This is a genomic window from Delftia sp. Lp-1, from assembly GCF_020523835.1.
Lineage (GTDB): Bacteria > Pseudomonadota > Gammaproteobacteria > Burkholderiales > Burkholderiaceae_C > Comamonas > Comamonas acidovorans.
Genome location: NZ_JAJALJ010000001.1, coordinates 114,521 through 339,428, shown reverse-complemented (window position 1 = coordinate 339,428; position 224,908 = coordinate 114,521). Strand labels below are relative to the sequence as shown.

The 224,908-nt window shown below is 69.3% G+C and carries 203 protein-coding genes and 1 riboswitch (2 of these 204 cut by a window edge); of the genes, 104 read left to right on the top strand and 99 right to left on the bottom strand.

Going from position 1 to position 224,908, the window contains the following annotated elements; translation table 11 throughout:
- Positions 1–1,278, bottom strand: partial view of a cyanophycin metabolism-associated ABC transporter gene (locus tag LGR64_RS01450; protein WP_034397096.1) — the 5' portion only. Its footprint begins 1,017 nt before the window's first position; only the first 1,278 of its 2,295 coding nucleotides appear in the window; the start codon lies at positions 1,276–1,278; its stop codon lies off the left edge, out of view.
- 218 nt (positions 1,279–1,496) lie between these two features.
- Between LGR64_RS01450 and LGR64_RS01445 the strand changes: the two genes are divergently transcribed.
- The 3 genes from LGR64_RS01445 (at position 1,497) to LGR64_RS01435 (ending at position 6,813) form a co-directional block, all read left to right on the top strand.
- On the top strand, positions 1,497–3,689 hold the full coding sequence (locus LGR64_RS01445) for a cyanophycin synthetase (RefSeq protein ID WP_034398984.1): 2,193 nt from the start codon (positions 1,497–1,499) through the stop codon (positions 3,687–3,689).
- Between the two features lie 66 nt (positions 3,690–3,755).
- A complete protein-coding gene (gene cphA / locus LGR64_RS01440) occupies positions 3,756–6,329 on the top strand; it encodes a cyanophycin synthetase (RefSeq protein ID WP_230354903.1) in 2,574 nt (857 codons plus the stop codon).
- 1 nt (position 6,330) lies between these two features.
- Positions 6,331–6,813, top strand: coding sequence for a CreA family protein (locus tag LGR64_RS01435; protein WP_013800639.1), 483 nt, complete (start codon positions 6,331–6,333; stop codon positions 6,811–6,813).
- A gap of 6 nt (positions 6,814–6,819) precedes the next feature.
- On the opposite strand, the gene LGR64_RS01430 is transcribed toward LGR64_RS01435, so the two are convergent.
- Positions 6,820–7,725, bottom strand: a complete 906-nt coding sequence (locus LGR64_RS01430) for a LysR family transcriptional regulator (protein WP_141835422.1) — start codon at positions 7,723–7,725, stop codon at positions 6,820–6,822.
- Positions 7,726–7,857: 132 nt separating this feature from the next.
- Here LGR64_RS01430 and LGR64_RS01425 point away from each other — a divergent pair, with 132 nt between their 5' ends.
- The 4 genes from LGR64_RS01425 (at position 7,858) to LGR64_RS01410 (ending at position 12,158) form a co-directional block, all read left to right on the top strand.
- The gene (locus tag LGR64_RS01425; RefSeq protein ID WP_141835427.1) at positions 7,858–8,943 is read left to right on the top strand and encodes a YeiH family protein; all 1,086 of its coding nucleotides are present in this window, start codon (positions 7,858–7,860) and stop codon (positions 8,941–8,943) included.
- A 156-nt stretch (positions 8,944–9,099) separates the two neighbouring features.
- On the top strand, positions 9,100–9,561 hold the full coding sequence (locus LGR64_RS01420) for a MarR family winged helix-turn-helix transcriptional regulator (protein WP_012207511.1): 462 nt from the start codon (positions 9,100–9,102) through the stop codon (positions 9,559–9,561).
- A complete protein-coding gene (locus LGR64_RS01415) occupies positions 9,558–11,543 on the top strand; it encodes an FUSC family protein (protein WP_141835431.1) in 1,986 nt (661 codons plus the stop codon). Before LGR64_RS01420 ends, LGR64_RS01415 begins: the two co-directional genes overlap by 4 nt.
- A gap of 81 nt (positions 11,544–11,624) precedes the next feature.
- Positions 11,625–12,158 (top strand): GNAT family N-acetyltransferase, encoded by a 534-nt coding sequence (locus LGR64_RS01410; RefSeq protein ID WP_034397101.1) that lies wholly within the window; start codon positions 11,625–11,627, stop codon positions 12,156–12,158.
- A 57-nt stretch (positions 12,159–12,215) separates the two neighbouring features.
- Here LGR64_RS01410 and LGR64_RS01405 read toward each other — a convergent pair whose 3' ends face one another.
- Positions 12,216–13,658 carry an NAD-dependent succinate-semialdehyde dehydrogenase gene (locus LGR64_RS01405; RefSeq protein ID WP_012207514.1) on the bottom strand — a complete coding sequence of 481 codons (1,443 nt, stop codon included), beginning with the start codon at positions 13,656–13,658 and terminating at the stop codon, positions 12,216–12,218.
- A gap of 203 nt (positions 13,659–13,861) precedes the next feature.
- Between LGR64_RS01405 and LGR64_RS01400 the strand changes: the two genes are divergently transcribed.
- On the top strand, positions 13,862–15,772 hold the full coding sequence (locus LGR64_RS01400; RefSeq protein ID WP_141835434.1) for a trypsin-like peptidase domain-containing protein: 1,911 nt from the start codon (positions 13,862–13,864) through the stop codon (positions 15,770–15,772).
- Between the two features lie 92 nt (positions 15,773–15,864).
- Here the strand turns inward: LGR64_RS01400 and LGR64_RS01395 are convergent, their stop codons facing one another.
- Genes LGR64_RS01395 through LGR64_RS01385 form a run of 3 tightly spaced genes read right to left on the bottom strand, consistent with a single transcriptional unit; the run spans position 15,865 to position 21,330 of the window.
- On the bottom strand, positions 15,865–18,717 hold the full coding sequence (locus tag LGR64_RS01395) for an Hsp70 family protein (protein ID WP_185751012.1): 2,853 nt from the start codon (positions 18,715–18,717) through the stop codon (positions 15,865–15,867).
- Between the two features lie 58 nt (positions 18,718–18,775).
- On the bottom strand, positions 18,776–20,644 hold the full coding sequence (locus tag LGR64_RS01390; protein WP_141835439.1) for an Hsp70 family protein: 1,869 nt from the start codon (positions 20,642–20,644) through the stop codon (positions 18,776–18,778).
- 2 nt (positions 20,645–20,646) lie between these two features.
- A complete protein-coding gene (locus LGR64_RS01385; RefSeq protein ID WP_043823813.1) occupies positions 20,647–21,330 on the bottom strand; it encodes a DUF2760 domain-containing protein in 684 nt (227 codons plus the stop codon).
- Between the two features lie 196 nt (positions 21,331–21,526).
- Between LGR64_RS01385 and LGR64_RS01380 the strand changes: the two genes are divergently transcribed.
- The 3 genes from LGR64_RS01380 to LGR64_RS01370 all read left to right on the top strand — a co-directional run bounded on the left by LGR64_RS01380 (position 21,527) and on the right by LGR64_RS01370 (position 23,512).
- Positions 21,527–21,676 (top strand): hypothetical protein, encoded by a 150-nt coding sequence (locus LGR64_RS01380; RefSeq protein WP_013800628.1) that lies wholly within the window; start codon positions 21,527–21,529, stop codon positions 21,674–21,676.
- Positions 21,677–21,831: 155 nt separating this feature from the next.
- Positions 21,832–22,707 carry a hypothetical protein gene (locus LGR64_RS01375; protein WP_013800627.1) on the top strand — a complete coding sequence of 292 codons (876 nt, stop codon included), beginning with the start codon at positions 21,832–21,834 and terminating at the stop codon, positions 22,705–22,707.
- 100 nt (positions 22,708–22,807) lie between these two features.
- The gene (locus tag LGR64_RS01370) at positions 22,808–23,512 is read left to right on the top strand and encodes a riboflavin synthase (protein WP_012207520.1); all 705 of its coding nucleotides are present in this window, start codon (positions 22,808–22,810) and stop codon (positions 23,510–23,512) included.
- A 13-nt stretch (positions 23,513–23,525) separates the two neighbouring features.
- On the opposite strand, the gene LGR64_RS01365 is transcribed toward LGR64_RS01370, so the two are convergent.
- Positions 23,526–26,045, bottom strand: coding sequence for a heavy metal translocating P-type ATPase (locus LGR64_RS01365; protein ID WP_141835445.1), 2,520 nt, complete (start codon positions 26,043–26,045; stop codon positions 23,526–23,528).
- 148 nt (positions 26,046–26,193) lie between these two features.
- Here LGR64_RS01365 and LGR64_RS01360 point away from each other — a divergent pair, with 148 nt between their 5' ends.
- Positions 26,194–28,107: a bifunctional metallophosphatase/5'-nucleotidase gene (locus LGR64_RS01360; RefSeq protein ID WP_141835448.1), complete on the top strand. Its 1,914-nt coding sequence runs from the start codon at positions 26,194–26,196 to the stop codon at positions 28,105–28,107.
- A gap of 775 nt (positions 28,108–28,882) precedes the next feature.
- Here the strand turns inward: LGR64_RS01360 and LGR64_RS01355 are convergent.
- Genes LGR64_RS01355 through LGR64_RS01330 form a run of 6 tightly spaced genes read right to left on the bottom strand, consistent with a single transcriptional unit; the run spans position 28,883 to position 35,447 of the window.
- Entirely contained in the window at positions 28,883–30,610 is a 1,728-nt protein-coding gene (locus LGR64_RS01355; protein ID WP_141835451.1) for an acetyl/propionyl/methylcrotonyl-CoA carboxylase subunit alpha, read from the bottom strand.
- 49 nt (positions 30,611–30,659) lie between these two features.
- Complete coding sequence (locus LGR64_RS01350; RefSeq protein ID WP_141835454.1) at positions 30,660–32,255, bottom strand: urea amidolyase family protein; 1,596 nt, start codon at positions 32,253–32,255, stop codon at positions 30,660–30,662.
- A gap of 9 nt (positions 32,256–32,264) precedes the next feature.
- Positions 32,265–33,023 carry a LamB/YcsF family protein gene (locus tag LGR64_RS01345; RefSeq protein ID WP_034397115.1) on the bottom strand — a complete coding sequence of 253 codons (759 nt, stop codon included), beginning with the start codon at positions 33,021–33,023 and terminating at the stop codon, positions 32,265–32,267.
- Positions 33,024–33,057: 34 nt separating this feature from the next.
- Positions 33,058–33,726: a pyroglutamyl-peptidase I gene (pcp, locus tag LGR64_RS01340; RefSeq protein WP_034397116.1), complete on the bottom strand. Its 669-nt coding sequence runs from the start codon at positions 33,724–33,726 to the stop codon at positions 33,058–33,060.
- 16 nt (positions 33,727–33,742) lie between these two features.
- A complete protein-coding gene (locus LGR64_RS01335) occupies positions 33,743–34,696 on the bottom strand; it encodes a DUF979 domain-containing protein (protein WP_096914045.1) in 954 nt (317 codons plus the stop codon).
- A 1-nt stretch (position 34,697) separates the two neighbouring features.
- Entirely contained in the window at positions 34,698–35,447 is a 750-nt protein-coding gene (locus LGR64_RS01330) for a DUF969 domain-containing protein (RefSeq protein WP_016448769.1), read from the bottom strand.
- A 403-nt stretch (positions 35,448–35,850) separates the two neighbouring features.
- Here LGR64_RS01330 and LGR64_RS01325 point away from each other — a divergent pair, with 403 nt between their 5' ends.
- The 4 genes from LGR64_RS01325 to LGR64_RS01310 all read left to right on the top strand — a co-directional run bounded on the left by LGR64_RS01325 (position 35,851) and on the right by LGR64_RS01310 (position 39,939).
- Complete coding sequence (locus LGR64_RS01325; RefSeq protein WP_230354902.1) at positions 35,851–37,017, top strand: ABC transporter substrate-binding protein; 1,167 nt, start codon at positions 35,851–35,853, stop codon at positions 37,015–37,017.
- A gap of 82 nt (positions 37,018–37,099) precedes the next feature.
- Positions 37,100–38,137: a tripartite tricarboxylate transporter substrate binding protein gene (locus tag LGR64_RS01320; RefSeq protein ID WP_230354901.1), complete on the top strand. Its 1,038-nt coding sequence runs from the start codon at positions 37,100–37,102 to the stop codon at positions 38,135–38,137.
- Positions 38,138–39,193, top strand: coding sequence for a threonine aldolase family protein (locus tag LGR64_RS01315; protein WP_230354900.1), 1,056 nt, complete (start codon positions 38,138–38,140; stop codon positions 39,191–39,193). It abuts the gene before it with no gap.
- A gap of 71 nt (positions 39,194–39,264) precedes the next feature.
- Positions 39,265–39,939, top strand: coding sequence for a GntR family transcriptional regulator (locus LGR64_RS01310; protein ID WP_012207532.1), 675 nt, complete (start codon positions 39,265–39,267; stop codon positions 39,937–39,939).
- 192 nt (positions 39,940–40,131) lie between these two features.
- Here the strand turns inward: LGR64_RS01310 and LGR64_RS01305 are convergent, their stop codons facing one another.
- The 3 genes from LGR64_RS01305 to LGR64_RS01295 form a co-directional block, all read right to left on the bottom strand.
- Positions 40,132–40,596: a DoxX family protein gene (locus LGR64_RS01305; protein ID WP_230354899.1), complete on the bottom strand. Its 465-nt coding sequence runs from the start codon at positions 40,594–40,596 to the stop codon at positions 40,132–40,134.
- Positions 40,583–40,942, bottom strand: a complete 360-nt coding sequence (locus LGR64_RS01300) for a DUF4148 domain-containing protein (RefSeq protein WP_012207534.1) — start codon at positions 40,940–40,942, stop codon at positions 40,583–40,585. Before LGR64_RS01300 ends, LGR64_RS01305 begins: the two co-directional genes overlap by 14 nt.
- A gap of 150 nt (positions 40,943–41,092) precedes the next feature.
- The gene (locus LGR64_RS01295) at positions 41,093–42,754 is read right to left on the bottom strand and encodes an adenylate/guanylate cyclase domain-containing protein (protein ID WP_230354898.1); all 1,662 of its coding nucleotides are present in this window, start codon (positions 42,752–42,754) and stop codon (positions 41,093–41,095) included.
- 126 nt (positions 42,755–42,880) lie between these two features.
- On the opposite strand from LGR64_RS01295, the gene LGR64_RS01290 reads away from it, so the two are divergent.
- Positions 42,881–43,588, top strand: coding sequence for a Crp/Fnr family transcriptional regulator (locus tag LGR64_RS01290; RefSeq protein WP_013800613.1), 708 nt, complete (start codon positions 42,881–42,883; stop codon positions 43,586–43,588).
- Here the strand turns inward: LGR64_RS01290 and LGR64_RS01285 are convergent.
- From LGR64_RS01285 to LGR64_RS01275, 3 genes are all read right to left on the bottom strand, one after another.
- A complete protein-coding gene (locus LGR64_RS01285; protein WP_230354897.1) occupies positions 43,585–45,210 on the bottom strand; it encodes an ABC-F family ATP-binding cassette domain-containing protein in 1,626 nt (541 codons plus the stop codon). The genes LGR64_RS01290 and LGR64_RS01285 overlap by 4 nt on opposite strands.
- 149 nt (positions 45,211–45,359) lie before the next feature.
- Positions 45,360–45,566 (bottom strand): hypothetical protein, encoded by a 207-nt coding sequence (locus LGR64_RS01280; RefSeq protein WP_230354896.1) that lies wholly within the window; start codon positions 45,564–45,566, stop codon positions 45,360–45,362.
- Positions 45,567–45,569: 3 nt separating this feature from the next.
- Entirely contained in the window at positions 45,570–48,710 is a 3,141-nt protein-coding gene (locus LGR64_RS01275) for an efflux RND transporter permease subunit (protein ID WP_230354895.1), read from the bottom strand.
- Positions 48,711–49,094: 384 nt separating this feature from the next.
- On the opposite strand from LGR64_RS01275, the gene LGR64_RS01270 reads away from it, so the two are divergent.
- Together LGR64_RS01270 and LGR64_RS01265 are read left to right on the top strand one after the other, a co-directional pair.
- Positions 49,095–49,829, top strand: a complete 735-nt coding sequence (locus LGR64_RS01270) for a response regulator (protein WP_016448779.1) — start codon at positions 49,095–49,097, stop codon at positions 49,827–49,829.
- A 34-nt stretch (positions 49,830–49,863) separates the two neighbouring features.
- Positions 49,864–50,937 carry an ATP-binding protein gene (locus LGR64_RS01265; RefSeq protein WP_013800609.1) on the top strand — a complete coding sequence of 358 codons (1,074 nt, stop codon included), beginning with the start codon at positions 49,864–49,866 and terminating at the stop codon, positions 50,935–50,937.
- A gap of 18 nt (positions 50,938–50,955) precedes the next feature.
- On the opposite strand, the gene LGR64_RS01260 is transcribed toward LGR64_RS01265, so the two are convergent.
- From LGR64_RS01260 to LGR64_RS01210, 11 genes are all read right to left on the bottom strand, one after another.
- Positions 50,956–51,417 (bottom strand): vWA domain-containing protein, encoded by a 462-nt coding sequence (locus LGR64_RS01260; protein WP_230354894.1) that lies wholly within the window; start codon positions 51,415–51,417, stop codon positions 50,956–50,958.
- Between the two features lie 209 nt (positions 51,418–51,626).
- Positions 51,627–52,820, bottom strand: coding sequence for an ATP-binding protein (locus LGR64_RS01255; protein WP_230354893.1), 1,194 nt, complete (start codon positions 52,818–52,820; stop codon positions 51,627–51,629).
- Positions 52,817–56,647, bottom strand: a complete 3,831-nt coding sequence (gene cobN / locus LGR64_RS01250; RefSeq protein WP_230354892.1) for a cobaltochelatase subunit CobN — start codon at positions 56,645–56,647, stop codon at positions 52,817–52,819. Before cobN ends, LGR64_RS01255 begins: the two co-directional genes overlap by 4 nt.
- A 29-nt stretch (positions 56,648–56,676) precedes the next feature.
- Positions 56,677–57,726 (bottom strand): cobalamin biosynthesis protein CobW, encoded by a 1,050-nt coding sequence (cobW, locus tag LGR64_RS01245; protein WP_230354891.1) that lies wholly within the window; start codon positions 57,724–57,726, stop codon positions 56,677–56,679.
- Positions 57,727–57,753: 27 nt separating this feature from the next.
- Entirely contained in the window at positions 57,754–58,776 is a 1,023-nt protein-coding gene (locus LGR64_RS01240; protein ID WP_198821140.1) for an LLM class flavin-dependent oxidoreductase, read from the bottom strand.
- Between the two features lie 4 nt (positions 58,777–58,780).
- Entirely contained in the window at positions 58,781–59,545 is a 765-nt protein-coding gene (locus LGR64_RS01235) for an ABC transporter ATP-binding protein (RefSeq protein ID WP_230354890.1), read from the bottom strand.
- On the bottom strand, positions 59,542–60,564 hold the full coding sequence (locus LGR64_RS01230) for a FecCD family ABC transporter permease (RefSeq protein ID WP_012207547.1): 1,023 nt from the start codon (positions 60,562–60,564) through the stop codon (positions 59,542–59,544). Before LGR64_RS01230 ends, LGR64_RS01235 begins: the two co-directional genes overlap by 4 nt.
- Positions 60,561–61,502, bottom strand: coding sequence for an ABC transporter substrate-binding protein (locus LGR64_RS01225; RefSeq protein ID WP_230354889.1), 942 nt, complete (start codon positions 61,500–61,502; stop codon positions 60,561–60,563). Before LGR64_RS01225 ends, LGR64_RS01230 begins: the two co-directional genes overlap by 4 nt.
- 10 nt (positions 61,503–61,512) lie before the next feature.
- The gene (locus tag LGR64_RS01220; protein ID WP_230354888.1) at positions 61,513–63,753 is read right to left on the bottom strand and encodes a TonB-dependent receptor; all 2,241 of its coding nucleotides are present in this window, start codon (positions 63,751–63,753) and stop codon (positions 61,513–61,515) included.
- Positions 63,754–63,881: 128 nt separating this feature from the next.
- A riboswitch (cobalamin riboswitch) is annotated at positions 63,882–64,162 on the bottom strand.
- A 38-nt stretch (positions 64,163–64,200) separates the two neighbouring features.
- Positions 64,201–65,082 carry a CHAD domain-containing protein gene (locus tag LGR64_RS01215; RefSeq protein WP_230354887.1) on the bottom strand — a complete coding sequence of 294 codons (882 nt, stop codon included), beginning with the start codon at positions 65,080–65,082 and terminating at the stop codon, positions 64,201–64,203.
- A 57-nt stretch (positions 65,083–65,139) separates the two neighbouring features.
- Positions 65,140–65,631, bottom strand: coding sequence for a YbaK/prolyl-tRNA synthetase associated domain-containing protein (locus LGR64_RS01210; RefSeq protein ID WP_230354886.1), 492 nt, complete (start codon positions 65,629–65,631; stop codon positions 65,140–65,142).
- A gap of 66 nt (positions 65,632–65,697) precedes the next feature.
- Here LGR64_RS01210 and LGR64_RS01205 point away from each other — a divergent pair, with 66 nt between their 5' ends.
- Together LGR64_RS01205 and LGR64_RS01200 are read left to right on the top strand one after the other, a co-directional pair.
- Positions 65,698–66,339 (top strand): helix-turn-helix transcriptional regulator, encoded by a 642-nt coding sequence (locus tag LGR64_RS01205; RefSeq protein WP_013800599.1) that lies wholly within the window; start codon positions 65,698–65,700, stop codon positions 66,337–66,339.
- A 44-nt stretch (positions 66,340–66,383) separates the two neighbouring features.
- A complete protein-coding gene (locus tag LGR64_RS01200; RefSeq protein WP_230354885.1) occupies positions 66,384–67,346 on the top strand; it encodes a threo-3-hydroxy-L-aspartate ammonia-lyase in 963 nt (320 codons plus the stop codon).
- Between the two features lie 37 nt (positions 67,347–67,383).
- On the opposite strand, the gene LGR64_RS01195 is transcribed toward LGR64_RS01200, so the two are convergent.
- Complete coding sequence (locus tag LGR64_RS01195; protein WP_012207554.1) at positions 67,384–68,118, bottom strand: NUDIX hydrolase; 735 nt, start codon at positions 68,116–68,118, stop codon at positions 67,384–67,386.
- A gap of 87 nt (positions 68,119–68,205) precedes the next feature.
- On the opposite strand from LGR64_RS01195, the gene LGR64_RS01190 reads away from it, so the two are divergent.
- The 6 genes from LGR64_RS01190 (at position 68,206) to LGR64_RS01165 (ending at position 73,869) form a co-directional block, all read left to right on the top strand.
- Positions 68,206–69,279, top strand: coding sequence for an SPFH domain-containing protein (locus tag LGR64_RS01190; RefSeq protein WP_034397141.1), 1,074 nt, complete (start codon positions 68,206–68,208; stop codon positions 69,277–69,279).
- Complete coding sequence (locus tag LGR64_RS01185; protein WP_230354884.1) at positions 69,266–70,198, top strand: sugar kinase; 933 nt, start codon at positions 69,266–69,268, stop codon at positions 70,196–70,198. The genes LGR64_RS01190 and LGR64_RS01185 overlap by 14 nt, the downstream gene beginning before the upstream one ends.
- 17 nt (positions 70,199–70,215) lie before the next feature.
- On the top strand, positions 70,216–70,899 hold the full coding sequence (locus tag LGR64_RS01180; protein WP_230354883.1) for a DUF4291 domain-containing protein: 684 nt from the start codon (positions 70,216–70,218) through the stop codon (positions 70,897–70,899).
- The gene (locus LGR64_RS01175; protein WP_230354882.1) at positions 70,896–71,477 is read left to right on the top strand and encodes an NADAR family protein; all 582 of its coding nucleotides are present in this window, start codon (positions 70,896–70,898) and stop codon (positions 71,475–71,477) included. Before LGR64_RS01180 ends, LGR64_RS01175 begins: the two co-directional genes overlap by 4 nt.
- Positions 71,474–72,442, top strand: a complete 969-nt coding sequence (locus LGR64_RS01170) for an ADP-ribosylglycohydrolase family protein (RefSeq protein ID WP_230354881.1) — start codon at positions 71,474–71,476, stop codon at positions 72,440–72,442. The genes LGR64_RS01175 and LGR64_RS01170 overlap by 4 nt, the downstream gene beginning before the upstream one ends.
- A 236-nt stretch (positions 72,443–72,678) precedes the next feature.
- On the top strand, positions 72,679–73,869 hold the full coding sequence (locus tag LGR64_RS01165) for a fimbrial protein (protein ID WP_328511956.1): 1,191 nt from the start codon (positions 72,679–72,681) through the stop codon (positions 73,867–73,869).
- Between the two features lie 15 nt (positions 73,870–73,884).
- Here LGR64_RS01165 and LGR64_RS01160 read toward each other — a convergent pair whose 3' ends face one another.
- Complete coding sequence (locus LGR64_RS01160) at positions 73,885–74,298, bottom strand: lysozyme inhibitor LprI family protein (protein WP_230354880.1); 414 nt, start codon at positions 74,296–74,298, stop codon at positions 73,885–73,887.
- A gap of 224 nt (positions 74,299–74,522) precedes the next feature.
- Here LGR64_RS01160 and LGR64_RS01155 point away from each other — a divergent pair, with 224 nt between their 5' ends.
- From LGR64_RS01155 to LGR64_RS01105, 11 genes are all read left to right on the top strand, one after another.
- A complete protein-coding gene (locus tag LGR64_RS01155) occupies positions 74,523–75,383 on the top strand; it encodes a transporter substrate-binding domain-containing protein (RefSeq protein ID WP_230354879.1) in 861 nt (286 codons plus the stop codon).
- A 102-nt stretch (positions 75,384–75,485) separates the two neighbouring features.
- Positions 75,486–76,400, top strand: a complete 915-nt coding sequence (locus tag LGR64_RS01150; protein ID WP_230354878.1) for a transporter substrate-binding domain-containing protein — start codon at positions 75,486–75,488, stop codon at positions 76,398–76,400.
- Positions 76,397–77,215 (top strand): transporter substrate-binding domain-containing protein, encoded by an 819-nt coding sequence (locus LGR64_RS01145; protein WP_230354877.1) that lies wholly within the window; start codon positions 76,397–76,399, stop codon positions 77,213–77,215. The genes LGR64_RS01150 and LGR64_RS01145 overlap by 4 nt, the downstream gene beginning before the upstream one ends.
- Positions 77,212–78,747: an FAD-binding oxidoreductase gene (locus LGR64_RS01140; protein WP_230354876.1), complete on the top strand. Its 1,536-nt coding sequence runs from the start codon at positions 77,212–77,214 to the stop codon at positions 78,745–78,747. The genes LGR64_RS01145 and LGR64_RS01140 overlap by 4 nt, the downstream gene beginning before the upstream one ends.
- Positions 78,744–80,015 (top strand): aminotransferase class I/II-fold pyridoxal phosphate-dependent enzyme, encoded by a 1,272-nt coding sequence (locus LGR64_RS01135; RefSeq protein WP_230354875.1) that lies wholly within the window; start codon positions 78,744–78,746, stop codon positions 80,013–80,015. The genes LGR64_RS01140 and LGR64_RS01135 overlap by 4 nt, the downstream gene beginning before the upstream one ends.
- On the top strand, positions 80,012–80,761 hold the full coding sequence (locus tag LGR64_RS01130; protein WP_230354874.1) for an amino acid ABC transporter permease: 750 nt from the start codon (positions 80,012–80,014) through the stop codon (positions 80,759–80,761). Before LGR64_RS01135 ends, LGR64_RS01130 begins: the two co-directional genes overlap by 4 nt.
- The gene (locus tag LGR64_RS01125) at positions 80,751–81,572 is read left to right on the top strand and encodes an amino acid ABC transporter permease (RefSeq protein ID WP_034397156.1); all 822 of its coding nucleotides are present in this window, start codon (positions 80,751–80,753) and stop codon (positions 81,570–81,572) included. Before LGR64_RS01130 ends, LGR64_RS01125 begins: the two co-directional genes overlap by 11 nt.
- The gene (locus LGR64_RS01120; protein ID WP_043823875.1) at positions 81,559–82,437 is read left to right on the top strand and encodes an amino acid ABC transporter ATP-binding protein; all 879 of its coding nucleotides are present in this window, start codon (positions 81,559–81,561) and stop codon (positions 82,435–82,437) included. The genes LGR64_RS01125 and LGR64_RS01120 overlap by 14 nt, the downstream gene beginning before the upstream one ends.
- A 26-nt stretch (positions 82,438–82,463) precedes the next feature.
- A complete protein-coding gene (locus tag LGR64_RS01115) occupies positions 82,464–83,135 on the top strand; it encodes a cysteine dioxygenase family protein (protein ID WP_230354873.1) in 672 nt (223 codons plus the stop codon).
- The gene (metC, locus tag LGR64_RS01110; RefSeq protein WP_230354872.1) at positions 83,132–84,355 is read left to right on the top strand and encodes a cystathionine beta-lyase; all 1,224 of its coding nucleotides are present in this window, start codon (positions 83,132–83,134) and stop codon (positions 84,353–84,355) included. The genes LGR64_RS01115 and metC overlap by 4 nt, the downstream gene beginning before the upstream one ends.
- A 558-nt stretch (positions 84,356–84,913) precedes the next feature.
- Entirely contained in the window at positions 84,914–85,183 is a 270-nt protein-coding gene (locus LGR64_RS01105; RefSeq protein ID WP_063328408.1) for a hypothetical protein, read from the top strand.
- A gap of 398 nt (positions 85,184–85,581) precedes the next feature.
- On the opposite strand, the gene LGR64_RS01100 is transcribed toward LGR64_RS01105, so the two are convergent.
- Complete coding sequence (locus tag LGR64_RS01100) at positions 85,582–87,795, bottom strand: rhodanese-like domain-containing protein (RefSeq protein ID WP_230354871.1); 2,214 nt, start codon at positions 87,793–87,795, stop codon at positions 85,582–85,584.
- Between the two features lie 234 nt (positions 87,796–88,029).
- On the opposite strand from LGR64_RS01100, the gene LGR64_RS01095 reads away from it, so the two are divergent.
- On the top strand, positions 88,030–89,019 hold the full coding sequence (locus LGR64_RS01095; protein ID WP_013800577.1) for a tripartite tricarboxylate transporter substrate binding protein: 990 nt from the start codon (positions 88,030–88,032) through the stop codon (positions 89,017–89,019).
- 15 nt (positions 89,020–89,034) lie between these two features.
- Here the strand turns inward: LGR64_RS01095 and LGR64_RS01090 are convergent, their stop codons facing one another.
- Together LGR64_RS01090 and LGR64_RS01085 are read right to left on the bottom strand one after the other, a co-directional pair.
- Positions 89,035–89,451 (bottom strand): tautomerase family protein, encoded by a 417-nt coding sequence (locus tag LGR64_RS01090; protein WP_013800576.1) that lies wholly within the window; start codon positions 89,449–89,451, stop codon positions 89,035–89,037.
- A gap of 71 nt (positions 89,452–89,522) precedes the next feature.
- Positions 89,523–90,329 (bottom strand): SDR family NAD(P)-dependent oxidoreductase, encoded by an 807-nt coding sequence (locus tag LGR64_RS01085; RefSeq protein WP_230354870.1) that lies wholly within the window; start codon positions 90,327–90,329, stop codon positions 89,523–89,525.
- A 160-nt stretch (positions 90,330–90,489) separates the two neighbouring features.
- On the opposite strand from LGR64_RS01085, the gene LGR64_RS01080 reads away from it, so the two are divergent.
- From LGR64_RS01080 to LGR64_RS01065, 4 genes are all read left to right on the top strand, one after another.
- A complete protein-coding gene (locus LGR64_RS01080; protein WP_043824381.1) occupies positions 90,490–91,017 on the top strand; it encodes a winged helix-turn-helix transcriptional regulator in 528 nt (175 codons plus the stop codon).
- Between the two features lie 8 nt (positions 91,018–91,025).
- The gene (locus tag LGR64_RS01075; RefSeq protein ID WP_230354869.1) at positions 91,026–91,829 is read left to right on the top strand and encodes a helix-turn-helix domain-containing protein; all 804 of its coding nucleotides are present in this window, start codon (positions 91,026–91,028) and stop codon (positions 91,827–91,829) included.
- 103 nt (positions 91,830–91,932) lie between these two features.
- A complete protein-coding gene (locus LGR64_RS01070; RefSeq protein ID WP_230354868.1) occupies positions 91,933–92,553 on the top strand; it encodes a GlxA family transcriptional regulator in 621 nt (206 codons plus the stop codon).
- A 13-nt stretch (positions 92,554–92,566) separates the two neighbouring features.
- Positions 92,567–93,526, top strand: a complete 960-nt coding sequence (locus LGR64_RS01065; protein ID WP_230354867.1) for a DMT family transporter — start codon at positions 92,567–92,569, stop codon at positions 93,524–93,526.
- A gap of 41 nt (positions 93,527–93,567) precedes the next feature.
- On the opposite strand, the gene LGR64_RS01060 is transcribed toward LGR64_RS01065, so the two are convergent.
- Entirely contained in the window at positions 93,568–94,131 is a 564-nt protein-coding gene (locus LGR64_RS01060; protein ID WP_013800571.1) for a fasciclin domain-containing protein, read from the bottom strand.
- A 312-nt stretch (positions 94,132–94,443) separates the two neighbouring features.
- On the opposite strand from LGR64_RS01060, the gene LGR64_RS01055 reads away from it, so the two are divergent.
- From LGR64_RS01055 to LGR64_RS01015, 9 genes are all read left to right on the top strand, one after another.
- The gene (locus LGR64_RS01055) at positions 94,444–95,415 is read left to right on the top strand and encodes a ferritin-like domain-containing protein (RefSeq protein WP_034397170.1); all 972 of its coding nucleotides are present in this window, start codon (positions 94,444–94,446) and stop codon (positions 95,413–95,415) included.
- A 91-nt stretch (positions 95,416–95,506) separates the two neighbouring features.
- Positions 95,507–95,737, top strand: a complete 231-nt coding sequence (locus LGR64_RS01050) for a hypothetical protein (protein ID WP_230354866.1) — start codon at positions 95,507–95,509, stop codon at positions 95,735–95,737.
- Between the two features lie 45 nt (positions 95,738–95,782).
- A complete protein-coding gene (locus LGR64_RS01045) occupies positions 95,783–97,153 on the top strand; it encodes an Nramp family divalent metal transporter (protein ID WP_230354865.1) in 1,371 nt (456 codons plus the stop codon).
- A 149-nt stretch (positions 97,154–97,302) separates the two neighbouring features.
- Positions 97,303–97,782, top strand: coding sequence for a rhodanese-like domain-containing protein (locus LGR64_RS01040; RefSeq protein ID WP_230354864.1), 480 nt, complete (start codon positions 97,303–97,305; stop codon positions 97,780–97,782).
- Between the two features lie 12 nt (positions 97,783–97,794).
- Positions 97,795–98,709, top strand: coding sequence for a serine O-acetyltransferase EpsC (gene epsC, locus LGR64_RS01035; RefSeq protein ID WP_013800567.1), 915 nt, complete (start codon positions 97,795–97,797; stop codon positions 98,707–98,709).
- A complete protein-coding gene (locus LGR64_RS01030) occupies positions 98,706–98,978 on the top strand; it encodes a helix-turn-helix domain-containing protein (RefSeq protein WP_012207587.1) in 273 nt (90 codons plus the stop codon). The genes epsC and LGR64_RS01030 overlap by 4 nt, the downstream gene beginning before the upstream one ends.
- Positions 98,979–99,060: 82 nt before the next feature.
- On the top strand, positions 99,061–99,993 hold the full coding sequence (locus tag LGR64_RS01025) for a family 2A encapsulin nanocompartment shell protein (RefSeq protein WP_013800566.1): 933 nt from the start codon (positions 99,061–99,063) through the stop codon (positions 99,991–99,993).
- A gap of 12 nt (positions 99,994–100,005) precedes the next feature.
- Entirely contained in the window at positions 100,006–101,895 is a 1,890-nt protein-coding gene (locus tag LGR64_RS01020; protein ID WP_230354863.1) for a family 2A encapsulin nanocompartment cargo protein cysteine desulfurase, read from the top strand.
- Positions 101,896–102,181: 286 nt separating this feature from the next.
- Complete coding sequence (locus LGR64_RS01015; RefSeq protein ID WP_230354862.1) at positions 102,182–103,186, top strand: fimbrial protein; 1,005 nt, start codon at positions 102,182–102,184, stop codon at positions 103,184–103,186.
- Between the two features lie 90 nt (positions 103,187–103,276).
- Here the strand turns inward: LGR64_RS01015 and LGR64_RS01010 are convergent, their stop codons facing one another.
- The 5 genes from LGR64_RS01010 to LGR64_RS00990 all read right to left on the bottom strand — a co-directional run bounded on the left by LGR64_RS01010 (position 103,277) and on the right by LGR64_RS00990 (position 108,369).
- On the bottom strand, positions 103,277–104,233 hold the full coding sequence (locus tag LGR64_RS01010) for a Bug family tripartite tricarboxylate transporter substrate binding protein (RefSeq protein ID WP_141835561.1): 957 nt from the start codon (positions 104,231–104,233) through the stop codon (positions 103,277–103,279).
- 44 nt (positions 104,234–104,277) lie between these two features.
- On the bottom strand, positions 104,278–105,273 hold the full coding sequence (locus LGR64_RS01005) for a tripartite tricarboxylate transporter substrate binding protein (protein ID WP_192368323.1): 996 nt from the start codon (positions 105,271–105,273) through the stop codon (positions 104,278–104,280).
- A 66-nt stretch (positions 105,274–105,339) separates the two neighbouring features.
- Positions 105,340–106,404, bottom strand: a complete 1,065-nt coding sequence (locus tag LGR64_RS01000; protein ID WP_230354861.1) for a hydroxyacid dehydrogenase — start codon at positions 106,402–106,404, stop codon at positions 105,340–105,342.
- Positions 106,404–107,081, bottom strand: a complete 678-nt coding sequence (locus LGR64_RS00995; protein WP_230354860.1) for an RraA family protein — start codon at positions 107,079–107,081, stop codon at positions 106,404–106,406. Before LGR64_RS00995 ends, LGR64_RS01000 begins: the two co-directional genes overlap by 1 nt.
- A gap of 52 nt (positions 107,082–107,133) precedes the next feature.
- Positions 107,134–108,369, bottom strand: coding sequence for an alpha-hydroxy acid oxidase (locus tag LGR64_RS00990; protein ID WP_230354859.1), 1,236 nt, complete (start codon positions 108,367–108,369; stop codon positions 107,134–107,136).
- 83 nt (positions 108,370–108,452) lie between these two features.
- Here LGR64_RS00990 and LGR64_RS00985 point away from each other — a divergent pair, with 83 nt between their 5' ends.
- The 7 genes from LGR64_RS00985 to LGR64_RS00955 all read left to right on the top strand — a co-directional run bounded on the left by LGR64_RS00985 (position 108,453) and on the right by LGR64_RS00955 (position 116,716).
- Complete coding sequence (locus LGR64_RS00985; RefSeq protein ID WP_013800558.1) at positions 108,453–109,373, top strand: LysR family transcriptional regulator; 921 nt, start codon at positions 108,453–108,455, stop codon at positions 109,371–109,373.
- Between the two features lie 291 nt (positions 109,374–109,664).
- Complete coding sequence (locus LGR64_RS00980) at positions 109,665–110,507, top strand: GNAT family N-acetyltransferase (RefSeq protein ID WP_096914088.1); 843 nt, start codon at positions 109,665–109,667, stop codon at positions 110,505–110,507.
- Positions 110,504–111,025: a phage tail protein gene (locus LGR64_RS00975; RefSeq protein WP_096914089.1), complete on the top strand. Its 522-nt coding sequence runs from the start codon at positions 110,504–110,506 to the stop codon at positions 111,023–111,025. Before LGR64_RS00980 ends, LGR64_RS00975 begins: the two co-directional genes overlap by 4 nt.
- 18 nt (positions 111,026–111,043) lie before the next feature.
- A complete protein-coding gene (locus LGR64_RS00970; RefSeq protein WP_096914090.1) occupies positions 111,044–111,544 on the top strand; it encodes a phage tail protein in 501 nt (166 codons plus the stop codon).
- Between the two features lie 27 nt (positions 111,545–111,571).
- Positions 111,572–112,114, top strand: a complete 543-nt coding sequence (locus LGR64_RS00965) for a phage tail protein (RefSeq protein WP_096914091.1) — start codon at positions 111,572–111,574, stop codon at positions 112,112–112,114.
- A gap of 29 nt (positions 112,115–112,143) precedes the next feature.
- Positions 112,144–116,409 carry an IPTL-CTERM sorting domain-containing protein gene (locus LGR64_RS00960; RefSeq protein ID WP_230354858.1) on the top strand — a complete coding sequence of 1,422 codons (4,266 nt, stop codon included), beginning with the start codon at positions 112,144–112,146 and terminating at the stop codon, positions 116,407–116,409.
- A gap of 97 nt (positions 116,410–116,506) precedes the next feature.
- Positions 116,507–116,716: an oxidoreductase-like domain-containing protein gene (locus tag LGR64_RS00955; protein WP_013800552.1), complete on the top strand. Its 210-nt coding sequence runs from the start codon at positions 116,507–116,509 to the stop codon at positions 116,714–116,716.
- A gap of 23 nt (positions 116,717–116,739) precedes the next feature.
- On the opposite strand, the gene LGR64_RS00950 is transcribed toward LGR64_RS00955, so the two are convergent.
- The 4 genes from LGR64_RS00950 to LGR64_RS00935 form a co-directional block, all read right to left on the bottom strand.
- Complete coding sequence (locus tag LGR64_RS00950) at positions 116,740–117,210, bottom strand: RidA family protein (protein WP_230354857.1); 471 nt, start codon at positions 117,208–117,210, stop codon at positions 116,740–116,742.
- 335 nt (positions 117,211–117,545) lie between these two features.
- Complete coding sequence (locus tag LGR64_RS00945; RefSeq protein WP_016452672.1) at positions 117,546–118,361, bottom strand: ABC transporter permease; 816 nt, start codon at positions 118,359–118,361, stop codon at positions 117,546–117,548.
- A 5-nt stretch (positions 118,362–118,366) separates the two neighbouring features.
- On the bottom strand, positions 118,367–119,218 hold the full coding sequence (locus LGR64_RS00940; protein ID WP_230354856.1) for an ABC transporter permease: 852 nt from the start codon (positions 119,216–119,218) through the stop codon (positions 118,367–118,369).
- A gap of 5 nt (positions 119,219–119,223) precedes the next feature.
- The gene (locus tag LGR64_RS00935) at positions 119,224–120,084 is read right to left on the bottom strand and encodes an ABC transporter ATP-binding protein (protein ID WP_230354855.1); all 861 of its coding nucleotides are present in this window, start codon (positions 120,082–120,084) and stop codon (positions 119,224–119,226) included.
- A gap of 142 nt (positions 120,085–120,226) precedes the next feature.
- On the opposite strand from LGR64_RS00935, the gene LGR64_RS00930 reads away from it, so the two are divergent.
- A complete protein-coding gene (locus tag LGR64_RS00930) occupies positions 120,227–122,011 on the top strand; it encodes a monovalent cation:proton antiporter-2 (CPA2) family protein (RefSeq protein WP_088165570.1) in 1,785 nt (594 codons plus the stop codon).
- Between the two features lie 33 nt (positions 122,012–122,044).
- Here LGR64_RS00930 and LGR64_RS00925 read toward each other — a convergent pair whose 3' ends face one another.
- From LGR64_RS00925 to LGR64_RS00905, 5 genes are all read right to left on the bottom strand, one after another.
- Entirely contained in the window at positions 122,045–122,434 is a 390-nt protein-coding gene (locus LGR64_RS00925) for a VOC family protein (protein WP_012207608.1), read from the bottom strand.
- 71 nt (positions 122,435–122,505) lie between these two features.
- Complete coding sequence (locus LGR64_RS00920) at positions 122,506–122,859, bottom strand: energy transducer TonB (protein ID WP_012207609.1); 354 nt, start codon at positions 122,857–122,859, stop codon at positions 122,506–122,508.
- Positions 122,860–122,938: 79 nt separating this feature from the next.
- Complete coding sequence (locus tag LGR64_RS00915; RefSeq protein ID WP_230354854.1) at positions 122,939–125,302, bottom strand: helicase C-terminal domain-containing protein; 2,364 nt, start codon at positions 125,300–125,302, stop codon at positions 122,939–122,941.
- Complete coding sequence (locus LGR64_RS00910) at positions 125,299–126,975, bottom strand: VRR-NUC domain-containing protein (RefSeq protein WP_230354853.1); 1,677 nt, start codon at positions 126,973–126,975, stop codon at positions 125,299–125,301. Before LGR64_RS00910 ends, LGR64_RS00915 begins: the two co-directional genes overlap by 4 nt.
- 109 nt (positions 126,976–127,084) lie before the next feature.
- On the bottom strand, positions 127,085–127,897 hold the full coding sequence (locus tag LGR64_RS00905) for an SDR family NAD(P)-dependent oxidoreductase (RefSeq protein WP_230354852.1): 813 nt from the start codon (positions 127,895–127,897) through the stop codon (positions 127,085–127,087).
- Between the two features lie 150 nt (positions 127,898–128,047).
- Between LGR64_RS00905 and LGR64_RS00900 the strand changes: the two genes are divergently transcribed.
- A complete protein-coding gene (locus tag LGR64_RS00900; protein WP_016448366.1) occupies positions 128,048–128,251 on the top strand; it encodes a type II toxin-antitoxin system VapB family antitoxin in 204 nt (67 codons plus the stop codon).
- Positions 128,248–128,628 carry a type II toxin-antitoxin system VapC family toxin gene (locus LGR64_RS00895; RefSeq protein WP_230354851.1) on the top strand — a complete coding sequence of 127 codons (381 nt, stop codon included), beginning with the start codon at positions 128,248–128,250 and terminating at the stop codon, positions 128,626–128,628. The genes LGR64_RS00900 and LGR64_RS00895 overlap by 4 nt, the downstream gene beginning before the upstream one ends.
- 77 nt (positions 128,629–128,705) lie before the next feature.
- Here the strand turns inward: LGR64_RS00895 and LGR64_RS00890 are convergent, their stop codons facing one another.
- Entirely contained in the window at positions 128,706–129,458 is a 753-nt protein-coding gene (locus tag LGR64_RS00890; RefSeq protein WP_230354850.1) for a helix-turn-helix transcriptional regulator, read from the bottom strand.
- A gap of 229 nt (positions 129,459–129,687) precedes the next feature.
- Here LGR64_RS00890 and LGR64_RS00885 point away from each other — a divergent pair, with 229 nt between their 5' ends.
- Complete coding sequence (locus tag LGR64_RS00885; RefSeq protein ID WP_230354849.1) at positions 129,688–131,268, top strand: Ig-like domain repeat protein; 1,581 nt, start codon at positions 129,688–129,690, stop codon at positions 131,266–131,268.
- A 34-nt stretch (positions 131,269–131,302) separates the two neighbouring features.
- On the opposite strand, the gene LGR64_RS00880 is transcribed toward LGR64_RS00885, so the two are convergent.
- The 7 genes from LGR64_RS00880 to LGR64_RS00850 all read right to left on the bottom strand — a co-directional run bounded on the left by LGR64_RS00880 (position 131,303) and on the right by LGR64_RS00850 (position 137,867).
- Positions 131,303–132,061 carry an ABC transporter permease gene (locus tag LGR64_RS00880; protein WP_016448370.1) on the bottom strand — a complete coding sequence of 253 codons (759 nt, stop codon included), beginning with the start codon at positions 132,059–132,061 and terminating at the stop codon, positions 131,303–131,305.
- Positions 132,058–133,299 (bottom strand): ABC transporter substrate-binding protein, encoded by a 1,242-nt coding sequence (locus tag LGR64_RS00875; RefSeq protein ID WP_047219193.1) that lies wholly within the window; start codon positions 133,297–133,299, stop codon positions 132,058–132,060. Before LGR64_RS00875 ends, LGR64_RS00880 begins: the two co-directional genes overlap by 4 nt.
- A 93-nt stretch (positions 133,300–133,392) precedes the next feature.
- The gene (locus LGR64_RS00870; RefSeq protein WP_043821690.1) at positions 133,393–134,208 is read right to left on the bottom strand and encodes an ABC transporter ATP-binding protein; all 816 of its coding nucleotides are present in this window, start codon (positions 134,206–134,208) and stop codon (positions 133,393–133,395) included.
- A complete protein-coding gene (locus tag LGR64_RS00865) occupies positions 134,205–135,293 on the bottom strand; it encodes an acyl-CoA dehydrogenase family protein (protein WP_230354848.1) in 1,089 nt (362 codons plus the stop codon). Before LGR64_RS00865 ends, LGR64_RS00870 begins: the two co-directional genes overlap by 4 nt.
- On the bottom strand, positions 135,283–135,867 hold the full coding sequence (locus tag LGR64_RS00860; RefSeq protein ID WP_230354847.1) for a carboxymuconolactone decarboxylase family protein: 585 nt from the start codon (positions 135,865–135,867) through the stop codon (positions 135,283–135,285). Before LGR64_RS00860 ends, LGR64_RS00865 begins: the two co-directional genes overlap by 11 nt.
- A 130-nt stretch (positions 135,868–135,997) precedes the next feature.
- On the bottom strand, positions 135,998–136,939 hold the full coding sequence (locus tag LGR64_RS00855; RefSeq protein ID WP_088165579.1) for an AraC family transcriptional regulator: 942 nt from the start codon (positions 136,937–136,939) through the stop codon (positions 135,998–136,000).
- Between the two features lie 154 nt (positions 136,940–137,093).
- A complete protein-coding gene (locus LGR64_RS00850) occupies positions 137,094–137,867 on the bottom strand; it encodes an AraC family transcriptional regulator (protein ID WP_230354846.1) in 774 nt (257 codons plus the stop codon).
- Between the two features lie 171 nt (positions 137,868–138,038).
- On the opposite strand from LGR64_RS00850, the gene LGR64_RS00845 reads away from it, so the two are divergent.
- Complete coding sequence (locus LGR64_RS00845) at positions 138,039–139,307, top strand: MFS transporter (protein ID WP_088165581.1); 1,269 nt, start codon at positions 138,039–138,041, stop codon at positions 139,305–139,307.
- Between the two features lie 9 nt (positions 139,308–139,316).
- Here LGR64_RS00845 and LGR64_RS00840 read toward each other — a convergent pair whose 3' ends face one another.
- Positions 139,317–140,348, bottom strand: coding sequence for a Bug family tripartite tricarboxylate transporter substrate binding protein (locus LGR64_RS00840; RefSeq protein WP_141835630.1), 1,032 nt, complete (start codon positions 140,346–140,348; stop codon positions 139,317–139,319).
- A gap of 193 nt (positions 140,349–140,541) precedes the next feature.
- On the opposite strand from LGR64_RS00840, the gene LGR64_RS00835 reads away from it, so the two are divergent.
- The gene (locus LGR64_RS00835) at positions 140,542–142,314 is read left to right on the top strand and encodes an IlvD/Edd family dehydratase (protein ID WP_230354845.1); all 1,773 of its coding nucleotides are present in this window, start codon (positions 140,542–140,544) and stop codon (positions 142,312–142,314) included.
- Between the two features lie 90 nt (positions 142,315–142,404).
- On the top strand, positions 142,405–143,097 hold the full coding sequence (locus tag LGR64_RS00830; protein WP_096914109.1) for a GntR family transcriptional regulator: 693 nt from the start codon (positions 142,405–142,407) through the stop codon (positions 143,095–143,097).
- 30 nt (positions 143,098–143,127) lie between these two features.
- On the opposite strand, the gene LGR64_RS00825 is transcribed toward LGR64_RS00830, so the two are convergent.
- From LGR64_RS00825 to LGR64_RS00815, 3 genes are all read right to left on the bottom strand, one after another.
- Positions 143,128–143,445: a type II toxin-antitoxin system RelE/ParE family toxin gene (locus LGR64_RS00825; protein ID WP_034363320.1), complete on the bottom strand. Its 318-nt coding sequence runs from the start codon at positions 143,443–143,445 to the stop codon at positions 143,128–143,130.
- A complete protein-coding gene (locus LGR64_RS00820; protein WP_012207631.1) occupies positions 143,442–143,711 on the bottom strand; it encodes a ribbon-helix-helix domain-containing protein in 270 nt (89 codons plus the stop codon). Before LGR64_RS00820 ends, LGR64_RS00825 begins: the two co-directional genes overlap by 4 nt.
- 89 nt (positions 143,712–143,800) lie before the next feature.
- Positions 143,801–144,631: an AraC family transcriptional regulator gene (locus LGR64_RS00815; RefSeq protein WP_230354844.1), complete on the bottom strand. Its 831-nt coding sequence runs from the start codon at positions 144,629–144,631 to the stop codon at positions 143,801–143,803.
- 70 nt (positions 144,632–144,701) lie between these two features.
- On the opposite strand from LGR64_RS00815, the gene LGR64_RS00810 reads away from it, so the two are divergent.
- Both LGR64_RS00810 and LGR64_RS00805 read left to right on the top strand, forming a co-directional pair.
- On the top strand, positions 144,702–145,364 hold the full coding sequence (locus LGR64_RS00810; protein ID WP_230354843.1) for an MSMEG_1061 family FMN-dependent PPOX-type flavoprotein: 663 nt from the start codon (positions 144,702–144,704) through the stop codon (positions 145,362–145,364).
- Positions 145,365–145,392: 28 nt separating this feature from the next.
- Entirely contained in the window at positions 145,393–145,797 is a 405-nt protein-coding gene (locus LGR64_RS00805; protein ID WP_230354842.1) for a hypothetical protein, read from the top strand.
- Positions 145,798–145,854: 57 nt separating this feature from the next.
- Here the strand turns inward: LGR64_RS00805 and LGR64_RS00800 are convergent, their stop codons facing one another.
- On the bottom strand, positions 145,855–146,208 hold the full coding sequence (locus tag LGR64_RS00800) for a hypothetical protein (protein ID WP_230354841.1): 354 nt from the start codon (positions 146,206–146,208) through the stop codon (positions 145,855–145,857).
- A gap of 421 nt (positions 146,209–146,629) precedes the next feature.
- On the opposite strand from LGR64_RS00800, the gene LGR64_RS00795 reads away from it, so the two are divergent.
- Positions 146,630–148,870 (top strand): TonB-dependent receptor, encoded by a 2,241-nt coding sequence (locus LGR64_RS00795; protein ID WP_230354840.1) that lies wholly within the window; start codon positions 146,630–146,632, stop codon positions 148,868–148,870.
- Positions 148,871–149,046: 176 nt separating this feature from the next.
- Here LGR64_RS00795 and LGR64_RS00790 read toward each other — a convergent pair whose 3' ends face one another.
- From LGR64_RS00790 to cbiE, 7 genes are all read right to left on the bottom strand, one after another.
- A complete protein-coding gene (locus tag LGR64_RS00790; protein WP_012207634.1) occupies positions 149,047–149,559 on the bottom strand; it encodes an MgtC/SapB family protein in 513 nt (170 codons plus the stop codon).
- 115 nt (positions 149,560–149,674) lie between these two features.
- Positions 149,675–151,144 (bottom strand): chloride channel protein, encoded by a 1,470-nt coding sequence (locus tag LGR64_RS00785; protein WP_141835650.1) that lies wholly within the window; start codon positions 151,142–151,144, stop codon positions 149,675–149,677.
- Positions 151,145–151,423: 279 nt separating this feature from the next.
- A complete protein-coding gene (locus LGR64_RS00780) occupies positions 151,424–151,753 on the bottom strand; it encodes a DHCW motif cupin fold protein (protein ID WP_013800515.1) in 330 nt (109 codons plus the stop codon).
- Between the two features lie 63 nt (positions 151,754–151,816).
- Positions 151,817–152,614, bottom strand: a complete 798-nt coding sequence (cobF, locus tag LGR64_RS00775; protein ID WP_141835653.1) for a precorrin-6A synthase (deacetylating) — start codon at positions 152,612–152,614, stop codon at positions 151,817–151,819.
- Positions 152,611–153,489 carry a precorrin-4 C(11)-methyltransferase gene (cobM, locus tag LGR64_RS00770; RefSeq protein ID WP_141835656.1) on the bottom strand — a complete coding sequence of 293 codons (879 nt, stop codon included), beginning with the start codon at positions 153,487–153,489 and terminating at the stop codon, positions 152,611–152,613. The genes cobF and cobM overlap by 4 nt, the downstream gene beginning before the upstream one ends.
- Positions 153,486–153,983: a cobalamin biosynthesis protein gene (locus LGR64_RS00765; RefSeq protein ID WP_141835659.1), complete on the bottom strand. Its 498-nt coding sequence runs from the start codon at positions 153,981–153,983 to the stop codon at positions 153,486–153,488. Before LGR64_RS00765 ends, cobM begins: the two co-directional genes overlap by 4 nt.
- A complete protein-coding gene (cbiE, locus tag LGR64_RS00760) occupies positions 153,980–155,182 on the bottom strand; it encodes a precorrin-6y C5,15-methyltransferase (decarboxylating) subunit CbiE (protein WP_230354839.1) in 1,203 nt (400 codons plus the stop codon). Before cbiE ends, LGR64_RS00765 begins: the two co-directional genes overlap by 4 nt.
- Between cbiE and LGR64_RS00755 the strand changes: the two genes are divergently transcribed.
- Complete coding sequence (locus LGR64_RS00755; RefSeq protein ID WP_230354838.1) at positions 155,181–155,975, top strand: cobalt-precorrin-6A reductase; 795 nt, start codon at positions 155,181–155,183, stop codon at positions 155,973–155,975. The genes cbiE and LGR64_RS00755 overlap by 2 nt on opposite strands.
- Here LGR64_RS00755 and cobJ read toward each other — a convergent pair.
- The 4 genes from cobJ to cobG are packed head-to-tail and all read right to left on the bottom strand — an operon-like array spanning position 155,909 to position 159,375.
- On the bottom strand, positions 155,909–156,742 hold the full coding sequence (cobJ, locus tag LGR64_RS00750) for a precorrin-3B C(17)-methyltransferase (protein ID WP_230354837.1): 834 nt from the start codon (positions 156,740–156,742) through the stop codon (positions 155,909–155,911). The two genes, LGR64_RS00755 and cobJ, sit on opposite strands and share 67 nt — an antisense overlap.
- Positions 156,736–157,506, bottom strand: coding sequence for a precorrin-2 C(20)-methyltransferase (cobI, locus tag LGR64_RS00745; RefSeq protein WP_013800508.1), 771 nt, complete (start codon positions 157,504–157,506; stop codon positions 156,736–156,738). The genes cobJ and cobI overlap by 7 nt, the downstream gene beginning before the upstream one ends.
- Entirely contained in the window at positions 157,496–158,125 is a 630-nt protein-coding gene (locus LGR64_RS00740; RefSeq protein WP_034397236.1) for a precorrin-8X methylmutase, read from the bottom strand. Before LGR64_RS00740 ends, cobI begins: the two co-directional genes overlap by 11 nt.
- Positions 158,125–159,375: a precorrin-3B synthase gene (gene cobG / locus LGR64_RS00735; protein ID WP_230354836.1), complete on the bottom strand. Its 1,251-nt coding sequence runs from the start codon at positions 159,373–159,375 to the stop codon at positions 158,125–158,127. The genes LGR64_RS00740 and cobG overlap by 1 nt, the downstream gene beginning before the upstream one ends.
- Before the next feature lie 246 nt (positions 159,376–159,621).
- Between cobG and LGR64_RS00730 the strand changes: the two genes are divergently transcribed.
- Entirely contained in the window at positions 159,622–161,403 is a 1,782-nt protein-coding gene (locus LGR64_RS00730; protein ID WP_230354835.1) for a methyl-accepting chemotaxis protein, read from the top strand.
- Positions 161,404–161,462: 59 nt separating this feature from the next.
- Complete coding sequence (locus tag LGR64_RS00725) at positions 161,463–162,611, top strand: FecR family protein (RefSeq protein ID WP_141835674.1); 1,149 nt, start codon at positions 161,463–161,465, stop codon at positions 162,609–162,611.
- Between the two features lie 53 nt (positions 162,612–162,664).
- On the opposite strand, the gene LGR64_RS00720 is transcribed toward LGR64_RS00725, so the two are convergent.
- Positions 162,665–163,375 carry a LexA family protein gene (locus tag LGR64_RS00720; RefSeq protein WP_141835677.1) on the bottom strand — a complete coding sequence of 237 codons (711 nt, stop codon included), beginning with the start codon at positions 163,373–163,375 and terminating at the stop codon, positions 162,665–162,667.
- 70 nt (positions 163,376–163,445) lie between these two features.
- On the opposite strand from LGR64_RS00720, the gene LGR64_RS00715 reads away from it, so the two are divergent.
- The 3 genes from LGR64_RS00715 (at position 163,446) to LGR64_RS00705 (ending at position 165,641) form a co-directional block, all read left to right on the top strand.
- Positions 163,446–164,150 carry a hypothetical protein gene (locus LGR64_RS00715; RefSeq protein WP_230354834.1) on the top strand — a complete coding sequence of 235 codons (705 nt, stop codon included), beginning with the start codon at positions 163,446–163,448 and terminating at the stop codon, positions 164,148–164,150.
- A 164-nt stretch (positions 164,151–164,314) separates the two neighbouring features.
- Positions 164,315–164,905: a thiol:disulfide interchange protein DsbG gene (gene dsbG, locus LGR64_RS00710; protein ID WP_328511955.1), complete on the top strand. Its 591-nt coding sequence runs from the start codon at positions 164,315–164,317 to the stop codon at positions 164,903–164,905.
- Between the two features lie 58 nt (positions 164,906–164,963).
- Entirely contained in the window at positions 164,964–165,641 is a 678-nt protein-coding gene (locus LGR64_RS00705) for a glutathione S-transferase family protein (protein ID WP_230354833.1), read from the top strand.
- A gap of 24 nt (positions 165,642–165,665) precedes the next feature.
- Here LGR64_RS00705 and LGR64_RS00700 read toward each other — a convergent pair whose 3' ends face one another.
- The 3 genes from LGR64_RS00700 to LGR64_RS00690 are packed head-to-tail and all read right to left on the bottom strand — an operon-like array spanning position 165,666 to position 171,567.
- Positions 165,666–167,150, bottom strand: coding sequence for an efflux transporter outer membrane subunit (locus LGR64_RS00700; RefSeq protein ID WP_230354832.1), 1,485 nt, complete (start codon positions 167,148–167,150; stop codon positions 165,666–165,668).
- 5 nt (positions 167,151–167,155) lie between these two features.
- Complete coding sequence (locus LGR64_RS00695; RefSeq protein WP_230354831.1) at positions 167,156–170,311, bottom strand: multidrug efflux RND transporter permease subunit; 3,156 nt, start codon at positions 170,309–170,311, stop codon at positions 167,156–167,158.
- Between the two features lie 26 nt (positions 170,312–170,337).
- Entirely contained in the window at positions 170,338–171,567 is a 1,230-nt protein-coding gene (locus tag LGR64_RS00690; protein WP_047327959.1) for an efflux RND transporter periplasmic adaptor subunit, read from the bottom strand.
- A 136-nt stretch (positions 171,568–171,703) separates the two neighbouring features.
- Here LGR64_RS00690 and LGR64_RS00685 point away from each other — a divergent pair, with 136 nt between their 5' ends.
- Together LGR64_RS00685 and LGR64_RS00680 are read left to right on the top strand one after the other, a co-directional pair.
- Positions 171,704–172,270 (top strand): TetR/AcrR family transcriptional regulator, encoded by a 567-nt coding sequence (locus LGR64_RS00685; protein WP_013800498.1) that lies wholly within the window; start codon positions 171,704–171,706, stop codon positions 172,268–172,270.
- Positions 172,271–172,414: 144 nt separating this feature from the next.
- Positions 172,415–173,329 (top strand): LysR family transcriptional regulator, encoded by a 915-nt coding sequence (locus LGR64_RS00680; protein ID WP_141835693.1) that lies wholly within the window; start codon positions 172,415–172,417, stop codon positions 173,327–173,329.
- On the opposite strand, the gene acnD is transcribed toward LGR64_RS00680, so the two are convergent.
- Genes acnD through LGR64_RS00665 form a run of 3 tightly spaced genes read right to left on the bottom strand, consistent with a single transcriptional unit; the run spans position 173,317 to position 177,569 of the window.
- Positions 173,317–175,944, bottom strand: coding sequence for a Fe/S-dependent 2-methylisocitrate dehydratase AcnD (acnD, locus tag LGR64_RS00675; RefSeq protein WP_141835696.1), 2,628 nt, complete (start codon positions 175,942–175,944; stop codon positions 173,317–173,319). The genes LGR64_RS00680 and acnD overlap by 13 nt on opposite strands.
- 60 nt (positions 175,945–176,004) lie before the next feature.
- Positions 176,005–177,174, bottom strand: coding sequence for a bifunctional 2-methylcitrate synthase/citrate synthase (prpC, locus tag LGR64_RS00670; protein ID WP_230354830.1), 1,170 nt, complete (start codon positions 177,172–177,174; stop codon positions 176,005–176,007).
- Entirely contained in the window at positions 177,171–177,569 is a 399-nt protein-coding gene (locus LGR64_RS00665) for an acyl-CoA thioesterase (RefSeq protein ID WP_043821632.1), read from the bottom strand. The genes prpC and LGR64_RS00665 overlap by 4 nt, the downstream gene beginning before the upstream one ends.
- A gap of 117 nt (positions 177,570–177,686) precedes the next feature.
- On the opposite strand from LGR64_RS00665, the gene LGR64_RS00660 reads away from it, so the two are divergent.
- On the top strand, positions 177,687–179,099 hold the full coding sequence (locus LGR64_RS00660; RefSeq protein WP_230354829.1) for a short-chain fatty acyl-CoA regulator family protein: 1,413 nt from the start codon (positions 177,687–177,689) through the stop codon (positions 179,097–179,099).
- Between the two features lie 36 nt (positions 179,100–179,135).
- Here LGR64_RS00660 and LGR64_RS00655 read toward each other — a convergent pair whose 3' ends face one another.
- Positions 179,136–180,101, bottom strand: coding sequence for a ferritin-like domain-containing protein (locus LGR64_RS00655; protein ID WP_230354828.1), 966 nt, complete (start codon positions 180,099–180,101; stop codon positions 179,136–179,138).
- 332 nt (positions 180,102–180,433) lie between these two features.
- Here LGR64_RS00655 and LGR64_RS00650 point away from each other — a divergent pair, with 332 nt between their 5' ends.
- On the top strand, positions 180,434–180,784 hold the full coding sequence (locus LGR64_RS00650) for a serine/threonine protein kinase (protein ID WP_230354827.1): 351 nt from the start codon (positions 180,434–180,436) through the stop codon (positions 180,782–180,784).
- Between the two features lie 63 nt (positions 180,785–180,847).
- On the opposite strand, the gene LGR64_RS00645 is transcribed toward LGR64_RS00650, so the two are convergent.
- Positions 180,848–181,054: a hypothetical protein gene (locus LGR64_RS00645; RefSeq protein WP_013800491.1), complete on the bottom strand. Its 207-nt coding sequence runs from the start codon at positions 181,052–181,054 to the stop codon at positions 180,848–180,850.
- Between the two features lie 271 nt (positions 181,055–181,325).
- On the opposite strand from LGR64_RS00645, the gene LGR64_RS00640 reads away from it, so the two are divergent.
- From LGR64_RS00640 to LGR64_RS00600, 9 genes are all read left to right on the top strand, one after another.
- A complete protein-coding gene (locus LGR64_RS00640) occupies positions 181,326–181,649 on the top strand; it encodes a hypothetical protein (protein WP_013800490.1) in 324 nt (107 codons plus the stop codon).
- Positions 181,650–181,850 (top strand): low affinity iron permease family protein, encoded by a 201-nt coding sequence (locus tag LGR64_RS00635; RefSeq protein ID WP_230354826.1) that lies wholly within the window; start codon positions 181,650–181,652, stop codon positions 181,848–181,850. It begins immediately after the preceding gene.
- 53 nt (positions 181,851–181,903) lie between these two features.
- The gene (locus LGR64_RS00630) at positions 181,904–182,137 is read left to right on the top strand and encodes a hypothetical protein (protein WP_013800488.1); all 234 of its coding nucleotides are present in this window, start codon (positions 181,904–181,906) and stop codon (positions 182,135–182,137) included.
- 115 nt (positions 182,138–182,252) lie between these two features.
- The gene (otsB, locus tag LGR64_RS00625) at positions 182,253–183,008 is read left to right on the top strand and encodes a trehalose-phosphatase (protein ID WP_230354825.1); all 756 of its coding nucleotides are present in this window, start codon (positions 182,253–182,255) and stop codon (positions 183,006–183,008) included.
- On the top strand, positions 183,005–184,528 hold the full coding sequence (locus LGR64_RS00620; protein WP_230354824.1) for an alpha,alpha-trehalose-phosphate synthase (UDP-forming): 1,524 nt from the start codon (positions 183,005–183,007) through the stop codon (positions 184,526–184,528). The genes otsB and LGR64_RS00620 overlap by 4 nt, the downstream gene beginning before the upstream one ends.
- A gap of 112 nt (positions 184,529–184,640) precedes the next feature.
- A complete protein-coding gene (locus tag LGR64_RS00615; RefSeq protein WP_230354823.1) occupies positions 184,641–185,732 on the top strand; it encodes an acyl-CoA dehydrogenase family protein in 1,092 nt (363 codons plus the stop codon).
- The gene (locus LGR64_RS00610) at positions 185,720–186,478 is read left to right on the top strand and encodes a PIG-L deacetylase family protein (protein WP_230354822.1); all 759 of its coding nucleotides are present in this window, start codon (positions 185,720–185,722) and stop codon (positions 186,476–186,478) included. Before LGR64_RS00615 ends, LGR64_RS00610 begins: the two co-directional genes overlap by 13 nt.
- Entirely contained in the window at positions 186,475–187,092 is a 618-nt protein-coding gene (locus LGR64_RS00605) for a class I SAM-dependent methyltransferase (RefSeq protein WP_230354821.1), read from the top strand. The genes LGR64_RS00610 and LGR64_RS00605 overlap by 4 nt, the downstream gene beginning before the upstream one ends.
- A complete protein-coding gene (locus LGR64_RS00600) occupies positions 187,089–187,850 on the top strand; it encodes a glycosyltransferase (RefSeq protein WP_230354820.1) in 762 nt (253 codons plus the stop codon). The genes LGR64_RS00605 and LGR64_RS00600 overlap by 4 nt, the downstream gene beginning before the upstream one ends.
- Here LGR64_RS00600 and LGR64_RS00595 read toward each other — a convergent pair.
- The 3 genes from LGR64_RS00595 to LGR64_RS00585 all read right to left on the bottom strand — a co-directional run bounded on the left by LGR64_RS00595 (position 187,820) and on the right by LGR64_RS00585 (position 189,746).
- Complete coding sequence (locus LGR64_RS00595) at positions 187,820–188,380, bottom strand: DinB family protein (RefSeq protein ID WP_230354819.1); 561 nt, start codon at positions 188,378–188,380, stop codon at positions 187,820–187,822. The genes LGR64_RS00600 and LGR64_RS00595 overlap by 31 nt on opposite strands.
- Positions 188,381–188,402: 22 nt before the next feature.
- The gene (locus LGR64_RS00590) at positions 188,403–189,278 is read right to left on the bottom strand and encodes a PhzF family phenazine biosynthesis protein (RefSeq protein ID WP_230354818.1); all 876 of its coding nucleotides are present in this window, start codon (positions 189,276–189,278) and stop codon (positions 188,403–188,405) included.
- Positions 189,279–189,341: 63 nt separating this feature from the next.
- On the bottom strand, positions 189,342–189,746 hold the full coding sequence (locus tag LGR64_RS00585) for a VOC family protein (RefSeq protein WP_012207674.1): 405 nt from the start codon (positions 189,744–189,746) through the stop codon (positions 189,342–189,344).
- Positions 189,747–189,815: 69 nt separating this feature from the next.
- On the opposite strand from LGR64_RS00585, the gene LGR64_RS00580 reads away from it, so the two are divergent.
- A complete protein-coding gene (locus tag LGR64_RS00580; RefSeq protein ID WP_230354817.1) occupies positions 189,816–191,183 on the top strand; it encodes an aminotransferase-like domain-containing protein in 1,368 nt (455 codons plus the stop codon).
- Here the strand turns inward: LGR64_RS00580 and LGR64_RS00575 are convergent.
- The 8 genes from LGR64_RS00575 to LGR64_RS00540 are packed head-to-tail and all read right to left on the bottom strand — an operon-like array spanning position 191,167 to position 198,288.
- Positions 191,167–191,607 (bottom strand): nuclear transport factor 2 family protein, encoded by a 441-nt coding sequence (locus tag LGR64_RS00575; protein WP_230354816.1) that lies wholly within the window; start codon positions 191,605–191,607, stop codon positions 191,167–191,169. The genes LGR64_RS00580 and LGR64_RS00575 overlap by 17 nt on opposite strands.
- Positions 191,608–191,612: 5 nt before the next feature.
- Entirely contained in the window at positions 191,613–192,404 is a 792-nt protein-coding gene (locus LGR64_RS00570; RefSeq protein WP_096916793.1) for an SDR family NAD(P)-dependent oxidoreductase, read from the bottom strand.
- A 5-nt stretch (positions 192,405–192,409) separates the two neighbouring features.
- Positions 192,410–192,970: a DUF3833 domain-containing protein gene (locus tag LGR64_RS00565; protein ID WP_230354815.1), complete on the bottom strand. Its 561-nt coding sequence runs from the start codon at positions 192,968–192,970 to the stop codon at positions 192,410–192,412.
- A complete protein-coding gene (locus LGR64_RS00560; RefSeq protein ID WP_230354814.1) occupies positions 192,967–194,304 on the bottom strand; it encodes an MFS transporter in 1,338 nt (445 codons plus the stop codon). Before LGR64_RS00560 ends, LGR64_RS00565 begins: the two co-directional genes overlap by 4 nt.
- Positions 194,305–194,322: 18 nt before the next feature.
- A complete protein-coding gene (locus LGR64_RS00555) occupies positions 194,323–194,931 on the bottom strand; it encodes a hypothetical protein (protein WP_141835729.1) in 609 nt (202 codons plus the stop codon).
- Positions 194,928–196,196 (bottom strand): SAM-dependent methyltransferase, encoded by a 1,269-nt coding sequence (locus LGR64_RS00550; RefSeq protein ID WP_230354813.1) that lies wholly within the window; start codon positions 196,194–196,196, stop codon positions 194,928–194,930. The genes LGR64_RS00555 and LGR64_RS00550 overlap by 4 nt, the downstream gene beginning before the upstream one ends.
- Entirely contained in the window at positions 196,193–196,945 is a 753-nt protein-coding gene (locus LGR64_RS00545; RefSeq protein ID WP_013800469.1) for a DUF1365 domain-containing protein, read from the bottom strand. The genes LGR64_RS00550 and LGR64_RS00545 overlap by 4 nt, the downstream gene beginning before the upstream one ends.
- Entirely contained in the window at positions 196,942–198,288 is a 1,347-nt protein-coding gene (locus LGR64_RS00540; protein WP_230354812.1) for an NAD(P)/FAD-dependent oxidoreductase, read from the bottom strand. Before LGR64_RS00540 ends, LGR64_RS00545 begins: the two co-directional genes overlap by 4 nt.
- A 140-nt stretch (positions 198,289–198,428) precedes the next feature.
- On the opposite strand from LGR64_RS00540, the gene LGR64_RS00535 reads away from it, so the two are divergent.
- From LGR64_RS00535 to LGR64_RS00495, 9 genes are all read left to right on the top strand, one after another.
- Positions 198,429–199,067 (top strand): TetR/AcrR family transcriptional regulator, encoded by a 639-nt coding sequence (locus LGR64_RS00535; RefSeq protein ID WP_034397292.1) that lies wholly within the window; start codon positions 198,429–198,431, stop codon positions 199,065–199,067.
- Between the two features lie 221 nt (positions 199,068–199,288).
- On the top strand, positions 199,289–200,350 hold the full coding sequence (locus LGR64_RS00530) for a helix-turn-helix domain-containing protein (RefSeq protein ID WP_230354811.1): 1,062 nt from the start codon (positions 199,289–199,291) through the stop codon (positions 200,348–200,350).
- A 314-nt stretch (positions 200,351–200,664) separates the two neighbouring features.
- Positions 200,665–201,144: a sigma-70 family RNA polymerase sigma factor gene (locus LGR64_RS00525; RefSeq protein WP_051941123.1), complete on the top strand. Its 480-nt coding sequence runs from the start codon at positions 200,665–200,667 to the stop codon at positions 201,142–201,144.
- A gap of 2 nt (positions 201,145–201,146) precedes the next feature.
- Positions 201,147–202,100: a FecR domain-containing protein gene (locus tag LGR64_RS00520; protein ID WP_230354810.1), complete on the top strand. Its 954-nt coding sequence runs from the start codon at positions 201,147–201,149 to the stop codon at positions 202,098–202,100.
- 97 nt (positions 202,101–202,197) lie between these two features.
- On the top strand, positions 202,198–204,735 hold the full coding sequence (locus LGR64_RS00515) for a TonB-dependent siderophore receptor (protein WP_230354809.1): 2,538 nt from the start codon (positions 202,198–202,200) through the stop codon (positions 204,733–204,735).
- A gap of 137 nt (positions 204,736–204,872) precedes the next feature.
- Positions 204,873–205,388, top strand: a complete 516-nt coding sequence (locus tag LGR64_RS00510; RefSeq protein WP_063328504.1) for a sigma-70 family RNA polymerase sigma factor — start codon at positions 204,873–204,875, stop codon at positions 205,386–205,388.
- The gene (locus LGR64_RS00505) at positions 205,385–206,446 is read left to right on the top strand and encodes a FecR domain-containing protein (protein ID WP_230354808.1); all 1,062 of its coding nucleotides are present in this window, start codon (positions 205,385–205,387) and stop codon (positions 206,444–206,446) included. Before LGR64_RS00510 ends, LGR64_RS00505 begins: the two co-directional genes overlap by 4 nt.
- 210 nt (positions 206,447–206,656) lie before the next feature.
- A complete protein-coding gene (locus LGR64_RS00500; protein ID WP_230354807.1) occupies positions 206,657–209,080 on the top strand; it encodes a TonB-dependent siderophore receptor in 2,424 nt (807 codons plus the stop codon).
- Between the two features lie 172 nt (positions 209,081–209,252).
- Positions 209,253–211,370: a TonB-dependent siderophore receptor gene (locus LGR64_RS00495; RefSeq protein ID WP_230354806.1), complete on the top strand. Its 2,118-nt coding sequence runs from the start codon at positions 209,253–209,255 to the stop codon at positions 211,368–211,370.
- Between the two features lie 90 nt (positions 211,371–211,460).
- Here the strand turns inward: LGR64_RS00495 and LGR64_RS00490 are convergent, their stop codons facing one another.
- Positions 211,461–212,507 (bottom strand): hypothetical protein, encoded by a 1,047-nt coding sequence (locus LGR64_RS00490; protein ID WP_230354805.1) that lies wholly within the window; start codon positions 212,505–212,507, stop codon positions 211,461–211,463.
- Positions 212,508–212,768: 261 nt separating this feature from the next.
- On the opposite strand from LGR64_RS00490, the gene LGR64_RS00485 reads away from it, so the two are divergent.
- Entirely contained in the window at positions 212,769–213,173 is a 405-nt protein-coding gene (locus tag LGR64_RS00485; protein ID WP_162269883.1) for a hypothetical protein, read from the top strand.
- 95 nt (positions 213,174–213,268) lie between these two features.
- Here the strand turns inward: LGR64_RS00485 and glmS are convergent, their stop codons facing one another.
- Complete coding sequence (glmS, locus tag LGR64_RS00480; RefSeq protein WP_230354804.1) at positions 213,269–215,188, bottom strand: glutamine--fructose-6-phosphate transaminase (isomerizing); 1,920 nt, start codon at positions 215,186–215,188, stop codon at positions 213,269–213,271.
- Positions 215,189–215,325: 137 nt separating this feature from the next.
- On the opposite strand from glmS, the gene LGR64_RS00475 reads away from it, so the two are divergent.
- Both LGR64_RS00475 and LGR64_RS00470 read left to right on the top strand, forming a co-directional pair.
- Entirely contained in the window at positions 215,326–215,841 is a 516-nt protein-coding gene (locus LGR64_RS00475; protein ID WP_230354803.1) for an Lrp/AsnC family transcriptional regulator, read from the top strand.
- 217 nt (positions 215,842–216,058) lie between these two features.
- Positions 216,059–217,219 carry a sensor domain-containing diguanylate cyclase gene (locus LGR64_RS00470; protein WP_096914160.1) on the top strand — a complete coding sequence of 387 codons (1,161 nt, stop codon included), beginning with the start codon at positions 216,059–216,061 and terminating at the stop codon, positions 217,217–217,219.
- Positions 217,220–217,244: 25 nt separating this feature from the next.
- Here the strand turns inward: LGR64_RS00470 and LGR64_RS00465 are convergent, their stop codons facing one another.
- A complete protein-coding gene (locus LGR64_RS00465) occupies positions 217,245–218,105 on the bottom strand; it encodes a sensor histidine kinase (RefSeq protein WP_012207699.1) in 861 nt (286 codons plus the stop codon).
- A 94-nt stretch (positions 218,106–218,199) separates the two neighbouring features.
- Positions 218,200–219,630, bottom strand: coding sequence for a bifunctional UDP-N-acetylglucosamine diphosphorylase/glucosamine-1-phosphate N-acetyltransferase GlmU (gene glmU, locus LGR64_RS00460; protein ID WP_013800456.1), 1,431 nt, complete (start codon positions 219,628–219,630; stop codon positions 218,200–218,202).
- 104 nt (positions 219,631–219,734) lie between these two features.
- On the opposite strand from glmU, the gene LGR64_RS00455 reads away from it, so the two are divergent.
- Positions 219,735–220,709, top strand: coding sequence for a LysR substrate-binding domain-containing protein (locus LGR64_RS00455; protein ID WP_012207701.1), 975 nt, complete (start codon positions 219,735–219,737; stop codon positions 220,707–220,709).
- Between the two features lie 153 nt (positions 220,710–220,862).
- Here the strand turns inward: LGR64_RS00455 and tyrS are convergent, their stop codons facing one another.
- Entirely contained in the window at positions 220,863–222,095 is a 1,233-nt protein-coding gene (gene tyrS / locus LGR64_RS00450; RefSeq protein WP_012207702.1) for a tyrosine--tRNA ligase, read from the bottom strand.
- 167 nt (positions 222,096–222,262) lie between these two features.
- Here tyrS and LGR64_RS00445 point away from each other — a divergent pair, with 167 nt between their 5' ends.
- Both LGR64_RS00445 and LGR64_RS00440 read left to right on the top strand, forming a co-directional pair.
- A complete protein-coding gene (locus LGR64_RS00445; RefSeq protein ID WP_012207703.1) occupies positions 222,263–223,657 on the top strand; it encodes a peptidoglycan DD-metalloendopeptidase family protein in 1,395 nt (464 codons plus the stop codon).
- A gap of 105 nt (positions 223,658–223,762) precedes the next feature.
- On the top strand, positions 223,763–224,908 hold the 5' portion of the coding sequence (locus LGR64_RS00440) for an anhydro-N-acetylmuramic acid kinase (RefSeq protein ID WP_141835754.1). It continues 3 nt past the right edge of the window; only the first 1,146 of its 1,149 coding nucleotides appear in the window; it begins with the start codon at positions 223,763–223,765; its stop codon lies off the right edge, out of view.

Sequence of the window (224,908 nt, the reverse complement as noted above, 5' to 3'; positions counted from 1 at the left end):
GCCGATCTCGGTCAGCAGCGTCACCGTGGGCGTGAACAGCGACCAGGTCTTGTTGACCTTGTCATTGGCCTGCAGGTTGACCAGGTTGGCCTGGGCGAAGCGGTCGGCCTCGCGCTTTTCCTGGGCGAAGGCCTTGACCACGCGGATGCCGGGGATGGTGTCGGCCAGCACATTGGTCACTTCGGACCAGACGCGGTCGATCTTCTCGAAGCCCGTGCGCAGGCGGTCGCGCACCAGATGAATCATCCAGGCGATGAAGGGCAACGGCACCAGGGTGACCAGGGCCAGCCACGGATTGATGGAGAACAGGATGACCGAGGTCATCACGATCATCAGCACGTCGGTGGCGAAATCCAGCGCATTCAAGGATAGAAACAAATTGATGCGATCTGTTTCCGCCCCGATGCGCGCCATCAGGTCGCCCGTGCGCTTGCTGCCGTAGTAGTCCAGCGACAGCGTCAACAGGTGGTTGTAGGTGGTGGTGCGCAGATCCGACCCTATCCGCTCGGACACCTTGGCCAGCACGAAGGTGCGCGCCCAGCCCAGGCCCCAGGCCACCAGCGCCGCCGCCAGCAGGCCGCTCAGGTAGAAGACCACGAGGCTGCTGTCGATCTGCTGCCCGTTCTGGAACGGGATCAGGATCTTGTCCACGATGGGAATCGTCAGGTAGGGCGCCACCAGGGTGGCGCCCGTGGAGGCCAGCGTCAGCAAAAAGCCCAGCAGCAGCTGGTGCCGGTAGGGATGGGCAAAGCGCCACAGGCGCAGCAGCACCCAGGTGGAGGTCTGCGGGCCCTGCTGGCGCGCGCAGGCCGGGCATTCGTCGGCCTCGGGCGGCAGCTCGGCCTGGCAGGCCGGGCAGCGGGGCACGTCGTCCTCGGGCTCGGCAAAGTCCTCGCCGCGTGCCAGGCGCTCGCGCTCATGGTCGAACTGCTGCAGCAGGCGCAGCACGGCCGCCTGGTGGCGCAGCGTGAAGCGCCACAGCGCCAGCCGCGCAGCAGGGCCATGCAGTTCGAGGTTGCCCACGCCGCCGTGGTCCAGCGTGCGCAGATTCTGATCAATGGATAGTGCCCACTCACTCCACTGCTGATCTGCAGGATCACAGGCGAGGAGCCGCTGGTTGGTCAGCACAACCCAGCCTTCGCCGAAGCGCATATCGAGGGTCAGGTCAACCGGGACGAGGGCCAGCACGTTTTCATTGGAAGCGAGCTTGGCTCGCAGCCCAGCCCCGCGGGGGCTGGCAAGGAAGGCCGAAACGTCCACAGAATGGTGTTCTTGCATGTTGAGTTGTTTTTCCCGCCCCTGGCGGCTCCTGGTGTCATGCGGGCAACCGCAGCTCCCCGGTGGATATCCCGCGCTTTGCACGGCATACCCTGCTCAACGCGCCAACCCTGGTTTAGGCTGACAGCACTGCGCATGGGCTTTCTGAGCGCACAATCCTCTCCCATTCTCCGGCGATCCGCACCCGGGTCGTCGCTCACGCTTACCCGTTGATCGACATGGCGAAATTCAAAGACATCCAACTCTTGCGCACCACCTACCTGCGTGGACCCAGCGTCTGGACCTACCGTCCCGTGCTGGAGGTCTGGCTGGATCTTGGTGAGCTGGAGGACTATCCCTCGAACAAGCTTGCCGGTTTCAACGAGCGCCTGACGGCCTGGCTGCCCGACCTGATCGAGCACCACTGCGGCGTGGGCGAGCGCGGCGGCTTCATCCAGCGCCTGGAAGGCGGCACCTGGTGCGGCCATGTGCTGGAGCACATCATCATCGAGCTGCTGAACCTGGCGGGCATGCCGGCCGAGTTCGGCCAGACGCGCGAGATTTCCCAGCGCGGCATCTACCGCATGGTCTTCCGCTGCCCCGAGGAAACCGTGGCGCGCACGGCCCTGGCCTACGGCCACCGGCTGATCATGGCCGCCATCAACGACGAGCCCTTCGACCTGAAGGCCGCCGTCAAGGCCATCAAGACCGAGATCAACGACCGCTACCTGGGCCCGAGCACGGGCTGCATCGTCGATGCTGCAGGCGAGCGCCGCATTCCCCACATCCGCCTCAATGACGGCAACCTCGTGCAGCTCGGTTATGGCGCCGCGCAGCGCCGCATCTGGACCGCCGAAAGCGACCAGACCAGCGCCATCGCCGAGGGCATTGCCCAGGACAAGGACTTCACCAAGCGCCTGCTGGCCGCCTGCGGCGTGCCCGTGCCCGAAGGCCAGATCGTCCACAGCCCCGAGGAAGCCTGGGAAGTGGCGCAGGACATCGGCTTTCCCGTCACCGTCAAGCCTTCGGACGGCAACCACGCGCGCGGCGTGACGCTGGACCTGCGCGACGAGGCCGACATCAAGACCGCCTTTGCGCTGGCCCAGCCCGAAGGCTCCGACGTGATCGTCGAGCGCTTCATCGACGGCACCGAGCACCGCATCCTGGTCGTGGGCGGCAAGGTCGTGGCGGCCTGCCGTGGCGAGACCGTGAGCGTGGCCGGCAACGGCAAGTCCACGCTGCGCGAACTGGTCGCCGTGGTCAACCAGGACCCGCGCCGCGGCCCCGAGCAGGAATACCCGCTGGACTGGATCAACCTCGAAGCCCCGGCCGTGAAGCTGGAGCTCAAGCGCCAGGACGTCACGCCCGACAGCGTTCCCGCCCAGGGCACCAGCGTGCTGCTGCAGCGCAACGGCAACATGGCCATCGACTGCACGGATGAAGTCCACCCCGAAGTGGCCTACATGGCCACGCTGGCCGCCAAGATCGTGGGCCTGGACATCGCGGGCATGGACATGATCCTGCAGGACGTCTCGCGCCCCATGAAGGAGCAGGGCGGCGCCATCCTCGAAGTCAACGCCGGCCCCGGCCTGCTGATGCACCTGAAGCCCACCAGCGGCGCGCCGCGCCCCGTGGGCATGGCCATCGCCGACCACCTGTTCCCGCGCACCGAAGAGGGCACGGGCGCAGGCCGCATCCCCCTGGTGGGCATTGCCGGCACGCGCAACAACGGTTTCACGGCCCGCCTGGTGGGCTGGCTGCTGCAGCTGTCGGGCAAGCTCACGGGCGTGGCCAGCAGCGAGGGCATGTTCCTGTCCAACCGCCAGACCCAGAAGACCAACACCGCCAACTGGGCCGGTGCCCACCGCCTGCTGACCAACCGCCTGGCCCAGGCCGCCGTCATCCAGACCACGGCCCGCTCCATTCTGGAGGAAGGCCTGGCCTACGACCGCTGCCTGGTCGGCGTGGTCACCGACATGGACGGCTTCGAGCAGTTGCCCGACCATGACGTGCACGAGCAGTCGCAGATGACGCGCGTGATGCGCACCCAGATCGACGTGGTGCTGGACGAAGGCGCGGGCGTCCTCAATGCCGACATCGAACAGGTGGCCGACCTGGCCCGCCTGTGCGACGGCGAAGTGCTGTTCTATTCGATGCAGGCAGACAGCCCCGTGGTCGCGGCCCACCGTTCCGAGAGCGAAGGCCGTGCCGTCTTCGTGCGCGGCAACCAGGTGATCCTGGCCACGGGCGCCGCCGAGCGCATGCTGGGCACGCTGGACGCACTGAGCCTGCCCGGCGGCCTGCGCCCGGACACGCCGGCCCTGCTGGCCGCCATTGCCGCCGCGTGGTCCATGGACATTGCCCCCGACCTCATCGTCGCCGGCATCAAGACCTTCGACTACACGCCGGCCGCCGCAGCCACCGCCGCCTGAGCCCGACCACACGATGACATGCAGGCAGGCCCGGCGACGCGGGCCTGCCCTCCGAAAGAAGACACTATGCAGATCACCCGCATCCGAGCCCTGCGCGGCCCCAATCTCTGGACCCGCAGCACCGCCATCGAAGCCATCGTGCAATGCGAGCCCGGCGAGTGCGACTATTCGGCCCTGCCCGGCTTCGAGGACCGGCTGCGCGCGCGCTTTCCCAAGATCGGCACGCTGCAGCCGCACGGCGCCGACCAGCGCCTGTCGCTGGCCCAGGTGCTGGAAGTCGCGGCCCTGTCGCTGCAGGCCCAGGCTGGCTGCCCGGTGACCTTCAGCCGCACGCATGAAACCGTGGAAACCGGCACCTACCAGGTGGTGGTGGAGTACACCGAAGAGGCCGTTGGCCGCCTGGCCATGGAACAGGCCGGCGAGCTGCTGCAGTCGGCCCTGGCCGACACGCCCTTCGACGCCGACAAGGTGGTGGCCCAGCTGCGCGAACTCGACGAGGACGAGCGCATCGGTCCCTCCACCGGCTCCATCGTCGATGCGGCCGTGGCGCGTGGCATTCCCATCCGCCGCCTGACCTCGGGCTCGCTGGTACAGCTGGGCTGGGGCTCCAAGGCGCGCCGCATCCAGGCCGCCGAGCTGGACCAGACCAGCGCCGTGGCCGAGTCCATCGCCCAGGACAAGGACCTGACCAAGCGCCTGCTGCACGCCGCCGGCGTGCCCGTGCCGCTGGGCCGCCCCGTCAAGGACGTGGAAGAAGCCTGGCTCGTGGCCCAGGAAGTGGGCCTGCCCGTGGTGGTCAAGCCCCAGGACGGCAACCAGGGCAAGGGCGTGGTGGTCAACATCACCACGCACGAGCAGCTCAAGGCCGCCTTTGCCACCGCCTCGGAATTCGGCGACGACATCATGGTCGAGCGCTTCCTGCCCGGCCATGACTTCCGCCTGCTGGTGGTCGGCGGCCAGTTGGTGGCCGCTGCGCGCCGCGAGCCGCCCCAGGTGCTGGGCGACGGCCAGCACACCATCCGCGAGCTGGTGGACATCGTCAACCAGGACCCGCGCCGCGGCTCGGGCCACGGCACGGCGCTGACCAAGATCCGTCTGGACGACATCGCCATCGCGCGCATTGCCACCGAAGGGCTCACGCCCGAATCCGTGCCGGCCCAGGGCCAGCGCGTGGTGCTGCGCAACAACGCCAACCTGTCCACCGGCGGCAGCGCCACCGATGTGACGGACGACGTGCACCCCGACATCGCCGCGCGCGCCGTGGAGGCCGCCCAGACCATCGGCCTGCACATCTGCGGCGTGGACGTGGTCTGCGAGACCATGCTGCGCCCGCTGGAAGAGCAAAACGGCGGCATCGTCGAAGTCAACGCCGCACCGGGCCTGCGCATGCACCTGGCGCCGTCCTTCGGCAAGCCCCGCAACGTGGGCGTGCCCATGGTCGATGAGCTGTTCGCGCCGGGCCAGGACGGCCGCATCCCGCTGGTGGCCGTCACCGGCACCAATGGCAAGACCACGACCACGCGCCTGATCGCCCACCTGTTCACCTCGCATGGCTGGCGCACGGCCATGACGAACACGGACGGCGTCTACGTCAACGGCCGCCAGATCGACAGCGGCGACTGCTCGGGCCCGCGCAGCGCGCGCAACGCCCTGGCCCACCCCGAGACCGATGCGGCCGTGCTCGAATGCGCACGCGGCGGCATCCTGCGCGAAGGACTGGGCTTCGACCGCTGCCAGGTGGCCGTGGTCACCAACGTGGGCGCGGGCGACCACCTGGGCCTGAACTACATCACCACGGTGGAAGACGTGGCCGTGCTCAAGCGCGTCATCGTGCAGAACGTGGCCACCGACGGCTATGCCGTGCTCAACGCGGCCGATCCTCTGGTCGCCGCCATGGCCTCCACCTCGCCGGGCAAGGTCATCTATTTCGCGGCCGACCGCCACCACCCCGTGATGGCCACGCACCGTGCCCAGGGCAACCGCGTGGTCTACGTGGACGGCGACAGCATCGTCGCGGCCGAGAGCTCGTGGCGCGAGACCATCGCGCTGCGCGAGATCCCCATCACGCGCAACGGCACCATCAGCTTCCAGGTGGAGAACGTCATGGCCGCCATCGCCGCCGCCTGGGGCGTGGGCATGCCCTGGCAGACCATCCGCCGCGGCCTGGCCGGCTTCGTCAACGACAGCGACAACGCGCCGGGCCGCTTCAACGTCATGGACTACCGTGGCGCCACGCTGATCGCCGACTACGGCCACAACCCCGACGCCATTCGCGCCCTGGTCCAGGCCGTGGACGCCATGCCGGCCCAGCGCCGCAGCGTGGTCATCAGCGGCGCGGGCGACCGCCGCGACCAGGACATCACCGAGCAGACCCAGATCCTGGGCAAGGCCTTCGACGACGTCATCCTCTACCAGGATGCCTGCCAGCGCGGCCGCGCCGACGGTGAAGTCCTGGCCCTGCTGCAGCAAGGCCTGCAAGGCGCACCGCGCACCGACTACGTGACCCAGATCCAGGGTGAGTTCAACGCCATCGATCACGCGCTGGCGCGGCTGACGCCCGGCGACCTGTGCCTGGTGCTGGTGGACCAGGTCGAGGAAGCCCTCGAACACCTGCGCCGCCATGTGGCGGGCGAGGCCTGACATGAACGGCCGGGCCTTGCTCACGGCCGCTCTGGCCACGCTGCTGCTGGGCGCCTGCGGTGCGCGCGCCGAGCAGGTCGGCGCGGTGGACACGGTGTTCAAGTTCATAGGCCCGGACCACAAGATCGTGGTCGATGCCTATGACGATCCCAAGGTGGCGGGCGTGACCTGCTATGTCTCACGCGCCAAGACCGGCGGCATCAAGGGCGGCCTGGGCCTGGCCGAGGACCGCGCCGAAGCCTCGATCAGCTGCGTGCAGACCGGACCCATCCAGATCCCTGCGCCGCTCAAGCAGCAGGACGAGGTGTTCACCGAACGCATCTCGCTGCTGTTCAAGCGCCTGCGCGTGGTGCGCATGGTCGATGCGCAGCGCAACACCCTGGTCTACATGACCTACTCGGACCGCGTGATCGAAGGCTCTCCGCAAAACAGCGTCACCGCCGTGCCCGTGCCGCGCAGCACGCCGATTCCGCTGGGCAAATAACCCGCCTCAGTCCTGGGCGTGTTGGCGGCAGGCCTGCACAAAGGCCGCCAGCGCCGGCGAGCGGCGCTTGCCCGCCCGCTGCACCAGCGAGAAATCCCGCCACATGCGCGGCAGCGTGGTCGGCAGCACGGCCAGCTCTCCCGAGGCGACCAGGGCCTGCACCAGCACGCGCGACAGGCAGCTGACGCCCAGGCCCTGGGCCACGCAGCGCGCAATCGCCTCCGAACTGCCCAGCGTGGCTGCAGCCGGCAACTGGTGCAGATGCGGCAGCAAGGCATGCTCCACCATCTCGCGCGTGCCCGAGCCCGGCTCGCGCAGCAGCCAGCGCGCACCGCGCAAGGCGGCCACGCCCAGCGGGCGCTGGCCTGCGGCCTGCACCAGCGGGTCCTGTGCTGCAGCCACGATGACGAGTTCGTCGCGCATCCAGGACTCGACCTCCAGCCCGGGCCAGTGGCTGGTGCCCTCGATCAGGCCCAGGTCCACGTCCAGCGATTCCACGGCCTGGCCCACCTCGCGCGTGTTGGCGATCTGCAGGTCCACGCTCAGGTGCGGATGGCTGCGCGCCAGGTGCGCGAGCACGGCCGGCAGCGCATAGGTGCCTATGGTGGTGCTGGCTGCCACGCGCAGACGCACGGGCAGGCTGGCGGCCCGCACCGAAAACGCCTGCTCTATGCCCCTGGCCTGCTCCAGCAGCGCCAGTGCCTCGGGCAGCAGGGCGCGGCCCGCGTCGTTGAGCGCCAGCCTCCGGCCCACGCGCTCGAACAGCTGGGCGCCCATGGCCTGCTCCAGCTGCTGCAGCGCGGCGCTGGTGGCCGACTGCGACAGGGCCACGGCGTCGGCCGCGGCCACGGTGGAGCCCGCCTGGGCGACGGCGCAGAAGATTTCAAGTTGGCGCAGGGTGAGGTGCAGCATGGCGTGCAGTCTGGACGAGGCATCAACCTGTTTCTCCGGTTGATGCTACAAAAACTATTCGTTATACGAATATAGCCAAGAAATCTAAAGTGCCTCCCATGCACCGCGCTCCTGACGCGGCGCGCAGGCACCATGAACACCACATCCCTCCCACGCCCCTCCCATCCGTCCGGCTGGCTGCGCCAGTTGACCGAGCTTGCGCCCGGCCTGCTGCTGGCCGGCGCTATTGCCGCAGCCGCCACCTGGGGCGCACGCCAGCCCCTGCTGGCCGGCTCGGGCCTGAGTGCACTGACGCTGGCCATCTGCATCGGCCTGGTCATCGGCAACACCGTCTATCCGCGCCTGGCGCCCAGCTGCCATGCCGGCGTGGGCCTGGCCAAGCAGCGCCTGCTGCGCGCGGGCATCGTGCTCTACGGCCTGCGACTGACCTTCCAGGACATAGGCCATGTGGGCATGGCCGGCGTGGTGGTCGATGCCCTGGTGCTGGGCAGCACCTTCCTGCTGGCGCAATGGCTGGGCCGCCGCGTCTTCGGGCTGGATGCGCGCACCACGGTGCTGATCGGCGCGGGCAGCTCCATCTGCGGCGCCGCTGCCGTGCTGGCCACCGAACCCGTGATCAAGGGCCGCGCCGAAGACGTGGCCGTGGCCGTGGCCACCGTGGTGGTCTTCGGCACCGTGGGCACCTTCCTCTACCCCGCGCTGTTCCACTGGAACGCTTCCCACGGCTGGCTGGACATGTCGCCCGCGCAGTACGGCCTGTACGTGGGCTCCACCGTGCACGAGGTGGCCCAGGTCGTGGCCGCCGGCGAAGCCATTGCCCCCGAAGCTGCGGACGTGGCCGTGATCTCCAAGATGGTGCGCGTGATGATGCTGGCCCCCTTCCTGCTGCTGCTGTCCATGGCCGTGGCACGCGGCAACCGCAGCAGCCAGGTGAGCGACGGCCAGCCGCGCCGCATCACCATTCCCTGGTTCGCGCTGGGCTTCGTCGCCATTGCCGGCGTGAACTCCCTGGGCGTGCTGCCTGCCGCCGTGGTGCAGGTGGGCGTGCAGCTGGACAACGCGCTGCTGGCCGTGGCCATGGCGGCCCTGGGCCTGACCACCCATGTCCGTGCCGTGCGTGCCGCAGGCACGAAGCCTCTGCTGCTGGCCGCCTTGCTGTTCGCATGGCTGCTGGTGGCGGGCCTGCTCTTCAACCGCTGGGTGCCCGGCCTGCTCTGAAGCTGTCCGCATCCATCGACCGGCCCTGCAAAGCATCGTCTTGTAGGGCCTTTTTCATGGACTGCCCGCCCCCAAAACAAGGGAATACCCTTAAATCAAATGCAGACACAATTAATTTGCAATGCAAATTAATTGCATTGCAAAGATAATCGAGGCATGTCCTTTGCCTCTGCCCCTCCCCGCGCCCGTCTCGGCTTTCTCATGGTCACCCTGGTACGCCAGTGGCGCCGCCAGGTCGAGGAGCAACTGCTGGCCGACGGTCTGACCGATGCCACCTGGGCGCCGCTGATCCACCTGCGCGCCTGGGGCGACGGCGTCACGCAAAAGGAACTGGCCGAGCGCGTGGGACTGGACGGCTCCAGCCTGGTGCGCCTGCTCGACATTCTGGAAGGCCACGGCTGGGTGGAACGCCGCGCCGACCCCGGCGACCGGCGCAGCAAGCGCATCTTCCTGACCGATGAAGGCAACGGCGCCGTGGACCGCGTGCGCGCCACCATGCTGCAGGCCGAGCTGGCCATGCTGCAGGACCTGGACGATGCCGAGGTCGAGGCCATGCTGGCCGGCATGGCCAAGATCCAGGCGCGCATGGCCGCGCTGCGCACGGAAGGCGCGCCATGAGCGCCCTCCACGATGCCTATGGCCGCCTGCTGCAGGCCTCGGTCCGCTGGGGCTTCGACCCCGTGCGCCTGCGCCAGCATCTGCGCACGGCCTTTGCAGCCTGCCTGGCTCTGCTGGCTGCCTGGCAGCTGGGGCTGGAGCATCCGCAGTGGGCTGCCATGGCCACCTGGGCCGCATCCCAGCCGCTGCGCGGGCAACTGCTCGAAAAAAGCTTTTTCCGGGTCGCAGGCACCGTGGCCGGCACGGCCGTGGGCGTGGGCCTGGTGCTGCTGGCCCAGGGAAACCTGCTGTGGCTGGTGCTGGGCCTGGCCGTGTGGCTGGGCCTGTGCGCGGGCGTGGGCAATCTGCAGCGCAGCTTCGTGGCCTACGGCACCATGCTGTCCGGCTATTCGGCGGCCATGGTCGCGCTGCTGGACTTCGCCCATCCCGACCAGGTCTTCGCCCTGGGCTGGGACCGGCTGTTCACGGCGCTGACCGGCGTGTTCGCAGCCCTGCTCGTGGGCTGGCTGTTCACGCCCAAGGGCAGCGGCATTCCCGGCAATGCCGAGGTGCGCCAGCTGTTCGCGCAACTGCTGCGCGACCTGGCCGACAGCCTGCAGGCGCGCGGCCGTGCGTCCCTGGGCTCGCAGGAGATCGCCGCCCGCCTGCTGGCCATGGCCGTGATCGAGGAGGGGCTGGACCCGCACGCCGCCGGTTCGCAGCGTTCCCGCGAGGCCGTGCACGCGCTGCGCCGGCTCATGAATGCCCAGATCTCGGCCCTGCTGTGGCTGCGCGATGCACCGTCGCAGGAGCCGCCTGCGGCCTTTGGCGACGCGCAGGCACTGGCCGCCGCGCAGGCGCTGCGCGAAGCCGCCGTGGCGCTGGAGACCCGCGTGCAATTGCACGAGGCTGCGGCGGCCCTGGTGCGCGCACGCGAGGCCGCCGCGTCCTGGCCCGGTGCAGCCGACATGCTGGCCCCGATGGGCTTTGCGCTGCAGGCCCACCTGGCCGCCACCCATGACGTGGCCCTGCCGCCCGGCCACCGCGCCCGCCAATGGCCCGTGGTGCTGCACAGCGATTGGCTGGGCGCGCGCCGCGCCATGCTGCGTGCCAGCGCGGCCATCGCCATCGTGGGCCTGCTGTGGGTGGTGACGGGTTGGAGCGGCGGTGCCTACATGCTGCTGGGCATGTCCATCATGCTGACCGTGTTCTCGGGCTTCGAGAACCCTTCGGCCACCATGCGCCATGTGACCCTGGGCCAGGCCATGGGCGTGCTGGTGGCCCTGGCCTGCCAGTGGCTGGTCTGGCCGTTCGCCAGCAGCCAGGCGGGCCTGGTGTGGCTGATGCTGCCCTTTGTCTACGTGGGCGCACTGCTGTTCTCGCACCAGCGCACCGCGCTCTCGGGCTATGACTGCAACATGGTGCTGCTGCTCCTGCTGCAGCCCCACTTTCCGCAGACGGCCAGCTTCGGCCATGCGCTGGCCCTGGGGCTGGCCGTGGTATCCGGGCCGCTGGCCGGCTGGGCGGCCTACCGCTTCATCCTGCCGGTCACGCTGCAGGGCCGGCTGCAAAGCCTGCGCTCCATGATGGTCCACGAGCTGCAGGACATGGCCGCCACGCCCGGCCATGCGCGCGATGGCCGCATCTGGCGCGCCCGCCTGTACCACCGGCTGCTGCGCCTGGTGCGCATGTCGGAGCAGGCCGGAGGGCAACTGGGTGCGCAGGCAGCGGAGTGCGGCCTGGCCGCCCTGCATGTGGGCCGCGCCATCCAGGCGCTGCATCAGCTGTCCGGGGAAGCGGCCCTGGGCGACGGCACCGCCCGCGCCGTGCGCGCCGCGCTGCTGCGCCTGCAGCGGCTGCAGCAGGCGCCCGGCCAGTGCCCGCCGCTTTTGCGCGCGCTGGCGCAGCGCGTGGCCGAACGCCATCCCGACCAGGCCCGCCAGCTGCGCCATGCCGCGCATGAGATCGCGCAGCACGAAGCCTTCTTCCGCACCGCCGGCTGAAGCACGGACCCATGCCAGAATGGCCTGCCCAGGCCGGCAGCGCCCCACGCTCTCTGTCCCCCTGTTGCAAGGAAAGCATCCATGTCGTGGAGCGACACCACCATCACCTCACAGCGCCTGGCGCTGCGCCCCTTCACTGCCGCCGATGCCGATGAGGCCTTTGCCTGCATCACGCCCACGCTGACGCGCTACCTGTCCTTCGAGCCGGCGTCGACGCCTGCCGAGTTCGAGGCGGTCTGGCGCGGATGGCTGCGGGAGATCGCAGCCGGCACGGACTTCAACTTCACGCTGCGCGAGCGCACGTCAGGCCGATTCACCGGCCTGCTGGGCCTGCACCGCGCGCGCGACGCCGAGCCCGAACTCGGGATCTGGATACGCGAGGACGTGCATGGCCAGGGCTACGGCCGCGAAGCCGTGGCCGCGCTGGCAGCATGGGCCCGAGCGACCTTTGCGCCACAGTCCTTGCGCTATCCGGTGGCCGAGCCCAATACCGCCAGCCGGCGCATTGCCCAGGGGCTGGGTGGCGTGGAGGTTGAGCGCCAGAGCCTTTCAAAGTACGTGCTCGTCGTCTACCGCATACCAGGGGTCGCCACGTCGGGCGTTGCCGCCCCATGAAAACAAAGGCCGTCCCACACGAGTGGGACGGCCTAGTCCATGGGGCAGATGCCTGTCTTACACCGCCGCGATCGACACGGCCTTGGCGACCAGATAGGCCTCCAGCGCCTCGGGGCCGCCCTCGGAGCCATAGCCCGAATCCTTGACGCCGCCGAACGGCATCTCGGCCGAAGCCACGGCCGGCTGGTTGATCCACAGCATGCCGGTCTCGACCTGCTGGGCCAGCTGGTGGGCCGTCTTGATGGAGCGCGTGAACGCATAGGCCGCCAGGCCGTAGGACAGGCGGTTGGCCTCGGCAATGGCCTCGCCCAGATCGTCAAAGCCGCGGATCGCGGCCACGGGGCCGAAGGGCTCCTGGTTGAAGATCTCGGCGCTCAGCGGCACGTCGCCCAGCACCGTGGGAGCGAAGAAGTTGCCCGCGCCGCCCAGCGAGGCACCACCCGTGAGCAGCTTGGCGCCCTGCTTTTGCGCATCCTCGATCAGATGGGACAAGGCCGTGACGCGGCGCGGATTGGCCAGCGGGCCCATCTGCGTGCCCTGGACCAGGCCATCGCCGACCTTGAGGCCTTCGGCATGGGCGACCATGGCGCGCGTGAATTCCTCGCGCACGCTGTTGTGCACCAGAAAGCGCGTGGGCGAGATGCAGACCTGGCCCGCGTTGCGGAACTTGGACGCGCCTGCGGCCTTCACGGCCAGGGCCACGTCGGCATCCTCGGCCACGATGACCGGCGCGTGGCCGCCCAGCTCCATGGTCGAGCGCTTCATGTGCTGGCCGGCCAGCGCCGCCAGCTGCTTGCCCACTGCGGTGGAGCCGGTGAACGTGACCTTGCGGATCACGGGATGGGCGATCAGGTAGGAGGAAATCTGCGCCGGATCACCGAACACCAGGCCCACCACGCCGGCCGGCACGCCGGCATCGACAAAGCACTTGAACAGGGCTGCGGGCGCAGCCGGCGTTTCCTCGGGCGCCTTGCACAGGAAGGAGCAGCCCGTGGCCAGCGCCGCGCCGATCTTGCGCACGATCTGGTTGACGGGGAAGTTCCAGGGCGTGAAGGCGGCCACGGGGCCCACGGGCTCCTTGATCACCAGCTGCTGCACCTCGGGGCGGCGCGAGGGCACGATGCGGCCATACACGCGCAGCGCCTCGTCGGCAAACCATTCGATGATGCCCACGCCGGCCAGGATTTCGCCCTTGGCCTCGGCCACGGGCTTGCCCTGCTCCTGCGTCAGAAGCGCGGCGATCTCGTCGGCGCGCTCCTTGAGCAGGGCGGCGGCACGGCGCATGGCGGCGCCGCGCTCATGGGCGGAGACATTGCGCCAGACCTCGAAACCGCGCTGCGCTGCGGCCAGCGCACGGTCCAGGTCGGCCACGTCGGCATGGGCCACATGGCCGATGACTTCGCCGCTGGCCGGGTTGCGCACGGGAATCTTCCTGCCGCTGGCGGCGTCCTGCCATTGGCCGTCGATCAGGAGTTGGGTGTCGGAGTAGGAATGGCTCATGCTGGATCAGATCCTTGGTAGATGACAGGGGGCAGATGTGTGGGGCAGGCACGGCGCTCGCAGTGTCCGCACCCGGCTGCCGCTGCAGCGCAGCGACCATTTTAGGAAGCGCCGGACGGCGGTGCCGTCACCGGGCTGTCACGCACACAACACCTAAAATGCCCGGGTTTCGCAATATCCACCAATCCGCTGAGAGGGAGCCCATGACCGATCTTTTCGACACCACTGCGCGCAGGGGTTTGCGCAGCGTCGCGCTGGCGCTCGCCCTGGCCGGCAGCCTGGGGCTGGCCTGGGGGCAGGAGGGTGCCGCCCCCATCATGAGCGTGGATCACCATGTTCAGCCCTTGAACACACCCCGGGAGTTCCTGGCATCGCGCAGCCAGGCCGCCATCGCCGAAGTCACGCCGCTGCGCGTGGAGCTGGGCGCCTGGCAGGAATACCGCGCGGCATCGGCGCCCACGGGCGGCGCAATGCAGGTGGGCGCACAACGGCTGAGTGCAAGCACAGCCACGGTGGACGCGCTGGCATCGCAGTTGCGATGGAACCCCACCGCCTCTGGCGGGCGCGTGGCAGCCATCAGCGTGCGCTCGGAAGCTGCCTATGGCATCCGCCTGGGCGTGGAAATGAACCAGCTGCCTGGCAGCGCGCTGCTGCGCATCTACGCGCAAGGCGATCGCGCAGGCGCCTACGAAATCGCTGGCCAGCGCATCCTGCAGATACTGCAAGCCAACCTGGACGCCGGCGATAAAAGCGCCGATGCCCGCACCTGGTGGACGCCCGACACGGGCGGTGACGAGGTGACACTGGAAATCGAGCTTCCGCCAGGCACACCCGCCGATACGCTGCGCATCGCCATTCCGCGCGTGATGCATGTGCACGAGAACCTCTCGCTTCCGCTGGAAAGCGAAATGCAGTTCTCGGCCCAGCTCAACGAGTCCCTGTCCTGCCATCTCGACTCCACCTGCTACGACGACTACAGCGCGCAACGCAACGCCGTGGCCCGCATGCTCTATATCAAGGATGGCATGGGTTACGTGTGCTCCGGCACCCTGCTCAACGACACGGCGAGCTCCGGAACCCCCTACTTCGTCACGGCCAACCATTGCATCAGCAGCCAGACCGTGGCTTCTACGCTGGAGACCTCGTGGTTCTATCGCACGCCCTCGTGCAACAGCCGCACGCTGTCATCCGGGAACAAGGTTCTGCGCAACGGCGCAACCTTGCTCTACGCAACGGCAACCTATGACGGTGCCCTGATGCGCCTCAACGACACACCCCCCGCTGGCGCGGTCTTCTCCGGCTGGACCACCCAGACGCTTACGAGCGGTGCCAGCGTCGTGGGCATACACCATCCGCGCGGCGACCTGCAAAAGATCAGCTTCGGCACGGTCTATGGCTCGGTCGCATGCGAGCCGTCGAGTGAAGGCACGATGCTTTGCTCCAACGACAGCAAGGGCAACGGCGGCTTCAACCTTGTGACCTGGAACCAGGGGCTGACGCAGCCGGGCAGCAGTGGCTCGGGCCTGTTCCTGCAGGGACGGCTGGCGGGCACACTCTATGGGGGTGATGATCAAACCTGCTCTGCATCTGGCGGCACCTCGATCTACGGGCGCTTTGACCTGTTGTTCCCCGCCATCCAGAAGTGGCTGGCAGCCAGCGCAACCGCCGCACGCAGCCCTGTGTACCGCTTCTACAACGCGAGCACCGGTGCCCACTTCTATACGGGCAGTGCGGCCGAGCGGGATTTCGTGATCGCCAAACTCCCTGAGTTCCAGTACGAGAACGTGGCGTTCTATGCGTCTGCCCAGCCCCGGCAGGACCTGAGTCCGGTCTTTCGCTTCTACAACCAGGACTCGGGCGCGCATTTCTACACCATCAATGAAAGCGAGCGCGACTACGTTCTGCAGACCTTTGCCCGTTTCAACTACGAAGGCCCCACCTGGTACGCGCAAAAGAATGCCGTCGCTGGCAGCGTTCCCGTATACCGGTTCTACAACCTGGACTCCGGAGCCCACTTCTATACGGCCAATGCCAGCGAACGCGACTATGTGATTGCCACCTTCGCCCGCTTCCGCAACGAAGGCATCGCCTATTACGTCTGGACATCGCAATAAGCCCAGCACTACCGGACCGGCGCACTGCACCGCAGTGCCTCCCCAAGAAGAAGGCCCCGCACTGCGGGGCCTTCTTCTTGGGACAACAGCCATCACCCCACCAGCACCAGCCCCGGCGGCAGGCTGTCCCCAAAGCTGCGCTTCGCGTCCTGCACATCCATCTGCTGCACCTGCTCCACCAGCGCCATCCAGCGCTGCGGCGCACCGGCCGCGCGCAGGCGCTCCAGCACCACGCGGCGCTGCGCATCGGACAGGTCCAGCGCACGGTCGCCCGTCATGCGGGCCATCTGCACGGCAGCGAACATGGCGGTTTCATTGCGGCGCCAGTCCTGGGCCAGGGTGGCGTCCAGGAACTCCTGCGCAGCCTCGGGCGGCATGACGCGGTGGGCATTGGCCGCCAGCGGCATGCGCGCGGCCAGCCGGCCTATGGCCCACCAGGTCTGCACGGATTCACCAGGGTGTTTCAGCCGCTGCAGCATCCACTGGCCCATTTCCTGGCGGTACTGCCAGGGCACGGCCTCCATGGCGGCGAACAGGCGCAGCATGTCGTCGTAGCTGCCATGGGCGGACTTGCCCTGGCTGCGCTGCGTGGACTGCTGCACGGCCTTTTGCATGTGGCCGGCAACCTCTTCCAGCAGCTCCATCTGCCGGGCCTCATCCAGGCCCGCGGCCACGCGGCGCCAGAACACCCACCATTCGGTGCGGTTGGCCGCCTCGCCGCCATGGCCCAGGCCCTGGCCATGCAGTTGCCAGACCTGCTGCATGCGCCAGCCGTCCAGCTCGGCGCCCACGCCGGGGCGCAGGCACCAGCCTGCCAGGTTCAGCCAGACGCGTTCGTGCTCGGCCGTGCGGCGGCGGCGCCTGGCGCGGGCCAGCAAGGCGTCGAACAGTGCGCGCAGCAGCGGCAGGTCCCAGTCCTCGCGCGGGCCCAGCCGTCGCTCCAGCGACTGGCGCAGCTGGCGGACCTCCTTGGCCGTCACCTCCTGCGCCTGGCTGCCGAAGATGCGCTCGATCAGGGCCACGGCGTCGGCCAGCCGGCCCTGCCGGGCAGAACGATCGCCGGTGTCCTGCCCATCTGCGGCCAGCGCACCACGCACGCTGAACGGCAGCAGCCACTGGCGCTGCGCATCGTCGACGGCCACGCAGCGCACCTCCAGCGTGCCGACCTCGGTCATGCAGGCCTGCAGTTGCACCTCGACCTGGGCCTTGTCCCGGCCCTCGGGCGCAGGCAGCACGGTGGACAGGGCGGGCAGCTCGACCCAGCCCTCGCCGTCGAGCGCCGCAATGCGTCCGGCCTGCGCAGGCGCGGCCGTCAGGCTGTTGGCCACCAGGGAAAAGCGCACGGCCTGGCCCAGGCGCAGCGCAAAGCGCCGGCCGGAGAGCACGATGCGCACGCCCTCTTCCGTACCGCGCGGCAGCAGGCAGATGCCCTGTGGTGCGGCACCCGCCTTCTCGGGCAGGACCAGCCAGTAGCTGCGCGGCGAGCCACCGCCGATGCGCGGTACCGGGGCGGGCACAGTCCGGGCATCTTCCGATTTCGGCAGATCCTCAGACGGACGGCTCTGGACATGTATGGCCAGGCCATGCGCCGCCGCGCCGCGTGCCACGGCCCAGTCGGGATGCGGGTTGTGCAGCAGGCGCAGCGGCTGGCCGCGCCAGGCCTGCAGTTGCGCCACCAGCCGCTGGGCCAGCGCATGGGCGTGGAAGACGCCGCCATTGAGCAGAACCGCATCGGGCAAATCCCCAGCCGCGTGCTGCGCGAGGAACTGCGCCAGGTGCCGTGTGATCGCCGCATCGGCAGGATAGGGCAGCCCCAGGCCGCGCAAAGCGCCCTGGCGCCGGGTGGGCAGATCCTGCAGGCCGGCCAGCGGCATGAAGCCTTCGACCACGGCCTCGCGCACCTCGTCGCGGCGCAGCGTGGCCGTGCGCGTCTGCGCCAGCAGCTTCGATCCGCCGCCCAGCAGGGTCACGGCCACGGACTCGGGCGCATCGTCGGCCAGCAACTGTTCCTTGGCCATGCGGCAGCGCTGCACCAGTTGGGCGAAGCGTGCGGCGGGCAGACGCTCGCCGGGCGGGGCGAACTGCGGCTCCAGCCGATGGGCCAGCGCCAGGTCCATGTTGTCGCCGCCCAGCATCAGGTGCTCGCCCACGGCCGTGCGTGTCAGCACGGGCAGGCCTCCAGCTTCAGCGGGCTGCACGCGGATCAGGGTCAGGTCGGTGGTGCCGCCGCCCACATCCACCACCAGCACCAGGCGGCAGTGCGCCAGCTCGGCCGCCAGATGCTCGCCCTGCAGCACCAGCCAGTCGTGGAAGGCGGCCTTGGGTTCCTCCAGCAATTGCACCGCAGGCAGGCCGGCCAGCTGCGCGGCCTCCAGCGTCAGTGCGCGCGCGCCTTCGTCGAACGAGGCCGGCACGGTCAGCACGACCAGCTGATCCCGCAGCGGCGCGCCGGGGTGGGCGCGGTCCCAGGCCTGGCGCACATGGTCCAGGTAGCTGGCCGAGGCCTGCAGCGGAGACAGCCGGGCCACCTCTTCGGGCGCGCCCCAGGGCAGGATGGCCGCCGTGCGGTCCACGCCCGCATGCGAGAGCCAGCTTTTGGCGCTGGCTACCAGGCGCGACGGCACGGCCGCGCCCAGGTCACGCGCCCAGCGGCCATTGACGGCGGGCGCCTGCGCATCCGCGCCCAGCGCCGGCCAGGGCTGCTCCCAGGCATCGCCCAGTTCGCCGGGCGCCGCCTGGTAGCGCGCCGAGGGCAGCAGCACCTGGGCGGCGACCTCGCTGGCCGAGACGCGCTGCGCCACGGGCAGCAAGGCGATGTCGGCCGCCGTGCCGCCCACGGGCACATGCGCCACCACGGTGTGGCTGGTGCCAAGGTCAATGCCCACGATGTGGGCGGCGTCGGGAGCGAAGGGGGCGGCGGAGGCGGGGGCGGCAGTATCAGGCATATCGGCAGTCATACAGGGCACGGTGCGCGGCCCGGACCGGGCCTGCCGCCGGGGCGGGCTACGACGCTACATCGGCACGCACGTCGAACTCCACCTTCCAGCGTTCTTCGCCACCCACGGGCACAGCGTTGAGCTCCAGCGTGCCGATGTCGGTCACGCGTGCATGCAGGGTGACGGGCACGATCTCGCCGGGCGCACGGCCTTCGGCGGGCAGGTGGGCCTCGATTTCCTGCAGTTCGACCAGTTCCTCTGGGCCCCAGAAGTCCAGCACGGTGCCGACCTGGTCGGCGCGGCGCACGGAGGAGCCGAAAAAGCGCAGGCGCACGGGCTCGCCCACGACCAGGCCGAATTCCTGCGTGTCCAGCGCCACCTCGGTGCCCTCTTCCATGCCGAAGGGAGCCAGGCACAGGGCCGAGATGGGCGGCTCCATGCCGGGAATGGCGGGCATATTGCTTTCCACGCCCACGTAATAGCTCTGCGCCGTGCCGCCACGGATGCGCACGCCACGGCCCGCAGCCGCCACATGGCCGAAGTAGGCGGCGCCGCGCGCCACAGCCAGGTCCAGGTTGGCGCCGTCCAGCAGGCGCGCGGGTTGCGCGCCCTCGCCGGCCAGCCAGCCGTTGACGACTTCCAGGATGCGCTGCTCGATCTGCGGCGCCTTGAGCACGCCGCCATTGAACAGGATGGCCGAGGGATGCAGGAAGGACGCGCCCTCGGGCTGCGTGCCCTTGAGGCCTTCGATCTGCTCGGTGGCGCCGGCCTGGCGCGAGAGGAAGGCCGCCAGGTGGCGCGTGACGGCCGCATCCTGCGCATAGGGCAGGCCCAGCTGCGTCAGCGCGGCGCGCGCGCGGGTCTGGGGCTTGTCGGAGACGGCTGCGCGCGGGAAGAAGCCTTCCACCAGCATCTGCAGCACCTCGTCACGCGTGACCTCGGTGCGGATGCTGCCGCCGATGAGCTTGCTGCCGCGGCTGGGCACGACCACGGGCACGGACTGCAGCGAGGCGTCGGCCAGCAGCTGCTCCTTGGCCTGGCGGCAGCCATGGGCCAGGGCGCGGGTCTGCCAGGCGTCGAGCTGCTTGCCCTCCTGGGCCAGCTTGCGGGCCACGCCGTAGGCCAGGGCCAAGTCCATGTTGTCGCCGCCCAGCAAAATGTGCTCGCCCACGGCCACGCGCTGCAGTTCCAGGCCGCCGTCCTTTTCCAGCACGGCGATCAGCGACAGGTCGGTGGTGCCGCCGCCCACGTCCACGACGAGGATGATCTCGCCGCTTTGCACCTGCTTGCGCCACTGGCCGCCGCTGGCCTGGATCCAGCTGTACAGCGCAGCCTGGGGTTCCTCCAGCAGCGTGAGCTTCTGGAAGCCCGCAGCGCGGCAGGCCTCGGCCGTCAGCTCGCGCGCGGCCGGGTCGAACGAGGCAGGAATGGTCACCGTCACGTCCTGGGCGTCGAACGGCGCCTCGGGATGGGCCTGCTCCCAGGCCCAACGCAGGTGCGACAGATAGCGGATGGAGGCGGTCAGGGGCGAGACGCGGTGCACCTCCTCGGGCGCATCGGCCGGCAGCAGGGGCGAGCGGCGGTCCACGCCCGGATGGCACAGCCAGCTCTTGGCGCTGGACACCAGCCGGATCGGCGTGGCCGCGCCGCGCGATCGCGCGAACTCGCCCACCACGAAGTCCTGGCTGGCGCCCCAGGGCAGGGCCATGTCGGCCGCAGTCAGCTCGCTTTCATGCGGCAGGTAAAGGAAGGACGGCAGCAGCGGGCGCGCCTCCACGCTGGAGGGGCCGGTGAGCTGGGGAATGTCCAGCACGCCCTGCTCCACCTTCTCGCCATCGCTGGCCTGGCGGTCCACGTAGGAGAGCGCGCAATGCGTGGTGCCCAGGTCGATGCCGATGCTGTAGCGCGCCTGAGAGGATTGACGGGACTGGTCCATGCTCACAGCTCCACCTCGGCCTGGGCCACGATGGCGGCGGCCTTGTGATCGGTGAGCTGGGGCAGGCGGACATCGTCCACGCGCCAGCCGCGGTGGCCCAGCGTGCCCGTGAAGGGTGCCTGGCCGACCACGTTGCCCGTCAGGCGCACGGCGGCGGCATCAAAGCCTGCGGCCAGCGTGACGCGGCTGCCTTCGGCCTCGGCACGCACGGGGGCGATGCTGAAATGCTCGCGCAGCACCTTGCGGCAGCCTTCGTGCACCACGCGCGCGGCGGCGCCGATCTCGGCGTCGGCATAACCGGCCACGTCTTCCTGCACGAAGTCCACGAAGCGCGCCTCGCGCTGCAGCAGGCCCAGCAGCTGCAGGGCGGCGGTGCCAGCGGGTGCGGCCGGCTCCACGACGGTCTTTTCGACGATCTTCTCGACCGGCACCTCGACACGCTTTTCAACCACTTTCTCGACCACCTTCTCGACAGGCACCTCGACGCGGACCTCGACGATCCGGTCCACGGGCACCTCCACGCGCACCTCCTTGGGTGCGGGCGGCGGCACGTCGGCGGCCAGCGGCTCGCCGTCGCGCAGGCGGGACACGTCGGCGGCCAGGGGGCCGTTGCCGAGGATGGCGAAGAAACTGCCGATCGCGATGGCGATGCGGCTCAGGAACGAGGGGGGAGTCTTGGAATTCATGGGCTTCTCTTGGCGAGAGGACCCTGCCGGGCCGATCGCCGCGCAGCAGGGCAACCGGGCGCCGATGGTCCTCCACCGGGCGCCCGCAGGGTCCGTGATGTTACCCAAAGCAACGAAGCCCCGTCCTGTACACGGCCCCATGCCCCCGTGCGCAAATGGCCTCGCGGCATAATCGCGGCTGCTCCTGCCCCTGTCCATGGCCCATACACGCCTTTTCCGCCACGCCCCGACCCGCTGCACCGCCTTGCGCGCGCAGCGGCCGCAGCGCGTGCACGGCGTGCCCACGGCCTTCATCAGCCTGTGCGGCTTCACGGCCCTGCTTTCCGCCGCCGTGCGGAAAGCCTGAGGTCCAACCCCAGCTTCCCGCACGGCCCCCGCAGCGAATCCCGCATGCGAAGCGCATGCCAGGAGCTGCCGGCCCACGCCCCGCATCTCCCTGGCCTGCACGCCTTTTCGGCCGCGCCGCCGCATGGCGCAGCCGCCTTGACCCCGGAGCCGATGATGGACATGGAACTCTCCCAAAACTTTCTGCGTGCCAAAAGCCCCTGCGCGGCGGGCTTTCGCTGGTTCGTGCGCAACCGCCATGACGGCAACGACTACCAGCGCGTGCTCGACGCCCTGGTGGGCGATGGCCGCGTCGAGGATGCGCGCTGGCTCATGAATCAGTTCGGCCCCACCGACGCCGTGCTGGAGGTCGATCACCTGGAGGCCGATGCCCTGGTGTTCGCGGGCAGCGTCGTCGTGCATGGCGAGCTGCGCGTGCCCGGCCTGCTGGCCGTGGGCCGCACGCTGCAGGCTGGCGCCGGCATCCACGCCGGCCGCATCGAGGCCGGCCAGGACCTGCACAGCGGCGGCGCCATCTTCTGCAGCGGCCCGCTGCAGGCAGGGGGCCTGGTCAAGGCCGCCTGGAGCGTGGACGTGCACGAGGAACTGCGCGCCGAAGACGTGCGCGCCGGCTGGGAGCTGCGCTGCGGCGCCGACCTGCGCCTGGCCGGCGGCGCCCAGGCCGGCCAGGACATCGAGGTGCAAGGCGCCATCCGCTGCGGCAAGGGCCTGCGCGCGGGCGGCAGCATCCGCGCCAGCGGCCTGATCGAGCTGGGCCACGGCCTGTACGCTGGCGCCGACGTGGAAGGCGGCAGCCACATCGAGGTGGACTGGGGCATGCGTGCGCTGGGCGACATCCGCGCGGCCTGCAGCATCCGCGCGGGCGAGACCCTGCATGCCGAAGGCGAGATCGCGGCCGGCCCCGGCTACGGCATCTATGCGGGCATGAACGTGCAGCAGGATGCCTGGCCGTCCTGTGCCTGGGTGCATGCGGCGCAGCGGCCCCCAGCCCTGCTCAGCGGCTGGTGGGAAGAGGCAGCGGCACCGGCCTGATGCCCGCAGGGACACGCCGGCCTGCGCCCCCGCAGCGCAGCGCCGCGATGCAAAATACCCGCTTCGCCGCCGCACGGGCGGCTCCAAGGAATCCCACATCGTGTTCACCGGCATCATCCAGGCCGTGGCAAGCATTGCCGCGCTGCGCGACCAGAACGGCCTGCGCACCTTCACCCTCGACTTTCCCGAAGGCTTCTGCCAGGACCTGGCCATCGGCGCCAGCGTCTCCACCGATGGCGTGTGCCTGACGGTGACCGAGATCCTCTCGCCCACGCGCGCCACCTTCGACGTGATGCTGCAAAGCCTGAACATCACCACGCTGGGCGGCTATGCCGTGGGTGGGCGCGTCAATGTGGAGCGCGCGGCAAAGGATGGCGCCGAGATCGGCGGCCACCCGCTGTCAGGCCATGTGGATTTCACCTCGCCCGTGCTGGAAGTGGCCTCAAGCGACACCAACCACCGCATCCGCTTCGGCATTCCCGAGGGCTTTCGCCACTATGTGTTCGCCAAGGGCTACATCGCCATCAACGGCGCCAGCCTCACGGTGTCCGAGGTGGACCGCCAGGCCGGCTGGTTCGAGGTCTGGCTGATCCCCGAGACGCGCCGCATGACCGTGTTCGAGTCCAAGGGCGTGGGCGACCTGCTCAATGTGGAGATCGACCGCAGCACCCAGGTCGTGGTGGACACGGTGCGCGAGACCGTGCAGCAAAGCCTGGGCCGCCTGCAGCCCGTGCTCGAGGCCCTGCTCAAGGAAAAAGGCCTGAGCCTGGACGACTTCATCGACGTCCCCAAGCTGCCCGGCTAACTGCCTTCGTCGTTCAACGCCCTGCCGCCAGCGGCGGATTGAAGCGCCGCAGGCGCAGCGCGTTGCTGAGCACGAAGACGCTGGACAGCGCCATGGCCCCGGCCGCGAACACGGGCGACAGCAGCGTGCCGTTGACGGGGTACAGCAGGCCCGCGGCCACGGGGATCAGGGCCACGTTGTAGGCAAAGGCCCAGAACAGGTTCTGGCGGATATTGGCCATGGTGGCCTTGGACAGAGCAATCGCATTGGGCACGCCGCCCAGGTCGCCTGACATCAGCACCACGTCGGCCGCCTCGATGGCGATGTCCGTGCCCGTGCCGATGGCCAGTCCCACATCGGCCTCGGCCAGGGCCGGCGCGTCGTTGATGCCGTCGCCCACATAGGCCAGCGTGCCGTGTTCGGCCTTCAGGCGCTTGACGGCATCGACCTTGCCGCCGGGCAGCACCTCGGCCACCACCTCGTCGATGCCCAGCTGGCGGGCGATGGCCTCGGCCGTGCGGCGGTTGTCGCCTGTGATCATGGCCACTTTCAGGCCCAAGGCGTGCAGCGCGGCAATGGCGGCCGGCGTGCTGTCCTTGATGGGATCGGCCACGGCGATCATGGCGGCCAGGCGACCGTCCACCGCGGCATACAGCGGCGTCTTGCCTTCGTCGCCCAGGCGCGCGGCCTCGTCTGCCAGCGTGTCCACCTGCAGGCCCAGCTCGCGCATGAAGCGGTCGGCACCGATCTCCACGCGCACGCCGTCCACCTGGGCGCGCACGCCAAAGCCCGTGACCGATTCAAAGCGATCCACGGCGCCCAGAGGCAAATCCTCGGCCTTGGCAGCATCCACGATGGCGCGTGCAATCGGGTGCTCGGAGCGGTCTTCCACGGCCGCCACCAGCGCCAGCACGCGGCTGCGCTCGCCCTCGAAGCCGGGGGCCAGCACCAGGTCGGTCAGCTCGGGGCGGCCGCGCGTCAGCGTGCCGGTCTTGTCCACGGCCACCACGCGGGCGTCTTTCAAGGTCTGCAGCGCCTCGCCCTTGCGCAGCAGCACGCCCATCTGTGCGGCCCGGCCCGTGCCCACCATGATGGAAGTGGGCGTGGCCAGGCCCATGGCGCAGGGGCAGGCGATGATGAGCACGGCCACGGCATTGACCAGCGCAAAGCTCAGTGCGGGCGACGGCCCCCAGGCCAGCCAGGCGCCGAAGGTCAGCAGGGCCACGGCCATCACGGCCGGCACGAACCACATGGTGACCTGATCCACCAGCGCCTGTATGGGCAGCTTGGAGCCCTGGGCCTGCTCGACCATGCGGATGATCTGCGCCAGCAGCGTGTCCGCGCCCACCTTGGTGGCGCGAAAGGCCAGTGCGCCGTTCTGGTTCACCGTGCCGCCGACCAGTTCGGCACCCGGGGTTTTCTCGACGGGCACGGGCTCGCCGCTGATCATGGATTCATCGACGAAGCTGCTGCCCTCGATGACCTCGCCATCGACGGGAATGCGCTCGCCGGGCCGCACCTCGATGGTGTCGCCCGCACGCACGGCGGCGATGTCCACCTCCTGCACGGCGCCGTCCTTGCGCACGCGCGCCGTCTTGGCCTGCAGTCGCACCAGGCGGCGAATGGCCTCCGAGGTATTGCCCTTGGCGCGCGCCTCCATGAAGCGGCCCAGCAGGATCAGCGCCACGATCACGGCAGCCGCCTCGTAATACACATTCACCGTGCCGGCCGGCAGCCACTGCGGCACGAAGGTGGCCACCAGCGAATAGGCAAACGCCGCCGAGGTGCCCACGGCCACCAGCGAATTCATGTCGGGCGCGCCGCGCAGCAGCGCGGGAATGCCCTTCTGGAAGAAGCGCAGGCCCGGCCCGAACAGCACGATGGCCGACAGCAGGCACTGCAGGTACCAGCTGTTCTGCGTGCCGATGGCCTGACCCACCCAGTGGTGGAAGGCCGGCACCATGTGGCCGCCCATCTCCAGCACGAACACCGGCAGCGCAAACACCGTGGCCACGATCAGCGAGCGCTTGAGCGAGGCCCGCTCGCGCGCCTGGCGCTGCTCCGTGCCGTCTTCGGCCGGCGACTGCGCTGCGCCGCCTTCCCCGGCTGGGTTCGCGCTGCCGCCCAGCGGCCGCGCTTCGTAGCCAGCCTTCTGTACCGCGGCCACCAGGGCCGCCATGTCCACGCTGCCTGCCAGCGTCACCAGCGCACGCTCGGTGGCCAGGTTCACGCTGGCCGATTGCACGCCTTCCACCTTTTTCAGAGCCCGCTCCACGCGGCCCACGCAGGAGGCGCAGGTCATGCCCTCCACTTCCAGTTCCACGCTGGACTGGGGCACCTCGTAGCCGGCCTTCTCGATGGCGGAAATGGCAGCGGGCAGGTCGGCCGCGCCCTCGAAGCGGATGCTGGCCTTTTCGGTGGCCAGGTTGACCACGGCCTCCTGCACGCCCGGCAGCTTCTTGAGCGCGCGCTCCACACGCCCCACGCAGGAGGCGCAGGTCATGCCCTGAACGGGCAGGTCTATGGCCATGCCGGCCTTGGTCGATGCATTCATTGCCTGACTCCTTTGTTCTCGCATGCAGGCACTTTAGAGATTGCCACCATGTCAAGGTCAAGCCCCCTGCAAGGCGATTTCATCGCCGTGTCATCAGCCTTGCCCAGCATCGGCGGCCGTGACAAACCGATACAGAGAGAACCCGTTCATGTCCTTGACCTCCCATCGCCCCGCCCTGCGCCCGCTGGCCGTGGCCCTGGCTGCCTCCGCCCTGATCGCCGGTTGCGGCGGCTCCGGCAACGACACGCCCGCAGGCCAGCCGCTGGAGCTGCGCATTCTGCACATCAACGATCACCACTCCACGCTGGAGTCCAAGAGCAAGACCCTGCAGCTGGACGCCGGCACGGGCAAGGCCGAAGCCGTGGCCGTGGACGCCGCAGGCTTTGCGCGCGTGACCCAGGCCATCGAGGAGCTGGCCGCGCAGTCGCCCAACGTGCTCAAGCTGCACGCCGGCGACGCGCTCACCGGCACGCTGTACTTCAACCGTGCAGGCGCCGACGGCGAGGCCGATGCCGCCCTCATGAACACCGTCTGCTTTGACGCCTTCACGCTGGGCAACCACGAGTTCGACAAGGGCGACAGCGGCCTCAAGTCCTTCCTGGACCGCCTGCGCGCCGGCACCTGCAAGACGCCCGTGCTCAGCGCCAACGTGCGCTTTGGCGCCAACTCGGCCCTGAACGCGGCCAAGGCGCCCGGCTATGTGAACCCCTCCACCGTGGTGGAGCGCGGCGGCCAGAAGATCGGCATCGTCGGCCTGACCATTGCGGGCAAGACCAAGGCATCGTCCAGCCCCGATGCCGACACCACCTTCGAGGACGAGGCCACGGCGGCCCAGCGCGAAATCGACGCGCTGCGCGCCAAGGGCATCAACAAGATCATCGTCATGAGCCATGTGGGCTATGAGTACGACCGCCAGATCGTGCCCAAGCTCAGCGGCGTGGACGTGGTCGTGGGCGGCGACTCGCACACCCTGCTCGGCCCCGACGTGCTCAACACAACGGGCGTGGGCACACCGGGCGGCGCCTATCCCACGCGCCTGACCGACAAGGACGGCAGCCCCGTCTGCGTGATCCAGGCCTGGGAGTACGCCCAGGTCGTCGGCGATCTCAAGGTCCAGTTCGACGCCGACGGCCGCGTCACCCAGTGCACGGGCACGCCCCATGTGCTGATCGGCGACAGCTTCACCATCGCCGGCAAGGCCGCCACCGATGCGCAAAAGACCGCGCTCAAGGCCAGCGCCGCCGCCACCGGCGTGCTGCGCGTGACCACGCCCTCGGCCAAGGCCACCGCCGCGCTGCAGCCGTTCAAGGACAAGGTTGCCCAGTTCAACCTCAAGCAGGTCGCCACCGTGCCCCAGGAACTGTGCTCGCGCCGCGTGCCCGGCGGCGTCGGCACCATGAACTACAGCCAGTCCAGCGCCGCATGCAATGCCGAAGGCAGCGTCAGCGTGCGCGGCGGCGACATCCAGCAGCTCGTGGCCCAGGCCTACCTGGAAGAAGCCAACCGCCACTACGGCGGCGCCGACATCACCCTGCAAAGCGGCGGCGGCGTGCGCATCCCGCTGCTGGGCCAGACCACGGCCGCCCAGGTCATCCAGGTCCTGCCCTTCGGCAACAAGCTGTTCCGCCTGGACATCACCGGCACGGAAGTCAAGGGCATGCTCGAGGACGGCCTGCAGGCCGTCTACGGCCCCAGCGGCACGACCGGCCCCTACCCCTACACGGGCGGCCTGCGCTTTGACGTAAATGCGGCAGCGGCGGCCGGCCAGCGTGTGTCGGGCATCGAGGTGTATGACAACGCGAGCAAGACGTGGAAGCCGCTGGATACGGCGCGCACCTACAAGCTGTTCGTGCTGAGCTTCAATGCCACGGGCGGCGATGGCTACAAGACGCTGGCGGCCGTGCCTGATGCGCGCCGTCTGGACATTGGTGTGCTCGATTCCGATGTGTTCTTCAACTACATCGAGAGGCAGCCGGTGGATGCGGTGTCTGGTCTGCCGCTGCTGTCGCGGCTGCCGGCGGATCTGTACAGTACGCGTAGTTTCAGGGTGGGCGCTGATTAGTTCACGCTCTTTTTTGAGACCCTGCCGGGGGGGGTGTTTTTCGAGGCCGGGTCTCGGCCCGGCGGCCGACCACCTTTCTTGATCGCCAAGAAAGGTGGCCAAAGAAGGCGACCCCGAATGTCCGCGACCCTTCGCTTCGCTGCGGGCAACCTGCGTCGTGGCGGTTGCGGGGTTCGCTGCGGAACTCGCTGCGTTCACTGCGTGAACTCCGCTCAGACAACCGCAGCGAGTCAGATGACGAAGCAGTCCTGTCCTTCGGCAGGACTGCAACCCCGCAACCACCACGCCGCAGGCGCTGACATACGGGGGAGTTCTTTCGGGCCGTCGCTGCGCTCGGCACCATTGAAAAAACAGCCGAGCGCAGCGATGGCGCGTCGGCTGTTTTGCATTTTTGGCGCTTGGCTGTTGGCTGTTGGCTGTTGGCTGTTGGCTGTTGGCTGTTGGCTGCCCCCAGCCTCCCCCCTTCTGCCTACGCCTGCGTTGGGCGGGATGCGGGGTGGCAGCCCTGCCGAAGGACAGGGCTGCTTCGTTGTCTAGCTTGCCGCAGTTGTTTGAACGGATTGCGCCGCAGGCGCAAGGAGTGAGTTCTGCGGCGCACCCCGCATCCCGCCCAACGCAGGTCGCCCGCAGCGAAGCGAAGGGTCGTGGGCAGTTCGGGGCGCGCTTCTTTGCCCCGCTTTCTTGTCGCGCGACAAGAAAGCGGGTCGGCCGCCGGGCCGAAACCCGGCCTCTGCCGCCAGAGGCACAACAAAATCAAAAACAGGTCAACCAGAAATCAGCCAATCCGAGCAATCACAGCCCCCAGCACCTGCGCCTTCCCCGCCTCAGCCACCAAAGCCACCACCCCACTGCGATGCGCAGTCACCTGCATCTCCATCTTCATGGCCTCCATGACGGCAATCACATCGCCCTCCTGAACGGTGTCGCCATCCGCCACCTTCCACGCATGCAGATTGCCTGCAATGGGTGAGGTGACGGCAGCAGGGTCCACGGCAGATTCGGCAGCCGGCGCGGCAGCCACACCGCCGCCAGCCGATGCCAGCCCCTGCAGCAGCACCGCAGGCAGGCCCAGCGACACCCGTCGCCCGTCGATCTCGACCGCGCAGCGCACCAGGCTGGCGTCGGGCAGCGGCTCGGCGCGCACGGCGGCGGCCAGGGGTTCGGCGAAGTCCGATTCGATCCAGCGCGTGTGGACCTTGAAGCCGTCGTTGCCCACGAAGTCGGCATGGCCGATGACGGCGCGGTGGAAGGGCAGGACGGAGGACAGGCCTTCGATGCGGAACTCGGCCAGGGCGCGGCGGGCGCGGGCCAGGGCCTGTTCGCGCGTGGCGCCGCTGACGATGAGCTTGGCCATCAGCGAGTCGAAGCTGCCGGGCACGACCGAGCCGGTCTGCACGCCCGTGTCCAGGCGCACGCCGGGGCCCGAGGGCGGGTCGAACCGCACCACGGGGCCGGGCGTGGGCAGGAAGCCGCGGCCCACGTCTTCGGCGTTGATGCGGAATTCGATGGAGTGTCCCAGCGGCGCCGGGGTTTCGGTGATGGACAGCGGCAGGCCGTCGGCCACGCGCAGCTGCTCGATCACCAGGTCCACGCCCGTGGTCTGCTCGGTCACGGGGTGCTCGACCTGCAGGCGCGTGTTGACTTCGAGGAAGGAGATGGCGCCCGTCTGGCTCAGCAGGAACTCCACCGTGCCCGCGCTGACGTAGCCGGCCGCCGCGCAGATGTCGCGTGCGGAGCTGTGGATGCGGGCGCGCTGCTCGTCGCTGAGGAAGGGCGCCGGGGCCTCTTCCACCAGCTTCTGGTTGCGCCGCTGCAGCGAGCAGTCGCGCGTGCCCAGCACGACCACGTTGCCATGGGTGTCGGCCAGCACCTGGGCCTCGATGTGGCGGGGGCGGTCCAGGAATTGCTCGACAAAGCATTCGCCGCGGCCGAAGGCGGTGACGGCCTCGCGCACGGCCGAGTGAAAGAGTTCCTCCACCTCGTCCATGCGCCACGCGATCTTCATGCCGCGCCCGCCGCCGCCGAAGGCGGCCTTGATGATGATGGGCAGGCCGTGCTGCTGGGCAAAGGCCAGCACTTCGCCGGCATCCTTGACGGGGTCGGGCGTGCCGGCCACCAGGGGAGCGCCGACCTGCAGGGCGATCTTGCGCGCCTCGACCTTGTCGCCCAGCTTGGCGATGGTCTCGGGCGTGGGGCCGATCCAGCGCAGGCCCGCATCCAGCACGGCGCGCGCAAAGGCTTCGCTTTCGGACAGGAAGCCGTAGCCGGGGTGCACGGCGTCGGCGCCGCTCTTGTGCGCGATGGCGATGAGCTTGGCAATGTTCAGGTAGGTGTCGGCCGGGCGCTCGCCGTCCAGGCCATAGGCCTCGTCGGCCATGCTCACGTGCAGGGCGTCGATGTCGGCATCGGCGTAGACGGCCACGGATTTCACGCCGTAGTCGGCGCAGGCGCGGGCGATGCGGACGGCGATCTCGCCACGGTTGGCAATCAGGACTTTTTTCATGATCAGCTTCTTTCAGTTGCGGGCAGGCGCCACCGGGCGCTCCCCGCGTTCAGTTCTTGGAGCCTTGCGCGCCGGGGGTGTATTCCTCGAAGGCGCGGATGGGGTTGAAGCGGATCCAGGCGCCCACGGGAATCTGGCCGGCCAGATCCAGGTGGTGCGGCGCCACGCAGCCGATGACGGGGTAGCCGCCCGTCAGCGGATGGTCGGCCAGGAACAGCACGGGCTGGCCGCTGGGGGGCACCTGGATGGCGCCCAGCGGCGTGCCCTCGCTGGGCAGCTCGCCGGCCACGGCGCGCGCCAGGGGCTGCTCGCCCGCCACGCGCAGGCCCACGCGGTTGGACTGCGGCGTGACCTGCCAGCGCTGCGCGGCCAGCAGGGCCACGGCCTCGTGCGTGAACCAGTCGGTGCGCGGGCCCAGCTCCACGTCCAGCACCACGTCCTGCCCGGTGGTGGGCAGGGATTCGGGCGGCAGCTCGGGTGCGGCCACGGCCTTGCGGTCTGCAGGCCGCACGGGCAGGACCTGGCCCACGGCCAGGGCGGCTGGGCCGACATTCGCCAGGGTGTCGGTGCAGGCACTGCCCAGCACGGGCGTGACGGCGAAGCCGCCGCGCACGGCCACATAGCAGCGCGCGCCGGCCACGGGCTGGCCCACGGTCAGCTGGTCGCCATCGGCCAGGGCCACGGCCTGGTAGCGCGGCACGCTCCAGCGCTGGCCGGACCCGGTGGTCACGGTCAGGGGCGCATCGGCGCCCGTGATGGCGACCACGGTCTCGCCCTGGCTTTGCAGCGACAGGCCACCGCCCACGGTCTCCAGCACGGCCAGGTCGCTGGCATTGCCGACCAGGCGGTTGGCGGCCTTGAAGGCTGCCTGGTCCATGGCGCCCGAGGCCGAGACGCCCTGCCCGGCCTGGCCCAGCCGGCCCCGGTCCTGGAACAGCGTCATCAGGCCCGTGGCCTTGACGCGCAGCGCGTTGCCTTCATGCGGCGCGGCCTGCGCCACGGCGGGCGCGGGCGCGTCATCCACCTGGGCCATGCCGGCCGCATCGACAAAGCGCACGCGGTAGCCGGGCTGCAGCAGCGCAGGCAGCTCGCGCGCCAGGTCCCACATGCGGGCCGAAGTGCGGCCTATCAGTTGCCAGCCGCCCGGGCTGGCCTGGGGATAGACGGCGCTGAACGTGCCGCCCAGCGCCACCGAGCCGGCCGGCACGCGCGTGCGCGGCGTGGTGCGGCGCGGCACGTTGAAGATCGGATCGCCCCCGCTGAGGTAGGCAAAGCCGGGCGCGAAGCCCGTGAAGGCCACGGCGTACTCGCTGCCCGTGTGGCGGCGCACGACTTCCTCGGGCGTGATGCCCAGCAGCTGCGCCACATCGGCCAGGTCCTCGCCGTCGTAGTGCACGGGAATCTCGACCAGCACATTGCTGCGCTCGGCACGCTGGCCCAGGTCGCGCGCGGCAATGCGGCGCACCAGCTCGGCCACGCCCACCTGGGCGGGCGTGAACTGCACGAGCACGGTGCGCGCGGCCGGCACCAGCTCCTGCACGCCATCGATGGGCTCGCGCTGCAGCGAGCCCAGCAGGGCCAGGGTTTCATCGAGATCGGCCAGCTCCACCATCAGGGCCTGCCGGTTGACGGGTAGAAAACGCATGGTGTGCCCTCAGCCCACGAAGGAGGAAATGCGCACGCCCTCCTGCTCGAAACGTTCGCGCAGGTGGCGTGCAATGGCCACGGCACCGGGGCTGTCGCCGTGCACGCAGATGGAGTCGGCGGCAATGCGCACCAGGCTGCCATCGACGGCCTCGACCACGCCGTCGCGCACCAGGGACAGCATGCGCGCGGCGATCTGGTCCACATCGTGCAGCACGGCGCCCGGATCGCGGCGCGAAACCAGGGTGCCCTCGGGCGTGTAGCCGCGGTCGGCAAAGGCCTCGGCCACCACGGTCAGGCCCGCATCGCGCGCCCAGTCGATCAGCGGCGAGCCGGCCAGCGCCACCAGCACCAGGCTGGGGTCGATGGCTCGCATGGCCGTGATCACGTCGGTGGCCTGGCGCCTGTCGTGGGCGATGGTGTTGTAGAGCGCGCCGTGCGGCTTGACGTAGCGCACCTCGGTGCCGGCCACGCGGGCCAGGCCCTGCAGCGCACCGATCTGGTAGATGACGCCGGCCACCAGGTCGGCGCTGGCCACATCCATGTTGCGCCGGCCGAAGCCGACGAGGTCGGGATAGGACACATGGGCGCCGACGATGGCGCCGCGCGCGCGGGCGGCCTTGAGCGTCTCCAGGATGCCTGCCGGATCGCCGGCATGGAATCCGCAGGCCACGTTGGCGCTGCTGACGATATCGAGCATGGCGGCATCGTCTCCCATGCGCCATCCACCCAGGCTCTCGCCAAGATCACTGTTCAGGTCAATTTTCATCGTTCTCTCCTCGCCGGACTCGGTGCACAGGCTCTCAGTGCAGCTGGCCGGCGTTTTCCTTCAGATCCTGGGTCACGGTCAGGGCCGTGCGAATGGTCTCGCGCACGGCAGCCACCTGGTCGGCCAGGCACATGCTGGGCATGCCCGGCTTGCGCGCTGCCTGCTCGGGCAGGGCCGGCACGTGGATGAAGCCGCCACGCGCGCCCGGCGCCGCCTTGCCCTGGGCCAGCCAGTGCATGAGCGCGAAAAAGACGTGGTTGCAGACAAAGGTGCCCGCCGTGTTGGACACGGAAGACGGAATGCCGCGCGCGCGCAGGTTGTGCACCACGGCCTTGATGGGCAGCGTGGAAAAGTACGCGGCGGGCGCGCCCGGGATCACCACCTGGTCCACGGGCTGGCGCGCCGCATGGTCGGGAATGCGGGCATCGTCGATATTGATGGCCACGCGCTCGGGCGTGAACTCGCTGCGGCCGCCGGCCAGGCCCAGGCTGATGACCAGCACCGGCTGCAGCTGCGCCAGCGCCTCCTGCAGCTGGCGCAGCGATTCGCCGAACACGCAGCGCAGCTGCAGGCCGTGGACGGTGGCGCCCTCCACGATCTCGCCATGCAGGGCACGCGCCACTTCCCACGAGGGATTGACAGGGTCCTGCTCGAACGGCTCGAAGCCGGTCACCAGGATGCGCGGGGAAGTGGAATCGGTCATGGCAACAGTCCGTCCTTTAACGGAACATCAGGAAATACATGAGGAAGACGTTGGCCGTCAGCAGGGCCAGGGCCGTGGGCACCTGGGCGCGGATCACGGCATTCTTGTCGATCTCCAGCAGCGCGGCGGGCACCAGGTTGAAGTTGGCCGCCATGGGCGTCAGCAGGGTGCCGCAGTAGCCCGAGAGCATGCCGATGGCCGCCATCACGGCCGGGTCGCCATGGTAGACGCCCACCAGGATAGGCACGCCCACGCCGCCCGTCATCACCGGGAAGGCCGCGAAGCCATTGCCCATGACCACCGTGAACAGCGCCATGCCGAGCACGTAGACGGCCACAGCCACGAAGCGGATGTCCATGTTGATATAGGTGGTGGTCACATAGGCCACGGCCTTGCCCACGCCGGCGTCCGAGAACACCAGGCCCAGCATGCCCAGCATCTGGGGCAGCACCAGGGCCCAGCCCAGCGCATCGGTCAGGCGGCGCGATTCGCGCATGCCCTGGGCCGGCGTCTCGCGGGTCAGCCAGCAGGCCAGGCCCAGCGCCAGCACGCAGCCCACGCCCAAGCTCACCAGCGTGGTGGCCTTGGGGTCCAGCAGGGGCGTGCCACCAAAGACCAGGTGCGAGGCGCTGAGCGTGCCGATCATGGTGATCAGCGGAATCGCCAGGGCCGGCACGAACAGCTTGTTGCCCAGGCGCTTGGCGCTGGCCAGGTATTCGGCATCGCTGCGCGGCGCATGGCGGCCACTGCCCACGCCGCCGAAGCCGGCGATCAGCGCCATGGCCACGGCGATCACGCCCACCACCATGGGGGGCAGCTCATGGCCCACCAGGAAGACCGCCGCATACAGCGCCCAGAACAGGCCGCTGGACCAGCGCTTGGGATTGCTGGCATCGCGCAGCGTCATCACGGCCGTGACGGCCAGGACGAAGCCGACCAGGTAGTACAGGTGTTGGATGGTCAGCGTCATTTCAGGCTCCCTTGGCTTGGGTGGCGTTGGCGTTGGCTGCGTCGGCTGCGACGCCCGCCTTGTACTGGGCCAGCTCGCGCTCGAGCATGCGGTCCAGGCGGCCCAGGCGCCAGGCGTGGATCACGAAGGCGCAGATGGCCGTGGGAATGCCCCACAGCGCCACGTGGATGGGCTCGACCTCGATGCCGGCTTCCTTCAGGAAGGTGGTCATCAGCACGATGGCGCCGAAGGCCACGAAGATGTCCTCGCCGAAGAACAGGCCCACGTTGTCCGTGGCGGCCGAGTAGGCGCGCAGCTTGTCGCGCACCTTGGCGGGCAGGATGCCGAAGCGCGACTGGGTCGCACCTTCGGCCATGGGCGCCAGCAGCGGGCGCACCATCTGCGGATGCCCGCCCAGGCTGGTCAGGCCCACGGCGGCCGTCAGCTGGCGTGCGGCCAGGTAGACGATGAGCAGGCGGCCTGCAGTGGCCGACTTGATGGAGCTGATCCAGTTCTGCGCGTGCTGGCGCAGGCCATGGCGCTCCAGCAGGCCGATCACGGCCAGCGGCAGCAGGATGATCAGCGGCAGGTTGCGCGTCTTGATGAAGCCCGTGCCAATGGTGGCCAGCACCTTGTCGACGGGGAAGCCCGCCGCCAGTGCCGTGCCGATGGCCGTGACGATCACGACCAGCATGGGATTGAAGCGCAGCACGAAGCCCGCAACGATGATGGCCACTCCGATAAGCGGCCAGAGATTGACGTCAGTCAGCATGTTGATTCCCCCTTCACACCCCGCGGTGCGGGGCGGCCGTCAAGCCGCCCCGCAGGCCCAACCCGGTGGCGTGGAGTGCGCTGCCAACCTGGTTTTGTTCAACAAAACAAAGAATTTGTCTTACAGAAACGAATTGTGAATAAGACAATCAGCGCATGCTGATAGTACAAACCCGCATATCGTTGCCCAAGGATTGAGCACGCACGGGGTTTTCAAATGTTAAAAACTATCGGATATTGAACATCCATAGAATGCATGAACACAACAATGCCCCTGCCCCGGTATCGCCTGTGACGAGGCCGCCTCCTACAATGGGCCGCCCTCCCGGCCTGCGGCGCACGCGTGGCAGTCGGCGTGAATGGCACCTTCCTGCTCCCATCCCTTTTGTCCGAGCTCTGAATCCATGCAACGCCGTCAACTTGTTTCCCTGCTTCCCCATGCTGCAGCCATCGCAGCGGTTCCCGCGCTGGCGCCGGCCTTCGTGCGCAATGCCTTCGCCGATGAGGCAGGCCTGTCCGCCAAGACCATCACCATCGGCTGCTCGGCCGCCATGAGCGGCCCGCTGGCCGGGTTCGGCTCCGACATCAAGCTGGGCACGGAAGCGGCCATGGCGCAGATCAACGCACGGGGCGGCATCCAGGGCCGCACGCTGCAGCTGCAGATGGTTGACGACGGCTACGTGCCCCAGCGCTCGGCCGACAACGTGCGGCAGATGCTCTCCAAGGGCACGGCCTTTGCCCTGCTGTCCTGCGTGGGCACGCCCAACAACGCCGCCGTCATCCCGCTGATCGAGGAAGCCGGCGTTCCCTATGTAGCGCCCTTCACGGGCGCCTCGTCGCTGCGCAAGGGATCGCGCAACGTCTTCCATGTGCGCGCCAGCTACACCACCGAGGTCCGACGCCTGGTCCAGCGCCTTGCGGGCATGGGGCTCAAGGGCATTGGCATCGTCTACCTGGACAACGCCTACGGCCGCGAAATGCTGGAGGACGCCACGCGTGCCCTGGAGGCCGAGAAGATGGCCCCCGCCGTGCAGGCGGCCATCGCCACCGATGGCAAGAATCTGGCCGATGTGTTGAACAAAGTGGACGCGGCCCACCCCTCGGCCGTGCTGCTGGCCACGGCTGGCACGGTGTCGGTCGATCTGGTGCGCGGCCTGCGCAAGAGCGCGCCCGGCGTGCTGCTCACCGGCCTGAGCGTGACCCTGCCCAACGACAGCCTCAAGCCGCTGGGCGAGGACGCCCGGGGCATTGCCCTGACCATGGTCGTTCCCGCGCCGCACCAGGCCAAGCTGCAGGTGGTGCGCGACTACCAGGCCGCCATGCGCGCCCACGGGCAGCAGGAGTTCTCGCTGGGCACGCTGGAAGCCTATGTGAACACACGCGTGCTGGCCGAGGGCCTGGAACGCGCAGGCCGCGACCCCAGCCAGGCCAAGCTGCGCTCGGCGCTGGCCGGCATCCGCAACTGGGACATGGGCGGCTTCGTCATCGACTACAGCGGCCAGGCGCCCCATGTCGGCTCCAGCTTCATCGACCTGGGCGTGCTGGGCAATGCGGGGCGCTTCATCGGTTGATGAAGGCGGGTGGCTTGCGGGCCAGGCCGCTGGCGGATCGGCCCATCGTTTCTTCCTGTCGCTGCACCAAGGAGCCTTCGCCATGCCTGCCGAACGTCACCCACTTCCGCACCCCGCCTTGCACCCTGCCTTGCACCCTGCTGCACATCCCGCTTCCCACCGGGGCCTGCAGCGCCGCCTGCTCATCCTGGCAGCGGCTGCCCTGCCCGGTCTTGCGCCGGCGCAGAAATGGCCTGCACAGCCCGTGCGCATCGTCGTGCCCTACACGGCCGGAGGCGGCTCGGACAACATCGCCCGCGCGCTGGGCACGGAGCTGTCGCGCGAACTGGGCCAGCCCGTGGTCGTGGACAACAAGCCCGGCGCCTCGGCCATGCTGGGCGCCGAGCTGGTGGCACGCGCCGCGCCCGACGGCTACACGCTGCTCCTGGCCGACATGCCGCACACCATCACGCCCAGTCTCTACAAGACACCGTACGACGCGCTCAAGGACTTCACGCCCGTGGCCCTGATCGGCTCCTCGCCGCTGGTACTGGCCGTCAACCCCAAGCTCAAGGCGCAGAGCGTGAAGGAATACATTGCGATGGCCAGGGCACGGCCCGGCCAGATCAACTTCGCCTCGGGCGGCACGGGCACGGCCACGCATCTGGCAGGCGAGCTGTTCAAGCAGCAGACGGACACCTTCATCACCCACATTCCCTACAAGGGCTCGGGCCAGGCCGTCGCCGACGTGGTGGCCGGCCATACCGAGAGCATGTTCTCCTCGGCCCCCACCGTGATCCCCCATATCAAAAGCGGCGCGCTGCGCGCCCTGGCCACCACGGGTGCCCAGCGCTCGCCGGCCCTGCCCCAGGTGCCCACGATGGCCGAAAGCGGCGTGCGCGGCCTGACCGTGCTGCACTGGTTCGGCCTGCTGGCGCCTGCCCGGTTGCCCCCCGGCATACAGACCGCGCTGCACGATGCCGTGGCCCGCGCCATGGCCACGCCCGCGCTCCAGGCCAAGCTGCAGTCCCTGGGGCTGGAATTGACGCCCCGCACTCCGGCGGAGTTCGGGGCCCAGATGGAGACCGACGCCGCACGCTGGGCCCGCGTCATCAAGGAACGCAACATCAAGGCGGACTGAATGCCCTCCCTGCACCATCACCACGACGCCGTTGACCTGCGCAGCGACACCGTCACGCGCCCCACGCCGCAGATGCTCGAAGCCATGGCCTGCGCCCCGCTGGGCGACGACGGCCTGGACGGCGACCCGACGGTGCGTGCGCTGGAAGAGACGGCGGCCCAGCGCTTTGGCAAGGCCGCAGGCCTGTTCGTGGCCAGCGGCACCATGGGCAACCTCGTGGCCGTGCTCGCTCATGGCCGCATGCCCGGCGAGGTGCTGGCCGAGGCCGGCAGCCATCTGCTGAACGCCGAGCGCGCAGCCGCAGGCCTGACCGGCATGCACTACCGCAGCCTGCCCGGCGACGGCGGCCTGATCGCCCTGCCCGCGCTGGAGGCGGCGCTGGACACCTCGGCATCCGCGCGCTGCCCCAGCGCCCTCGTGGCCGTGGAGAACACCCACAACGCACGGGGCGGCAGCGTCGCGGCGCCCGAGTCGCTGGCGGCCCTGCGTGCCCTGGCCGCCCGCCATGGCGTGCCCGTGCATACCGATGGCGCGCGCCTGTTCAATGCCGCCGTGGCACTGGGCCTGTCCTGCCGCGAGATCGCCGCGCACACGGACTCGGTCACCGTCTGCCTGTCCAAGGGCCTGTCGGCTCCGGTGGGCTCGGTGCTCATGGGCCCGGCCAACTTCATCACGCGGGCGCGCGGCATACGGCGCATGCTGGGCGGCACCATGCGCCAGGCCGGCGTGATCGCGGCGGCGGGCCTGGTGGCGCTGGAGCACATGGTCGATCGCCTGGCCGAGGACCACGCACGCGCCCGCCGCCTGCACCAGGGCCTGCGCGCCATCCACCCGGCATGGTGCGCGGCCGAATTGCCGCAGACCAACATCGTGCAGGTGCGCGTGGGCACCAGCGCGGCCGAGGCGCGCCTTTGGGAGGCACGCCTGGCCGAAGCCGGCGTGCTGGTGCGCACGGGCAGCGCGGGCCTGCTTCGCCTGGTCACGCACCGCCACATTGACGACGAGGCCGTGGACAGCACCCTGCAGACCTTCACGCGGCTGCACCACGACAACTGAGCACCACGCGAGGCCGGCAGGAGTGCCGGCCCTGGCTACACTGCCCATCGACCCTTGCATCCCCCATCACCATGACCCGCAGCACCGATATCCTCAACCTGACCGACCGCGTGACCGAGCAGCTGCGCAGCAAGCTCATCGATGGTGCCTGGGAGCCCGGGCAAAAGCTGTCGGAGGCCTCACTCAGCGAAAGCCTGCAGATCTCGCGCAACACGCTGCGCGAGGCCTTCCGGCTGCTGACCAAGGAGGGGCTGCTGGTGCACGAGCCCAACAAGGGCGTGTCGGTGGCGGCGCCCAGCATCGCCTCCATCATCGACATCTACCGCGTGCGCCGCATGGTGGAGTGCCAGGCGCTGGCCCAGGCCTATCCCATGCACCCGGCTCGCAGCCTGATGCGCGAAGCCGTGGAGGCGGCACAGCGCCACCGCGAGGCCCAGGACTGGTCGGGCGTGGGCACGGCCAACATGAGTTTCCACAAGGCCGTGGTGCAGCTGGCCGACAGCGAGCGCCTGGACACCATGTTCGAGCACCTGCTGGCCGAGCTGCGGCTGGCCTTCGGCCTGCTGCGTGACCCGCACTTCCTGCATGCCCCCTATGTGGACATGAATGCGCGCATCCTGCAGCAATTCGAGGACGGCAAGCCCGCCGAGGCCGCTGCCGCGCTCAATGACTACCTGGTGCATTCGGAGCGGCTGATCCTCGCCGCCTACGCCCGCCGCCTGGCTGAGAAGGGCATCAAAGTGTGAAAACAATAGACACCCCCTGAGGCGCTTACGCGCCTTCCCCCTCTCTACTCGCTTCGCGAGGGAGGGGGACGACACCCTCGGGGCGGGGCGGCGCGGCCGGCGTAGGCCCTTCCTCGGTGTCCCTGGCTTTTCGGGCGCGCCGGTTTCATGGGCTATGGGTAACGCACAGCGCCAGGGATCACTGGCTCGTGCTCAACGCGAGGCCTTGCGCCGTGCGTCCAGGCTCCAGCGCGCCACGGGCGCCACGGGCGCCAGCATCAGTTGCACGAATCCCCCGGCGATGGCCAGGTTCTTCAGGAACTGCACCAGCTGGCCCTTGTCGCCGAACTGGTTGTGGAACATCAGCGCCGACATGACGCTGAACACGGCCATCACGGCCGCGGCCTCGCGGGTGCGCCAGCCCAGCAGCAGGGCCGTGGCCACGCCCAGCTCCACCACCAGCGCCATGGCATACGACAGCATGGGCAGCGGCAGGCCCGCCTTGGCGATATAGGCCATGGTGCCCTCCGGCCCCATCAGCTTGCCGATGCCGCTGTAGATGAACAGCAGGCTCAGCAGCACCCGGGCCAGCAGCGGTGCGAAGTCGGCCCAGGGCGATGCTGCGGCGTGGGCAGCGCGATGCGTGGCGGCGCGCGTCATCGCATCAGCCCGGGACACGGCCGGAACCCTGGCCTTCGGCCGCCTTCACCGAGCCGCCCAGGCGCTGTACTTCGGCCAGGTACTCGGGGCCGCTGCGCATGCGCTGGTACTGGGCCAGGCGCTGCTGGTAGTCGGCATCCCAGTGGTTCACGTCGGACTCGCGGTAGACGTTGAGGCCGGCGCGGTTCCACAGGGCCAGGTCGGCCTGAACCTCGGCGCGCGACAGCGCGGGGCCGGAGGCGACGGGCTCGGCGCCGAACCAGGTTTCTGCAGATACCGTGGCGGCCGGTGCGGCCGAGGCCATGCCCGACCACAAGGCGGAGGAAAGGGAAACGATGGCGAAGAGGGTCTTTGCGTGCTTCATGGCGAATCCTTTGTCAAATCCTGCAGCGCGTGATTGCGTTCTGCATGGCTGCAGTCTCGTCTTCGCCCGCCTGCACGTCAGTGCCTAAACGCACAGCTTTGCGCAAACTCTCCGGTTCCCGCGCTCACTGTCCACGCCCACCATCCACACTCAGGGCCACTGCAGGCCGGGCCGCGCCACATGCAGGGCCTGCAAGGGCTCGGAGCGCCCGCGCACCTGCACCTGCCGGACTTCGCCCAGGCCGTCGGCAACGCCCGCGCGGCGCGCCACCTCCAGCGACAGCACCAGCCGCGCCTGGGCGCTCTTGGTGTATTCCTGCAGGCGGCTGGCCGTGTTGACCACCTCGCCCACGGCCGTGAAGGTGGTGGTGTGCTCGAAGCCCACGCGCCCCACGGCGGCGCGCCCCGCATGCAGGCCCATGCCGAAATCCACCGGCTGGCCGAACTGCGCCTCGAAGGTGTGGCTCCATTCCTGCATGCGCCGGTCGATGAGGGCGCTGGCCTGCACGGCCTGGCGGCAGGCCGTGTCCAGGTCGGTGTCCAGGCCGAAGATGGCCATCACGCTGTCGCCGATGAACTGGTTGGCCATGCCGCCGCTGTCGTGCACGGCCTGGCCCACGCGCTCGAAATACTGGTCCAGAACCCAGGACAGATCCACGGGCCATTGCCGCTCGGCCAGGCCCGACCAGCGGCGCAGGTCCACGAACAGGATGGCCACCGCGCGCACTTCGCGGACCTCGCGCTGCTCATCACCCCGCCCGGACTGGGCGGCTGCCGGCGAGCGGAACAGCGGCGCCACCTGCACATCGCCCGTGGGCCGCAGCTGGCAGGCCAGCCGCACGTCCTGCGGCGCGCCCACTCGCTCCAGCGTGAGGCGCTCGTCCCGCCCCGGCGCGGGCAGGTGGGTGGCCGAGCCGGACACGCGCACCCGGCAGGTGGAGCAACGCGCCCTGCCGCCGCACAGCGACAAATGGGCAATGCCATGCTCGCGGCTGGCTTCGAGCACGCTCATGCCCTGGGCCACCTGCACGGTGCGGCCCGGATAGTGCAGCAGCACCTGGCGGGCGCCGCGCAGGCGCATGCGCCGCCACAGCCAGGGGCCGGCCAGCAGCGCGGCCAGGCAGGCCAGCCAGCCCTGGCGCAGCCCGGTCGTCAGCGCGCGCAGCCACTGCGATGCCTCGGGCGAGGGGCCGGCCGGCGCTGGCAGGCCGGCCGCCGCGATCTCGCGCGCCATGGAGACGATGCCCAGCGCCGCCAGCACGGGCAGCAGCACGGCGGCCGTGAGCAGCAGCGGCTGCCAGCGCCGCCACCAGCCGCGCACACGCAGGGCCATGTGCAGGCCCATGCAGCCATGGGTCCAGGCGGCCGTCATCAGCAGCAGCTGGATGGCCATGCTGGATGGATTCCAGGAAGAACGCACGATGCGCGCATATGAGGGGTCCACGCCCCAGGCCTCCTGCGCCAGCCGCGTGGCCGGCACGTGCAGGGCCAGCAGCAGCGGCAGGCCCAGTCCCAGCAGCAGCCGCACGGCTTCCAGCGCCGGCATGCGCAGGCTGCGCCGCCGCGCCAGCGCCTGCAGCGCCAGCCCCATGTGCGCGGCCAGCGCGCCGTAGAGCAGCAGGCTGCCGGGCAGGGATCGCCACACGCCGTGGACCAGCTCGCGCACGGCCTCGGCCGTGCCCAGCGAGACCAGGCCCAGGGCGTGATTGAACAGGTGCAGCGCCGCATAGGTCCACAGCACCAGGCCGGTGGACCAGTGGAGGCTGCGCAGGGACGGCAGAGCCGGCAAAGCCGGATGAGGGACACGGGCCATGGAAAGCGATGATGCGCCCGACGGCGGAAGAAGACAGGAGAAGACCGCAAGAACGGCAGCTTGAAGGAACTTAGGCCGGGCCTGGCCGATCCAGAATCTTTGTACCTTACGCCCGCTATTGGTTCCATGGCCCACCCCACCCAGCCCTCCAGTTTCGCCCTGCGCGGCATCGCCCTGTTCGAGGGCCTGGGCAGCGCCAGCCTGGACCGCATCGCCGCCGACTGCGAATGGCGCCCGCTGCAGGCCCGCCAGCCCGTGTTCAGCCGCTGCTCCACGGGCAGCGACGTGTTCTTCCTGGTCAGCGGGCGCGTGCGCATCACCACCTATTCGCCGGGCGGGCGCGAGGTCAGCTTCCGCGACTACGGGCCCGGCGAGCACTTCGGAGACCTGGCGGCCATTGACGGCCAGGCCCGCTCCACCGATGTGGTCACCCTGGAATCCTCGCTGCTGGCCAGCCTCTCGCGCCAGGACTTCCTGGCCCTGCTGGCGCGCGAGCCCGCCGTTGCCCTGCGCATGATGGAGGGCCTGGCCGGCCTGGTGCGGCGGCTGACCGACCGCGTCATGGAGCTGAGCACCCTGGGCGTGCCCACGCGCCTGCACATGGAGCTGCTGCGCCTGGCCCGGGAGGCGGGCGTCTCGCCCGAGCACACGGCCCTCATCAGCCCCGTGCCTTCGCACTCGGTGCTGGCCAGCAAGATCAGCACCAACCGCGAGCAGGTCACGCGCGAGCTGGGCGCCCTCACCCGGCGCGGCCTGCTGCGCAAGGAGGGGCGCCAGGCGCTGCTGGTGACCGATGTGCGCGCACTGCAGGCGCTGATAGCGCAGGAAAGCTAGGCGGACTCCATTCGCCAGCCCTGCGGCGACCACACCAGGCGGTCGGTCAGCCCGATGGCCTGCAGAAAATCCTCGTCATGCGAGACCACGACCAGCGTGCCGGCGTAGCCGCGCAGCATGACCTCCAGCGCCTGCAGGGAAGGCAGGTCCAGGTGGTTGCAGGGCTCGTCCAGCAGGAGCAGGGGCGCGGGCGGCTCGGCATGCAGCGCGCAGGCCAGGGCGGCCTTGAGCTGCTCGCCGCCGCTGAGCCGGCCCGCGGGCTGCTCCACCTGCCGGGCCGCCAGCCCGAGCCAGGCCAGGCGCGTGCGCAACACATCCACGGGGGTGCCGGGGCAGGCGTCCTGCAACTGCTCCATCACCGTGCGTCCGGGCTGCAACAGGGACAGGCGCTGGTCCAGGTAGGCACAGGCCTGCATGCGGCGCACCTCGCCCGCCTGGGGCGCAAGGCGGCCCGACAGCACATCCAGCAGGCGCGTCTTGCCGCAGCCGTTGGGGCCGGCCACGGCCAGGCGCTGGCCGCCGTACAGAGACAGGTTCAGGCGCGGCCCCGTGGACAACGAAAACGGCAGCAGCACATCGTCCAGCAGCGCCACCACGTCGCAGGGAGCGCCGGCCGGTGGCGGCGCCTGCATGCGGATGCCGACCTGCAGGTCGATCTGGCGCGCCGCCTCGCGCACGCGCTGGTCCAGCGCCTCGCGCGTGTCTGCATGCTGGCGGCGCAGCCGGCCGGCCGACGCCTCGCTGCGCTCCTTTTGCCGGTCCAGCAGAATGCGCGCCTGGTTGGCCTCCTGGCCCTGGCGGCGGCCGCGCGCCTCGCGGCGCTGCTGGCGCTCCTGCTGCTCGCGCAGCTGCTGCGTTTCGCGGCGGCGCTCCAGCTTGCGCTGCTCCAGCAGTTGCACCGCCGAGGCCATCTCGCGCGCCTTGGCTTCGGCATAGAAGGCGTAGCCGCCGCCGTAGCTGCGAAGCCCCTGCGGCGACAGCTCCACGATGCGTTCCATGCCCTGCAGCAGACTGCGGTCATGGCTGACCACGACCAGGCCACCGGGCCAGCGCTGCAGTTGCGCGGCCAGGGCCTGGCGGCTTTCGCGGTCCAGGTGGTTGCTGGGCTCGTCCAGCACCAGATGGTCGGCGACCGACAGCAGCGCGCCCGCCAGGGCCACGCGCATGGCCTCGCCGCCGCTGAGGGCGTGGCCCGGCGTGTCGGCGCGCAGATGGCCCAGGCCCGCCAGCTCCAGCTGGGCCTGCAGGCGCTGGCGCAGATCCCAGCGGTCGGCCAGCCGCTCGAAGTCCCGGGCATCGCAGCTGCCGCCCTCGATGCGCGCCAGCGCCTCCAGCGCGGGCTGCAGCCCGGCCAGCGCCGCCACCGAAGGCTGGTCATGCCAGTCCGTGCGCTGGGCCAGGTACAGCACCTGCCCCGAGCGCAGGCAGCGGCCCTGCGAGGGCGCATCCAGCCCGGCCAGGATGCGCGCCAGCCGCGACTTGCCCACGCCGTTGCGCCCCACCAGGCCGGTGCGGCGGTGATCAAGGGTTTCGGAAAGATCGGAGAAAAGGGGGCTGCCGTCGGGCAGCACGCAGGAAACGCCGTCGAGCGTGATCGTGGTATTCGTCATATCGCAGTTCATGGATGCCAACGCAGTTCCTTGCCGCTTTGCATGCATTGCGCGTGCGGTGGGCAGGGTCGGGAAAAGCGGGCCGCTGGGACAGCGGCAGCATCAATGGCGCATGGGACGAATACCTCCTGCAATGGCGAACGAAACCGCCATTATAAAAATCATGGGCCGTTCGTGCCGGCCACCGTGGCACTGGCGCCGCGTGCGAAGGCGCCGGCCTGCTCCGCTGGCGGCCCGGAACCGGTGGAGCCGGCGGAGCCGGACTGCCGGGCCGGGTTCGCAGGCGCCGGTGGCGCGCAGGGATTCAAAGACTGTGCCGGCGGGCGGCCCTGAAAGCACAGGGCGTTGAGCGCGATCCAGAGAGGCATGGTTCAGGTTCCGGGGTCGGCAGCGGGCGGCGGCCGGCGCGCGCTGCCGCGCGGCCCGGCGATGCGCCGCTGCCATTCAAGGACGAAGACGAAGAAGACGGGCACGAAGAACACGGCCAGCACCGTGCCGCTGACCATGCCGCCGAACACGCCCGTGCCGATGGCGTGCTGGGTCTCGGCGCTGGCGCCCGATGCCAGCATCAGCGGCACCACGCCCAGCGCAAAGGCCAGCGAGGTCATGAGGATGGGCCGCAGCCGCAGGCGTGCGGCCTTGATGGCGGCCTCGCGCAGGTCCTGGCCTTCCTCGCGCAGTTGCTTGGCGAATTCCACGATCAGGATGGCGTTCTTGGCCGACAGGCCGATGATGGTGATCAGCCCCACCTTGAAGAACACATCGTTGGGCATGCCGCGCAGCAGCACGGCCGCCACCGCGCCCAGCAGGCCCAGGGGCACGACCAGCATCACCGACAGCGGGATGGACCAGCTCTCGTACAGCGCGGCCAGCACCAGGAAGACCACCAGCATGGACAGGGCCATGAGCAGCGGCGCCTGCGCGGCCGACTGGCGCTCCTGCAGCGACTGGCCGGTCCAGGCCACGGCAAAGCCGGGCGGCAGCTGGGCCGCCAGCCGCTCCATCTCGGCCATGGCCGCGCCGCTGGACGTGCCGGGCGCAGGCGTGCCCGAGATGCGCGACGCCAGAAAGCCCTGGTAGCGCACCAGCTGCAGCGGCGTCTCCGACCACACGGGCGTGGCGAACTCGGCCAGCGGCACCATGCCGCCCGAGGCATTGCGCACGTTCAGCCGGAGCACGTCATCGATCTGCATGCGCGCGGGCGCGTCGGCCTGCACGATGACCTGCTGCATGCGTCCGGCGTTGGGGAAGTCGTTGACGTACAGCGAGCCCATGGCCGTGGACAGCGTCTCGCTGATGGCGGCAAAGCCCACGCCCAGGGCCTGGGCCTTCTGGCGGTCGATCTCCAGCCGCACGCTGGTGCCCGAAGGCAGGCTGTCCTGGTAGGCCGAGCCCAGCACGCTGCTGCTGCCGGCCAGCGCCAGCAACTGGTCGGTGGCCGACTTGAGCGCGGCATGGCCCTGGCCCGTGCGGTCCTGCAGGTACATGGTGAAGCCCGAGGAGGTGCCCAGCTCGTCGATGGCAGGGGGCTGCAGCACCATGATGGCGCCCTCGGGCGCATGCTCCATGGCCTTTTGCGCGAGCGAGACTTCCTCGCCCGCCGTGGCGCCGTTGCGCTGGTCCCAGTCCTTGAGCGTGGTGAAGGCCATGGCCGCGTTCGGGCCCGAGCCCGCGAAGCTGAAGCCCAGCACCGAGATGCTGGAGGCGATGCCGGGGCGCTGCGCCACATGCTCCTCATAGCGCTTGACCACGTCCAGCGTGCGCTCGGCCGTGGCATCGGCCGGCAGCTGGATGGACGCCATGAAGTAGCCCTGGTCCTCCTCGGGCAGAAAGGCCGATGGCAGCTGGCGCAGCGCAAACACCAGGATGGCCACGATGGCCGCGAACAGCAGCATCATGCGGCCCGTGCGCCGGACCAGGCCCGTGACATGGGCCTCGTAGCGGTTCGTCAGCCGCTCGAAGCCGCGGTTGAACCAGCCGAAGAAGCCCTTCTTCTCATGGTGGCCTGCCGCCACCGGCTTGAGCAAGGTGGCGCACAGCGCCGGTGTCAGGCTCAGGGCCAGGAAGGCCGAGAACAGGATGGACACGGCCATGGACAGCGTGAACTGCTGGTAGATCACGCCCACCGAGCCGCTGGCGAACGCCATGGGAATGAACACCGCCGTCAGCACCAGGGTGATGCCGATGATGGCGCCCGTGATCTCCTTCATGGCCTTGAGCGTGGCATCGCGCGGCGACAGGCCTTCCTCGGCCATGAGGCGCTCCACGTTCTCCACCACGACGATGGCGTCGTCCACGATGATGCCGATGGCCAGCACCATGCCGAACATGGTCAGCACGTTGATGGAAAAGCCCGCCACCAGCATCACGGCGAAGGTGCCCAGCAGCGCCACGGGCGCCACGATGGCCGGGATCAGCGTGTAGCGCAGGTTCTGCAGGAACAGGTACATCACCAGGAAGACCAGCACCATGGCCTCGACCAGGGTCTGCACCACCTTCTCGATGGAGATCTTGACGAAGGGCGCGGTATTGAACGAGATGGTGTGCTCCATGCCCCTCGGCAGGATGGAGGCCAGCTCGGCCATGCGCTTTTGCACGGCAGCGGCCGTTCGCACGGCATTGGCGCCCGGCGACAGCTGCACGGCGGCGCTGGTGGCGGGCTTGCCATCCTCGCGGTTGGAGAAGGCATAGGACTGCGCGCCCAGCTCCACGCGCGCCACGTCGCCCAGCACCAGGCGGGAGCCGTCGGCATGGGCGCGCAGCACGATGGCCGCGAACTGCTCGGGCGAGGTCAGCTGGCCCTGCACGGTGAGCGGCGTGGTCACGCGCTGGCCCGGGGCGATGGGCGCATCGCCCACGCGGCCCGGGGCGATCTGCATGTTCTGCTGCTGGATGGCCTGGGTGAGGTCGCCCATGGACAGCCCGTAGGAGATCAGCTTGGCCGGATCGACCCAGACGCGCATGGCGCGCTCGGTGCCGAACAGCTGCACGCGGCCCACGCCCTCGATGCGCCGAAGCTCCTCGACGATATTGCGCGCCATGTAGTCATTGAGTGCCAGCTCGTCGAACTCGCCGCCCGGCGAGATCAGGCCCACCAGCAGCAGAAAGCTCGACGTGGCCGACTCCACCTGCAGCCCGTTCTGGCGCACGGCCTGCGGCAGGCGCGGCTCCACGGCCTTGATGCGGTTTTGCACATCCACCTGGGCCAGCTCGGGGTTGGTGCCGGGCTTGAAGGTGGCCTTGATCTCGGCCGAGCCCGAGGTGTCCACCGAGGACTCGAAGTACAGCAGGTGGCGGACGCTGGACAGCTCGCGCTCGATCAGCGAGACCACGGAGTCATTGAGCGTCTTGGGCGTGGCGCCCGGATAGGTGGCATACAGGCTCACCGTGGGCGGCGCCACCGTGGGATAGCGCGAGATCGGCAATTGCGGAATGGCAAGCACGCCCAGCAGCACGATGAACAACGCGATGACCCAGGCAAAGATGGGCCGGTGAATGAAGAACTGTGGCATGGACGCGAGGTCTGGTTTTCAATGCACGCCAGGGCGCGCTGCGGAAAAAAATACGGCGCCTGGCGCCGACACATCTGAGGGGCCATCCGGATGCAAATCCAGATTGCCAGGAGGCATGGGGATGGAGGAAACTCCTGCCGGTGCGGCTTCGGCCTGCGGCGTGTTGCCGCCAGGGCCATTCATCCATGGAGCCGCTGCAAAGCTAACAGCTCTCCCACCCGCTCATACGGCATTGCCGCTGTGACTTCATATTCAGGGATTTGTTTCGCATGCCGGCCAATTGCGGCGGCACAGGGAAACAGCTTGCGTTCTTTCGATGGCATTTCGGCCCGGGAAATGTGGAAGAACGATGGAGATGAACACAGCCCCCGCCGCGACCTCAAAATGGCTTCTATCATTGCCCAGCCCTTGCCTTTCCAGCCATCGACATCGCTCATCCTCGTTGCCGAGGACGAGCCCGAGATCGCAGACATCCTGTGCGCCTACCTGGCCCGCAGCGACCTGCGCACCGTGCATGCCGCCGATGGCCAGCAGGCCCTTGAACTGCACCACCACTTGAAACCCGATCTCGTTCTTCTCGACGTGCAGATGCCACGCCTTGACGGCTGGCAGGTGCTGTCCGAAATCCGCCGGCGCGGCGACACGCCCGTCATCATGCTCACCGCACTCAACCAGGACGTGGACAAGCTCATCGGCCTGCGCATTGGCGCGGACGACTACGTGGGCAAGCCCTTCAACGCGGCCGAGGTCGTGGCGCGCGTGCAGGCCGTGCTGCGCCGCTGCGGCCAGGGCCGGCTCCGCGATACCAAGCTGCTGCAGGCCGGCCCCTTTCGCGTGGACCTGGACAGCCGCGAGGTCAGCGTGCAGGTGCAGGGCGCCACGCATGTGCCCGAACTCACCGTGACCGAATTCAACCTGCTGGCCAGCCTGGTGCGCTCGCCCCGGCGCGTGTTCAGCCGCGCCGAACTGCTGCTGAGCTGCCTGCCCGAAGGCCACACGCTGGAGCGCACCGTGGACAGCCACATCAGCAAGCTGCGCAAGAAACTCGAAGGCCTGGGCCTGCAGGGCATGCCCGACAGCGTGCGCAGCGTGGGCTACCGGCTGGGGATGGACCCATGAGCGCTGCACAGGCCGCAGGCCGGGGAGTGCCGTCATGAGCGCAGCGGCCGGCCTGCGCCGGCAGGTGGTGCTGACCATGTCGGCCGTCACGCTGGCCGTGGTCGTGCTGTGCGTGCTGGGCTCGTACGCCTTCTATGCGCTGCTGCTGACCTTTCACCCGGCCAGCGTCTCCGACGGCTGGATGCCCTCCAGCGTGGAACTGGCCTGGGTGCTGCTGACCCTGGTGGTGGCCATGCTGATCGCCATATTCGTGGCCACGCGGCTGTCGCGGCGCATCCTGCCCTCGCTGGACTCGGTGGCCATCAGCCTGCGCCAGCTGGCCGAGGGCGACCTGTCGGCGCGCGCCAGCACGGATGACAGCGCGCTGCACGAGGCCGCGCAGCTGGTGCACGACTTCAACAGCCTGGCCCGGCGCCTGGAAGGCATGGCGCAGGAGCGCGCCTTCTGGAGCGCGGCCATCGCCCATGAGCTGCGCACGCCCGTGACCATCCTCAGCGGGCGGCTGCAAGGCCTGTCCGATGGCGTCTTCCTGCCCAGCAAGGACATGCTGGCCAGCCTGATGACCCAGGTTGAGGGGCTGACCCGCCTGATCGACGACCTGCGCCTGCTGGGCCTGCAGGAAAACGGCCATCTGCAATTGCAGCTGCGCCAGACCTGCCTGGCCGGCGAGGTGCGCTCGGTAGCCCTGGCCGTGGGACCGGCGCTGGAGCAGGCGGGCCTGCAGCTGGCGATGGAGCTCGATGACCAGCCCGTGGTCTGCGACCCCGTGCGCATACGCCAGGCCCTGCTGGCCCTGCTGGAAAACGCCATGCAGTACGCGCAGCCGGGCCCGCTGCTGGTGGCCGCGCGCGTGCGCCACGGCCTGTGCACCGTGCGCGTGGAAGACAGCGGCCCCGGCGTGGCGGCGGACCTTGCGCCGCGCATCTTCGACGCTTTTCAGCGCGGTGAAGGCGCCCGCAGCCGAAGGAATGCCAGCGTGGGTGCAGGCAACGGCAGCGGACTGGGCCTGGCCGTGGTGCAGGCCATTGCCCAGGCCCATGGCGGGCGGGCGCAGTGCCTGCCGGGCGAGCGTGGCGGCGCGCTGTTCGAGCTGAGCTGGCCGGCCTGACCTCGTCAGAGCCGCAGATCAGCCTGCGAAATCATCGGCCCGCACATGGCGTGCGTCCCAGGCGGCAGCGAGCGCAGCGGCCCGGCCCAGGCGCACGCGGCCCGATTCAAAGTCCACGATGCCCGCCTCCTGCGCCGCCGAAGGCCGCGCAGGCCGCTCGCGCGTGCGGCCGTCGGTGAGCAGCCACAGCCAGCCCTGGCAGGAGGCGTCTGCGCCGCAATGGCGCTGCAGCAACTGGCCCGCCTGTTCCACGGCCGCCTGCAGCGGCGTGCCGCCGCCCCCGCCAATGGGAGCGATCCAGTCGTCATTCCAGGCCGCAGCCTTGCGCGGCGGCAGGCGCAATTCCACGCGCGTGCCCGCAAAGCAGATCAGCGCCACCTGCTCGCGGCGGCGGTAGGCCTCTTCCATCAGCGACAGCAGCACGCCCTTGGCCCGCGCCAGTGCGCCGCTGCCGGCCATGGAGGCCGAGCAATCGAGCACAAAGCAATGCAGCCGCGTGGCCTGCGGCGGCTCGCGGCGGCGCTGCAGATGTTCAGGCGCCAGCGCCTGGGCGCCGCGCGCGGCCAGCGTGCGCGGCCAGTCCCAGCTGCCGGTGGCCTGCCCGCCTTGCGCCTGGGCCAGCCGGGGCTGGCCAGTCGCCTGCTGGCCCGCCCCCGCAGCCCTTGCCTGTGGCGTGGGGCCGCGGGGGCTCAGGCTTTTTTTGTGGCGGGCGCTCCCGCCTTTGCGGCCTCGCGGGCCAGCAATGAGGGCACGGCGACACGCAGCAGGCCCACGGGCTCGGGCGGCATGGCGCCCCAGTCAGCCTCGGAGGGCGGGCTGTCGCCTGCGCCGTTGGCCGTGGATTCTGCAGGCGGCCGGCTTTGTGCCGGCGACTGCGAAGGCGGATTCGATGGCGGCTGCTGTGGGGATGGCTGCTGCGGCTGCGGCTGCGGCTGCGGCTGCGGCTGCGGCTGCGGCTGCGGCTGTGGATGCTGCTGCTGCGGCGCCCCCGGCTTGCGGCGGTGCACCAGCACCAGCTCGGCCACGGCCTGCACATGGTCGGGCCTGACCTCGGTATCGCCCAGCCAGGCGGCCCAGGCGCGGGCGGCGCGCAGCAGCACCAGGTCGGCGCGCAGGCCGTCCACCTGGGCGGCAATGCACAGCGCGCCTGCGGCCTGCAGCACCGCGTCGGACCAGGGCAGCGCGCCGGCCGGCTGCAGGCGCTCGCGTGCCGTGCGCAGCTGGGCTGCCAGCGCGGCCTGGGCGTCTGCATGGCGGGCGCGGAAGGCGGCCGGGTCGGCATCGAACAGCAGCCGCGCGCGCACGATGGCCTGGCGCTGGGCCGCATCCTCCACATTGGCCAGGCGCACGCACAGGCCCAGGCGGTCCAGCAGCTGCGGGCGCAGTTGGCCTTCCTCGGGGTTCATGGTGCCCACCAGCACGAAGCGCGCCGCGTGGCGGTGCGAGATGCCGTCGCGCTCGACCACGTTGACGCCGCTGGCAGCCGCATCCAGCAGCACATCGACCAGGGCATCGGGCAGCAGGTTGATCTCGTCCACATAGAGCACGCCGCCATGGGCGCGCGCCAGCAGGCCGGGCGCGAACTTGAGCGCATGGCCGGCCATGGCCTGGCCCAGGTCCAGCGAGCCGGCCAGATGCTCCAGCGAGGCGCCCAGCGGCAGCGTGACGAAGGGCGCGGCATCGATGAGCTCGGCCAGCGCACGCGCGGCCGTGGACTTGGCCGTGCCGCGCGGCCCCTCGATCAGCACGCCGCCCAGTTGCGGGTCGATGGCGGCCAGCAGCAGCGCCTGGCACAGCAGGGGCTGGCCAGCGATGGCGGCAAAGGGAAACAGCGGCGGCAGCGCGGGCTGGGCGCCGCTGCCCAGGTCAGTGGAGGCGGTCATCCGCGCAATCCTTCGAGGTGGTTTTCATGTTCCAGCAGCAGGTCTTCCAGCTGCTGGCGATAGTCGCCGGGCTGCTCCCACAGGCCGCGCTGCATGGCTTCGAGCAGGCGCTCCAGCATGTCGCGCAGGGCCTGCGGATTGTGCTGCACGAGAAAGTCGCGCGTGGCCGCATCCAGCACATAGGCATCAGCCACCAGGGCGTACTGGTGGTCGCCCACCTGCTGCGTGGTGGCGTCGAAGCCGAAGAGGTAGTCCACCGTGGCCGCCATCTCGAAGGCGCCCTTGTAGCCGTGGCGCTTGGCGCCGTCCATCCACTTGGGATTGGTGACGCGCGAGCGCACCACGCGCGCAATCTCTTCCTTGAGCGAGCGCACGCGCGGCTGGGCCGGGTTGGCGTGGTCGCCGTGGTAGAGCGCGGGCTGGCGGCCCGAGAGGTGGCGCACGGCCGAGGCCATGCCGCCCTGGAACTGGAAGTAGTCGCCCGAGTCGAGGATGTCGTGCTCGCGGCTGTCCTGGTTGTGGGCCACCACGTCGAGCTCGCCCAGGCGGCGGCGCAGCGCGTCGCCTGCGGGCACGCCCTCGGCGTCCTGGCCGTAGGCGTGCTGGCTCCAGCCCAGGTAGGCCTGGGCCAGGTCGGCATCGCCCTGCCAGTCGCCGCTCTGGAACAGTCCGCCCAGGCCCGATCCATAGTGGCCGGGCGGCGCGCCGAACACGCGCCAGCCGGCCTGCAGGCGGGCCTGCACGGCGTCCATGCCCTGCGACTGCAGTTGCTCGGCCTCGGCCAGGATGCGCGCGCGTATGGGGTTGTCCTCGGCGTCCTCGTCCAGCGCGGCCACGGCCTGCACGGCCGCGTCGAACATCTGCACGGCGCCGGGGAAGGCATCGCGGAAAAAGCCCGAGATGCGCAGCGTCACATCCACGCGCGGCCGGCCCATGCCCACGCGCGGCACGACCTCGAAGTCCACCACGCGCTGGCTGCCGGGCGCCCATTTGGGGCGCACCCCGATCAGCGCAAAGGCCTGGGCGATGTCGTCGCCGCCCGTGCGCATGGTGGCCGTGCCCCAGACCGACAGGCCCAGGGTGCGCGGGTATTCGCCGTGCTCCTGCAGATAGCGCTCCAGCAGCCTGAGCGTGGCCTGCTGGCCCAGCTCCCAGGCGGCCTGGGTGGGAATGGCGCGCGTGTCCAGCGTGTAGAAATTGCGCCCCGTGGGCAGCACGTCGGGCCGCCCGCGCGAGGGTGAGCCGCTGGGCCCGGGCGGCACGAAGCGGCCCTGCAGGCCGCGCAGCAGCTGGCGCAGTTCCTCGCCGCCGCAGGCATCCAGCGCGGGCGCCAGCACGGCATGCACCTGTTGCAGCGCGGCGCGCGTCTGCGGCCAGTCACCGGCCGGAGCCTCACCTTCCAGCAACTGCTGGGCCAGCAGCTCCAGGCGCTCGCGCGTGTCGCCTTCATGGCGCCAGGGCTCGTCGCTCACGGCCTGCAGGGCGGCGGGGCGCGCGCCGGTCCAGGGGCGTGCGGGCTCCATGCGCAGCGGATCGAAACCGGGGCTGTCCAGCAGGTCGGCGGCCAGCGCCTGTATCAGGCCCTGGCCTTCGTCCGACGGGAAGCGCGCCAGCGCCAGCAGCGTGTCGCGGCGCTGGCGGCCTTGAGGCGAGGCGCCGAAGACATGCAGGCCGTCGCGGATCTGGGTTTCCTTGAGCTCGCACAGGTAGGCGTCTATGCGTTCGAGCACGGCATCGTCGTCCTGCGCGGCACCGGGCGCCAGGTCCAGCTCCTGGTCCAGGTGCTGGCGGCGCACGATGTCCAGGATCTGGCGGCGCAGCAGCGCGCCGCGCCGCGCATCGACCAGCAGGGCGTCGTAGTACTCGTCCACCAGGCGCTCCAGGTCCTGCAGCGGGCCGTGGTTTTCGGCGCGCGTCAGCGGCGGCATCAGGTGGTCGATGATCACGGCCTGGCTGCGGCGCTTGGCCTGGGCGCCTTCGCCGGGATCGTTGACGATGAAGGGGTACAGGTGCGGCAGCGGGCCCAGGATGGCATCGGGCCAGCACGCGCCCGACAGCGCCAGGCTCTTGCCCGGCAGCCATTCGAGGTTGCCATGCTTGCCCACGTGGACCATGGCGTCCACGGCAAAGCGGTCGCGCAGCCAGAAGTAGAAGGCCAGGTAGCTGTGGGGCGGCACCAGCTCGGCATCGTGGTAGCTCGCATAGTCCTGCGCGCCCAGCCTCAAGCCGCCCAATGCACGCGCCGGCTGTATGCCGACAAAGACATGGCCCAGGCGCAGGCCCGCGATCATGAAGCGGCCCTGGCGCAGCAGCGGGTCGGCCTCGGGCGCGCCCCAGCGCGCCGTGATGGCGTCGGCCATGCCGTCCGGCAGCGCGGCCAGGCGCGCCAGGTACTCGTCCAGCGCATAGCTTTGCCAGGCCGGGCGCAGCGGCCACTGGGCCGGGTCGTTGGCAATGCCCTGCTGCAGGGTGTGCATCAGCGCCTCGCCATCGGCGGGCAGTTGCGCGGGGTCGCCCAGCTCGTGCCCTTCGGCCGCCAGGTGCTGCAGGATGGCGATCACGGAGGCTGGCGTATCCAGCCCCACGCCGCTGCCGATGCGGCCTTCGCTGCCCGGATAGTTGGCCAGCACCAGGGCCAGGCGCTTGTCGCGCGCGGGCAGGCTGCGCAGGCGGCACCAGCGCCAGGCCAGGTCGGCCACGAAGTCCACGCGGTCGGGCTCGGGCTGGTAGGCCACCACGTCGGCCTGGGTGAAGGCGCAGCGGTGGGACAGGCCCTTGAAGCTGATGGCGCGCGTGATGATGCGGCCATCCATCTCCGGCAGCACCACCTGCATGGCGATGTCGCGCGGGCGCAGGCCCTGGCTGTCGGCCCACCAGTCCTCGCGATTGCCGCCGCTGGCAATGACCTGCAGCACGGGCGCATCGCCGGCCAGGGCCGTGCCCGATTCCAGCGCCGAAAACGCCGTGGTGTTGAGCACCAGCTGCACGGCATGGTCTTCGCAGAGCTGGCGCAGCGTGGCCAGGCACAGCGGGTCCTTGAGCGAGTCCAGCGCCACGGGCAGCGGGTTCATGCCGCGCTGCTGCAGCGACAGGGCCATGGCGTCGAAGGCTGCCGTGTTGCCCGCCAGCAGGTGGGAGCGGTAGAACACCAGGGCCACCGTGGGCGCGCCCGGCGTCCAGGCGCGCTGCAGGTCGTCGATGCCGGCCACGTCATGGGCATGGACCTGGGTCTGGACCTGGGCATGGCTCCTGGCAGCGAACAGCGCCGGGGGAACGTGGACAGCCGCCTGCGGCAGGGTGCGCGGCGGCAGCGGCGCATCGCCCCGGTCCAGCCCGTGGTAGACGGTGGCCTTGAGGAATTCGCGCGCATTGGCCGCGCCGCCCGAGCGCAGGTATTGCCACAGCTGGCGGCAGGCGGCGGCCGGCAGCGTGCTGCGCGCCAGCAGGTGCGGGTCTTCCTGCAGGTCACCCGAGAACATGGCCAGGCGCTGGCCCTTGCGGCGCGCCAGAGAGCCGATCTGCTCGATGCCGTAGGGCCAGGCCGATTCCGAGCCCAGGTGGTCCACGATGACCACGCGCGCATGGCGCAGCACCTCGTCCACATACAGGTCCAGCGAGGCCGGCTGGCGCAGGTACAGCAGATTGGCCAGCCGCACCGAAGGAAAGTCCGCCGACGCCCCGGCCAGCGCGGCCACGGCCGAGGACAGCAGGGCCAGCGTGGTGTCGGCCGAGCTCAGGATGACGATGTCGGCCGGCGTCTGGTCGAGGCGGGTGACGATGCTCTCGTCCTCGACGAAGCCGCCGGGGCGCGTGGACAGCAGGTGCATGGAACAGGTTTCAGTGCGGAATCGGAAGGTCAGGCGGCCACATTCTCCAGGCCCTTGCGCAGCGCTGCTTCATCAAGGTCTTGCCCGATGAACACCAGGCGCGTGCCGCGTGCCTCGCCCTCGCGCCAGGCGCGGTCGAAATGGTGGTCGAAGCGGCGGCCCACGCCCTGCAGCAGCCAGCGCATGGGCTTGCCCGGGATCTCGGCAAAGCCCTTGACGCGCAGGATGCTGTGCTGCTCCACCAGCGTCTCCAGCGCGGCCAGCAGGCGGTCGCGGTCCACGGCGGGCAGGTCGATCACGTAGGAGTCGAAGTCGTCGTGGTCATGGTCCTCGTCGTGGTCATGGTGGCTCACGCGCTGGTCGATGGTGGTCTCGGCCGCCTTGGCCAGGCCCAGCACCACGTCCAGCGGCAGGCGGCCCTGGGACGATTGCACGATCTTGACCTCGGGCGGCAGCTCCTCGCGCACCAGGGCGGTCACGCGCGCCAGGGCATCGGCATCGGCCAGGTCGGTCTTGTTGAGCACCACCAGGTCGGCCGCGCCCAGCTGGTCCTCGAAGAGTTCGTGCAGCGGCGATTCGTGGTCCAGGTTGGGGTCGGCGCGGCGCAGCTCGTCCACGGCCTGGGGATTGGCGGCGAACTGGCCGCTGGCGGCCGCTGGTGTGTCCACCACGGTGACCACCGCGTCCACGGTGAACACGTTGGCGATCTCGGGCCACTGGAAGGCCTGGACCAGGGGCTTGGGCAGGGCCAGGCCCGAGGTTTCGATGATCACGGCGTCGATCTGGTCGCGGCGCTCGGCCAGCGCGCGCATCACGGGGAAGAACTCTTCCTGCACCGTGCAGCACATGCAGCCGTTGGCCAGCTCGTACAGCGCGCCTTCGCGCTCGTTGCCGTCGTCGTCGCAGCCGATGCCGCAGCCCTTGAGGATCTCGCCGTCGATGCCCAGCTCGCCGAACTCGTTGACGATCACAGCGATTCGCCGGCCATCGGCGTTGTCCAGGATGTGGCGCAGCAGCGTGGTCTTGCCGCTGCCCAGGAAGCCGGTGACGATGGTGGCGGGAATCTTGGCGGTTTGCATGGAAGGTTCTCCAGAAAAAAGAGGAAGTCAGACGGTGGCGAAAGGCACGGCGCTGCGCAATGAAGGGAGAACCTCCTGCGCAAACAGTTCCATGCCGGCGAGGGCCTGGGCATCGCTCCACAGGCCGTTGGCGTTGAAGACGCAGCGCAGCTGGCCAATGCCCGTGCGCTCGCGCAAGGCGGTGATCTGCGCATGGCACTGCTCGGGCGTGCCATGGATGAATTGCTCGGCCAGCACGCGCGGCACATCGATGGGCAGCACCTGGTCGGCCGGCACGCCGCGCTTGCCCGCAAAGTACACGCGCCGCTGGTACAGCTGCGGCCACAGCGTGGCCAGCTGGGCCTGCACGGCGGCCTCATCGGCACCGATGCAGACATAGCGCGCCAGCGATGAACGCGCACGCAGCGCGGCGGCATCGCGCACGCGTTCCTGCGCGGCCGCCTCAAGGCGCTCCAGCTGCATGCCTTCGGGCGGCTCCAGGCTCAGCAGCAGGGGCAGATTCTGATCGACGGCAAAGCCCAGGGTCTCAGCCGTGGAGCCGGCCACATACAAGGGAGGATGCGGGCGCTGCACGGTCAAAGGCAGGGCGGGCCGGTCCTCGAAGCGCCAGGGCCCCTGCCCCGCTGCGATGGGCTTGCCGGACAGCGCCTCCACCAGGATGCGGCAGGACTGCTCGAAGCGCTCGCGCGTGCTGTCCGCATCGATCTGCAGGGCGCGCAGCGCGGCCGGCTCCGTGCCCCTGCCAACGCCCACGTCGATGCGGCCGGCGCTTTGCAGGTCCAGCTGGGCAATCTCCTCGGCCAGCATCAGTGGGTGGTGCAGCGGCAGCACCAGCACCGAGGTGCCCACGCGCAGCCGCTCGGTGCGCGCCAGCACGGCGGCGGCCAGCAGCAGGGGCGAGGGATAGGGCCAGGCGGTATCGGGCACGCGGAATTCGTTGAACCACACGCCCTGGAAACCCAGGCGCTCCGCGCGCTCGAACAGCGCCAGGAATTCACGGTGCCCGCCGCGCGTGGCGTCGCGCGTCCAGCCGGCCAGATCGATGCGCATGGGGTCAGTTCTCCTGTTTCAGCCGCGCGCGCAGCAAGGTTTGCGGAGGTGCGTCGATGCGCTCGAAATCCACGCCGAACACGGCATCCAGCCCCGGCGCATGCAGCAGCTCGGCAGGGGCTCCATCGAGCGCAATGCGCCCCTGGTCCAGCACGATGACGCGCCCGAAGTGCGCCAGCGCCAGGTCCAGGTCATGCATGACCACCAGCACCAGCCGCTCGCGCCCACGCTGCGCCAGCGCCTGCACCAGGGCCAGGCGGTGGCGCACGTCCAGCGCGGCGCCGGGCTCGTCGGCCAGCAGCACGGGCGGGTCGGTGGCCAGCACGGTGGCCAGCAGGGCACGCGCCTGCTCGCCGCCGGACAGCGTGGACCAGCGCCTGCGCGCGAAATCCTGCAGCCCGGCGCCTGCAATGGCCGCCTCGACATCACCCCTGCCCGCCAGCCGCATGTGCATGAGCTCGGCCAGCGTCAGGTCCCAGTGCGGCGCAAAGCGCTGCGGCATATAGCCCACGCGACGCGCTCGCTCGGCCACGGGCAGGGTTGCGATGTCTTGCCCGTCCAGCAGCACGCTGCCGGATGCAGGCGCCTGCAGCCCCGCCAGCAGGGACAGCAGGCTGGACTTGCCCGCGCCATTGGGCCCCACCAGGGCCACGGCGCCGCAGGCGGGCAGCTGCAGCGAGACGGCGTCCAGCACACTGCGGCCACGGTGGCGCAGCGTGAGGGTCCGGGCCTGCAGGCGCGGTGTGACGGAAGGGATGGCACCGTTCATGCGGACCTCAGCCTGCGCGCCAGCAACACGATGAAGAAGGGCCCGCCCGCCACGGCCGTGACCAGGCCCAGCGGGATTTCGGCCGGCGGCAGCACGCTGCGCGCAATGGCATCGGCCAGCGTGACGATGATGGCGCCCGTGAGCGCCGACGCCGGCAGGGCCGCGCGGTGCAGCGGTCCCGCCATCCAGCGCGCGATGTGCGGCGCAGCCAGCCCCACGAAGGCCACCAGCCCGCCATAGGCCACGGCCACGGCCACCACCAGCGAGCCGGCCAGCACGGCCAGCGGCGTGAAGCGCGCCACATCCAGGCCGAAGCCCTGGGCCGCATCGGCACCCAGGCCCAGCAGGTCCAGCCCGCGCGCCAGCGCCATGGCCCCGGCCAGGCAGGCCAGGGAGGCGCCGGCCAGCAGGCCCAGCCCGCTCCAGGACGGCGTCTGTATGCCGCCCAGCACCCAGCTGAGCACCACCTGCAGGCTCACCGTCTCATCGGACAGCGCCAGCATCAGGAACGAGCGCAGCGCGCCCAACACGGCCGCCAGCGCCACGCCGGCCAGCAGCATGCCGGCCGCATCGGTGGCACCGGCCACGCGCGAGACGGCCAGCACCAGCACGGTCGAGCCCCAGGCGCCCGCAAAGGCCAGCACGGGCAGCGTCCATGCCTGGGGCAGGCCGAACAATAGATGCATGGGAACCAGCAAGGCGACAGTCGCCCCCAGCGCCGCGCCGCCCGAGGCGCCCAGCAGATAGGGCTCGGCCAGCGGATTGCGGAACACGCCCTGGAAGATGGCGCCCGACAGGCCCAGCAGCGCGCCCACCAGGGCGGCTGCCAGCACGCGCGGCACGCGCCACTGCAGCAGCAGCCGGCTGCGCAGGCTGTCTTCGCCGCCCAGCGCGGCCAGCAGGTCGGCCGGGCTGGCCCACTGGTGGCCCGCGCAGGCGGCGATCAGCAGGCTGGCCAGCAGCAGCAGGACCGCACCGGCCCAGGGGCGCCACGCAGGTGGATGTGAAAGGGAATTCATGCAGCCTCCCCGGCCCAGGCCGCAGGGTGCAGCCAGCGCGAGAGTTTTTCCACGCCGCCAAAGGTGCGCGGCCCGGGAATCAGGAACTCGGCGCGCGCCACCGTGGTGGCCCGGCCGCCGCGCACGGCACGCAGGTCGCGCCAGCCGCGCTGGCCGATCAGGTCCTGCATGGCCTCCTGCGTGCCTGCGAACAGCAGCACGTCGGGGTCGGCGGCCAGCACGGCCTCGGGCGAGACCTGGGGCACGGTGCCCAGGCCGTCCAGCGCGAACGCGGCGCCCGCGCGCACCATGGCCTCGCCGGTATAGGTGCCCGGCCGGGCCGCCAGCAGCATGCCGTTACCCAGCCGGCCCGTGACCATGAGCGCGCGCGGCCGGGGCTGGCCGGCCACCAGCCGGTCCACGCGCAGCAGCCGCGCTTCCTGCGCCGTGGCCAGCGCCTGGCCGCGCGCCTGCACGCCCGTGGCGCGGGCCACCAGGCGCAGGTTGTCCATCACCTCGGCCAGCGAGCGGCTGAGCAGCACCATCACCGGCACGCCGATGCGCTCCATGGGATCGACCAGCTGGTGCGCTGCCTGGCGCGCGGGCGTGACGATGACCAGGTCCGGCTGGCGCGCCACCACGGCGTCCACCGAGAACCCCAGCCGCCCGCCCACCTTGGGAATGCGCTCCACGCCCGGTGGAAAGCGCGTGAAATCCTCCACGCCCACCACGCGGTCCAGCAGGCCCAGCGCGGCCACCAGCTCGGTATTGGAGGCAAAGATGGAGACGATGCGCTGCGGCGGCGCGGCAATCTCCACGCGCCGGCCCAGCGCATCCTGCAGCACCACCGGACCGCCTGCAGCGACGGTGTCGGCCCAGGCCGCGGGCAGGCCGCAGGCCAGGGCCGCCGCCGCGCCCTGGCGCAGCAACTGGCGGCGCGTGGTGCTGGATTGCCTCATGCCGTGGTCCTCAAAACTCTGCCTGGAGGCCGACCATGAGTTCGCGGCCCGCCATCGACGTTCCGCAGCCGCCGTTCTGGTACGCCGGGTTGGCGATGCAGGGCGCGCGGTCCAGTGCGATGAAGATGGGATGGCGGTTCAGGTCGAACAGGTTGTTGACGGCTGCGAACAGCTTGACGCCCGGCGACACGCGGTAGTCGGCCCGCAGGTTCCAGATGGTGAAGGCGCCCTTGCGGTGGATGAAGGTGCTGCTGGGCTCGCCCTGCGGGATGAGCAGCGCCTCTTCCGTGTCGTACCACATGGGACCGCGCAGCAGCGTGGACAGCTGCAGGCTCCAGTCGCCCTGCAGGCGCCCGCTGCCCTGGCCGTAGCGCACGCCGGCCGAGGCCTCGTAGCGGTACATGCGCTGCACCTTGTCGGTATTGGCCGACGCTGGCGATCCCTTGTCCCGCATGCTGAAGTGGTAGTAGCCGCCAGCCCAGGCCTTGAGCTGGTGGCCCGTCAGGTTCAGCGCCCGCGCCAGGTCCATGTCGGCCTGCATTTCCAGGCCGCGCGCCACGATGTCGGCCGCGTTGTTGGCGTAGTCCGAGGTGTTGGTCGTGGCCCCGCGCGAGACGGTGATGATGCGGTCGCTGATGGTGTTCTGGAACAGGGCCGCATCCACGCGCCAGCCGGGCTGCTGCAGCGCAGCGCCGACCTCGATCTGGCGGCTGGTCTCGGGCTTGAGGTTGGGGTTGCCGAAGGTGCGGCCACCGCCGACGGCCGTGAAGTCCGAGGCCAGCTCCGTGGCCGTGGGCGCGCGGAACCCCGTGGAGGCCGCAGCGCGCAGCGTGAGCCGGTCCGTGGCCTTCCAGGTGGCGCCGGCCGACCAGGTGTGGTTGTCGTAGTCGCGCGTGCTGGCCTGGGCCAGGGCCAGGTTGGGCGTATCGTCGAAACGCGTCGTGCCCCAGGTCTTGCGCAGGCCGGCACGCAGCGTGAGGCGATCGTCGAACAGGGTCTGCGCGTCCTCGAAGTACAGCGCGTGCACCTGCTCGGTCTGGTTGTTGTCATAGGGCGCGACTTGGCCCGCCGGGCCGCCCGGCATGGCCACGCGCAGGCGGTCGGAGCGCAGCTTGCTGCGCTCCCAGTCAAAGCCCATCAGCAGGTCATTGGTCTGGCTGACACGCAGGCGCGGCTGAAAGCGCAGGCCCGTGGCGTCCAGCTGGCGGTGGTTGTAGTCGCGCGCCGTGCCGGGCACCGCGCTGTTGCCCGAGCGGATCACGGGCGATGCCCAGTTGAACTCATCGGTATCGACCAGGCTGTAGAGGTGGGTCGTCCAGCTCAGGCGCTGGCCGGGCAGCGCGCCTTCGTAGGTCAGGTCCAGCGAGCGATTGCTGCGGTTGTCGCGGCTGTAGATGTTGGCGCCCGATCCGCGAAAGCCCGCGTTGTAGATGCCGTCCGTGCGCAGTTGCAGCTCCACGCGGTGCAGCTCGTGCAGCTGCCAGCCCAGGGCGCCGCTGGCGCCGCGCCGCTTCCAGCCCGTGTTCTCCAGGCGCGTGCCGCCGTCGCCCGACTCGTAGTCGCCGCGCCCGCCTGCGCTCACGCCGAAGTACCAGTCGAAGCGGTCATTGGCGCCGGCCGTCTGCGCATCGGTGCGCCACAGGTCCCATGAACCGGCCTGGACCTGGGCACGCGTGCCGGGCGCCGTCGCCCCGGTTTTCATGATGATGTTGACCACCCCGCCCATGGCCTGGCTGCCATAGATCACCGAGGACGGGCCGCGCACGATCTCGATGCGCTCCACATCCGAAGGGCTGAGCTTGGACAGGTTGGCCGTGCCCGCGCGCCGGCCGTTGACCAGCACCAGCACCTGGCTGCGGAAGTCGCGCCCCTGGCCGTCGGTGGAGGCGCCGCGCAGGTTCATCGAGGTCTGGGCCGCCGTCCATTCGCTGAGAAAGCCCACGGCGTTCTCGGCCAGCAGGTCGGTGACCGAGCGCGCGCTGGAGCGCTCTATGGCCTCGCGGTCGATGGTCTGCGTGGTGCCCGCGATGCGGCTGCGCGCCTCGGGCCGCGCGGTGGCGGTCACGAAGACGGCGTCCAGCGCATCGTCGGCGGAGTCCGTGGATCGGCCCGAAGCCGGCTCCTGCGCGGCGCCGGCCGCTGCAGCGCAGCTGGCCAGCAGGACGGCAGCCGCTGCGGGCCGCAGGCTGGAGACAAGAGGGAGAACAGAGAGAAGGCCGGAGGAATCGGCGGCCGAAGAAGCGAAGCGCATGCGTTGACCCAACTGCCCCACTCACCCGCGGGGCCTATCGTCTGAACCACGCCGCACAGCGCGCACGCCGGAGCCGGCCACGGCAGCGCAGGCTGGGGCCGGACCGGACAGGCGCACTCCCGCGGCGTCCGAAAGCAATGCAGAAGGCCGGTATCCGGGCTTGCGGAACGCTGCGGCGCGCAGGGTGGGCGCGCTGCGGCAGGCATCCCCGCCTTCCCATGCCCGAGAAGGACACAGTGGCTTGCGGCACGTGGTTTGGGGCGCGTCCGCGTGGGGAGTTGTATTCCGCTGACCGTTGCGGGGGCAGCGCAGGCATTGCGAGCGGCCACCTCGATGGCATCGCGCACCTGCTTCCCGTTGAACCCCTGGCCGGTGAACGGCATGGGGCACCTTCAGCAACAGCGCACCGCCACGGCCCAGAGGCTGCGGCGGTGCGCCAGCGGCGGATTATCGCCCAGCCCAGAAGCCCGGCACCCGGGCCAGCGCCCGCAGCGCGCGGCGGCTGCTGCGCGCGCTCGTGGCCAGGCGGGCCTGCAGGTAGCCGGCGGCGAACCAGGCGCGCGGGTCGCGCGCGGCCTCGGCATGGAAATGCTCGGCCGCCACGGCCATGTCGTTGTGCAGGCCCAGCGCGTCCTGGGCGGGCACCAGCGCCTCGGCAAAGCGCCGGCCCTTTTTGCCGGGCCACATTCCGGGCGCGAATTCCCGCGCAAAGTCCGCCAGGTAGCGCAGGCGCTTGAGCCGCTTGCGCACACGGTGCTGCTGCGGCAGGGGCAGGCGGTCGAAGTGCCGGCCATCCCGCAGCACCTGGCGGTGCAGGCGCGCCAGCCGCCGTGCCAGGTACTTGCGCGTGCCTGCGGCGGACAGGTGGGCAAAACGGGCCGATGGCTCTCCCTGCGGCGCCTGCGCCAGCGCCTGGATCTCGGCCAGCGCGTGCAGGAATGGCGGCTCGCGCACGGCAGCGGCTGCATCCGCCTGCACGGCCTGCGGCGCCTGCCAGTCGCACAGGGGCGCATGGGCTGCCTGCAGCAGCGGGCGCACCACATCGGCCAGCGTATCGGCATCGCGCAGCGTGCCCAGCTGCGCAAAGGCCTGGGCCAGGGGGTCATCCCATTCGGCGCGCATGCCGGGCGCCAGCCCCGCGCATTCGCGCAGCACGGTGCGCAGGCGCCGCAGGGCCACGCGCAGCTGGTGGATGGTCTCGGCATCGCTGCCACCGCCCTCCAAAACCGCCAGATGCGACTGCACCTGGGCCAGGGCAGCAGCCAGCGCCGCACGCACAAAGCCGGCCGCATCGGGCCGGTCAGGGTGCTGCTTCGCAGAGGTGGACATGGTCAGGAGAGGGTGTGCGGGCGTTGCTGCGATTGTGGGCACCGCCCGGCCCCCGGGTCAATCGGCGCCATCCCCGCTCAGGCTGTGCAGCGCGGGCCGGGCAATGCGCACATAGTCGGCCGAGTCCAGCACGATGGAGCGGTCCAGCCGGCCCGCGTTGAAGGCGATCTCGCCAAAGCGCTCGACCAGGGCCGGGTCCACCACCAGGCGCACCTGCGGGTTGAAGGAGAACGGGGGCACCGATCCCATCACGCAGCCCGTGGCGGCCTGGGCCTCCTCGGGCGAGGCCAGCGTGGCCTTGCGCACGCCCACGGCCTGGGCCAGGCGCTTGAAGTCCAGCTTGCGGTTGCCGGGCAGCACGGCCAGGAACAGCTGGGGATCGCCCGCACCGGCCGCATCGCGGCTCTTGCAGAGCATGGCCTTGGCGCCCTGGCCGGGGGCGGTGCCCCGGATTTCGGCGACTAAATCGGAGCGGCCTTCGGCCGGATGTTCCAGCACGCGAAAACGCGCGCCCTGGGATTGCAGCAGGTCTACAAGGGTGTCGAACATGGTGGAAAGCGCAGAGAAGTCGTCTGGATTTTGACATTTTGTCCAATTCAAAACAAAATGTCCAATATGACCCAACGAACCCCTGAACAGCGCCAGCTTCTGGACCAGTTGGCCCAGATCGCCGAAGGCCTGGGCCAGACCTTTGCCCCGTTCTGCGAGGTGGTGGTGCATGACCTGCTCGACCCGTCCCATGCGGTGCTGGCCATCCACAACAACCTGTCGGGCCGCGAAGTGGGCCAGGGCGCGACGGAGCTGGGCCTGGCCCGCATCCTCGACCCCGGCTACGAGCAGGTCATCGCCAACTACCCCAACCAGTTCGCCGATGGCCGCCAGGCCAAGAGCACGTCCATCGGCATCCGCGACTCCGAGGGCCGCTACATCGCCGCGCTGTGCATGAATGTGGACCTGACGATGTTCCAGGGCTTCCAGGGCATGCTCAACCGCTTTGCCGCCGTCAGCGGCGACACCCCCGCGCGCGAAATGCTGGACCCCACGGGCGCCGGCGCAGGCGCCGACACGGTGCGTGCCCGCATCGACCAGTTCGCGGCCCGCCTGGCGACCACGCCGCGCGCCCTCAAGCCCGAGGAGCGCCGCGCCCTGGTCCGCGAGCTCAAGGGCGCCGGCCTGCTCGATGTGCGCCGCTCCATGGAGACCATTGCCGCCCACCTGGGCGTGTCGCGCGCCACGGTCTACAGCTACGCCAAATAGCTCCCGGCACCCCGCCGATCAGCAACCCCTTCTCTCCCGTACCGATGACAAGCCTTCCCACCTATGACGACGTGGCCGCAGCGGCCCAACGCATCCAGGGCCATGCCCACCGCACGCCCGTGCTTACCTCGCGCACGCTGGACGATGCGCTGGGCGCCCGCGTCTTTCTCAAGTGCGAGAACCTGCAGCGCATGGGCGCCTTCAAGTTCCGCGGCGCCTTCAACGCCCTGTCTCGCTTCAGCCCGGCGCAGCGCAAGGCCGGCGTGGTGGCCTTTTCCTCGGGCAACCACGCCCAGGCCATCGCCCTGGCAGCGCGGCTGCTGGAGATCCCCGCCACCATCGTCATGCCGCATGACGCGCCCGCCGCCAAGGTGGCGGCCACCAAGGGCTATGGCGGCCAGGTGGTGGTCTACGACCGCTATACCGAAGACCGCGAGCAGATCGGCCGCGACCTGGCCGAGCGCCACGGCCTGACCCTGATCCCGCCCTACGACCATGCCGACGTGCTGGCCGGCCAGGGCACGGCCGCCAAGGAACTGTTCGAGGAAACCGGCCCGCTGGACGCCCTCTTCGTGCCGCTGGGCGGCGGCGGCCTGCTGTCGGGCACCGCCCTGTCCACGCGTGCGCTCAGCCCCGAGTGCGCGCTCTACGGCGTGGAGCCCGAGGCCGGCAACGACGGCCAGCAGTCGCTGCGCGCAGGCCGCATCGTCCACATAGACACCCCCAAGACCATTGCCGACGGCGCCCAGACCCAGCACCTGGGCGGCATCACCTTCCCCATCATCCAGCGCGACGTGACCGACATCCTCACCGCCAGCGATGCCGAGCTGGTCGATGCCATGGGCTTCCTGGCCACGCGCATGAAGCTCGTGGTCGAGCCCACCGGCTGCCTGGGCCTTGCCGCCGCGCGCCAGAAAGGCGAAGAACTGCGCGGCCGGCGCGTGGGCATCATCCTCAGCGGCGGCAACGTGGACATGCAGCGCTTTTGCAGCCTGCTGGGCGCCTGATCCTGATCCTGATCCTGGTCCTGATCGAAGGCCGCCCTCACCCGCGCGGGCTGAAGGTGCGCGGAAACACCACGGGCGCGCTGCGGTCGGCCAGGCGGTAGCCCATGGCGGGGCGGCGTGACGTGCCCTCCACCTGGCCGGCCTCCACCAGAAAGCCGGCCGCCATCATGCGCGTGCGAAAACCGCTCTTGTCCACGGGGCGGCCCAGCACCACCTCGTAGGCCTGCTGCAGCTGCGGCAGCGTGAAGGGCTCGGGCAGCAGGAACGCCGGCAGCGAGGTGTACTCCACCTTGCCCCGCAGCCGCTCCACCGCTGCGCGCAGGATCTCGCCGTGGTCGAAGGCCAGCGCAGGCTCGCGCAGCAGTTCATCGACGGCAAACCACGACACATCGGCCGCATTCGCGCCCTTGGCCAGGATCAGGTCATGGCCCGGGATCAGCGCGAAATACACATGCGTGGCCGACCAGCCACGCGGGTCGCGCGCCGCGCCGCCCCAGCTTCCCAGCTGCTCCAGGTAGGGGCTGTCCACGCCCGTCTTGTCCAGCAGCTTGCGCCGCGCGCAGGCCAGCAGGTCTGCGTCCTGGCGCACATCCACAAAGCCGCCGGGCAGCGCCCACAGTCCCGGAAAGGGCTCGCTGCCCGCCGTGGGGCGCTGCACCAGCAGCACCTGCAGGGCATCGTCGGCCACCGTGAAGATGACCACGTCCACCGTGGTGAACGGGCGCGGGAAGTCCAGCGCGCCCTGCGGGGATGGGGAATTTTTTTCAGCCATGGGATGGATTGTGCTTGACGTGCCGGATTTTAAGTTGCACTATGCAACCCATACAAGTTGCACAGAACAACTTAAAGGAGAAGCACCATGTTCGGCATCCGTTTCATCAAGTCCCAACCCACGGTCCACCTCATGCAGTTCCGCGCCGGCAAGGTGGTGCGCGAGGGTGCGGGCCAGTCCTTCTTCTACTACGCGCCCACCACCACCCTGGTCGCGGTGCCCGTGGGCAGCCAGGACTGCCACTTCATGCTGGAGCTGGTGACGGCCGACTTCCAGAGCGTCACCGTGCAGGGCCAGGTCACCTACCGCATCAGCACACCGCGCCAGACCGCCACGCTGATGGACTTCTCCCTGGCGCGCGACGGCCAGAAATACATGTCCGAAGATCCGCAGCGCCTGGGCGACCGCGTGACCATGCAGGCCGAGGTCATCATCCAGCAGGCCGTGCAGGCGCTGGAGCTCAAGCAGGCGCTGCGCTCCTCGGCGCTCATTGCGCGCACGGCCCAGCAGGAGCTGGCCGCCCAGCCCGAGATCGAGGCGCTGGGGCTGGAGATCCTGGGCGTCTCGGTCATGGCCGTCAAACCCACGCCCGACATCGCCCGCGCCCTGGAAGCCGAGGCGCGCGAGTCCAACCTCAAGGCCGCCGACGACGCCGTCTATGCCCGCCGCATGGCTGCCGTGGAAAACGAGCGCGCCATCCGCCAGAACGAGCTCGATACCGACGTGGCCGTGGAAAAGAAAAAGCGCCAGATCCGCGAGGCCCAGCTGGAAGCCAAGGCCGCCCAGATGCGCAAGGAAAACGAGCTGCGCGCCGAACAGATGTCCGCCGACGTGGCGCTGGAGACCAGCCGCCGCGACTTCGTCGAAGGCCAGGCCGCCAACAGCCGCACCCTGGCCGAGGCCGAGGCCTACCGCGTGGGTGCCGTCATGCAGGCCCTGGAAAAGGCCGATCCGCGCATCGTGCAATCGCTGGCCGCCGTGGGCATGCAGCCGGGCCAGCTCATCGCCCAGGCCTTTGGCGGCATTGCCGAGAAGGCCGAGCGCATCGGCCAGCTCAATGTCTCGCCCGAGCTGCTGCAGTCGCTCATGGGCGCCGGTGCAGGCCATGCAGCTGCCGTGGCCGATCCCGAACCCGCAAGGAGCCGCCGTGAACGCCAATGAACGCAAGACCGTGCTGGTGGTGCGGCGCACGCGGCTCGATGAGCTGGTGGCCAAGTACCACACGCTGTCCCAGGCGCGCTTCTACATCGAGCACCTGGGTGCCGACTTCGGCGACTACCTGCGCGAAAGCGCCGCCTACGCCGCCGCCCTGCAGGCCGTGGTGCAGGCGCTGGAGGCACGCGGCCGCTACCAGATCGTGGACCGCGCCCTGGTGCCCAACTTCGTCTTCGGCGCCGACGACATCGTCGTGGCGCTGGGCCAGGACGGCATGGTGGCCAACACCATGAAATACCTGGACGGCCAGCCGCTCATCGGCGTCAACCCCGAGCCCGCGCGCTGGGACGGCCTGCTGCTGCCCTTCGCCCCCGCCGACCTGGCCGCCCTGCTGGGCGACGTGGCCGCCAACCGCCGCCCCACGCGCGCCGTCACGCTGGCCGAGGCGCGCCTGAGCGACGGCCAGGTGCTGCGCGCCGCCAACGACCTGTTCATCGGCCCGCGCAGCCATACCTCGGCCCTGTACGACATCGCGCTGGGCGAGCGGCGCGAATCCCAATCGTCCTCCGGCCTCATCGTCGCCACGGGGCTGGGCTCGTCCGCCTGGATCAAGAGCATCGTCACGGGATCGATGGGCATTGCCCGCGCCGTGCGCGGCGCGTCCACCGACTTCGACTACCAGCCCTTCGCCTGGGATGCGCCACGCCTGGACTTCGCCGTGCGCGAGCCCTTTCCCAGCCGCTCCTCCACGGCCGAGCTGGTCTACGGCCAGGTCACCGCCGGCCAGCCGCTGACCCTGCGCTCGCGCATGCCCGACCATGGCGTCATCTTCTCGGACGGCATGGAAGCCGACTACCTGCAGTTCACGGCGGGCATGCAGGCCACCATCGGCCTGTCGGACCGGCAGGGCTGCCTGGTGGTGTGAAGGACCGACCCTGCAGCATGGCGCAGCACCCTCAGAACACCTACAACAACGACAACGAACAGACCATGAATCTCGCAACAGCACCCTACCTGCAGCAATCTGCCACCTGGCCTTCCGAGGGAGAGCACATCCTCGCCCACTACGACGACTCCACCGTGGTGGTCTACCAGGCCTATCGCCCGGCCATCGGCCTTCATGCACTGGAGCATGGCCGGTTCGGCGGCCCGGACTTCAGCTTCACGCGCATGAGCTGGATCAAGCCCAATTTCCTCTGGATGATGTATCGCTGCGGCTGGGCGACCAAGGCCGGCCAGGAAGTCATCCTCGGCCTGCGCATACGCCGGACTTTCTTCGAGAGCCTGCTGGATGCCGCCGTACCTTCCACCTTCAACCCCCGGCTCTACGCTGGCCTGCCCGAGTGGCAGCAGGCGGTGGCCACCTCCGAGGTGCGCCAGCAATGGGATCCGGACCATGCCCCCAGCGGCGCCAAGCTGCCGTTGCGTGCCATCCAGCTGGGCTTGCGTGGCAAGCTGCTACGCCGTTTCGCCACGGAGGAACTGCTGGAGGTCATCGACATGACATCCTTCGTCACCGAGCAGCGGGCCCATGCCCAGGATGGAAATCCGATGCTCATGACTCCCGTGGAGCGCGTCTACGTGCGGCTCGACAGGAAGAATTGCGCACCTGAGAACTCCGTATGACCACCACAGACCACATCGCCTCCCTGCAAGACCTCCAGCACGCCATGGCCCAGGGTCTCACCCCGCGCTTCCTGCCGTTCTGGGGCCACCAGCCTGCGGCCGATGGCTCCATCGGCAAGACCTGCATGAGCCAGTGGTTCGAGGCGGGCTTCGAGGTCGATGGCCAGCACTACCCCACGGCCGAGCATTTCATGATGGCGGGCAAGGCGCGGCTGTTTGGCGACGAGGCGGCGCACGCGGCCATCGTGCGCTGCCGCACGCCGGGCGAGGCCAAGAAGCTGGGGCGTGGCATCCAGGGCTTTGATGAAGCGGCCTGGGTGGCCGCGCGCATGGGCATCGTGGTGCGCGCCAACCAGGCCAAGTTCTCCCAGAACCCGGCCCTGGCCGGCTATCTGCTGAACACGGGCGACCGGGTTCTGGTGGAGGCCAGCCCCGTGGACGCCATCTGGGGCATTGGCCTGGCCGCCGACGATGTGCGCGCCACCGACCCCGCGCGCTGGCAGGGCCTGAACCTGCTGGGCTTTGCCCTCATGCAGGTGCGCGCGCGGCTGCGCAGCACCGCTCCTGACCGACCATGAGCGGGAGCACAGGCATGGCCATGGACACGCTGGACCGATACCGTGGCGCCCTGCTGGGCCTGGCCTGTGGCGACGCCGTGGGAACGACGCTGGAATTCCAGCCGCGCGGCAGCTTTGCGCCGCTGACCGACATGGTCGGCGGCGGCCCCTTCTCGCTGCCCGCAGGCAAGTGGACCGACGACACCTCCATGGCCCTGTGCCTGGCCGAAAGCCTGCTCCAGCGCGGCGGCTGCGACCCGCAGGACCAGATGACACGCTATGCCAACTGGTACGAATGGGGGTACTGGAGTTCCACCGGCAACTGCTTTGACATCGGCATGGCCACCAGGGCGGCCATCCAGCGCTTCCTGGCCACCGGCGATCCGCTGGCCGGATCGCCCGACCCGGACCAGGCCGGCAACGGCTCCCTGATGCGGCTGGCGCCCGTGTCCATGTTCTTCGGCCCCGACGAGGACCTGGTGCAGCGCATGGCTGAACTCAGCTCACGCACCACCCACGCGGCACCTGAATGCCTGCAGGCCTGCCGCCTGTTCGCCGTGGCGCTGTGCCGGGCGCTGCAGGGACTGCCCCGGTCGCAGGTTCTGGACCTGGGCGGCGTTCTGCAAGACGGCGCCAGCCCGCGCCTGCGGGAGATTGCCCGTGGCGACTATCGCGACAAGCCGGCCGCACAGATTCGCGGCAGCGGCTACGTGGTGGACAGCCTGGAGGCGGCCCTGTGGTGCTTTGCGAGGCATGACAGCTTTGAAGGCGCGGTACTGCAGGCCGCCAACCTGGGCGATGACGCCGACACCACGGCAGCCATCACGGGCCAGTTGGCCGGAGCCCTCCACGGCGCCAGCGGCATTGCGGACCGCTGGCTGGAACGCCTGCACCTGGCCCCTGAGATCACAGCCCTGGCCGATGCGCTCTGGCAAGCCGCCAGAGGTGCCAGTGACGCTTCTCCGACCGCTCCTCTCAGCAACTGAGCGGCCTGGCGCGCTCACGACAGTCGCCGGGTCCGCGAGCGGACTGAACCAGGCTTGTCTGCGCGACCTCCCACGCGCCCGAGCTCCGTGACACTCGGGCCTTGCTCTTTACGAATGGCGTGCATGAGCGGCTTTTGGCTGAGCCACGCTCCATTATCAGAGCAGTCTGATTGCATCACCTCATATCTTCGGCGTAGAGTGCGAAATACTAAAGAGGCCACCCATCGAATGATTCGATGCTTTCATTTCCAGCCCCTCATTATTCACTCAAAAGTTCAATAAAACTATTGCGTGATATTTTCGATAATCATACTTCAGCAATGGACCGAATCAGTATCATGCATTCTTCTTTCATTCCCTTATTTCCCTTGCAAGTACGCCGCCTTGCATTGATCGCCATTCCATTTCTCATCGCCTTTTCAGCGGTAACGATGAACACCAATGCCTTTGCCGGGGGCGTATTCTCCCCCACCAGCTCCAGCATTTCACTGCCCGAGGAAATAACAGTACCCGGAAATTACTCCAACGGATCGACGCTATGGAAGTCTACGGCAACCGTATTTAATCTTAAAGCGGTGCTGAACACGGCATTCGAGTACGATGTTTCCAAAGCTGTTGTAGCCGCCAATGTTCAATCCGGAAACAAGGCGCCCGGATACAATAATATCTACAGCACCAATATTCCCGGCATTGGAATCCGCTGGTGGGCAACATGGCGCGGCCCCAGCGCTCCCAGTGGCAGAACCATGCCCATTACCACCGAATCAGAAAATCATTCGGGCGCGCTGGGTTATTTCTGGAATGTTTCATCCACCCAGGATGTCTGGATCGAGCTGGTGAAAACCGGCAGCGTTTCCGCTGGCACGCTAACGGGCTCCGGGATGAACGTCGAGATGCGATTCCAGTGCCCCAGCTGCATCGCGGGAAACGTCAACCTGTCCGGCCGCACCAGGGTGGTGGTCGGTCCCTCCTGCTCGGTGGCCGCCTCGACCATCTCCGTACCCATGGGCGCTGTGCCCATCCTGCGATTCACGGGCCTCCAATCCACCTCCATCCCCCAGCAGTTCGACATCACGCTGGAATGCAAGGGCGGCGCGCCCGAAAGCGTTCTGCGCCCCCACATCACGCTCACCGATGCCAACGACACCAGCAATCGGAGCACCGTCCTGACCTTGAGCCAGACCGCGCCAGACGGCAAGCCAGTTGCCACCGGAATAGGCATACAGATACTGAAGGATGGCACCGCTCTCGGCTACGGCCCGGACTCCAACGTGCCTGGCAACACCAACCAATGGAGTGCGGGAACCATCGTCCAGGGCGTTGCCCAGTTCAAGATCCCGCTGACTGCCAAATACGTGCAGACCGCTGCGGCAGTCACGACGGGGCAGGCCAACGGCAGGGCCACCTTCACGTTGAACTACCAGTGAGCAGAGTCCCCGCCCTCAGGGCTTCTTGTCCAGCTGCATTTCCCAGGACTTGAGCTGCTTGGCGCGGGCGCGGGCGAAGTCGCTCCAGCAGTTGGCGCGCGCATCGTCCTTGGCAAAGCTGGCCGAGTTGAACTCGGAAAGAAACTCGCAAGCACTGCGCGCGTACTGCACCCAGTTTCTCTGCGCCACTTCCAGCTCTTCCGACGCCTGGGGCATGCGGGCCTTGAGCTTGAGCGACAGCGAGACGTAGGCGGCATTGACCAGGGCCACGTTCTGCTCCTGCAGGCAGGCGCGCACCTCGGACATGTTGGTGGAGCTTTCCTCGCAATTGCCCGAGCTGGTGGGATTGGCGGCCCAGGCCACGGAGCTGGCACACAGCAGGGCGGCGCAGGCGAGAGGGGCGAGTAGGGACGCTAGGGCTTGGTGCATGGAAGAGGGCTCGCTGGGAGGTGCCGGTGGGCGCAGCACCCCGGCCGTCGCGATTACACCATCGACCCGCCCTGCTTCGGGCCCACATTCCCCTGGTGATCACCCTGATGCAGCGACGCAAAGCGCATAAACATGCTCCCAAAGCTTTGTTGCCGTGGGTCAAGGGCGGCCAGAAGATGCAGGCGTACGCATCTTTCGTTCGTCCCGACCGCCCCGCTCCCGCCATGCACACAAGCCCCACCCTGCGCCGCCAGCCCCGCGCCACCCTTCCCGCATCCCTGACCTTCATCGCCGCCGCGCTGGCCCTGGCCTGCACCCAGGCCCGGGCCGATGCCACGCTGGACAAGATCAAGCAGCGCGGCAAGGTCACCATTGGCGTGCTGGTCAATGGCGGGCCCTTCGGCTCCATCGACCCGTCCACCCAGCAGTTGGTGGGCTGGAACCCCGAGCTGGCACGCGCCCTGGCCAAGGGCCTGGGCGTGGAGGCCGAGCTGGTCCAGGTGCAGACCGCCACGCGCGTGCAGTTCCTGCAGGCCGGCAAGGTGGATCTGCTGATCGCCTCCATGGAGCTGAACCCCGACCGTGCCGAGACTCTGGGCTACGCGCCCACGCCCTTCTACCGCGTGGGCGGCATTGCCGCCGTGCGCAAGGGCAGCGGCATCGCCAAGTGGGAAGACCTGCGCGGCAAGCCCGTGTGCGTGTCCCAGGGCAGCAGTTTTGCCAAGCCGCTGGCCAGCGAATACGGCGCCCAGGTGCATGGCTACAAGAGCTCGTCGGACTCGCTGCTGGCGCTCAAGGGCGGCAACTGCGTGGCAGCCGTGCATGACAGCACGCTGATCTACCCGCTGCTGCGCAGCAACCCCGAATGGGCGCAGTACTCGGCCCCCATCGCCAGCGAGGTGCTGCCCGCGCCTTCCGTGGTCTGGACCCGCAAGGGCGAGGCCGACACCATCGCCGCCGTGGACAAGGTGGTGCAGGACTGGCACCGCACGGGCTGGCTGATCGCCGCCGAAAAGCGCGTGGGCATAGAGCCGGCCAACCCGCTGCTGCCCGAGCTGCAGGCCAAGTTCAAGTCCGCCAGCTGACCGCCGACCGCCACGGCGGTCCACCCCTACTTTTTTTCCGACCACCCAGGCCCAGGCCCCGCAAGACGGGGCCGGGCCTTCCGTTCCCTGATGGATTCACGCATGCCCCGCCTTCTTCCCCCCCTTGCCGCCGCCCTGGCCCTGCTGCTGGGCGCCGGTGCCGCCCACGCCGATGCCACGCTGGACAAGATCAAGCAACGCGGCAAGCTGTCCGTGGGCATTGATGGCGCCAGCCCGCCGTTCGGCGTGCTGGACCCCGCCACCGGCAAGACCGGCGGCTACCAGACCGAGCTGGCCGCCGACATCGCGCGCCGCCTGGGCGTGCCGCTGGAGACGGTTCCCGTGACGGCCTCCACGCGCGTGCAGTTCCTGCAAAGCGGCAAGGTGGACCTGTTGATCGCCAACATCCAGTGGACGCAGGAGCGCAGCGAGATCCTCTCGTTCGCGCCCACGCCCTATGACCTGATCGGCGGCGGCGCCCTGGTGGCCAAGGCCAGCGGCATCAAGCGCTGGGAAGACCTGCGCGGCAAGGTGGCCTGCGTGTCGCAGGGCAGCAACTTCGCCAAGCCCCTGGCCGAGAGCTATGGCGCCGTGGTCAAGGGCCTGCGCGGTATTCCCGAGTCGCTGCTGGCGCTCAAGGGCGGCACCTGCGCGGCTTCGGTCCATATCCAGCCCGCGCTCTATGAAAAGCTCACCGGCCCGAATGCAGCCGAGTGGAAGGACTTCGAGCTGGGCACGCAGGACCAGTTGATTCCCTCGCCCACCGTAGTGTGGACGCGCCGCGGCGAGGCCGACACCCAGGCCTTTGTGGACAAGGCCATCCAGGACTGGCACCGCACGGGCTTTCTGCTCAAGGTGGCCCGCGCCAGCGGCGTGCCCGACACCTGGATCGCCGAGCGCCACGAACGCGCGCTGAAGGGCCAGTTCGACCGCGCGCCCTACGACTTCGCGGTGTATGCGGCAGCGCAGGCCGATGCGCAGGCAACCCAGCCCGCCGCCAAGGGAGCCAAGCCATGAAGCCGACTCGCACCGCACTGGCGGCCCTGCTCGCCCTCACGGCCCTGGCAGCCCATGCCGACGCCACGCTGGACCGCATCAAGCAGCGCGGCAAGATCGTGGTGGGGGTGATGCTTTCGGGGCCGCCGTTCGGCACCATCGACCCCGTCACGCAAAGGCACGTGGGCTACAACGTGCAGCTGTCCGAAGGCGTGGCCAAGGGCCTGGGCGTGGGGGTGGAGACCGTGCAGGTCCAGCCGTCCAACCGCGTGCAGTTCCTGCAGCAGGGCAAGGTGGACATCCTGATCGCCAACATGCAGTGGACGCAGGAGCGCAGCGAGATCCTGTCCTTCGTGCCCACGCCGTTCGAGGAAGTCGGCGGCGCCGCCATCGCCAAGAAGGGCAGCGGCGTGCGCCAGTGGGACGACCTGCGCGGCAAGCCCGTGTGCGTGTCGCAGGGCAGCAATTTCACCAAGCCGCTGGCCGATCAATACGGCGCCCAGATCAAGGCCTTCCGGGGCCAGCCCGAGTCGCTGCTGGCCCTCAAGGGCGGCAACTGCGCAGCCGCCGTGCATGTCAGCCCCACGCTGCGCGAACTCGTGGCCAGCAATGCGGACTGGAAGGACTACGAGATCGTCTCGCCCGCCGACATCATTCCCTCGCCCTCGGTGATCTGGCTGCGCAAGGGCGATTCCGACACGCAGGCGGCCATCGACCGCATCGTGCAGGACTGGCACCGCACGGGCTGGCTGATCGAGGTGGAGCAGCGCAACGGCATGACGCCCACGCCGCTGCTGCACCAGCTGCACGACAAGTTCAGGAAGGCGCCCGCATGAGCACCAACACCCGCACCAGCACCAGCACCAGCACCAGCGGCCACATCACCGGCCCCGCCGACCTGGTCACCGCGCTGCGCCACGCCCTGGGCGATGCCCATGTGCTCACGGGTGCCGATGCGGCCGGCTACCTGACCGACCAGCATGGCCGCCTCACGGGCCATGCCCTGGCCGTGGCACGGCCTGCCGACACGGCCCAGGTGGCGCAGCTGGTGCGCCTGTGCCGCGCCCACCGCACGCCCATCGTGGCCCAGGGCGGCAACACCGGGCTGATGGGCGGCGCCACGCCCGACGCCTCGGGCCACGCCGTGCTGCTGTCGCTGGCGCGCCTGAACCGCGTGCGCGCCATCGACACCGACAACGACACCCTGACCGTGGAAGCCGGCGCCGTGCTGTCCCATGTGCAGCAGGCAGCGCGCGATGCGGACCGGCTGTTTCCCCTCAGCCTGGGCTCCGAGGGCAGCTGCACCATTGGCGGCAACCTGTCCACCAACGCGGGCGGCACCCAGGTGCTGCGCTACGGCAACGCGCGCGAACTGGTGCTGGGCCTGGAAGTGGTGACGGCCGAGGGCGACATCTGGGACGGCCTGCGCGGGCTGCGCAAGGACAACACCGGCTATGCGCTGCGCGACCTGTACGTTGGCAGCGAAGGCACGCTGGGCATCATCACGGCAGCCACGCTGCGCCTGCATCCGCTGCCCCGCGCCCAGCACACGGCCCTGCTGGCCTTTGGCTGCATACGCGATGCGGTGGCCTTCCTCAGCCAGGCGCGGGCGGGCTTCGGCGCCGGCCTGACGGCGTTCGAGCTGATGTCGGACACGGCCCTGGGCCTGATAGCCCGCCATGTGCCTGAGCAGCCGATACCGCTGGCGCTCAACGCGCCCTGGTTTGCGCTGATCGAGCTGTCCGACAGCGAGGGCGAGGACCATGCGCGCCAGCGCTTCGAGTGCGTGGTGGGCCAGGCCTTCGAGGACGGCCTGGTCACCGATGCCGCCATTGCCGAGAGCCTGCAGCAAAGCCAGGCCCTGTGGCGGCTGCGCGACCAGGCCCTGGGCGAGGCCCAGCGGCGCGACGGCCGCAACATCAAGCACGACGTGTCGGTGCCCATCTCGCGCATCCCCGACTTTCTTGCGGCCACGGCCGCGCTGCTGCAGGCGCGCTTTGGCGCCGTACGGCCCGTGGCCTTCGGGCACCTGGGCGACGGCAACCTGCACTACAACGTGTCGCACGCGCCGGACAGCACGCCCGCGCAGCTGTTTGCCCAGGAAGACGCCATCCACGAGGTGGTGCACGACAGCGTGCACGCCCACGGCGGCTCCATCAGCGCCGAGCACGGCGTGGGCCAGACCAAGCGCGACCTGCTGCCCCGCTACAAGAGCGCCGTGGAGCTGCAGCTCATGCGGCGTCTCAAGCAGGCCTTCGACCCGCTGGGCCTGCTCAATCCCGGCAAGGTGCTGCAAGCCCTGCCGCACGACTTGCCGCAGGTTTCTCCAACGCCAGCCGCCGCATTCCAGGAAGGACCCACGCCATGACCACGCCCTTTCCCCTTTCGCAGCGCGTGCAGCGCGTCAGGCTCTCGCCCAATGCCGCAGCCAGCGCGCGGGCCACGGCCCTGGCCCGCCAGGGCCGCGACATCATTGCGCTGACCACGGGCGAGCCCGATTTCGACACGCCCGAGCCCATCAAGCAGGCCGCCATCGCGGCCCTGGCCCGTGGCGAAACCAAGTACACGCCCACGCCCGGCACGGCCGCGCTGCGCCAGGCCATCAGCGCCAAATACCGGCGCGAGAACGGGCTGGACTTCGACGCCGGGCAGATCATCGTCAGCAACGGCGGCAAGCAGGTGATCTACAACGCGCTGGCGGCCACGCTGGACGCGGGTGACGAGGTCATCGTGCCCGCGCCGTACTGGCCTTCGTTTCCCGACATCGTGCGCGTGAACGACGGCACGCCGGTCATCGTGGACTGCGGCATTGAGCAGGGCTTCAAGCTCACGCCGGCCGCGCTGCAGGCCGCCATCACGCCGCGCACGCGCTGGCTGGTGCTGAACACGCCGGGCAACCCCTCGGGCGCCGTCTACAGCCGCGAGGAACTGGCCGCCCTGGCCCAGGTGCTGCGCCTTCATCCGCAGGTGCTGGTGCTGCTGGACGAGCTGTACGAGCACATCTGGTTCACGCCCCAGGCACCCGCGCACTGGCTGGCGGTGGCCCCCGACCTGCGCGAGCGCACGCTGCTGGTCAACGGCGTCTCCAAGACCTATGCCATGACCGGCTGGCGCATCGGCTGGGGCGCAGGCCCGGCCGCGCTGGTGCAGGCCATGGTGGTGATCCAGTCGCAGGCCTCGTCAGGCCCCAATTCCGTGGCCCAGGCCGCAGCCACGGCGGCGCTGCAGTCGCCCGACCAGAGCTTTGTGCAGCAGGCCCGCAACGCCTATGCGCGGCGCGCGCAACGGGTCACCCAGGCGCTGGACCAGGTGCCGGGCCTGGCCCTGCTGCCGCCGGGCGGATCGTTCTTTGCCTTTGTGCACTGCGGCGCGCTGATAGGCCACCTGCGCCCGGACGGCCAGCCCATCGCCAGCGACACTGACCTGACCGAATGGCTACTGGAGTCCGAAGGCGTGGCTGCCGTGGATGGCGGGGCCTACGGCCTGTCGCCGTACTTCCGCATCTCCACGGCCGCCAGCGACGAGGTGCTGGCCGAGGCCACGGCCCGCATCGCACGTGCCGTGGCCGCGCTGAAAGACCCCGCTGCGCAAGCGCAAGCGCATGCACAGCCGGCTGTCCTGGAGGCCGTGCCATGAACGACAGCCTGCTTGCCCAGGGCGTGCAAGCGCTCAAGGGCCTGGGCCTGAACTACGCCTTCGTGCTGGACATGGCCGAGCGCCAGGCCTTTGTGCGCGGCATGTTCGTGACCGTGCAGCTGGCCCTGCTGACCATTGCCGGCAGCCTGGCGGCCGGCGTGGCGCTGGCGGCGGCCCTGACCTCGGGCCGCGCCTGGCTGGCACGGCCTGCGCGCGCCTTTGTGGAGGTCACGCGCAACACGCCCACGCTGGTGCAGCTGTACTGCGCCTTCCTGGTGCTCAACATGCTGATCACCCAGCAACTGCGCGACTGGGGCGCGGGCAACAACCCGCTCACGCCCTTTGTCTGGGTGGTGATCGTGGTCTCGCTGCACAAGGGCGTGTTCCATGCCGAGGCGCTGCGCGCCGGCATCGAGGCCGTGCCCGCCACCACGCTGGAGGCGGCGCGCTCGCTGGGCTTTTCGCAGCGCCAGCTGCTGGTGCGCGTGCAGCTGCCGCTGGCCGTGCGCTTTGCCCTGCCCTCGCTGACCAACAACCTGGTGGACCTGGTGAAGATGACGGCCGTGGCCTCGGCCATCGCCGTGGGCGACGTGACCTACGAGTCCATCATGATCTGGTCGCAGCGCGACAACGTGCTGGAGCTGCTGCTGCTCATCCTGCTGTGGTTCGGCCTGCTGACCTGGCTGGTCAGCCTGGCGGGCCGCTGGCTGGAACAACACCTGAGGATGCCCGGCTATGGCCAATGAAGCCACCCTGAACACCGGCGCCGCGCCCCGCCCGCTGCCCGCCGCCCTGCTGCGCGCGGCGCGCAGCCCCTGGCTGATCGCGGGCGCCGCACTGCTGGCCCTGTGCGCCTGCTGGGCCGCCACGGACAGCGCCCCGCCTGCCTTCGTGCACCTGTGGAAATGGCTGCCCGCGCTGCTGCGCGGCCTCCTGGTCAACATCGAGATCAGCGTGCTGGCCGTGGCCATCGGCACCGTGGCCGGCCTGGTGCTGGGCGCCCTGTCGCTGTCGCCCACGCCGGCCGTGCGCACGGGCGTGCGCTGGTATGTGCAGCTGTTTCGCAATGCGCCCATCCTGGTGCTCATCTACTTCACCACCTATGTGTTCCCGTTCGAGCTGAAGCTGGTGAGCTGGACCTTTCCCTTCCCCGACTGGGTCAAGGTGGTGCTGGGCCTGGCCCTGCCCACCAGCGCCAACGTGGCCGAGATCTTCCGGGGCGCCATCCAGTCCATTCCCAGCGCGCAGTGGGAGGCGGCCCAGTCGCTGGCCTTTCGCCGCAGCGAGATCTTCCGCCTCATCGTGCTGCCGCAGTGCGTGCGCCGCATGCTGCCGCCGTGGATGAACCTCTACGCCAGCATCACCATGAGCACCTCGCTGGCCTCGCTGGTGGGCGTGCATGACGTGGTGGACACCGCCCAGATCGCCAGCAACACCGTGGCACGCACGGACTTCACCATCCTTGTGTATTTCACGCTGCTCGCGCTTTTCTTTGCCTATTGCTATCCCATCGCCCGGGCAACCCGGGCATTGGAGCGACGCCATGAACGCCACTGACTCCTTTCTCTCCCAACTCGCCACGGCCGATGCCCCCGCAGGCACGGCGCCCGCACTGGTCCACCTGCAGGATGTGCACCTGTCCTTTGGCGACAACCAGGTGCTCCAAGGCATCGACGTGCAGGTGCGGCGCGGCGAGGCGGTGACCATCATCGGGCCCTCGGGCTCGGGCAAGTCCACCATCCTGCGCTGCATCACCGGCCTGCTGCGGCCCCAGCGCGGCGCCATCTCGGTGGCGGGCACGCGCGTGGACCAGCTGCGCACCGAGGCCGAGCTGATCGCCCTGCGCAAGCGCGTGGGCTTCGTCTTCCAGCAGTACAACCTGTTCCCCCATCTGTCGGTGCTGGAGAACCTGGTCATCGCCCCCACGCGCGTGGTCGGCCGCGACCGCGCCACGGCCGAGCGCGAGGCCCGCGCCCTGCTGCAGAAGGTGCGCCTGGACCACAAGGAATCCGCCTACCCCGGCGAGCTGTCCGGCGGCCAGCAGCAGCGCGTGGCCATTGCGCGCGCCCTGGCCATGCGGCCCGAGCTGATCCTGTTCGACGAAGTGACCTCGGCCCTGGACCCCGAGACCGTGGGCGAGGTGCTGACCGTGATCCGCGACCTGGTCAGGGACGGCATGACCTGCGTGCTGGTCACGCACGAAATGCGCTTTGCCGAAGAGGTCAGCGACCAGGTGTATTTCACCGAGGCCGGCCGCATCGTCGAGCACGGCCCGGCCGCCCAGATCTTCGGCAGCCCGCGCAGCGAGCGCACGCGCGAATTCCTGCAGCGCGCCCTGGGCGATGGTGCACGGTCCAGGCCTGCGCCAGCCGCCCCGGCCACAACGCCGCTGCCCTTCAACAGCCTGCGCTTTGCCCTTTGATCCCCCACCTCCAGGAGCACATCCCCATGACCGCAGAAACAACGACTGAAACCCCGGCCGGCACAGGCGCAGATACAGGCACCCATACAGACGCCACCACACTGCGCCGCCAGGCCGTGGACGCCGCCCTGGCCGACGTGCGCCAGCTGCTGCAGGCCGGCGCGCCCGACCGCAGCACCCTGTCGGCCATCACCGCACGCCTGGAGCAGCTGGCCGCGCACAAGGCCTTGTTCAGCCGCGCGGACTTTCCCCCGCCCGCGCAGACCGAAGGCGTGGGTGCCTCCACGCGCTACCGCCTCAACCCGGCCGATGGCGATGCGGGCCTGGCCCTGTACCTGAACTCCATCAACCCCGGCAAGACCACGGCGCCGCACAACCACACGACCTGGGCCGTGATCGTTGCCGTCGAAGGCCAGGAGCTCAACCGCCTCTACGAGCGCACGGACGACCGCAGCAACCCCGCACGCGCCAGCATCCACCTGGCGCGCGAATTCACCGTGCAGCCGGGCGCCTCCATCGCCTTCCTGCCCGATGACATCCACAGCATTGCCGTCGTGGGCGAGCAGCCCACGCTGCACTTCCACCTCTACGGCCAGCCGCTGGAAACCCTGAGCGGCCGCGTGGCCATCGACCCCGACACCGGCGAAGTCAAGAACTACAACGCCGCCTACTTCCGTCCCAGCGAGGCCGTGGCATGAGCACCCCCCAAAACAAGCAACGGCCCCTGGGCCCGTCGACCCGCCTGCTGCACGCAGGCACGCCGCCGCTGCAGGGCGGCTCCGGCCCCGTCAACGTGCCCGTGGTGCGCACCAGCACCGTGCGCTTTGCCGACAGCGCCGCCTACGCCGACCTGCACCACCGCCGCGAGGCCGGCGAGCGCGTGGCCTCCTACGGCCGCCACGGCCTGGACACGCACCGCGCGCTGGAAGACGCCGTGATCGCGCTGGAGGGCGGGCACCGCGCCTTTCTCACGCCCTCGGGCCTGTCCGCCATCACCCTGGTGCTCATCGCCCTGCTCTCGCCCGGCGACCATGCCCTGGTGGCCGACAGCGTCTACTCTCCCGTGCGCCGCGTGGATGCCACCTTGCTGCAGCGCCTGGGCATCACGCTGGAGTACTTCTCGCCCTCGCGCGACGATCTGGCCGGCAAGATCCGCCCCAACACCCGCCTGGTCTACCTGGAATCGCCCAGCTCCCTGCTCTACGAGGTGCTGGACCTGCCCGCCCTGGCCGCCGTGGCGCGCCAGCACGGCATTGCCGTGGCCACCGACAACACCTGGAGCGGCGGCTGGTTCTACCAGCCCCTGGAGCACGGCGCCAACCTCTCCATCCAGGCCGCGACCAAGTACATCGCCGGCCACTCCGACGTGATGCAGGGCATCGTCATCACCGACGGCCCCGCGCTGTCGAAGAAGATATCCACCGCCTACGAGGCCCTGGGCCTGACCATAGGCGCCGACGACGCCTACCTGGCCCTGCGCGGCCTGCGCACCCTGCCCGTGCGCCTGGCCCAGCACCAGCGCCACGCCACCGAAATCGCCCAGTGGCTGGAGCAGCAGCCCCAGGTCGGCCGCGTTTTCTACCCGGCCCTGCCCTCCGATCCCGGCCATGCGCTGTGGAAGCGGGACTTCAGCGGGGCCAGCGGGCTGGTGTCATTCGCGTTTGCCGAAGGGGTGGACGCCGGTGCCGGCGCCGTGTTCGTTGACTCGTTGCGGCAGTTTGCGCAGGGGGCGTCGTGGGGCGGGTACGAGAGCCTGGCGCTGGTGGCGCAGCCTGAGCGGTTGCGGGAGCACAGTGTGTGGACGGGGACTGCGCCTGTGGTGCGGCTGCATGTGGGGCTGGAGGATCCTTTGGATCTGATTGCGGATCTGGAGAGGGGGTTTGGGGGGGTGGTGGAGCGGTTCAGGCTGGCTGCCTGAGATTTTTTGGGCGCTGCTGCGTTTGCTGGTTCTGGCCCTGCCGGGGGGTTTCTTTTCGAGGCCGGGTCTCGGCCCGGCGGCCGACCTACCTTCTTTTGCTTCGCCAAAAGAACGTAGGCCAAGAAAAGGCGACCCGGATGTCCGCGACCCCTTCGCTTCGCTGCGGGGCAACCTGCGTCGTGGCGATTGCGGGGTTCGCCGTGAAACTCTCTTCGCGCTACGCGCTACGTTCAAACATCACGGCGAGTCAGACCACGAAGCAGTCCTGTCCTTCGGCAGGACTGCAACCCCGCAACCACCACGCCGCAGGCGCTGACATACGGGGAGTTTGCCCGGGCCGTCGCTTCGCTCGGCCTTTTTTTGAGCGCGCTTGTCGTCCAAAGCCTCTATCATTTCGACCGGCCCCCTGTTCAGGGGCTGGTGCGTAAGAACACCGATCGCAGCTGGTGCTGGCCTCCCCATCAGAGAGGCCTTGTCTCGTCTGAATACGGAGCACGCAACCATGCATACAGTGTCCATAAGCCTCGAAACCCTCACCATCACATGGAGGGCCAGGCCATGAAGCAGGAAACACGATCCACCAGCGCCAGAACCACGCAGCTGAACTTCTCCATCACCGAGGTGAACCGAATGGTCCAGATGAGCTGCAACGAGGTCTCTTCCATCTCCCAGCTCGCCCAGGCATGGCTGCTATCGCCCGAAGGCCTGCGCGATACGGACGTGGTGACCAACGCCTTGCGCACCATCCAGCACAGCGCCGAGCGGCTGGCCACCTACGTGGAAGACGAGATCTATCTTCTGCGCAACACCGCCAAACCCGAAGTCTGAAGCAGCATGCAAAACAGCCGAGCGCAACAATGGCGCATCGGCTGTTTTGCATTTCCGGCTGTTGGCTGTTGGCTACTCCAGCCTCCCCCCCTTCTGCCCACGCCTGCGTTGGGCGGGAGGCGGGGTGGCAAGCCTGCCGAAGGACAGGCTTGCTTCGTCATCTGACTTGCCGCAGTTGTTTGAGCGGCGCGCGAAGCGCAAAGCGAGTTCTGCGGCACACCCCGCATCCCGCCCAACGCAGGTCGCCCGCAGCGAAGCGAAGGGTCGTGGGCAGTGCGGGGCGCGCTTCTTTGCCTACTTTCTTATCGCGCGATAAGAAAGTAGGTCGGCCGCCGGGCCGAAACCCGGCCTCGAAAAACAACCACCCGGCAGGGGCAAAAGCAGACCAAGAGCCAGCCTCAAACAGCAGGCACCAGCCGAATCCCAGAAGCCCACCCATCCCGCTCCAACTGCTCAACCAACCCCAACTCCCAATCCAGATAAGCCCGAAACCCCGCATCCCTCAACCCCAGATCCCGATGCGCATAAGGGCTGTACCACTGGTCATCATCCCCCGTCAGCACATCCGCATCCCCCTGCCCCAGCGGCAGCCCGGCAGCAGCCCAGGCAGAAGTGCCGCCAACGACGGAGCGCACATCGCGCCCCGTGCGCGCCGCCAGTTCGGCCGCCACTCCACGGGCCAGCACGCCGTCCGGCGAGGTGAGCACCACGACCTGGGCCGGCGGCAGGGCCTGCACGAAGGAGGGCAGACGATCAGGCACGGCAAAGCGCGCACCCGCGATGTGCTGCTTCTCGAAGGCGGGCCGGCTGTCCACGTCGAAGACGATGGCCCGGCCTTCGCCCAGCAGTTCCTGCGCCTGCTGCACGGACAGCTGGGGCGCGGGTGCGTGGGAGGCGAGCACGCGCACGGGTTCGGCGCCGACCTCCAGGGTGGCCAGCGTGGGCGGAACGTAGGTGAAGACTTCCCAGCCCAGCTGGGCCAGCCAGGCGCCGGTGGTGAGGGCGCGCACGCCGTCCCAGTCGGCCAGCACGATGCGTGCGCCGCGCGTGGCCGCGTATTCGTCGGTGGCCTGCACGAGTTGGCCGCCAGGAGCCCAGCGCCAGCCGGGCAGGTGGCCGGCCTGGTATTCCTCGCGGGTGCGCACGTCGAAGCGGTAGAGCGTGCGTTCGGTGGCTTCGGACTCGAAGCGGGCCAGTTCGGCCGCATCAATGGATTGCACGCCCGCGCGCTGTGCCACGCTGGCTGCGCGCTCGCGGGCGGTGGCCAGGGCGACGGCGCCGGGCTCGGGCAGCGGGGTGCGGCGGCCATGGGCCAGCCTGCGGCCGGTGAGCAGCCAGTCCATGGTGCCGTTGCGCAGCGAGACGACCGGGTTGGGGATGCCGGCGTCGATCAGGGTCTGCGCGCCCACGATGGAGCGCGTGCGGCCCGCGCAGTTGACGACGACCAGGGTTTGCGGGTCCGGGGCGATTTCGCCGATGCGGTAGACCAGTTCGGCCCCCGGCACGCTGAGGGCGAAAGGCAGGCTGAAGGCCGCGAATTCCTCGGGCGTGCGGCTGTCGACGACGACGATGTTGTCGCCGCGCTGCACGCGCGCGCCCAGCTCGTCCGAGGTGATCCAGGGCGTGTGCTTTTCATGCTCGATGACTTCGCCGAAGGCCTTGCTGGGCACGTTGGTGCCGCTGAAGATTTCCAGCCCCTCGGCCGCCCAGCCTTCGGTGCCGCCTTCGAGCACGGAGACATTGGGCCAGCCCAGGCGCACGAGCTTGGCCGCAGCCTCATGGGCCAGGGAGCCGTCTGCGTCCACCAGCACGATGCGCGTGCCCCGACGCGGCACCAGGCGGTCGATGAGCTGCTCCAGCCGCCAGGCCGGGGCGGGCGCCGCGAACAGGATGTGGCGGTGCGCGAAGACACCGGCCTCGCGCACGTCGAGCACGGCGATTTCCTCGCCATCGGCCAGGGCCTGCCGGAGCGCGGCGGGCGTGACCAGCGCATGGCGAATGGACTTGGGCGGGCCGAAGGTGCGGAAGCTGCCGCCCTCAAGGCTCTCGAAGACCACGCGATCGGGCATGCGCTCCAGGCCGCGTCCGTAGAAATGCAGGTGCAGGCCGGGCTCCTCGCCGATCAGCTCGATGGTGTGCACGTCGGTGGGCGTGAGCACCACCGAGGTTCCGCTGCCCACATCGACGCTGCGGCCCACCGCCAGGGTGTCGCGCAGCGGGTCGTCGGTCTTGCCGCGCGTGAAGAACACGTTGCGCTCCACGCCTTCGACGCCCGCGATGATGGCCCAGGTGGTGTGGTCATGCGGCGGCTGGGACTTGCCCGGCAGGCCGGTGGACAGGTACAGCGCATAGCGCCCGGCCAGGTCTTCGCCCAGCCGGTAGACCTGGGCCGGGTTGCTGGCCGAGACGGGAAAGTGCGCATGCGGGAACAGTTCGCGCTGCAGGCCCAGCGCCTCCAGCTCGCGGGCCACGGCCTGCAATTGCTCGGGCGTGGCGTGCTCCGGGTTGGGGAGCAGGCGCCGGGCCGTGGCGATGAAGCCGGTGATGGCGGCTGCGCGGCGGCTGGCCACGTCGCTGCCGCTGAAGTCGATGGAGAGATGGGTCTGTGTCATGGGAGTGCCTGGGAGGACGTTCGCGGGAGGACACGAAGTTAGGCCTCTCCCGCCCTGGCGCCAACGACGCATTGCAGATATGGATATGAGCTTTGGGCACTGCGCGCGCATGCGTGGCGCAAGCGTGACGCACGTTGTGCGGCAGCCGCATATGCATAGCCGCAATGCTTAGTTCACGCCGCGCCAGGAGCCTCCCAGACTGCGGGCATCGACTCTCTGCACTCCGGCACTTCCATGATCCGCACCCCGTCTGCGCTGCGCGCACTGCTGCTTCCCCTGTTCTCCGCCCTGGCCCTGCACGCGCCTGCGGCCCTGGCCTCGGCCGACAGCTTTCCGAACAAACCGGTGCGCATCATCGTGCCCGTGGCGCCCGGGGGCAGCGCCGACAAGCTCACGCGCACGCTGGCCGACAAGCTGGCCGCGCTGTGGGGCCAGTCGGTGGTGGTGGAGAACGTGGCCGGGGCCAGCGGCACCATCGGTGCGGCCAAGGTGGCAAAGGCTGCGCCCGACGGCTACACCCTGCTGCAGCAGGGCGAGGGCCTCACGCTCAACGGCCTGCTGTTCGCCCAGCTGCCCTACGACACGCAAAAGGCCTTCACGCCCATCATCAAGGCCGTGGTCAATCCGCAGGTGCTGGTGGTCAACCCCGGCACGGGCCTGAACACGCTGGGCGACTACCTGGCGCGCGCCAAGGCCAAGCCGCAGAGCATCAGCCTGGGCCTGCCCGGCAATGGCGGCATTGCCCATGTGGCGCATGAAATCCTCACGCAGGAGACGGGCGCCAAGGTCAACTACATCCCCTACCCGGGCGGTGGCCCCGCCTCGCTGGACGTGCTGGGCGGCCATACCGACGCCACGCTGATCACGCTGGCTGCCGTGACCGAGTACGTGCGCGCCGGCAAGCTGCGCGCCCTGGCCGTGACCACGCCCTACCGCTCCGACGCCCTGCCCCAGGTGCCCACCATGGCCGAGGCCGGCGTGCCCGGCTTCTCGGTGGAAAGCTGGCAGGGCTACTTCGCGCCGGCCGGCACGCCCGCGCCCATCGTCGCCAAGATCAACCGCGACCTGCAGACCGTGCTGCAGGCCCCCGATGTGCGCGCGCAGCTGGAGCACATGGGCTTCAAGGTGGCGGGCGGCTCCCCGGCCGACCTGGGCCAGAGCCTGCAAAGCGAGCGCCCGCGCTACGCCCGCGCGATTCAGTCGGCGGGGCTGTCGCTGCGCTGAGATGCAGGTAGGTCCTCAGAGGGGAGAGGGCCGATTGTCCAGGCGCCACTTCTCCCCCTCGGGCGTGCCCGGCACGGGCGGGCGCAGGCCCTGGATGCTCCAGAGGCTAAAGGGCGTCTCGTCTACATGCATCTCCCAGCGCAGGCCCCGGTCGGCAATGAAGGGGGACAGCTGCCGCCGCACGCCTTCGAGGAACCGTGTCTTGGTCTCCTCGTCGCGTATCTGCCGCGCGATGTGGTCCACGGAGATGCGCACGAAATCATCCGCAGGCTCGCCGCCGATGAAGAACGAAGTGCGGGCCACGGCCTCGAACACCACACCCACGTAAAAGCGCGGCAGGTCGCCGTAGACGGCCGTGATGCGCTGGGCGATGGCCTGTTTGTCTTCATCGCTGAAGGCGTTTTCGGGGTGGTAGATCTTCCACAGGGGCATGGTTTTCTCCGGGGGCAAAAAAGAGGAGGTTTCGGGAAATCCGGGGTGGCGACGCGGCGGGCCGTCAGGCGTCAGGCGGGCTGGCCTGCATCCGCGCCCTGGTAGCGCGCTGCCGGCACGCCGCTGAGCGTCAACGCCTTGACGAGATTGGCGCGCGATTGGTCAAAGTCCAGCCAGGCGGTCGTGCTGCCCAGCGTGGGAAAGCAGATGGCCTCGCCCTGGTCGAGTGCGACCAGGGCCGTATCCACCAAGGTCTCGGGCGACATGAACAGGTGCTCGGGAAACGGCGCGGGCTTGCCGCCGAAGAATTCGGAGCGCACCAGGCTGGGCATCACTGCCTGCACCATGACGCCGCTGGAAGCGAGCTCGGCCTGCAGCGAGCGCGTGAAGTTCAGCACATAGGCCTTGGAGGCGCCATAGCTGGAGGCGCCCGGCACGGGCATCACGGCCAGGATGGAGCCGATGTTGATCAGCGTGCCCCGGCCGCGCGTGGCGAACAGCCGCGCCGCCGCCAGCGACAGCCGCGTCAGTGCATGGATGTTGACCATGACCATGCGATCGACCTCGCCTGCATCCACCTGGGCGGCCGGGCCCAGGGCTCCCAGGCCGGCGCAGTTCACCAGCATGCGGATGTCACGCTCACCCGACAGCAGCGCCGCCACGCGCTGCAGGCCGGCGGCGTCGGCCAGGTCGGCGGCCACCACCTCGACCTCGCGGCCATGCGCGCTGCGCAGCCGCTGCGCCAGCGCCTGCAGCCGGTCCTCGCGGCGGGCCACCAGGATCAGGGAATGGCCCCGGGCGGCCAGGCGGTCTGCGTAGACGGCGCCAATGCCGGATGAGGCGCCAGTGACGATGGCGGTGCCTTGATGCGTGCTCATGAAGGAAGTCCTTGCTTGAAAAGCCGTGGTTGATAGTGGCTCCAAATATAAACTCCAATCATTAGAGTTACAAGCACGCAATCCACCTTTGCGGGCCGGGCTTGCGTTTTGCTGAGACACTCCAGGCCTGCGACAACCGCGAACACACAAGGGAAACCCCATGCGATCCAAGAGCTTCGAGGGCATGGCCTGCTCGATCGCCACCGCGCTGGAGGCCGTAGGCGACCGCTGGGCCATGCTGGTGCTGCGCGACCTGATGCTGGGCCTGAGCCGCTATGACGACCTGAGAAAGTCCACGGACATCACCAATGCCACGCTGACCGACCGCCTGCGCCAGCTGGAGCAGACCGGTCTGGTCGAGCGCCGCCTCTACCAAAGCGGCCCGGACCGCTACGAGTACCTGCTCACGCCCAAGGGCCGCGACCTGTCCCTGGTGATCCAGGCGCTGGCCCAGGTCGGCGACCGGTGGCGCCTGCAGCAGCAGGCCCAGCCGCCCATGCGCTTTGTGCGTGCGCAGTCAGGCACGCCCCTGCGGCTGGCGCTGGTGGAGGAGGAATCGGGCCGCAGCGTGCCTTTTTCCGAGCTGCGCGTGGAGGCCGGCCCCGGCGCGGACGACCTGACGCGCTGGCGGCTGTCCAAGCTGGCCGCGCAGGCCAGGACGCCGGCAGCGGCCCCCGGCGCGGATTGAGACCGGCCATGGCCGCGCCCATACCCGGCAAGCGCCCGCAACGCGCCCTGACCTACCGCCGCCACTGCGCGCTGGGCGGCGTGGAGATTCTCAGCGGCCATGCGGTGCAGCACCGCTATCCGCGCCACTTCCACGACACCATGGGCATTGCCGTCATCCACGGCGGGCGCGAGCTGTGCTGGAGCCGGGGCGCCGAGCGCGAGTTCACGGGTGGCGATATCGCGCTGTTCAACGCCGGCGAGATCCACGACGGGCGCCCGGGCGGCGAGCAGGGCTGGACCTACGACATGCTGCATGTCGAGCCCGCCCGCATGCACGCGCTGCTGGGTGTGCGCGATAGCTGGTTCGACGCCGTCAGCCTGCGCGACCCGCAGACCCGGGCCTGCGCCCGGCAGTTGCTGCAAGGCCCGCAGGACGGTCTGGCCGCCGACGAGGCCCTGCTGGCGCTGCTGCGCCGCGTGGTGCACAGCCCCGGCCGGCCGCATGCGCCCGATGGCGCCAGCGCGGCGCTGCTGCGCGAGTTCATCGACGCCCATGCGGACCAGGAGCTGGGCGCCGCGCGGCTGGCCGCCGTCTGCGGGCTCAGTCCCGAGCACGCCATCCGCAGCTTCAGCCGCCGCTACGGCATCACCCCCCATGCCTACCACCAGGCCCGCCGCGCCGAAAGCGCCCGCGGCCTGCTGCGCGGCACGCTGGCGCTGAGCGAGGTGGCACTGTCGCTGGGCTTCTACGACCAGAGCCATTTCTCCAACTGGTTCCGCCGCGCGCACGGCGTGGCGCCTTCGCAGTACCGCCAGGCCATGCGGCCCTGAGCGGCCCTGAGCGGCCTTGAGCGGCCCGGCCTGATCAATTCCGTCCAAGACCGCGCGCTGCGGCCTGCCTAAGCTGCCACTCCTCGACAGACAGGAGTGGTGGATGAAGACACGGACCGTTGGATTTTTCGTCTTTGATGGCGTGGTGCTGCTGGAGTTTGCAGGGCCGCTGCAGGTGTTCGATGTGGCCGCGCGCGTGGCCGTGCGGCGCGGGCTGGCGGCCTCGCCCCCGTTTCAGCCCGTGGTGATCAGCCGCAGCGGCGCCGCCGTGCGCACGCGCGAAGGCGTGGGCATCCAGGCGCAGGCCAGCCTGCAGGACCATCCCCCGCTGGACCTGCTGATCGTGGCCGGCGGCGCCCTGCAGGCCGAGCTGGCCGCGCCCGAGGTCGCCGCCTGGCTGCGGCAGGTGGCCGGCAGCAGCGAGGTGACGGGCTCCGTCTGCGTGGGCTCCTTCCTGCTGGGGCGGGCAGGGCTCCTGGACCAGCGCGAGGCCACCACGCACTTCGAGGACACGGAAGACCTGCGCGCCATTGCGCCGGCCGCCCGCGTGAGCGCCGACAGGCTGTGGATCGATGAGGGCGCCATCGTCACCTCGGGCGGGTTTGCAGCGGGCATCGACATGGCCCTGCACCTGGTGGAGCGCCTGCTGGGCGCGCAGATCGCGGCCGAGACGGCGCGCCAGCTCGAATACCGGCGGCGCAATGCCGCCGACCGGCAAGCGTGACGGGGCCAGGCGCATGAACGGAAAGACAAGCTACCTGGCACTGCTGGCCGTGGGCGGGCTGATCCTGAGCCTGTCCGGCGTGGCCGTGGCTTTCAGCAGCATGGGCACCAGCGCCATGGGCTTTTACCGCATGCTGCTGGGCGGCCTGGGGCTGGCCGGCTTTGCCCTGTGGCGGGGCCTGCGCTGGCGCATGACGCGCCAGGCACTGCTGTACGCCTGCCTGGCCGGCGCCGCGCTGGCGCTGGACCTGTACTGGTGGCACAAGAGCATACGCATGGTGGGGCCGGGCCTGGGCGCCATCCTGACCAACTGCCAGTCGTTCTTTCTGGCGGGGCTGGCCTGGGCGGTGTTCCGCGAGCGGATCACGGTCGTCTACTTCGTGGCGCTGGTGCTGGCGGCCACCGGCATCCTCATGGTGTCGGGCGCGGGGCTGCCCGTGGCCGCAGGCCCGGATTCGGCGTCCGAGCACTGGCTGGGCGTGGCCCTGGGCCTGGCCTCGGCGGCGGCCTATGCGCTGTGCGTGGTCTTCATCAAGAAGGGGCAGACCCCGCCGCACGCCACGCATCCGGCCGTCAACATGGCCGTGCTGTGCGCCGCCGCCGCGCCCTGCCTGCTGGCAGCCGCGTGGCTGGAGGGCGAATCGCTGGCCATTGCCAGTGCGGCCGATTTCGGCACGCTACTGCTGTATGGCCTGCTGGTGCAGGGCGTGGCCTGGCTCATGGTGAGCACGGCCGTGCCGCATGTGAAGGCCTCGCTGGCCGGCCTCATCCTGCTGGCCGAGCCCATAGGCACCTATGCCATCGACGTGCTGTTCTTCACGGCCCGGCCCACGCCGATGGCGCTGGCCGGCATGGCGCTGACGCTGGCGGCCATCTATGCGGGATCGACCTATGGCGGTGCGCCCTCCGGCGGAGCGCCCTCTGGCGGCGCGCCCGCAAGGCGCATGGCGAAGGCGCAAGGCTCCGGTCACTGACCACGGCGGTCAGTGGCCGGCCCGCTCGCTGCCTGTGCCGTTCACTTGGGCAGCAGCACCTTGTCGATCACGTGGATCACGCCGTTGGACTGGTAGACGTCGGGGATGGTCACCGTGGCCGTGCCGCCCTTTTCATCCGTCAGCATGATCTTGGAGCCGCTGGACTTGGCCACCAGCGTGCCGCCGCTGACGGTCTTGATGCTGGCCATGCCCTTGCCGTCCTTGATCATCTTGGACAGCGCCGCTGCATCCCACTTGCCGGCCACCACGTGGTAGGTCAGCACCGTGGTCAGCGTGCCCTTGTTCTCGGGCTTGAGCAGGGTGTCCACCGTGCCTGCGGGCAGGGCCTCGAAGGCGGCATTGGTGGGCGCGAACACGGTGAACGGACCCGGGCCCTTGAGCGTATCGACCAGGCCCGCCGCCTTGACGGCTGCGACCAGGGTGGTGTGGTCCTTGGAGTTGACGGCGTTGTCGATGATGTCCTTGGACGGCAGCATGGGTGCGCCGCCCACCATCACATCGGCCATGGCGGCCACGGAGGCAGCCGACATCACGATGGCCAGGCCGAACGAGGCCAGCTTGCGGGTGTTTTGAATCGAGACCATGGAATGCTCCTAGCGGGTTGATGACAAGCCGAACGATTCCGGCTGATCTGGATACGCAGCGCAGCGGGGTCTGGATTCAAAAAAGAAAAAGAAACGGCTGTATCCGCAAACCGTTACCTGCGCTTTCAATTGCGGCACATCCAGACCTGCGCGGCCTGCGTACTGCCGGATAGCGGGGACGCATCCCATTCCCCTGGAGCAGGTGGCCACCTCTTCAGTGGAACGCGCTTTCGCCACACCCGTGTGCTTTCGGCCGGAGGCGCATTCTTCACGTTGACCGTTCGCGCCTGCCGCGAACCGAGAGGAACCATCATGTCCGACGAATCAGTGTTGATCGGGGTTTTGCAAAAACGTGCCAAGAAGCTGGAGGACAGGCGCCAGTTCTTCCGCAAGACCAGCGGCGTGGCCGTGGGCATGGCGGGCGGGGTGATCCTGTCCGCCTGCGGCGGTGGCGGGGGCGATGCGAATGCGCAGGCCAACGGGCCCACGGATGCGGAGATCCTGAACTTCGCCCTCAACCTGGAGTATCTGGAGTCGCAGTTCTATCACTACGCGGTGTTCGGCACCGGCCTGCCCGCCAACCTGCAGTCGGGCGTGGGCACGCAGGGCGCCATCACGGGCGGCCGTGCCGTGGCCTTCAAGGACCCTGTGGTGGCGCAGTACGCCAAGGAGATCGCCCAGGACGAGATCGCCCACGTGGCCTTTTTGCGCGCGGCGCTGGGTTCGGCCGCGGTGGCGCAGCCGCAGATCGACATCGGCGGAACCGACCCGAACGGCGCCTTCTCGGTGGCCGCGCGAGCGGCCGGGCTGGTAGGCGCGGGCACGGCCTTCGATCCCTATGCGAGTGACGAGAACTTCCTGCTGGGGGCCTTCATCTTCGAGGACGTGGGCGTCACCGCCTACAAGGGCGCATCGCCGCTGATCACCAACAAGACCTATCTGGAGGCAGCCGCCGGCATTCTGGCCGCCGAGGCCTACCACGCAGGTCTGGTGCGCACGGTGCTGTATGCCAAGGGCCTGGCCACGCCCGCGCTGCGCACGGCGGCCGGCGCCATCTCGGATGCGCGCGACAGCCTGGATGGCTCCACCGACGTGGACCAGGGCATCACGGGGGATGCCACCACGTCCAACATCGTGCCGCTGGATGCCAACGGCATCGCTTTCAGCCGCTCGCCGGGCGACGTGCTGAACATCGTGTACCTGACCAAGGACACGGCGACCAAGGGCGGCTTCTTCCCGGCGGGCGTGAACGGCTCGCTGGTGATGAGCAGCGCCTACGCCTGACGCGGACCGCCCGCCTGCCCCGCACCGGCCGGGGCAGGCGGGCTTCCCCGGGGCTGGCCCGAGACAAGCGTTCCCCTGCCAAGGAGTTGCCATGATGTCACTTCTGCCTTCCTCATCCGCCCCGCGCACTCCGGGCCGCACACCGCGGCGCCTGAAACCTGCCACCGTGGCGCGCCGCTGCGTGGGCAGCCTGATTCTGCTGGCCGGCGCGGTCATCGTGACCGGAGATCTCGTGGCGCTGTGGCGCGGCGCAGGCACTGATGCCGCACCCGCCGCCGCAGCCATTGCGCCCGCCAGCGGCCTGGGGCCAACCGCCCGATAGGCATCCCCCCTGCAACCGCGTGCCCCCGCCGGCGGAAAGGCCCCCATGAACGACACCGTGCTTGCGGCTGAACAGGGCCGCTTCGGCGCCATCGAGCCGGACCACGGCCATGCGGGCACGCCCAGCCTGCCGCAGGTGCATCGCAGCATTGCCGTGCCGCGCGGCGCCAGCCGCTCGGACAACGCGCGCCGCGTGCTGGCGTTTGCCGGGCCAGGCTACATGGTGGCCGTGGGCTACATGGACCCTGGCAACTGGGCCACTTCCATCGCGGGCGGCTCGCAGTTCGGCTACTCGCTGCTGGCGGTGATCTTTGCCTCCAACCTGATGGCCATGCTGTTCCAGGCGGCGGCCGTGCGCCTGGGCCTGGCCAGCGGGCGGGACCTGGCCCAGGCCTGCCGCGCGCAGTTTTCCCCGCGCATCAACCTGGTGCTGTGGTTCTTCTGCGAGATCGCCATCGTGGCCTGCAACCTGGCCGAGGTGCTGGGCATGGCCATCGGCCTGAACCTGCTGTTCGGCCTGCCGCTGGTGGCCGGGGTGTGCATCACGGTGGTGGATGTGATGCTGATCCTGGCGCTGCAAAGCCGGGGCTTTCGCTGCCTGGAGTCGGTGGTGATCGCCCTGGTGGCCGTGATCGGCCTGTGCTTTGCCGCCCAGCTGGTGTGGCTGCAGCCGCCCGTGGCGGCCGTGCTGCGCGGCCTGCTGCCGGGCATGGAGATCGTGGCCAATCCGCAGATGCTGTACCTGGCCGTGGGCATCGTGGGGGCCACGGTGATGCCGCACAACCTCTACCTGCATTCGTCCATCGTGCAGACACGCCGGCATGACACCACGCCCCAGGGCACGCGGCAGGCCATCCGCCTGGCCACGCTGGACTCCACGGTGGCGCTGGGGCTGGCGCTGTTCGTGAACGCCGCCATTCTGGTGGTGGCAGCCGGCGCGTTCAACCGGCCCGGCCAGGCGCCGGTGACCGAGCTGTCGGACGCCTACCACCTGCTGTCCCCGCTGCTGGGCGTGGGCATCGCCAGCGCGGTGTTCGGCGTGGCGCTGCTGGCCTCGGGGCTGAGTTCTTCGGTCACGGGCACGCTGGCCGGGCAGATCGTGATGGAAGGCTTTTTGCAGATCCGCCTGTCGCCTGCGCTGCGCGCCCTGCTGACGCGCTGCATCGCCATCGTGCCCGCCGTGGTGGCCACCGCCTGGTACGGCAGCACCGGCGCCAGCGCCCTGCTGGTGTTCAGCCAGGTGGTGCTGAGCCTGCAATTGCCGTTTGCCATCGTGCCGCTGCTGCTGTTCACCACGCGGCGCAAGACGCTGGGCGAGCTGGCCTTTGGCCCAAGGATGTCGGCGGTGCTGTGGGGCTGCGCGGCCCTGGTGGTGTCGCTGAACCTGTGGATGCTGCAGCGGCTGCTGACGGCCTGATCGCCCGAACCGGGCATGGCGCCACGCGGCGCCTTCATAGACGTTTTGCTTCTATCAAACGCCGCTCTTGTTCGTTGGTGGCTTGCCGCGAAGTTCTTAGATTGGTGCCTATAGCCACCAACCCGCGAATTCTCCGCAAGGACGACGACATGACAGCCCTCACTTTGGAAACCGCCTTGCCCCAGGCGCTGCAGGAGGCACAGGACCACGCCCAGGCACAGGGGTTGGGCCACGCAGGCGGCGTGCGCCCGCCCGTGGCCTGGGCGCTGGTGCAGGCCGGCCAGGCCGTGCTGGTCGATGTGCGCACGGCCGAGGAACGCAAGTTCGTCGGCCAGGTGCAGGGCACCCTGCACGTGCCCTGGGCCACGGGCACGGCGCTGACGCGCAACCCGCGCTTTGCCCGCGAGCTGGAAGCGCGCCTGGCCCCGCACGGCGGCAAGGAGGCCGTGGCCCTGCTGCTGTGCCGCAGCGGCAAGCGTTCGGTGCTGGCGGCCCAGGCGGCCGCCCAGGCCGGATTCACCCATGTGTTCAACGTGCTCGAAGGCTTCGAGGGCGAGATCGACGCACATCAGCAGCGCGGCAAAAACGACGGCTGGCGCTTCCACGGCCTGCCCTGGATTCAAGACTGAAGGAGCACGCAGATGGCCAGTTTCGACATTGCCGGACTCACCCAGAACCTGCATGCGGCGCGCCGCGAATGGCGCGAGGCGCACGGCCGCACCCAGGAGCCCGGGGCACGCGAGTTTCCCTCGCGCGACGCGCTTTCCACCCTCATCGACCAGCTCAAGGCAGCCCTGTTTCCCATGCGCCTGGGACCGCACGACCTGCGCCAGGAAAGCGAGGACATCTTCGTGGCCCACCAGCTGGACTCGGCCCTGCATGCGCTGCTGGGCCAGATACGGCTGGAGCTGCGGCTGTCCGCGCCCCACACGGCAGCGGGCGCCGACGCCATGGCGCTGGACATCGCACGCGCCTTTGCCGAGTCCCTGCCCCAGATCCGCCGCCTGCTCGACAGCGATGTGCTGGCCGCCTTCCAGGGCGATCCCGCCGCGCGCAGCGTGGACGAGGTGCTGCTGTGCTATCCGGGCGTGCTGGCCATGATCCACCACCGCCTGGCCCATCAGCTGTACCTGCTGGAGCAGCCGCTGCTGGCGCGCATCGTGGCCGAGCTGTCGCATGCGCAGACGGGCATCGACATCCACCCGGGCGCGAAGATCGGGCGGGGCTTTTTCATGGACCACGGCACGGGCGTGGTGATCGGCGAGACCGCCGTGATCGGCGAGCGCGTGCGGCTGTACCAGGCCGTCACCCTGGGCGCCAAGCGCTTTCCCACCGATGAGCACGGCCACCTGCGCAAGGGCCTGGCGCGCCATCCGGTGGTGGAGGACGACGTGGTCATCTACGCGGGCGCCACCATCCTGGGCCGCGTCACGCTGGGGCGCGGCGCCGTCATCGGCGGCAATGTCTGGGTGACCGAGGACGTGCCGCCCGGCGCCCATGTCACCCAGGCCCATGCGCGCGAGCACGCGCAGCAGCCCCGGGAGGTGGCCCTATGAGCACCCGGCTTGTCACCAGCTTCGGCATTGCCGTGCGCCAGGCGCGCGAGGCCCATGGCTGGTCGCAGGAGCGGCTGGCCGAGCACTCGGACCTGAACCGCTCCTACGTGGGCGAGATAGAGCGCGGCCGCGTCATCGCCTCGCTGCTGACCGTGGAGAAGCTGGCCGTCTCGCTGGGCGTGCAGCCCTCGGCCCTGGTCATGCGCGGCGAAACCGTGGCCCACGACCAGCTGGTGCGGGGCCTGCGCTTGGCGGCTATAGCATGTTGAAGACATGTGCGCGGGCCGGGACACTGGCCCTGTTTCCCTCCTTCCCCTTCCCTTTTTCCTGAACTGATCACGGAGTCTGCACATGTCGGCAACAGTGGGCGGCACGACCGCGCTAGGCGACAACGCCGCGCGGCAACTGGCCAACGCAACCAAAACCGTTCCCCAGCTTTCGACCATCAGCCCGCGCTGGCTGACGCACCTGCTGCAATGGTCGCCGGTGGAGGCCGGCATCTACCGCCTCAACCGCGTCAAGAACCCGGAGGCCATCAAGGTCACCTGCACGGCCAAGCAGGAAGACAACCAGCTGCCGCGCACCTATGTGGACTACGAGGAGCAGCCGCGCGAGTACTTCCTCAACGCCGTCTCCACCATCCTGGATGTGCACACGCGCATCTCCGACCTCTACAGCAGCCCGCATGACCAGATCAAGGAACAGTTGCGCCTGACCATCGAGACCATCAAGGAGAACCAGGAAAGCGAGCTGATCAACAACCCCGACTACGGCCTGCTGGCCCAGGTCACGGACGAGCAGCGCATCTTCCCGCTGACCGGCGCGCCCACGCCCGACGACCTGGACGAGCTGCTGACCAAGGTCTGGAAGGAGCCCGCCTTCTTCCTGACCCATCCGCTGGCCATTGCCGCCTTTGGCCGCGAGGCCACGCGCCGCGGCACGCCGCCACCCACGGTCAGCCTGTTCGGCTCGCAGTTCATCACCTGGCGCGGCATTCCGCTGATCCCCTCGGACAAGGTGCCCGTGGCCGACGGCAAGAGCAAGATCCTGCTGCTGCGCGTGGGCGACAAGCGCCAGGGCGTGGTCGGCCTGTACCAGCCCGGCCTGCCGGGCGAGCAGAGCCCGGGCCTGTCGGTGCGCTTCATGGGCATCAACAACCATGCCATCGCGTCCTACCTGATCTCGCTGTACTGCTCGCTGGCCGTGCTCACGCCCGACGCGCTGGCCGTGCTCGACGATGTCGAGATCGGCAAGTACCACGACTATCCCGACACCTACAAGTAAAGAGGCCGGGCGTTGACCGTGTCTGCAATCACCTCCGTGGCGCCCCAGGCGCCCTTCGACCCCGAGGCGCTGGCGCGCATGGCCAACGCCCTGTTCTCCGCCGCACCGGGATCGGCTCCTGCCCTGCCCGGCCTGCCTGCTGGCGTGCAGGCCCCCGTGAACGTGGCGCCGCCCGGCTCGCCGCTGGCCAGCCCCGCGGGCCTGGGGCCCGGCGTGCCGGGCACGCCCATCCCGCAGGGCCTGGCGCTGGGCAGCAACCTGCTGCCGGCCTCGCCCGCACCGCTGGCCTCGCTGGCCCACCGCGCGCCCGCGCTGCTGCCCCATGCCCAGGCCGGCAACGGCGTGCCTGACCATGTCGTGAGCGCCCTGCCCGCCTACGAGCCGCGCCTGGGATCGCAGGTTCTGGGCGTGCCCCAGCGCCAGGGCGATCCGCTGGATGCGCTGGCCGCGCTCCCGTTCACGGCACCTGCTGCACCTGCGGCACCTGCGTCACCCGCCGTGCCGCGCATCGGCGTACCCACCGAAGGGCCCGGCATTGCGTCCACCGTGCCTTCGGCCGAGCCGCGCTTTTACTTTGTCGATCCCGTGGTGCTGCCCGCCGGCTACACCACGCCGGCCCATCCGCTGCAGCGCCAGCAGGCTTCGCACGGGGCAAGGCATGGAGCGGCCGGCGTGCAGGCGCCCTTCGACGTACATGCCGTGCGCAGGGACTTTCCCATCCTGTCCGAGCGCGTCAACGGCCGGCCCCTGGCCTGGCTGGACAACGCGGCCACCACGCACAAGCCGCGCGCGGTGATAGAGCGCATCCGCCATTTCTACGAGCACGAGAACTCCAACATCCACCGCGCAGCCCATGAATTGGCCGCGCGCGCCACCGACGCCTACGAGGGCGCGCGCGAGCGCGTGCGCCGCTTCATCAACGCGCCCGACGTGAACGAGGTCATCTTCGTGCGCGGCACCACCGAGGCCATCAACCTCGTGGCCAAGAGCTGGGGCTGGCAGCATGTGGGCGAGGGCGACGAGATCATCGTCTCCCACCTGGAGCACCACGCCAACATCGTGCCCTGGCAGCAGCTGGCGGCCGCCAAGGGCGCGAAGATCCGCGTGATCCCGGTGGACGACTCGGGCCAGGTGCTCATCGATGAATACCGCAAGCTGCTGAACCCGCGCACCAAGATCGTCTCCGTCACCCAGGTCTCCAACGCGCTGGGCACGGTCGTGCCCGTGCAGCAGATCGTGGAGCTGGCCCACCAGGCGGGCGCCCGGACCCTGGTCGATGGCGCGCAGTCGGTCTCGCACATGGCCGTGGACGTGCAGGCCATCGGTGCGGACTTCTTCGTGTTCTCGGGCCACAAGGTCTTCGGCCCCACGGGCATCGGCGTGGTCTGGGGACGGCGCGAGGTGCTGGAGGACATGCCGCCCTGGCAGGGCGGCGGCAACATGATCGCCGACGTGACCTTCGAGAAAACCGTCTACCAGCCCCTGCCCAACACCTTCGAGGCCGGCACAGGCAACATTGCCGACGCCGTGGGCCTGGCCGCCGCCATCGACTACGTGCAGGCCCTGGGCATGGAGCGCATCGCGCGCTACGAGCACGATCTGCTGCAGTACGGCACGCAGGCGCTGGCGCCCATCCCCGGCCTGCGCCTGATCGGCACGGCGGCCGACAAGGCCAGCGTGCTGTCCTTCGTGCTCAAGGGCTGGACCACGGCCGAGGTGGGCGAAGCGCTCAACGCCGAAGGCATCGCCGTGCGCACCGGCCACCACTGCGCCCAGCCCATCCTTCGGCGCTTCGGCGTGGAGACCACGGTGCGGCCCTCGCTGGCCTTCTACAACACCACCGAGGAAATCGACCGGCTGGCGGCCGTGGTGCAGGGGCTGGCGGCGCGCAGGCGGGGTTGAGCCACGGGCTCAGCCCAGGCGTCTTGCAAAGGCGTCGCCCGTGGCGGCCATGCCCAGGCGGCCGTGCCCAGGCGGCCGCCCACGTCGTTGGCGCCGCTTGCGCCAGGTCTGCCGCAGGCCGGACCCGGTGGCCATGCCGCGCCACGGCAGCGGACGGAACACGGCATTGGAGTCATGAAAAAGCATTGCCAAAATAAGAATGATCCTATGGATTTTCATAAATCATAGGAATAGACTTTGGAGCACGCCCATCAAACTCTCCTGCATCGTTTCCGGTTTCATTCATATGAAAAAAATCAGATATTTTCTCATTCCGGCAACGCTTTGCTTTTCTGTAAGCTCCATTTATGGAGGAATGTTTACACCGGCAGTATCCATCGTCCAATTACCGGAAATCATCAACGTTCCCGCAGGAAATATCATGAATGGATCAGTGCTATGGGAATCGCCCATGGTCAAATCCACTCTCGACACAATTTCCTACAGTGTGCTTTCGGGGCCATCTTCAGAAATATGGCCCCAAATCATGAACCCCACTACGCTGGACGGCGATATCTACTCCACATCTTTGCGCGGAATAGGAATCCGTTGGCGTGCCACATGGAAAGCCAGGAATTTCCCCAATGGCAAAACCATGTCCATCACCACTCAATCCAACAATTCAGGAGCCACGGGATGGCAAAAGGATGATGTACATGAGCAAGCCATATGGATGCAACTCATCAAGACAGGCGCCGTTCAATCGGGCACTTTCAGTGTCAGCAGCTATGCAACCGCCCGGTTTGACTGCAATAGCCTTTGCAATATCTGGTCCGTGATGGCGGCCGGCAGCACCGTGGTGCGCACAGGCGCCAGTTGCCGGGTGAAGACGAGCAACATCGCCGTGAACCTGCAGCGAATCAACAGGTCGCAGTTCAACGGGATAGGCGCTACCTCCGCGCCCCAGCCATTCGATCTGGAACTGATCTGCACCGGGGGCGATGCCAATTCCACCCTGCGCCCGTTCGTCACGCTCACGGATGCCAACGATGCCGCCAACCGCTCCGATGTGCTGACGGTGACCGGAGGGGCTGCCGGCATCGGCATCCAGATCCGCAGCAGCGACAAGGTCATCAGCTACGGCGAGGACTCCGCCAACTTCGGCAATCCCAACCAGTGGCAGGCGGGCATCATCACCCCAAACACCAGCAACCACGTGATTCCATTGACGGCGCGCTATGTCCAGACCCAGCCCTCCGTCACCACAGGCCTGGCCAACGGACGGGCCACCTTCACGCTCAATTACCAGTGACCTGCCAGTGACCTGCCAGTGACACGCTGGCTGCATTGCGGCTGTGCAGTCGCCCCCGTGCCGATCCTGCACTGCCGCACCCGGCTGCGCTCACTCGGCTCTGGCCCCCGACACCCGCACCTGCTCGGCGGCCACGGGCATCTGCTCGCGCACGAAGCGCCAGAACGCGTCCACGCCCATGGGCTTGACGGGCAGCGAGCCCTGTTCGATGAACTGCTTTTGCACCTCAGGATTGCGCAGCGCCGTGGCCAGTGCGCCGTTCAGGCGCTCCAGCGCCGCACGCGGCGTGCCGGCCGGGGCAACCAGCCCGTACCAGGAGTCGGTGTAGAAGCCTTTGACGCCTGCTTCCTCGAACGTGGGCACATCGGGCAGGGCCGGCAGGCGCTGGCGCGAGGCCACGGCCAGGGCGCGCAGCTTGCCCGAGCGGATGAAGGGGATGGCGCCCGTGGTGAGCACGAAGTCCACGCGGCCCGCCATCAGGTCGGTCATGGCCGGGGCCGTGCCCTTGTAGGGGATGTGGGTGACATCCACGCCCGTGAGCTGCTTGAAGCTGGCGCCCGCCAGGTGCTGGCTGGAGCCCACGCCGCCCGAGCCGTAGTTGAGCTGGCCCGGACTGGCGCGCGCCGCCTCCAGCAGATCGTTGACCGAGCGCAGCGGCGAGGCCACGGGCACCAGCAGCACGCTGGGCGAGGTGGTGATCATGCCGATGGGCGCGAAGTCCTTGAGCGGGTCGTGGTTGAGCTTGGCATAGAGCGCGGAGTTCAGGCCGTGCGAGGCCACGGTGGCCAGCATGATGGTGTTGCCATCGGGCCTTGCGCGGGCCGCCGCGTCGCTGCCCAGGTTGCCGCCCGCGCCGGCCCGGTTGTCGATGGTGATGGGCTGGCCGAGGGCCTCGCTCATGCGCGTGGCCGCCAGTCGCGCCACGTTGTCGGAGGGGCCGCCCGCAGGCCAGCCCACGATGAGGGTGATGGGGCCTTGCGCCAGCGCGGGCAGGGCCAGCGTGCACAGGGTGAGCGCAGCCAGGCTGCGGCGCGACAGAGGGGTCATGGCAGTCGTCCTTGTCCATTCAAAGGTTTGCATGGCCAGGGCCTTCAGGGCTTTCCGTCCTGCCAGGGCATCTCGGTCCAGAGCTTGCGAAAGCCGGCCTCGGTGCGCTCCAGCTCGGCCGCGTAGGCGGGCGGCGCCAGATAGCGCAGCGGCGCGTACATGGCCTCGGCCTGCTGCCTGAACTGCGGGTCGGCCGCGATGGCGGCCACGGCATCGACCAGCTTTTTGCGCACGCCTTCGGGCAAGCCCTTGGGCGCGGCCAGGCCGCGCAGGGAGGCCAGCTCGATATCGATGCCCTGCTCCTTGAACGTAGGCACCTGCGGCGCCAGCGAGCTGCGCGCGGCCGACATCTGGCCCAGCAGGCGGATGGGAGTGCCGCCCTTCTGGTAGGCCAGCACCTCGCCCACGTTGATGGCGCCGATGGTGATCTGCTGGCCCGTGGCGGCGGCGCGCACCTCGCCCGCGCCCTTGTAGGGCACATGGGTGAGCTGCGTGCCCGTGGCCTTGGCGAACAGCAGCATGGCCAGGTGGTCGTCCGAGCCCGTGCCCGTGGTGCCCACCGTCACGGCGCCGGGGTTGGCCCGGGCGTAGGCGGCCAGGCCGGCCAGCGTGGTGATGGCGTTGCTGTTGTGGATGGCAAAGCCGCCCGGGTCGTCCACCAGGTTGCCCAGCAGGTCGTACTGGCTCCAGTGGAAGCTGCTCTTGCGCTCGATGGGGATGGTCAGCACGTTGGGCGTGTTGATGAAGCCGATGGTGTAGCCATCCGGCTTGGCCCGCGCCAGTTCGCCAAAGCCGATGCCGCCGCCCGCGCCGGGGCGGTTGAGCACGACCACGCTGCCGCCCAGCTTCTTTTCCAGATGGCGGGCCAGCAGCCGCGCCACCAGGTCGGTGCCGCCGCCGGGCCCGTAGGCCACGATCATCTCGATGTTGCGCGAGGGATAGGGGACCTCGCCCTGAGTCTGGGCCTGGGCCAGGGCCGGCAGCGCCATGCAGGCGGCGGCCAGGCCTGCGCACAATGCGCGCCTTGCTTGCTGTGTCATCTTTGTCTCCTGGGTCGCCTCTTGCAGTGGTCTGAGAGGCTTTGTAGTCATGGTGAAGGAAGCGGCTCAACGGGACGGGGAAAAGGACAGGGAACGGGACGGGTCCAAGGCCCTGGCGATGCGCTCGCGCGCATGCGGCCAGACCTCGGGATTGACCAGGCGCGCGGGCCGCTGGCCATTGGCCAGCAACTGCACGATCTGGGTGGCGGCCAGCTCGGCGTTGTTGCGCCGGGCCTCGTGCGTGACACCGGCGGTGTGGAAGGTGGCCACCACCTGGGGCAGGGCCAGCAGCGGATGAGAGGCGGGCGGCGGCTCCTGGTCCCAGACATCGAGCCCGGCGCCGGCCAGGTGGCCGCTGGCCAGGGCGGCGTGCAGGGCGGCCTCGTCATGGATACCGCCGCGCGCCGTGCTCACGAAAACGGCGCCCGGCTTCATGGCCGCAAAGGCAGCGGCGTCCATCAGCCCCAGCGTGGAGGCATCGCGCGGGCAGTGCAGGGAGACGATGTCCGCGCGCTGCAGCAGTTCGTCGAAGCCGACGGCCTCTGCCCCGCGCGCTGCCAGGCCGGCCGCGTCGTAGGCCGGGTCGCAGCCGATCACCTGCATGCCGAAGGCCCGGCCCAGGGCCGCGACGCGGCTGCCGGCCTCGCCCACGCCCACCAGGCCCAGGGTGCGGCCGCGCAGCTCGTGGCCCATGACGTCTTCCCGGCTGAAGCCCCGGCCCGGGGCGCGCAGCAGGCGGTCGGATTCGTTGATGCGGCGCAGCACGGACAGCATCAGCCCGATGGCCATCTCGGCCACCGAATCCGCATTGCCGCCCGACTGGTTCATCACGGCCACGCCGGCCCGCGTGCAGGCCTCGATGTCGATGGTGTCGCAGCCCGAGCCGCTGGAAGATACCGCCAGCAGATCGGGACAGCGTGCCAGCAGATCCGCCGTGGCGAACCAGTGGCGCGGCAGCTCGTCCTTGGCGGCCGTGATCTGGTAGACCTGTGCACCGGCCAGGGCCTGCCAGGCGGCGGCATCGTCGCCCTCGCGCCGGCAGGTGACCAGTTGCACGCCAGGCGCGGCCGAGACGATGCGGTCAAAGGCCGCATCCAGCCAGTAGTCGAAGCGGACAATGCGGCGGTCCATCACAGCACCCCCTTGGCGGCCAGCGTGCGCGCCACCCAGGAGCGGTCGGCGCGGCCTGCGGCAATGGCGGCGAGCACGTCGGCCTCGTCGCGCTGTATGGCCTCCACGCGGTCGGCAATGGCGGCGGCCTCGGCGGCGGGCACGGCCAGCAGGCCGTCGCCGTCGCCCAGCACCAGGTCGCCCGGGTGGACGACCATGCCGTCGATGCTCACGGGCAAGTGCAGCTCGCCGGGGCCGTCCTTGTAGGGGCCGCGGTGCGAGACGCCGCGCGCATACACGGGCAGGCCGTGCTGGCCTATGGTGTCGCTGTCGCGGATCAGCCCGTCGATGACGATGCCGGCCGCGCCGCGCGCCATCATCAGCGCCAGCATGATCTCGCCAATGATGGCGTTGGGCCCGGCGCCGCCCGCGTCCACCACGATCACGTCGCCGGGGCCGCAGATGTCGATGGCCTGGTGCACCATGAGGTTGTCGCCGGGCCGCGTGCGCACGGTCAGCGCACGGCCCACCAGCGGCCCCTGGCGGCGATGGAAGGGCCGCAGCGCCGAGGTGCCCGTGGTGCGGCTCATGGCGTCGCTGACATTGGCGACCGGAAAGCCGCGATAGCGCTGCAGCAGCGCATCGCCAAGGGCGGCCTCGGGCCGGGCGTGGATATGGAATCCGGGAATCTTGCTCACTGCTGTGTCTCCGTCTGTGTCTGTGTCTGTGTCGATACCGTTGTCTTGCCGCTCAGAACGCATCCCAGGCCTGCGCATGGCGCACGCAGGCCGGCGTGATCTGGTCCAGGCGCGTGGCGCCCAGCATGGCCATGTCGCGCAGCACCTCCTCGCGCAGCAGGGCCATGGCGTGGGCCACGCCCGCCGGCCCGGCCACCGAGGCCGCGTAGTTGAAGGGCCGGCCCACGAACACGCAGCGCGCGCCCAGGGCCAGGGCCTTGAGCACGTCGGTGCCCCGGCGCACGCCGCTGTCCAGCATCACGGGCAGGCCGGGCACGGCGCGCACGATGCCGGGCAGCACGCGCAGCGGTGCCACGGAGCCGTCGAGCTGGCGCCCGCCGTGGTTGGAGACGATGAGGCCGTCGGCGCCGTGATCGCGCGCCAGCACGGCGTCTGCGGCCGAAAGAATGCCCTTGACCACGAGCTGCCCCTGCCAGCGCTGGCGGATGGCGGCCAGATGCGGCCAGGCCAGGTGGGAGCGGTCCGAGAAATCGCGCATCACGCTGGCCGACAGGATGGGCGCGCCCCGGTGCGCATAGTTGTTCTCGAAATGCGGCATGCCGTGGCGCCACAGGGTCTTGAGAAAGCTGCCGAACAGCCAGCGCGGGTGGCTGATGCCCTGCCAGGCCAGGCCCGGCCCGGGCCGCAGCGGCGTGGAGAAACCGGCGCGCACATTGTTCTCGCGGTTGGCGGCCACGGGCGTGTCCACCGTGATCACCAGGGTCTGCACGCCGGCGGCGGCCACGCGGTCCAGCAGCGCATCGATCTGGCCCTGGTCGCCCGGCAGGTAGGCCTGGAACCAGGTGTGGGGCGCGGCCGCCATCACCTCCTCCAGCCGGATCAGCGAGGAGCCGCTCATGATGGCCGGCACGCCCGCCTGCTGTGCGGCCTGGGCCAGCACCAGATCGCCCCGGTAGGCTGACAGCGCGGCAATGCCCATGGGCGCCACGCCGAAGGGCGCGCCGTAGCGGCGCCCGAACAGCTCGAAGGAGGGGTCGCGCTGTGCCACGCCCACCAGCGCGCGCGGCACGAAGGCCAGCTCGGCAAAGGCGCGGCGGTTGTCCGCCAGCGAGGCGTTGTCCTCCACCGCGCCGCTGATGTAGGCATGGATGGGGCGCGGCAGATGGCGCCGCGCCAGCCGCTCGAAATCATCGAGCGACAGCACCTGGCGCAGGCGGCGCGGCGGCCGGGCAGGGGCTGGTGCAGCAGCTGCAGGAGCGGTGGTGGAGGGGACGTTGTTGGCAGGCATTGCCGGCCAATGTAGAAGGACCAACCTGCAAAGAAAAGCGAAATAAATAGGAATCGATATTTCGATTTTGGAAGAATGTCGCCATGACCCTCAAACAGCTCGAAGCCTTCTACTGGGCCGCTACCTGCCTGAACTTCAGCGTGGCCGCCGACCGCGTGCACCTGTCGGTCTCATCGCTGTCCAAGCGCATTGCGGAGCTGGAGGCCTCGCTGGGCGTGCAGCTGTTCGACCGCAGCGGCCGCGCCGCCGAACTCACGCCCCAGGGCGAGCAGCTGCTGCCGCGCATCCGCGAGCTGCTGCACGGCGCCGCCCAGCTGCGCGAGGCGGCGGGCCGCAGCGTGGGCCTGCAGGGCCGCTGCCGCATCGGCTTTGGCGAGCTCAGCGGCCTGACCTGGCTGCCCCGGCTGGTGCAGCGCGTGGCCGAGCTGCACCCCGACCTGCAGCTGGAGCCCCACACCGACATCGGCCAGGTGCTGGAGCAGCGCATCGTCGATGGCGAGCTGGACTGCGTGGTCATTGCCGGGCCGTCCTCGCGCAGCAGCCTGGCCTTCGAGCAGGTCGCCCAGGTGCGCTTCGTCTGGGCCGCCAGCGACGACTTCATCGCCCGCGCCGGCACCGGCCTGCCCCGGCGCCTGGTGCGAGAGCAACTGCTGATCGCCCTGCCCACCGGCTCGGGCGCCACGCGCACGCTGGACGACTGGCTGGGCCGCCACGGCCTGGCCGTGGAGCGGCGCCTGTCGTGCAACAGCTGGGGCGCCGTGGTGGGCATGGTGGTGGACGGCCTGGGCTTCACCTACATGCCCGAGCAATGGGCGCTGGCCCTGCAGGAACGCGGCCGCCTGCGCGTGCTGGACGGCAGCGCCGAGGCCGCAAAGCACAGCGCGCTGGCCCCGCTGACCTACACCGTGCAATGGCGCCGCGACGATGCCCGGCCGCTGATCACGGAAATGCGCGAGATCATCCGCAGCGTGATCGATTTCCCGGCGCCGCGCTGTTTGAGTTGAATATCACTGATTTCAGGGATATTCAAAATGGCAATCCTGTAGTATTTGAATGAACAATCAATATCAACAATAAACAACATCAATGCATTGATAGGGCATTGTCAATTTCAAATATCAATCGATTCAGATCTTTCCCTATGGGAGCACTCATCTTTCGCATGGATTTCTTGGCATACTGAAAATCCTTTCTCAAAGAAATTTGACAATCCTTTGCAAAAACTGCCTATGATTTAACAACTCTTTTCAATTATTCACGACTGGAACTCCTGCGTTTCCAGTCGATTTCCATTCATGAGCACTGCGCCTGCAAATACCAGTCTCCGCAGCCCTCACCCCGAATCCTGCGGTGCGCTGGCGCTTCAACCCATTGGCTCCGGCGACGAAGCCGCTCTCCTGGCCATCTTCGCCTCCACACGCGAGCAGGAGCGCGAACAATTCGGCTGGCCCGAGGAGCAATGGAATGCCTTCATTCGCCAGCAGTTCATGGCGCAGCACACCCAGTATTCGACGGCCTACGCCAACCCCAGTTTCGATCTGGTGCTGCGCGATGGCGAGATAGCGGGCCGGCTGTATGTGGACCGCAGCCCGCAGGAAATCCGCGTGGTGGATATCGCCCTGCTTCCCAGGCACCGTCGCCAGGGCGTGGGGCGGCAGTTGCTGCAGGCTTTGACGGATGAGTCAGATGCCCTGGGCATTGACCTGGGCCTGCATGTGGAGAAGAACAACCCCATCCTCGGCCACTACCAGCGCCTGGGCTTTGTCACCGAGGCCGATCGCGGCGTGTACTGGTATATGCGCCGCGCGCCGCAGCCTGCGCGCATGCCCTGCCCTGAGGATTTCACCGGCCTGGTCGGCACCGATTTCGCGTTGCAGCTCCCCGGTGCCGCGCCCGTGGCGCTGCGCCTGGAAACGGCCACGGTCACGCAGGGATTGCTGGCCTCGCGCTGCTCGCTGCGCTTCAAGGGGCCTGACATCGGCCGCCCGGCCCACGACACCTACCTGCTTTCCCACGAACGCCTGGGACGCTTTGCTCTGTTCCTGGGGCCCGTCGTGGATGCGGAGCCGGGGCAAACCAGCTACCAGGCACTCATCACACGCATGAACACGTCGATCAAGGAGGAGGAGACGCCATGAGCGAGGCATATATTGGAGAAATCCGTCTTTTTGCGGGCAACTTTGCCCCCCAGAACTGGGCATTGTGCGACGGCAGGCTGATTGCCATCAGCGAGAACGACGCACTCTTCGCGCTGCTGGGTACCACCTATGGCGGCGACGGCATCACCAACTTCGCACTGCCCAACCTGCAGGGCCGGCTTCCTATTGGCCAAGGCCAGTTGCCGGGCGGGAGCAACCGCGTTCTGGGCCAGCAGATGGGTGCGGAAGACGTAACGCTGAACATCAACCAGTTGCCCGGGCACACCCACCAGTTCTCGGCGGCCGGCGCCGCCAGCACCAGCAAGCCACAACAGCAGGTACCGGCAGCCGTCACGGGGTTCAACCTCTACGCCCCCTCACCCGCCACGACTGCCGCCACCCTGGGACCCAGTTCGGTGCAGATCGTCGGCGGCGGGCAGCCGCACAACAACGTCATGCCCAGCCTGGTGCTGAGCTACATCATCTGCCTCTTGGGCATCTTCCCCAGCTTCGCATAGCACGGACAGGAGCACTTCATGGAACCCTTTCTCGGAGAGATCCGCGCATTCGCCTTTGGCCAGGTCCCAAGGGGCTGGCTGCTGTGCAACGGAGCGATTCTGCCGATCAATACGAACCAGGCCTTGTTTGCGCTGCTGGGCACCCAATACGGCGGCAATGGCTCGACGACCTTCGGCCTGCCCGATCTGCGTGGTCGCACGCCCATTGGATACGGTGGCAGCGTTGTGCTCGGCCTGATCGACGGTACGGAAAACGTCACGCTGACCCCCAGCCAGATGCCCCAGCACACCCACCAGTTGCTGTCCAGCGCCGCGGTGGCCACCACCAATGTCCCCGGCGGCAATGTGATGGCCGAGGCCGCCAATGGCCTGTCTGCCTATGGCGCGCCCACCAATTCCTTCATGGCGGCCACCGCCGTGGACATCAGCGGCGGCAGCCAGCCTCACCAGAACATGCAGCCCTCGCTGGTCATCAACTGGTGCATCGCCAGCTCCGGGATCTTCCCGTCCCGCAACTGAACAAGCCTCCCCCAAGGAAACATCCATATGGCAGATCCCTTCTACGGCGAGGTCCGCGCATTCGGCTTCTACTTCGCCCCTGTCAACTGGGCCTTTTGCGCAGGCCAGACCATACAGATACAGCAGAACGCAGCGCTTTTTTCGGTCATCGGAAACCGGTTCGGCGGTAACGGAACCACCAACTTCATGCTGCCCAATCTGCAGGGCAGAGCCGCCATGGGCGCCGGCACGGGACCTGGACTGAGCCCCCGCAACATCGGTGAAACCATGGGCACAGCCACCGAAACGCTGAGCATTGCGCAGATACCGGCGCACAGCCACGGCATCAGCGCCCAGGGCGCCGGCGCCACGGCGGCCACCCCCAGCGGCAACTTGCTGGCGCAGGGCATGCAAGGCGTACCGCCCCGGGGCAGCGCCAGGCCCACCTATGCAGCGGGAGCTGCCACTTCGGCCATGGCGCCGACAGCGCTGCTGCCCGTCGGCGGCAACCAGGCCCATAGCAATATGCAACCCGTTCTGGCGCTGAATTTCTGCATCTGCCTGTCCGGCGAATTCCCCGTCAGGCCCTGACGTTCTTCCACCTCCAGCCATTGCCCGCCATGCCCACCAACCACACCCCCAGGCCCAAGTCCGCTTCACGCATGCTGTCCATGTGGTTTGCGTGGTTCATAGGGTTGGTGATGGCACTGGCGGCTCCGGCCCATGCCGCAGTGGACCCGGGCATCATCGACTTCGGGAGCAGCGCCGCGCCTGGCGCCTTCTCGGATGTTGCCCCGGACTACAACGGGCTTCGCTTCACCGGCCAGTGGTCCTATTTCGCTGAAGTGGACCTGCAGACGGGCAGCCCGGGAATCACCACGTCCGGCGACGCCATCACCTCCGCCACCCTTGACGGCAACGCCATCATCAAGGCGGCCAATGGCACGGACCGCTTCAGCCTCGCACGGGTGCGCATCCATGCCTACGGCTCAATGACCCAGTTCACACTCGCGGGCTATCGCGGCGGCAGCCCCGTGTCCGGTGCCAGCGTGACCGTCACCAAGACGTCTTCCATGACCGAGCAATTCGTCCCTATCGATCTGAGCGCGCTGGCGGATGTGGACGAAGTACGGGTATCCAACAATGCCACGGTTGGCGAAGGCGGCAACTTCGCCTTCGACGATCTGGCCGTCGATCCCTTCCCCCCTGCCGCACCCACGGCGACGGCGCTGTCGCCCACGAGCGGCCTGGCCGCTGGTGGATATCCAGTCACCATCATCGGAACCAACTTCACCAACGTGATCGACAGCTCCATCGTGACCGCCGTGAGCTTCGGCGGTACGCCGGCGACCAGCTTCACGGTCGACAGCGCCACCCAGATCACGGCCACGGCACCGGCAGGATCGGGCACGGTGAACGTGACCGTCACGACAGCAGGCGGCACCAGCGTCACTGCCGCAGCCAATCAGTTCACCTATCTGCCCGCGCCCACGGTGGCATCCGTCTCGCCCAACTTTGGCCCGCAGGCTGGCGGCACCAGCGTGGTCATCACCGGCGCCAACCTGTCCGGCGCCACCGCCGTGCTATTCGGCGCGACAACCGCCAGCTATGTCGTCAACAGCGCCACCCAGATCACCGCCATCTCGCCTGCGGGCACAGGCACGGTCGATGTGCGCGTCACAACGGCGGGCGGCACCAGCGCCATCAGCGGGGCCGATCAATTCAGCTACCTGGCAACGCCCACGATCACCAGCATCGCGCCCACGGCAGGCCCTCAGACGGGCGGCACGGCGGTCACCATCACGGGCACGAACTTCATCGGCACCACGGGCGTGAACTTCGGCGCCTCGGCAGCGACCGGCTTCACGGTCAACAGCGCCACCAGCATCACGGCCACGGCGCCGCCCGGAACGGGCACGGTGGACATCCGCGTCAGCAACTCCGTCGGCACCAGTCCCACCGTTGCCGCTGACCAGTTCACTTATGTGGCGGCACCGTCGGTCACCTCCATCTCTCCCACGGCAGGTCCCACCGGCGGCGGCACCACGGTCATCATCACGGGCACCGGCTTCGCAGCAGCACCTGGCACCGGCGCCGTGCGCTTTGGCGCCACGACCGCCACCTACACCATCAACAGCAACACCCAGATCACAGCCACCGCGCCCGCGGGCAGCGCCGGCACGGTCGATGTGACGGTGACCACGGTGGGCGGCACCAGTGCCACCAGCGCAGCCGACCAGTTCACCTATGTGCCCGCGCCCACGGTGACTTCCATCTCGCCCACGGCAGGGCCCACCGCAGGAGGAACCTCGGTGGTCATCACCGGTACCAACTTCTCCGGCACCACTGCCGTGACCTTCGGCGCCACGGCCGCCACAGGCTTCACGGTCAACAGCGCCACGCAGATCACGGCCACCGCGCCTGCCCACGCAGCGGGCACGGTAGACGTGCGCATCACCACAGTGGGCGGCACCAGCGCCACCAGTGCGGCCGACCAGTTCACCTACGTGGCCGCACCCACGGTGACTTCCGTCTCGCCCACGGCAGGGCCCGCCGCAGGAGGAACCTCGGTGGTCATCACTGGCACCAACCTCTCCGGCGCCACGGCCGTGACCTTCGGCGCCACGGCCGCCACGGGCTTCACGGTCAACAGCGCCACGCAGATCACGGCCACCGCGCCTGCAGGGTCGCCGGGCACGGTCGATGTGCGCGTCACCACGACTGGCGGCACCAGCGCCACCGGCGCGGCAGACCAGTTCACCTACGTGGCCACGCCCACGGTGACGTCCATCTCGCCCACCAGCGGCCCGCAGGCAGGCGGCACCACGGTGACCCTGACCGGCACCAACCTGGGCGGCGCCACGGCCGTGACCTTCGGCGCCACGGCCGCCACGGGCTTCACGGTCAACAGCGCCACGCAGATCACGGCCACAGCGCCTGCCGGCACGGGCACGGTAGATGTGCGCATCACCACCGCGGGCGGTACCAGCGCCACCAGCGCGGCCGACCAGTTCACCTATGTGCCTGCGCCCACGGTGACCTCCATCTCGCCCACCAGCGGCCCACAAGCGGGCGGCACCACGGTGACCCTGACCGGCACCAACCTGTCCGGCGCCACGGCCGTGACCTTCGGCGCCACGGCCGCCACGGGCTTCACGGTCAACAGCGCCACGCAGATCACGGCCACCGCGCCTGCCGGCACGGGCACGGTAGACGTGCGCATCACCACCGTGGGTGGCACCAGCGCCACCAGCGCGGCCGACCAGTTCACCTATGTGCCCGCACCCACGGTGACTTCCGTCTCGCCCGCAAGCGGTTCTTCGATTGGTGGCACCACGGTCACCCTGACCGGCACGAACTTCACCGGCGCCACGGCCGTGACCTTCGGCGGCACGGCCGCCACGGGCTTCACGGTCAACAGCGCCACGCAGATCACGGCCACAGCGCCTGCAGGATCGGCGGGCACGGTCGATGTGCGCGTCACAACGACTGGTGGCACCAGCGCCACCGGCGCGGCAGGCCAGTTCACCTATGTGGCCATCATGGTGACGCCCGCGACGCTGGCCGGCACGCCCAAGGTAGGTGTCTCGTTCAGCGAGACCCTGACCGCCAGCGGCGGCGCAACGCCCTACACCTTTGCAATGGCCGGCGGCAGCACGCTGCCCACAGGCCTGTCACTGTCGCCCACCGGGGTGATCAGCGGCACGCCCACGGCGGCCGGGGCCTTCAGCTTCACGGTGCAGGCGACCGACAACAGCAGCATCAGCGGCCAGCGCACCTACAGTGGCAGCGTGACGGCAGCCACGGTGGCGCTGACGCCCGCAGCTTCCACGCTGCCGGCCGCCAGGCTGAACACGGCCTATGCAGGGCAGACCTTCACTGCCAGCGGAGGCACGGCGCCCTACACCTACGCCAGCAGCGGCACGCTGCCGACCGGAATGACGTTCAATGCCAGCACCGGTGTTCTGGGCGGCACGCCCACCGCGGCGGGAAGCTTCACCTTCACCATCACGGCCACGGACTCCTCCACGGGCACGGGTGCTCCGTTCACCTCGGGCAGCACCAGCTACACCCTGGTGGTGAACTCCACCAACGCCGACCTCAGCGCCCTGGCACTGAGCAGCGGCACGCTCGCACCGGGCTTTGGTGCAGGCACCCTGGCCTACACGGCCACCGTGCCCAACACCAGCAGCACTGTCACGGTGACGGCCACCGCAGCCGATGCGGGCGCCACGATCCTGGTCAACGGCGCAGCGGCCTCCACCCCGGTGGCGCTGAATGTGGGCAGCAATACCGTGTCCATCGAAGTCACGGCGCAGGACGGCACGACCAAGAAAACCTATGTGGTGACGGTGACGCGCGAGGCCAGGCAAAGCGCCTCGGGCTCGGGTGTGGATCTGGGCATTGCCAACAGCAGCCCCACCTGCACGCTGACTGCGGCCAGCTTCACCTCGCCTTCTGCCGTGGCCGGCTCGCTGGGCCCGCTGCCGGCGGCCTTCACCTACCCGCAGGCCGCCGTGGACTTCACGGCCAAGCAGTGCGCCCCCAGCAGCACGCTGACCGTGACCCTCACCTTCGCGTCCCCCGTGCCCGCCAACGCGCAGTTGATGAAGTACGACGCCACCGCAACGCCCAAGTGGCAGCCCTTCACGCCCACCATCAGTGGCAACCAGGTCAGCTACACCATCATGGACGGCGGCCTGCGCGATGACGACAAGACGGTCAATGGCGAGTTCGTCGATCCCGTCATCCTGGCCCTGCCTGGAGCCCCCGCAGGAGCGCAGAGCATCCCCACGCTGGACCGCTGGGGCCTGCTGCTGCTGTCGCTGATGGCGGGAGCAGCCGGCTTCATGGGCATGGCGCGCAGGCAGCGTACCGGACGGTAAGACGCGTCAACAAGCAACCCGCGCTGCTGCATGTCGGCAGCGCGGGTTTGCTTTTGGTGCTCTACAGAAAGCCCCATGGCGCGAGACAATCGCCCCCATGACCACCGCGCCGATTCCCGTTTCCGCAGATCCCGCCGCCTCCGCCGACCCCATGCCCCAGCCGCCCGAGCAGCCCGACCTGGACGCCTGCTGCGGCAATGGGTGCGACCCCTGCATCTTCGACAGCTATGACCTGGCCATGGACGAGTACCGCCAGGCGCTGCGGGCCTGGAAGGCGCGCAACGAAACGCCAGCGGGCCAGGGATAGGAATAGGGATAGGGGTAGCGCGATCAGTCCACGCGGGCGATCAGGTCCAGCTCCACGGCCGCGCCCTTGGGCAGCTGCAGCACGCCCACCGAAGTGCGCGTGTGGGCACCCACGGGGCCCAGCACCCGGGCGATGAGGTCGGAGGCGCCATCGGCCACCTCGCTTTGCTGGGTGAAATCGGGCGCCGAGCGCACATAGACGGTGATGCGTGCAACGGCGCGCACGGCATCGAGCGAGCCGGCCGCGCGCTGCACGAAGGCCAGGGCCCGCATGGCGCAGATGGCGGCGGCCGTTCTGGCCGATGTCAGGTCGATCCCGGCGCCGACCGTCCCCACATAGAGCACTTCATCGCCCACGCGGGGAATCTGCCCGCTGACGAACAGCTGCTGGCCGTCGCGCACGACGGGGCTGTAGTTGCCGCCTATCTTGATCTCGCCATCGAAGCGGTGGCCGAGCTCAAGGGCGGCCTGGGCGAAGCGTGCATCTGCTGTCATGGTCTGGTGTCCGGAGTAAGGCAAGCGCGCAGTCTAGAGCGTGTTATGCACTTTTACGTGCCCGCGAAAGCCGGGAAAGGGGCCCGGAACGAGGCGTAGCACGCGCCGCGGTTGCCACACCGCAAGCGGGCTGCAACGAAGGGCCGGGCCCCTTTCCCGGCTTTCCCGAAGGGTTGGCTCTGCGCGCAGGCGCTCGCGGCGTTGCAGCGCTTGCCAAGGCATGAGCCTTGGCGGCGCACTGCGCCTTGCGATCACCAGCGCGCAGAACCAACGCGGGTACTTAAAAGTGCATAACACGCTCTAGAGCCTGTGGCGCACCGGCGCCTGCAGCGGCTTCAACTGCCCGTGGACGCGTAATGCCTCACCCCCATGCGCCAGGCGCCCGAGGCCAGCCAGAGGAAGGCAAAGCCGGCCAGCGGCGAGACCCAGCCCAGCCAGGCTGGCGCGCCCAGCGGGTCGGGCTTGCCCAGCACGGCCAGCGCCGGGTAGTAGGCCACGCAGGCCAGCGGCACGGCGAAGGTCAGCAGGCGGCGGAACCACTGCGCGTACAGGGCCAAAGGGTACTGGGCGGCCTCGACGCTGCCGTAGCTCAGCACATTGGCGGCTTCCAGGCTTTCCACGGTCCAGAACGAGAGCGCACCCTGCAGCACCAGGATGCCCAGGAACAGCGCCACGCCGCCCGCTACGGCGAACAGCGCCACGGCCACGGCCTGGGGCGTCCACGCCACGGCGCCCTGGGCGGTGGCAAAGCCCAGCACCAGCAGGCCCTGCAGCAGGCGGCCCAGGCGGCTGATGCGCACGTCATGGCCCATGAGCTGCAGCCACACGGGGCGCGGGCGCAGCAGCAGGCGGTCGAAGGCGCCCGTTCGCAGGAACTGCGTGCCCAGCACGTCGAAGCCCCGGCCCAGCGCATCGGCCAGGGCGAACATGCAGTTCACCAGGCCATAGAACACGGCCACTTCGCCGATGCGCCAGCCCTGCACCTCGCCAAACCGGTGGAACAGCGCCCAGACGGCGATGACCTCGATGCCCGTGACCAGGAACTGGCCCAGGGTCAGCATCAGCGCCGAGGCCGGGTAGCGCGCCTGCCCGCCCAGCGAGGCCAGCGCCAGGCGCAGGAACATGGACAGCGATCCTTTGTGCTTGGCCATGGCGCTCACCCGCCCTGCACTTCGAGCCGGCGCATGGTGCGCGCCATGGCCGCGCGGCCCAGGGCCACGATCACGGCAATCCACAGGGCTTGCAGCGCCAGGCAGGCCAGCATCTGCGCACCGGCCATCTGGCCGAAATAGATGCGCGCAGGGATGTCCATCACGCCGGCCAGCGGCTGCAGCAGCAGCGCGGTCTGCCAGGCGTCGGGCATCAGCGCCAGCGGCAGCAGGTTGCCCGACAGCACGATGACCACGGGCGCGGCCAGCGTGTTGATACCTTTTTCATTGAGCGCGGCGGCAGCGGCAACATTCAGCAGCATGACCAGTGCCGTGGACAGCAGCAGCGCCAGCAGCATGGATGCGGCAAAGCCCAGGCCTGCGGCCCAGCCGGCCGGCGGCTGCCAGCCCCAGGCGCCCAGCCCCATCAGCGGCAGGGCCAGCCCTGCAAACGCCACCATCAGCGCCACGCGCGGCAGCACTCGCGCGGCGATCCAGCCAGCCGAGCGCACGAACCACAGCGCATAGGCATCCACGGGCCGCAGCCGGTCATAGGCAACGGCGCCCGTGCGCACGGCCAGGGCCACGTCGGGGTCGCCGCTCCACGGCAGCAGCGCGAACAGGCCCTGCGCCACCCAGGTGTAGGTGATGGCGTGCTCCAGCGAAATCGGCGCGCCGGCCGATGCCGAGGCGCTGCCGTAGAACGCCGCCAGCACCATGGTCTTGATGGCGCCCCACCAGCACTGCGTGGCAAAGCCCGCGTAGGCGGCCGTGCGGTACTGCAGCATCAGCAGAAAGCGCGAGGCGAAGGCGGCCTTATAGGGGCGCAGCAGGTGTTGCAGACGGTGGCGCGGTCCCATGGCGCTCAGACCTCCGAGGCACCATGCATGGCGTAGAAGCGGGCGATCACGGCCTCGATGGCCATGTCCTGCCCCTCGCCCTCGCCTTCGCCTTCGACCGTGCCATCACGCTGCGCCGCCACGACCTGGGCGCGCAGCGCATCGACCGCGCAGTCGGCCAGCACGCGGCCATGGCCGATGACAATGACGCGCCGCGCCAGCGCCTCGATGTCGTGCATGTCATGCGTGGTCAGCAGCACCGTGGTGCCGCGCTCGCGGTTGGCGCGCAGCACGAAATCGCGCACGGCCAGCTTGGAGGGTGCGTCCAGGCCGATGGTGGGCTCGTCCAGGAACAGGATCTCGGGCTCGTGCAGCAGGGCCGCGGCGATCTCGGCGCGCATGCGCTGGCCCAGGGAAAGCTGGCGCACGGGCTGGTCCAGCAAGCGCTCCAGGCTCAGCATGGCCACCAGCTCATCGCGGGTGCGCGCAAAGCGCAGCGGATCGACGCGGTACAGGTCGCGCAGCAGGTTGAAGCCATCGCCCACGGGCAGGTCCCACCACAGCTGCGAGCGCTGCCCGAAGACCACGCCGATGCGGCCCACATGGCGCTGGCGGTCGGTGAAGGGGTCGCGCCCGTCCACTTCCACGCGCCCGCCATCGGGCCGCAGGATGCCCGACAGGATCTTGATGGTGGTGGACTTGCCCGCGCCGTTGGGGCCGATGAAGCCCAGCAGCTCACCACGCTCCAGTGCGAACGACACGCCATCCAGCGCCTGCACCGTGCGATGGCGCGGACGCACCAGCGCGCGCAGCGCGCCCATCACGCCGGGGTCGCGTTCATGGATGCGGTAGGTCTTGCGGAGGTCGTGGACGAGGATCTGGGGCATGGCGCTGGGCGGTGAGGTAAGCGCAGAGGGGGGCACAGAGGGGGCGCGATTCTACACAGGACCGGGCTTTGCTATCCTGCGCGCAAATTCGCGGATGGAAATCCGCCTTGCCGCACGCACGCACGCACAAAGGAAACACAACATGGCAGCTGAAGGCAATGCAAGCCAGCTCGTAGGAATCGTCACGCTGCTGGGGGCCGCCGTGGTGGCCGTCCCGCTGTTCAAGCGGCTGGGCCTGGGCGCCGTGCTCGGCTACCTGGCCGCCGGCCTGGCCATAGGCCCCTACGGACTGGGCCTGGTGACGGACGCGCAGACCATCCTGCACGTGGCCGAGCTGGGCGTGGTGATGTTCCTCTTCGTCATCGGGCTGGAGATGAAGCCTTCGCACCTGTGGGACCTGCGCGGCCAGATCTTCGGGCTGGGCAGCCTGCAGGTGGTGGTGTGCGCGCTGCTGCTCACGGGCGTGGGCATGGCCTTCGGTTTTCCGTGGCAGGTGGCCTTCGTGAGCGGGGCGGGCTTTGTGCTGACCTCCACGGCCATCGTCATGCAGGTGCTGGCCGAGCGTGGCGACATCCTGGCGCCGCGCGGCCAGCGCATCGTCTCCATCCTGCTGTTCGAGGACCTGCTCATCGTGCCGCTGCTGGCCGTGGTGGCGTTTCTGGCGCCTGCCGATGCGGCGCCCGTGGCGACTTCGCCCCTGTGGCAACGCGCGGGCGTGGCCCTGCTGTCACTGGGCGCGCTGGTGGGCGCGGGCCTGTGGCTGCTGAACCCGCTGTTCCGCATCCTGGCCAAGGCCAAGGCGCGCGAGGTGATGACGGCCGCCGCGCTGCTGGTGGTACTGGGCGCCGCCCTGCTGATGGAGATGGGCGGCCTGTCCATGGCCATGGGCGCCTTCGTGGCGGGCGTGCTGCTGTCCGAATCCTCGTTCCGCCACCAGCTGGAGGCCGATGTGGAGCCCTTCCGCGGCCTGCTGCTGGGCCTGTTCTTCCTGGGCGTGGGCATGGCGCTGAACCTGGAGGTGGTGGCACTGAACTGGCGCATCGTGGGCATGGGCGTGGTGGCGCTGATGCTGGGCAAGGCGCTGTGCATCTATGCCGTGGCCCGCGTGGCACGCAGCAGCCATGCCGATGCGCTGGACCGCGCCATCCTCATGGCCCAGGGCGGGGAGTTCGCCTTCGTGCTGTTTGCCGAGGCGCTCAAGCTCGGCGTGCTCGACCCCGAGGTGCATGCCAACATGACGGCCATCGTCGTGCTGTCCATGGCCATCACGCCGCTGGTGGTGGTGCTGCACAAGCGCCTGGCAGGCGCCGAGGCCGTGTCGCTGGACGGCGTGGAGGCGCCGCAGGACCTGCGCGGCAACGTGCTGGTCATCGGCTTCGGCCGCGTGGGCCAGATCGCCAGCCAAGGGCCGCTGGCCCGTGGCGCCAAGCTGTCCATCATCGACAACGACCCCGACGTGATCCGCAACGCCGAGCCCTACGGCTTCAAGGTCTACTTCGGCGACGGCGCGCGCGCCGACATCCTGCATGCGGCCGGCGCCAGCCATGCCAGCGCAATCCTGGTCTGCGTGGACAGCAAGGCCGCCGCCACGCGCATCGTGGAGAACGTGCGCCACGAATGCCCGCACGCCCGCCTCATCGTGCGCGCCTATGACCGCGAGCACGCGCTGGAGCTCATCCAGAAGGACGCCGACCATGTCGTGCGCGAGAGCTTCGAGTCCGCCCTGCTCATGGGCCGCCATGCCGTGCTGGCCCTGGGCGCCACCGAGGACGAGGCCCAGACGCTGGAGGCCGAAGTGCGCGGCCGCGACACCGAGCGCTTTGCGCTGGAGACCGCCGGCGGCACCTTTGCGGGCCGCGCGCTGCTGCTGGGCAACATCGAGCGCATCGATCCGCCCCGGCACGACAAGCCCACCGCCAGGGACTGAGCGCGAAAGGGCTGCAGGGGCCGCAGGCCCCGCTCAATGCCGCTGGTTGATCTGTATGAGATTGCCGCAGGTGTCGTCGAACACGGCAATCGTGACCGGCCCCAGATGCGTCGGCGGCCTGGTGAAGCGCACGCCGGCCGCGCTCAGGCGCTCGTACTCGGCCTGCACGTCGTCCACGCCGAAGAAGGTGGCCGGCACGCCGTCGGCATGCAGGGCGGTCTTGAACGGCCTGGCGGCCGGGTGCATGTCGGGCTCCAGCAGCAGCTCCACGCCATCGGCATCGCCGGGTGATGTCAGGGTGAGCCAGCGCGCATCGCCGCCCATGGGAATGTCGTGCTTGAGAACGAAGCCGAGCACGTCGCGGTAGAAGGCCAGGGCCTTGTCCTGGTCGTCGACGAGCACGCTGGTGATGACGATCTTCATGGAATGCTCCTTGCCTTGTGTCGCTGCGCAGGGCACGCACCGGGTACACACCTGCCACCACCGGCATGCCGCTATTTCAGCAGGAAGGTGACGGGCACGCGCGTCCACATGCTGTCCGGCACGCCGTCGCGCGTGCCGGGGACAAAGCGCCACGTCCGCACGGCGTCCAGCGCCTCCTGGTCGAGCAGAGGATAGCCGCTGCTGTCTGCCACATCCACGGCCAGTGCCTTTCCGCTGGCGCCCACCAGAACCCGCAGCACCACCTTGCCTTCCTGCTCCAGCCGCCTGGCTTCCTTGGGATAGGCCGGCATCTTGTTCTCGCTGGCCTGCCTGTCGGGCACAGGCTGCACCACGCCTGCCGCAGCCGGGCCGCCGGCCAGCAGGCCCAGGGTCAATGCAAGGATGGCGCAGCGCATGCGGGGCATTCGGAAGGCTCCTGGATGGGGGCGGGATGGGGGACTGGATGGGGATGGGATGGCAGTCGTGGACTGGTGCGGGCCCGGATCATCGCATGCCCTCCACCCGCCACCAGCGCGGCAGCAGCGCCTGCACCTCGCCGCGCCGATAGCGGTCGTCGATGAGAAAGACCACGCCGCGGTCGCGCTCGCTGCGGATGACGCGGCCTGCGGCCTGGACCACCTTGCGCAGCCCCGGGTAGAGGTAGCTGTAGTCATAGCCCTTGTCCGCGCCGAACTGGCGATCCATGGCGCGCTTCATCTCTTCGTTCACGGGATTGACCTGGGGCAGGCCCAGCGTGGCCACGAAGGCGCCGATGAGGCGCTCGCCGGGCAGGTCCACGCCCTCGGAGAACGCCCCGCCCAGCACGGCGAAGCCCACGCCCTGACCGGCTTCGGTGAAGCGGGCCAGGAAGGCCGCGCGACCCTCCTCGTCCATGGACGGGGTCTGCAGCCAGACCGGCAGATCGGGATGGGCGCGCTGCAGGCATTCGGCCACGCGCTGCAGGTAGTCGAAGCTGCTGAAAAAGCACAGGTAGTTGCCGGGCCGGCGCGCGTACTGCGCGGCCACGAGGTCGGCGATGGGCCGCAGCGAACGGTCGCGGTCCCGGTAGCGCGTGGAGATATGGCCGGCCACCTGCACATCGAGCTGATCGGCCTGGAAGGGCGAGTCGGCCTCCAGCCAGTGCGTGCCTTCGGGCAGGCCCAGGATGTCGCGGTAGAAGTGCGGCGGGCTCAGCGTGCCCGAGAACAGCACCGAGGCATGGGCCGCCGCATGGCGTGCCGCCAGGTGGGGCGCGGGCACCACGCAGCGTATGCACAGCGTGGAGGCCGGCGCGCGACGGGGACCTGAGCGACCGGGCAGCAGGTGGACATCGAACAGCGCATGGCCGCCGAACTGCTCGGCCAGCGCCATGAACTGCAGCGCCTCCCAGTAGAAATCCAGCACGGGGTCGCCGGGCAGCATGGGGCTGTCGGCATTGGCGTCGGCGATGGCGGCAACGGCACGCTGCACGGCGCCCAGCAGGCCTGCGGGCACTTCCTCATGGGCCTGGTAGCTGGCGGTCTGTTCCTTGTTCAGCGCACTCCAGCTGCGGCTGAGCCGGTCCAGCGCCTTGCGTACGGCACCGGTGGCCGACTTGCGGGCGGCCGCCAGGGCGAACTGCGACAGCTCGGCCGTGTACATGCGGCGCGCGCGCTCGAGCAGGTTGTGGGCCTCGTCCACCAGCACGCCCACCTTCCATTGCTGGGCCTGGGTGAGCGCGTACAGCATGGCGGCGCTGTCGTAGAAGTAGTGGTAGTCGGCCACGACCACATCGCTCCAGCGCACCAGTTCCTGGGCCAGGTAGTAGGGGCAGATGTCGTGCGCCAGCGCCACGGCACGCACGGCAGGCGGGTCCCAGGGTGCCTGCTGCAGTGCGGCGGCTCGCGCGGCGGGCAGCCGGTCGAAGAAGCCGCGCGCCAGCGGGCAGGAGTCGCCGTGGCAGGCCTTGTCGGGATGCTCGCAGGCCTTGTCGCGCGCCAGGATGGCGAGCACGCGCAGCCTTGCGGGTGGCGCGGGTGGTGCGGGTGGCGAGGGCAGCGGTTGCGGCACAGCCGGCTCCTGCGGCGGTGGCTGGTGCTGCTCGGCGATCTGCCGGTTCACGCTGGCCAGCGCCTGCAGCGCCAGGCCATGGCCCGTGCCCTTGGCCGTGAGGAAGAACAGGCGGTCCAGGCCCTGGTCGGGCATGGCCTTGAGCATGGGGAAGATGGTGCCCAGCGTCTTGCCGATGCCCGTGGGCGCCTGCGCCATCAGGCACTGGCCGCCCTGCTGCGCGCGCGCCACGCGGTAGACGGCCACGGCCAGCTCGCGCTGGCCCGCGCGAAAGCCCTGCATGGGAAAGCGCAGCGCGGCCAGCGCCGCCTCGCGCGCCGCGCGGTGGGCGGCCTCGCTGCGCGCCCAGTCCAGGAACAGCGCGCATTGCTGCTCGAAGAAGGCGCGCAGCGTGGCCGCGTCTTCCTCCTGCACCAGCACGGTTTCCTCCGAGTTGCCCACGTTGAAATACACCAGGGCCACGCGCAGCCGCTGCAGGCCGCGCGCCTGGCACAGCAGATGGGCGTAGATGCGCGCCTGGGCCCAGTGCAGGGCGCGGTGGTGGGCGCGCACGCCCTCGATCTGGCCGCGGTAGGTCTTGATTTCCTCGAGCTGGCCAACCCCGGCGTCGAAGCCGTCGGCGCGGCCGCGCACGCGCAGGTCGCCGTATTCACCGGCCAGGCTGATCTCGGTCTCGTAGTCCTTGCCCCTGCGCGACTGCACCAGGCTGTGGCCGGCCATGCCCTCCAGCGCGCTGGGCGCGGGCGTGAAGCGCAGGTCCAGGTCGCCCGCGCGCGCCGTGAACTCGCACAGCGCGCGCACGGCCACGGTGTAGCTCACGCGGCCTCTCCCAGCGGCTGGCCGCGCCACTGGACATGGCACACGCGCACGGGAATGCCGTGCTCGGCACAGTACTGCAGCCAGCGGATCTGGTTGTCCTGCAGCTTGTCGCCGGGGGCCTTGGCCTCGACCAGTTCGTAGCGGCACTCGGCCGGCCAGAAACGCACCAGATCGGGAAAGCCCGTGCGGTTGGCCTGCACGTCGCGCAGCAGCCGCGCAAAGAACAGCTTGAGGTGGGCGGCCGGAATGCAGTCCAGCGCCAGCGCCAGCAGCGGCGCGCTCAGCGTGCCCCAGAACACGAAGGGCGACTGCAGGCCCTGCTTGTCGGCATGGCGCTGCACGATGACCTCGCGCCAGCTGCCATCGTCCAGATGCGCCAGACATTCCTCGAACAAGGCTGCGCGGCGCTGCACGAAGTCGGGCGCGGACAGGTCGGCCGGGCCGCTCTGGAAGGGGTGGAAGAAGGCGCCCGGCAGCGGCGCGAAGATGGCCGGCCAGCACAGCAGGCCGAACAGCGAGTTGATGAGCGCGTTCTCCACGTAGAACACGGGCGCGGCGTCGCTGTGCCAGTGGTCGCGCAGCACGTATTCGACCGATGCGGGCCGCGCCGGCAGCTCCAGCTCCACGTCCATGCGCATCTGCGCCACCACGGGCGCCAGCGCCGCCGCACGCCCGCGCGCGCCCTGCCCCAGGCTGCGGCGCAGGCGCGGCAGCATGCGCGCCACGCGCTGCAGCTCCTCGTCGCTCTCGGGCTGGGCCTGGGCGGCCTGGGCCAGCGCCATGGCATCGGCAAAGCGCTCCATGCGCTCGTACACACGCATGCGCCGGTGGCGGGCGCCGGGGTAGCGGCTTTGCGCATAGGCCTGCTCGGCACGCTCCCAGTCCTGCATGCGCTCGCAGGCCTGGCCTATGCGCAGCAGCACCTTGGCGCGGCGCTGCTCCAGCCAGGCATTGCCGCTGGCGCAGCCGACCACCTGCTGCAGCAGCGCGTCGATCTCCACGCCCTCATCCAGCGCCGCGCGGAAGGCCTGCAGGGCCAGGTAGCCATCGACATCGGCACGCGACTGGAAGGCCCGCGACGCCGCATCGAAGGCCACGGCCTCGTAGCGGAACACGCCCAAGTCGGCCAGCACGAATTCCGACCAGTCCTGGTAGAGATTGCCGAAGAACATCAGCCGAAAGCGCTCGCACAGCGCGCCCACCATCACGCGCCAGGCGGCTTCGCCGGCTGCGACGCCCTGGGGCTGCCATTGCGCATAGGGCCTGGGCGCCTCATGCAGGGGCTCCAGGGCCTGTAAAAGCTCGGCCTTGCGCAGGCCTGAGTGAACGGGTGCGCCTGCGAACAGCTGCAGCAGCTCGGGCTTGGTGTGCAGCGCAAACAGCTCCTCCAGCGCCATGGGGTGGCCCGCGTCCAGCCAGCCCAGATCCAGCAGGGGCGCGGCCGCGTCGGCAATGGCGGGAATCTCTTCGTACACCAGCTTGCCGGCCCGAAACCAGGGCCCGCGCCGCATCAGCAAACGCACCATCAGCGCCTGCGAGGGCTGGGGCAGCTGCGTGAAACGGGTGAGGAATTCCTGCTCGGGCGCGTCCAGCAGATCGCCGTAACGCTGGCCAATCCAGTCCAGCGCGCGCTGGAAGTTGTGCAGGTAGTAGAAACGGTGGGGAGGGAGCATGGGCCTGGCAGATCGGGCAGCCAGGCCGCTCGAAAACTGTATCTTTATACAGTCATCATATCAAACCCGATAGTGCTCACTTCGCGCAACGGACTTGCCCCGGGCAGGCTCATCCGGCCAGAAAGCCGCCATCGGTCGCCAGGCAGTGCCCGACCACAAAGGCCGCCTCGTCCGACATCAGCCAGACGACGGCCGTGGCCACCTCCTGCGGATGGCCCATGCGCCGCAGCGGCAGGCCCGCCGCCACGGCATGCATGTCGGCAATGCCCGAGCCCAGCATCATGTCCGTGACCACGCGACCAGGGGCAACGGCGTTGATGCGAATGCCGTGCGGCGCGTACTCCATGGCGGCGGCGCGGGTCAGCGACAAGGCCGCAGCCTTGGAGGCGCCGTACAGCGACAGGCCCGGGTTGGGATTGCGTATGCCGCTGACGCTGGTGTTGTTCACGATGGTGCCGCCGCCCGTGGCCAGCATGGCCGCCAGTTCATGGCGCATGGCGTGGAAGACCGCACGCACATTCGTATCGAAGACCTGGGAGAAGACCGCGTCATCCTGTTCGGCCAGCGCGGCGCAGCGCTCCTGGAAGCCCGCATTGTTGAAGGCCGCGTCCAGCCGCCCGAAGCGCGCCACGGCCTGCTCCACCACCGCTGCCATGTCCTCCTGCCGCGTTGCATCGCAGGCCAGGAAAAGGCCGTCTGCCCCCCGCTGCCGGATTTCCTGCTCCAGCTGCAGGCCCAGCTCACGGCGGCGCCCCGTGACCACCACGGCGGCGGCGCCCTCCTCGGCCATGCGCAAGGCGGTGGCCCGGCCTATGCCGCTGGTGGCGCCCACCACCAGGCAGACACGCCCCCGGAGCCGCCCCGATGGTGCAAGGGCCGGCAGGGGGCCGGCCAGTTCCAACTGACGCTGCTGCATGTCCATGGCGATGTTCCTTCGCAATTTGGTTGCATGGTACAACCAATAGATTAAAAACACCATGCAGGCAAAGCCGGCGCCATCCCGCGCGGCTCACCTGCAGGGATGCGCCATTGGATGCAAACTTGCTTCAACATTGATGCAATGAGGTCTGCCATGAGAACCACGGTCACCATCGACGACGCCTTGTACGAGGAAGCGCTGGAGCTGGCGGAGCCAGAAATGGACAAGGCCGACCTGTTTCGCGAAGCCATCAAGACTTTCGTGAGAGTGCAGGCGGCCAAGCGTCTGGCCGCGCTGGGAGGCTCCGCACCGGACATGCGGGAGATTCCCCGTCGCCCACAGGGCATCGAGCCATGAATCCCGTTCTGGTCGATACCTCGGTCTGGATCGATCACTTCAGGCAGGGCAATCCTCACCTGGCGCAGTTGCTGCAGCAAGACATGGCGCTCATGCATCCCCTGGTGCTGGGTGAACTGGCTTGCGGCACGCCACCGGCACGCGCACGCACGCTCGCGGACCTTCAGCGGCTCAAGCCTGCCCGACAGGCCAGCATGCGCGAAGTGCTGGCCTTGATAGAGCGCGAGCAACTCTTTGGTCTGGGCTGCGGTCTGATGGACATCACGCTCCTGGCCTCGGCACTCATGTCTTCAGGTGCCAGCCTGTGGCCGCTGGACAGGCGCCTGCACGCGCTGGCCCAGCGGTTTGGCGTCGCCTACCGGAGCGTCTTGCCGTAGGGCCGGTTTCCCTGCTTCTCGAAGGGCTGGCCCCGCGCACGGCGCCCGCGCGGGTTCGCACAAGCGCGCGACACGCGCTAGAAATCCGGCCTGCGCATCCTCGACAAGGCGTCCTGCCGATTGGCGGCTCCCAGCTTGCGGTAGATGTTTTCCAGGTGCCGCTTCACCGTGCCTGCACGCAACTGCAGCATGGTGGCGATTTCTGCGTTGGTGTTGCCGTTGGCGACCCATTGCAGCACTTCACGTTCGCGCGGGCTCAGCACGTCGGCAGCCGACGAGTCCGGTGAGAGCGCCTGCCATGCCGCCTGGCTGATTCGCTGCTGCTGGCTCAGGCGCCGCCACTGCGCCTGCGCATGCGGCCCCAGCAAGGTCAGCGCCATGCGCTCCGCAGCGGTGTAGCCGCGCGAGGCGCGTGTGACATTGAGGGTCAGCATCGCTCCGTGGCCCAGGTCCACGTCCAGCGCGAGTCCGTCCTGCTGGCCAACCTGGGAGTAGGCCTGGGCGTAGAGCGCCGTCCGCTGCCATTGGCCGCGAGTCAGCAGGTCGGAAATGCTGGCGGCCTGCGTCTGGCGCTGCCGATACAAGGGGTTGTCGGCCAGATACCGGTGCACCGCAGCGTTGACTTCGGAGGAAATGGCCCGCACCGGATCGTAGGCCGTGTAGCCACGGACTTCTGCAATGCCGGAGAAATCCACCACCCGTATGTCACCCGGCACCACCAGGCGCAGCGCGTGCAGCAAATGCGTGGCCAGCGCGTGCAGATCGGGCGCGCCGTGCACCGCGAGGATGGCCTGATTGAGTTGCCCCAGTTGCTGCGTTGACAGGGTCATGTCGCGGAATCCAATGGCGTGCTCGAGGTGCTGGCGATAGGTGGGCCGGCCGAGGCCGCATTTTCAGGCCTGCGATGTGCCGTCGGCACATTTTCACGATCTTCGCAGAAAGCTAAGGTCACGCGGTCCGCAACAACAGCGCGCGGGTCTGCCCGGGACACGCAGCGCAACGGGAGGAACCGTGCACGCTTTTCTTCACAGACCCCTTCGACGCCTCTGGCTTCTGGCAGTGCCTGGCGCGCTGTGCAGCCTGCTGGCACTCAATGGCCAGGCCGCGACCATCGTGGTCAATACCACGGACAACGCGCCCGGTGCAGCGGACTGCAGCCTGAACGAGGCATTGACCAGTGCACAGATGGATGACGGCAGTTGGGGCAACGGCGCATGCGTATCGGGCAATGGCGCGGACACCATCGTGTTCGACCCGGCCGTCTTTCCGGCAGGCAGCCTCACCGCCATTGCATTGGCAGGCCATTCCATCGATCTCAACTTCACCACCTCGGACATCACGATCGACGGGGACCAGCGGGTGGCGCTCGATGGGGGCAATGCCTCCCGCCTGGTCTCGGCCCAGGGCAGCGGTGTCCAGCTCACGCTGCGCGGGCTGACACTGCGCGGCGGGCAGACCGCCGCCGGTGAAGACGGCGGCGCCATCTACCTGGACAGCGGCGTCACCCTGCGCCTGGAGCGCAGCGTGGTGCAGGACAACACGGCCGGCATCAACGGCGGGGGACTGTACAGCCGCGACAGCACGGTGACCATCGTGGACAGTGTGTTCAGCGGCAACCAGGCAGGGGGACAGGGCGGTGCCATCTACAGCACGGGCAGCGGCTCGCTGACGGTGGAGCGCAGCCGCCTGTCCGGCAACACGGCCCGCACGCTGGGCGGGGGCCTGCGCAGCGGGGTGCCGACCACCATGACCGACAGCACCGTCACCGGCAACGTGCTGGCGTCTCCGGGCTCGGGTGCCGGCGTCTCGTTCACGCTCACCCGCCCCCGCACACTCCACGGCAACCAGATCACGAACAACGCGCCAGGCAACAACTGTGGCGGCGAAACGTTCACGGGGACGGGCAACCGCTACTGGCCGGCCAGCGATACCAGTTGCCCGGCGGCGGCAGGTGCCATCGCCAAAGCGCCGCAGGCCATCACCTTCACCACGGCACCACCGGCCGGCGCACGGGTGGGGCATACCTATGACGTGGCCGCCGTCGGAGGCGCCTCGGGAAACCCCGTCATGTTCGCCGTGGATGCATTGACCGCGGCGATCTGCAGCGCCTTCGGCAGCACCATCCGCTTCCAGGCCGCAGGGACATGCACGATCAACGCCAGCCAGCTCGGCGATGCGGACCATGACGCGGCTCCGCAGGCGGCGCAGATGGCGGCGGTGGGACAGGGCCCCTCCCGTGTCACGCTGACCTCCAGCGCCAATCCCTCGCGTTCCGGGCAGTCGCTGTCCTTCTCCGTGGTGGTCGCACCCGATGTCTCCCTGGGCACCGCCGCCGTCCCCACGGGAACGGTCGAAATCCTGACTGGCGGCCTGTCGCTGGGCACGGCGGGTTTGTCCAATGCCCGGGCCATCGTCGCCACCACCCAACTGACGGTGGCCGGCCCGCATGCCATCGTGGCCCGGTACGGCGGCGATGCGAACTATCTCGCTGCGGACAGCGGCGCATGGACCCAGACCGTGGAGCCCGCAGCCACGGTCACAGCCACCCCCGTGCCCGCGCTGGGCCCCTGGGGAATGCTGCTGTGCGCCGTGCTGACGGGATGGGCAGGACTGCGGCTGCGCCGCGTGCACGACACCTGATGCGGCACCTGATGCCGCCGCCTGCCCGCAGGCCTCAGGCCGAATGCATCCAGCGCTGGTGCAGCCACCGCGCCGCATGGTCCAGCGCATAGCCCAGGGCACCGATCAGCACCACGGCGGCCATCAGCTCCGAATACGCCAGGCGGTCGCGCGTGTCGAGGATGAAGTAGCCCAGGCCGGCCGACACGCCCAGCATTTCTGCGGGCACCAGCACGATCCAGATGATGCCGATGGCCAGGCGCACGCCCGTGAGGATCTGGGCCGTGATGCCGGGCAGCACCACGCGCAGCACGGTCTCGGTGCGCGTGGCCGACAGGCTGCGCGCCAGCAGCAGCCAGTTGCGGTCCAGCTGGGCCACGCCGGCCGCCGTGCTCAGCAGGATGGGCCAGACGGCGGCGAAGGCCAGCAGGAAGTACACGGGCGCGTCGCCCACGCCCAGCACCATCACGGCAATGGGCATCCACGACAGCGGCGAGATCATGCGCAGGAACTGGAACACGGGCGAGAACGCCTGCGAGAACCCGCGCGACAGGCCCACCAGCACGCCCAGCGGCACGCCGACCACGAAGGCCAGCAGCAGGCCCACGGCCACGCGCTGCAGGCTCAGCAGGGTGTGCATCCAGATGTCGGCGCCCGTCAGCAACTGGCCCAGCGCCTGCAGGGAAGGCCAGGGCGCGAAGGCCGCAGCCACGGGCGTGCTGCGCGCCAGCAGCGCGCCGCCCACCCACCACAGGGCCAGGACCAGGGCCGCGCCCAGCAGCGGCAATCCAATACGTCGCAACACCTGGCTCACACCACGATGGTTTCGCGGCGCGAGAAATCGGCCGGAATGCCGAAGACCTGCGGACCGCCCACGGCCTGGATGGCCTTGCGCACGAAGCGGTCGTCCACCAGGTCGGTGGCCGCGAACTTGGGCTCCAGCTTGTCGAGGAAGCGCGTGTCGCCCTCGACCTTGGTGGCCTTGATGGCGCGCACCAGCTGCTCGGTGTACGAGGGATAGGGATAGGGCTGGAAGTCGATGCGCCGCTGGTGCCAGCCCTTGTTGACGACCACGCCGCTGGCCTCGTAGCTGGCGTAGTCGGTGGCGGCCAGCACCTTGGACAGCGTCTGCTGCGGATGCGGCGTGTAGCGGCGCTCGCCGGTGCTCGACAGCAGGCGCGCGGCGGCCAGGCGGTTGTCGCGCGTCCACAGCTGGGCCTTGACCACGGCATTGGTCACGCGCTGTGCCCATTCGGGCTTGTCGGCGATATCGCGCTCGGCCAGGAAGGTGACGCAGCAGGCGTGGTCCTTCCAGACATCGCCCGAGAAGCGCAGCATCTTGCCCACGCCCGCGATCTCGGCGGCGGCGTTGAAGGGCTCGGCCACGATGAAGCCCGCAATCGACTTGCCGGCCAGGGCCGAGACCATTTCGGCCGGTGCCAGCACGACGAGGTTGACCTCGTTGGCCGCAATGGCGCCGCCGCGCGCGCGGGTCACGGCCGTGAGGCCGGCCTTGCGCAGCACGTCCTGCAGCAGGATGTTGTGGATGGAGTACCAGAACGGGATCGCCACGGTCTTGCCGCCCAGGTCCTGCACCTTCTGGATCTCGGGCAGCACGGTCAGGCCCGAGCCGTTGACGTGGTTCCAGGCCACGATCTTGGCGGGGAACTTGGCGCCGTAGCGCACCCACAGCGTGGAGGGCGTGAGCAGGTGGATGACGTTGACCTGGCCCGAGACGAAGGCCTCGACGATCTGGGCCCAGGAACGGAACAGGCGCGGCGCCTCTGCCTTGAGGCCTTCGGCCTCGAACAGGCCATTGCCGTGCGCCACCAGCAGCGGCGTGGCGTCGGTGATGGGCAGGTAGCCGATCTTCACGGGCTGGTCATCGCCCTTGAAGGCCTGGGCGCGCGCATCGCCTGCGGCCAGCAGCGGCGCGGCCACCGAGGCCGTGGCCAGCGCGCCCAGGCGCAGCATGTCGCGCCGCGTGAGGCCGCAGCCGCAGTCCGACGAGGCGCAGATGTGGGTGTAAGAAGGGTGGTCCTGGAAGCTCATGCGAAAGACCTTTCAGAAGAGCATGGTTGAAGTCGAAGAAATGGCGGATCTGCAGGCGGATCGGCAGGCGGGCAGGCAGGCAGGCGAGCCGGATCAGGCCTGGGCCGCATGGCGCACGCCGTGCAGGGCCGAGAGGATGTCCAGCCGCAGCGCGGTCACGGCGGCGGCCTGGTCCTCGCGCGGGCGCGCTATGTCCACGCGCCATTCGCGCACGATGTGGCCGGGCCGCCCGCCCATCAGCAGGATGCGGTCGCCCACGAGGATGGCCTCGTCGATGTCATGCGTGACCAGCAGCGCGGCCGTGTGCCAGCGGTGGACCACGTCCACCATCAGCTCCTGCATCTCGGCGCGCGTGATGGCGTCCAGGGCCGAGAACGGCTCGTCGGCCAGCAGCAGCTGCGGCTCGCGCGCCAGGGCACGCGCCAGGGCCACGCGCTGGGCCATGCCGCCCGACAGCTGCGAGGGGTAGAGCGCGCCGCTGCCGCCCAGGCCCACGGCCTGCAGCGCCTGCTCCACGCGCTGGCTGCGGGCCTCGGCCTCCAGCTTCGGCTGGCGCTCGAAGTCCAGGCCGAAGCCCACGTTGCGCCGCGCGTCCAGCCAGGGCAGCAGGCTGGGCTGCTGGAACACGAAGCCCGCGCGCGGGTGCGGCGCGGTCAGCGGCTGGCCGAGGAACTGGAGCTCGCCCCGGCTCCAGGCGCCGCCGTCCGGCGATTCGAGGCCGCCGAGCACGCGCAGCAGCGAGGACTTGCCGCAGCCGCTGCCGCCGAGCAGGCAGACGATCTCGCGCGGGGCAATGCTCAGGGAGATGTCCTCGAACACGGCCTTGCCGGGCGCATAGCCAAAGCCCGCGCCGCGTGCCTGCAGCACGGGCGCGGGAGCGTCAGGGGAGAAAGCTTCCGTCTGGGTCATGAACTGGTGGTTGCCAGGGCCGCGCCAGCCAGCGCACCCTGTAGCTGCGTGACGCTGGGCGTCACGATGGGGATGAAGGCCGCCTCGCGCCAACGGCGCGCAAATCCCAGCGGCTGGTCGCGATGATAAGCGCGCCCGCCGCTGGCGTGCAGCTCCAGCTGCAGGGACTGCTGCACGATGTCGTTCAATTCCAGGCGCAGGCGGAACAGGGCTTGAGGTCGGTCAAGAAAACGCCCATCGGACAGGCCCGCATGCAGCGTGGCCGTGGCCAGTTCCAGCGCGTGGCGCTGCTGCTGCAGCGGGCCGCCAAGCACATCGCGCCCGGCGCCGGCACGGGCCGAGGCCGCCGCCAGCGAGGCGCGCGCCAGCCCGATGCACAGCCCCAGCTGCAGGCCCATGAAGGCGGGCCGCACGCGCGGCAGGAAATGGTTGGCGTCGGCATGGATCACATCGGCCGGACCGATCTGCAGCCCCTCGATGGACAACGCCGCCGTATGGCTGCCGCGCAGCGCGATCAGGTCCAGGTCGGCGCTGCGCTGCAGGCCCGTCGCATCGCCGGGCAGCGCGGCCACGAAGGGCTTTGCACCGTCGCTGCGCGAGACGGCAACGGCCACCACGAAGCGACCCGGCGGCACTAGGTTGGTGGCCCAGGGCACGCGCCCGCGCAGTGCAAGGCCGTCGGCGCCGACAGTGCCGACGGGCGTGGCCTCGACCTGCAGGGCCTCGATGCCGCCCAGGTACTTCATGGCGTTGGACAGGCCCGTGGCGCCCGCCTGCGTGCCCTGCAGCAGGCCCGGCAGCCAGCGCTGGCGCAGCGCCGCGTTGGGCGACTGCAGCAGGTATTCGACAAAGGCGCGCTGCGCCCAGAACACGAAGCCCGCCGTCAGCGAATGCCCGGCCACGCCGGCAATGGCCTCCAGCGCATCGCCCAGGCTGCCGCCCTGCCCGCCCTCGGCCACGGGCACGCCCAGGCCGAACAGGCCGTGCTGCGCCACCCGGGGCAGAACCTCGTGCGCATGCGCGGGGCCTTCGTCCAGGGAGTCGGCATGGGCGTCCAGCCACTGCCGCAGCGAATCAGCCAGCATGTGTGTTCTCCTGCGGTTGTCGGAACTGTTCGGGCAGATAGGGCTGCAGCTGCGGGTTGACGGGGCTTTGCGCCAGGCTGTTGGCAAAGTTGCACAGCGTGGCCAGGCTGATGCCCAGCACCACCTCCAGCGCCTGCTGCTCGCTCAGGCCGGCCGCATGGAAGGCGGCCAGGGCCTCGTCGGCGACGGCGCCGCGCGTGGCGATCACGGCTTCGGCAAAGCGGCACACGGCGTCCAGGCGCGGCTGGCCCGTGTCGCGGCCGTCCTGCAGCGCCACCACCTCGGCCTGGGTCAGGCCGGCCTGCTTGAAGGCCAGCTTGGTGTGGCCGGCCACGCAGAAGTCGCAGCCATGGATGCGCGCGGCCGTGATCTGCACCACCTCGCGCTCGGCCAGCGTGAGCTGGGCGCGCGCGTTGATCTGGCCCACGGTCACATAGGTCTCCAGCGCCTGGGGCGAGTTGGCCAGGATGGCGATCAGGTTGGGCAGGAATCCGTTGCCGGCCAGGGCGCGCTCCACGAAGGGGCGGCTGGCTTCAGGAGCGGTTTGCGGGGTGTGCAGGGTCAGGCGTGCCATGGTGCTTTGCAGGAATGAAGGAATGCCTTCATGATCGGCCGCGCCCCCCTTGCCATCAATGCCGCCGCGTCGCGGATTTATGCCCGAACGTGTCAACCCGCAGGCGCATGCGGCGGGCTCGGATGGCGGCTCAGCAGCAGCGTGCCTGCGCGCGCTGCCAGGCGCCGGGCTGCTCGCCCATCACGCGCTTGAAGGCACGCGAGAAAGCCGCATAGGACTCGTAGCCCACGGCCTCGGCCACCTGGCCTATGGCCTCGCCCTGGGCCAGGCGGCGCGCGGCCAGCTGCATGCGCAGCAGCAGCAGGAATTGCTGGGGCGGCTGGCCGCAGGCCTCGGCAAACTGCCGAAAGAACGTGGCGCGCGACAGGCACACGCGCGCGGCCATGTCGGCCACGCTCCAGTTGCGGGCCGGGTCGCGCAGCAGCTCGGCCACCAGCGGCGCAAAGCCCGGCCGGCGCAGCAGGCTCCAGATGCCGCGCGCCCGCGCATCGCCATGCGCCAGCTGGCGCAGGCCGTAGAAGAACAGCAGGCCCACCAGCCGGTCCATCACGGCCGAGGGCTCGGTGCCCGTGCGCAGCGCCTCGGCGCGCATCAGGTCGAACAGCATGGAGGCGCCGCTCATCGCATGGTCGTCGCCGCGCAGCACCAGATGGTCGGGGAAGGCATCGACCAGCAGGCCGCGCATGGGCCCCTCGAAGGTGAAGAAGCCGCAGGCCAGCGCCGTCTCTCCGATGCCGGCATCGCCCGTGGCGGGGCGCATGGCCTGCGGGGCGCAGGCCATGTCCGGGTCGGCATAGGGCGAGATGAAATGCGGCACATCGCGCGAGAGGAACACGCCGTCGCGCGGCTGCAGCTCCACCGAGGGCTGGCCCGGCAGGTGCAGCCAGCAGCGCCCGTCCAGGATCAGGTGAAAGCTGGCCCGCGCGCGCCCCGCCGTGGAGGCCCGCCAGCGCCCGCAGTACTGCCCCACATGGAACACGCTGGCGCGCCATTGCAGGCCGTTGAGCAGGCCGTCGATGACGCGATCGACCTGCGCTTCGGCCGCGCTGTCGGGGACTGGGTCGGGTAGCACGGTGGTACAGGCAAGGCAGTGGAGGGAATGCGGCCGGCCAGTATCGCCACGATGCAGGCGCGGGGGAACGAATCTTTGGGCATATGCTTGTGCCGCAATCGATATCTGGATCTGCATCCAAGTCCGCCCGGCCCGACCTTGGTCCGGTCGTGCCTCAGCGCTGGAAGCCCGAAGGCGGCACCCCGAAATGCCTTTTGAACATGGCCGTGAACGCGCTCTGGCTGGCGTAGCCGCAATCGAGGGCGATGTCGATGATGCGCTCGCCCGCCGCAATGCGGCCCAGCGCAAACATCAGCCGCGCCTGCTCGCGCCACTGGGCGAAGGGCATGCCGGTTTCCTTCACGAACAGGCGCTGCAGCGTCTTGGCGCTCACGCCCAGGCGCTGCGCCCAGTGTTCGGCGGTGGCGGTGTCGGCAGGCTCGCGCATCAGGGCCTCGCAGACCTGGCACAGCCGCGCATCGGCGGACAGGGGCAGGTGCAGGGGCAGCACCTCGGCGGCGCGCAGTTCATCGACCAGCAGGTGCATCAGGCGCTCGTCGCGGCTGCCTTCGGCATAGTCCAGCGGCACGCCGACGGCGGCCACCACCAGCTCGCGCAGCAGGGGCGACACATTGACCACGCAGGTGCGCGCGGGCAGGTCCGCAAAGGCCGAGGTGTCGATGTAGGCCGTGCGCATCTTCACGTCACCCGACATGCGCACATCGTGCTCGGCGTCGGCCTCAATCCACAGCCCCCGGTTGGGCGGCACCAGCCAGGAGCCGGAATGCAGCTGCACGGACATCACGCCTTCGATCGCATACAGCAGCTGGCCGCGCGGGTGGGAGTGCCAGCCCGTGCTGGTGCCATGCGCCCAGTTGGCCTCCATGGCGGCCATGGGGCGCCCGGTCTGGTGGTACTTGAGGTATATGCGCGGCAGTTCTGCGGCCATGGGGCTTCCCGTCCTGTGCGGTTCTAAGCGGTTCTCTGTCCCGATCTCGACAATTGAAGTCAGTATAGAGAGAGACAGACGGGCACCAAACGCCTATCTTCGGTCCCACGGCCCATTGACCTTCGTCAACGCCGCACCCTGACCGTGCCGCCCTGCTGGGCCCTTTCCTCCATGACAAGCAACACCACCACTCTTGGCGCCCCGGGCGAGCTGGGCGCGCCTGCAACGCATGCCCATCCGGCGCCCGCCCATCCAGCGCCCAGCCATGCCGCGCAGGGCTTTTTGCTGCGCATCGTCGGCGCCGCCGCCTTTGCCCACCTGCTCAACGACCTGATCCAGGCCGTGCTGCCGGCCGTCTATCCCATGCTCAAGACGGAGTTCTCGCTGAGCTTCGCGCAGATCGGCTGGATCTCCCTGGTCTACCAGGTCACGGCCTCGCTGCTGCAGCCCTGGATCGGCCTGTACACCGACAAGCATCCCAAGCCCTACCTGCTGCCGCTGGGCATGGTGGTGACGCTGGTGGGCGTGGGCCTGCTGGCCCTGTCCACCAGCTACCCCATGCTGCTGGCCGCCGCGTCGCTGATCGGCGTGGGCTCGTCCACCTTCCACCCCGAGGCCTCGCGCGTGGCGCGGCTGGCCTCGGGCGGTCGCTTCGGCACGGCGCAATCGACCTTCCAGGTGGGCGGCAACACGGGCTCGGCCATCGGCCCGCTGATGGTGGCGGCCATCGTCATTCCGTTTGGCCAGCATGCGATCGCCTGGTTCATGCTGGTGGCGCTGCTGGCCATCTGGGTGCTGCTGCGCATCACGCACTGGCGCCTGCACCACGCGCCGGCCAAGGTGGTGGCGGCCGGCCAGCATGCGCTGACGGTGCTGAACCGCTCGCAGGTCATCCGCGCGGTGACCGTGATCTGCGTGCTGATGTTCGCCAAGTTCGTCTACATCGCGGCCTTTGCCAACTACTTCACCTTCTATCTGATCGAGCGCTTTGCCCTGCCCGTGCAGCAGTCGCAGCTGTACCTGTTCGCCTTCCTGGCGGCCGTGGCGGCGGGCACCTTCGCGGGCGGCCCGGTGGGCGACCGCATAGGGCGCAAGGCCGTGATCTGGGTGTCCTTCCTGGGCGTGGCGCCGTTTGCGCTGCTGCTGCCGCATGCCGATCTGTTCTGGACGGCCGTGCTGTCCATCGTCATCGGCCTGGTCATGTCCTCGGCCTTTGCGGCGCTGGTGGTCTATGCCCAGGAGGCCGTGCCCGGCCGCGTGGGCCTGGTCTCGGGGCTGATGTTCGGCCTCATGTTCGGCATCGGCGGCCTGGGGGCTGCCGGCATGGGCAACCTGGCCGACACCCACGGCATCGTCTGGGTGTACAGCCTGGTGGCCTACCTGCCGCTGCTGGGGCTGGCAACGGCCTTTCTGCCGGAAACGCGGGCCCGGCGACGCTGAGGCGCAGCCTCAATCCGGCTGTATGCCCGCCTGCCGGATCACGGCGGACCAGCGCGCCACCTCCTCGGCGATCTGGGCTCGCGCCTCGGCAGGCGTGGTGAAGGTGGGCATGGCGCCCTGGGCGACCAGGGCGTCCTTCACTTCCTGCTGCCCCATCACCTCCTTGAGCGCGCCGCTGAGCCGGGCGACGATGGGAGCGGGCGTGCCCGCAGGCGCCAGCAGGCCGAACATCGACGTCACCTCAAAGCCCGACAGCCCGGCCTCGGCCGTGGTGGGAATGTCGGCAATGGAGGGCACGCGCTGCGCCGTGGTCACGGCCAGGGCGCGCAGGCGGCCGCCCTTGATGAAGCCCTGCGTGGCGGGCAGGGTGTCGAACACCACATCCACCTGGCTGCCCATCAAATCGTTGAGCGCCGGCGTGCTGCCCTTGTAGGGCACGTGGGTCAGCGGCACGCCCGCCTGCCGCTTGAACAGCTCGGCCGCCAGATGCTGGGGTGAGCCATTGCCCGAGGAGCCGTAGTTCAGCCCGCCCGGCCGGCTTTTGGCCAGGGCGATGAACTCGCCCAGGCTGGCCGCCTTCACCGACGGGCCCACGGTCACCACCAGCGGCACGCGGCCCACCACGCCAATGGGCGCAAAGCTCTTGTCCATGGTGAAGCCCGCCGTGGACGCCATGAGCACGCTGTTGATGGAATGGCTGGTCAGCGCGCCCAGCAGCAGGGTGTAGCCATCGGGCTTTTCCTTGGCCACGGCGGCGGCGCCCAGGTTGCCGGCCGCGCCCGCCCGGTTCTCCACCACCACGGGCTGGCCCAGCGACAGCGAGAGCCTTTGCCCCACCACGCGCCCGATCACGTCGGTGGCGCCGCCGGGCGTGTAGGGAACGACCAGCTTGATGGGCCGGGCCGGATACCCGGCGTTGGAAGCGGCGTCGGCTGCGGCACTGGCTGCGGTAGGCAATGCCAGGCCTGCGCCCAGGGTCAGCAGTGCGGCGCCCAGCAGGGCGCGCCGGTTGGGCGGATGAGAGCGGTGTGCGGCGGTCATGGATGTCTCCTTGTCTTGTGTCGGAAAAACATGTCCGGCAGCAGACCGGACACGGCCGCATGGTTGGTCAATTGGATTATTAATAATATAGGTGATAACGCCGATGATAATTTGAGGGAAGCGCCGCTATCCTGCCGTCAACGCAAGGCAGCGCCTGCCTTCGCTCCCCACTCCAGACCCACGGACCGCCGCCATGACCGACCCCAAGACGCCCTCCCAGGCCCACGACATCACCCCCGCCGACGCCGAAAGCGGCATATCGAAGGGCCTGACCAACTACGGCGACCGCGGCTTTTCGCTGTTCCTGCGCAAGGCCTTCATCAAGGGCGCGGGCTATACGGACTCGGCGCTGCAGCGCCCCGTCATCGGCATTGCCAACACGGGCAGCAGCTACAACCCCTGCCACGGCAATGCGCCCCAGCTGATCGAGGCCGTCAAGCGCGGCGTCATGCTGGCGGGCGGCCTGCCCATGGACTTCCCCACCATCTCGGTGCACGAAAGCTTCTCGGCGCCGACCAGCATGTACCTGCGCAACCTCATGTCCATGGACACCGAGGAGATGATCCGCGCCCAGCCCATGGATGCCGTCGTGCTCATCGGCGGCTGCGACAAGACGGTGCCGGCCCAGTTGATGGGCGCGGCCTCGGCCGGCATCCCGGCCATCCAGCTGATCACCGGGTCGATGCTCACCGGCTCGCACCGCAGCGAGCGCGTGGGCGCCTGCACGGACTGCCGCCGCTACTGGGGCAAGTTCCGCGCCGAGGAGATCGACGCCGAAGAGATCGCCGACGTGAACAACCAGCTGGTGGCCAGCGTGGGCACCTGCTCGGTCATGGGCACGGCCAGCACCATGGCCTGCATTGCCGAGGCGCTGGGCATGACCGTGCCCGGCGGCGCCTCGCCCCCCGCCGTCACGGCCGACCGCATCCGCATCGCCGAGCAGACCGGCACCGAGGCCGTGCGCATGGCGCGCGAGCGCCTGACCATCGACAAAATCCTCACGCCCGCCGCCTTCGAAAACGCCATGCGCGTGCTGCTGGCCATTGGCGGCTCCACCAACGGCATCGTGCACCTGGCCGCCATCGCGGGGCGCATGGGCTATGACATCGACCTCAAGGCCCTGGACCGCATGGGCCGCGACACGCCCGTGCTGCTGGACCTCAAGCCCTCGGGCGACCACTACATGGAGGACTTCCACCATGCGGGCGGCATGGCCACGCTGCTGCGCGAGCTCAAGCCCCTGCTTAACCTGGACGCCCTCACCGTCACCGGCCGCACGCTGGGCGAAGAGATCGACCGCGCCGGCCCCGGCTTTGCGCAGGACGTGGTGCGCCCGCGCTCCAACCCCATCTACCCGCAGGGCGGCATCGCCGTGCTGCAGGGCAACCTGGCGCCGGGCGGCGCCATCATCAAGCAGTCGGCCGCCCATCCCCGGCTCATGGAGCACGAAGGCCGCGCCGTGGTCTTCGAGAACGCGGCCGACCTGGCCCACCGCATCGACAGCGACGATCTGGACGTGACCGCCGACGACATCCTCGTGCTCAAGAACATCGGCCCCAAGGGCGCACCCGGCATGCCCGAGGCCGGCTACATCCCCATCCCGCGCAAGCTGGCGCGGGCCGGCGTCAAGGACATCGTGCGCATCTCCGACGGGCGCATGAGCGGCACAGCCTTCGGCACCATCGTGCTGCACGTCACGCCGGAGTCGGCCGTGGGCGGCCCGCTCGCCCATGTGCACAACGGGGACCGCATCACGCTGTCGGTGGCGCGGCGCGAGCTGACGCTGCAGGTCAGCGACGAGGAACTGGCCCGCCGCGCCCGGCTCAACCCGGTGACCGAGCCCACGGCCGAGCGCGGCTACCGCAAGCTCTTTCTTACCACCGTGAACCAGGCCGACCAGGGCGTGGACTTCGACTTCCTGCGCTGCGCCACCGAACGCGGCACCATTCCCGGCCCGCGCGAATAGTCCATGCCAGGCAGCGCGGCACGCCCGGCATGCCCAGTGAGGGCCATCAGTTCGGACAAAATGGCGTTTTTGTCCCAACCGCCTGTCTTGATGGTCGCTGCCGCCTCACTGCCGATTTCCCTGGATGCCGAACCCGCCCCCGCAGCCGACGCCCTGGGCGCCATGGTGGCCGCGCTGGAAGAGGACGTGGTCTTCGGCCGGCTGCACCCGCGCGAGCGCCTGGTCGAAGACGACCTCATGGCCCGCTTCGACGTCAAGCGCCACATCGCCCGCGAGGCCCTGGCCGCGCTGGACCGCATGGGCCTCATTGAGCGCCGCAAGAACGTCGGCGCCCTGGTGCGCTCGTTCTCCACCCAGGAAGTGCAGGAGCTGTACGAGCTGCGCGGCATGCTCGAAGTCGAGGCCGCGCGCAAGATCCCCCTGCCCGTTCCCCCCGAAAGCCTGGACCGCCTGACCTCCATCCAGCAGCAGCACGACGCCGCCGTGGCCGAAGGCAACGCGCGCCTGGTGTTCCGCATCAACCTGGCCTTTCACCAGGAACTGTTTGCGCTGGCGGGCAACGACACGCTGCACAAGGCCATCACCGAATACGCGCGCCAGACGCACCCCATCCGCTTCGCCTCCCTGGTCTCGGCCGACTACCGCGAGCGCGCACGCCAGGAACACTGGCAAATGATCGAAGCCCTGCGCGCCCAGGACCGCGACGCCCTGGTCCGCCTGTGCGCCGAGCACCTGCTGCCCTCGCGCGATGCGTATCTGAATGCGCAGCTGCAGCGGTTGTAGGCAGCTCTGGCATCTGGACAGCGCGGCTGATCAGGCGATCCCGCCACCCTCCCGCAGCAGTGCTTCGTGGTCACGCCCGCCATAGAAGATGCCGATGATGGAAACCAGGTCTGCATCGACGGCGAAGGCGATGACAGTTCGCTTTCTGTAGTTGGTGATGCGCAAGCCAGTTCTCACGTCGTCGCGCGGCGTGCCGCGAAGTGGAAAGGTGCGCAGGCTCTCGCAATAGCTCACGATGGCATCGGTGTATTGAGCTGCCACATCGTGCGAGGCAGCCTCGGCGATGTAGCGGTAAAGCTCGACAAGCTGCTCCTGGGCCTGCGAACTGAAGACAACGCGGTAGTTCATCTCGCCTTGGCATGTTCAGCGGCAAGGCGCGCCCGCAATTGATCGGCGGTAACGGCACTCGATGGATCGGCCTTCAACGCATCGTAGGCGGGGCCGACCTGATCTTGCAGCCAGCTTTCCACCGCACGATCCCGTGCCATCAGCGCCCGCAAGCCATCACGGATCACTTCGCTCTCGCTGGCGTACTCGCCAGCACGCACCTTCGCCCGTACTGCGTCTGCCATGTCGTTGGGCAGGGTGATGCTCATTTGCTGGGTGGTTCGCATGTGCGGCTCCTTGAATGCAGTGGGATTGAATCCTACTGCCGAGCCAAAGCCATGTCCAGAATCCGTCCCCTCACCCTTTCATGGGCGCTTCAGACAATCGCCCCCAGCCTCCCCCGGTACGCCGCAGGCGTCTCCCCAAACGTGCGCCGGAACAAGCCGATGAAGGCGCTGGCCGTGGAGTAGCCCAGGTCCAGCGCGATGTTCGTTACCGGCGCGCCGGCGGCCAGCATCTCCAGCGAGCGCATCAGCCGCGCGCGCTGGCGCCAGGCGGTGAAGCTGAAGCCGGTTTCCGAGACAAAGCGCCGGCTCAGCGTGCGCGAGCTGACGGCGGCCCAGCGTGCCCAGGCCTCCAGGTCGCGGGCATCGGCCGGGTCGGCGATCAGCGCGCGGGCGATGCGCTGCAGGCGCGGGTCTGCGGGCAGGGGCAGGCCCAGGGGCTCCACGGGCAGGGTGCGGATCTCGTCCAGGATCACCGCCATCACATGGGCGCGGGCCTGGTCCGCCGAAGGGCCTGGTTGCACGGGCTGCGTTGTGGGCACGCCTTGCTGCCATCCCCAGCCGGCGGCGCGCAGCACGGCCTCACGCAGCAGGCCCGAGGTGCGGATGGCGCAGGGCCGCTGCGGCAGGTCGGCGCAGGCCGGCTCCGCCACATAGACGCTCCAGCCGTGGAAGGGACCATGGGAGCGGCCCGAATGCAGCTGGTGCGGCGGCAGCCACACGGCATGGATGGCGGGCACCACCCAGACCGCGTCTTCCACGCCCACCGACAGCAGCCCGCGCAGCGAGCCGAACAGCTGGCCGCGCGCGTGCCGGTGCGGCTCGGAGGCCAGCTCCTCGTCCTGGTTGCCCACGGCCGCGATCAGCACGGGGCCATCGGCACGGTTCACATGGCTGACCAGTTCAAGAATGGCATCGGGCATGGCGTCTTTGAGCTATTTGTTGGCTGATCCAGTCTACAGCCGCCAACGCCTTTGTTCTTACGCTTGTGCCATGCACACAGACAACACCGCCCTTGCAGACCCGCCAGGCCCGGCTATCGACCTGGACTCGCTCTACGCCGCCCCGGCAGAAAGAATCCAGAAGGCCGTGCGCGACCGCCTGTCCGACTTCCACGAGGCCTATCTGCGCCAGGCCAGCTTCTTTTGCCTGGCCACGGCCGGCGAACGCGGCCTGGATGCCTCGCCGCGCGGCGGGCCGCCCGGCTTTGTGCAGGTGCTGGACGAGCGCACCGTGGCCTTTGCCGACTGGCCCGGCAACAACCGCATCGAATCCCTGCGCAACCTGCAGGCCGATGACCGCCTGGCCATGCTCTTCCTGTTCCCGGGGCTGGACATCTTCCTGCGCATCAACGGGCGCGGCCGCATCTCCACCGACCCCCATCTGCTGCAGGAGCTGAGCGAAGGCCGGGGCACGCCCAAGACCGCCACCGTGGTGCTGGTCGATGAAGTGCTGCTGCACTGCGGCAAGGCCATCCACCGCTCCGGCCTGTGGAGCCCGTCAAGCCAGCTGGACCGCGCCGCCCTGCCCACCGTGGGCCAGATGATGGCCGCCCTCACGCAGCTGGCCGATGCCACGGCGCCCGCCATGGATGCCGCCCAACAGGAACAGGCCAACGCCCACTACGCCCATGCGGTCAGGCACGACCTGTACTGATGCCCTGCTTTTTTCCAGGAACCATGACATGCTGATCGATACCTCCCGCTTTCCCCTGGTCTACCTGCGCGAACCCGAAGCGCAGGCACCTGCAGACGCAGGCAGCGGCAATGACGCATCGGCCGAAGCCCAGATCGAATCCCTGCTCGACCAGGGCCAGCACTTCGTGCTGCTCACCGACCACCTGCCCGGCGACCACCCCGAGGAAAGCCACGAAGAACGCAAGCAGCGCGCCCTGTTCTTCAAGCGCAACCGCGAACGCATGCGCCAGCTGTGCCGTGGCATGGTCGTCATCACGGGCGACCGCGCCGTGCCCGCCGCCCTGCGCCTGGCCGTGCAAGGCATGGGCAAGGCGCTGGGCATGCGGGTTGCGTTCGTGCAGGGGGAGGATGAGGCGCAGGCGTGTTCGCGGGAGCTGCTGGCCGGCGCCTGAGCAGGCGCCGGCCCCCTCGGCGCGCACCTGGCCCGGTGCACGCTGCACGCTGCGGCGCTAAGCCGCCGAATTCCGCAAGGCCTGCGCCACGCGCGCCTCATCGGCTGCCTTCTCGGCCTCGCGCAGCCGCCGTTGGGCCAGATTGCGGTACGTGCTGCCTGCCGAGATCGCCTTGCTTCTGGAGCAGTCGCCCGTGAACAGGGCGCTATGGCGAATCATCTTCAAGGCCTCGGCCACCACGTCCAGCCGCTGGCAGCCCTCCGGCGTCTCCAGCCACTTCAAGGCCATCTGCGCCGTGACCGTGATCTCGGCGCAGCCCTCATCCACCAGCTTATGGATCTCGGAGATATCGCGCGTCAGCCGCTCAATCCTGGCGGTCGAGGTCTTGGCCTGTTCCTTGGTCTGCTTCATGGCTGCGCCCTCCGTGCGAAGTGGCGCAAAGAGTGCCCCAGTTGAAGGGGTGACAAGGTATGGAAAAGACCGGCCGAAGTGACTGCGGTCATGAAAAAGCCTGCGATACCAGTGAACTGGGCGCAGACCAAGGGGTGAGAAACGGTGATCATCGTTCCGTGCTCCGGTAAGGGACAGAACTCGCTTTCGGGGAGGCTCAACCGCTGTGTATTGGTGTTCTTACGCACCAGCCCCGGAACAGGGGGCCGACCGGATGATAGGCAAGTTTCCACAGCCGGCACAAGCGCAGCTTCGGCAGCGATGCGCTGGCAGGGATGTGGGCACAAACAGACACATCTCCCTACAAGCCCCATACGGGGGAGTCGCATCGATAAAATTATTGGGAATCATTCTCATCCCGCATTCTCATCCCGTTTTCTCCATGCACTCCCCCCTCTACACGCTGACCCCGATCGCCGGGGCCCTGGCCCTTCTTTTGTCTGCTGGCGCCACATGGGCCCAGCCTGCCCCTTCCACGGCAACGGCCGCGCCCGAGCTGGGCACCGTCACCGTGGAGGCCAGCGCCGATGCGTCGGCTGAAGGCCTGTCCAAGCCCTACGCGGGTGGCCAGGTGGCGCGCGGCGGGCGGGCCGGGATTCTGGGCACGCGCGACAACATGGAGACGCCGTTCTCCATCACCAGCTACACCAACGAGCTGATCCAGGACCGCCAGGCCAAGAGCGTGGGCGATGTGCTGCAGAACGATCCTTCCGTGCGCGTGGCGCGCGGCTTCGGCAATTTCCAGGAGTCCTACTTCGTGCGCGGCTTCGTGCTGGGCTCGGACGACGTGGCCTACAACGGCCTGTATGCGTTGCTGCCGCGCCAGTACATCGCCACCGAGCTGTTCGAGCGCGTGGAGCTGCTGCGCGGCGCATCGGCCTTTCTGATGGGCGCCAGCCCCAATGGCGGCGGCCTGGGCGGCAACATCAACCTGCTGCCCAAGCGCGCGGGCAGCGATCCGCTGTCGCGCGTGACGGCGGGCATTGCCAGCGGCGGCCAGGCCTTCGTGGCGGCCGACGTGAGCCGGCGCTTCGGCCCCGACCAGGCCACGGGCATCCGCCTCAATGCCGCGCACCGTGGCGGCGACACGGCCATCGACCAGGAAAGCTCCAAGCTCGATCTGTTGTCCGTGGGCATGGACTGGCGCAGCCGCAATGTGCGCCTGTCGGGCGACATCGGCTGGCAGGACAACCGCCTCAAGCGCACGCGCACCAATGTCACGCCGGGCGCAGGGCTGGCGGCCATTCCTGCTGCGCCCGATGCTTCCTCCAACTGGGCCCAGCCCTGGACCTATTCCGACGAGCGCGACCTGTTCGGCACGCTGCGCGGCGAGTGGGACATCAACAGCAACGTGACGGCCTGGGCCGCCTACGGCCTGCGCCGCAGCTCCGAGAACAACTCGCTGGCCAACATCACGCTGGCGGCGGCCGGCAATGGCGCGGCCACCACCAGCCGCTTCGACAACGCGCGCAAGGACCGCGTGAGCACGGGCGAGCTGGGCGTGCGCGCACGCCTGAATACGGGCAGCGTGGGCCATGAGATCGTGGCCAGCTACTCGGCCTTCGACCTCAAGGTCTACAACGCCTACGGCATGAGCACCGGCGGGGGCAGCAACACGCTGGCCACCAATCTCTACGACCCGCGCTACTACGCGATCACACCGCTCAACTACCTGGGCAACGACCTGTCCAACCCCGCCTACAACCGGGGCACGCGCCTGAACAGCTTTGCGCTGGGCGACACGCTGTCGCTGATGGACGGCCGCATGCTGGTGACGGCCGGCGTGCGCCGCCAGACGATAGAGACCGACTCGGTGAGCTACCGCCTCGTCAGCAACGGCGCGGTCACCAGCCAGGGCGGCGTGCGCACGGCCTATGACCAGAGCCGCACCAGCCCGGTGCTGGGCGCTGTGTTCAAGCTCACGCCCCAGGTATCGCTGTACGGCAACTACATCGAGGGACTGGCCCAGGGCGACACGGCGCCGGCCAAGTCGGGCGACACCATCATCGCCAACGCGGGCCAGCAGATGTCGCCCTACGTGACCAAGCAAAAGGAAGTGGGCGTCAAGTACGACGGCGGCAAGCTGGGCGGCGGCCTGGCCTTCTTCTCCACCGACAAGCCGCGCTCGCTGATCGACGGCAACCTCTTCACCTCGGCCGGCAAGGACCGTCACCAGGGCGTGGAATTCAACGTCTTCGGCGAACCCATGCGCGGCCTGCGCCTGCTGGGCGGCGCCACCTGGCTGGACGCCAGGCAGCAAAGCACGGGCCGCGCCACCACCGACGGCAAGCGTGTCATCGGCGTGCCGCGCTTCCAGGCCACGGCGGGCGTGGAATGGGATGTGCCGGGCATCAACGGCCTGGCGCTGGACGGCCGCCTGGTGCACACCGGCGCCAGCTACGCCAACGATGTCAACACCCTGCGCGTGGCCGGATGGAACCGCCTGGACCTGGGCGTGCGCTACATGACCGAAGTGCAGGGCAAGCTGCTCACGCTGCGCCTGCGCGTGGACAACGCGACGGACCGCAACTACTGGGCCTCCGTGGGCGGCTACCCGGGTTCGGGCTACCTGACGGTGGGCGGTCCGCGCACGTTCTCGCTGAGTGCGAGTGTGGATTTCTAATGGCATGCGTGCATGGCCAGAGATGCCATGCACGCAGGTGACTGCCTATCGGGAGTTGGCGAGCGCCTCGCAAGCCTCACTGGCTGCGTTCGTGATGTTTGCCATGTTCAAGTAGCACGAACATCAGGAAAAAGCGAACAAAGCCGGAATACCAGGCTTCAGGCCGCCGCCCGCCCTCAAGTCTCGCGCGGCTTGGTATCCGGCTCCGCGTCCGCCTGCGGGGGCGGCGCACTGACCACGTGCGGCAGCATCACGAGGATGACGATGGCCAGCAGCGTGGCCAGCAGCGCGATGGCTTCGCGCCCCAGACCGCAGGCCACGCCGATGGCGGCCGTCATCCAGATGCCGGCGGCCGTGGTCAGGCCCTGCACCTGTTCTTCGGAGTGGCGCTTGATGATGGCGCCCGCGCCCAGGAAGCCCACGCCGGCCACCACGCCCTGGATCACGCGGCTCATGTCGGCAATGCCCATGCCGCCGCGCTCGGGCACCAGCACGAACAGCGCCGCGCCCATGGCCACCAGCATGTGGGTGCGCAGGCCGGCGGCCTTGCCCTTGTGTTCTCTCTCGTAGCCGACGATGCCGCCCAGCAGGGCCGCCAGCAGCAGGCGCACCATGACGCGCGTGACCTCGGCCGCATCGGGCAGGCTGGAGAATTCCTCGGCCAGGGTGCTGGTTACTTCCTCCCACATGGCGCGTTCCTTTCCTCGGGTTGTGCGTCAGGACTCAGGAAGCGAGCATGGCGTGGCGTGCAGCGCGCCCAGGCCATCGCCCTTCGCCATTGCCTGTCAGCCAAGCGCGCCCGGCTCAGGCGCCTGCGGGCTTGTCCTGATCCTTGGGCGGTGCAGCCGGCTCTGCGGTGCTGGCAGGTGCGCTGGCGGGCTCCGGCTCCGGTGCGGCGGCCGGTGCTGGTACGGGCTCAGGTGCTGGCTCAGTTGCAGGTGCAGGCTCGGGAGCAGGAGCAGGAGCAGGCACCAGACTCAGCATGTGCTGGGCCAGCGTCTCGTACAGCGGCCGGGCCAGCATGCGCGAGACCAGGCTGGCCAGCATGGCAGCGGCCATGAGGCTGAGCACCATGGAGTGGCCATCCACCATCTCCATCACGATGATGAAGGCCGTCAGCGGCGCCTGTGTCACGGCGGCCAGGAAGGCGGCCATGCCCATGGCGATGAGGGCGGGCGCAATGTCTGCGCCCATCAGGCCGGCCACGTTGTGGCCCACGCCCGCGCCAATCGACAGCGAGGGCGCGAAGATGCCGCCCGGCACGCCCACCCAGGCCGACAGCCAGGTGGCGATGAACTTCAGGGTGACGTAGAACGAGGGCACGTCGGCCTGGCCCGCCAGCATGTGCTTGACGGCCTCCGATCCCGCGCCGAAGGTGGCGCCCCCCGTGACCATGCCGATGACGGCGATCACCAGCGCGATCGCCGCCGCGAAGCGGATGGGAAAGCGCGCACGCAGCTGGTTGAGCCGCTCGGGCGCGCGGGTCAGCGAAGCGGCCAGCAGCTTGGCGAAGAGGCCGCCCAGCACGCCGCAGGCCAGGGTCACGCACAGGCCGGGCAGCAGCGCGTCCCAGGTCAGGTGGGGCACCTGGATGCGCCCGAAATAGCTGAGGTTGCCGAAGGCCGACACGCCCATCAGGCCGGCCAGCACGATGGCCGCGATGATCAGGCCGCTGGAGCGCGACTCCAGCTTGCGCGACAGCTCCTCGATGGCGAAGACCACGCCCGCCAGCGGCGCGTTGAAGGCCGCCGCAATGCCGGCCGCGCCGCCAGCCACCAGCAGCGCATGGTGGCTGATGCCCGAATGCGGCCCGAACCAGCGCCGCGCATGGTGCATGACACCGGCGGCCACCTGCACCGAAGGCCCCTCGCGCCCGATCGACAGCCCCGCCGCAAAGCCCGCGCTGGCCAGGGCCATCTTGGCGAAGGACAGCCACAGCGACACGAAGCGCCCGCGCTGCGCGGGGTCCAGCGCCGGGTCCAGCGTGGCGATCACCTGCGGAATGCCCGACCCCGCCGCGCCCGGCGCCCAGCGCCGCGTGAGCCACACGGCGCCCGCCGTGACGGCAGGCATCCACAGCAGAACGGCCCAGCCGCCCTGCCAGTGGTAGATGCTCTCGAAGAGTTCAAAGCCCGCGTCGGCCATCAGCGTGAAGGCCACCACGCACAGCCCGGCGGCGGCCGCATAGGCCAGCACGATGGTGCGGTCCAGCCAGCGCCTGCCGTCCCGGAATTCCTGGTTCAGGTTGTGGAGGAAGTCGGGTTCTTGCTGCATCGCGTGAAGAGGCTGGGCGAAAGCTCTTCATTGTGCACAAGCCCGGCCACAGGGGCTGTGGCCAGCGGCAATGCCTACTTCACCGCTGCGTTGATGGCCGATGACTGCGTACCTGGAGAGCCGTCCGTCCGTCAGGCATTCCACCACCCGGGCATGAGCACCCTGGCAACCCGTGCCGTACGCCACTCAATGACGGCACGTTTGCGCAGCTCTCGCCCGCGCCGGCGTGAACCTGTCGCTGACCTGCAGCGCGCTGCCGTGCCGATCGTGCCTGCAGGTTCAGTCCACCACGAAGAGCCTGGCGCCCTTGGGCGAGCGCGAGCGGTGCGGCTCGGCGTTGTCCGCCACCTGGTAGCTCATGCCGGGCGTCAGCGTGAAGCGGCGGCCGTCCGCCAGCTCGGTCTCCAGCTCGCCTTCCAGGCACAGCAGCACATGGCCCTTGGTGCACCAGTGGTCGGAGACATAGCCGGGCGTGTACTCCACCGTGCGCACGCGGATGTTGCCGAAGTTCTGTGTGCGCCAGAACGCCTGCCCGGCCTCGGCCGAATGCTCGGTGGGCGCCACGGCGGCCCAGTCGGTGGTGTTGAAGGGGATGTTGTCCATCTGCATGGCGGGATTCCTTGATGAAGGGGGTGTACAGCGTGGGGGCCGGCGTCGGCAGCAGCCTCGGTCTCAGTCCCCGCGCCGCAGCAGGTAGATATCCATGATCCAGCCATGCCGCTCGCGCGCTGCGGCGCGGGCCTTCGCGATGCGCGGGGCGGCCTCGGCCAGCGGGCCGCTGTCTAGCATCTGGCGGTCCATGCCCAGGTAGGCGCCCCACCAGATGTGCAGGCCGTGGGAGGGCAGCTCGGTGAAGCTGCACTGCCCGTCCAGCATGACCACGGCCGTGTCCACGCCGGGTGGCCAGCCCTGCTCGCGCAGCTGGCGGCCCGTGGTCACCACGAAGGGCTGGCCTATGCCGTTGAGCGCAATCGCATGCGCGGCGCACAGCACCTGCATGGAGCTGATGCCCGCCACCACGCGCACGCTGTGCGGCGCCGGCTGCATGCGCGCGGCAATGCGCAGCGTGCTGTCGTACAGCGCAGGGTCGCCCCAGACCAGCAGGGCCACGCGCAGGGGCTGGCCGGCCGTTCGCGGCGCCAGTCCATCGGCCATGGACCGGGCGATGGCCGCCTGCCAGCAGCGCGTGATGGCCGCATGCCATTCATCGACCTGGGCCAGGTAGTCGTCGCCCGCGCTGCGGCGCACGGGCATGTCGAAGCCTTCGATGCGCGGGCCGGGCGCAGTGAGCACGGCATCGCACAGGTCGCGGCGCAGGGCGGCGAGTTCGGCCTTGTCCTCGCCCTTGTGCGGCAGCAGGATCAGGTCGGCGGCCTGCATGGCGGCCTGGGCTTCGCGCGTGAGGTGGTCGGGGTTGCCCGTGCCGATGCCGATCAGGCTCAGCGCCACGGGCGGCAGGGCCGCGCTCATGGGGCGGGGTTCCCGAGGGGCACGTCGATCACGGTGTCGCTCACGGTGTCCCTCAAGGTATCCCTCGCGGTATCCAGCGCGGCATTCGCATGCACATCGGTGGCGGGAAAGCGCGGCTCGGTGCCCAGCGGGCGGTAGCGGCGGTCATAGTCGGCCGCGTAGAGGCGGCTTTCGCCGAAGTCCTCGGCCTGCAGGCTGCGGCCCACCAGGATCAGGGCCGTGCGCTCCATATGGGTGGCCACGGCCTGGGTCAGGCTGCCCACCGTGGTGCGCACCACGGTTTCGTCAGGCCAGCTGGCGCGCCAGACGATGGCCACGGGGCAGTCGGCGCCGTAGTGCGGCAGCAGCTCGGACTGCACCTTGGCAGCCACATGGATGGACAGATGGATGGCCAGCACGGCGCCCGTGGCCGCGAAGGCGGCCAGGTTCTCGCCCTCGGGCATGGCCGTGGCGCGGCCCGAGGTGCGCGTCAGCACCACGGACTGGCACAGGCCGGGCAGGGTCAGCTCCGCGCCCAGCGTGGCGGCGGCGGCCGCGAACGAGGGCACGCCGGGCGTGACGGTGTAGGCAATGCCGGCCTCGCGCAGGCGGCGCAGTTGCTCGCCCATGGCCGACCAGACGGACAGGTCGCCCGAGTGCAGGCGCGCCACGTCTTCGCCACGCGCCTCGGCGGCCTGGATCTCGGCCACGATGTCGTCCAGGCTCATGGATGCGGTGTTGACGATGCGCGCGCCCGGCGGGCAGTGCGCCAGCAGCTCGCGCGGTATCAGCGAGCCCGCGTACAGGCAGACCGGGCAGGCCGCCATGAGGTCGCGCCCGCGCACGGTGATCAGGTCGGCGGCGCCGGGGCCGGCGCCGATGAAATGCACGGTCATGCCGTTGCTCCTTGGTTCTTGGCCTGGCTGGCGTGGGCCAGGCAACAGTTCAGAGGTCCGCCCTGGCCCACGGCCAGGGCCAGGGTGGCGCTGCCATCGTCCGCGACCAGGCGGGTCACGCTCAGGGCGGAGTGCGGGCCTGCGGCGGCCAGTGCCGCCGCCTCGGCCACGCTGCCCGTGCCATAGCGCGCCAGCATGCGCGGCGACTGCGTGACCACGGGCTGCCCAGGCAGTTGCCCTGGCGGCACGCGCACCAGAACGGCCGTGGGCACGACAGCCGCCATCCAGGCGGCCAGCGCCGGATGGCCGGCCTTGGTGTCCAGCACGGCCACGGCGCAGATGGGCTGGGGCGCGCAGGCACTTGCGCCTGCGCTTTCCGGCAGGAGCGCCTGCGCCCGCTGCCACAGCGCCTGCAGCGCATGGGGCAGTGCGTCGGTGTGCAGGCCCAGGCCCAGCACGCCGCAGCGGTGGGGGATGGCTTCGTCCGGGTTCACCGCTGCCAGCTCCACTGCACCAGCGGCCGCGCAGCCTTCCAGCTGCGCATGCGGCCCAGCGGCTCGGCGCTGGAAATCTCCAGCCGCAGCAGCTGGCCGCCGTGCTCGGCCTGCAGTTGCACCAGCAGGGCCTCGGTCTCCAGCGTCACGGCATTGACCACCAGGCGGCAGCCTGCGGGCATGAGGGCCTGCAGGCATTCGAACAGGGCCGCGTCAAAGCCCCCGCCCACAAACACGGCCTGGGGCCGGGCCAGCGCCTGCAGCCCGGCCAGCGCCTCAGGCGCCACGCCCTGCACCACGCGCAGGCGCGCCTGCAGGCCGAAGCGCCGGGCGTTGAGACGGATGTTGTCCGCACGCGCCGCATGCTGCTCCAGGCTGATGGCAGAGCCACCGGCCAGGCACCACTCCACGGCCACCGAGCCCGAGCCGCCGCCCACATCCCACAGGCATTCGCCGTGGCGCGGCGCAAGAGCCGCCAGGGTCAGGGCGCGCGCCGGGGCCTTGGTGATCTGGCCGTCGTTGGCGTACCAGTGATTGGGCCGGCCCGGCACCAGCGGCAGGGCCGCGCCGCCCTGGGCGAATACGGCCACGGCCGCGGGCGCGCAGGCAGGGTCGGCGGCCAGGGCCTGGGCGGCTTCGGCGGCGCGCCATGCGCGGCGGCGCTCGCGCGGGCCGCCCACGGATTCCAGGACCTCCAGGCGGCTGTCGCCCCAGCCTTCCTGCACCAGCCAGTCCGCCAGTGCGGCCACGGCGGCGCCATCGCGCAGCAGCACCAGCGACTGGCGGCCTGGCGACAGGTGCGGCAGCAGCTGCTCCACGTGGCCGGCGTGCAGGCCCAGGCAGACCGTGTCTTCCAGCTTCCAGCCCAGGCGGGACGCCAGCAGCGAAAATGTCGAGGGTTGGGCGTGGCAGCGCCACTCCTGCGGCGCCAGATGCGCCGCCAGGCTGCCGCCCGCCCCGAACCAGAACGGATCGCCCGACGCCAGCACCACCGTGGGCCGGCCACGGCAGGCCAGCACGGGCGCCACGTCAAAGGGCACGGGCCAGGGACGGCCCCGCTCGCCGGCACCGGCCAGCGCCAGGTGGCGCGGCCCGCCAAAAACGGTCTCGGCCGCGTCCAGCGCGCGCAGCGCGGCGGGCGAGAGGCCGTCCAGGCCGTCTTCGTTCAGGCCCACCAATGTCAACCAGGGATCAGTCATGCCCCATGTTCTCCTGCTGGGCGGCACCAGCGGCGCCAGCCAGCTGGCCCAGGCCCTGCACCGCGCCGGCATTGCCGCCGTGTTCTCGTATGCGGGCGTCACGCAGTCGCCCGTGGCCCAGCCCCTGCCCACGCGCGTGGGCGGGTTTGGCGGTGCCCAGGGCCTGGCGCAGTTCCTGCGCGGGCAGGCCATCAGCCATGTGGTCGATGCCACCCACCCGTTTGCCGCGCAGATGAGCCGCAATGCCTGCGAGGCCTGCGCCGCCACCGGCACGCCGCTGCTGGCGCTGGAGCGCGAGCCCTGGCAGGCCAGTGCCGGCGACGCCTGGATCGACGTGCCCGACATGCAAGCCGCCGCTGCCGCCCTGCCCCAGGCAGCCGCCCGGGTGTTTCTGGCCGTAGGCCGCAAGCAGCTTGCGGCCTTTGCGGGCCAGCCGCAGCACCACTACCTGCTGCGCCTGGTCGATGCGCCCGAGCCCGGCAGCCTGCCCCTGCCCCACACCACGGTGGTTCTGGGGCGTGGGCCTTTCAGCGCGGACGACGATGAAGCCTTGCTGCGCACGCACGGCATCGAATGGCTGGTGGCCAAGAACGCAGGCGGCGAGGCCACGCGCGGCAAGCTCGATGCCGCACGCGCCCTGGGTCTGCCCGTGGTGATGGTGCAGCGCCCGGCGCTGCCGCAGCGCCAGCGCACCGGGTCGGTGGCTGCGGTGCTGCACTGGATTGCTCATGGCGTGCTGCCGATAGCACCGCCCGCGCCGCCAGCACCGCCCGCGCCGCCATCCATGCCGTAGTGGCGTGGCGTGTAGACCCAGCGGCCCACGCGGCGCGTGGCGCTGTTGCCCACCAGGACCACGGTGCGCATGTCGGCCATCTCGGGCGTGGCCTCGGCCAGCGTGCATACGTGCAAGTGTTCCTCGGGCGTGGACACGGCGCGCGCGAACACCAGCAGGCGCTGCGGCTCGCAGCGGGTGCGCAGCAGCTGCAGCAGGCGCACAAAGCCTTCGGGCCGGCTCTTGGAGCGCGGGTTGTAGAAGGCCATGGCGAAGTCGGCCTCGGCCGCCAGTTCCACGCGCCGCGCGATCACCGGCCAGGGCTTGAGGTTGTCCGAGAGATTGATGCAGCAAAAGTCATGGCCCAGCGGCGCACCGGCCCGCGCGGCGGCCGCCAGCATGGCGGTGATGCCGGGCAGCACCTGGATATCGAGCGCCTGCCAGGCGGCGGCCTGCACCGCATCGGCAGATTCCATGGCCTCGAATACGGCCGACGCCATGGCGAACACGCCCGGGTCGCCCGAGGACACCACCACCACCTGCCGCCCCTGCGCGGCCAGCGCCAGCGCCTGGCGCGCCCGCTCCAGCTCCACGCGGTTGTCCGAGGCATGCCAGGCCACGGCCTGGCCCTGACCCGCCTGCGCCAGCAGGGCCTGCGCGCGGGACACATAGGGCAGGTAGCCGACCACATCGTCGGCCGCGTGCAAAGCGGCTGCGGCTTCGGGCGTGATCTGGTCCAGTGCGCCCGGGCCCAGCCCCACCACCGTCAGGCGGCCGGCGCTCACCATGCGGCCTCCGGCCGGCGGCCCTGGCCGTGCACGAGCACGATGGCGAAATAGGGGCAGGCGTCGTCGGACACATCGCCCAGGCGCGCGACCTGCTCGCTGTCCGTGGTGCCGTTCTGCACCAGCCAGGCGGCGTCAAGCCGGCCCGTGCGCTGCAGGGCGCGGCGGATGCGCGGCAGGTTGCGGCCGACCTTCATGACGACCAGGGCCTCGGCCGTCTGCATGCGGCGCACCAGCTCGTCTTCCGACAGGGTGCCGGTCATCACGCTGAGCACGTCGTCGCCCCAGGTGATGGGCTCGCCCGTGGCGTGCCAGCAGCCCACCATGCCGGGGATGCCGGGCACCACGTCCAGCGGCACCTGCCCGCGTTCGCGCAGCCGGGTGTACAGATGCATGAAGGAGCCGTAGAGGAAGGGGTCGCCCTCGCACAGCACTACCACCTGCCCGGTCTGCGCCAGCGCTTCCAGGCGCAGGCACCAGTCGTCGTAGAAGCGCGCCAGCAGGTCCACATAGGCGGGGCTGTCCACGGGCAGCTCGGTGGTCACCGGGTACTCCATGGCGTGCTCGGCGGCGCCTTGGGCCAGCAGGCCGTCCACCAGCTGGCGGGCCTTGCCGGGCCGGCCCTTCTTGCGGAAGAACGCCACCTGGCGGGCGCCGCGCACAAGGCGGTCGGCCTTGACGCTCATGAGTTCGGGGTCGCCCGGGCCCAGGCCCACGCAGACAATGCCGGGCCCGCCCTGGCTGGGACGCGGCTGCCTACTCGACATGGCTGGCCAGTGCGTTGATGGCGGCCACGGTGATGGCCGACCCGCCCAGGCGGCCGTGCACGGCCATGCAGGGAACGGGCAGGTCCTGCATCAGCGCCTGCTTGGATTCCATGGCGCCCACAAAGCCCACGGGGCAGCCGATGATGGCGGCCGGCCGGGGGCAGGCCGGGTCCTGCAGCATGTTGAGCAGGTGGAACAAGGCCGTGGGTGCATTGCCGATGGCCACCACTGCGCCGGCCAGGTGCGGGCGCCACAGCTCCAGCGCGGCGGCGCTGCGCGTGTTGCCCATGTCACGGGCCAGCGCGGGCACGCGCTCGTCCGGCAGCGTGCAGATGATGGGGTTGGCGGCGGGCAGGCGCGAGCGCGTGATGCCCTCGCTGACCATGCGCACGTCGCATAGCACGGGCGCGCCGTTTTGCAGGGCCTGTGCGGCGGCCTCGGCCATGCCGGGCGAGAAGGCCACGTGCGGGGCCAGCTCCACCAGGCCAGCGGCGTGGATCATGCGCACCACCACGCGTTCCTCAACAGGAGTGAAGCGTTCCAGCGCCGCCTCGCGGCGGATGGTGGCAAAGGACTGCCGGTAGATCTCGGCGCCATCGGTTTCGTAGCGGTGCAGCATTATTCTTTTGAAAACAGCAATCCCGGATTGTCTCGCACCGAGGCCAGGGTCCGCTGCTCCTGCGCCCTATCCCCGGCACGGCCGTGGCGCACTACGGAATAGACAGGGCCTTCGCCCTCGTCTTCACCTTCTGCCCGCAGCACCACCGTGGCCGGCGCCTGCCGCGCGCAGCCCTTGGCGCATCCGGTCACATGCAGGTGCGCGCCATGGGGCACCTGCGGCGCCAGCTCCAGCGCCAACGTCTGCGTGGGACCCAGGGCCTGGGTGCAGCCCGGCGCGCCGGTACAGGCGGATACGCGCAGGCGCGGGTCATGGGCATGGGTGATCCAGTCAGCGGCGTTGTCCAGCCCTGCAGCCGCCCACCAGCAAGGCAGGGCGGCACCAGCTTCCGCGTTGTCGTCTTCCACCAGCAGCATGCGCCAGGGTGTCACACGCAAAAAGGCCTGCTCAGGCAAGGCGCGCACCAGCCGCGCCAGCGCGACGGCCGGCAAGCGGCCCAGCGGCGCGCCCAGCAGCCAGCCCACGCCGGGCACGGCACCGGGCGCCGGTCCTTCGCCGTGGGCCGGGGTTTCTGTCTCCACCCAGTCCAGTCCGGGGGGCGGCTGCAGTTGCGCCGCCACCGCGGCCATGCGTCCGGGCCGCAAGCCCTGGGCGCGGCGAAGGGCGGCCTGGTCGGCAAACCAGCGGGCCAGCGCCAGGCCTGCGGCCACGGCCTGGCTGGCATCGGCCACGGCCAGCGCCTGCGGCCGTCCATCGGGCTGCACCAGCCAGCCGGTGGCTGTGCGCTGCAGGCGGATATCGGCGGACACGCCCGCCAGCCGGCCGGGCGCGCCTTCCACCGACCAGCCGAACTTGGCCGGCAGGCCCGCCAGATCCTCGGCCGCATCCAGTGCCTGCTGCAGGGCCTGGCCCAGCGCATGGACGGCCTCCTGCGGCCGGCACAGCGGGTCGATCACCAGGTTGCGGCGGCGCTCGCGGCCTGCATCGGCATCGAGCAGGCCTGCGGCGGCCAGGGCGCGCAGCACGGCGGCGTGCCGCCCGGGCGCAATGCCGCGCAACTGCACATTGGCGCGGCTGGACAGCTCCAGCGCGCCGTTGCCATGCACCCAGGCCAGGCGCGCCAGCCGCCGCGCCTGGGCCACCGTCAGGCGCCCCAGCGGCGGGCGCACGCGCAGCACCAGCCCATCGCCGGAGGCCATGGGCTGCCAGGCGCCGGGGCACCAGCCTTGGATGTGGGGAGGGGTATGCATGGGGTAGGGGCCCCGACTGTAGCGCCGGCGCACCCGGCATCCCAGGTGCAAGACCCGCATGCGTTCATGAAATGCGGGCTTTCTTGATCCAGCCCGCCTGGGAAGCGGGCTGGTAACGCCTGGCCCCACCTAGCCTGAATTTGTCAATTCAAGTTGAAATTTAACAATTTACTCTTAGGGTTTTATCAAATTAATCATTTATTTTTGATAAAAACTGATAGCCATCAAATTCTTCTGGAAAGCGCCATGAATCTCCGCTCCTGGACCGTCAAGACCAAGCTCTACGCCGCCTTCACCGCCCTGGCTTTACTGGTCGCACTGGTTTCCGTGTCTGCCCTTCATGCGCTGGACGGTTCCGACCGCAACCTGACCCAGTTCGTCGACGGCGTGAACGCCCGCGCCCATCTGGCCGAACAGGTGCGCGCGGCCGTGGACAGCCGCGCCATCGCGGCGCGCAATCTGGTGCTGGTGAACACGCCAGCCGATCTGGACATGGAAAAAACGGCCGTGTACGCCGCCCATGCCGCGGTCAAGTCCCACCTGGACCAGCTCAAGACCCTGGTGGCCGCGCCCGGGGTAGGCGAGGAGGCTCGCGCCCTGGTCGCCCGCATCGACCAGATAGAGCAGCGCTACGGCCCGGTGGCGCTGGACATCGTTTCGCTGGCGCTGCGCCAGCAAAGGGACGAGGCCATTGCCAAGATGAACAGCGAGTGCCGGCCGCTGCTGGCCCAGCTGATCGCGGCCACCGACGAGTACAGCCGGCTCACGCGCCAGCACGCCCAGGTCATGGTGGAGCAGGCCACGCAGTCCTATGTGCAGCAACGCAACATGCAGATCGGCGTGAGCGCGGTCGCCTTCGTGCTGGCGCTGCTCATGGGCCGGCTGATCGCACGCGGCCTGACACGCGCGCTGGGAGCCGAGCCTGCCCAGCTCGGTGAAGTCGCCCGCCAGATCGCCGATGGCAACCTCGACCCCGGACTGGTGCGCAGCGAAGCGCCCGCAGGCAGCGTGCAGGCCTCGCTCAACGCCATGCACCAGAGCCTGGCCAGCGTGGTCAGCGATGTGCGCAACAACGCCGACAGCGTGGCCGTGGCCAGCGAGCAGATCGCCAAGGGCAATGCCGACCTGAGCCGCCGCACCGAGCAACAGGCCAGCGCGCTGCAGGAAACCGCAGCCTCCATGGACGAGCTGTCTTCCACCGTGCAGCAGAACGCGGACAACGCGCGCCAGGTCAACCAGCTCGCGCGCGGCGCCAGCCAGGTGGCGGCCAAGGGCGGCACCGTGGTGCAGGAAGTAGTGGGCGCCATGCAGGACATCCATGCCAGCTCGCGCCAGATCGGCGACATCGTGGGCGTGATCGACTCCATCGCCTTCCAGACCAACATCCTGGCCCTGAACGCCGCCGTCGAGGCCGCACGCGCCGGCGAGCAGGGCAAGGGCTTTGCCGTGGTGGCCGCCGAAGTGCGCACCCTGGCCCAGCGCAGCGCGCAGGCCGCCCGCGAGATCAAGCAGCTCATCACTGACAGCGCCACGCGCGTCAGCCAGGGCACGGAGCTGGCCGACCAGGCCGGCACCACCATGGCCGAGGTGCTGCAATCCATACAGCGCGTGACCGACCTCATGGGCGAGATCAGCAATGCCAGCGACGAGCAAAGCGCCGGTGTGGCCCAGGTCGGGCAGGCCATGAGCCAGATGGACCAGGTCACGCAGCAAAACGCCGCCCTGGTGGAGGAAAGCGCGGCGGCGGCCTCCAGCCTCAAGTCCCAGGCCCAGCGCCTGGTGCAGGCCGTGGCCATCTTCCGCCTGGGCGACCAGGACGGCGCGGCACAGCAGCCGCGTTTGCAGGCGCCGCTGCCGGCGTCCGTGCCCACCCGCGCGGCCACGGCATCTGCGCTGGCCTCGGCCAAGCCTGCACGTGCACCTGCTTCTGCCCCCGTGCGGACGGCAACTGCTGCACGCACCTCGCCCCCTGCACACATCGCTGCGGCCAGCCCGCCTGCCGAATCGCAGGACTGGACCAGCTTCTGAGGCAAAGGGCCCTCGCGCATGCACCAGCATCAGCCATCTGCAGCCCGTGGGAGGTCAAGATGAGCCGCCGTCGCCCCCTCCCCTCCCGTTCTTCCACCGCCCCCCTGGACAAGGCTGCTCAGGTGCGTGAGCTCGATGAGTTCTTTCGCGGACACAACCCCATCGACGTGGCTGCGGCCGACTGGCACACGCGCATGGAGCAAGGCCTGACCGCCGAGGAAGAAGCCGAATTCACCGAATGGCTGGCAGCCAGCACGGCGCACGAGGCCGCCTTGCGCCACCTGGGCCAGAGCCTGGCGGCAGCGCGGTCCACTCCCCCCGAACAGGTGGCGCGCCTGCGCGCGGAGCAGGCACGCCGGCGCTCGCAGTCGGCGCCTCACGCACACCCGGAACCGGCCCCGCAGCGCCCGTCCTCCGAAGAGCGCCAAGGCTGGAGCTGGTCCCGCCTGCTGCCGCGCCCTGCCCTGGCGGCCCTGTGCTGCACGGTGGCCCTGGCCGTGGGCGTGGGCTGGTACCAGTGGCAGCAGCAGCCCACCTTCACCAGCAGCCACCTGACCCCACGCGGCCAGCCCAGGACCATCACCTTGCCGGATGGCACCGCACTGTCCCTGGATGCCGATACCCAGGCGCAGGTAACTCTGTACCGCGACCGGCGCGAGGTGCGCATCACGCAAGGGCAGATCCTGTTTGCCGTGGCGCTCGACAGCGCCAGGCCCTTTCATGTGCTGGCCGGCCCGGCGCGCGTCACCGTGGGCGGCACGCGGTTTTCCGTGCGCTATCGCGCCACGGGCATGGAGGCGGGCAGCGCCCAGGTGGCCGTGCAGGAAGGCCATGTGCGCGTGGCCGGTGCGCAAGGCACTGCAGCCGCTGGTGCCGCGCCCGCCGCCCTGGTCGCGGGCCAGGCCCTGAGCGTGTCGCCTGCAGGCGTGCTCGGTCCGGTGTCGGCTGTGGCGCCCGGCAGCATTGCGCTGTGGCGCAAGGGACTGATCCGCTTCGAGAACACGCCCCTGGCCGACGCCCTGGCCGAGCTGGAGCGCTACGGGCCGACCGGCCTGGTGGTGCACGACCCGGCCGTGGCGGCCCTGCGCATTGGCGGCACCTACCAGACCAATCGCCCCGCCGAGTTCGCACGCATGCTGGCCCAGATCCTGCCTGTCACTCTGGTGGCCGGGCCTGATGGCCAGACCGAGATTGCCGCTGCGCCTTGAGCACGGAGGCGGGGCGCCGGGGCCGCGCGGCGGTTGATCGAACAGCTCGGTCGTCAGCTTCCCCGCAGCCGGCGCCGGTGTTCGATCACCGTGCCCAGCAGAACCAGTCGGTTCCTGTCGCTGCGCAGCACGGCATGGTCTTCGTTGAGCGGTACCAGATCAAAGACCTCGGTGCCGTCCTCTCCCACTCCGCGCACGCGGTACTTTCTGAGCAGCACCTGCCGCTTGCCATTCCTGGCCAGCACATGGTCGCCGGGCCGGGGGCTGGCCTGGGGATCGATCAGCACGCGGTCGCCCTCGCGCAATTCGGGCGACATGGCATCGCCCTCCAGCGCAAGAAAAAACGCACCGGGCGATGCGTTGTCCTTGCCGAATTCGATGTCCAGGGTTTCAGCGGGATCGGGAAATGCGCCGTCATCTGCCAGGGATGCAGCCTGGGCATGCGAGAGAACGGGATATTGGCGCAATCCTTTGGGAAACTCGGGCAGATTGGTGCCGGGCGTGTCCCCCTCTGGAAGCAGGGGCGGCAAATCGGAAACCATCTTCACCAGCCTGGGACTGATTTCGAAAAGCGAAACCTTCAAGCCCTTGGCATACGCAATGCCCGCCTCCAGGCTGATGGGCCGGTTGCCGCTTTGGTGCTGGGAGACCATGGAGGAGCCGCCAGGAATGCCTGCCTTCTCTGCGAACTCGGCCTTGCTTTTCACAGTAGAGAGCAGGCGCTTGAGGTTCGCCGCCTCTTGCTCGGTGGTCCAAACTTTCATGTAGCGATGCTAATAATCGAAACCATTAGCAATGCTTTTCATTTCTTGATAGCTATGCTAAATTTTTCCCATGAAAAATGCAGCCAGCAAAACCCTGTTCCACCGTTTCATCCCCGGCCTGCGCTTCCACTCGTTCTGGTACTACCAGGCACGCGGCTCCACGGGCAGGGTGCGCTGGGCGCGGCTGCCCATGGTCTCCGACGCCTGTGTGCAGGCCGATCCCCATGGCGCATGGTGGTGTGCGCAGCGGTGCGCCGCCGTTTTGGCGCAGCGGCCATGGCGGCTCATGCAACTGCCGCCCGGCCTGCCTGCGCAGCCGAATGCCCGCCAGATGGCGCATGTCCTGCAGCAATGGCTGCCGGGCTGGAGCGCTGCGCCGGCCAGCGTGCAGGTCTGTGCCCACGCGCTTGAGAACGGCGGCAGTGCGCTGCTGCAGCTGCATGTCCGGGCCAGGAGCGCGCCCAGCATTCTTTGGGCATGGGTGGTTGGGGTGGAGGTCCAGGCGCGCCAATCCCTTCAGGAGCTGGCGCCTGCGCCAGGCAGCCTGCAAGCCGGGCACCTGTCCCCGCGAGCCCTGCTGATTGTTCCCTTCGGCCAGGACATGCCCTGGGCCACCGGCCATACCGCCCGGGTTCGCCTGCATGCACGGGGACCTCAACCGCACGGGCCGCATGAAGTGGTGGCGCAGGACGGCTGCTGGTTTGAAGACAGTGGCCTGGATGCCGTGTTGCTGAAGCCGGTCTTGCGCGTTCAGGATGAGCGCGTATCCCTGTGAAGGGCCAGATGGGGCCAGATGGCGCAAGCGATTTCCTATAACGATGGAACGCGGCGCATGCACTCCGACTCACACCGTTCGCCGCTGTTGCCACAGCACCAGGCGCTGCACCCTTGCCGCGCAGCGCCGCACCCTCATTCATTCAACCGTTTCAAGGAGTTCCCATGCATCTTCAACGCACCGTCCTTTTTGCAGGCATGGCTGCCAGCCTCTTTCTGGCGGCGGGATGGGCCATGGCCGCAGAAGGTCCTGCCACCGCCCAGGCGCCCCAGGCCGCCAAGCCGGCGGGCGACACCGTGCAGGCGCAGCTGGAGACCTCCACCTGGGTGCCCGACGGCAAGGCCGATGCGCCGCGCGTGATCTATACCTTCACCGACCCCAACTGCAAGTACTGCCACAAGTTCTGGGAGGCCGCGCGTCCCTGGGTGGATGCGGGCAAGGTGCAGCTGCGCCACATCCTGGTGGGCGTGATCCGGGACGACAGCCCGGCCAAGGCCGCCGCCATCCTGCAGGCCCCGGACCGCGCGGCCGCACTGATGGAGCACGAGAAGAAGTCCGCCCAGGGCGGCATAGCGCCCGCCTTCAGCGTCAGCCCCGACGTGCGCAAGACGCTGGAGGCCCACCGCAAGCTGATGATGTCCCTGGGGTTCCGTGGCACGCCGGGCATCGTGGTGATCGATAGCCAGGGCGGCACCAAGAGCTATGGCGGCATGCCGCGCGATGCCGCCTTGCCCGAGGTGTTCGGGGCGCTGTGACCGGGCGGCCGTGAACGGGACGCCAGGTGGTGCCCACACCTCGGCAGCCACGAGTAGCATGGCCGGCAGGATCACCACTGCGGAGAACGCCACCATGCTCAAGCTCTATGGTTTTTCCAGGGTCAATGCCGGCGCACGCGGCCGCACGCGCGATCTGCGCGTGCTGTGGGCACTCGAAGAGATGCAGCTGCCCTTCGAGATCGCGGGCATGGACCATCCCGCGCATGACCTGAACACCGAGGCCTACCGCCGGCTCAGCCCCTTCGAGCAGATTCCGGCGCTGGACGATGACGGGCAGGTGATTTCGGAGTCGGCCGCCATCGTGCTGCATCTGGCCAGGAAGTGCGGCCGGCTGATGCCCTCCGATGCAACCGGCGAAGCCCAGGTGCTGCGCTGGTGCTTTGCAGCCATGAACACGGTAGAGCCCCCGCTGCTCAGCCTGATGGTGCTGGACTGGACGGCCGATGGCAGCTGCGGCAAGCACCGCGAATTCCTGGTGGGCTGGGCGCATCGCATGCTGGGCAACCTGGAGCGCTGGCTGGACGGGCGCCGCTTCATTGCCACCGACGAATTCACGGTGGCCGACATCCTGATGGCGCATGTGCTCGCCTGCATCCCGGACAGCACGCTGACCGCGCCCTGCCCCGCCGTGGAGGCCTACCGCGACAGATGCCTGGCCCGGCCCGCCTGGCAGCGGACCCTGGCGGCCTACAACGCGCGGGTGGAGGCGGCGTAGCCGGGGCTCAGGGCTGCTCGGTGCTCAGGGCTGCTGGACGGCCGCTACAGGCTGGGGCTGCGGTGGTGGTGGCGGCGGCGGCGCAGTCCAGCTGCCGCCCAGCACGCGGAACAGCTGGGCCAGTGCCAACTGCCGCTGGGTCACGGTATCGATGTAGGCGCTTTCATTGGCGAAGGCGTTGCGCTGTGCGTCCAGGTAGCGCAGATGGTCGTCCACCCCCGCCTGGTAACGGGCCTGCGCCAGCCGCAGGCTTTCGCGGCTGCTGTCGCGCAGCGCCAGGTGCGCGGCTTCCTCGCGGCGCAGCGTGTCGGTGGCGGCAAGGGCATCGGCCACTTCGCGGAAGGCGGTCTGGATGGCCTGCTCGTAGGCGGCCACGGCCATGTCCTTGCGCAGCACGGCCAGGTCGAGGTTGGCGCGGTTGCGCCCCCCATCGAAGAGGGGCAGCGTGACCTGGGGAGTGAACGACCAGGCGCGCTGGCCCGAGCGGAACAGGTCGGACAGATCGGCGCTGGACGATCCCAGGAACCCGGTGAGCGAGATGCGCGGGAAGAAGGCCGCGCGCGCCGCACCAATGTCCGCGCTGCGCGCGCGCAGCCGGTGCTCGGCCGCCTGGATGTCCGGGCGGTGGATGAGCAGTTCGGAAGGCGTGCCGGCCGACAGGTCCTGCAGCAGCATGGGCACATCGGATGGTTGGGACGGTTGGGACGACTGTGCGGACAGGTACGGCGCCAGATCCTCCACGCCCGTCAGCAGCAGCAGGGCGTTGCCGGCCTGGCGCAGCTCGCGTTCGCTGCGCTCCACGTCGGCGCGGGCCTGGGCGGCCAGGCCCAGGGCGTCCTGGTGATCCAGAGCCGTGGCCGTGCCCGCATTGCGCCGCTGCGCGGTCAGGCGCAGCGAGGATTCACGGCTTTGCAGCGTGTGCTGCGCCAGTTGCAGCCGGCGCAGGGCCCCGTCGCGGGACAGGTAGGCCTGCACCACTTCGGCACCCAGGCTGATGCGGGCGGCGCGCGCGGCCTCTTCGGTGGCCAGGTACTCGCCCAGGGCGGCTTCGGACAGGTTGCGCACGCGGCCGAACAGGTCCAGTTCGAAGGCGGCCAGCCCCAGGCCGGCCTGCCAGTTGCCCTGCACCTGCGGCTGGCCCGTGGCATTCATGTCGCCCGGCAGGCGCTGGCGCGTGCCGCCGCCCTGCAGGCCCACGCCCGGCAGGCGGTCGGCGCGCTGCACCTGGTACAGGGCGCGTGCCGCCTCCACGTTGAGCAGGGTCTGGCGCAGGTCGCGGTTGTGGGCCTGGGCCAGGTCCACCAGCTGGCGCAGCTGGCGGTCGGCGATGAAGCTGTTCCAGTCCAGCGCGGCCGCCGACGAGGACAGCACGGGCGCCGCATCCTGCTGCGGCCACTGCGTGGGAATGGGCGCCTGCGGACGCTGGTGGGCCGGGGCGAGGGAGCAGCCCGCCAGCACCAGGCTAGCGGCCAGCGCACACAGGGCGCGTGGGAAGAAGTGCATGGACATGGCGCTTACTCGATGGAGGTTGCCGGGGCCTGCAGGGCAGGCGGGGCGCCGGCCGGCGCCTTGCGCCGGAACAGGGACAGCACCCAGACGAAGAAGACGGGAACGAAGACCACCCCCAGCAGCGTGGCCGACAGCATGCCGCCGATCACGCCGAAGCCGATGGCGGCCTGGCTGGAGGCGCCCGCGCCCGAGGCCAGCGCCAGCGGCACCACGCCCAGAATGAAGGCCAGCGAGGTCATGACGATGGGCCGAAAGCGCAGCCGCGCCGCCTGCAGCGCGGCCTGCGCCAGGCTGTGCCCCTGCGCATGCAGGTCCCTGGCGAACTCCACGATCAGGATGGCGTTCTTGGCCGCCAGGCCGATGATGGTGATCAGGCCCACCTTGAAGTACACGTCGTTGGACAGGCCCACGGCCGAGGTGGCCAGCACCGATCCCAGCGCGCCGATGGGCACGATCAGCATCACGGCGGCGGGAATGCTCCAGCTCTCGTACAGGGCCACCAGCAGCAGGAACACCACCACGATGGCCAGTGCGAACAGCTTGGGCGCCTGGGCACCGGCGGCTTTCTCCTGGAAGGACAGGGCCGTCCACTCGTAGCCTATGCCGCGCGGCATCTCGGCAATGATGCGTTCCAGCTCGGCCATGGCCTCGCCCGTGGTGTGGCCGGGCTTGGCGTCGCCCGAGATGCGGAAGGCGGGATAGCCGTTGTAGCGCGAGATCTGCACCGGCCCGCTTTCCCAGCGCACCGAGGCAAAGGCCGACAGCGGCACCTGCTGCCCGCCGGCGTTGGGCACGTGCAGGCGCAGGATGTCCTCGGGCCGCGCGCGGGCCTGCGCATCGGCCTGCACCACCACGCGCTGCAGGCGGCCCGCGTTGGGAAACTCGTTGATCACGGCCGAGCCGTAGGCCGTGGACAGGGCCGTGTTGATGGCGCTGAAATCCACGCCCTGGGCCTGCGCCTTGCGCCGGTCGATGTCCAGCCGCAGCTGGGGCGCATCCTCCAGGTTTTCCATCATGGCGTAGGCAATGATGGGCGAGGCATTGGCCTTGGCCAGCAGCTGGTCGCGCGCGGCGATCAGCGCCTCGCGGCCCAGGTTGGCGCGGTCCTGCAGGCGCAGCGCAAAGCCGCCGGAGTTTCCCAGGCCGTCGATGGGCGGCGGGTCCACGGCCATGACGGTGCCGTCGGACAGGCGGGCAAAGCGCTGGTTGAAGGCCTGCACCTCGTCCCACGACGCCTGCCCGGCGCCGCGCACCGACCAGTCCTTGAGCGTGACGAAGGCCAGGGCCGCGTTCTGCCCCATGCCCGAGAAGCTGTAGCCCATCAGGAACTCGGCCTGGGCCGTGGCGGGGCGGCCCTGGATGTAGTCCTCCATGTCCTTGACCATGGCCTTGGTGCGCTCCGTGGTGGCGCCCGGCGGCAGCTGCACGCCGACGATGTAGTAGCCCATGTCCTCGTAGGGCACGAAGGATTCGGGCATGCGCGTGTACGCCACGCCCAGCCCGGCCACGATGGCGGCATACACCAGCATGCAGCGCCCGGCGCGGCGCACCAGCCGCTGGTTGAGAAGGTCGAAGCGCTCGGTCAGCGCCGCGAAGCGACGGTTGAACCAGCCGAAGAAGCCCTTGCGCTCGGCGTGGTGGCCCTTGGCAACGGGCTTGAGCAGCGTGGCGCACAGCGCCGGCGTGAAGGTCAGCGCCAGAAGGCCCGAGAACAGGATGGACACGGCCAGCGACAGCGAGAACTGCCGGTAGATCACGCCCACCGAGCCGCTCATGAAGGCCAGCGGCAGGAACACCGCCACCAGCACCAGGGTGATGCCGACGATGGCGCCCGAGACCTGCTGCATGGCCTTGACCGTGGCGGCCAGCGGGGACAGCCCCTCCTCGGCCATGAGGCGCTCCACGTTCTCCACCACCACGATGGCGTCGTCCACCAGGATGCCGATGGCCAGCACCATGCCGAACATGGTCATCATGTTCACCGAAAAGCCCAGCGCATACATCACGCCCAGGGTGCCGGCCAGGCACACGGGCACGACGATGGTGGGAATCAGCGTGTAGCGCAGGTTCTGCAGGAACAGCCACATCACCAGGAACACCAGCGCCACGGCCTCCACCAGGGTCTGGATGACCTTGCCGATGGCCACTTCCACGAAGCGCGAGGTGTCATAGGGCACGGCGTACTGGATGCCGGCAGGGAAGTTCTGCGACAGCTCGGCCAGGCGCGCCTTGACGGCCTTGGCGGTCTGCATGGCGTTGGCGCCGGGCGCCAGCTGCACGGCGGCGGCCACGCCCTGGCGGCCGTCCTCGCGCGAGGAAAAGCTGTAGTCCAGCTGGCCGACCTCCAGCCGCGCCACATCGGCCAGGCGCACGGCCGAGCCATCGGCCCTGGCACGCAGCACGATCTGTCCGAACTCCTCGGGCGAGGCCAGCGTACCCTTGACGGCAATGGTGGCGCTCAGCTCCTGGCCGGGCCCTGCGGGCGAGGCGCCAAAGCTGCCGGCCGGCACCTGCGCGTTCTGGGCGGCGATGGCCGCGTTCACGTCCGCCACCGACAGGCCGTAGCCCAGCAGCTTGTTCGGATCGACCCAGACGCGCATGGCCACATCGGCCGCGAAGAACTGCACCTTGCCCACGCCGGGCACGCGGCGGATCTCGTTGTTGATGTTGCGCACGGCGTAGTCGGACAGGGCCACCTCGCTGTTGCTGCTGCCGCCGCTGCCGTCCTTGTAGGTCAGCGAGTAGATCATCAGGAAGTTGGCGCTGGCCTGCTCGACCTGCAGGCCCATCTGCATCACGGACGCGGGCAGGCGCGCCTCGGCCTTCTTGATGCGGTTTTGCACCTCCACCTGGGCCAGCGCGGGCTCGGTGCCCGGGGCGAAGGTGGCCGTGATCTCGGCCAGGCCCGTGGAGCCGCTGGAGGAGTCGAAGTACAGCAGTCCCTTGGTGCCGTTGAGCTCCTCCTCGATGACGCTGGTCACCGACTCCATCACCGTGGTGGCGGAGGCGCCCGGATAGTTGGCGGTGATCGAGATCTGCGGCGGCGCCACGTTGGGAAACTGGGAGACGGGCAGCGCCGGTATGGCCAGCAGCCCGGCGAGCATGATGAAGATGGCCACCACCCAGGCGAAGTTGGGGCGGTTGATGAAGAACTTGGACATGGTCTATTCCTTGGGCACGCGCCGGCTCAGTCGCTGGACGTGGCGGAGCTGCCGGAGGCGCTGAAGGTGCCGGACAGCCCCGCCGTAGGGGAGGCCGCGGCATCGGAAAGGGCCGTGACCTGAACCCGCGCCCCGGGCTGCAGGCCCGCCATGCGGCCCACCACCACGCGCTCGCCGCCCTTGAGGCCTGCGCTGATCTGCCACTGCGCGCCATGCATGGCCGCGGTCTGCACGGGGCGCATCTGCAGCGTGTCCTGGCCGTCCACCACCAGCACGTGGGCCTGCCCGTCGGTGCTGCGCTGCACGGCCCGCTGCGGCACCAGGATGGCGGCAGGGTCCACGCCCTGGCCCACGGTCACGCGCACATACATGCCGGGCAGCAGCATGCCGTCGCGGTTGTCGAAGCGCCCGCGCAGCGCCATCTGGCCCGTGCCGCGGTCCACCGTCACATCCGAGAACAGCAGCCGCCCCGTGCGCTGCAGGCCCGTGCCGTCCACCTTCAGGGAGACCGGCGTGCCGTCCTTGCCCGCTGTCTGTGCCAGGCGGCCCTCGGCCAGGGCCGCGCGCAGGCGCTGGGCTTCGGCCACGGGCTGCTGGAAGTCGGCATAGACCGGGTCGAGCTGCTGGACCAGCGCCATGGGCGTGGCCTCGCCCTGGCCCACCAGGGCGCCCTCGGTGACCAGCGCACGGCCGATGCGGCCCGCGATCGGCGCCCTGACCGTGGCGTATTCCAGGTTCAAGGCGGCCGCCTGCACCTCGGCCTGGGCGGACTGCCGCGCGGCCTGGGCCGCCTGCAGGCGGGCCTGCATGGCCTCGAAGTCCTGGCGGCTGACCGCCTCCTGCGCCACCAACGGCGCGTTGCGGCCGACGACGGCACGCGCATCGAGCAGGGCCGCCTCGGCGCTGGCCAGCTGGCCCTGGGCGCGGGACAGGGCGGCGCGCAGGGGCGCCGGGTCGATCTGGAACAGCACCTGGCCGGCCCGGACGTCGGCGCCTTCCTCGAAATGGCGGCGCAGCACGATGCCGGCCACCCGCGCACGCACCTCAGCCACGCGCACGGGCTCGATACGGCCCGGCAGCTCGCTGGACAGGGCCAGCGGCGCGGGCTGCACGGTGACGGCCTGCACCACGGGCAGCGCGTCACCCGCTGCGGCCGGAGCCTCGTTGCGGCCGCAGCCCGCTGCCAGGGCGGCCAGGGCGGCCAGCACCAGGGCCGCCAGCGGCAGGCCACGTCGCTTGTTCAGACGCATGCTCATGTTCACAACCTGATTGATTCGATACGAAGGCCGAGATGGTACATATTCGAATCAAATGAGTCAACATCGATTCATTTGATGCTTTTAAACATCAGCAGATAAAATCCCCGAACTTTTCAAGGAGGCATGACAAGCGATGACGAGCACCAAGCAAGAGGACGAAGGCAAGCTGCTGGGCGCACTGGCACTGGCGCTGCTGGACGATCCCAAGGCCAATCTGCAGGAGCTGGCACGCGCCATCGGCATCAGCAAGGCCACGCTCTACCGCTTCTGCCCCACGCGCGACCAGCTCATCGACCGGCTCATCGGGCATGCGGCCGACACCCTGTCGCGCGCCATGCACGCGGCCGAGCTGGAGCGCCACGCGCCGCTGGAGGCGCTGCGCCGCCTCACCGCCCACTGCCAGGACCACCAGACGCTGCTGCTGTTCCTGATGTATTTCTGGCGCTCCGACATCTCGGTGGTCGGCCAGATAGAGAGCGAATGGGTGGCGGCCATGGATGCCTTTTTCCTGCGCGGCCAGCAGGCCGGCGTGTTCCGCATCGACATCACGGCAGCGGCGATGACCGAGCTGTGGCTTTCCATGGCCGTGGGCCTGCTGGATGCGGAACGGCGCGGCCGTGTTGCGCGGGCCAGCGTGGCAGCCGTGATGGAGCAGGCCTTCCTGCACGGCGCCCTGCAGCCCGGCGCACCGGCCGCGTAGCACGCCGGGCGCCGACGGGGGAAACCGAGGTGATGAATGATGGTCATGCACTGCTTTCAATCGATGAAGGCAGCCATGGAATGGATTCGCATCAATGAACTAAAATTTTTCTAGTTCAAAAATCCATGAATTTTTCTCACCAATATGCTCGAACGCACCCACCTCGCCATCGTCCGTGAAGTCGAAAAACAGGGCTCGCTGACGGCGGCGGCCGGCGTGCTGTGCGTGACGCAGTCGGCGCTGAGCCACAGCATGAAGAAGCTGGAGCAGCAGCTGGGCACGGACATCTGGCTGCGCGAGGGCCGCAGCCTGCGCCTGACGCAGGCCGGCCAGTACCTGCTGGCCGTGGCCCAGCGCGTGCTGCCCCAGCTGGACCTGGCCGAGGAGCGGCTGCGCCAGTTCGCCCAGGGCGAGCGCGGCGCGCTGCGCATCGGCATGGAGTGCCATCCCTGCTACCAATGGCTGCTCAAGATCGTCGCGCCCTATCTGGCGAGCTGGCCCGATGTGGATGTGGATGTGAAGCAGAAATTCCAGTTCGGCGGTATCGGCGCGCTGTTCGGCTACGAGATCGACCTGCTGGTCACGCCCGATCCGCTGTTCAAGACGGGCCTGGAGTTCGTGCCTGTGTTCGACTACGAGCAGGTGCTGGTGGTCTCCAGCGCGCATGCGCTGGCAGGGGCCGATTTCGTGGAGGCCGCCCAGCTCGCGCCCGAGGTGCTGATCACCTATCCCGTTCCCATGGACCGGCTGGACATCTACAACCAGTTCCTCATGCCGGCAGGCATCACGCCGCGCCGCCAGAAGGCCATAGAGACCACGGACATCATGATGCAGATGGTCGCCAGCGGCCGGGGCGTGGCGGCCCTGCCGCGCTGGCTGGTGCAGGAGTACGCGGGCAAGCTGGACGTGGTGCCCGTGCGCCTGGGCGCCAAGGGCATTGCCAAGCAGATCTTCCTGGGCGCGCGCGTTGCGGACCTGCAGACCGACTATCTGCAGGCCTTCATCGAGCTGGCGCGCCAGCCGCTGGCCGCTGGCACGCCCCCTGCTCAGGCTGCCTGAGCCTGCGCCAGGAAGTCCTGCGCAAACCGCTGCAGCACGCCGCCCGCCTCGTACACCGATACCTCCTCGGCCGTGTCCAGCCGGCAGATCACCGGCACGCGCAGCGTCTGGCCGTTGCGGCGCTCGACCACCAGCGTGAGTTGGGTGCCCGGCGTGCGCTCTCCTTCCACGCCATAGACCTCCGTTCCGTCCAGCCCCAGGGTCCTGCGGTCGGTGCCCGGCAGGAACTGCAGCGGCAGCACGCCCATGCCGATGAGGTTGGTGCGGTGGATGCGCTCGAAGCCTTCGGCCACCACCGCCTCCACGCCCGCCAGTCGCACGCCCTTTGCGGCCCAGTCGCGTGAGCTGCCCTGGCCGTAGTCGGCGCCCGCGATGATGATCAGCGGCTGGCGGCGGTTCAGGTAGGTTTCCATGGCCTCCCACATGCGCACCACGCGCCCTTCGGGCTCGATGCGCGCCAGCGAGCCCTTGTGCTGCACGCCGTCGATGACGGCCATTTCATTGACCAGCTGCGGGTTGGCGAAGGTGGCGCGCATGGCCGTCAGGTGGTCGCCGCGGTGGGTGGCGTAGGAGTTGAAGTCTTCCTCGGGCAGGCCCATGCGCGCCAGGTATTCGCCCGCGGCGCTGTCGGCCAGGATGGCGTTGGAGGGCGACAGGTGGTCGGTGGTGATGTTGTCGGGCAGCAGCGCCAGCGGCCGCATGTTGCGCAGCGTGCGCGGGAAGGCCGCCAGCGCGCCCACGCCTTCGGTGTCCCAGTACGGCGGGCGGCGGATGTAGGTGGACTGGGGGCGCCAGTCGTACTGGGGCGAGGCTTTGTCGCCATCGTCCTTGCGGATGGCGAACATGGGTTCGTAGACGGCGCGGAATTGCGCAGGTTTGACCGCTTGTTCAACGATGGCGTCGATCTCTTCGTCGGCGGGCCACAGGTCCTTGAGGCGGATCTCGCGCCCGTCCACCACGCCCAGCACGTCCTGCTCGATGTCAAAGCGCACCGTGCCCGCCAGCGCATAGGCCACGACCAGCGGCGGCGAGGCCAGGAAGGCCTGTTTGGCCTGGGGATGGATGCGCCCGTCGAAGTTGCGGTTGCCCGAGAGCACGGCCGTGGCGTAGAGGTCGCGCTCGATGATTTCCTGCTGGATCCTGGGGTCCAGTGCGCCGCTCATGCCGTTGCAGGTGGTGCAGGCAAAGGCGACGATGCCAAAGCCCAGCTGCTCCAGCTCGGTGAGCAGCCCGGCCTCCTTCAGATACAGCTCCACGGCCTTGGAGCCCGGCGCCAGCGAGGATTTGACCCAGGGCTTGCGCCTGAGACCCAGGCGGTTGGCATTGCGCGCCAGCAGCGCTGCGGCGATGACGTTGCGCGGGTTGCTGGTGTTGGTGCAGCTGGTGATGGCCGCGATGATGACGGCCCCATCGGGCATCAGGCCCTGGCGCTCCTGGGCGCGGGCGGCCTGCAGTTTTGCCGCATCGGCAATGCCGCGCTCGACCAGGGCCGAGGTGGGCAGGCGCCGGTGCGGATTCGAGGGGCCGGCCATGTTGCGCACCACGGTGGACAGGTCGAACTGCAGCACGCGCTCGTACTCCACCCCGGCCAGGGTGTCGCTCCAGAAACCCGCGGTGCGCGCATAGGCTTCGACCAGGCGCACCTGGGCCTCGTCGCGGCCGGTCAGGCGCAGGTAGGCCAGCGTCTGGTCATCAATGGAGAACATGGCCGCCGTGGCGCCGTACTCGGGGCACATGTTGGAGATGGTGGCTCGGTCGCCGATGCTCAGGCTGTCGGCGCCCTCGCCAAAGAATTCCACATAGGCGCCGACAACTTTTTGCTGGCGCAGGAATTCGGTCAGGGCCAGCACGATGTCGGTGGCGGTGATGCCGCCCTGGCGCCGGCCCGTGAGGCGCACGCCCACGATCTCGGGCAGGCGCATCCAGCAGGCGCGGCCCAGCATGACGTTCTCGGCCTCCAGGCCGCCCACGCCCACGGCGATCACGCCCAGCGCGTCCACATGGGGCGTGTGACTGTCGGTGCCCACGCAGGTATCGGGGAAGGCCAGGCCATCCTGCACGGTGACCACGGGGGACATTTTTTCCAGATTGATCTGGTGCATGATCCCGTTCCCTGCGGGGATCACATCCACGTTGGCAAAGGCTTTTTTTGTCCACTCGATGAAGTGGAAGCGGTCCTCGTTGCGGCGGTCCTCGATAGCGCGGTTCTTCACGAAGGCATCGGGATCGAAGCCGCCGCACTCCACGGCCAGCGAGTGGTCCACGATGAGCTGCACGGGCACGACGGGGTTGACCTGGGCCGGGTCGCCGCCTTCGGCCGCGATGGCGTCGCGCAGGCCGGCCAGATCCACCAGGGCCGTCTGGCCCAGGATGTCGTGGCAGACCACGCGCACGGGGTACCAGGGAAAGTCGATGTCGCGGCGGCGCTCGATGAGCTGCAGCAGGTAGCCGTCGAGTTGCGCGGGATCGGCGCGGCGCACAAGGTTCTCGGCGTGGACGCGGGCGGTGTAGGGCAGGCGTGCCCAGGCGCCGGGCGAGAGCGCATCGACGGCGGCGCGCGCATCGATGTAGTGCACCGTGGTGCCGGGCAGGGGTTTCTTGTGGTCGTTGTTCATGGGGCGGATGCAATGCGGGCAGGCCTGCAGCCCGCCCGCCAGGTTCAGGACAGCGGCGGCTCAGGCGCGCGCATCGAGGGGCACGAACTTCTGGTCATCCGGCCCCGTGTAGTTGGCGCTGGGGCGGATGATCTTGTTGTCCTGGCGCTGCTCGATCACGTGCGCGGCCCAGCCGCTGGTGCGCGCGATCACGAACAGCGGCGTGAACATGGCCGTGGGCACGCCCATCATGTGGTAGCTGACGGCACTGAACCAGTCCAGGTTGGGGAACATCTTCTTGACCTCCCACATCACCGATTCCAGCCGGTCGGCAATGTCGTACATGCGGGTGGTTCCGGCCTCGTCGGACAGGCGCTTGGCCACGCCCTTGATGACCACGTTGCGCGGGTCGCTGACGGTGTAGACCGGGTGGCCGAAGCCGATCACCACCTCCTTGGCATCGACGCGGCGGCGGATGTCGGCCTCGGCCTCGTCGGGGGTGTCGTAGCGCTTCTGGATCTCGAAGGCCACCTCGTTGGCGCCGCCATGCTTGGGGCCGCGCAGCGCACCGATGGCGCCCGCGATGGACGAATACATATCGCTGCCCGTGCCCGCGATCACGCGCGCCGTGAAGGTGGAGGCGTTGAACTCATGCTCTGCATAGAGGTTGAGCGAGGTGTGCATGGCGCGCACCCAGCCTTCGGACGGCCGGTGGCCGTGCAGCAGGTGCAGGAAGTGGCCGCCGATGGAGTCGTCATCGGTCTCCACCTCGATGCGCCGGCCCGAATTGCTCCAGTGGTACCAGTACAGCAGCATGGAGCCCAGGCTGGCCATGAGCCGGTCGGCGATGTCGCGGGCACCCGCCAGGTTGTGGTCGTCCTTTTCGGGCAGCACGCAGCCCAGGGCCGAGACGCCGGTGCGCATCACGTCCATGGGGTGGGCGCCGGCAGGCAGCTGCTCCAGCGCCTGCCTGACGCTGGCCGGCAGGCCGCGCAGCGCCTGCAATTTGGTCTTGTAGGCCTGCAGTTCGGGGCGCGTGGGCAGCTTGCCGTGCACCAGCAGATGGGCGATTTCCTCGAACTCGCAGACCTCGGCAATGTCCAGGATGTCGTAGCCGCGATAGTGCAGGTCGTTGCCCGAGCGGCCCACGGTGCACAGCGCCGTGTTGCCGGCGGTCACGCCCGACAGGGCCACGGACTTCTTGGGCTTGAATGCGGACGCAGATGGCGCGTCGATGATCGTGGTATTCATGGAAGGGTCTCCTGGTTCAGATAGGAATGGGCAATGGCGGCAGGAAGGCCGTTGTGGTCGACAGCCACCATCTCGAACAGGCCCTTGAGCACGTCCTCGCAGGCAATGCCCGGCGCCTGGGCCGACGCGGTGACGCAGACCGTCATGGAGCTGCGCCCCACGCGGCTGACCCAGCCGCGCAGGACGATCTCGTGGCCCACGGGCACGGGCGCCAGGAAGTCCACGCCGGTGACGGCGGCCATCACCACCTCGCGCTGCGCCAGGCTGCGCGCTGCCAGAAAGGCGGCCTTGGCCATGAGCTGCAGGCCCTGGCCTGCGAACAGCGTGCCGTGGTGGTTGGCCAGCGCGGGCAATACCAGTTCGCGCAGCTCGGCGGTTCCAGCAGGTGTTGTCATGCTTCGCAATCTACGCAAAATAGCGGCTCAGCCATAGGGCTGAAAAGGCGAATTCTTGCGAAACGAAACCCACGATATTGCGAATTCTGCGAATAACAGCTACCCGAGGAAACAGGCATGAAGAAGACATTCATGGGCGTCAAGCTGCGCAAACTGCGCGCGGAGCACGGCCTGTCCCAGATCGCCCTGGCCCACGCGCTGGGCCTGTCGCCCAGCTACCTGAACCAGCTGGAGCAGAACCAGCGGCCGCTGACGGTGTCGGTGCTGCTCAAACTCAACCGTGCGCTGGGCGTCGATATCCAGCAGTTCTCGGAGGACGAGGAAGCGCGCCTGGTCGCCGGCCTGCGCGAGGCCCTTGCCGAGGCGCCCGAATCCATTGCCCTGCCCGAGCTGCAGGAAGTCGCCGCGCAGATGCCGGCGCTGGGGCGTGCGGTGATGGCGCTGCACCGCCGCCATCTGGAAGCCCTGGAGCGCATCGAGAGCATGTCGCTCAGGCTGGGCGATGACCGCTCGGACATGCCGGTGGCGCGCACCATGCCGTTCGAGGCCGTGCGCGATTTCTTCTTTGCGCACCAGAACTATTTCGATGAAGTGGACCGCGCGGCCCAGGCCCTGGCCGGCGAGGCGCGCGCGGACCCGGGCCATCTGGCGGACTGGCTGGTCCAGCGGCTGCAGCAGCGCCACGGTGTTCAGGTGCATCGCTCGGAAGACTCCCGGCAAAGCCAGCGCCGCTTCGACCCGGCCACGCGCTCGCTGTGGCTGTCCTCGGCGCTGGAGCCTGCGCAGCAGGCCTTCCAGCTGGGCACGCAGCTGGCCTTGCTGGAGATGGGCGACACGCTGGACCGGCTGATCGCCACCGCCGCCTTCCAGGGCGACCCGGCCTCACGCAAGCTGGCCCGCGTGGGCCTGGCCAACTACTTTGCGGGCGCGCTGCTGCTGCCCTACGATCTGTTCCTGGAGGCGGCCGAGCAGCTGCGATACGACATCGACCTGCTGGGCCAGCGCTTTGGCGTGGGCTTTGAAACCGTCTGCCACCGTCTGAGCACGCTGCAGCGGCCCGGCGCACCGGGCGTGCCGTTCTTCTTCGTGCGCGTGGACCGCGCGGGCAATATCTCCAAGCGCCAGTCGGCCACGCATTTCCACTTCAGCCGCACGGGCGGCACCTGCCCGCTGTGGACGGTGTACGAGGCCTTCGGCCAGCCCGACCAGGTGCTGCGCCAGCTGGCCAGCATGCCCGACGGGCGGCGCTACCTGTGGATTGCACGCTCGGTCTCGCATGGGCAGGGCGGCTATGGTTCGCCGCGCAAGACCTTCTCCATCGGACTGGGCTGCGACATACGCCATGCCGCGCGCCTGGTCTATGCCAAGGGGCTGGACCTGGGCGATCCGGAATCGGCCACGCCCATCGGCATGGGCTGCAAGGTCTGCGAGCGCGACCAGTGCACGCAGCGCGCCTTTCCCTATGTGGGAAAGGCGCTGCATGTGGATGAGAACGCCAGCCGCTTTGCACCCTATGGCGTGGGCGGCTGACGATTCCGTGGCCCGCGCGGTGCGCGGGATGCGCGGTCAGGCTGCGCTGCGGTAACGGTCGCGCAGGTCGCGCACTTCATCGTGGTTGCGCTGGGCACCCTGGGCCTGGCGCTCCACCACCACGCGCACGGCCGGTGGCAGCGGTTGCTTGAGCGCCTTGCGGTACTGGGCGAGGGCGGAGTCCTCGCCGCGCTCGCATTCCTCCAGCACCGCCTTGTCGTCCTGCGAGGTCAGGGCCGTCTTCACGGACACCCAGCCCCGGTGCAGCGCGCCGGCCACCGTGCCGCCCGATGCCGGCTCTCCGCCGAGCCTGCGGATTTCCGCTTCCAGCTCCCGCGCGGCAACACCGCACTCGGTGGAATGGCGCATGAACAGGGCCTTGAGGTCGGGCGAGTCGGCGTTCTCGGAGGAGGTGCGGAAGCCGTACTCGCCATCGCGGCAGGATTCAAGCAGGTCGTTGAGCACGTCCACCACATCGTCGTTGTCGATATCGCCCGTATAGGCGGGGGCGACGATGGTGCCCGTCTCGTCACGGACATCACGGCTGCCTGCGCGCGCCCAGGCGGCGCGGGCTGCGGGCCGGGCCTGGTCCCAGTCCAGATGGCTGGCGCCACGGCGCGTGGTCCATTCGCGCTCCCACTCGGCGTCGAAGGCATCGAAGTCGGCATCGCGGCGTGCGGAGGCAGCGTTCCAGCCCAGCTCGTAGGCGGGGCGATATTCCTCGTAGCTGCGGCCAGCCACGTAATAGGGCTCGCTCTGGTAGGCATCGCGCCAGTAGGCATCTTCAACCGTGGGGTTCACGGCCTCGGCCGCACCCTTGCCGGCCAGCCCGCCGACCACGGCACCGGCCACGCCGCCCACGGCAGCGCCGATGGGGCCACCCATTGCGCCGAATGCAGCGCCGGTGACGGCGCCGCCTGCTGCGCCTATGCCGGTGCCCACCGGGTGCGCGCCGGGTGCGTCGGACAGCGGGTCACGGTTTGCGGGGTTCGATTGCGTCATGGAATGTGCTCCTTGGCAGTTGAAAGTGATTCCTATGCTGATGGCTGCAGCAGCCGTCCGGCGTGCGCGCTTGCGGCCATGTGCCGTAGGAACGCAGCGCCCTGCCCTTGCGGACATCGCGCCAGTCCCCTGTGGCCATTTTTCGCACCCCGGCACAGGGCAAACACAGGGCAATCGGCGTGCCTGCCGACTCTCCCGCATCGGACTGCATCCGAGCGCATCGGCACGCTCCTACCTCCAGGAAAGTGCTGTGCCCACCCCCGCTGCAAGCCCGCGCAGGCAGGCTTGATCCATGACCCGGCCACGGTGGCCGGACCCCCTTGGAGATCACCATGCGCACCCCGAACAACACGGCTGCCACCGGCAGCGACACTCCCCAGATCGACCGCAGCGAAGACGCCAGCGCCGACCTGCCCGAAGGCAAGGACATCAACGATCACCTGAGCGCGGAAAAGGATGTGGCCGATTCCATCGCCGAGGCCTCGGCGCACCGTTTCGACGACATGCCACAGGACGGCCCGCTGAACTTCGACGATGGAACCGACATGGGCCACCCGCGCGGCAACACGCAGCGCGAAGGCGGCACCTGGCAGGCCGAGGGCGCGGACAGCGGCAGCCTCAGGCCGCCCGCCGAAATCCTGTCCGACCGCAATGGCCCCAGCGACCGCAAGAACGGGCGGTGACGCACCCTTGCACGCCATGAAAAAGGGCACCCGAGGGTGCCCTTGTCGCGAGGAACCGGCAATTCATCCAGCGCCGCGGTCGCCGCCTGGGCCGCCGCCCTTGTTCTGGCGCGTCTGGGCCTGGTTGCCGCTGCCGACATGGGCCTCGCGGTCATGGCGGCTTTCGGGCGTTCGCTGGCCTTCGTTCCTTTGCGTGGGCGGCTTCGCGCCCTGGCGGTTGTGATCGTTCTCCACCTTGCCCTTGCCGGGCTCCTGTCTGTCGCTGCTCATATCGCGCTCCTTGTCTAGGGTGCCGGGCCCCATCGCTGCAGGGCCGGACTTCCAGTCTAGGCAGCGCGCAAGGCCCAGGCAGCGGGTCATGGGCGCCCGCCGGCGTGGGGCGTCTCCCACAGGGCAAACGACGTGCCTGAGAACGGCGTTCATGCGCGAGGCATCTTTTCGTTCCTGCGCTTTCGGCGTGGTCCCACGGCGGCTGCGCACGGGCGAAGAGACCATGGCCCAAGCGCCGCCTGCGCAGGCCCGCGAACGAAAGGAAGACGCCATGAAAGACAAGACCCCATCCGCATCCAAGTCCTCTGCACCCACACAGGCGAAGCCGTCGGGCGATGGCCAGACCAAGCTGCCCGGCCAGGTGGGCAAGGCGCCGCATGCGCCCGGTGAATCCGATGCAGCCGACGCATCCGAACAAGGCCTGCGCCTTCCGCACGAGCGCGACCAGAGCCTGGACGCCACCAGCGATGCGCCCGACCCGGTGATGCGACAGGCCCATGACGACATTGTTTCCGGCCAGGTGGATACCGACATGCGGCAGACGCCGGGACTGGATGCCGAGCGGCGCAAGAAGATGGTGCGCAAGCAGCCTTGATTGCACCTGAAGCTCAACGAACTGCTGGCAGCCAACAAGATTGCCAGCAACCGCATGATCGGCATCGAAGCGCTGGACGAGGAGCAGCTGCAGCAAGTGGCGGCCTTCTACGTCAACCTGGCCGCCCGCGCGCGCGAAAGCGGAGCCTGCAAGGAATGCCACTCCATCGACGAGGACGACCCGGCACGGCCCGGCAACTGAGGCGGCCTGCCTGCCCTCCATCCAGGTAGAACCCCATGCCCGACATTCCCGACATTCCCGACATTCCAGATTGGCTCCAGTGGCCTGCCTTTGCGGCCTCCCTCATCGGCGCATGGTGGGTGGGCTCGCGTTCCGCCGGGCGGCGCAATGTGGGCTTCTGGATCCTGATGCTCAGCAATGTGCTGTGGGCACTGTGGGGATGGTCCTCCGGCGCCTGGGCACTGGTGACGCTGCAGGCCTGCCTGGCCATCACCAACATCCGCGGCTCCATCAAGGCCGAGCGCTGAACGCGCCATGCAGGCCGCCTCCCTCCCTATGGCCCGGTGCTGGCGCATGGCCGATCCGCGCACAAGCCGTCGGCTGACGGTCGATGAACCAGGCACTCGGTACCGTGGTCTTTCCATGGAAACACCCCCACTCCCCGCCCGCAGATTCGCCCTGTTCCTCGACTTCGACGGCACGCTTGTGCCGCTGGCCGAGACACCGGACGCCATTGCGCCAGACCCCGCCCTGATCCCCATGCTGGCCAGGCTGCAAGGCATGCTGGGGGGCGCGCTGGCCATCGTCACGGGGCGGCAGGTCGAGGTGCTGGACCACTTTCTGGCGCCTCTGCATCTGCCCGCCGCCTGCGAGCATGGCCTGCAGCGGCGGGATGCCGTAGGCCGCCTGCACCCGCAGCCATTGGCCATGCCAGAGACCGTGCTGCAGTTGTGCAATGCCTTGGCGGCCGATCATCCCTTCCTGCTGGTGGAGCGCAAGCGCTCCTCGGTCGCACTGCACTACCGGCGCGCGCCAGAATTGGCGGCGCTCTGCCTGGATACGTTGAGCCGCGCACTGCGGCACCTGCCCGGTCTGGAGCTGCTGCACGGCAAATGCGTGCTGGAGGTCAGGCCCGCGGGCGTGGACAAGGGCCACGCCATTGCGGCCTTTCTGCGCGAAGAGCCGTTCGCCGGCCGCACCCCCGTGTTTGCCGGTGACGATGTCACGGACGAGAGCGGCTTTGACGTGGTGCAGGCGCACGGCGGCATGGCGATCAAGGTGGGCGAAGGCGCAAGCGGGGCCCGCCACCGGCTGGACAGCCCGCAGGCCGTCCACGCCTGGCTGCAGTGCGCATGCATGCACCTGGCGGCGCAGACCTGCGCGGAGGCCCTGCCATGAGCCGGCTGGTGGTGATCTCCAACCGCGTGGCCGACCCGGGCAAGGCAGCCGCAGGCGGCCTGGCCGTGGCCATGGGCGATGCGTTGCGGCAGACCGGCGGCCTGTGGTTCGGCTGGAGCGGCACGGTCACCGATGGCCAAGCCGCCTCCCCTGCCGGGCATGTGCACCGCACCCAGGCAGGCAAGGTCACGCTGGCCACGGTGGACCTGGACCGCGCGGACCACGACAGCTACTACGCGGGCTACAGCAACGGCGTGCTGTGGCCCGTCTTCCATGGCCGGCTGGACCTGGCGAACTTCGACACGGGCCTTGCGGCCGGCTACCGCCGCGTGAACCAGCTGCTTGCGCGCCGGCTGCTGCCCCTGCTGGCGGAGGACGACATCCTCTGGGTGCATGACTACCACCTGATCCCGCTGGCGGCCGAGCTGCGCGCCCTGGGCTGCCGGCAGCGCATCGGCTTTTTCCTGCACATCCCATTGCCCCCGCCGACCCTGCTGGCGGCCATTCCCGAGCATGCATGGCTGATGCGCTGCCTGTTCGCCTATGACCTCGTGGGCCTGCAGACCCGCCAGGACGTGCAGCACCTCGAGCGCTATGTCTGCGAGGAGGCGGGCGGCCAGGCCCTGGGCGACGGCGCATTCCGCGCCCATGGCCAGCGCCTGGTCTGCCGCGAATTCCCCATAGGCATCGATGTGGATGGTTTCATGGCGCTTGCACAGGGCGGCGCCTCGCGGGACATGCACGAGCGCATGAAGCACGAATACGCCCAGCGCCGCCTGCTGCTGGGCATAGACCGGCTGGACTACTCCAAGGGCCTGCCGCAGCGCCTGCGCGCCTTCCGGGAGCTGCTGGCCCGCCATCCCGAGCAGCGCCGCCGCGCCACGCTGATCCAGATCGGCTCGCCCACGCGCGAGGGCCTGGACGCGTATGCCGACATACGGCATGAACTCGAATCGCTGTGCGGCGCCATCAACGGCGACTACGGCGAGCTGGACTGGATGCCCGTGCGCTACATCCACCAGACCCTGCCGCGCGATGGCATTCCGGGCCTGTGCCGCGCGGCGGCCGTGGGCCTGGTCACCCCGCTGCGCGATGGCATGAACCTCGTGGCCAAGGAATACGTGGCGGCCCAGGACCCGGCCGACCCGGGCGTGCTGGTGCTGTCGCGCTTTGCCGGCGCTGCCGAGCAGCTGCAGGAGGCGCTGCTGGTCAATCCCTACGACGTGCACGGCACGGCCGCCGTGGTGCAGCAGGCCCTGCAGATGCCGCTGCAGGAAAGGCGCCAGCGGCACCAGCGGCTGCTGCAGCGCATTGCCGAGCAGGACGTGCACTGGTGGCGCAAGGCCTTTCTGTCTGCCTTGAAAGAGGCCAGGCCGCTGGAGCACAGGGAAAGGGAAGGCTTCGGCATCCGCGTTCCCTCGATCAGGCAGGAGCAGGCGCCGCTGCGCCTGGAACTGGCCGCCCGCCCTGCCGACGGCGCGGAGCGGGACGCCTGCCGGTCGGTGGTCTCCGACAGGTAATGCCTTCCTGCTCCTGCGGCGCCGCGTTCATCCTCCCGGCACCATGGCATCGCCTGGCGTCTCCCCCCATTTTCCAGGCTGCGCAAGGCACGAAAAAGGAAGGTGAGCGGTGATGGCCCAGCACAACGACGAGCACGCCAATGCGTGGACATGCAGCGACACGCTGGCCCAGGCCTTGCGCGGCCATGCGGACCTGTCGCCGGCGGACCAATTGGCCCTGCTGGTAGCGCAGGGCGCCGACCGCCTGCCGCTGCCGGGCCATGGCCACACGCTGCAGCGCTGGCGAGCACTGGCCGAAGTGGCCGCCCACAGCCTGGGCCTGGCCAAGCTCTATGAAGGCCATACCGACGCCCTGGCCATCCTGTCCGAACTGCAGGCCGACCTGGCCACCGAAGGACTGCGCTGGGCCGTCTGGTGCGCCGAGCCGCCGGGCGAGCGCGTGCAGGCCACGGCGGCATCTCCCGACGCCACTCAACGCACGACGCTGCAGGCAGGCTCGGCGGTTCGCCTGTCCGGCCACAAGCCCTGGTGCTCTGGCGCACGCGCCGTGGACCGCGCCCTGGTCAGCGGCTGGCTGGCAGACGGCCAGCGCTGCCTGATCGCCGTCACCATGGACCAGCCCGGCATCCGCAGGGACGACAGCCACTGGCAGGCCGTGGGCATGGCCGCCAGCGCCAGCGCCGATGTGCACTTCGACGGCGCCACCGGCGTGCTGGTCGGGGCCCCGGGCCAGTACCTGAGCCGCCCCGGCTTTCACCATGGCGGCGCAGGCGTTGCGGCCTGCTGGCATGGCGCGGCAGCGCGCATCGCCAGCCATCTGCAGCAGGCCGTCAGTCAAGGCGAGGACCCGCACCGCCAGGCCCACCTGGGCGCGCTGGACGTGGCCCTGGCCAGCGCGGCCGGCCTGCTGCGCGACGCTGCGGCCTGCATCGATGCCACGCCATCGGACCCCTGCCTGCTGGCCGTGAGCCGCGCCCGCCTGGCCGTGGAAGCCGCCGCCGAAGAGGTGCTGCGGCGCGTGCCGCGCGCCATCGGACCGGGCCCGCTGTGCAAGAACAGGGGTCTGGCGCAGCTGATGGCCGACCTGCCCGTCTTCATCCGCCAAAGCCATGCCGAGCGCGACCAGGCCGCGCTGGGCCGCCTGCTGGCCGAAATGACGCAGGCACCGGCACAAGGTGCAGGAGCCTCCGCATGGACGCTGTGAAGCCCCGCCTGATCGAAGGCCAGGGCACGCCCGAGTCGCGCTGGCAGGCCTGGTTCGCACAGCGCCAGCCCGTGCCGCTGGCGCTGGACGAGCTGCTGCAGGGCCGCAGCCGCATCGTCATCGTGGCACCGCACCCCGATGACGAAATCCTGGGCTGCGCCAGCCTGCTGCGCCGCTGCGCGCAGCAGGGCCTGCCCTGCCTCGTCATTTCCGTGACCGATGGCGGCGCCAGCCATCCCGGCTCCACGCTGTGGCCGCCGCAGCGGCTGGCCTGTGCACGCGTGCAGGAGAGCAACCAGGCGCTGGCCCTGCTCGCCCCGGCAGCGCAGGTGGTCCGCCTGGGCCTGCCCGACGGCCATATCGCCGACCACGCAGCGCAGCTGCTGCTGCAGCTGCAGGCCTTGCTGCGGCCTTCGGACGCGCTGCTGTGCACCTGGCGCGAAGACGGTCACCCGGACCACGAGGCTACCGGCCAAGCCTGCGCCACGGCGGCCCGGCACACGGGCTGCCGGCTCTTCGAGCTGCCGATCTGGGCCTGGCACTGGGCCGAGCCCGGCGACGCGCGCGTGCCCTGGCACCGCGCCGCCGCCATTGCGCTGGCACCGCAGGAACTGGCGCTCAAGCGCAAGGCCCTGTCGTGCTTTCGCAGCCAGCTGCTGCCAGACCCGTCCACGGGCCGCGACGCCGTCCTGCCGTCCTGGGCCACGCAGCGCCTGCTGCGTCCGTTTGAAGTGGTGTTTCTATGAACGGCGCCAGGCAGCACTTCGAGCAGATGTACCAGGCCGACCCCGACCCCTGGCAGGTCGCATCGCGCTGGTACGAGCGGCGCAAGCGCGACCTGCTGCTGGCCGCCCTGCCGCGCGAGCGCTATGCCTACGGCTTCGAGCCCGGCTGCGGCAATGGCGAGGCCACGCAGCGCCTGCTGCAGCGCTGCGAGCGGCTGTGCGCCGTCGATTTCTCGGACAGTGCCGTGCAGCTGTGCCGCCAGCGGATTGCGCCGCAGGACCGCGCCCGCCTGGACCTGCAGGCCCTGCCCCTGCCCTGGCAATGGCCACAGGTGCCCCAGGTGCCACAGATGCCGCAGCAAGGCTTCGATCTCATCGTGGTCTCGGAGCTCGCCTACTACTTCGACGACGCGGCACTGGCGCATTTCAACCGCCAGTGCCTGGCCTCGCTGCAGGGCGGCGGCCACTGGCTCATGTGCCACTGGCGGCATGGGGCGCACGATCACCTGCAGACCACTCGCACCCTGCATGACAGCGTGTCGGCCCATGCGCAGCTGCACTTGCTGCTGAGCCACAGCGAGCCGGATTTCCAGCTGGACATCTGGCAGAAAACCCCTGAAAGGACGGACAGATGATCGGCGTGTGCATCCCAGCCCATGACGAGGAAGACCTCATAGGCCGCTGCCTGGACAGCGTGTTTTGCGCGGCGGCCCACGCCGGCCTGCAAGGCGAGACCGTGGCCGTCGTAGTGGTGCTGGACAGCTGCCAGGACGCCACCGAATCGGCCGTGCGCCGCTGGCCCGCCATCCCCTTGTCCATTGCCGCGCGCAACGTGGGCAAGGCGCGGGCCCTGGGGTCGGAGTACCTGCTGCTGCTGGGCGCCCGCTGGCTGGCCTTCACGGATGCCGACACCACGGTCTCCCAGAGTTGGCTGGCCGACCAGCTGGCGCTTCAGTCCGACGTGGTCTGCGGCACGGTGCAAGTGGCCGACTGGTCGGCCCACGGCGTCCAGGCGGACACGGCGCGGCGGCACTTCGAGACCACCTACACGGACCGCGACGGCCACCGCCACGTGCACGGCGCCAACCTGGGCATCTCAGCCTGGCACTACCGCCAGGCCGGCGGGTTCGATGCACGCACCTGCGGCGAGGACCAGGACCTGGTGGACCGCCTGGCGGCCGGCGGCGCCCGCATCGCCTGGTCGGCCCGGCCCCGGGTGATGACCAGCGGCCGCGCCTACTCGCGCGTGGCCGACGGTTTTGCCGGTGCGCTGCGCCAGGGATGGACCCTGCCCGGCGACGCGCCACCTGAGCTACCCGTGCTCCAGAGCGCCCTGGCGCAGCAGCAGGCCCTGGCCCTGCCTCAACCGCAGGCCGTCTCGTCCACGCGGTAGCAGTCCCTGAGGAACACCGGCAGGTCGTTGGCCGGCGGCACGAAGGGCACCTGGTACATCATGTCGCTGACAAAGCCACGGTGGTAGCTGCCGTGGTTCACCACGTGCAGCACGATCTGCTCGCGCGTCATGGCGCCCTGCCCGCCGCCCACGAACTCGAAGTGCACGACCTTCGCCAGGTCTTCGTCCGGGCATGCGTCGACGAACTCCACATACCAGCGGTCCATTTCCTGCACCGATTCCCACAGCGCCGGCAGCGTGGGCGTGTGGTCGGTGTTGCGCATGGTGTAGCCATGTTTGCGGCCCTGCAGGTGGTGCCTGAAGATGTCCTCCACCACAAGGACGTGGTTCAGCGTGCGCACCATGTTGCCGAAGCTCGTGGGCCGCTGCTTCAGGGCCTCGCCTTCGGGCAGCTCCATCACGCTCTTGAAGGTCAGGCCGTTGGCCCAGGCCTTGTAGCGCACCAGCATTTTCAGGTTGGCCCTGGCCGATGAGACGGGAGCGCGCGGGCTCTCTTGTATCGCTGTCATTCGTGGTTTCTTTCGGTGTGGATCAAAGGCCGCTCAGTGCGCCTTCGACATGGGTCCGCGCAGTGCCGCCCACCCAGACCTGGCCCGTGCCGTCACGGGTCAGGAAGATGCGGCCGTCACGGCCCAGACAGCGGCCCTGGGCGGCAACGTAGTCGCTGTCCATCACCCCCGTCGCAAACAGCCACTGCGCCAGCGAGGCGTTGAGGCTGCCGGTGACGGGGTCTTCGACGATGGCGCCCTGGTGATCGGAGAAGAAGGCGCGCACCTCGCAGGCGGCAGGGCTGGCACCGCTGGCACCGCTGGCACCGCTGGCACCGCTGGCATAGGGTCCCACCACGCCCACGTCCATGCGCGTGGGCCACTGCCGGGCCGGGTTCAGCGCCAGCACCTGCTCGGCCGAGGCCAGGCGGATGCCCAGCCAGCCGGGACCGTTGTCTATCCACGAGGCGGCCTGCACCTCTTCGGCAGTGATGCCCAGCATGCGCAGCGCGGCATCCAGCTCATCGGCGGTGGGCGCGCCAAAGCGCAGCATGGGCGGCGCGGCGAATGCCAGCCGCCCATGCTCCTGCCGTATCTGCACCAGTCCCGCCCCGCACTCCTGGACGATGTGGCCTGCGTTCTTGGGCGCACCGCGCTGGGACAGCCAGGCATGGCAGCTGCCCAGCGTGGGATGGCCGGCAAAAGGCATCTCCCGGTCCAGCGTGAAAATCCTCACGCGGTAGTCGGCCTGCGCCTGCGTGGGAGGCAGCAGGAACGCGGTTTCGGAGAGGTTGAACCAGCGTGTCAGCTGCTGCATCTGTGCGGTGGTCAGCGCCTGCCCACCGGTGATCACGGCCAGCGGATTGCCGGACAGCGGGCCGCTGGCGAAAACGTCGACCATATGAACGGCAATGCTCATGAAGACGGTCCTTGTTGCATGGAAAGGAAAAGAAAGGGAAACGGGCGGCGGGCCCGATCTGCGCTACGGCCGCACATCGGCGCGATGCACCACATGGACCTTGTTGCCGTCGGGATCGCGCAGGTAGGCGCCGTAGTAGCCATCGCCGTAATGCGGGCGCGGGCCGGGCGGGCCTTCGTCGCTGCCGCCCCGGGCCAGGCCGGCGGCATGGGCCGCGTCCACCGCGTCGGGCGACGGGGCCACAAAGGCCACCATGGCGCCATTGCCCGCCGTGGCCGGCTCGCCGTTGAAGGGGCTGTAGACATAAAAGCGCGGCAAGGCCGCCGGCGGCGCCACCCAGCACAGCGCGGCCGGCCCGCCATCGGGCTGGACGGCGCGGCGCTGCAGTCCCAGCGGGAAAAGCACCGCGTCATAGAAGCGGCCGGCCCGCTCGAGATCACGGGCGCCGACGGTGATGTGGCTGAACATGGAGTGAACGTTACACTATCGACAAATGAAATAGTGTCACGGCACACTCATTTTTTCCTTGCCCCGACCATGCTCCTGCCCTCCCCCTGGACGCCCCGTCTTGCGCGCATTGAAGCCAGTGCCGCCGAGCGGCTGGCGCGCGCCCTGGCCGACGACATCGTCGAAGGCCAGCTCGCCGGCGGCGACCGCCTCCCCGCCCACAGGGACCTGGCCGACAGGCTGCAGATCGGCCTGGGCTCGGTGACCAGGGCCTATGCGCTGCTGGAGCGCCGGGGGCTGACACGCAGCGTCAAGGGCCGGGGCACCTTCGTGGCGTCACAGCAGGCGCAGGCTGGCGAGGACATCGACCTGTCTTCCAACGCGCCGCCGGCCGCCATCAGCGAACGCATGCTGGCGCGCACGCTGACCGCCATTGCGCGCCGCATCGATGCCGATCACTTCAATTCCTACGCGCCGCCGGGCGGACATCCGGAGCATCGCCGCGTGCTCGCGCGCTGGCTGCAGACGCTGGGCCTGAACGTGGAACCCGACCACATGGTGCTGACCAGCAGCGCGCGCCAGGCGCTGTCGCTGGCCCTTGACCTGGTCTGCCAGCCCCGGGGCCGGCTGCTGACCGAGCGCATCACCTACCCCGGCGCCATTGCCCTGGCCCGGCGCAAGGGCTGGGCCCTGCAGGGCCTGGCCATCGACACTCAGGGCCTGCTGCCGCAGGCGCTGGCCGATGCGCTGGAGGGCATTCCCGCCGCCGAAGGCAAGGTGGTCTACCTCACCCCCACGCTGCACAACCCGACCACGGCCACCATGGGCGCGGAGCGCAGGCAGGCGATCGTGGACATCTGCCGCAGCGCAGGCGCCTGGATCATCGAAGACGGCGTGTATGCCACCTGCTTGCCCGATCACGCACCCTTGGCCCATCTGGCCACGCTGGCGCCCGAAATCACGCTGCATGTGAACGGGCTGTCCAAGTCGCTGGGCCCAGGGCTGCAGGTGGGCATGCTGGTGCTGCCCGCTTCGCTGTGCGGCGCGGCTGTGGAGCTTGTGCAGGAGATGTCCATGGCGCCTTCGGCCCTCTCCTGCGCCGTGATCGATGAATGGCTGTCGCACGGCGTGGTCGCTTCCCTGCAGGCCGACCTGCGCCATGAGGCACAGCGGCGCTGCCGGCTGGCCGCATCACACCTCGCCTCACACCTGAGTGGCTCCGGCCTGGTGCTGCACCCCGAGGCCTACAACGCATGGCTGCCCATGGAGCGCGAAGCCGCCGACCGCCTGGTATCGGCCGCAGCGGCGCTGGGCTTGAAGCTGACCGATCCGGGCTCGCTCATGGTGGACCCGCAGGAGCAGGCCAGCGGGCTGCGCATCTGCCTGGGTGCGCCGCGTTTCGACGCGCTGGACGGCGCCCTGGCGCAGTTGGCCCGGCTGCTTACTGCGGCGCCCTGAGCTTGTGCTGCAGCGCCCTGGCCAGGGCGCCCAGCACGGGGACCTTGGCGAAGATTTCCTCCACCGGGTCCCAGAAATCGCGGTGTACTGCCACCAGCCCCTGCGCATCGAACTCCAGGTAGCTGGTGCCGCAGATGCGCATGGTCTGGCCGGATGCCCGCACAAAGCCCAGCTCCCACAGCAAAAAGCCGCTGTCGCCCTGCACCGCGCCGTGGCTGACGGCAAAGCGGGGCCGGTCGAGCTGCTCGAACATGTGGGCAAACACGCGCTCGATCGCAGCGTGGCCGCGCACCTCGTTGAACGGGTCCTTGAACAGGGCCTGCTCGACATACAGGGACAGCAGCGCCGGCAGGTTGTCGCGGCGCAGGGCCTCGTAGGCCTGGGCCAAGCGGGCCAGTCGCGGATCGGATATGCCGCTGCTCATGGGTTTCATGCTCCGGTGAAGCGGCGGACCGCAGAGAAATACCAGGCGTCGGGCAGGCAGCGCAGCAGGCGCACCCAGCGCGTGAAGCGGCGCGGGAAATTCATCTCGAAACGCCCCTGCGCCCAGCCCTGCAGCATATGCCGGGCCGCCTCGTCGGCGCCGATCAGAGCCGGCATGCTGAAGCTGTTTTGCGCCGTCAGCGGCGTATCGACAAAGCCGGGATTGATGATGGACACGCCCAGGCCCAGGCCATGCAGGTCCAGATAGAGGTTTTCCGCCAGGTTGTTGAGCGCCGCCTTGGTGGGGCCGTAGGCCAGGGACATGGGCAGTCCCCGGTAGCCGGCCACCGAGCCGACCAGGGCCAGATGGCCCCGGCCAGCCTTGAGCAGCATGGGCAGCGCGGCATCGAGCAGGTGCAGCACGCCGCCATAGTTCACGGCCAGGTGGTGCTGCATCTCGGCCAGGTCGAACTCGGTGGCGCGCAGGGGCCGGTAGTGGCCTGCGCAGTAGAGGATCAGGTCGGGCGCCCCGCCCGCATGGGACAGCACGGCCTGGGCGGCCGCATCCACGGCGGCGGCATCGGTCACGTCCAGCGGCAGGGCCAGGCAGCCCTCGCGGCCGCGCACGAAGTCCTGCAGCGCGCCGCCATGCCGTGCGGAGACGATCACCCGGGCGCCCTGCCGGTGCAGCGCCTCGGCCGTGGCACGCCCTATGCCCGAGGAGGCGCCCACCACCCATGCCGAGCGTCCCTTCCAGTCAGCCAGCAGCGGGTTCAGCCCGCGCGAGAACAGCGGCATGGCCATCACTCCTTGACAAAGGACAGCGTCACATCGCCCAGGTGCACGCCGAGCTTGCTCATGGCCGTGCGGTTGAGCAGGGTGCGCCCGTCCATGAGGTACATCCAGTCATCCATGTGGACGTTCCAGACCCGCCCATTCACGGGCAGGGCCAGCACATAGCTCCAGCGGAAGGCATTGCCCGCGCCCTGGCCCTGGGCCTCGCCCACCACGTCGTCGGCCCGGCCGCTGTAGCGGCCGTCGCCCAGGTGGCGGATATGCCAGACCCGCTCCTGCGTGCTGCCGTCGCTGTAGACGAAGTGCTCCTCCAGGGAGCCCTCGTCGCCATTCCAGCGGCCCGTCATGCGCACGGTGAATCGCTTGACCACCTTGCCCGATCGGTCCGTGAACATGCCATGCGCCGTCAGCGGCCCGTTGAAATACTGGCGCAGGTCCAGCTGCGGCTGCTCCTTGGCGTAGTCCTGGACCGAAGGCCCGGCACAGCCCGCCAGGGACAGTGCCAAGGCCGCCCCCAGGCAGACGCGCCGCAGCGGCGAAAACGAAGCGCAGTGGGTGATGTGGCTCATGTGTGACTCCAGGAAGAATGCAATCGCTCGGCGCGCCAAAGCAGCAGCGCCGCCGCCAGCTTGAGCAGGCAGGGCAGCCCGCCATAGGCCCAGGCCAGCGCCTGCAGCCCGGCCGGGTCGGTGCCGCCGCTGCGGTAGCCCGCGGCGGACAGCAGGGGCAGGGCCAGGCCCGCAGCCAGGGCCAGGTTGAGCTTGGTGGCGCAGGTCCACCAGCCCAGGTAGCGGCCCTCGCCCCGGCCGCCCTGGCCGGACTCGTGGATCACGCCCGTGAGCAGTGCGCCCGGCAAGGCCAGGTCCGCGCCCAGGGCCAGCCCGCTGGCCAGGCAGATCACGGCAAAGGCCATGGCATCGCCCGCGCCCAGCCAGGGCGTGAAGCCGAAGGCCAGCACGCTGGCCAGCATGCCCGCGCGCCAGCTGGGCGCCAGGCCCCAGCGCGAGACGGCCTTCACCCACAGCGGCAGGCCCAGGGCCGCCGCGCCAAAGAAGCACAGCAGCAGCAGGGGCTGCAGTGCAGGCGCCTGCAGCCTGTCGGCCACAAAGAAGGGCAGCAAGGTGGCGGGAACGGCCGCGGCCACGCCATTGAGCATGAAGATGGCCAGCAGCCGGCGAAATCCGGCATCCGCCCACGGAGAAGTGGAAGAGGCCAGGGCGGCCGAGGCCGGGGACTCCGCTTGCGGCATGCGGGGCGCAGAGGACACATGGGACACATGGGGCACAGGAGCCACGGGCGCCCGGAGCCGGTACAGCCCCATCAGCCCCAGCGCCAGGCCCAGCGCCAGCACGGCGCTGGTGGCGTCAAGGCCCATCAAGGCCGGCAGCACGCTGGCCAGCAGCACGCCCGCCAGCGTGGCGCCCTCACGCCAGGCCGTCACACGGGCACGCCAGGCGGGCTGCCCGCCCCAGCGGGTGCCCCAGGCCTGGTGGAGAATGGTGACGAAGCTGTAGGCCAGCGTGCACACCAGCAGGCTGCCGGCCAGCCAGCCCAGCATGGCGGACTCGGAGCCGCGCGGCGGATGCCACAGCGCCCCGAAACCCAGCACCATCAGCAGGCTGCCCAGCGCAGCCGCACGCCAGGCCGGCCGCACACCGCCGCGCAGCAGCCTGTCGGCCTGGCGGCCAATGGCCGGATCGACCACGGCATCGAGCGCCCGCGTGGCCAGCAGCACGGCGCCCAGACCGGCCAGCGGCGCGCCGGCCACGCTGGCGTAGTGGTAGGGCAGGTTCACATACAGGGGCAGGGACACAAAGGCCAGCGGCGCGGCCAGCCCGCCATAGGCCAGCCCTGTGCGCCAGGGCAGCACGGGGGCAGGAGCGGGGGCCGGGACGGAGGTCATGGCGTGGTCCGCTGGCGTTCAGCCCTGGCCCAGCAGCGAGGTGCGCATGGCAGGCGCCGAGGTCTGCGGCGCCAGCCAGATGCCGAAGAACAGGCGCGCATAGTCGGCATCGCGCAGTTGCGCCGTCTGCCGGCCGTTGTGGAAAAAGCGCACATCGCCCTGGCCGTCGTTCAGGCCCAGCAGCCGGTCCTTGGCCACCACATCGGGAAAGGCCTGCTTCATCAGGTCCAGCCATTGGCGGGCCTGCTCTTCGGTGAAGCTGCCGACCCTGCGCATTTCGGCGATGGAGCGCTCGGCAATGGCCGCGCCTTCGAGCTTGCGGTCGTAGACCAGCTCCAGCGCAAACGGGTGGCGGGCGTAGTCCTCGGGCAGCAGTCCGGGCGCGGCCCACAGCCGCGCCTCATAGACGCGCAGGCCGAAAAAGCGCAGCACGGCCGTGCCCATCAGGCGCGCAGACGGCAGGGCGCTGCGCAGTTCGGCCGGAAGTTCGGCGGTCGGGGTGATGGCGTGCAGGGCGTTGGACATGGTGATCAATGAAGGGGCAAGGACGCAGGCGGCGCCCCAGGCCAGGGCCTGGCGGCGGGGGGCGCGGGGGGCGCGGCGCGCGTGAGGTTGCGGGGCTGTCATGGCAGGGGCTTGCGCAGCGTGAACTGGACGACATCGGTGTTGCCGGTGTCGAAGGCCGCCTCGCAATACGCCAGGTAGAAGGTCCAGATGCGCACGAAGCGTTCGTCAAAGCCCTGGGCACGCACGGCGTCGAGGTTGTGATCGAAGGCCTGGCGCCAGCGCCGCAGCGTCTCCGCATAGTCGCGGCCAAAGGCCATGCGGCCTTCCACCACCAGGCCGGCGCGCCGCGCCTCCTGCTCGAAGGCGGGGATGCTGGGCAGCAGGCCGCCCGGGAAGATGTACTGCTGGATGAAGTCGGTGGAGCGCAGATAGCGCGCGAACAGGTCCTCTCGCAGCGTGATGGTCTGTATGCAGGCCAGGCCTCCGGGCTTGAGGCAGTCGCGCAGCGTCTGGAAGTAGCCGCGCCAGTACTCGCGGCCCACGGCCTCGAACATCTCGATGGAGACGATGGCATCGAAGGGCTCGCCCGCATGGCGCGCGGGCAGGTCGCGGTAGTCCTGGTAGCGCAGCTCCACCGCGTCGGCCAGGCCCGCCTGCTGCATGCGCTGCTGCCCCCAGACCAGTTGCTCGCGCGACAGGGTCACGCCCGTGACCCGGGCGCCGAACTCCTGCGCCGCCGCCTCGGCCAGGCCGCCCCAGCCGCAGCCGATTTCCAGCAGGCGCTGGCCGGGCTGCAGCCGCACTTCGTCCAGCGTGCGCCTGAGCTTGGCCTGCTGGGCCTCCTGGAGGTCCGCGTTGCGCAGCGCTTGGCCCGTGCGGCCCTGGAACCAGGCCGCGCTGTAGCTCATGCCCGGGTCCAGCCACAGGCGGTAGAAATCATTGCCCAGGTCGTAATGGGCATGGATGTTCCTGGCACTGCCGGCCCGCGTATTGCGTTGCAGCAGATGGCGCAGGCGGTAGCCCAGCCGGCCCCACCAGCTGCCATAGACCAGGCTTTGCACATGGTCGCGGTTGGCCATGCACAGCCGCAGCAGGGCGGCCAGGTCGGGGCTGTCCCACTCACCGGCGATATAGCCTTCGGCCAGCCCGATGTCGCCCGATTTGAGCGTGCGCTCCAGCGCCTGCCAGTCGTGCAGCACGCAATGCGCATCGGCAGCCCCCGACGGGGGGCGGGGCAGGTGCAGCAGGCGGCCATCGGGCTGCTCCAGGTCCAGCTGCCCGTGGGGCAGGCGTTCGAGCAGGTTCAGCACACGGCGCGCCCGTGCAGGCGTGCGGCGCGGCGCTGCCGCGGAGGGGCTCAGCAGGGGGGCGGCGGTAGTGTTCATCGTGTGACGAAGCGCTTGGGCTCGGAGGGTTTGCCATGGAAAGGCACGCGCTTGGCCCAAAGGCGCAGCGCATGCCAGTGGATGCGGGCGACCACGCCCAGCGTCATCAGGGGCGTGCCGAAGAAGGCGCGGCGCACGGTGGCGCCGTCGAGCGGGTGCAGAACGCCGCCCACGCTGGTCTGCAGCAGCGGGCCGTCCTCGTCGTGCAGGTCCACGCGCGCCAGGGTGCGGTCTTCGCCACGCTCGAAGCGGAAGCGGTACTCGCCGCGCACCTCGCAAAACGGCGAGACATGGAATTGCTTGCGCGCCACCTGCTCGCGGCCCCAGTCCAGGTCCGGCCCCGCCAGCAGATAGGCATGGCGCTCGCCAAAGGTGTTGTTGACCTCGGCCAGCACGGCGGCCAGCGAGCCGTCGGCGCGGTGCGCATACCAAAAGCTCACGGGCTTGAACACGTAGCCCAGCACGCGGGGGAAGGTGTGCAGCCAGACCTCGCCATCGGCGTCGGCTATGCCTTCGCTGTGCAGCAGCTGCTCGAACCAGGCCAGTGCGTCGCAGCCGCCCTCGCCGTGGTCGCTGTCATGAAAGCTCAGCCAGCCCAGCCGGTTGCGCCGCAGCGCGGCGTCCGGCTGCGTGCGCAGGCTGCGCAGCGGCAGCATCAGAAAGTAGCCGGGATAGCGGAAGGCATGCTCGACAGGCCGCAGGCGGCGGTGCCAGACATGGCCGAAGCCGATGAGGGGGCGGGCCGTCATGCAACCCCCTCGAAGGCCGCGCTGGCGGGCAGCACAGGCAAGGCCGGCAGGGCACGCAGCAGGCCATCGGCCGCGTCCAGTCCCGAGCGCAAGCCGTCTTCGTGAAAGCCGTAGCCGCACCATGCGCCGCAGAACCAGGTCCGGCGCTGGCCCTGCACGTCGGCCACGCGGCCCTGGGCCTCGATGGCCGCCAGGTCGAACACCGGGTGGCTGTACTCGATGCGCGCATGGACCTGGCCTTCATCGATCGGGCGCACCGGGTTCAGCGAGACCATCACGGGCTGCTGCCACGGCAGGGGCTGCAGGCGATTGAGCAGGTAGTGCAGGCAGACGCCGGCCTGGTCCCGCCCCGGGTCGGCCGCGCGTTCGTAGTTCCAGGCGGCCCAGGCCGCCTGCCTGCGCGGCAGTACGCTGGCATCGGTGTGCAGAACGGCCTGGTTGGGCTGGTAGCGGATGGCGCCCAGCACGCTGCGCTCCTGTGGCGTGGCATCGCTGCCGAGCAGGCGCAGGGCCTGGTCGCTGTGGCAGGCCAGCACCACGGCGTCGAACGGCTCCGTGCCGTTCGCCGTCTGCAGCAGCGCGCCGTGCGCGGCGCGGCGCAGGCCCAGCACGGGCGCATTCAGGCGCGCCTCGTGGCGGCCGTCCTTCAGCAGCGCGGCCACCATGCGCCGCACGTACTGGCGCGAGCCGCCGCGCACCGTGTGCCACTGCGGCCGGTCCGTGACCTGAATCAGGCCGTGGTTGTGGCAAAAGCGGATCAGCGTGGCCACGGGAAAGCGCAGCATCTGGTCGGTGGGGCAGGACCAGATGCAGCCCATCATGGGCAGCAGGTAGTCCTGACGGAAGGCGGTGCCAAAGCCGTGGTCGTCCAGAAAATCGCCGATGGCGCTGCGCAGCCGCACTTCATCGCCTTCCTGGGCGATGCGCGTGGCCAGGCGGTTGAAGCGCAGGATCTCGGCCAGCATCTTCAGAAAGCGCGGGCGCAGCAGATTGCCCCGCTGCGCGAACACGCCGCCCAGCGAACTGCCGCTCCATTCCAGGCCCGCGCGGCCATCGGCCTGGGGCACCTGCACGGAAAACGACATCTCGGCGGCAGCCGTGGGCACCTGCAGTTGCTCGAACAAACGCGTCAGCAGCGGATAGGTGCGGTGGTTGAAGACCAGAAAGCCGGTGTCCACACCCTGGCTCACGCCGCCCAGCGTCAGGTCCACCGTGTTGGCGTGCCCCCCGAAATGGCCGCCCGCCTCCAGCAAGGTCACGGCAGGCCCGCCCGGCGCCGCGGCCAGGCGGCTCGCTGCGGCCAGCCCCGCAATCCCCGAACCGATGACAGCAATGCGATGCATGGAGGCGCCCTTCTTGGTTGAACAGCTCGACTAGACCACAAAGACCAAATCGTGAACTGATGAGTTCAAACTATAAACCAAACATACCCGCTTTGCACTATTTGGTATCAGATATGACCTGCGAGGTCTAAAATATCGCTATGACTAGCCGCTCCTCCATCAAAGAACAGATACAGCGCGTGCGCGAGCAGGCCATCGTGGCGGCCGTCAACCGGCTGCTGGCCACCAAGGGCTACGACGCCATGACGGTGGACGAGGTCGCGGCCGAGGCCGGCATGGCCAAGGCCAGCCTGTACAAGCTGTTCACCTCCAAGGAAGAACTGGCGGGCGCCGCCATGGTGGGCGTGCTGGACCGCGCCCTGGCCTTTGTGGACGGCCTGCGCGACACGGCGGCCCAGGCCGCCGAGGCCGGCACGCCGGTGCGCCCGCTGGACCAGCTCAAGGCCGTGACGTGCTGGGCCATGCAGACCCAGCTGGAAGGCGAGATGCCCTCCCTGCCGGCGCAGAACTCCAACCTCAGCGCCTCCCTGCAATCCAACGATGCCTACATGGACCGGCTGATCGCCCTGAGCAACCGCCTGAGCATCTGGATCACCGAGGCCCAGACCAGCGGCCAGCTGCAGCCCGCGCTGCCGGCCGAGCTGGTGCTCTACACGCTGTTCGCGCGGGCCTGCGATCCGGTGGTGGCCCTGCTCAAGGAATCGGGCCAGTACACGCACGCGCAGATCATCGACTGGGTCACGAGCACGACCTTCGACGGGCTGGCGGCGGCGGATTGACCTAGGCCGCGCAGCGACAGCTGCGATGCGTCGACCCGGCTCCAGCATGGCCGGCAGCCGGTCCCCGCGGGCTCCCTGTTGCGCATCGTGCCGCCTTCGCGACTCCTGCGAAACACAGCCGGGAGCGCCTGTATAGTTGCGGCCTGGCGACCACGGCAACACCCCGCGCCGTGCGGGATTGTCCTGCCAGGTCCTGTCTTTTACTGCGCTGATACCTCGCAATGCAGCCCCCAGCCACAGCCCTGCCCAGCACGACGTTCGCCACCGACCAATTGGCGCAGGCAGACCGCTTCGAGGCGTGGCGCAGCAGCATCTCCGTGCTTTTCGACGTGGCGCCGCTGGAGCGCGGCGCGTCGCCAGGGCTCTTCCATGCCTCGGTGCATGCGGTCCACCTGGGCCAATTGCTGCTGGGCGACCTGCGCTTCGGCGCGCAGCGCTTCTCGCGCGGCCAGGCACGCGCCGCCCACGACGGCCTGGACCACTACCTGGTGCAGTGGTACCGCGCAGGGGGTTTCGTGGGCCAGCATGGCGACGGCAGCGAACTGCGGGTCCGCCCCGGTGACGTGGTCGTCTTCGACATGGCCCGCACCCAGCACACCATGGCCCAGGATTCCCATGTGCTCTCGCTGATCGTTCCCCGCAGGCTGGGCGAGGCTGCCTGCGGGTCCCCGGGCCCGGGCACCCACGGCACCGTGCTGGCCGCCGACAGCCTGTTCGGCGGCCTGCTGGCAGACCACCTGGGCGCACTGCACCGGCGCCTGCCCTCCATCGGCCCGGCGCAGGCCGATGACGTGGTGCACGCCACCCTGCAAATGCTGGCCGCCTGCCTGCGCCCCAGCCAGCGCACCCTGGCCGAAGCCCGCGCCGAGGTGCATGCCGCCACGCTGGAGCGCATCCAGCGCCATATCGCGCGGAACCTGGGCACGCCGCTCTCGCCCGAGGCACTGTGCCGCTGCTTCGGCATTTCGCGCCACCGGCTCTACCACCTCTTCGAGCCCCTGGGCGGCGTGATGCGCTATGTGCAGCAGCGCCGTCTGCAGCGGGCCTTCCACACGCTGTCCAATCCCGCCTACCGGCGCCTGCGCATTGCCGAGGTGGCCGCACGCCTGGGCTTTGCCAGCGAGGCGCATTTCAGCCGCGCCTTCCGTGCCGCCTTCGGCCACACGCCCAGCGATGTGCGGGCCATGGCCGAGGCGGCTGATGCCGTGCGCATCAATCCCCCACCCGGCACCACGACCACATCGGCGGAATATGCCGACTGGCTGCTCGGGCTCATGGCCTGAGCGAGGGATGGCCGGGCACGAGAGCGTGCAGGTCCAGCGGGTCCATGGGCGCGGCACATGGGCGCGGCACATGGGCGCGGCACATGGTCCCGGCATTTATCAGGCCATCGAGCTGCGACAGCAGAAATGCCATCCGCGCCCTGGCCGGCAGCCGCTGCAGCATGGTCATGAATCGCAGCAGGGACCCTGCAGCCAATGCAAATGAGAATTCATATCAATTGGATAAAATACCGGGAGTTCTTTGACGCACAAGAGGAAAGGCCCGGCACGTGCATCCATCCACCGACAGTGGCGCCAGCCAGGCTCTGGGCAGCATGTACGCGCAGCACAACCATTGGCTGGTCGCGTGGCTGCAGCGCAGGCTGGGCAACCGCTGCGATGCGGCCGACCTGGCCCAGGACACGTTCACGCGCATCTGGGTCAGCGCCAGGACACAGGCCATCGAGGACATCCAGGAGCCCCGCGCCTACCTGACGACGGTGGCCCGGCGGCTGCTGGTCAACCACCTGGAGCGCCGCTCGCTGGAGCAGGCCTACCTGGCCTCCCTGCACCTTCTGCCCCAGGCCACCGTGCTGTCCGTGGAGGCGCGGGCCATCCTGCTGGAGACGCTTCAGGAGCTCGATGCGCTGCTGGACGCCCTGCCCGCCAAGGTGCGCACGGCCTTTCTCATGTCCCAGCTCGAAGGCCTGTCCTACGAGGACATTGCCGCCCACATGCAACTGAGCGTGCGCACCGTGACGCGCTACATGGCCCAGGGCTTTCGGCAATGCCTGCTGGTGATGCTGGAGCGCTGAGCATGCAGGCCGCAGACGCACGCATCCTGGACGAGGCTGCCCGCTGGCTGGCCCGCAGGCACGCATCGGACTTCAGCGCCGCCGAGCAGGCCGAGCTGGCACGCTGGCGCAGCCAGAGCAGCAGGCATGAACACATCTGGCAGTGCGCCGAGCAGCTCAAGGGCCGCTTCAACGCCGTTCCCGGCGCCGTCGGCATGGCCACGCTCAACCGCGCGCGTCCCTCGGCCGCAAGGCGCCAGCTGCTGCGCTCGGCCGTGCTGGCCCTGGCCACGCCTGCGCTGGGCTGGCTGGCCTGGCGCCACCTGCCCTGGCAGGACTGGACGGCCGACTACCGCACGGCCAAGGGCGAGCGCCGCGCGGTCACGCTGGCCGATGGCAGCCGCGTGCAGCTGAACACGGCCTCGGCCATCAGCGTGCGCATGGATGGCACGGCGCGGCGCATCCGCCAGCATGCGGGGGAAATCCTGGTCGAGACCGCGCATGCCCCGCCCTACGCCTCCCAGCCTTTCATGGTGCAGACAGACGACGGCCAGATGCAGGCCCTGGGCACGCGCTTCATCGTGCGCAAGCTGGAGCACGGCACGGCGCTGGCCGTGCTGGAGGGCGCGGTGCGCGTCACGCCGGCAGCATCGGCCAAGGCCGTGGTGGTGCATGCGGGCGAGCAACTGCATTTCGATGGCCATGGCGCCAGCGCCACCCGCCCGGTGGCGGCGCGGGACTCGGCCTGGACGCTGGGCGTGCTCTATGCCGAGAACCTGCGGCTGCAGGACTTCCTGGCCGAGCTGTCGCGCTACCGCGAAGGCATTCTGCGGTGCGACGACGATGTCGCCGACCTGCGCGTCTCCGGCACGTACCAGTTGCAAGACACCGACCGCATCCTGGCCCTTCTGGCCCAGACCCTGCCGGTGCGCGTGCACGAGCGCAGCCGGTACTGGGTGACGGTGGCGCGGCGCTGATTTGGATTTTTTTCTGCCAGGGCTGTCCGGTTTTTCACTCTCGCCTGTCAAGGGGTGTGAAAAGCACTTTCATCGACCGCCCAGAGGACAGAACACCATGCACTCCCCTTCTTCCATCGCCGGACCACGCGCCAGCCTGCGCGCCACCGCCTTGGCGGCCCTGGCCGTCAGCACCTCGCTGCTGCTGCACGCGCTGCCAGTCCAGGCGGCCGAGCCGGCCGCCAGCGCCGCTGCCCGGAGCTACCAGATCCAGCCGGGTCCGCTGGGCCCGGCGCTGATGGCCTTTGCCGCACAGGCAGGCGTGAACCTGGGCATGGACCTGCAGCAGCTCGGCGGCATGGAGACACGCGGCCTGTCCGGCACGTTCTCCGTGGAGGACGGCTTTGCGCAGCTGCTGAACACGTCAGGTTGGACAGCGCGCCGCGTGGGTGCGGGCAACTACGCGCTGGAGAAGATGCCTGCGGCGGCCCGCCAGGCGCCGTCCGCTGCAGCGGCCGTGCCCGCAGCGCCGGCCGCAGCCCCGGCCGCTGCCCAAGCCGCAGCAGAGGCCACGGAACTTGCCGCCATCACGGTGACCGCGCGCACGCAGAACAACCTGGTCGCGCCCTCGCGGCAGGTCACGATTCTGGAAGGCCAGGAGGTCGAGCAGCTGCGCCAGGGCTCGGACAGCCTGGCCACCATGCTCAGCAAGGTGGTTCCGGGCATGGCGGACTCCAGCCACACCATCACCGACTACGGCCAGACGCTGCGGGGCCGCAACATGCTGGTCCTGGTTGACGGCGTTCCGCTGAACACCAACCGCGATTCGTCCAGGAACCTGGCCAACATCAACCCGGCCGACATCGAGCAGATCGAGGTGCTGCGCGGCAGCAGCGCCATCTACGGCAGCGGTGCGGCGGGCGGCATTGTCTCCATCCGCACCAAGCGGCCCTCGGGCGAGACGCGGGCCGAGACCATCGTCACCGGCTCGGCTCCCCTGTCGCGCCTGCGCGGCGCGGGGCTGGGTGGCGAGGTGCAGCACTACCTGTCTGGCGGCGGCGAGGTGGTCGACTACTCGGTGAGCCTGGGCGCAAAGCACATGGGCGGTGCCTTTGACGCCAAGGGCAACCGCATTGCGCCCGAGCCCAGCCAGGGCGACCTGTTCGACTCCAACATCTACAACGCGTCGGCCAAGATCGGCTTCAAGCTTGACGCCGACCAGCGCCTGCAATTGACCGCCAGCCACTACAACGCGGCCCAGGATACGGACTACGCCTCCGACCCGTCGGTGGCGCGGCTGCCGGCCGGAACGGCGGCGGCCCGCCCCATCAAGGGCCTGGTGCTTGCCGACCAGAACCAGATCAAGAACACCATGCTGGGCCTGGACTACGAGAACCGGGACATCGCAGGCAGCACGCTGGCCGCCCAGCTCTACTACCGGGATTTCTTCACGCGGTTTGCGCCCTTCGACGCACGCGCCGTGCCGGTGCGGGGCGCCAATGTCGATCAGTCCATGCAGAACTCCGAGGTCTTTGGCGGGCGCCTGACACTGAAGACGCCGCTGGGCGCCAGCAAGAAAAGCCTGCTGATCTGGGGTGCGGACTTCCACCAGGAGCGCACCGACATGCCCATCGACATCTTCGACCCCAGGGCCTATGACGCCAGCGGCGGCCTGGTCTTCAACAAGACCGGCCGCCTGGTCTACATGCCCCCGGTCACCACGCGCAGCATCGGCGCCTTCGCCCAGCTGCAGCACCGGTTCAGCGACCAATGGTCGGCCGAAGGCGGCCTGCGCTACGACCGCGCCCAGGCCAGCTTCAACGACTTCACGCCGCTGTCGCAATCGCGGGTGCCCAACCCCCAGTCCGTGAATGGCGGCACCGTCCAGTACAACGCCTGGACCTACAACCTGGGCACGGTCTTCACGCCGGTGAAGGGCCAGGAGTTCTATGCCTCGTACAGCCAGGGCTTCGAGCTGCCGGACATCGGCGTGGTGGTGCGCAATGCCACGCCGGCCTTCAACCTGGGCAACTCCAACCTGCAGGCGGTCAAGACCAACACCTATGAAATGGGCTGGCGCGGCAAGTTCTCCAACGTGATGGCCAATCTCAGCGTCTTCCAGTCGCGCTCCAACCTGGGCGCCGTGCAAAGCTTCAACAATGGCCTGACCCTGCTGCGCACCCGGGAAAAGATCCACGGCATCGAAGGCGGCCTGGACTACTTCAGCGATGACGACCACTGGAGCGCGGGCGGCAGCTTCACCTGGATGAAGGGCCGCGAGCTGCCGCAGGCCGCCAGCGGCTACCAGGACATGACGGGCTTTCGCATCCCGCCGCTCAAGCTGACGGCCTATGTGGAGTACCGGCCCGATGCCCGCTGGAGCCACCGCCTGCAGGCAACCTCGTATGCCGCCAAGGACTACCGCCTGGACGGCAAGACCGGCTTTGGCCGCTATGACACGCGGGGCTACACCACGGTGGACCTGATCAGCCAGTGGAAGATCGACCCCAAGAACCGCGTGTCCCTGGGCGTGGAAAACCTGTTCAACCGCCAGTACTTCCCGCTCTACAGCCAGCTGCTGCGCAGCAACAACAACACCAGCCGCCTGCCAGCGGCCGGCACGGTGCTGAAGATCAGCTACGCGCACACCTGGTGACCCGCGGGCAGGCACCGATCGCCGGGGCCTGCCAATACCCACCCGTGCAGCCCGGACGACCCCCTGGTTAAAATGAGAACCAATCGCATTAAGTCATTGATATCAGGGGATTCATCTTTGCGGTTGTGGGGGTCAGCATGTCATCCGGGGAGTTCGCGCTGCACAACGAGGTCCAGTCGCTCTATCGTGACCATCACCGATGGCTGCGCGATTGGCTGCGCGGAAAACTGGGCTGTTCCCACCATGCCGCCGACCTGGCCCACGACACCTTCGTGCGCCTGCTCGGCCGCAAGGAGCGGGCGGACCCGGTGGACCCCCGCGCCTACCTGACCACCATCGCCCACGGCCTGGTGGTGGATTTCCACCGGCGCCGGGCGCTGGAGCGGGCCTATCTGGAATCGCTGGCCGCCCTGCCCGAGCCGCAGGCGCCTTCGCCCGAAGCACGCGCCATCGTGCTGGAGGCCCTGGTGGCCATCGACGCCATGCTCGACGGCATGAAGCCCGCCGTGCGCCAGGCCTTCATCCTCTCGCAGCTCGAAGGCCTGACCTATGCGCAGATCGCCGCCCGGCTGCAGGTGACCGTGCGCACCGTCAACAACTACATGCTCAAGGCGCTGGAGCACTGCTACCTCATCGTGGCAGACGGCGCATGACGGCCTTGCCCTCGAACAGCGACAGCGCCGTGGACGCGGCTGCACATTCGCCCACCCACACCACCACCCCAGCCCAGGCACAGGCCCGAATCCGCCAGGAAGCGATTGCCTGGTACGCGCGCCTGTGCTCCGGCGATGCCACCGACGCCGACCGTGCCGCCTGGCAGCGCTGGCATGAGGACCACCCCGAGCACCAGCGCGCATGGCGGCACTTCGACGCCCTGCAGTCCATGCTGCAGCGCGTGCCGGGCCACCTGGCCGCCTCCACGCTGCAGGCCAGCCGGCGCAGCCGCCGCCGGGTGCTGCGCGGCATCGGCGCGTTGGTGAGCAGCGGGGCCGTGGCGGGCCTGTCATGGCAGCTGGCCGGCGGGCAGGGCGGCGTGCGCTCCTGGCTGGCCGACTACCGCACCGGCACGGGCGAGCGCCGCACCGTCACGCTGGCCGACGGGTCCGAGCTGACGCTGAACACCCGGACCTCGGTGGACGTGTCCATGGACCCCACGCGCCGGCTGCTGGTGCTGCGCGAGGGCGAGATCCTGGTGCAGACCGCCCATTCCCTCGCCGGACCCGGCGCGGGCGCCAAGGATGGCCGCCCGTTCATGGTGCACACGCCGCAGGGCCGCATCCTGGCGCTGGGCACGCGATTCACCGTGCGCAGCGAGGGGGGCGAGGGCGGTGACACCGTGGTGAGCGTGCTGCAGGACGCCGTGGAAATCCAGCCCCTGCAGGACCCCAGCCGCAGCCTGCGGCTGCAGGCCGGCCAGCAGGCCAGCTTCAGCCGCAACGGCATGCTGCCCGCCCAGGCCGCCGACCCGGCCCTGGTCAGCTGGGTGGGCGGCAGCCTCATCGTGGATGGCTGGCGGCTGGACGACGTGGTGCGCGAACTCGCACGCTACCGGCCCGGCCGCCTGGCCTGCGACCCGGCCGTGGCCGGCCTGCGCGTGTCCGGCGTGTTTCCGCTGGCAGACACGGACAAGGCGCTGGCCGTCATCACCCGCGCCTTCCCGGTGCGCGCGGCCGGCCTGTCGCGCTACTGGCTGACCCTGGTGCCCGTCTAGGGCCAGCCCAGGGCGAGCCAGGGTGAGCCATTTCCCCATGCCGCACAAAAAACTTCGCGGCCCATTTTCATCTTTTGCGATCTCGTTCGGCTCCCTTCATGAAAGCCCTTGTCTCACCGCTGTTCATGGCCAGGAAACCCGAATGCAAACGCCCTTCACACCGACACCCGCCCGCGCGGCGCTGACCTGCCTGCTGGCTGCGGCGGTGGCATGTGCGGCCCCCGGCCACGCGGCCGAGCCCCTGGCGCAGACCCGCCAGGCCGCCAGGCCGCCAGGGCCTATGAGATCGGGGCCGGCCCGCTGGCCTCGGTGCTGGGCCAGTTTGCGGCGGCCGCAGGCGTGGCCCTGTCCTATGACCCGGCCAGCACGCGCCAGCGGCAGTCGGGCGGCCTGCGCGGCAGCTATACCGTGGGCGCGGGCTTTGCGGCCATCCTGGCGGGCTCCGGGCTGGAGGCCGTGGAAGGCGGCGCGGGTGAATTCATCGTGCGTAAGGCGGCCATGCCCGCAACGGCCGGCGCTGCAGCGGCCGACGCCACCGAGCTGCCCGCCGTGCGCGTCGTGGCCCGGGCGGCCCCTGCCCCGGTCGATGCCGACGAGCGCTACCAGCCCACGCCCGATGCCTCCAGCCTGCGCACCACGGCACCCGTGCTGGAGATCCCGCAGGTGGTCAACGTGGTGCCAGCCCAGGTGATCCGCGACCAGCGCCCGCGCAACCTGGACGAGGCGCTGGCCAATGTCAGCGGCGTCACCCAGGGCAACACCCTGGCCAGCACGCAGGACACCATCATGAAGCGCGGCTTCGGCACCAACCGCGACGGCTCCGTCATGCACAACGGCATGCCTCTGGTACAGGGGCGCGGCATGAACGCCGCCGCCGAGAGCGTGGAAGTGATCAAGGGCCCGTCCTCGCTGCTGTACGGCCTCATGGACCCGGGCGGCGTGATCAACGTGGTCAGCAAGAAGCCGCAGCTGCGCCAGCGCACGGCGCTGTCGCTGCAGGGTTCGGGCTACGCGGGCGGACGCAACGGCACGGGCGCCACGCTGGACACCACCGGCCCCATCGGTGAGAACGGTCTGGCCTACCGCCTGGTCGTCGACCATGTGGACGAGGACTACTGGCGCAACTTCGGCCAGCACCGCGAGACGCTGGTGGCGCCGTCGCTGGCTTGGTATGGCGACGACACGCAGGCCGTGCTCTGGTACGAGTACCGCAAGTACCTGACGCCCTTCGATCGCGGCACGGCGCTGGACCCGGTCACCCGGCGCCCGCTGGACCTTCCCGCCACGCGCCGGCTGGACGAGCCCTTCAACCAGATGATGGGCGAGACCCACCTGGCCCAGCTCTCCGTGGACCACCGCCTGGGCAGCGGCTGGGCCGCCCACCTGAACCTGAGCTACAACCGCGAGATCTACGACGCCAACCAGCTGCGCGTGAACGGCGTGAACACCGCGCGCGGCACCCTGCAGCGCAGCAACGACGCCACGCACGGCGCACTCAGCACCGACAGCTATGGCTCGGCCTATGTGGACGGCAGCGTGCAGCTGGCCGGCCTGCGCCATGACCTGCAGTTCGGCGCCGATGCCGAGTACCGGCTGATCTACCGCTCCGACCTGCTGCGCCAGGCCGTCACCTCCACCTTCAGCTACACCAACCCAGTCTATGGGCTGGAGCAGCCCTCGGCCACCGTCTCGGCCAGCGACAGCGACCAGAGGGACCAGCTGCACAACCAGTCGCTGTTCCTGCAGGACGCCATCCACCTGGGCGACCGCTGGGTGCTGACCACCGGCCTGCGCTACCAGACCTGGCGCCAGACCGCCGGCCGGGGCCGCCCGTTCAAGGCCAACACCCAGGCCGACGGCACGGCCTGGCTGCCGCGCGCCGGCCTGGTCTACCAACTGGCCAACGGCCTGTCGCTCTACGGCAATTACTCGCAATCACTCAGGCCCACCTCCACCATCGCGCCGCTGGCCAGCGGCACCGTGATCGACTCGGGCGTGGCGCCCGAGGAGGCCCGGTCCTGGGAAGCCGGCGCCAAGCTGGATCTGCCAGGGCAGCTCACCGGCACGCTGGCGCTGTTCGACATCCGCAAGAAGAACGTGCTGGTGTCCCAGTTCAACGACGCCACCAAGCTGACCGACTGGCGCACCTCGGGCGCGGCGCGATCGCGCGGGCTGGAGGTGGATGTGGCCGGCGAACTGGGCCGCCACTGGAGCGCCATCGCGGCCTTTGCCTATGTGGATGCCAAGACCACGCAGGACCCGCTCTACCAGGGCAACCAGCTGTGGAACGTGGCGCGGCAGACGGCCTCGCTGTCGGCCGTGTACGACTTCGGCCAGGTCCTGGGCGGTGTGCTGGGCAATGTGCTGGGCGAGGGCCGGCTGCGCGTGGGCGGCGGCCTGCAGTACGTGGGCAGGCGGCCCGGCGACTCGGCCAACTCCTTCTGGCTGCCAGGCTACACCGTGGCCCATGCCTTTGCCACGTATGACACGCGGATCAACGGCTACAGGACGCGCTTTCAGCTCAACGTGAAGAACCTGTTCGACCGCACCTACTACCCGTCGAGCGCCAACACCTACTTCATCTCGATGGGCGACGCGCGCCAGGTGCTGCTGCGCGCCACGGTCGAGTTCTGAGCAGCCGCCAGTCCCGCCCCCGGCCTTTCCTTTTTCTGTGTCTGTCCCGGCCCGCAGCCGCATGCGATGCCGCGCATCACGCATCACCTCCATGAACTTATCTCCGCCGCTTATCGCCTCGCCGAACGCCCCGCCAAACGCTTTTTTTTCCTCTATTGACTGGTCATTGCGCATGCCTTCCTCCTTCCACACCCTCCCCACCATTGCCGGCATGCCCCGTTCCTGCCTGTGCCTTGCCCTGGCTGCCATCCCCGTGATGGCCTTCTCCCAGGCCGCCGACGCACCGTCCACGCAACTGGAAACCGTGCAGATCCAGGCCGAGAAGCAGCAGAACAACGAAGACAACTTCGTCGCCCGCAAAACCACGGGCGTGCTGCGCTCCGATGCGCCGCTGTTCGAGACCGCGCAGTCCATCAGCGTGGTCACCCAGCGGCAGATCGAGGAAAAACAGGTCAGGTCCGTGGCCGAGGCGCTGGAGAGCGTGGCCGGTGTGGCGTCCGGCTCGTACGGCCGGCGCGGCTGGGATGACTTCATCATCCGCGGCCAGATCTCCAGCGCGCAAACCTATGTGGACGGCCTGCGGGCGCAGACCTCCACCAATGTGCTGCGCTCCGAGGACATCTTCGGAATCGGCTCCATCGAAGTGGTCAAGGGCCCCACCTCGGTGGGCTTCGGCCTGGCCCTGCCGGGCGGCCTGGTCAACCTGACCACCAAGCGCCCGCAGGCCGAGTCGTTCTCGCGCGCCGGCATCAGCGTGGGCAGCCATGGATTGAAGGAGGCCAACTTCGACCTGAACCACTCGCCCGACGGAAGCCGCAAGGGCGCCTTCCGCATCGTGGGCCGCGCATCCGACCAGAACGATCCCACGGACTATGTCTACTTCAAGAACCAGTACCTGGCGGGCTCGTACAACTTCGACCTGGACGGCAGGAACGAGCTGTCCGTCATCGCCAGCTACCAGCACCGCAACTACATCCGCAACCAGGGCATTCCGCAGAACTACGAAAAATACGGGCGCAATGTCTTCATCGGCGAACCCGACCGCAGCTACGAGGTGGACTCCTGCCGCCTGGGCGCCAACTACGCGCACTACTTCGACAACGAATGGGTGTTCCGCCAGAACTTCGCGCTCACCAAGGGCAGCAGCCTGAGCAACTCGGTCTTTGCGGCGGCCAATGCCAGGTTCCCCCTGGTGGCGCGCCAGATCAACTACCAGGACAAGCAGGACGTCAACATCGCCCTGGACAACTACCTGCAGCGCAACTTCAAGTTTGATCGCGTGAACTACGAGCTGACCGCCGGCATCGACATGATGCGAGAGCGCAGCGACTACTACCAGCGCGTGGACAACATCAACCCCTTCAACGCCGACAACCCGGTCTATGGTGTCACCTCCATCAAGGAGGGCAAGCCCTCCCACAACCTGACCTACAGCCAGTACGTGGGCCTGTACCTGCGCAACACCATCAAGATCGATGAGAAATGGATCGTCGGCCTGAACGGCCGCCATGACTGGACGCGCGTGGAAATCCAGGACAGGCTGGCCGGCGGCTCCGTCAGCAACAGCAACACCGCCTTCACGGGCAGCGCCTCGCTGATGTACCAGGCCAGCGAGTTCCTGGCACCCTACGTCAGCTACTCCACCTCCTTCATGCCCGTGACGGATGCCGGCATCAACGGCACGCTGCTCAATCCCGAAGAGGGCAAGCAGACCGAACTGGGCGTGAAATTCCAGGCCCTGGACCGGCGCGTGCAAGGCTATCTGGCGGTGTATGACCTGCGGCGCAAGAACGTCACCGAGAACGACGCCACCCTGGGCTACGCCGTCCAGACCGGCGAGCAGACCACCAAGGGCTTCGAAGCGGAAGTCGTCGCCTCGCTGACGCGGCAATGGAATGTCTCGGCCGCCTACAGCTACATCCCCTCGGCCCGGACCTCCCAAAGCCTGACGGCCAGCGAAATCGGCAAGCGCATCAACCATGTACCCAAGAACGCGGGCTCCGTCTTCACGCAGTACTACTTCAACCCCGACCGCCTGGGCTGGAACATGGGCGCAGGCCTGCGCATGCAAGGCGCCCGCACGGCGCAGCGCGGCACGGCCTTCGTCAACCTGGCCAAGTACACCCTGCTCGACCTCAACGTGGGCTATGAAGCGAAGTCATGGGGCCTGAGCCTGGCCATCAAGAACCTGCTGGACAAGGACTACGTCCAGGGCACCACGCCGAACGCGCAGCTGCTGAGCTTCGGCAGCCCGCGCACGCTGATGGTGAGTGCCAGGTTCAAGTACTGAGGCTGGCTGGCTCCTTCAAGCATGCGAGCCTTTCAGCCAAGGTGCGCAACCCGGCGCCGCCGACAGGCGGGCGCCGGCTGCGCCCCGGCTTCATGGCCCCTTGCGCAGCGAGATCGGCGTGCCCCAGACCGGGTCGGCCGCGCCCTGGCGGCCCAGCGTGGTGACCTGCATGGGCACCAGGCGTGCCATCAGCTTTTCCTGCTCGGCGTTGAGATTGGCGCGCGTGGCCAGATAGTTGCGCGTGAACTCCATGGGCGGCGGCAGTGTGTGGACGGTGAAGTCTTCCAGCGGGCATTCCACCTTCTCGGCCGCCACCTTGCGGCAGCCGGCCTGGCGGAACTGGTAGCTGGGCGTCCTCAGGTGCGAACGCTGGCTCAGCACCAGTTGGCCGCCCTCCAGCGTGAAGCTGGCCAGCGCCTGCCTGGGCGGCACGCGCACCTGGACCTTGAGTGCGGGAATGTCGCGCGAATCCGTGTCCTGGTAGTAGCCCGCCGCCATGCCCGGCGTGCTGTCGGTGACCATGCGCTCGCCCCAGGCCACGCAATTGCCCGAGGCGCGGTGCACCGTTGTGCAGTACTTCTCGATCCGGCTCTGCGAGTGCGTGCTGCCCTCCTTCCAGTTCATCTCGGTATAGAACTGGCGATAGGTTTCCGGCGACAACGTGGCCGTTCCAAGGGTGCCACGGCCTGAGCCGGTGGCCCCGGCCTTGGCGCCCAGCTGGTCAAGCTGGGCATTGAGCCGGTAGTCGTCACCCCCCGTCATCAGGTACTTGCCCGGCGGCAGCACATGGACCTCGAAGGCCTTGAACAGATAGGTGGTCTTGGGGTCGCGCTGCAGCGCGTTGTTCTGGAACTTGCGGCCAAACACGATCTCCGGCTTGTCCTCATGGGTCCAGACCACGTTGGGAGTCCACTTCGACATGCCATCGGCGTCGGCCAGCGACTTGTGCGGCGTCAGATCGGCCACCAGCACCACGGCCATGTTGGCTTTCAAGGCTTCGCTGATCACCCACAGCGTCTTCGCCTGCTCCGCTTCCTCCTTCTCGAGCGGCCCGCTGGAAGGCGGCGCGGCACACCCTGAGAATCCCAGGGCGAGCATCAGGGTCGGCAGAACGAAACAGGGGCGCTGCAGTGTCATCGTTGAAATCCTTGGGGGTTGATGCTGGAAAGGCGTCATTTTGCGGGGAGATCTTCGGCGGCCCCGGCCAGGGGCAGGCCCTCGACACGGAAAAGCCGCCCGAAGGCGGCCGGTTCCAGGGAGCGCTGCACCAGCGCTGGCTGCGATCAATCAGCGTTGCTGTGGCTGGCGCAAAGGCTGCCCTTGTTGGCGGACGTTCGCCTTGCACTGCATCTGGCTGTAGTTCCTGTCCGTGATGGGTTGCCCCATCTGCATGGGAACATGGACCGGATGCTGCGGGCCTCTCGTGGGAAGAAGCTGTTTCATGGTTCCATCCTCACGTCAAACGGAACGCCGCCCAGCCCGTCAGCGGGGCTGATTGGGCTGCTGCTGGCCTGGCTGGTTCTGGCCAGGTTGCTTGTGCTGGGGGTTGTCCTGCTGCTGCTGTCCCGGTTTTTGCTGGTTCGGGTTCTGCTGCTGCGGGTTGTTTTGCTGCTGCTGTTGCTGGTCGTTTTGCTGAGCCATGGGTATCTCCTTCACATGGTGGTCAAAGAGGCGCGTCAAACGAAGCGCCCGACTGCAGCGCAGATATGCACTGCGCTGGTAACCAGTGTGGGACCAGACATGCGGCTCAGCCGTAGGACCGGCCAGAGCGTGCGCAGCCCCATGTTGCGACACCGCAGGTAGGCCAGCCGCCGAGTGTCCGACGGACATTTCGCACAGGGGCAACGAAGGACCAGGGCAGGTCAAGACCTGCGCCCTGCTGCCCCCGGCCCTCTGCCTCACTCCACCGTCACGCTCTTTGCCAGATTGCGCGGCTTGTCCACGTCAGTGCCGCGTGCGCAGGCCGTGTGGTAGGCCAGCAGCTGCAGCGGGACCACGTGCAGGATGGGGCTCAGGGCGCCGTAGTTCTCGGGCATGCGGATGACGTGCATGCCTTCGCTGCTTTCGATGTTGGTCTTGGCATCGGCCAGCACATAGAGCACGCCGCCGCGCGCGCGCACTTCCTGCATGTTGCTCTTGAGCTTTTCCAGCAGCTCGTCGTTGGGCGCGACCGTGACCACGGGCATGGCGCTGTCCACCAGGGCCAGCGGGCCGTGCTTGAGCTCGCCCGCCGGATAGGCCTCGGCGTGGATGTAGCTGATTTCCTTGAGCTTGAGCGCGCCTTCCAGCGCAATCGGGTAGTGGATACCACGGCCCAGGAAGAGCGCGTTCTCGCGCTTGGCAAAGTCCTCGGACCAGCTGATGACCTGGGGCTCCAGCGCCAGCACCGATTGCAGGGCCACGGGCAGGTGGCGCATGGCGGCCAGGTACTGCTGCTCCTTTTCCTCGCTCAGCCGCCCTTGCGACTGCGCCAGGGCCAGGGTCAGCAGGAACAGGCCTGCCAGCTGGGTGGTGAAGGCCTTGGTGGAGGCCACGCCGATCTCCACCCCGGCGCGCGTGATGTAGGCCAGCTCGCATTCGCGCACCATGGCACTGGTGGCCACGTTGCAGACAGTCAGCGTGTGCTTCATGCCCAGGTTCTGGGCATGGCGCAGCGCGGCCAGGGTGTCGGCGGTCTCGCCCGACTGGCTGATGGTGACGACCAGGGTCTTGGGATGGGGAACGCTGGTGCGGTAGCGGTACTCGCTGGCCACTTCCACGCTGCAGGGCAGGCCGGCCAGCGCTTCGATCCAGTACTTGGCCGTGCAGCCGCTGTAGTAGCTGGTGCCGCAGGCCAGGATGAGCACGCGGTCGATTTCCTTGAACACGCGCCAGGCCGAGGCCCCGGACTTGCCGTCCGAGGCCACGCCGTCGAACAGCTCGGGCACGATGGCCTGCACGCCTTCCAGCGTGTCGGCAATGGCGCGCGGCTGCTCGAAGATTTCCTTTTGCATGTAGTGGCGGTAGGGACCCAGCTCGGCCGCGCCGCTGTGGGCGTGCACGGTGCGCACGGGGCGCTGCTCGGGCGCCAGGCGCTCGCCGCCCTTGCCCACCAGCCAGTAGCGGCCGGGCTGCAGGTCAACGATGTCGCCCTCTTCCAGGTAGACGATCTGGTCGGTCACGCCGGCCAGGGCCATGGCGTCGCTGGCCAGGAAGTGTTCGGAGCCATCCTGGCCCACGCCCAGGATCAGCGGCGAGCCGGCGCGCGAGCCCACCACGCGCTGAGGTTCATCCTTGTGCATGACAGCGATGGCAAAGGCGCCATGCAGGCGCTGCGTGGCGGCCTGCACGGCCTCGAACAGGTCGCCGCCGTAGAGGCTGTCCACCAGGTGGGCGATGACCTCGGTATCGGTCTGGCTGGCGAAGACATAGCCCTTGGACTGCAGCTCGGCGCGCAGGGCTTCGTAGTTTTCGATGATGCCGTTGTGCACCAGGGCCACGCGGGCCGGCTGGTCGGCATCGGCCACGGGCGAGACGCCGGGGCCGTGGCTGAAATGCGGATGGGCGTTGCGCACGGCCGGCTCGCCATGCGTGGCCCAGCGGGTATGGGCAATGCCGGTGTGGCCGATGACCTTGTCCTGCTGCACCTGGGCCATGAGTTCGGCCACGCGCGCCGTGGAACGGGCGCGCTGCAGGCCCTGGCTGTGCACGCCCTGGGCGTCCAGCGCCTGCACGGCCACGCCGCAGGAGTCATAGCCGCGATATTCCAGGCGCTGCAGGCCCTGGACGAGAACGGGGACGATATCGCGGAAGGAAACCGCTGCGACGATGCCACACATGGACAAGCTCCTTGTTTCGAGATGACGACGGATGCTACGCAGGTTGAAAAGAAATTTCTCGCCAAATTTCTTTGTCTATTGAACTAATATTTCATCAAAACCAGCACAAGAAATATTATTTCAATTCATAGAATTCAATGACACAAAATTCCATAGAACTGGACGCCACGGATTTGCGGTTGCTGCAATTGCTGCAGGTCGATGCCAGCCGCAGCAACCAGGCCCTGGCCGCGCTGCTGCAGCTGTCGCCGCCCACCTGCCTGCGCCGCGTGCGACGGTTGCAGGAGACCGGGCTGATCGAGCGGCAGGTGGCCATCCTCCAGCCGGAACGCCTGGCCGCCGCCCTGGGCCACGGGCTGCAGGCCATCGTGGAAGTCTCGCTGGACCGCCAGGACAGTGATTCGCTGGACAGCTTCGAGCGCCGCGCCGTGGCGCTGGACGCCGTGCAGCAGTGCTGGCGCGTGTCGGCCGGGCCTGATTTCATCCTCGTGGTGGCCGCGCCCGACATGCCCGCCTACCTGGAGTTGAGCCGCGCGCTATTCACGGGCGACGCCAACGTGCGCAATGTCAAGAGTTTTTTCAGCGTCAAGCGCGCCAAGTTTTCCACCGCCATGCCGCTGCCGCCCACAAATCCAGGAACAGCCGCCGAATGAGGCCAGGAGCCTTGATTTTGTGAGTATTTGTGCTCATCAGGAAGCTACGCTGCAACGGGCCCGCGTAGGACAAGAGGCCTGCAATGTGTCCCGAACGCCAACTTTGGGCAACGTTAAACTTTAAGGCGTTGCGCACGCACGGGGACAATGATACAAATTGATGCAACAACACTTTCTGACGCGCTAGGCAATCGGCGCGCACTCGGCTCGCACCGCCATGTCCTTGCGCCAGCGCATCCATCGCCGAACCTACCCCTTGCGCGTCTCCAGCATGGCATTGGGCGGCCTCGTCGTGGGCACGGCCATGACGGAGATGGGCGCCAGCCCGGCGGTCTGGGGCTTTGTGCTGGTGAGCGCCCTGGTCTGGCCGCACATCGCCTTTTTGCACGCCCGCCACAGCCGTGACAGCCACCGCGCCGAACACGCCAATCTGCAGATAGACGCGCTGATCATCGGCAGCTGGATTCCCGTGATGCATTTCTGCGCATTGCCCAGCATTGCGCTGCTGGCCATCAGCATTGCCGACCGCAACCACACGGCCACGCGCGACGGCTGGCTGCAATCGCTGGTGGCCACCTTGCTGGCCGCCGCGCTGGTGGCCCTGCTGCTGCGGCCCGTGCCCGACTGGGAGGCCAGCCTGGCCGTGCAGCTGAGCATGCTGCCCCTGCTCCTGCTGCACAGCGTGTTCTCCAGCTGGTCCACGCGCCAGCTGGTGCGCAAGCTGGCGCGCCAGAACGTGAAGCTGCAGGTGCTCAGCCGCATCGACCCGCTGACCACGCTGTACAGCCGGGACTACTGGTGGCAAAAGGCCCGCGCCGCGCTGCGCGACTACCGGCAGACGCAGGCCTCGGCCTGCCTGCTGATCGTGGACATAGACCACTTCAAGCGCATCAACGACAGCTTTGGCCACACCGTGGGCGACGAGGTGCTGCAGGCCATAGGCCTGACCATCCGGCACTGCCTGCGCTCGCACGACGCGGCGGGCCGCTATGGCGGTGACGAATTCGCCGTGCTGTGCATGCACACCCAGCTGGACGACGCCTATGCGGTGGCGCTGCGCATACGCAACCAGTTGAGCCAGCTGCGCGTGCGCGAGCATCCCCAGCTGCGCGTGAGCGCCAGCATTGGCGTGGCGGCGGCTGACCCGAGCTTTCTGTCGGTCAAGGACTGGATCAATGCGGCCGACAGCGCGCTCTACAGCGCCAAGGATGCCGGGCGCGACCAGGTGATTCCCGCCGCGCCGCTGATGGCCGGCAGCGCGCCTGCCCGAGCGGGAACAGGCTCGGACACAGACCCCGATACAGGCTCCGACACGGGCCCGGACACCAGAGACTCCCGCCCCACGCACCAGCCCGAGCCGGACGACACGCTGATCTGAGGGCAGGCGCCAGCGGCAGGCGGTCTCAGAGCCCGCGATCGGCGCGCCGCACTTCGCCGCCGGGCCAGTTCAGGCAAACGCAGCAGCCGCCCGCGGGCGTGGCGCGGATGGTGGCCTCGCCGCCGTGGCGGCGCATGACGCCACGCACCAGGGCCAGGCCCGTGCCCAGGCCGGGGAACTCGGATTCGCGGTGCATGCGCTGGAAGATGCCGAACAGCGCTCCCGCACGCGAGGGATCGAACCCCACGCCGTTGTCCGTCACGCTGAGCGTGATGCCGCCGTCGGCATGGCGCTCCACATCGATGGCAATGCGCGGCTGGTCCACGGGCCGGGTGAACTTGACGGCGTTGTCCAGCAGTGCCTCCAGCACCTGGCGCAGCAGGGCCGCGTCGGCACGCACGGCGGGACTTTGCTGCGGCAGGCTCCATTGCAGCCGCGCCGCCGCGCCGCAGGCCGCCCAGCGCGGCTGCGCCAGCACCGCCGTGCGCGCCTGCTCCAGCAGCTCCTGCAAGGCGACGGGCTGCCACTGCATGGGCGTGCGCGCGGCGCGCGACAGGGCCAGCAGGCCGTCGAGCATGCCGCCCATGCGGCGCGCCGACTGGTCCATGGTCTGCAGGAAGCCGCGCGCCTCCTGCAGCTCCTGCGGCGAAGGCGCAGCCTGCGACAGCAGCTCATCGACCAGGGGGCCGAAGGACAGCACATGGCGCAGCGGCGCGCGCAGATCGTGCGACACCGCATGCAGCCATTCCTGCTGCGCGGCGCGCAGGGCCTGCAGTTCCTGCTCGCGCTGGGCCAGGCGCTCCAGCGCATCCTGCAACGTGCGGGGAGGGCCCTGCAGGTCGGCGGCGGGGTCGGGGGGCGGATGGGGTGCGAAAGGTTCCGTCATGGCATGGACAGGGTCAGGAGATTCGGCAAATCGGCGTACCCCGTACGGGACCCGCCGGCGATGCGGGCCCTCGAGCCCACGTGTCTCGGAAGTCTCAGGACTTGGGCAGTTTGACTGGGCGCTTCCAGCTGGTGATGCTCACCTGCCTGCCCCGCGATACCGTGAGCACGCCGGGCTCGGTGCTCTTGGTGACCGTGGAGCCGCCGCCCACCGTGCCACCCGCGCCAATGGTCACGGGCGCCACCAGCACGCAGTTGCTGCCGATGTGCACGTCGGCCTCGATCACCGTGCGGTGCTTGTTCACGCCGTCGTAGTTGGCCGTGATGGAGCCGGCGCCGTAGTTGACGCGCTCGCCCACCGTGGCATCGCCCAGGTAGGCCAGGTGGTTGGCCTTGGCACCATCGGCCAGCACGGAGTTCTTGACCTCGACGAAGTTGCCTATGTGCACTTCGCGGCCCAGTTGCGCACCGGGGCGCAGGCGCGCAAACGGGCCGACCAGGGCGCCCTCGCCCACGCTGACGCCGGCCTTCTCGCCATCGACATGCGTGTACGGATGGATGACGGCGCCCGCCGCAATCGTGGCGTTGGCAATGCTGCAATAGGCGCCGATGCGCGCACCTTCGCCAATCTCCACATGGCCGCTGAAGATGCAGCCCACGTCGATCTCCACATCCTGCCCGCAGGCCAGGCGTGCCGCGCGGCCCGTGCGCGGGTCGTCGCGCAGGTCAAAGCGCGCGGGGTCGGCCAGGCGCACGCCCTGCTCCATCAGCGCACGGGCCTGGGCGCCCTGGTGGGCGCGCTCCAGCTCGGCCAGTTGCAGCGGGCTGTTGACGCCCGCCACCTGCACCGGGTCGGCAATGCAGTGCGCGACCACGGGCACGCCGTCGGCCACGGCCATGGCGACCACGTCGGTCAGGTAGTACTCGCCCTGGGCGTTGTCATTGGTCAGGCGGGCCAGCCAGCCGGCCAGGTGGCGGGCCGGCACGGCCATGATGCCGCTGTAGATTTCCTGGATGGCGCGCTGGGCGTCATTGGCATCCTTTTGCTCGACGATGCGCTGCACCGTGCCGTCTTCGCCGCGCACGATGCGGCCGTAGCCTGTGGGATCGGGCAGGCGCACGGTCAGCAGCGCCAGCCGCTGGCCATCGGCCGCATCGACCAGGGCGCGCAGCGTGTCGGCCTGCGTCAGCGGCACATCGCCCGAGAGCACGATGACCATGCCGTCGCCCGCCAGCGCGGGCACGGCCTGCTGCACCGCGTGGCCCGTGCCCAGCTGCGGCTCCTGGCGCACGAACTTCAGCGCCATGGAGCCGCCCTGGCAGGCCGCCGCCATGGCGGGCTCCACCTGGTCCGCGCCGTGGCCCGTGACCACCACGGCCGAGCGCGCATCCAGCTGCGCCGCCGTGGACAGCACATGGCCCAGCAACGGGCGCCCCGCCAGGCGCTGCAGGACTTTGGGAAGGCGGCTTTTCATGCGCGTGCCCTTGCCCGCGGCCATGATGACGAGATCCAGAGGTGCTGTCATAGGTGATTCATCCAAAACGCCAGAACCTGTGCCGGCAACGCCGCCGATTATCTGCCCGCCAAGGGCTGCGGCCGGTCACACGATTGACGTATGCTGGCGGCGCCATGCCCCATGCCACCACTGCACCCGTTCCCCTGCTGCGCACACGCGCCATCGGAGCCGGCCATCTGCGTGCCTTCCTGGCCGTGGCCCGGCACCTGAATTTCCGCGCGGCCGCCGACGAGCTGTCGCTGACGCAGTCGGCCGTGAGCCGCCAGATCCAGTCGCTGGAGGATGAAGTCGGCGTGCCGCTGTTCCTGCGCCACACGCGCGCCGTGGAGCTGACGGGGGCCGGGGCCCAGCTGCTGCGCTCGGTGGCGCCCGCGCTGGAGCAGATCGACGCCTCGGTGCGCCAGATCCGCCAGACCGTGGGCCGCAAGAGCGTGGCCATCACCACCTGGGCCAGCTTTGCCGCCATGTGGCTGATCCCGCGCCTGGAGTCCTTCCAGCGCGCCTGGCCCGATATCGACATCCGCATCGACACCAGCGACACCGTGATGGACCTGGACACCACCGACGTGGACCTGGCCCTGCGCTACGGCCGCGCGGGCGATGGCTGGCCCCAGGCACAGCGCCTGTTCGGCGAGCAGCTGGCCGTGGTGGCCAGCCCGCGCCTGCTGGCCGGCGGCCCGCCGCTCAGGACGCCAGCCGATGCCGCGCGCTACACGCTGATCGAGACCGGCGACGCCCACCGCATGCCCCAGCTGGAGTGGCTGGGCTGGCAGCGCTGGTTCGGCGTGCAGGGCTGCGACCAGCTGCAGCCGCCGCGCTGGCTGTACTTCAACTACGCCCACCAGATCGTGCAGGCCGCACTGGCCGGCCAGGGCCTGGCGATTGCGCGGCTGCCGCTGGTGGCCGATGCGCTGGCGGCTGGCGACCTGGTCGAGGTGCTGCCCGCACACCGGCTGGAATCGCCGCTGGCCTACTGGCTGATCGTGGGCCCGCGCAGCGCCGCGCGTCCCGAGGTGGCCGCCTTCTGCCGGTGGCTGCAGGAGCAGGCCGAGGTCACGCGCGAAACCGTCGAATCGCCCCCGGCTTGAAAAATGTCCCCCCACGCTCCCCTTGCTGCGCAAGGTCCGCTGCCCCCCGAGGGGGCCGTTTTCATCTTGGGGCGGCCCGGCGATGAAAAAAGGACGCGGGCATGCCGGCGTCCTTCATTCCTGTGCAGCCGGGCGCATGGCCCGGCGCGGTCATCAGCCCAGCGTCACGCGCGCAAACTTGCGCTTGCCCACTTGCACCACATAGGTGCCGGCTTCGAGCTTGAGGCCCCGGTCGCTGATGGCCGTGCCATCCACGCGCACGCCGCCGCCGTCGATCAGGCGGTTGGCCTCGCTGGTCGATGGCGCCAGGTTGGCCTGCTTGAGCAGGGCACCGATGCCCAGCGGCGCACCCGACAGGCTGACCTCGTCGATCTGGTCGGGAATGCCGCCCTTGCTGCGGTTGTTGAAATCCTGCTCGGCCGCATCGGCCAGCGCCGCGCTGTGAAAGCGCGCCGTGATTTCCTTGGCCAGCAGCACCTTGGCGTCCTTGGGATTGCGCCCGCCTTCCACCTCGGCCTTGAGCGCGGCGATCTCGGCCAGGCTCTTGAACGACAGCAGGGTGTACCAGTTCCACATCAGCGTGTCCGAGATGCTCAGCACCTTGGCGAACATGGTGTTGGCGTCCTCGGTGATGCCGATGTAGTTGTTCTTGGACTTGGACATCTTGTGCTCGCCGTCCAGGCCCACCAGCAGCGGCATGGTGAGCACGCACTGCGTGTCCTGCCCGTATTCCTGCTGCAGATGGCGGCCCATGAGCAGGTTGAACTTCTGGTCCGTGCCGCCCATCTCCAGGTCGGCGCGCAGCGCCACCGAGTCATAGCCCTGCAGCAGCGGGTAGAGGAACTCGTGCAGGCTGATGGAGCTGCCGTCGGTGAAGCGCTGGTGGAAGTCGTTGCGCTCCATCATGCGGGCCACCGTGTACTTGGCCGACAGCTCGATCATGCCCCGCGCGCCCAGCTTGTCGCACCACTCGCTGTTGTAGCGCACCTCGGTGCGGGCGGGGTCCAGCACCTTGGCGGCCTGGGTGTAGTAGGTCTCGGCGTTGACCTTGATCTGCTCGGCCGTCAGCGGCGGGCGCGTGCTGTTGCGGCCCGAAGGATCGCCGATCAGGGTGGTGAAGTCGCCGATCAGGAAGATCACCTGGTGGCCCAGGTCCTGCAGCTGGCGCATCTTGTTGAGCACCACGGTGTGGCCCAGATGGATGTCGGGCGCCGTCGGGTCCAGGCCCAGCTTGATGCGCAGCGGCACGCCGGTGGCCTCGGAACGGGCCAGCTTTTGCACCCAGTCCGCCTGGGGCAGCAGCTCATCCACGCCGCGCAGGGTGGTTTCAAGCGCTTGGCTTACACCGTCGGTGACCGGGTATGTTGTAACAGCAGATTGATTCATAAGGGTTTTTCGCCAGGCCGCGTAGGACTGCGTCGGTATACTCCGGGGATTTTCCCGCTGCGGCGAATTCTAGACGCCCGCCTATCCGCACCGCAGAGCGCGGACTTGTTGCCCGTCTGGAGAGCGTATCCCGCCGCTGCGATGCTGTCCGGCCCCCGCAGGGCCGGATGCGCGCAACCCAAGGATCTGATGTTGTGAAATATGGCTTGAACCATGCCAGCGGTGCTCTTGTTGCGCGGCTGACCTCCGTGATCCAGCAACACCCCAAGCGTGTCACCGCAGCACTGGCAGCCATCTTGCTCACGGGCGGCGGCGGCGCCTTCGCCGTGGCCAACCTGGGACCCGATCCGGCCGACCTGCCGGTGCGCATGCTCTCCACGCCCGTGGAATCGCTGGCCGAAGGCCAGACCCTGGCCGAGCTGACCGACAGCGTGCAGGGCATGTCCCTGTACCGTTCCGAATACACGCGCGGCAGCGACACGGCCGAAACCCTGCTCCAGCGCCTGGGCGTGGCCGATCCGGCCGCCGCCGCCTTCATGCGCGGCAACGACCAGGTTCGCCAGCATGTGCTGGGCCGCGCCGGCCGACTGGTGACGGCCGAGACCACGCCTGACCACCAGCTGTCGCAGCTGACCGTGCGCTGGGCGCCCGACGAGGACGGCAGCTTCCGCCGCCTCGTGGTCGAGCGCAAGAACAATGAACTGAGCACCCGCATCGAGACGGGCAAGCTGACGGCCTCGCCCCGCCTGGCCGGCGGCATCATCCGCAGCTCGCTGTTCGCCGCCACCGACGCGGCCTCCATCCCCGATGCCGTGGCCATGCAGATGGCCGACATCTTCCAGGGCGACGTGGACTTCCGCCGCAGCCTGCGCAAGGGCGACCGCTTCTCCGTGGTCTACGAATCGCTGGAAGCCGATGGCGAGCCGCTGCGCGCAGGCCGCGTGCTCAGCGCCGAATTCCACAACAACGGCAAGGTCGTGCAGGCGCTGTGGTTCCAGGACGAAGGCAAGGCCAAGGGCGACTACTACACCATGGACGGCAAGAGCCGCCGCCAGGCCTACCTGACCTCGCCCGTGGAGTTCTCGCGCATCAGCAGCGGCTTTGCCATGCGCATGCACCCCATCCACAAGACCTGGCGCGCCCACCTGGGCACGGACTTCGCCGCTGCCACGGGCACCAAGGTGCGTACCGTGGGCGACGGCACCGTCTCCTTCGCGGGCGTGCAGAACGGCTATGGCAACGTGATCTTCGTGGACCACGCCAACAACCACACCACGGTCTACGCCCACCTGAGCCACATCGGCGTCACGCGCGGCCAGCGCGTGGAGCAGGGCGACATCATCGGCAACGTGGGCTCCACGGGCTGGGCCACCGGCCCGCACCTGCACTTCGAGTTCCGCGTCAACGGCGAGCACCGCGATCCCATGACCATCGTCCAGGCCACCGATGCCGCCCGCCCCGTCTCCAAGGCCGGCCGCGCCGCCTTCGACAAGATGGCCGCGCAGATGCGCATCGAGCTGCAGGCATCGAACGAAGCACTGGCCCTGGCCAGCGAACGCTGAGCCACCGCGCTCCCATCCCGCAAAGGCTGCCCTGGCAGCCTTTGTTGTTTCAAGCGCATCCTTTTGTGATCGCGGGCCCCAGGCCGCAGGGCTACCATTGCCGGCATGAACCAGCCCATCCCCTCCCCCATCGCCCACCGCTACTGCATAGGCCTGATGTCCGGCACCTCGCTTGACGGGGTGGATGGCGTTCTCGTGGACTTTGCCGAAGGCACGCAGGTGCTGTGGCATGCCAGCCGGGGGTTCGACGCCGCGCTGCGCGCCGAGCTGCTGGCCCTCAACACCCCCGATGGCCGCGATGAGCTCCACCGCGCGGCGCTGGCGGCCAATGCGCTGGCGCGCAGCTATGCCGAGGTGGTGCGGGAACTGCTGCAGGCCACGGGACTGGCGCCCGGCCAGATTGCCGCCATCGGCGCCCACGGCCAGACCGTGCGCCACCGGCCGCAGATGTTCGACGGCACGGGCTACACGCTGCAGCTCAACAGCCCGGCCCTGCTGGCCGAGCTCAGCGGCGTTGCCGTGGTGGCCGACCTGCGCAGCCGCGACGTGGCCGCAGGCGGCCAGGGCGCGCCGCTGGTGCCCGCCTTCCACCAGGGCGTGTTCGGCCGGCCCGGCGAGACGGTGCTGGTGCTCAACATCGGCGGCATTGCCAATCTCAGCGTGCTGGCGGGCGATGGCACGGTGCTGGGCTTCGACTGCGGCCCCGGCAATGCGCTGATGGACGGCTGGTGCCAGACCCACAACGGCCAGCCCTATGACGACGGCGGCCAGTGGGCGGCCACGGGCCAGGTGCTGCCCGCCCTGCTCGACCGCCTGCTGGCCGAGCCTTTCCTGCAGCAGCCGCCGCCCAAGAGCACGGGACGCGACCTGTTCCACGCGGACTGGCTGGCCGGCCATCTTTCCGCCAGTGCAACCAGCGCCGCCGATGCCCGCCCTGCCGACGTGCAGGCCACGCTCACCGAATTCACCGCCCGCGCCTGCGCCGGTGCCGTGCAGCGCTTCGGGCGCGGCGGCGGCGAGCTGCTGGTCTGCGGCGGAGGCGCCTTCAACACGCAACTGATGCAGCGCATCGCCGCCTTGCTGCCCGGCGCGGCCGTGGACACCACGGCCGCGCGCGGCCTGCCGCCGCAGCAGGTGGAGGCCGCCGCCTTCGCCTGGCTGGCGCGCCAGGCCCTGCTGGGCCTGCCCGGCAACCTGCCCGCCGTGACGGGCGCACGCGGACCACGCATCCTGGGCGCCATCCACCCCGCA

Coding starts and splice junctions, on each gene's coding strand:
- LGR64_RS01135 (WP_230354875.1), top strand. CDS start 78,744: ATGACCACGCCCTTTCCCCTTTCGCAGCGCGTGCAGCGCGTCAGGCTC.
- LGR64_RS01375 (WP_013800627.1), top strand. CDS start 21,832: ATGGACATGGAACTCTCCCAAAACTTTCTGCGTGCCAAAAGCCCCTGC.
- LGR64_RS00845 (WP_088165581.1), top strand. CDS start 138,039: ATGACAAGCAACACCACCACTCTTGGCGCCCCGGGCGAGCTGGGCGCG.
- LGR64_RS01010 (WP_141835561.1), bottom strand. CDS start 104,233: ATGACCCCTCTGTCGCGCCGCAGCCTGGCTGCGCTCACCCTGTGCACG.
- LGR64_RS00895 (WP_230354851.1), top strand. CDS start 128,248: ATGAATCCCGTTCTGGTCGATACCTCGGTCTGGATCGATCACTTCAGG.
- LGR64_RS00955 (WP_013800552.1), top strand. CDS start 116,507: ATGACCACCGCGCCGATTCCCGTTTCCGCAGATCCCGCCGCCTCCGCC.
- LGR64_RS01430 (WP_141835422.1), bottom strand. CDS start 7,725: ATGCTGCACCTCACCCTGCGCCAACTTGAAATCTTCTGCGCCGTCGCC.
- LGR64_RS00495 (WP_230354806.1), top strand. CDS start 209,253: ATGCCTTCCTCCTTCCACACCCTCCCCACCATTGCCGGCATGCCCCGT.
- LGR64_RS01060 (WP_013800571.1), bottom strand. CDS start 94,131: ATGGTCTCGATTCAAAACACCCGCAAGCTGGCCTCGTTCGGCCTGGCC.
- LGR64_RS01085 (WP_230354870.1), bottom strand. CDS start 90,329: ATGAGCACGCATCAAGGCACCGCCATCGTCACTGGCGCCTCATCCGGC.
- LGR64_RS00575 (WP_230354816.1), bottom strand. CDS start 191,607: ATGAGCAGCGGCATATCCGATCCGCGACTGGCCCGCTTGGCCCAGGCC.
- LGR64_RS00950 (WP_230354857.1), bottom strand. CDS start 117,210: ATGACAGCAGATGCACGCTTCGCCCAGGCCGCCCTTGAGCTCGGCCAC.
- LGR64_RS00960 (WP_230354858.1), top strand. CDS start 112,144: ATGCCCACCAACCACACCCCCAGGCCCAAGTCCGCTTCACGCATGCTG.
- LGR64_RS01165 (WP_328511956.1), top strand. CDS start 72,679: ATGCTTTCATTTCCAGCCCCTCATTATTCACTCAAAAGTTCAATAAAA.
- LGR64_RS01075 (WP_230354869.1), top strand. CDS start 91,026: ATGGCCGCGCCCATACCCGGCAAGCGCCCGCAACGCGCCCTGACCTAC.
- LGR64_RS01130 (WP_230354874.1), top strand. CDS start 80,012: ATGAACGACAGCCTGCTTGCCCAGGGCGTGCAAGCGCTCAAGGGCCTG.
- LGR64_RS01355 (WP_141835451.1), bottom strand. CDS start 30,610: ATGAAAAAAGTCCTGATTGCCAACCGTGGCGAGATCGCCGTCCGCATC.
- LGR64_RS01320 (WP_230354901.1), top strand. CDS start 37,100: ATGCCTGCCGAACGTCACCCACTTCCGCACCCCGCCTTGCACCCTGCC.
- LGR64_RS00580 (WP_230354817.1), top strand. CDS start 189,816: ATGCTCCTGCCCTCCCCCTGGACGCCCCGTCTTGCGCGCATTGAAGCC.
- LGR64_RS00715 (WP_230354834.1), top strand. CDS start 163,446: ATGAAAAATGCAGCCAGCAAAACCCTGTTCCACCGTTTCATCCCCGGC.
- tyrS (WP_012207702.1), bottom strand. CDS start 222,095: ATGAATCAATCTGCTGTTACAACATACCCGGTCACCGACGGTGTAAGC.
- LGR64_RS00920 (WP_012207609.1), bottom strand. CDS start 122,859: ATGCCCCGCATGCGCTGCGCCATCCTTGCATTGACCCTGGGCCTGCTG.
- LGR64_RS01390 (WP_141835439.1), bottom strand. CDS start 20,644: ATGGACCAGTCCCGTCAATCCTCTCAGGCGCGCTACAGCATCGGCATC.
- LGR64_RS01050 (WP_230354866.1), top strand. CDS start 95,507: ATGATGTCACTTCTGCCTTCCTCATCCGCCCCGCGCACTCCGGGCCGC.
- LGR64_RS01095 (WP_013800577.1), top strand. CDS start 88,030: ATGATCCGCACCCCGTCTGCGCTGCGCGCACTGCTGCTTCCCCTGTTC.
- LGR64_RS01360 (WP_141835448.1), top strand. CDS start 26,194: ATGTCCTTGACCTCCCATCGCCCCGCCCTGCGCCCGCTGGCCGTGGCC.
- LGR64_RS00810 (WP_230354843.1), top strand. CDS start 144,702: ATGCACACAGACAACACCGCCCTTGCAGACCCGCCAGGCCCGGCTATC.
- LGR64_RS01385 (WP_043823813.1), bottom strand. CDS start 21,330: ATGAATTCCAAGACTCCCCCCTCGTTCCTGAGCCGCATCGCCATCGCG.
- LGR64_RS00790 (WP_012207634.1), bottom strand. CDS start 149,559: ATGTGGGAGGAAGTAACCAGCACCCTGGCCGAGGAATTCTCCAGCCTG.
- pcp (WP_034397116.1), bottom strand. CDS start 33,726: ATGACCGATTCCACTTCCCCGCGCATCCTGGTGACCGGCTTCGAGCCG.
- LGR64_RS00560 (WP_230354814.1), bottom strand. CDS start 194,304: ATGACCTCCGTCCCGGCCCCCGCTCCTGCCCCCGTGCTGCCCTGGCGC.
- LGR64_RS01350 (WP_141835454.1), bottom strand. CDS start 32,255: ATGCGTTTTCTACCCGTCAACCGGCAGGCCCTGATGGTGGAGCTGGCC.
- LGR64_RS00520 (WP_230354810.1), top strand. CDS start 201,147: ATGCAGGCCGCAGACGCACGCATCCTGGACGAGGCTGCCCGCTGGCTG.
- LGR64_RS00640 (WP_013800490.1), top strand. CDS start 181,326: ATGAAAGACAAGACCCCATCCGCATCCAAGTCCTCTGCACCCACACAG.
- LGR64_RS01255 (WP_230354893.1), bottom strand. CDS start 52,820: ATGACCGCCTCCACTGACCTGGGCAGCGGCGCCCAGCCCGCGCTGCCG.
- LGR64_RS01030 (WP_012207587.1), top strand. CDS start 98,706: ATGAGCACCCGGCTTGTCACCAGCTTCGGCATTGCCGTGCGCCAGGCG.
- LGR64_RS00555 (WP_141835729.1), bottom strand. CDS start 194,931: ATGACAGCCCCGCAACCTCACGCGCGCCGCGCCCCCCGCGCCCCCCGC.
- LGR64_RS00650 (WP_230354827.1), top strand. CDS start 180,434: ATGCGCACCCCGAACAACACGGCTGCCACCGGCAGCGACACTCCCCAG.
- LGR64_RS00725 (WP_141835674.1), top strand. CDS start 161,463: ATGAGCCGCCGTCGCCCCCTCCCCTCCCGTTCTTCCACCGCCCCCCTG.
- LGR64_RS00700 (WP_230354832.1), bottom strand. CDS start 167,150: ATGTCCATGCACTTCTTCCCACGCGCCCTGTGTGCGCTGGCCGCTAGC.
- LGR64_RS01080 (WP_043824381.1), top strand. CDS start 90,490: ATGCGATCCAAGAGCTTCGAGGGCATGGCCTGCTCGATCGCCACCGCG.
- glmU (WP_013800456.1), bottom strand. CDS start 219,630: ATGACAGCACCTCTGGATCTCGTCATCATGGCCGCGGGCAAGGGCACG.
- LGR64_RS00515 (WP_230354809.1), top strand. CDS start 202,198: ATGCACTCCCCTTCTTCCATCGCCGGACCACGCGCCAGCCTGCGCGCC.
- LGR64_RS00645 (WP_013800491.1), bottom strand. CDS start 181,054: ATGAGCAGCGACAGACAGGAGCCCGGCAAGGGCAAGGTGGAGAACGAT.
- LGR64_RS00565 (WP_230354815.1), bottom strand. CDS start 192,970: ATGAGCCACATCACCCACTGCGCTTCGTTTTCGCCGCTGCGGCGCGTC.
- LGR64_RS01290 (WP_013800613.1), top strand. CDS start 42,881: ATGGCCCACCCCACCCAGCCCTCCAGTTTCGCCCTGCGCGGCATCGCC.
- LGR64_RS01160 (WP_230354880.1), bottom strand. CDS start 74,298: ATGCACCAAGCCCTAGCGTCCCTACTCGCCCCTCTCGCCTGCGCCGCC.
- LGR64_RS00500 (WP_230354807.1), top strand. CDS start 206,657: ATGTGCGGCCCCCGGCCACGCGGCCGAGCCCCTGGCGCAGACCCGCCA.
- metC (WP_230354872.1), top strand. CDS start 83,132: ATGAGCACCCCCCAAAACAAGCAACGGCCCCTGGGCCCGTCGACCCGC.
- LGR64_RS00605 (WP_230354821.1), top strand. CDS start 186,475: ATGAACGGCGCCAGGCAGCACTTCGAGCAGATGTACCAGGCCGACCCC.
- LGR64_RS00610 (WP_230354822.1), top strand. CDS start 185,720: ATGGACGCTGTGAAGCCCCGCCTGATCGAAGGCCAGGGCACGCCCGAG.
- LGR64_RS01170 (WP_230354881.1), top strand. CDS start 71,474: ATGAGCGGGAGCACAGGCATGGCCATGGACACGCTGGACCGATACCGT.
- LGR64_RS00970 (WP_096914090.1), top strand. CDS start 111,044: ATGGAACCCTTTCTCGGAGAGATCCGCGCATTCGCCTTTGGCCAGGTC.
- LGR64_RS00660 (WP_230354829.1), top strand. CDS start 177,687: ATGAAGAAGACATTCATGGGCGTCAAGCTGCGCAAACTGCGCGCGGAG.
- LGR64_RS01190 (WP_034397141.1), top strand. CDS start 68,206: ATGTTCGGCATCCGTTTCATCAAGTCCCAACCCACGGTCCACCTCATG.
- cobF (WP_141835653.1), bottom strand. CDS start 152,614: ATGAGCGCGGCCCTGCCGCCCGTGGCGCTGAGCCTGATCGGCATCGGC.
- LGR64_RS00510 (WP_063328504.1), top strand. CDS start 204,873: ATGTCATCCGGGGAGTTCGCGCTGCACAACGAGGTCCAGTCGCTCTAT.
- LGR64_RS00690 (WP_047327959.1), bottom strand. CDS start 171,567: ATGAGCATGCGTCTGAACAAGCGACGTGGCCTGCCGCTGGCGGCCCTG.
- LGR64_RS01230 (WP_012207547.1), bottom strand. CDS start 60,564: ATGAATTCCCTTTCACATCCACCTGCGTGGCGCCCCTGGGCCGGTGCG.
- LGR64_RS00695 (WP_230354831.1), bottom strand. CDS start 170,311: ATGTCCAAGTTCTTCATCAACCGCCCCAACTTCGCCTGGGTGGTGGCC.
- cobG (WP_230354836.1), bottom strand. CDS start 159,375: ATGCATACCCCTCCCCACATCCAAGGCTGGTGCCCCGGCGCCTGGCAG.
- LGR64_RS01205 (WP_013800599.1), top strand. CDS start 65,698: ATGACCCAACGAACCCCTGAACAGCGCCAGCTTCTGGACCAGTTGGCC.
- LGR64_RS00665 (WP_043821632.1), bottom strand. CDS start 177,569: ATGACAACACCTGCTGGAACCGCCGAGCTGCGCGAACTGGTATTGCCC.
- LGR64_RS01210 (WP_230354886.1), bottom strand. CDS start 65,631: ATGTTCGACACCCTTGTAGACCTGCTGCAATCCCAGGGCGCGCGTTTT.
- LGR64_RS00850 (WP_230354846.1), bottom strand. CDS start 137,867: ATGGCCGCAGAACTGCCGCGCATATACCTCAAGTACCACCAGACCGGG.
- dsbG (WP_328511955.1), top strand. CDS start 164,315: ATGCATCTTCAACGCACCGTCCTTTTTGCAGGCATGGCTGCCAGCCTC.
- LGR64_RS01220 (WP_230354888.1), bottom strand. CDS start 63,753: ATGCGCTTCGCTTCTTCGGCCGCCGATTCCTCCGGCCTTCTCTCTGTT.
- LGR64_RS00860 (WP_230354847.1), bottom strand. CDS start 135,867: ATGGCACGCCTGACCCTGCACACCCCGCAAACCGCTCCTGAAGCCAGC.
- LGR64_RS00900 (WP_016448366.1), top strand. CDS start 128,048: ATGAGAACCACGGTCACCATCGACGACGCCTTGTACGAGGAAGCGCTG.
- LGR64_RS01420 (WP_012207511.1), top strand. CDS start 9,100: ATGTCCTTTGCCTCTGCCCCTCCCCGCGCCCGTCTCGGCTTTCTCATG.
- LGR64_RS01240 (WP_198821140.1), bottom strand. CDS start 58,776: ATGCGCATCGATCTGGCCGGCTGGACGCGCGACGCCACGCGCGGCGGG.
- LGR64_RS01265 (WP_013800609.1), top strand. CDS start 49,864: ATGAGCGCAGCGGCCGGCCTGCGCCGGCAGGTGGTGCTGACCATGTCG.
- LGR64_RS00800 (WP_230354841.1), bottom strand. CDS start 146,208: ATGAAGCAGACCAAGGAACAGGCCAAGACCTCGACCGCCAGGATTGAG.
- LGR64_RS00835 (WP_230354845.1), top strand. CDS start 140,542: ATGACCGACCCCAAGACGCCCTCCCAGGCCCACGACATCACCCCCGCC.
- LGR64_RS00830 (WP_096914109.1), top strand. CDS start 142,405: ATGGTCGCTGCCGCCTCACTGCCGATTTCCCTGGATGCCGAACCCGCC.
- cobJ (WP_230354837.1), bottom strand. CDS start 156,742: ATGGTGAGCGCCGGCCGCCTGACGGTGGTGGGGCTGGGCCCGGGCGCA.
- LGR64_RS00475 (WP_230354803.1), top strand. CDS start 215,326: ATGACACAAAATTCCATAGAACTGGACGCCACGGATTTGCGGTTGCTG.
- LGR64_RS00840 (WP_141835630.1), bottom strand. CDS start 140,348: ATGACCGCCGCACACCGCTCTCATCCGCCCAACCGGCGCGCCCTGCTG.
- LGR64_RS01270 (WP_016448779.1), top strand. CDS start 49,095: ATGGCTTCTATCATTGCCCAGCCCTTGCCTTTCCAGCCATCGACATCG.
- LGR64_RS00965 (WP_096914091.1), top strand. CDS start 111,572: ATGGCAGATCCCTTCTACGGCGAGGTCCGCGCATTCGGCTTCTACTTC.
- LGR64_RS00525 (WP_051941123.1), top strand. CDS start 200,665: ATGTACGCGCAGCACAACCATTGGCTGGTCGCGTGGCTGCAGCGCAGG.
- LGR64_RS00600 (WP_230354820.1), top strand. CDS start 187,089: ATGATCGGCGTGTGCATCCCAGCCCATGACGAGGAAGACCTCATAGGC.
- LGR64_RS00550 (WP_230354813.1), bottom strand. CDS start 196,196: ATGAACACTACCGCCGCCCCCCTGCTGAGCCCCTCCGCGGCAGCGCCG.
- LGR64_RS01105 (WP_063328408.1), top strand. CDS start 84,914: ATGAAGCAGGAAACACGATCCACCAGCGCCAGAACCACGCAGCTGAAC.
- LGR64_RS00980 (WP_096914088.1), top strand. CDS start 109,665: ATGAGCACTGCGCCTGCAAATACCAGTCTCCGCAGCCCTCACCCCGAA.
- LGR64_RS01300 (WP_012207534.1), bottom strand. CDS start 40,942: ATGAAGCACGCAAAGACCCTCTTCGCCATCGTTTCCCTTTCCTCCGCC.
- LGR64_RS00720 (WP_141835677.1), bottom strand. CDS start 163,375: ATGAAAGTTTGGACCACCGAGCAAGAGGCGGCGAACCTCAAGCGCCTG.
- LGR64_RS01405 (WP_012207514.1), bottom strand. CDS start 13,658: ATGAGCCATTCCTACTCCGACACCCAACTCCTGATCGACGGCCAATGG.
- LGR64_RS00975 (WP_096914089.1), top strand. CDS start 110,504: ATGAGCGAGGCATATATTGGAGAAATCCGTCTTTTTGCGGGCAACTTT.
- LGR64_RS01150 (WP_230354878.1), top strand. CDS start 75,486: ATGCCCCGCCTTCTTCCCCCCCTTGCCGCCGCCCTGGCCCTGCTGCTG.
- glmS (WP_230354804.1), bottom strand. CDS start 215,188: ATGTGTGGCATCGTCGCAGCGGTTTCCTTCCGCGATATCGTCCCCGTT.
- LGR64_RS00815 (WP_230354844.1), bottom strand. CDS start 144,631: ATGCCCGATGCCATTCTTGAACTGGTCAGCCATGTGAACCGTGCCGAT.
- LGR64_RS01315 (WP_230354900.1), top strand. CDS start 38,138: ATGCCCTCCCTGCACCATCACCACGACGCCGTTGACCTGCGCAGCGAC.
- LGR64_RS00925 (WP_012207608.1), bottom strand. CDS start 122,434: ATGAAGATCGTCATCACCAGCGTGCTCGTCGACGACCAGGACAAGGCC.
- LGR64_RS00905 (WP_230354852.1), bottom strand. CDS start 127,897: ATGGACATGCAGCAGCGTCAGTTGGAACTGGCCGGCCCCCTGCCGGCC.
- LGR64_RS00740 (WP_034397236.1), bottom strand. CDS start 158,125: ATGCTGCACCGCTACGAAACCGATGGCGCCGAGATCTACCGGCAGTCC.
- LGR64_RS01155 (WP_230354879.1), top strand. CDS start 74,523: ATGCACACAAGCCCCACCCTGCGCCGCCAGCCCCGCGCCACCCTTCCC.
- LGR64_RS01090 (WP_013800576.1), bottom strand. CDS start 89,451: ATGCCCCTGTGGAAGATCTACCACCCCGAAAACGCCTTCAGCGATGAA.
- cobI (WP_013800508.1), bottom strand. CDS start 157,506: ATGTCGAGTAGGCAGCCGCGTCCCAGCCAGGGCGGGCCCGGCATTGTC.
- LGR64_RS00910 (WP_230354853.1), bottom strand. CDS start 126,975: ATGCTCCCTCCCCACCGTTTCTACTACCTGCACAACTTCCAGCGCGCG.
- LGR64_RS00595 (WP_230354819.1), bottom strand. CDS start 188,380: ATGACAGCGATACAAGAGAGCCCGCGCGCTCCCGTCTCATCGGCCAGG.
- LGR64_RS00990 (WP_230354859.1), bottom strand. CDS start 108,369: ATGCCTGCCAACAACGTCCCCTCCACCACCGCTCCTGCAGCTGCTGCA.
- LGR64_RS01015 (WP_230354862.1), top strand. CDS start 102,182: ATGAAAAAAATCAGATATTTTCTCATTCCGGCAACGCTTTGCTTTTCT.
- acnD (WP_141835696.1), bottom strand. CDS start 175,944: ATGAACAACGACCACAAGAAACCCCTGCCCGGCACCACGGTGCACTAC.
- LGR64_RS01365 (WP_141835445.1), bottom strand. CDS start 26,045: ATGAATGCATCGACCAAGGCCGGCATGGCCATAGACCTGCCCGTTCAG.
- cobN (WP_230354892.1), bottom strand. CDS start 56,647: ATGCACCTGCTGTCCACGCGCCCCGGCGGCTTCGTCGAGGACGAGAGC.
- LGR64_RS01195 (WP_012207554.1), bottom strand. CDS start 68,118: ATGGCTGAAAAAAATTCCCCATCCCCGCAGGGCGCGCTGGACTTCCCG.
- LGR64_RS00780 (WP_013800515.1), bottom strand. CDS start 151,753: ATGCAGATGGACAACATCCCCTTCAACACCACCGACTGGGCCGCCGTG.
- LGR64_RS00930 (WP_088165570.1), top strand. CDS start 120,227: ATGGCAGCTGAAGGCAATGCAAGCCAGCTCGTAGGAATCGTCACGCTG.
- LGR64_RS01040 (WP_230354864.1), top strand. CDS start 97,303: ATGACAGCCCTCACTTTGGAAACCGCCTTGCCCCAGGCGCTGCAGGAG.
- LGR64_RS01005 (WP_192368323.1), bottom strand. CDS start 105,273: ATGACACAGCAAGCAAGGCGCGCATTGTGCGCAGGCCTGGCCGCCGCC.
- LGR64_RS00485 (WP_162269883.1), top strand. CDS start 212,769: ATGGACCGGATGCTGCGGGCCTCTCGTGGGAAGAAGCTGTTTCATGGT.
- LGR64_RS01415 (WP_141835431.1), top strand. CDS start 9,558: ATGAGCGCCCTCCACGATGCCTATGGCCGCCTGCTGCAGGCCTCGGTC.
- LGR64_RS01115 (WP_230354873.1), top strand. CDS start 82,464: ATGACCGCAGAAACAACGACTGAAACCCCGGCCGGCACAGGCGCAGAT.
- LGR64_RS01395 (WP_185751012.1), bottom strand. CDS start 18,717: ATGCCTGATACTGCCGCCCCCGCCTCCGCCGCCCCCTTCGCTCCCGAC.
- LGR64_RS00940 (WP_230354856.1), bottom strand. CDS start 119,218: ATGGGACCGCGCCACCGTCTGCAACACCTGCTGCGCCCCTATAAGGCC.
- LGR64_RS00540 (WP_230354812.1), bottom strand. CDS start 198,288: ATGCATCGCATTGCTGTCATCGGTTCGGGGATTGCGGGGCTGGCCGCA.
- LGR64_RS00535 (WP_034397292.1), top strand. CDS start 198,429: ATGACTAGCCGCTCCTCCATCAAAGAACAGATACAGCGCGTGCGCGAG.
- LGR64_RS00680 (WP_141835693.1), top strand. CDS start 172,415: ATGCTCGAACGCACCCACCTCGCCATCGTCCGTGAAGTCGAAAAACAG.
- LGR64_RS00545 (WP_013800469.1), bottom strand. CDS start 196,945: ATGACGGCCCGCCCCCTCATCGGCTTCGGCCATGTCTGGCACCGCCGC.
- LGR64_RS01175 (WP_230354882.1), top strand. CDS start 70,896: ATGACCACCACAGACCACATCGCCTCCCTGCAAGACCTCCAGCACGCC.
- cbiE (WP_230354839.1), bottom strand. CDS start 155,182: ATGACTGATCCCTGGTTGACATTGGTGGGCCTGAACGAAGACGGCCTG.
- LGR64_RS01410 (WP_034397101.1), top strand. CDS start 11,625: ATGTCGTGGAGCGACACCACCATCACCTCACAGCGCCTGGCGCTGCGC.
- LGR64_RS00445 (WP_012207703.1), top strand. CDS start 222,263: ATGCGCGCAACCCAAGGATCTGATGTTGTGAAATATGGCTTGAACCAT.
- LGR64_RS00620 (WP_230354824.1), top strand. CDS start 183,005: ATGAGCCGGCTGGTGGTGATCTCCAACCGCGTGGCCGACCCGGGCAAG.
- LGR64_RS00785 (WP_141835650.1), bottom strand. CDS start 151,144: ATGCAGCAAGAACCCGACTTCCTCCACAACCTGAACCAGGAATTCCGG.
- cobW (WP_230354891.1), bottom strand. CDS start 57,726: ATGCAAACCGCCAAGATTCCCGCCACCATCGTCACCGGCTTCCTGGGC.
- LGR64_RS01070 (WP_230354868.1), top strand. CDS start 91,933: ATGAAGACACGGACCGTTGGATTTTTCGTCTTTGATGGCGTGGTGCTG.
- LGR64_RS00465 (WP_012207699.1), bottom strand. CDS start 218,105: ATGACGGAACCTTTCGCACCCCATCCGCCCCCCGACCCCGCCGCCGAC.
- LGR64_RS00865 (WP_230354848.1), bottom strand. CDS start 135,293: ATGCTGGCTGATTCGCTGCGGCAGTGGCTGGACGCCCATGCCGACTCC.
- LGR64_RS00890 (WP_230354850.1), bottom strand. CDS start 129,458: ATGACCCTGTCAACGCAGCAACTGGGGCAACTCAATCAGGCCATCCTC.
- LGR64_RS00490 (WP_230354805.1), bottom strand. CDS start 212,507: ATGACACTGCAGCGCCCCTGTTTCGTTCTGCCGACCCTGATGCTCGCC.
- LGR64_RS00705 (WP_230354833.1), top strand. CDS start 164,964: ATGGCCGGCAGGATCACCACTGCGGAGAACGCCACCATGCTCAAGCTC.
- LGR64_RS00615 (WP_230354823.1), top strand. CDS start 184,641: ATGGCCCAGCACAACGACGAGCACGCCAATGCGTGGACATGCAGCGAC.
- LGR64_RS01380 (WP_013800628.1), top strand. CDS start 21,527: ATGGCCCATACACGCCTTTTCCGCCACGCCCCGACCCGCTGCACCGCC.
- LGR64_RS00820 (WP_012207631.1), bottom strand. CDS start 143,711: ATGCGAACCACCCAGCAAATGAGCATCACCCTGCCCAACGACATGGCA.
- LGR64_RS01120 (WP_043823875.1), top strand. CDS start 81,559: ATGAACGCCACTGACTCCTTTCTCTCCCAACTCGCCACGGCCGATGCC.
- LGR64_RS00655 (WP_230354828.1), bottom strand. CDS start 180,101: ATGACGCAATCGAACCCCGCAAACCGTGACCCGCTGTCCGACGCACCC.
- LGR64_RS01310 (WP_012207532.1), top strand. CDS start 39,265: ATGACCCGCAGCACCGATATCCTCAACCTGACCGACCGCGTGACCGAG.
- LGR64_RS01025 (WP_013800566.1), top strand. CDS start 99,061: ATGTCGGCAACAGTGGGCGGCACGACCGCGCTAGGCGACAACGCCGCG.
- epsC (WP_013800567.1), top strand. CDS start 97,795: ATGGCCAGTTTCGACATTGCCGGACTCACCCAGAACCTGCATGCGGCG.
- LGR64_RS01280 (WP_230354896.1), bottom strand. CDS start 45,566: ATGCCTCTCTGGATCGCGCTCAACGCCCTGTGCTTTCAGGGCCGCCCG.
- LGR64_RS01065 (WP_230354867.1), top strand. CDS start 92,567: ATGAACGGAAAGACAAGCTACCTGGCACTGCTGGCCGTGGGCGGGCTG.
- LGR64_RS01000 (WP_230354861.1), bottom strand. CDS start 106,404: ATGGACCGCCGCATTGTCCGCTTCGACTACTGGCTGGATGCGGCCTTT.
- LGR64_RS00870 (WP_043821690.1), bottom strand. CDS start 134,208: ATGACCCAGACGGAAGCTTTCTCCCCTGACGCTCCCGCGCCCGTGCTG.
- LGR64_RS01330 (WP_016448769.1), bottom strand. CDS start 35,447: ATGCTGACTGACGTCAATCTCTGGCCGCTTATCGGAGTGGCCATCATC.
- LGR64_RS00505 (WP_230354808.1), top strand. CDS start 205,385: ATGACGGCCTTGCCCTCGAACAGCGACAGCGCCGTGGACGCGGCTGCA.
- LGR64_RS01435 (WP_013800639.1), top strand. CDS start 6,331: ATGAACGGCCGGGCCTTGCTCACGGCCGCTCTGGCCACGCTGCTGCTG.
- cobM (WP_141835656.1), bottom strand. CDS start 153,489: ATGACCGTGCATTTCATCGGCGCCGGCCCCGGCGCCGCCGACCTGATC.
- LGR64_RS01235 (WP_230354890.1), bottom strand. CDS start 59,545: ATGAACGGTGCCATCCCTTCCGTCACACCGCGCCTGCAGGCCCGGACC.
- LGR64_RS00935 (WP_230354855.1), bottom strand. CDS start 120,084: ATGCCCCAGATCCTCGTCCACGACCTCCGCAAGACCTACCGCATCCAT.
- LGR64_RS01295 (WP_230354898.1), bottom strand. CDS start 42,754: ATGGCCCGTGTCCCTCATCCGGCTTTGCCGGCTCTGCCGTCCCTGCGC.
- LGR64_RS01045 (WP_230354865.1), top strand. CDS start 95,783: ATGAACGACACCGTGCTTGCGGCTGAACAGGGCCGCTTCGGCGCCATC.
- LGR64_RS01285 (WP_230354897.1), bottom strand. CDS start 45,210: ATGAACTGCGATATGACGAATACCACGATCACGCTCGACGGCGTTTCC.
- LGR64_RS01400 (WP_141835434.1), top strand. CDS start 13,862: ATGACCGATCTTTTCGACACCACTGCGCGCAGGGGTTTGCGCAGCGTC.
- LGR64_RS01140 (WP_230354876.1), top strand. CDS start 77,212: ATGAGCACCAACACCCGCACCAGCACCAGCACCAGCACCAGCGGCCAC.
- LGR64_RS00875 (WP_047219193.1), bottom strand. CDS start 133,299: ATGAGCTTCCAGGACCACCCTTCTTACACCCACATCTGCGCCTCGTCG.
- LGR64_RS01445 (WP_034398984.1), top strand. CDS start 1,497: ATGGCGAAATTCAAAGACATCCAACTCTTGCGCACCACCTACCTGCGT.
- LGR64_RS00685 (WP_013800498.1), top strand. CDS start 171,704: ATGACGAGCACCAAGCAAGAGGACGAAGGCAAGCTGCTGGGCGCACTG.
- LGR64_RS00805 (WP_230354842.1), top strand. CDS start 145,393: ATGCTGATCGATACCTCCCGCTTTCCCCTGGTCTACCTGCGCGAACCC.
- LGR64_RS00585 (WP_012207674.1), bottom strand. CDS start 189,746: ATGTTCAGCCACATCACCGTCGGCGCCCGTGATCTCGAGCGGGCCGGC.
- LGR64_RS00945 (WP_016452672.1), bottom strand. CDS start 118,361: ATGGCCAAGCACAAAGGATCGCTGTCCATGTTCCTGCGCCTGGCGCTG.
- LGR64_RS01345 (WP_034397115.1), bottom strand. CDS start 33,023: ATGAAAATTGACCTGAACAGTGATCTTGGCGAGAGCCTGGGTGGATGG.
- LGR64_RS01180 (WP_230354883.1), top strand. CDS start 70,216: ATGGCGCAGCACCCTCAGAACACCTACAACAACGACAACGAACAGACC.
- LGR64_RS01225 (WP_230354889.1), bottom strand. CDS start 61,502: ATGAGGCAATCCAGCACCACGCGCCGCCAGTTGCTGCGCCAGGGCGCG.
- LGR64_RS00985 (WP_013800558.1), top strand. CDS start 108,453: ATGACCCTCAAACAGCTCGAAGCCTTCTACTGGGCCGCTACCTGCCTG.
- LGR64_RS01325 (WP_230354902.1), top strand. CDS start 35,851: ATGCAACGCCGTCAACTTGTTTCCCTGCTTCCCCATGCTGCAGCCATC.
- LGR64_RS01275 (WP_230354895.1), bottom strand. CDS start 48,710: ATGCCACAGTTCTTCATTCACCGGCCCATCTTTGCCTGGGTCATCGCG.
- otsB (WP_230354825.1), top strand. CDS start 182,253: ATGGAAACACCCCCACTCCCCGCCCGCAGATTCGCCCTGTTCCTCGAC.
- LGR64_RS00755 (WP_230354838.1), top strand. CDS start 155,181: ATGCCCCATGTTCTCCTGCTGGGCGGCACCAGCGGCGCCAGCCAGCTG.
- LGR64_RS01335 (WP_096914045.1), bottom strand. CDS start 34,696: ATGACGCTGACCATCCAACACCTGTACTACCTGGTCGGCTTCGTCCTG.
- cphA (WP_230354903.1), top strand. CDS start 3,756: ATGCAGATCACCCGCATCCGAGCCCTGCGCGGCCCCAATCTCTGGACC.
- LGR64_RS01145 (WP_230354877.1), top strand. CDS start 76,397: ATGAAGCCGACTCGCACCGCACTGGCGGCCCTGCTCGCCCTCACGGCC.
- LGR64_RS00530 (WP_230354811.1), top strand. CDS start 199,289: ATGCAGCCCCCAGCCACAGCCCTGCCCAGCACGACGTTCGCCACCGAC.
- LGR64_RS01215 (WP_230354887.1), bottom strand. CDS start 65,082: ATGTCCACCTCTGCGAAGCAGCACCCTGACCGGCCCGATGCGGCCGGC.
- LGR64_RS00730 (WP_230354835.1), top strand. CDS start 159,622: ATGAATCTCCGCTCCTGGACCGTCAAGACCAAGCTCTACGCCGCCTTC.
- LGR64_RS01100 (WP_230354871.1), bottom strand. CDS start 87,795: ATGACACAGACCCATCTCTCCATCGACTTCAGCGGCAGCGACGTGGCC.
- LGR64_RS00590 (WP_230354818.1), bottom strand. CDS start 189,278: ATGAGCATTGCCGTTCATATGGTCGACGTTTTCGCCAGCGGCCCGCTG.
- LGR64_RS00455 (WP_012207701.1), top strand. CDS start 219,735: ATGCCCCATGCCACCACTGCACCCGTTCCCCTGCTGCGCACACGCGCC.
- LGR64_RS01200 (WP_230354885.1), top strand. CDS start 66,384: ATGACAAGCCTTCCCACCTATGACGACGTGGCCGCAGCGGCCCAACGC.
- prpC (WP_230354830.1), bottom strand. CDS start 177,174: ATGAATACCACGATCATCGACGCGCCATCTGCGTCCGCATTCAAGCCC.
- LGR64_RS00470 (WP_096914160.1), top strand. CDS start 216,059: ATGTCCTTGCGCCAGCGCATCCATCGCCGAACCTACCCCTTGCGCGTC.
- LGR64_RS00825 (WP_034363320.1), bottom strand. CDS start 143,445: ATGAACTACCGCGTTGTCTTCAGTTCGCAGGCCCAGGAGCAGCTTGTC.
- LGR64_RS01125 (WP_034397156.1), top strand. CDS start 80,751: ATGGCCAATGAAGCCACCCTGAACACCGGCGCCGCGCCCCGCCCGCTG.
- LGR64_RS00795 (WP_230354840.1), top strand. CDS start 146,630: ATGCACTCCCCCCTCTACACGCTGACCCCGATCGCCGGGGCCCTGGCC.
- LGR64_RS01425 (WP_141835427.1), top strand. CDS start 7,858: ATGAACACCACATCCCTCCCACGCCCCTCCCATCCGTCCGGCTGGCTG.
- LGR64_RS01055 (WP_034397170.1), top strand. CDS start 94,444: ATGTCCGACGAATCAGTGTTGATCGGGGTTTTGCAAAAACGTGCCAAG.
- LGR64_RS00570 (WP_096916793.1), bottom strand. CDS start 192,404: ATGCCGCTGTTCTCGCGCGGGCTGAACCCGCTGCTGGCTGACTGGAAG.